201 protein-coding genes, 6 tRNA genes, 1 pseudogene and 1 riboswitch (1 of these 209 cut by a window edge) are annotated in these 230686 nt (G+C 35.1%); of the genes and pseudogenes, 137 read left to right on the top strand and 71 right to left on the bottom strand.

Annotation, left to right across the window (positions count from 1 at the left end; translation table 11 throughout):
- Together rplS and trmD are read right to left on the bottom strand one after the other, a co-directional pair.
- The coding region (gene rplS, locus ACMHJ2_RS05235) for a 50S ribosomal protein L19 (protein ID WP_413511910.1) at window positions 1-329 on the bottom strand (329 nt) is incomplete at its 3' end.
- 228 nt (window positions 330-557) lie between these two features.
- Window positions 558-1241 carry a tRNA (guanosine(37)-N1)-methyltransferase TrmD gene (gene trmD, locus ACMHJ2_RS05240; RefSeq protein ID WP_413511911.1) on the bottom strand — a complete coding sequence of 228 codons (684 nt, stop codon included), beginning with the start codon at window positions 1239-1241 and terminating at the stop codon, window positions 558-560.
- Between the two features lie 183 nt (window positions 1242-1424).
- On the opposite strand from trmD, the gene ACMHJ2_RS05245 reads away from it, so the two are divergent.
- The 3 genes from ACMHJ2_RS05245 (at window position 1425) to ACMHJ2_RS05255 (ending at window position 4538) form a co-directional block, all read left to right on the top strand.
- Complete coding sequence (locus tag ACMHJ2_RS05245; RefSeq protein WP_413511912.1) at window positions 1425-2591, top strand: MFS transporter; 1167 nt, start codon at window positions 1425-1427, stop codon at window positions 2589-2591.
- Window positions 2592-2604: 13 nt separating this feature from the next.
- Window positions 2605-3537, top strand: coding sequence for a peptidylprolyl isomerase (locus ACMHJ2_RS05250; protein WP_413511913.1), 933 nt, complete (start codon window positions 2605-2607; stop codon window positions 3535-3537).
- A 65-nt stretch (window positions 3538-3602) separates the two neighbouring features.
- Window positions 3603-4538: a pyridoxal-phosphate dependent enzyme gene (locus ACMHJ2_RS05255; RefSeq protein WP_413511914.1), complete on the top strand. Its 936-nt coding sequence runs from the start codon at window positions 3603-3605 to the stop codon at window positions 4536-4538.
- Between the two features lie 26 nt (window positions 4539-4564).
- On the opposite strand, the gene ACMHJ2_RS05260 is transcribed toward ACMHJ2_RS05255, so the two are convergent.
- Window positions 4565-6277, bottom strand: a complete 1713-nt coding sequence (locus tag ACMHJ2_RS05260; protein ID WP_413511915.1) for a hypothetical protein — start codon at window positions 6275-6277, stop codon at window positions 4565-4567.
- Window positions 6278-6488: 211 nt separating this feature from the next.
- On the opposite strand from ACMHJ2_RS05260, the gene ACMHJ2_RS05265 reads away from it, so the two are divergent.
- Window positions 6489-13349, top strand: coding sequence for an MBG domain-containing protein (locus ACMHJ2_RS05265; protein WP_413511916.1), 6861 nt, complete (start codon window positions 6489-6491; stop codon window positions 13347-13349).
- Window positions 13350-13428: 79 nt separating this feature from the next.
- Window positions 13429-14295 carry an outer membrane beta-barrel protein gene (locus ACMHJ2_RS05270; RefSeq protein WP_413511917.1) on the top strand — a complete coding sequence of 289 codons (867 nt, stop codon included), beginning with the start codon at window positions 13429-13431 and terminating at the stop codon, window positions 14293-14295.
- A 391-nt stretch (window positions 14296-14686) separates the two neighbouring features.
- On the opposite strand, the gene ACMHJ2_RS05275 is transcribed toward ACMHJ2_RS05270, so the two are convergent.
- The 4 genes from ACMHJ2_RS05275 to ACMHJ2_RS05290 all read right to left on the bottom strand — a co-directional run bounded on the left by ACMHJ2_RS05275 (window position 14687) and on the right by ACMHJ2_RS05290 (window position 20131).
- Window positions 14687-16240, bottom strand: coding sequence for an FMN-binding glutamate synthase family protein (locus ACMHJ2_RS05275; protein WP_413511918.1), 1554 nt, complete (start codon window positions 16238-16240; stop codon window positions 14687-14689).
- Between the two features lie 326 nt (window positions 16241-16566).
- Window positions 16567-17784, bottom strand: coding sequence for a chloride channel protein (locus ACMHJ2_RS05280; RefSeq protein WP_413511919.1), 1218 nt, complete (start codon window positions 17782-17784; stop codon window positions 16567-16569).
- 27 nt (window positions 17785-17811) lie between these two features.
- Window positions 17812-17872: riboswitch (Fluoride riboswitch) on the bottom strand.
- 67 nt (window positions 17873-17939) lie between these two features.
- Window positions 17940-18305, bottom strand: coding sequence for a PUR family DNA/RNA-binding protein (locus ACMHJ2_RS05285; protein WP_413511920.1), 366 nt, complete (start codon window positions 18303-18305; stop codon window positions 17940-17942).
- Window positions 18306-18379: 74 nt separating this feature from the next.
- Entirely contained in the window at window positions 18380-20131 is a 1752-nt protein-coding gene (locus tag ACMHJ2_RS05290) for an ABC transporter ATP-binding protein (RefSeq protein WP_413511921.1), read from the bottom strand.
- A 461-nt stretch (window positions 20132-20592) separates the two neighbouring features.
- Between ACMHJ2_RS05290 and ACMHJ2_RS05295 the strand changes: the two genes are divergently transcribed.
- From ACMHJ2_RS05295 to ACMHJ2_RS05305, 3 genes are all read left to right on the top strand, one after another.
- Complete coding sequence (locus ACMHJ2_RS05295; RefSeq protein ID WP_413511922.1) at window positions 20593-21912, top strand: aspartate kinase; 1320 nt, start codon at window positions 20593-20595, stop codon at window positions 21910-21912.
- Window positions 21913-21926: 14 nt separating this feature from the next.
- Complete coding sequence (gene lysA / locus ACMHJ2_RS05300; RefSeq protein WP_413511923.1) at window positions 21927-23090, top strand: diaminopimelate decarboxylase; 1164 nt, start codon at window positions 21927-21929, stop codon at window positions 23088-23090.
- A gap of 80 nt (window positions 23091-23170) precedes the next feature.
- The gene (locus ACMHJ2_RS05305; RefSeq protein WP_413511924.1) at window positions 23171-23401 is read left to right on the top strand and encodes a hypothetical protein; all 231 of its coding nucleotides are present in this window, start codon (window positions 23171-23173) and stop codon (window positions 23399-23401) included.
- 43 nt (window positions 23402-23444) lie between these two features.
- Here ACMHJ2_RS05305 and ACMHJ2_RS05310 read toward each other — a convergent pair whose 3' ends face one another.
- Window positions 23445-23930 carry a hypothetical protein gene (locus tag ACMHJ2_RS05310; protein WP_413511925.1) on the bottom strand — a complete coding sequence of 162 codons (486 nt, stop codon included), beginning with the start codon at window positions 23928-23930 and terminating at the stop codon, window positions 23445-23447.
- A 135-nt stretch (window positions 23931-24065) separates the two neighbouring features.
- A complete protein-coding gene (locus ACMHJ2_RS05315) occupies window positions 24066-25289 on the bottom strand; it encodes a porin (RefSeq protein ID WP_413511926.1) in 1224 nt (407 codons plus the stop codon).
- A 120-nt stretch (window positions 25290-25409) separates the two neighbouring features.
- Between ACMHJ2_RS05315 and prmA the strand changes: the two genes are divergently transcribed.
- Complete coding sequence (prmA, locus tag ACMHJ2_RS05320) at window positions 25410-26243, top strand: 50S ribosomal protein L11 methyltransferase (RefSeq protein ID WP_413511927.1); 834 nt, start codon at window positions 25410-25412, stop codon at window positions 26241-26243.
- Window positions 26244-26267: 24 nt separating this feature from the next.
- The gene (locus ACMHJ2_RS05325; RefSeq protein WP_413511928.1) at window positions 26268-26543 is read left to right on the top strand and encodes an ATP-dependent Clp protease adaptor ClpS; all 276 of its coding nucleotides are present in this window, start codon (window positions 26268-26270) and stop codon (window positions 26541-26543) included.
- An 8-nt stretch (window positions 26544-26551) separates the two neighbouring features.
- Here the strand turns inward: ACMHJ2_RS05325 and ACMHJ2_RS05330 are convergent, their stop codons facing one another.
- From ACMHJ2_RS05330 to ACMHJ2_RS05340, 3 genes are all read right to left on the bottom strand, one after another.
- The gene (locus ACMHJ2_RS05330; RefSeq protein ID WP_413511929.1) at window positions 26552-26866 is read right to left on the bottom strand and encodes a peptide chain release factor-like protein; all 315 of its coding nucleotides are present in this window, start codon (window positions 26864-26866) and stop codon (window positions 26552-26554) included.
- 3 nt (window positions 26867-26869) lie between these two features.
- Window positions 26870-27106 carry a hypothetical protein gene (locus ACMHJ2_RS05335; RefSeq protein WP_413511930.1) on the bottom strand — a complete coding sequence of 79 codons (237 nt, stop codon included), beginning with the start codon at window positions 27104-27106 and terminating at the stop codon, window positions 26870-26872.
- Window positions 27107-27187: 81 nt separating this feature from the next.
- Window positions 27188-28579 carry an RtcB family protein gene (locus ACMHJ2_RS05340; RefSeq protein WP_413511931.1) on the bottom strand — a complete coding sequence of 464 codons (1392 nt, stop codon included), beginning with the start codon at window positions 28577-28579 and terminating at the stop codon, window positions 27188-27190.
- Window positions 28580-29033: 454 nt separating this feature from the next.
- Between ACMHJ2_RS05340 and ACMHJ2_RS05345 the strand changes: the two genes are divergently transcribed.
- Window positions 29034-29780 carry a hypothetical protein gene (locus ACMHJ2_RS05345; protein ID WP_413511932.1) on the top strand — a complete coding sequence of 249 codons (747 nt, stop codon included), beginning with the start codon at window positions 29034-29036 and terminating at the stop codon, window positions 29778-29780.
- 38 nt (window positions 29781-29818) lie between these two features.
- Here the strand turns inward: ACMHJ2_RS05345 and ACMHJ2_RS05350 are convergent, their stop codons facing one another.
- Together ACMHJ2_RS05350 and pyrE are read right to left on the bottom strand one after the other, a co-directional pair.
- On the bottom strand, window positions 29819-30211 hold the full coding sequence (locus ACMHJ2_RS05350; RefSeq protein WP_413511933.1) for an SRPBCC family protein: 393 nt from the start codon (window positions 30209-30211) through the stop codon (window positions 29819-29821).
- Window positions 30212-30227: 16 nt separating this feature from the next.
- On the bottom strand, window positions 30228-30869 hold the full coding sequence (gene pyrE, locus ACMHJ2_RS05355; RefSeq protein ID WP_413511934.1) for an orotate phosphoribosyltransferase: 642 nt from the start codon (window positions 30867-30869) through the stop codon (window positions 30228-30230).
- 7 nt (window positions 30870-30876) lie between these two features.
- Here pyrE and ACMHJ2_RS05360 point away from each other — a divergent pair, with 7 nt between their 5' ends.
- The gene (locus tag ACMHJ2_RS05360) at window positions 30877-31482 is read left to right on the top strand and encodes an NUDIX hydrolase (protein ID WP_413511935.1); all 606 of its coding nucleotides are present in this window, start codon (window positions 30877-30879) and stop codon (window positions 31480-31482) included.
- A 30-nt stretch (window positions 31483-31512) separates the two neighbouring features.
- Here ACMHJ2_RS05360 and coaD read toward each other — a convergent pair whose 3' ends face one another.
- Window positions 31513-31965: a pantetheine-phosphate adenylyltransferase gene (gene coaD / locus ACMHJ2_RS05365; protein WP_413511936.1), complete on the bottom strand. Its 453-nt coding sequence runs from the start codon at window positions 31963-31965 to the stop codon at window positions 31513-31515.
- 12 nt (window positions 31966-31977) lie between these two features.
- Window positions 31978-32952, bottom strand: a complete 975-nt coding sequence (locus ACMHJ2_RS05370; RefSeq protein ID WP_413511937.1) for a D-alanine--D-alanine ligase — start codon at window positions 32950-32952, stop codon at window positions 31978-31980.
- 114 nt (window positions 32953-33066) lie between these two features.
- Here ACMHJ2_RS05370 and ACMHJ2_RS05375 point away from each other — a divergent pair, with 114 nt between their 5' ends.
- The 6 genes from ACMHJ2_RS05375 to purB all read left to right on the top strand — a co-directional run bounded on the left by ACMHJ2_RS05375 (window position 33067) and on the right by purB (window position 40601).
- Window positions 33067-33660 carry a PASTA domain-containing protein gene (locus ACMHJ2_RS05375; RefSeq protein WP_413511938.1) on the top strand — a complete coding sequence of 198 codons (594 nt, stop codon included), beginning with the start codon at window positions 33067-33069 and terminating at the stop codon, window positions 33658-33660.
- A gap of 12 nt (window positions 33661-33672) precedes the next feature.
- The gene (locus ACMHJ2_RS05380; protein WP_413511939.1) at window positions 33673-34716 is read left to right on the top strand and encodes an RluA family pseudouridine synthase; all 1044 of its coding nucleotides are present in this window, start codon (window positions 33673-33675) and stop codon (window positions 34714-34716) included.
- A gap of 145 nt (window positions 34717-34861) precedes the next feature.
- On the top strand, window positions 34862-36199 hold the full coding sequence (gene tilS, locus ACMHJ2_RS05385; RefSeq protein WP_413511940.1) for a tRNA lysidine(34) synthetase TilS: 1338 nt from the start codon (window positions 34862-34864) through the stop codon (window positions 36197-36199).
- Complete coding sequence (locus tag ACMHJ2_RS05390; protein WP_413511941.1) at window positions 36196-38187, top strand: protein-disulfide reductase DsbD family protein; 1992 nt, start codon at window positions 36196-36198, stop codon at window positions 38185-38187. Before tilS ends, ACMHJ2_RS05390 begins: the two co-directional genes overlap by 4 nt.
- A 124-nt stretch (window positions 38188-38311) precedes the next feature.
- Complete coding sequence (locus ACMHJ2_RS05395; protein ID WP_413511942.1) at window positions 38312-39166, top strand: DUF2911 domain-containing protein; 855 nt, start codon at window positions 38312-38314, stop codon at window positions 39164-39166.
- A gap of 88 nt (window positions 39167-39254) precedes the next feature.
- A complete protein-coding gene (purB, locus tag ACMHJ2_RS05400) occupies window positions 39255-40601 on the top strand; it encodes an adenylosuccinate lyase (protein WP_413511943.1) in 1347 nt (448 codons plus the stop codon).
- A gap of 65 nt (window positions 40602-40666) precedes the next feature.
- Here the strand turns inward: purB and ACMHJ2_RS05405 are convergent, their stop codons facing one another.
- From ACMHJ2_RS05405 to ACMHJ2_RS05430, 6 genes are all read right to left on the bottom strand, one after another.
- Window positions 40667-42886 carry an NADP-dependent isocitrate dehydrogenase gene (locus ACMHJ2_RS05405; protein ID WP_413511944.1) on the bottom strand — a complete coding sequence of 740 codons (2220 nt, stop codon included), beginning with the start codon at window positions 42884-42886 and terminating at the stop codon, window positions 40667-40669.
- Window positions 42887-43135: 249 nt separating this feature from the next.
- The gene (locus ACMHJ2_RS05410; RefSeq protein ID WP_413511945.1) at window positions 43136-45571 is read right to left on the bottom strand and encodes a GumC family protein; all 2436 of its coding nucleotides are present in this window, start codon (window positions 45569-45571) and stop codon (window positions 43136-43138) included.
- Between the two features lie 5 nt (window positions 45572-45576).
- Window positions 45577-46359 (bottom strand): polysaccharide biosynthesis/export family protein, encoded by a 783-nt coding sequence (locus ACMHJ2_RS05415; protein WP_413511946.1) that lies wholly within the window; start codon window positions 46357-46359, stop codon window positions 45577-45579.
- A gap of 111 nt (window positions 46360-46470) precedes the next feature.
- Window positions 46471-47214, bottom strand: a complete 744-nt coding sequence (gene lptB / locus ACMHJ2_RS05420) for an LPS export ABC transporter ATP-binding protein (RefSeq protein WP_413511947.1) — start codon at window positions 47212-47214, stop codon at window positions 46471-46473.
- Window positions 47211-48056: a twin-arginine translocase subunit TatC gene (tatC, locus tag ACMHJ2_RS05425; RefSeq protein WP_413511948.1), complete on the bottom strand. Its 846-nt coding sequence runs from the start codon at window positions 48054-48056 to the stop codon at window positions 47211-47213. Before tatC ends, lptB begins: the two co-directional genes overlap by 4 nt.
- Before the next feature lie 3 nt (window positions 48057-48059).
- Entirely contained in the window at window positions 48060-49025 is a 966-nt protein-coding gene (locus ACMHJ2_RS05430) for a KpsF/GutQ family sugar-phosphate isomerase (RefSeq protein ID WP_413511949.1), read from the bottom strand.
- A 90-nt stretch (window positions 49026-49115) separates the two neighbouring features.
- On the opposite strand from ACMHJ2_RS05430, the gene ACMHJ2_RS05435 reads away from it, so the two are divergent.
- Window positions 49116-51311, top strand: coding sequence for a RecQ family ATP-dependent DNA helicase (locus ACMHJ2_RS05435; RefSeq protein ID WP_413511950.1), 2196 nt, complete (start codon window positions 49116-49118; stop codon window positions 51309-51311).
- A gap of 171 nt (window positions 51312-51482) precedes the next feature.
- Here the strand turns inward: ACMHJ2_RS05435 and ACMHJ2_RS05440 are convergent, their stop codons facing one another.
- Window positions 51483-51722: a hypothetical protein gene (locus tag ACMHJ2_RS05440; RefSeq protein ID WP_413511951.1), complete on the bottom strand. Its 240-nt coding sequence runs from the start codon at window positions 51720-51722 to the stop codon at window positions 51483-51485.
- A gap of 168 nt (window positions 51723-51890) precedes the next feature.
- Here ACMHJ2_RS05440 and idi point away from each other — a divergent pair, with 168 nt between their 5' ends.
- The 9 genes from idi to cls all read left to right on the top strand — a co-directional run bounded on the left by idi (window position 51891) and on the right by cls (window position 56327).
- Window positions 51891-52427, top strand: a complete 537-nt coding sequence (idi, locus tag ACMHJ2_RS05445; RefSeq protein ID WP_413511952.1) for an isopentenyl-diphosphate Delta-isomerase — start codon at window positions 51891-51893, stop codon at window positions 52425-52427.
- On the top strand, window positions 52424-52840 hold the full coding sequence (locus tag ACMHJ2_RS05450) for a 6-pyruvoyl trahydropterin synthase family protein (protein WP_413511953.1): 417 nt from the start codon (window positions 52424-52426) through the stop codon (window positions 52838-52840). The genes idi and ACMHJ2_RS05450 overlap by 4 nt, the downstream gene beginning before the upstream one ends.
- A gap of 96 nt (window positions 52841-52936) precedes the next feature.
- Entirely contained in the window at window positions 52937-53905 is a 969-nt protein-coding gene (locus tag ACMHJ2_RS05455) for a type I phosphomannose isomerase catalytic subunit (RefSeq protein ID WP_413511954.1), read from the top strand.
- Between the two features lie 55 nt (window positions 53906-53960).
- The gene (locus ACMHJ2_RS05460; RefSeq protein WP_413511955.1) at window positions 53961-54224 is read left to right on the top strand and encodes a hypothetical protein; all 264 of its coding nucleotides are present in this window, start codon (window positions 53961-53963) and stop codon (window positions 54222-54224) included.
- An 81-nt stretch (window positions 54225-54305) separates the two neighbouring features.
- A tRNA-Thr gene (locus ACMHJ2_RS05465) sits at window positions 54306-54379 on the top strand.
- 40 nt (window positions 54380-54419) lie between these two features.
- Window positions 54420-54493 (top strand) — tRNA-Thr (locus ACMHJ2_RS05470).
- Between the two features lie 39 nt (window positions 54494-54532).
- Window positions 54533-54606 (top strand) — tRNA-Thr (locus tag ACMHJ2_RS05475).
- A gap of 39 nt (window positions 54607-54645) precedes the next feature.
- Window positions 54646-54719: transfer RNA gene (locus ACMHJ2_RS05480), tRNA-Thr, on the top strand.
- A gap of 126 nt (window positions 54720-54845) precedes the next feature.
- A complete protein-coding gene (cls, locus tag ACMHJ2_RS05485; protein WP_413511956.1) occupies window positions 54846-56327 on the top strand; it encodes a cardiolipin synthase in 1482 nt (493 codons plus the stop codon).
- Between the two features lie 94 nt (window positions 56328-56421).
- Here cls and ACMHJ2_RS05490 read toward each other — a convergent pair whose 3' ends face one another.
- Complete coding sequence (locus ACMHJ2_RS05490; RefSeq protein WP_413511957.1) at window positions 56422-58815, bottom strand: TonB-dependent receptor domain-containing protein; 2394 nt, start codon at window positions 58813-58815, stop codon at window positions 56422-56424.
- 157 nt (window positions 58816-58972) lie between these two features.
- On the opposite strand from ACMHJ2_RS05490, the gene ACMHJ2_RS05495 reads away from it, so the two are divergent.
- The gene (locus tag ACMHJ2_RS05495) at window positions 58973-59545 is read left to right on the top strand and encodes a TIGR00730 family Rossman fold protein (RefSeq protein ID WP_413511958.1); all 573 of its coding nucleotides are present in this window, start codon (window positions 58973-58975) and stop codon (window positions 59543-59545) included.
- An 88-nt stretch (window positions 59546-59633) separates the two neighbouring features.
- Window positions 59634-60380: an NYN domain-containing protein gene (locus ACMHJ2_RS05500; protein ID WP_413511959.1), complete on the top strand. Its 747-nt coding sequence runs from the start codon at window positions 59634-59636 to the stop codon at window positions 60378-60380.
- Between the two features lie 241 nt (window positions 60381-60621).
- On the opposite strand, the gene ACMHJ2_RS05505 is transcribed toward ACMHJ2_RS05500, so the two are convergent.
- Window positions 60622-61362: a CDP-alcohol phosphatidyltransferase family protein gene (locus ACMHJ2_RS05505; protein ID WP_413511960.1), complete on the bottom strand. Its 741-nt coding sequence runs from the start codon at window positions 61360-61362 to the stop codon at window positions 60622-60624.
- A gap of 148 nt (window positions 61363-61510) precedes the next feature.
- On the opposite strand from ACMHJ2_RS05505, the gene ACMHJ2_RS05510 reads away from it, so the two are divergent.
- From ACMHJ2_RS05510 to ACMHJ2_RS05520, 3 genes are read left to right on the top strand one after another with little or no spacing between them, the layout of a single operon-like run.
- On the top strand, window positions 61511-62587 hold the full coding sequence (locus ACMHJ2_RS05510; protein WP_413511961.1) for a PorV/PorQ family protein: 1077 nt from the start codon (window positions 61511-61513) through the stop codon (window positions 62585-62587).
- 5 nt (window positions 62588-62592) lie between these two features.
- Window positions 62593-63720 carry a DUF4105 domain-containing protein gene (locus ACMHJ2_RS05515; protein WP_413511962.1) on the top strand — a complete coding sequence of 376 codons (1128 nt, stop codon included), beginning with the start codon at window positions 62593-62595 and terminating at the stop codon, window positions 63718-63720.
- 10 nt (window positions 63721-63730) lie between these two features.
- Entirely contained in the window at window positions 63731-64468 is a 738-nt protein-coding gene (locus ACMHJ2_RS05520) for a tyrosine-protein phosphatase (RefSeq protein ID WP_413511963.1), read from the top strand.
- 100 nt (window positions 64469-64568) lie between these two features.
- Here the strand turns inward: ACMHJ2_RS05520 and ACMHJ2_RS05525 are convergent, their stop codons facing one another.
- From ACMHJ2_RS05525 to ACMHJ2_RS05535, 3 genes are all read right to left on the bottom strand, one after another.
- Window positions 64569-67682: an amino acid adenylation domain-containing protein gene (locus ACMHJ2_RS05525; protein WP_413511964.1), complete on the bottom strand. Its 3114-nt coding sequence runs from the start codon at window positions 67680-67682 to the stop codon at window positions 64569-64571.
- 335 nt (window positions 67683-68017) lie between these two features.
- Complete coding sequence (locus ACMHJ2_RS05530) at window positions 68018-68683, bottom strand: 4'-phosphopantetheinyl transferase family protein (RefSeq protein ID WP_413511965.1); 666 nt, start codon at window positions 68681-68683, stop codon at window positions 68018-68020.
- Window positions 68684-69237: 554 nt separating this feature from the next.
- Window positions 69238-69627: a DUF1573 domain-containing protein gene (locus tag ACMHJ2_RS05535; protein ID WP_413511966.1), complete on the bottom strand. Its 390-nt coding sequence runs from the start codon at window positions 69625-69627 to the stop codon at window positions 69238-69240.
- A 221-nt stretch (window positions 69628-69848) separates the two neighbouring features.
- Between ACMHJ2_RS05535 and ACMHJ2_RS05540 the strand changes: the two genes are divergently transcribed.
- The 3 genes from ACMHJ2_RS05540 (at window position 69849) to ACMHJ2_RS05550 (ending at window position 73950) form a co-directional block, all read left to right on the top strand.
- Window positions 69849-72482, top strand: a complete 2634-nt coding sequence (locus ACMHJ2_RS05540; RefSeq protein ID WP_413511967.1) for a valine--tRNA ligase — start codon at window positions 69849-69851, stop codon at window positions 72480-72482.
- 74 nt (window positions 72483-72556) lie between these two features.
- Window positions 72557-73195, top strand: coding sequence for a TatD family hydrolase (locus tag ACMHJ2_RS05545; RefSeq protein ID WP_413511968.1), 639 nt, complete (start codon window positions 72557-72559; stop codon window positions 73193-73195).
- Between the two features lie 38 nt (window positions 73196-73233).
- A complete protein-coding gene (locus ACMHJ2_RS05550) occupies window positions 73234-73950 on the top strand; it encodes a ThiF family adenylyltransferase (RefSeq protein ID WP_413511969.1) in 717 nt (238 codons plus the stop codon).
- A gap of 66 nt (window positions 73951-74016) precedes the next feature.
- On the opposite strand, the gene ACMHJ2_RS05555 is transcribed toward ACMHJ2_RS05550, so the two are convergent.
- On the bottom strand, window positions 74017-75213 hold the full coding sequence (locus ACMHJ2_RS05555) for an aromatic amino acid transporter (protein ID WP_413511970.1): 1197 nt from the start codon (window positions 75211-75213) through the stop codon (window positions 74017-74019).
- A 541-nt stretch (window positions 75214-75754) separates the two neighbouring features.
- Between ACMHJ2_RS05555 and ACMHJ2_RS05560 the strand changes: the two genes are divergently transcribed.
- Window positions 75755-76165: a Fur family transcriptional regulator gene (locus ACMHJ2_RS05560; protein ID WP_413511971.1), complete on the top strand. Its 411-nt coding sequence runs from the start codon at window positions 75755-75757 to the stop codon at window positions 76163-76165.
- 5 nt (window positions 76166-76170) lie between these two features.
- Here ACMHJ2_RS05560 and ACMHJ2_RS05565 read toward each other — a convergent pair whose 3' ends face one another.
- The 3 genes from ACMHJ2_RS05565 to ACMHJ2_RS05575 form a co-directional block, all read right to left on the bottom strand.
- A complete protein-coding gene (locus ACMHJ2_RS05565) occupies window positions 76171-77151 on the bottom strand; it encodes a YpdA family putative bacillithiol disulfide reductase (RefSeq protein WP_413511972.1) in 981 nt (326 codons plus the stop codon).
- A gap of 165 nt (window positions 77152-77316) precedes the next feature.
- Window positions 77317-78015, bottom strand: coding sequence for a YceI family protein (locus ACMHJ2_RS05570; protein WP_413511973.1), 699 nt, complete (start codon window positions 78013-78015; stop codon window positions 77317-77319).
- 312 nt (window positions 78016-78327) lie between these two features.
- Window positions 78328-78825 (bottom strand): hypothetical protein, encoded by a 498-nt coding sequence (locus ACMHJ2_RS05575; RefSeq protein WP_413511974.1) that lies wholly within the window; start codon window positions 78823-78825, stop codon window positions 78328-78330.
- Between the two features lie 1412 nt (window positions 78826-80237).
- On the opposite strand from ACMHJ2_RS05575, the gene ACMHJ2_RS05580 reads away from it, so the two are divergent.
- From ACMHJ2_RS05580 to ACMHJ2_RS05685, 22 genes are all read left to right on the top strand, one after another.
- Window positions 80238-82010 carry a T9SS type A sorting domain-containing protein gene (locus ACMHJ2_RS05580; protein ID WP_413511975.1) on the top strand — a complete coding sequence of 591 codons (1773 nt, stop codon included), beginning with the start codon at window positions 80238-80240 and terminating at the stop codon, window positions 82008-82010.
- A gap of 11 nt (window positions 82011-82021) precedes the next feature.
- Window positions 82022-92800 (top strand): RHS repeat-associated core domain-containing protein, encoded by a 10779-nt coding sequence (locus tag ACMHJ2_RS05585; RefSeq protein WP_413511976.1) that lies wholly within the window; start codon window positions 82022-82024, stop codon window positions 92798-92800.
- Between the two features lie 3 nt (window positions 92801-92803).
- Entirely contained in the window at window positions 92804-93313 is a 510-nt protein-coding gene (locus ACMHJ2_RS05590; RefSeq protein WP_413511977.1) for a hypothetical protein, read from the top strand.
- A 548-nt stretch (window positions 93314-93861) separates the two neighbouring features.
- Window positions 93862-95259, top strand: coding sequence for an RHS repeat-associated core domain-containing protein (locus ACMHJ2_RS05595; protein ID WP_413511978.1), 1398 nt, complete (start codon window positions 93862-93864; stop codon window positions 95257-95259).
- 1 nt (window position 95260) lies between these two features.
- Window positions 95261-95779 carry a hypothetical protein gene (locus ACMHJ2_RS05600; protein ID WP_413511979.1) on the top strand — a complete coding sequence of 173 codons (519 nt, stop codon included), beginning with the start codon at window positions 95261-95263 and terminating at the stop codon, window positions 95777-95779.
- 353 nt (window positions 95780-96132) lie between these two features.
- On the top strand, window positions 96133-96759 hold the full coding sequence (locus tag ACMHJ2_RS05605; RefSeq protein ID WP_413511980.1) for a hypothetical protein: 627 nt from the start codon (window positions 96133-96135) through the stop codon (window positions 96757-96759).
- Window positions 96756-97283 carry a hypothetical protein gene (locus ACMHJ2_RS05610; protein WP_413511981.1) on the top strand — a complete coding sequence of 176 codons (528 nt, stop codon included), beginning with the start codon at window positions 96756-96758 and terminating at the stop codon, window positions 97281-97283. Before ACMHJ2_RS05605 ends, ACMHJ2_RS05610 begins: the two co-directional genes overlap by 4 nt.
- 452 nt (window positions 97284-97735) lie before the next feature.
- The gene (locus tag ACMHJ2_RS05615; protein ID WP_413511982.1) at window positions 97736-98185 is read left to right on the top strand and encodes an RHS repeat-associated core domain-containing protein; all 450 of its coding nucleotides are present in this window, start codon (window positions 97736-97738) and stop codon (window positions 98183-98185) included.
- Window positions 98157-98327, top strand: a complete 171-nt coding sequence (locus ACMHJ2_RS05620; RefSeq protein ID WP_413511983.1) for a hypothetical protein — start codon at window positions 98157-98159, stop codon at window positions 98325-98327. Before ACMHJ2_RS05615 ends, ACMHJ2_RS05620 begins: the two co-directional genes overlap by 29 nt.
- Before the next feature lie 127 nt (window positions 98328-98454).
- Complete coding sequence (locus ACMHJ2_RS05625) at window positions 98455-99081, top strand: hypothetical protein (protein WP_413511984.1); 627 nt, start codon at window positions 98455-98457, stop codon at window positions 99079-99081.
- Between the two features lie 685 nt (window positions 99082-99766).
- On the top strand, window positions 99767-100342 hold the full coding sequence (locus ACMHJ2_RS05630; protein WP_413511985.1) for a DJ-1/PfpI family protein: 576 nt from the start codon (window positions 99767-99769) through the stop codon (window positions 100340-100342).
- A gap of 87 nt (window positions 100343-100429) precedes the next feature.
- The gene (gene nadC / locus ACMHJ2_RS05635) at window positions 100430-101290 is read left to right on the top strand and encodes a carboxylating nicotinate-nucleotide diphosphorylase (RefSeq protein WP_413511986.1); all 861 of its coding nucleotides are present in this window, start codon (window positions 100430-100432) and stop codon (window positions 101288-101290) included.
- A 17-nt stretch (window positions 101291-101307) separates the two neighbouring features.
- Complete coding sequence (locus tag ACMHJ2_RS05640; protein ID WP_413511987.1) at window positions 101308-102207, top strand: YihY/virulence factor BrkB family protein; 900 nt, start codon at window positions 101308-101310, stop codon at window positions 102205-102207.
- Between the two features lie 42 nt (window positions 102208-102249).
- On the top strand, window positions 102250-102675 hold the full coding sequence (locus ACMHJ2_RS05645; protein ID WP_413511988.1) for a DUF2147 domain-containing protein: 426 nt from the start codon (window positions 102250-102252) through the stop codon (window positions 102673-102675).
- Window positions 102676-102860: 185 nt separating this feature from the next.
- Entirely contained in the window at window positions 102861-103289 is a 429-nt protein-coding gene (locus ACMHJ2_RS05650; RefSeq protein WP_413511989.1) for a DUF2147 domain-containing protein, read from the top strand.
- 49 nt (window positions 103290-103338) lie between these two features.
- The gene (locus tag ACMHJ2_RS05655; RefSeq protein ID WP_413511990.1) at window positions 103339-103698 is read left to right on the top strand and encodes a WG repeat-containing protein; all 360 of its coding nucleotides are present in this window, start codon (window positions 103339-103341) and stop codon (window positions 103696-103698) included.
- A gap of 65 nt (window positions 103699-103763) precedes the next feature.
- Window positions 103764-106214 (top strand): primosomal protein N', encoded by a 2451-nt coding sequence (priA, locus tag ACMHJ2_RS05660; RefSeq protein ID WP_413511991.1) that lies wholly within the window; start codon window positions 103764-103766, stop codon window positions 106212-106214.
- Window positions 106215-106250: 36 nt separating this feature from the next.
- Window positions 106251-106829 carry a DUF4375 domain-containing protein gene (locus ACMHJ2_RS05665; protein ID WP_413511992.1) on the top strand — a complete coding sequence of 193 codons (579 nt, stop codon included), beginning with the start codon at window positions 106251-106253 and terminating at the stop codon, window positions 106827-106829.
- Between the two features lie 144 nt (window positions 106830-106973).
- Window positions 106974-107315 (top strand): 30S ribosomal protein S6, encoded by a 342-nt coding sequence (rpsF, locus tag ACMHJ2_RS05670; protein WP_413511993.1) that lies wholly within the window; start codon window positions 106974-106976, stop codon window positions 107313-107315.
- A 5-nt stretch (window positions 107316-107320) separates the two neighbouring features.
- Entirely contained in the window at window positions 107321-107617 is a 297-nt protein-coding gene (gene rpsR / locus ACMHJ2_RS05675; protein WP_002987043.1) for a 30S ribosomal protein S18, read from the top strand.
- A 62-nt stretch (window positions 107618-107679) separates the two neighbouring features.
- Window positions 107680-108123, top strand: a complete 444-nt coding sequence (rplI, locus tag ACMHJ2_RS05680; RefSeq protein ID WP_413512133.1) for a 50S ribosomal protein L9 — start codon at window positions 107680-107682, stop codon at window positions 108121-108123.
- Window positions 108124-108269: 146 nt separating this feature from the next.
- Window positions 108270-109229, top strand: a complete 960-nt coding sequence (locus ACMHJ2_RS05685; protein WP_413511994.1) for a helix-turn-helix transcriptional regulator — start codon at window positions 108270-108272, stop codon at window positions 109227-109229.
- A 33-nt stretch (window positions 109230-109262) separates the two neighbouring features.
- Here the strand turns inward: ACMHJ2_RS05685 and ACMHJ2_RS05690 are convergent, their stop codons facing one another.
- Window positions 109263-109733, bottom strand: coding sequence for a DinB family protein (locus ACMHJ2_RS05690; protein WP_413511995.1), 471 nt, complete (start codon window positions 109731-109733; stop codon window positions 109263-109265).
- 158 nt (window positions 109734-109891) lie between these two features.
- Here ACMHJ2_RS05690 and ACMHJ2_RS05695 point away from each other — a divergent pair, with 158 nt between their 5' ends.
- From ACMHJ2_RS05695 to recN, 10 genes are all read left to right on the top strand, one after another.
- A complete protein-coding gene (locus ACMHJ2_RS05695) occupies window positions 109892-110365 on the top strand; it encodes a DUF6495 family protein (RefSeq protein WP_413511996.1) in 474 nt (157 codons plus the stop codon).
- Window positions 110366-110374: 9 nt separating this feature from the next.
- Window positions 110375-112378, top strand: a complete 2004-nt coding sequence (gene ligA / locus ACMHJ2_RS05700; protein ID WP_413511997.1) for an NAD-dependent DNA ligase LigA — start codon at window positions 110375-110377, stop codon at window positions 112376-112378.
- A gap of 64 nt (window positions 112379-112442) precedes the next feature.
- Window positions 112443-112955: a DUF6913 domain-containing protein gene (locus ACMHJ2_RS05705; protein ID WP_413511998.1), complete on the top strand. Its 513-nt coding sequence runs from the start codon at window positions 112443-112445 to the stop codon at window positions 112953-112955.
- 6 nt (window positions 112956-112961) lie between these two features.
- Window positions 112962-113846, top strand: a complete 885-nt coding sequence (gene dapA / locus ACMHJ2_RS05710; protein ID WP_413511999.1) for a 4-hydroxy-tetrahydrodipicolinate synthase — start codon at window positions 112962-112964, stop codon at window positions 113844-113846.
- Window positions 113847-113850: 4 nt separating this feature from the next.
- Window positions 113851-114369 carry a ferritin gene (locus tag ACMHJ2_RS05715; protein ID WP_413512000.1) on the top strand — a complete coding sequence of 173 codons (519 nt, stop codon included), beginning with the start codon at window positions 113851-113853 and terminating at the stop codon, window positions 114367-114369.
- A 341-nt stretch (window positions 114370-114710) separates the two neighbouring features.
- Window positions 114711-115517, top strand: coding sequence for an outer membrane protein assembly factor BamD (locus ACMHJ2_RS05720; RefSeq protein WP_413512001.1), 807 nt, complete (start codon window positions 114711-114713; stop codon window positions 115515-115517).
- 12 nt (window positions 115518-115529) lie between these two features.
- On the top strand, window positions 115530-115847 hold the full coding sequence (locus ACMHJ2_RS05725; RefSeq protein ID WP_413512002.1) for a DNA-directed RNA polymerase subunit omega: 318 nt from the start codon (window positions 115530-115532) through the stop codon (window positions 115845-115847).
- A 12-nt stretch (window positions 115848-115859) separates the two neighbouring features.
- Window positions 115860-117071: a bifunctional phosphopantothenoylcysteine decarboxylase/phosphopantothenate--cysteine ligase CoaBC gene (gene coaBC, locus ACMHJ2_RS05730; protein WP_413512003.1), complete on the top strand. Its 1212-nt coding sequence runs from the start codon at window positions 115860-115862 to the stop codon at window positions 117069-117071.
- Window positions 117064-117954: a DUF4835 family protein gene (locus ACMHJ2_RS05735; protein WP_413512004.1), complete on the top strand. Its 891-nt coding sequence runs from the start codon at window positions 117064-117066 to the stop codon at window positions 117952-117954. Before coaBC ends, ACMHJ2_RS05735 begins: the two co-directional genes overlap by 8 nt.
- Window positions 117955-117990: 36 nt before the next feature.
- Window positions 117991-119646: a DNA repair protein RecN gene (recN, locus tag ACMHJ2_RS05740; protein WP_413512005.1), complete on the top strand. Its 1656-nt coding sequence runs from the start codon at window positions 117991-117993 to the stop codon at window positions 119644-119646.
- Window positions 119647-119747: 101 nt separating this feature from the next.
- On the opposite strand, the gene ACMHJ2_RS05745 is transcribed toward recN, so the two are convergent.
- Window positions 119748-120593, bottom strand: coding sequence for a DUF4249 family protein (locus tag ACMHJ2_RS05745; protein ID WP_413512006.1), 846 nt, complete (start codon window positions 120591-120593; stop codon window positions 119748-119750).
- Window positions 120594-120597: 4 nt separating this feature from the next.
- Entirely contained in the window at window positions 120598-122979 is a 2382-nt protein-coding gene (locus tag ACMHJ2_RS05750; protein ID WP_413512007.1) for a TonB-dependent receptor, read from the bottom strand.
- A 164-nt stretch (window positions 122980-123143) separates the two neighbouring features.
- Here ACMHJ2_RS05750 and ACMHJ2_RS05755 point away from each other — a divergent pair, with 164 nt between their 5' ends.
- Window positions 123144-124136, top strand: a complete 993-nt coding sequence (locus ACMHJ2_RS05755) for a sensor histidine kinase (protein WP_413512008.1) — start codon at window positions 123144-123146, stop codon at window positions 124134-124136.
- Window positions 124112-124804, top strand: a complete 693-nt coding sequence (locus tag ACMHJ2_RS05760; RefSeq protein ID WP_413512009.1) for a LytR/AlgR family response regulator transcription factor — start codon at window positions 124112-124114, stop codon at window positions 124802-124804. Before ACMHJ2_RS05755 ends, ACMHJ2_RS05760 begins: the two co-directional genes overlap by 25 nt.
- Window positions 124805-124820: 16 nt before the next feature.
- Here ACMHJ2_RS05760 and ACMHJ2_RS05765 read toward each other — a convergent pair whose 3' ends face one another.
- The 5 genes from ACMHJ2_RS05765 to truA form a co-directional block, all read right to left on the bottom strand.
- Window positions 124821-125072 (bottom strand): hypothetical protein, encoded by a 252-nt coding sequence (locus tag ACMHJ2_RS05765; RefSeq protein ID WP_413512010.1) that lies wholly within the window; start codon window positions 125070-125072, stop codon window positions 124821-124823.
- A gap of 141 nt (window positions 125073-125213) precedes the next feature.
- Window positions 125214-126605 (bottom strand): dihydrolipoyl dehydrogenase, encoded by a 1392-nt coding sequence (gene lpdA, locus ACMHJ2_RS05770; protein WP_413512011.1) that lies wholly within the window; start codon window positions 126603-126605, stop codon window positions 125214-125216.
- 265 nt (window positions 126606-126870) lie between these two features.
- Window positions 126871-128346, bottom strand: coding sequence for a DASS family sodium-coupled anion symporter (locus ACMHJ2_RS05775; protein ID WP_413512012.1), 1476 nt, complete (start codon window positions 128344-128346; stop codon window positions 126871-126873).
- 245 nt (window positions 128347-128591) lie between these two features.
- Window positions 128592-130346, bottom strand: a complete 1755-nt coding sequence (locus tag ACMHJ2_RS05780; RefSeq protein WP_413512013.1) for an ABC transporter ATP-binding protein — start codon at window positions 130344-130346, stop codon at window positions 128592-128594.
- Window positions 130343-131080, bottom strand: coding sequence for a tRNA pseudouridine(38-40) synthase TruA (gene truA / locus ACMHJ2_RS05785; RefSeq protein ID WP_413512014.1), 738 nt, complete (start codon window positions 131078-131080; stop codon window positions 130343-130345). The genes ACMHJ2_RS05780 and truA overlap by 4 nt, the downstream gene beginning before the upstream one ends.
- Before the next feature lie 216 nt (window positions 131081-131296).
- On the opposite strand from truA, the gene ACMHJ2_RS05790 reads away from it, so the two are divergent.
- Window positions 131297-132577, top strand: a complete 1281-nt coding sequence (locus tag ACMHJ2_RS05790; protein ID WP_413512015.1) for a M64 family metallopeptidase — start codon at window positions 131297-131299, stop codon at window positions 132575-132577.
- Between the two features lie 29 nt (window positions 132578-132606).
- A complete protein-coding gene (locus ACMHJ2_RS05795) occupies window positions 132607-133119 on the top strand; it encodes a metallophosphoesterase family protein (protein ID WP_413512016.1) in 513 nt (170 codons plus the stop codon).
- Window positions 133120-133162: 43 nt separating this feature from the next.
- Here the strand turns inward: ACMHJ2_RS05795 and ACMHJ2_RS05800 are convergent, their stop codons facing one another.
- Complete coding sequence (locus ACMHJ2_RS05800; protein WP_413512017.1) at window positions 133163-133579, bottom strand: DUF4293 domain-containing protein; 417 nt, start codon at window positions 133577-133579, stop codon at window positions 133163-133165.
- 192 nt (window positions 133580-133771) lie between these two features.
- Here ACMHJ2_RS05800 and rho point away from each other — a divergent pair, with 192 nt between their 5' ends.
- The 5 genes from rho (at window position 133772) to ACMHJ2_RS05825 (ending at window position 138645) form a co-directional block, all read left to right on the top strand.
- Window positions 133772-135595 (top strand): transcription termination factor Rho, encoded by a 1824-nt coding sequence (rho, locus tag ACMHJ2_RS05805; protein WP_413512018.1) that lies wholly within the window; start codon window positions 133772-133774, stop codon window positions 135593-135595.
- A gap of 129 nt (window positions 135596-135724) precedes the next feature.
- On the top strand, window positions 135725-136090 hold the full coding sequence (locus ACMHJ2_RS05810; RefSeq protein ID WP_413512019.1) for a hypothetical protein: 366 nt from the start codon (window positions 135725-135727) through the stop codon (window positions 136088-136090).
- Between the two features lie 560 nt (window positions 136091-136650).
- A complete protein-coding gene (locus ACMHJ2_RS05815; protein WP_413512020.1) occupies window positions 136651-137499 on the top strand; it encodes a hypothetical protein in 849 nt (282 codons plus the stop codon).
- A gap of 321 nt (window positions 137500-137820) precedes the next feature.
- Window positions 137821-137894, top strand: a tRNA-Arg gene (locus ACMHJ2_RS05820).
- Between the two features lie 677 nt (window positions 137895-138571).
- Window positions 138572-138645 (top strand) — tRNA-Arg (locus ACMHJ2_RS05825).
- A 189-nt stretch (window positions 138646-138834) separates the two neighbouring features.
- On the opposite strand, the gene ACMHJ2_RS05830 is transcribed toward ACMHJ2_RS05825, so the two are convergent.
- From ACMHJ2_RS05830 to ACMHJ2_RS05840, 3 genes are all read right to left on the bottom strand, one after another.
- Complete coding sequence (locus ACMHJ2_RS05830) at window positions 138835-139533, bottom strand: SDR family oxidoreductase (protein WP_413512021.1); 699 nt, start codon at window positions 139531-139533, stop codon at window positions 138835-138837.
- Window positions 139534-139664: 131 nt separating this feature from the next.
- A complete protein-coding gene (locus tag ACMHJ2_RS05835) occupies window positions 139665-140759 on the bottom strand; it encodes an alkene reductase (RefSeq protein WP_413512022.1) in 1095 nt (364 codons plus the stop codon).
- Between the two features lie 76 nt (window positions 140760-140835).
- On the bottom strand, window positions 140836-141426 hold the full coding sequence (locus tag ACMHJ2_RS05840) for a TetR/AcrR family transcriptional regulator (RefSeq protein WP_413512023.1): 591 nt from the start codon (window positions 141424-141426) through the stop codon (window positions 140836-140838).
- Between the two features lie 319 nt (window positions 141427-141745).
- Between ACMHJ2_RS05840 and ACMHJ2_RS05845 the strand changes: the two genes are divergently transcribed.
- From ACMHJ2_RS05845 to ACMHJ2_RS05870, 6 genes and pseudogenes are all read left to right on the top strand, one after another.
- Window positions 141746-142285 (top strand): hypothetical protein, encoded by a 540-nt coding sequence (locus ACMHJ2_RS05845; RefSeq protein ID WP_413512024.1) that lies wholly within the window; start codon window positions 141746-141748, stop codon window positions 142283-142285.
- 44 nt (window positions 142286-142329) lie between these two features.
- On the top strand, window positions 142330-143022 hold the full coding sequence (locus ACMHJ2_RS05850; protein ID WP_413512025.1) for an ABC transporter ATP-binding protein: 693 nt from the start codon (window positions 142330-142332) through the stop codon (window positions 143020-143022).
- A 70-nt stretch (window positions 143023-143092) separates the two neighbouring features.
- The gene (locus tag ACMHJ2_RS05855) at window positions 143093-143668 is read left to right on the top strand and encodes a cob(I)yrinic acid a,c-diamide adenosyltransferase (protein ID WP_413512026.1); all 576 of its coding nucleotides are present in this window, start codon (window positions 143093-143095) and stop codon (window positions 143666-143668) included.
- A gap of 121 nt (window positions 143669-143789) precedes the next feature.
- Window positions 143790-144011 (top strand): DUF2795 domain-containing protein, encoded by a 222-nt coding sequence (locus ACMHJ2_RS05860; RefSeq protein WP_002986941.1) that lies wholly within the window; start codon window positions 143790-143792, stop codon window positions 144009-144011.
- A gap of 77 nt (window positions 144012-144088) precedes the next feature.
- Window positions 144089-147172, top strand: a pseudogene (gene secA / locus ACMHJ2_RS05865) (preprotein translocase subunit SecA); the annotation flags it as partial.
- A gap of 151 nt (window positions 147173-147323) precedes the next feature.
- Window positions 147324-149354, top strand: coding sequence for a M3 family metallopeptidase (locus ACMHJ2_RS05870; RefSeq protein ID WP_413512027.1), 2031 nt, complete (start codon window positions 147324-147326; stop codon window positions 149352-149354).
- Window positions 149355-149655: 301 nt separating this feature from the next.
- On the opposite strand, the gene ACMHJ2_RS05875 is transcribed toward ACMHJ2_RS05870, so the two are convergent.
- The 4 genes from ACMHJ2_RS05875 to ACMHJ2_RS05890 all read right to left on the bottom strand — a co-directional run bounded on the left by ACMHJ2_RS05875 (window position 149656) and on the right by ACMHJ2_RS05890 (window position 152978).
- Window positions 149656-150240, bottom strand: a complete 585-nt coding sequence (locus ACMHJ2_RS05875; RefSeq protein WP_413512028.1) for a hypothetical protein — start codon at window positions 150238-150240, stop codon at window positions 149656-149658.
- 105 nt (window positions 150241-150345) lie between these two features.
- Window positions 150346-151119 carry an ABC transporter ATP-binding protein gene (locus ACMHJ2_RS05880; RefSeq protein ID WP_413512029.1) on the bottom strand — a complete coding sequence of 258 codons (774 nt, stop codon included), beginning with the start codon at window positions 151117-151119 and terminating at the stop codon, window positions 150346-150348.
- Between the two features lie 4 nt (window positions 151120-151123).
- Entirely contained in the window at window positions 151124-151870 is a 747-nt protein-coding gene (locus tag ACMHJ2_RS05885; RefSeq protein ID WP_413512030.1) for an MlaE family ABC transporter permease, read from the bottom strand.
- A gap of 253 nt (window positions 151871-152123) precedes the next feature.
- Window positions 152124-152978, bottom strand: coding sequence for a glycosyltransferase family 2 protein (locus tag ACMHJ2_RS05890; RefSeq protein WP_413512031.1), 855 nt, complete (start codon window positions 152976-152978; stop codon window positions 152124-152126).
- Between the two features lie 132 nt (window positions 152979-153110).
- Between ACMHJ2_RS05890 and ACMHJ2_RS05895 the strand changes: the two genes are divergently transcribed.
- A complete protein-coding gene (locus ACMHJ2_RS05895; RefSeq protein ID WP_413512032.1) occupies window positions 153111-154580 on the top strand; it encodes a lipopolysaccharide biosynthesis protein in 1470 nt (489 codons plus the stop codon).
- Here the strand turns inward: ACMHJ2_RS05895 and ACMHJ2_RS05900 are convergent.
- The 3 genes from ACMHJ2_RS05900 to ACMHJ2_RS05910 all read right to left on the bottom strand — a co-directional run bounded on the left by ACMHJ2_RS05900 (window position 154577) and on the right by ACMHJ2_RS05910 (window position 157810).
- On the bottom strand, window positions 154577-155488 hold the full coding sequence (locus tag ACMHJ2_RS05900; RefSeq protein WP_413512033.1) for a DMT family transporter: 912 nt from the start codon (window positions 155486-155488) through the stop codon (window positions 154577-154579). The genes ACMHJ2_RS05895 and ACMHJ2_RS05900 overlap by 4 nt on opposite strands.
- Before the next feature lie 92 nt (window positions 155489-155580).
- Window positions 155581-156792 carry an MFS transporter gene (locus ACMHJ2_RS05905; RefSeq protein ID WP_413512034.1) on the bottom strand — a complete coding sequence of 404 codons (1212 nt, stop codon included), beginning with the start codon at window positions 156790-156792 and terminating at the stop codon, window positions 155581-155583.
- A 94-nt stretch (window positions 156793-156886) separates the two neighbouring features.
- The gene (locus ACMHJ2_RS05910; protein WP_413512035.1) at window positions 156887-157810 is read right to left on the bottom strand and encodes a helix-turn-helix domain-containing protein; all 924 of its coding nucleotides are present in this window, start codon (window positions 157808-157810) and stop codon (window positions 156887-156889) included.
- A gap of 521 nt (window positions 157811-158331) precedes the next feature.
- On the opposite strand from ACMHJ2_RS05910, the gene ACMHJ2_RS05915 reads away from it, so the two are divergent.
- Entirely contained in the window at window positions 158332-158496 is a 165-nt protein-coding gene (locus ACMHJ2_RS05915) for a hypothetical protein (protein ID WP_413512036.1), read from the top strand.
- Window positions 158497-159229: 733 nt separating this feature from the next.
- On the opposite strand, the gene ACMHJ2_RS05920 is transcribed toward ACMHJ2_RS05915, so the two are convergent.
- Window positions 159230-159367 (bottom strand): hypothetical protein, encoded by a 138-nt coding sequence (locus ACMHJ2_RS05920; protein ID WP_413512037.1) that lies wholly within the window; start codon window positions 159365-159367, stop codon window positions 159230-159232.
- Between the two features lie 32 nt (window positions 159368-159399).
- Between ACMHJ2_RS05920 and ACMHJ2_RS05925 the strand changes: the two genes are divergently transcribed.
- From ACMHJ2_RS05925 to ACMHJ2_RS05950, 6 genes are read left to right on the top strand one after another with little or no spacing between them, the layout of a single operon-like run.
- Window positions 159400-160284 (top strand): hypothetical protein, encoded by an 885-nt coding sequence (locus ACMHJ2_RS05925; RefSeq protein WP_413512038.1) that lies wholly within the window; start codon window positions 159400-159402, stop codon window positions 160282-160284.
- The gene (locus ACMHJ2_RS05930; RefSeq protein WP_413512039.1) at window positions 160278-161558 is read left to right on the top strand and encodes a YcaO-like family protein; all 1281 of its coding nucleotides are present in this window, start codon (window positions 160278-160280) and stop codon (window positions 161556-161558) included. The genes ACMHJ2_RS05925 and ACMHJ2_RS05930 overlap by 7 nt, the downstream gene beginning before the upstream one ends.
- Before the next feature lie 12 nt (window positions 161559-161570).
- Window positions 161571-162362: a hypothetical protein gene (locus ACMHJ2_RS05935; RefSeq protein ID WP_413512040.1), complete on the top strand. Its 792-nt coding sequence runs from the start codon at window positions 161571-161573 to the stop codon at window positions 162360-162362.
- Between the two features lie 12 nt (window positions 162363-162374).
- Window positions 162375-163241: a SagB/ThcOx family dehydrogenase gene (locus ACMHJ2_RS05940; RefSeq protein ID WP_413512041.1), complete on the top strand. Its 867-nt coding sequence runs from the start codon at window positions 162375-162377 to the stop codon at window positions 163239-163241.
- The gene (locus tag ACMHJ2_RS05945; protein WP_413512042.1) at window positions 163238-164299 is read left to right on the top strand and encodes a hypothetical protein; all 1062 of its coding nucleotides are present in this window, start codon (window positions 163238-163240) and stop codon (window positions 164297-164299) included. The genes ACMHJ2_RS05940 and ACMHJ2_RS05945 overlap by 4 nt, the downstream gene beginning before the upstream one ends.
- 13 nt (window positions 164300-164312) lie before the next feature.
- Window positions 164313-166250: a TonB-dependent receptor gene (locus ACMHJ2_RS05950; protein WP_413512043.1), complete on the top strand. Its 1938-nt coding sequence runs from the start codon at window positions 164313-164315 to the stop codon at window positions 166248-166250.
- Between the two features lie 79 nt (window positions 166251-166329).
- Here the strand turns inward: ACMHJ2_RS05950 and gcvP are convergent, their stop codons facing one another.
- Window positions 166330-169182 carry an aminomethyl-transferring glycine dehydrogenase gene (gcvP, locus tag ACMHJ2_RS05955; protein ID WP_413512044.1) on the bottom strand — a complete coding sequence of 951 codons (2853 nt, stop codon included), beginning with the start codon at window positions 169180-169182 and terminating at the stop codon, window positions 166330-166332.
- 125 nt (window positions 169183-169307) lie between these two features.
- On the opposite strand from gcvP, the gene ACMHJ2_RS05960 reads away from it, so the two are divergent.
- From ACMHJ2_RS05960 to ACMHJ2_RS05975, 4 genes are all read left to right on the top strand, one after another.
- Complete coding sequence (locus ACMHJ2_RS05960) at window positions 169308-170126, top strand: hypothetical protein (protein ID WP_413512045.1); 819 nt, start codon at window positions 169308-169310, stop codon at window positions 170124-170126.
- Between the two features lie 97 nt (window positions 170127-170223).
- The gene (locus ACMHJ2_RS05965) at window positions 170224-171609 is read left to right on the top strand and encodes a leucyl aminopeptidase family protein (protein ID WP_413512046.1); all 1386 of its coding nucleotides are present in this window, start codon (window positions 170224-170226) and stop codon (window positions 171607-171609) included.
- Window positions 171610-171735: 126 nt separating this feature from the next.
- Window positions 171736-172251, top strand: coding sequence for a GNAT family N-acetyltransferase (locus ACMHJ2_RS05970; RefSeq protein ID WP_413512047.1), 516 nt, complete (start codon window positions 171736-171738; stop codon window positions 172249-172251).
- A complete protein-coding gene (locus ACMHJ2_RS05975) occupies window positions 172241-173110 on the top strand; it encodes a hypothetical protein (protein ID WP_413512048.1) in 870 nt (289 codons plus the stop codon). Before ACMHJ2_RS05970 ends, ACMHJ2_RS05975 begins: the two co-directional genes overlap by 11 nt.
- A gap of 118 nt (window positions 173111-173228) precedes the next feature.
- Here the strand turns inward: ACMHJ2_RS05975 and ACMHJ2_RS05980 are convergent, their stop codons facing one another.
- Window positions 173229-174128, bottom strand: coding sequence for a hypothetical protein (locus ACMHJ2_RS05980; protein WP_413512049.1), 900 nt, complete (start codon window positions 174126-174128; stop codon window positions 173229-173231).
- Between the two features lie 294 nt (window positions 174129-174422).
- On the opposite strand from ACMHJ2_RS05980, the gene ACMHJ2_RS05985 reads away from it, so the two are divergent.
- Window positions 174423-174971 (top strand): HugZ family protein, encoded by a 549-nt coding sequence (locus ACMHJ2_RS05985; protein ID WP_413512050.1) that lies wholly within the window; start codon window positions 174423-174425, stop codon window positions 174969-174971.
- A 59-nt stretch (window positions 174972-175030) separates the two neighbouring features.
- On the opposite strand, the gene ACMHJ2_RS05990 is transcribed toward ACMHJ2_RS05985, so the two are convergent.
- Window positions 175031-175933 carry a DMT family transporter gene (locus ACMHJ2_RS05990; protein ID WP_413512051.1) on the bottom strand — a complete coding sequence of 301 codons (903 nt, stop codon included), beginning with the start codon at window positions 175931-175933 and terminating at the stop codon, window positions 175031-175033.
- A gap of 294 nt (window positions 175934-176227) precedes the next feature.
- On the opposite strand from ACMHJ2_RS05990, the gene ACMHJ2_RS05995 reads away from it, so the two are divergent.
- Together ACMHJ2_RS05995 and ACMHJ2_RS06000 are read left to right on the top strand one after the other, a co-directional pair.
- Window positions 176228-176935, top strand: a complete 708-nt coding sequence (locus tag ACMHJ2_RS05995; RefSeq protein WP_413512052.1) for a hypothetical protein — start codon at window positions 176228-176230, stop codon at window positions 176933-176935.
- A gap of 269 nt (window positions 176936-177204) precedes the next feature.
- On the top strand, window positions 177205-178776 hold the full coding sequence (locus ACMHJ2_RS06000) for a M20/M25/M40 family metallo-hydrolase (RefSeq protein WP_413512053.1): 1572 nt from the start codon (window positions 177205-177207) through the stop codon (window positions 178774-178776).
- A gap of 243 nt (window positions 178777-179019) precedes the next feature.
- Here the strand turns inward: ACMHJ2_RS06000 and ACMHJ2_RS06005 are convergent, their stop codons facing one another.
- The 3 genes from ACMHJ2_RS06005 to ACMHJ2_RS06015 are packed head-to-tail and all read right to left on the bottom strand — an operon-like array spanning window position 179020 to window position 180656.
- Complete coding sequence (locus ACMHJ2_RS06005; protein WP_413512054.1) at window positions 179020-179238, bottom strand: DUF2798 domain-containing protein; 219 nt, start codon at window positions 179236-179238, stop codon at window positions 179020-179022.
- 6 nt (window positions 179239-179244) lie between these two features.
- Window positions 179245-180024: an SDR family NAD(P)-dependent oxidoreductase gene (locus ACMHJ2_RS06010; protein WP_413512055.1), complete on the bottom strand. Its 780-nt coding sequence runs from the start codon at window positions 180022-180024 to the stop codon at window positions 179245-179247.
- Window positions 180024-180656 (bottom strand): hypothetical protein, encoded by a 633-nt coding sequence (locus tag ACMHJ2_RS06015; RefSeq protein ID WP_413512056.1) that lies wholly within the window; start codon window positions 180654-180656, stop codon window positions 180024-180026. The genes ACMHJ2_RS06010 and ACMHJ2_RS06015 overlap by 1 nt, the downstream gene beginning before the upstream one ends.
- Before the next feature lie 107 nt (window positions 180657-180763).
- Between ACMHJ2_RS06015 and ACMHJ2_RS06020 the strand changes: the two genes are divergently transcribed.
- A complete protein-coding gene (locus ACMHJ2_RS06020) occupies window positions 180764-181087 on the top strand; it encodes a MerR family transcriptional regulator (protein WP_413512057.1) in 324 nt (107 codons plus the stop codon).
- A 140-nt stretch (window positions 181088-181227) separates the two neighbouring features.
- Here the strand turns inward: ACMHJ2_RS06020 and ACMHJ2_RS06025 are convergent, their stop codons facing one another.
- Window positions 181228-181407: a hypothetical protein gene (locus ACMHJ2_RS06025; protein ID WP_413512058.1), complete on the bottom strand. Its 180-nt coding sequence runs from the start codon at window positions 181405-181407 to the stop codon at window positions 181228-181230.
- A 705-nt stretch (window positions 181408-182112) separates the two neighbouring features.
- Here ACMHJ2_RS06025 and ACMHJ2_RS06030 point away from each other — a divergent pair.
- The gene (locus tag ACMHJ2_RS06030; RefSeq protein ID WP_413512059.1) at window positions 182113-188070 is read left to right on the top strand and encodes an alpha-2-macroglobulin family protein; all 5958 of its coding nucleotides are present in this window, start codon (window positions 182113-182115) and stop codon (window positions 188068-188070) included.
- Between the two features lie 212 nt (window positions 188071-188282).
- Entirely contained in the window at window positions 188283-189251 is a 969-nt protein-coding gene (locus ACMHJ2_RS06035) for a hypothetical protein (protein ID WP_413512060.1), read from the top strand.
- Window positions 189252-189358: 107 nt separating this feature from the next.
- Here the strand turns inward: ACMHJ2_RS06035 and ACMHJ2_RS06040 are convergent, their stop codons facing one another.
- Window positions 189359-191845: a TonB-dependent receptor domain-containing protein gene (locus tag ACMHJ2_RS06040; RefSeq protein WP_413512061.1), complete on the bottom strand. Its 2487-nt coding sequence runs from the start codon at window positions 191843-191845 to the stop codon at window positions 189359-189361.
- 86 nt (window positions 191846-191931) lie between these two features.
- Entirely contained in the window at window positions 191932-192273 is a 342-nt protein-coding gene (arsC, locus tag ACMHJ2_RS06045) for an arsenate reductase (glutaredoxin) (RefSeq protein WP_413512062.1), read from the bottom strand.
- Window positions 192274-192315: 42 nt separating this feature from the next.
- Here arsC and ACMHJ2_RS06050 point away from each other — a divergent pair, with 42 nt between their 5' ends.
- Genes ACMHJ2_RS06050 through glsA form a run of 3 tightly spaced genes read left to right on the top strand, consistent with a single transcriptional unit; the run spans window position 192316 to window position 195304 of the window.
- Entirely contained in the window at window positions 192316-193221 is a 906-nt protein-coding gene (locus tag ACMHJ2_RS06050; protein ID WP_413512063.1) for a CPBP family intramembrane glutamic endopeptidase, read from the top strand.
- Between the two features lie 19 nt (window positions 193222-193240).
- A complete protein-coding gene (locus ACMHJ2_RS06055) occupies window positions 193241-194272 on the top strand; it encodes an AMP-binding protein (RefSeq protein ID WP_413512064.1) in 1032 nt (343 codons plus the stop codon).
- A gap of 15 nt (window positions 194273-194287) precedes the next feature.
- Complete coding sequence (gene glsA, locus ACMHJ2_RS06060; RefSeq protein ID WP_413512065.1) at window positions 194288-195304, top strand: glutaminase A; 1017 nt, start codon at window positions 194288-194290, stop codon at window positions 195302-195304.
- A 182-nt stretch (window positions 195305-195486) separates the two neighbouring features.
- Here the strand turns inward: glsA and ACMHJ2_RS06065 are convergent, their stop codons facing one another.
- The 6 genes from ACMHJ2_RS06065 to ACMHJ2_RS06090 all read right to left on the bottom strand — a co-directional run bounded on the left by ACMHJ2_RS06065 (window position 195487) and on the right by ACMHJ2_RS06090 (window position 202552).
- On the bottom strand, window positions 195487-195906 hold the full coding sequence (locus ACMHJ2_RS06065; protein ID WP_413512066.1) for a nucleoside-diphosphate kinase: 420 nt from the start codon (window positions 195904-195906) through the stop codon (window positions 195487-195489).
- A 96-nt stretch (window positions 195907-196002) separates the two neighbouring features.
- Complete coding sequence (gene pncB / locus ACMHJ2_RS06070) at window positions 196003-197196, bottom strand: nicotinate phosphoribosyltransferase (RefSeq protein ID WP_413512067.1); 1194 nt, start codon at window positions 197194-197196, stop codon at window positions 196003-196005.
- Window positions 197197-197346: 150 nt separating this feature from the next.
- Window positions 197347-199176 (bottom strand): ABC transporter ATP-binding protein, encoded by a 1830-nt coding sequence (locus tag ACMHJ2_RS06075; protein ID WP_413512068.1) that lies wholly within the window; start codon window positions 199174-199176, stop codon window positions 197347-197349.
- 70 nt (window positions 199177-199246) lie between these two features.
- Entirely contained in the window at window positions 199247-200974 is a 1728-nt protein-coding gene (locus ACMHJ2_RS06080; RefSeq protein ID WP_413512069.1) for a phospho-sugar mutase, read from the bottom strand.
- An 11-nt stretch (window positions 200975-200985) separates the two neighbouring features.
- The gene (locus ACMHJ2_RS06085; protein ID WP_413512134.1) at window positions 200986-201951 is read right to left on the bottom strand and encodes a glycosyltransferase family 2 protein; all 966 of its coding nucleotides are present in this window, start codon (window positions 201949-201951) and stop codon (window positions 200986-200988) included.
- Window positions 201952-201970: 19 nt separating this feature from the next.
- A complete protein-coding gene (locus tag ACMHJ2_RS06090; RefSeq protein ID WP_413512070.1) occupies window positions 201971-202552 on the bottom strand; it encodes a DUF4199 domain-containing protein in 582 nt (193 codons plus the stop codon).
- A gap of 350 nt (window positions 202553-202902) precedes the next feature.
- Between ACMHJ2_RS06090 and ACMHJ2_RS06095 the strand changes: the two genes are divergently transcribed.
- The 3 genes from ACMHJ2_RS06095 to hisS all read left to right on the top strand — a co-directional run bounded on the left by ACMHJ2_RS06095 (window position 202903) and on the right by hisS (window position 205977).
- A complete protein-coding gene (locus tag ACMHJ2_RS06095; protein ID WP_413512071.1) occupies window positions 202903-203154 on the top strand; it encodes a type B 50S ribosomal protein L31 in 252 nt (83 codons plus the stop codon).
- 134 nt (window positions 203155-203288) lie between these two features.
- Complete coding sequence (locus tag ACMHJ2_RS06100) at window positions 203289-204479, top strand: GlmU family protein (protein WP_413512072.1); 1191 nt, start codon at window positions 203289-203291, stop codon at window positions 204477-204479.
- A gap of 127 nt (window positions 204480-204606) precedes the next feature.
- The gene (gene hisS, locus ACMHJ2_RS06105; RefSeq protein WP_413512073.1) at window positions 204607-205977 is read left to right on the top strand and encodes a histidine--tRNA ligase; all 1371 of its coding nucleotides are present in this window, start codon (window positions 204607-204609) and stop codon (window positions 205975-205977) included.
- An 87-nt stretch (window positions 205978-206064) separates the two neighbouring features.
- On the opposite strand, the gene ACMHJ2_RS06110 is transcribed toward hisS, so the two are convergent.
- Window positions 206065-206784, bottom strand: coding sequence for a helix-turn-helix transcriptional regulator (locus tag ACMHJ2_RS06110; RefSeq protein ID WP_413512074.1), 720 nt, complete (start codon window positions 206782-206784; stop codon window positions 206065-206067).
- An 81-nt stretch (window positions 206785-206865) separates the two neighbouring features.
- On the opposite strand from ACMHJ2_RS06110, the gene ACMHJ2_RS06115 reads away from it, so the two are divergent.
- The 24 genes from ACMHJ2_RS06115 to ACMHJ2_RS06230 all read left to right on the top strand — a co-directional run bounded on the left by ACMHJ2_RS06115 (window position 206866) and on the right by ACMHJ2_RS06230 (window position 221953).
- Window positions 206866-206994 carry a hypothetical protein gene (locus tag ACMHJ2_RS06115; protein WP_413512075.1) on the top strand — a complete coding sequence of 43 codons (129 nt, stop codon included), beginning with the start codon at window positions 206866-206868 and terminating at the stop codon, window positions 206992-206994.
- Window positions 206995-207005: 11 nt separating this feature from the next.
- A complete protein-coding gene (locus ACMHJ2_RS06120) occupies window positions 207006-207341 on the top strand; it encodes a hypothetical protein (RefSeq protein WP_413512076.1) in 336 nt (111 codons plus the stop codon).
- A 172-nt stretch (window positions 207342-207513) separates the two neighbouring features.
- A complete protein-coding gene (locus ACMHJ2_RS06125; RefSeq protein WP_413512077.1) occupies window positions 207514-207750 on the top strand; it encodes a hypothetical protein in 237 nt (78 codons plus the stop codon).
- Window positions 207751-208352: 602 nt separating this feature from the next.
- The gene (locus tag ACMHJ2_RS06130) at window positions 208353-208703 is read left to right on the top strand and encodes a hypothetical protein (RefSeq protein ID WP_413512078.1); all 351 of its coding nucleotides are present in this window, start codon (window positions 208353-208355) and stop codon (window positions 208701-208703) included.
- On the top strand, window positions 208700-209161 hold the full coding sequence (locus tag ACMHJ2_RS06135; protein ID WP_413512079.1) for a CHAP domain-containing protein: 462 nt from the start codon (window positions 208700-208702) through the stop codon (window positions 209159-209161). The genes ACMHJ2_RS06130 and ACMHJ2_RS06135 overlap by 4 nt, the downstream gene beginning before the upstream one ends.
- Before the next feature lie 10 nt (window positions 209162-209171).
- Window positions 209172-209678 (top strand): hypothetical protein, encoded by a 507-nt coding sequence (locus ACMHJ2_RS06140; protein WP_413512080.1) that lies wholly within the window; start codon window positions 209172-209174, stop codon window positions 209676-209678.
- 305 nt (window positions 209679-209983) lie between these two features.
- Window positions 209984-211189 (top strand): DUF2586 family protein, encoded by a 1206-nt coding sequence (locus ACMHJ2_RS06145; RefSeq protein WP_413512081.1) that lies wholly within the window; start codon window positions 209984-209986, stop codon window positions 211187-211189.
- 1 nt (window position 211190) lies between these two features.
- Window positions 211191-211610 carry a hypothetical protein gene (locus ACMHJ2_RS06150; protein WP_353102359.1) on the top strand — a complete coding sequence of 140 codons (420 nt, stop codon included), beginning with the start codon at window positions 211191-211193 and terminating at the stop codon, window positions 211608-211610.
- Window positions 211611-211676: 66 nt separating this feature from the next.
- A complete protein-coding gene (locus ACMHJ2_RS06155) occupies window positions 211677-211991 on the top strand; it encodes a hypothetical protein (protein WP_413512082.1) in 315 nt (104 codons plus the stop codon).
- A 23-nt stretch (window positions 211992-212014) separates the two neighbouring features.
- Window positions 212015-212239 carry a hypothetical protein gene (locus tag ACMHJ2_RS06160; protein ID WP_413512083.1) on the top strand — a complete coding sequence of 75 codons (225 nt, stop codon included), beginning with the start codon at window positions 212015-212017 and terminating at the stop codon, window positions 212237-212239.
- Window positions 212232-213623 (top strand): hypothetical protein, encoded by a 1392-nt coding sequence (locus tag ACMHJ2_RS06165; RefSeq protein ID WP_413512084.1) that lies wholly within the window; start codon window positions 212232-212234, stop codon window positions 213621-213623. The genes ACMHJ2_RS06160 and ACMHJ2_RS06165 overlap by 8 nt, the downstream gene beginning before the upstream one ends.
- A 10-nt stretch (window positions 213624-213633) precedes the next feature.
- On the top strand, window positions 213634-214224 hold the full coding sequence (locus tag ACMHJ2_RS06170; RefSeq protein WP_413512085.1) for a DUF6046 domain-containing protein: 591 nt from the start codon (window positions 213634-213636) through the stop codon (window positions 214222-214224).
- A 1-nt stretch (window position 214225) separates the two neighbouring features.
- Window positions 214226-215197: a hypothetical protein gene (locus tag ACMHJ2_RS06175; RefSeq protein WP_413512086.1), complete on the top strand. Its 972-nt coding sequence runs from the start codon at window positions 214226-214228 to the stop codon at window positions 215195-215197.
- Entirely contained in the window at window positions 215198-215689 is a 492-nt protein-coding gene (locus ACMHJ2_RS06180; protein WP_413512087.1) for a hypothetical protein, read from the top strand.
- Window positions 215690-215706: 17 nt separating this feature from the next.
- Complete coding sequence (locus ACMHJ2_RS06185) at window positions 215707-215916, top strand: hypothetical protein (protein WP_413512088.1); 210 nt, start codon at window positions 215707-215709, stop codon at window positions 215914-215916.
- Complete coding sequence (locus tag ACMHJ2_RS06190) at window positions 215913-216257, top strand: hypothetical protein (protein ID WP_413512089.1); 345 nt, start codon at window positions 215913-215915, stop codon at window positions 216255-216257. The genes ACMHJ2_RS06185 and ACMHJ2_RS06190 overlap by 4 nt, the downstream gene beginning before the upstream one ends.
- Window positions 216238-216522 carry a hypothetical protein gene (locus ACMHJ2_RS06195; protein ID WP_413512090.1) on the top strand — a complete coding sequence of 95 codons (285 nt, stop codon included), beginning with the start codon at window positions 216238-216240 and terminating at the stop codon, window positions 216520-216522. Before ACMHJ2_RS06190 ends, ACMHJ2_RS06195 begins: the two co-directional genes overlap by 20 nt.
- Window positions 216519-217385, top strand: a complete 867-nt coding sequence (locus ACMHJ2_RS06200; protein WP_413512091.1) for a nucleotidyltransferase — start codon at window positions 216519-216521, stop codon at window positions 217383-217385. Before ACMHJ2_RS06195 ends, ACMHJ2_RS06200 begins: the two co-directional genes overlap by 4 nt.
- The gene (locus ACMHJ2_RS06205) at window positions 217375-217830 is read left to right on the top strand and encodes a hypothetical protein (RefSeq protein WP_413512092.1); all 456 of its coding nucleotides are present in this window, start codon (window positions 217375-217377) and stop codon (window positions 217828-217830) included. The genes ACMHJ2_RS06200 and ACMHJ2_RS06205 overlap by 11 nt, the downstream gene beginning before the upstream one ends.
- Window positions 217827-218627 (top strand): hypothetical protein, encoded by an 801-nt coding sequence (locus tag ACMHJ2_RS06210; RefSeq protein ID WP_413512093.1) that lies wholly within the window; start codon window positions 217827-217829, stop codon window positions 218625-218627. The genes ACMHJ2_RS06205 and ACMHJ2_RS06210 overlap by 4 nt, the downstream gene beginning before the upstream one ends.
- A gap of 3 nt (window positions 218628-218630) precedes the next feature.
- Complete coding sequence (locus ACMHJ2_RS06215) at window positions 218631-219071, top strand: hypothetical protein (RefSeq protein ID WP_413512094.1); 441 nt, start codon at window positions 218631-218633, stop codon at window positions 219069-219071.
- 5 nt (window positions 219072-219076) lie between these two features.
- Window positions 219077-220009, top strand: a complete 933-nt coding sequence (locus ACMHJ2_RS06220; protein ID WP_413512095.1) for a hypothetical protein — start codon at window positions 219077-219079, stop codon at window positions 220007-220009.
- Between the two features lie 344 nt (window positions 220010-220353).
- Complete coding sequence (locus tag ACMHJ2_RS06225) at window positions 220354-221217, top strand: hypothetical protein (RefSeq protein WP_413512096.1); 864 nt, start codon at window positions 220354-220356, stop codon at window positions 221215-221217.
- A gap of 250 nt (window positions 221218-221467) precedes the next feature.
- Complete coding sequence (locus ACMHJ2_RS06230; RefSeq protein WP_413512097.1) at window positions 221468-221953, top strand: hypothetical protein; 486 nt, start codon at window positions 221468-221470, stop codon at window positions 221951-221953.
- Here ACMHJ2_RS06230 and ACMHJ2_RS06235 read toward each other — a convergent pair.
- From ACMHJ2_RS06235 to ACMHJ2_RS06245, 3 genes are all read right to left on the bottom strand, one after another.
- Window positions 221942-223177, bottom strand: coding sequence for a DUF445 domain-containing protein (locus ACMHJ2_RS06235; RefSeq protein WP_413512098.1), 1236 nt, complete (start codon window positions 223175-223177; stop codon window positions 221942-221944). The two genes, ACMHJ2_RS06230 and ACMHJ2_RS06235, sit on opposite strands and share 12 nt — an antisense overlap.
- Before the next feature lie 756 nt (window positions 223178-223933).
- Window positions 223934-225616, bottom strand: coding sequence for a pseudouridine synthase (locus tag ACMHJ2_RS06240; RefSeq protein WP_413512099.1), 1683 nt, complete (start codon window positions 225614-225616; stop codon window positions 223934-223936).
- A 176-nt stretch (window positions 225617-225792) separates the two neighbouring features.
- Window positions 225793-226362, bottom strand: coding sequence for a sigma factor-like helix-turn-helix DNA-binding protein (locus ACMHJ2_RS06245; protein ID WP_413512100.1), 570 nt, complete (start codon window positions 226360-226362; stop codon window positions 225793-225795).
- 234 nt (window positions 226363-226596) lie between these two features.
- Between ACMHJ2_RS06245 and ffh the strand changes: the two genes are divergently transcribed.
- From ffh to ACMHJ2_RS06270, 5 genes are all read left to right on the top strand, one after another.
- Window positions 226597-227934, top strand: coding sequence for a signal recognition particle protein (gene ffh / locus ACMHJ2_RS06250; protein ID WP_413512101.1), 1338 nt, complete (start codon window positions 226597-226599; stop codon window positions 227932-227934).
- 86 nt (window positions 227935-228020) lie between these two features.
- Window positions 228021-228908, top strand: a complete 888-nt coding sequence (locus tag ACMHJ2_RS06255; RefSeq protein WP_413512102.1) for a bifunctional 5,10-methylenetetrahydrofolate dehydrogenase/5,10-methenyltetrahydrofolate cyclohydrolase — start codon at window positions 228021-228023, stop codon at window positions 228906-228908.
- Window positions 228909-229006: 98 nt separating this feature from the next.
- On the top strand, window positions 229007-229444 hold the full coding sequence (locus ACMHJ2_RS06260; protein WP_413512103.1) for a bleomycin resistance protein: 438 nt from the start codon (window positions 229007-229009) through the stop codon (window positions 229442-229444).
- A 340-nt stretch (window positions 229445-229784) separates the two neighbouring features.
- Entirely contained in the window at window positions 229785-230132 is a 348-nt protein-coding gene (locus ACMHJ2_RS06265) for a helix-turn-helix domain-containing protein (protein ID WP_413512104.1), read from the top strand.
- A protein-coding gene (locus tag ACMHJ2_RS06270) for a type II toxin-antitoxin system HipA family toxin (protein WP_413512105.1) crosses the window boundary here: on the top strand, window positions 230126-230686 show its beginning. The gene runs 726 nt beyond the window's last position; only the first 561 of its 1287 coding nucleotides appear in the window; its start codon is at window positions 230126-230128; the stop codon falls past the right edge of the window. The genes ACMHJ2_RS06265 and ACMHJ2_RS06270 overlap by 7 nt, the downstream gene beginning before the upstream one ends.

Consider the following 230686-nt stretch of genomic DNA (forward strand, 5'->3'; position numbering starts at 1 on the left):
TTTGCTTTTTTACCAGTAAGTTCTCTGAAGTAGAAAATACGAGCTCTACGAACTTTACCTCTTTGATTTAATTCGATTTTTTCTAAAGCAGGCATATTGACTGGGAAGATACGCTCTACACCAACGTTACCAGACATTTTACGGATAGTAAAAGTCTCAGTAGCACCTGAACCTCTTCTTTGGATAACTACTCCTTTAAAGAACTGAGTTCTTTTTTTGTCACCCTCTTTAATTTCGTAGTACACAGTAATTGTGTCTCCCGCTTTAAATGCTGGGAAGTCTTTTTTTGCAACTAATTCGTCTTGAACGAATTTCATTAAATCTGCCATTTCTGAAAAAAATAATTAATTAATTTAAACCAACATACACGGACCTCGCCAGAGGTTAGTCTAAAACGAGTGCAAATATATGAAAATCCAATAAAATAATCCTAATTTTTAGGCTAAATAATTGGGTTGAGGTTTATTCTTATACCTTATTAGGTAAGATACCTCTTCTTTTTCTAAATAAAAGGTAGGGGAGAATAATGTATTTAAAGAGAGTGAGTTAGGGTATTTTTATTTCTTATCCTCTAAAAGATCAGGTCTTCGATTTTTTGTATGCTCGTAGGCCATGTCTTCTCTCCATTTATCTATGACAGCAAAATTCCCACTTAATAAAACATCTGGAACTTTCCATCCTTTATATTCAGAAGGTCTAGTATAAATAGGCGGAGCTAATAAATTATCCTGAAAACTATCCGTTAAGGCAGAGGTTTCGTCATTTAGAACACCCGGTATTAAACGAATCAAGGTATCACATAAAATAGCGGCTCCTAATTCACCACCCGATAAGACATAATCACCAATAGAAATTTCTTTTGTAATAAAGTGATCTCGAACGCGTTGATCCACTCCTTTATAGTGACCACATAAAATAATAATGTTCTTTAAAAGAGACATAGTATTAGCCATAGATTGATTTAAGGTTTCCCCATCCGGTGACATATAAATAATTTCATCATATTCCCGTTCTTCTTTCAATGCACTAATGCATCGATCAATAGGTTCAATGCTCATAACCATTCCTGCACCTCCACCAAATTGATAATCGTCCACATTTTTGTGCTTGTTCGTACTATAATCGCGTAAATTGTGAAAGTGTACTTCAACAATACCCTTAGAAATAGCTCGCTTTAAGATAGAAGCTTGAAAAGGACTTTCGATTAATTCCGGAACAACAGAAATGATATCTATACGCATCTTTTAAAATTTTTCACAAAGGTACAATCCAATTTTATACAATCCAATTGTTTATCTCTTTGGATTAGGAATTGAAAAAAAGGATGTTATCTTGTGTGAAAAAAGGAGGATAATTATTCATTTATTGTAGAAATTATACCTTTTACAAGAATAAAATAAAGGAGATGTTTTAAATTTGCATCTATGAGTTTATCTAAAGGAAATGTTTGGTTTATGGCTACAGTTACGGGGTTAATTGTAGCTAATTTGTATTATTGTCAACCATTAATTCCATTGATTGCTGAGGAGTTTAAGGTTTCAGAAGCTTCTGCGGGAACCTTAACCTATTTAACCCAAGCAGGTTATGCAGTAGGTATGTTTTTGATGATTCCTTTAGGGGATCTATTGGAACGAAAAAAACAAATCATTTGGACTACAGTGTTTGCATGTGTCGCGTTGAGCTTAACGGCAAGCGTGACTAATTTCTTTTGGTTGCAAGTCATTAGTTTTATACTTGGAGCTACTTCAATTGTACCTCAATTAGTTTTGCCAATGGCGGCTAGCTTGGCTTCTGAAGAGCAAAGAGGAAAAGTAATAGGAACAGTAGTTAGTGGTTTATTACTAGGGATTTTATTTTCTCGAACACTGAGTGGAATTGTCGGCATGTGGTTGGGGTGGCGTGGTATGTTTTGGATTGCAACGGCAATAGGACTTTTACTCGTGATTATGATTCAATTTAGACTTCCCTTAAACAAACCAACCTACCAAGGAACAATCTCCAGTTTGTATGCTTCTTTATTTCGCTTGATTAAAGAACAACCTGTTTTAAGAGAAGCTACTTGGATTACAAGCTTGGCATTTGCCCAATTTGGTGCTTTTTGGACAACGATGGTTTTGCTTTTGCACAATCAACCTTTTGGTTATGATAGTGCTTGGATTGGTTCTTTCGGACTTATTGGTGCTTGTGGGGCTTTTGCAGCCCCTTTAGTAGGTAAAATCGGTGGAGCAGGCGGTGCTCAAAAATTAATTTTATATGGCATAGGCATGACATTTTTGAGTTTTGTTGTTTTTGCTTTGTCGTCAACTTCTATTGTAGGAATAATTATAGGTATAATCTTAATAGATTTGGGATTACAAACGATTCATGTATCTAATCAAACCCGAATTTACTCCCTGTTACCAGAGGCGCGCAACCGATTAAATACTGTCTATATGTCATTTAGTTTCTTAGGAACAGCATTTGGCTCGGCTTTTGGTTTATATTTGTGGAAATATTTGGGTTGGGTAGGTGTCTGTTTAGGTGGCATGGTCTTAGCCTTTTTGTCATTCTTGATTTACCTGCGCACAAAGAAAAAAAATAGTAAAAATTAATAACTTAAGAATAATGGAAAACGGTATTTACGCAAAATTTAATACGTCAAAAGGCGAAATATTAGTTAAATTAACTGAGGATAAAACTCCTGGAACTGTAGGAAACTTCGTGGCTTTAGCAGAAGGTAATTTAGAAAATAAAGCACGTCCTCAGGGAACACCTTATTATGATGGACTAAAGTTTCATAGAGTTATACCTGATTTTATGGTTCAAGGAGGCTGTCCACAAGGGATTGGTTCAGGAGGTCCTGGATATACGTTTGATGATGAATTCGATTCAAGCTTGAAACACGATGGTCCTGGTGTATTGTCAATGGCAAACGCAGGTCCTGCAACAAATGGATCGCAATTCTTTATTACCCATGTTGCTACCCCTTGGTTAGATGGAAAGCACACTGTTTTTGGTCGCGTAATTAACGGTCAAGATATTGTAGATGAAATTGCTCAAGACGATGTGCTTGAGTCTATCGAAATTGTAAGAGTAGGAGAAGAGGCTCAAAAATGGAATGCAGTAGAAGCATTTAGAGTTTTTGAAGGTGCAAGAGAAAGAAGAGTTACAGAACAAAAAGCAGCGGCAGAAGAAGCTTTAGAAAAAGTAGCAGCTGGTTTTGAGCGTACAGAAAGTGGCTTGCGTTATCAAATGATTGTTAATGGATCTGGGAAACAAGCTGAAAAAGGAAAAACAGTAGCAGTTCATTACAAAGGAGCATTGGAAAATGGAACGGAGTTTGACAACTCATACAAACGTAAAAAACCAATTGAATTTCCTTTAGGTCTTGGCCATGTGATTGAAGGGTGGGATGAAGGAATCGCTCTTTTAAGAGTTGGCGATAAAGCTCGTTTTGTTATTCCATCGTATTTAGGTTATGGAGAGGCTGGTGCTGGAGGTGTTATTCCTCCCAATGCAATTCTAGTTTTCGATGTTGAATTAATGGACGTTAAGTAATATAAATAAAACTCCCACTCTTAGTTAAGTTTGGGAGTTTTTTGTCAAATGCTAGTTTATTTTTTATGAAAGAGGAAATTGAGGCTTGCCATGAAAGAATAAAAAAATATGTACACCATACGCCTATCATGGAGTCGGGACATATTGAAAACTTTTTAGGAAGTGATTTGTATTTTAAATGTGAGAATTTTCAACGAGCAGGAGCCTTTAAAATGCGAGGGGCTATCTACGCTATTCTGCATTTAACAGAGGCACAAAAGGAGAAGGGTGTTGTTACACATTCTTCAGGCAATTTTGCACAAGCTTTAGCGCTTGCTGCTCGCACTTTTGATGTCAAATGTTATATTGTTATGCCCTTTAATGCACCTAATGTAAAAAGAGATGCCGTAGGGATGTATGGAGGTGAAATCGTAGAGTGCGCTCCAACCATGGAGTCTAGAGAAAGGGTGTGTAATCAAGTTATTGATGAAACAGGCGCAACATTTATTCACCCCTCTAATGAAATGCATGTCATTCTTGGAAACAGTACCGCAGCAAAAGAACTCTTGGAAATTCAGCCTGATTTGGATATTTTAATTGTTCCAGTAGGGGGTGGAGGACTCTTAGCAGGGACAATTCTGGCAGCTCAAACGTTTGGTAAAAAGGGAATAGAAGTATATGCAGGTGAACCTTATGAAGTAGATGATGCCTTTCGCTCTTTAGAATCTGGTAAAATAGAGAGTAATGTAGCAGTAAATACAATCGCTGATGGATTGTGTACCCAATTAGGGAATGTTAATTTTCCAATTATTAAAGAAGGCACAAAGGCAATTATTCGCGTTCGTGAAAATGAAATAATTAGTGCCATGCGATTAATTTGGCAACGCATGAAAATTATCGTAGAACCAAGTAGTGCTGTTGCTCTAGCCGTTTTGATTAAAGAACGCCCTTTATTTCAGGGAAAAAAAGTAGGTATTATTTTATCTGGAGGAAATGTGGATTTAGATAATTTACCTTTTTAATAGGGATTCTGAGGTTTAGTCTGGTACTAAACCTTTTTTGATTCACCAAATAGCTGGTCGTAGGTATTGACGTATTTTTTCTTTAATCGTTGCTTCGTTTTCTTTACAGCTTCAATGGTAATACCTAATATATTAGCCGTTTCTTGGTTGGTTAAATTTAATTTCTGCAATAAGATAACCCGAAGGTTAGAATCCGTTAATTCTGGAAATTGATGCATTAAATTAGTGTAGTAATCACTTTGTTCAGTCTGAAAGGTTTTTTTGAATACAAGCCAACTTTCATCGGTCATTAAGTGAGACGAAATGGTCTGTTCTAATTTCATTCGCTCAGCTTGTGACTTTGTGCTAGTAGAATCTTTTAATTTATTTAATTCTATTTCCAGAATGTTGATTTGCTTGGTCTTATCGGCTAAGTACTCTTTGTAAGAGTCCAAAGAGAGACTGGTATCTTGCCAGCGCTTTTCGGATTCAGCCATTTCTTTCTCAATTTTTAAAATATTTGATTCATATAAGAAAGCTTGTTTTGATAGTTGTTTTTTATATATTCTATACACAAAAACCAAGACACAACCCAATGAAAAAGAAAGGGATATAAATAATAAACGTTGATAATTTATTTTTTCATAATGATACCGTTGGGATTCAAGTTGTAAATTAATAAGCTCAATTTCTGCATCCCAGTTGATTTGATCAATAGCCTTTTGACCTTCGGTTTCACTAATGTATTCATTTAATGTCGTCAAATTTCTTCGATACAGCAATTCTCTTTTCTCATCTTTTTCAACAATCGAAATCTCTAAAAGCAATTTCATAATGTCATATTCAAAACCTTTTACATAATTGAGCGTTTGCGCATAGGAAAAGGCTTCTAACGCTGTTTTCTTAGCATTGTCGATGTCATTTTTATCCCAATAAACTTGCGCAAGAGACAACAGCGCAAACATTGTGTTTTTTTTATCGTCTATTTTTTTTGACAAGGAGATATCTTCCTCTAAATAGCTAATCGCCTTTTCCCAATTTTGTTTGTTGTTTTCTATGATGGCTAAATCTCCTAATATTTTAGCATAGCGCAAGAAATCACTTTGACTTTCAGCTAGGTTTTTGGCTTGTATTAAATAGGGATAGGCCAAGGCTTCTTGTTTATCTTTAATCGCAAAGTTGCCAATAGCATTTAATAAACTGGTGTAGTTTATATTGTCTTTTGTTGTGAGTTGGAGTGCTTTTGTTAAATAGGTTATCCCCTGTTTATATTGGCCAATTGTACCATAGAAATAGCCTATTTTCCTGTAGATATCTGTGGCTTGAATGGTTATTTCTTCTGGGTGATTGTCTAAAATGTAGGCAACCTCGCTGTAATAATTAGCCGATTCTACATAATGATTGTAGGTATAATAGTAAAAGCCAATTTGTGTGTGAACCCAGTGCGTTAGATCGGGGAAATCGACAATTTTTAATTGGGTTTCGACCTCCCGAAAAAGCAAGGTAGTTTGTTCGTTAAAAGCGCCAAGTTCATTCGCCTTAATTTGAGCTCGTTTAACTTTTGAAATGATAGATATAATAGACTTATTAAGTCCGTATTCTTTGGTTGATTTGTCATTGAGAACTTCTTCTAGTTTGACGATATCCTCTACTTTATTTAATTCTGTAAGTAATAGGTTAATATGAGTAGAAGTACGTTCTGTCGTTTTGGAACAGGAAATGAAAATAAAAAGAAGTAGAAAGTAACTAATTTTTTGCATAAATACTTTTTTACATTAAATAATTTAGGAGTAAAAGTTAAAATTTTACATGTCCACCCCTTTGTCCACCCGAATGTCCACCCCAAAGATAGTTTATTTTTAACAAAATGTTATATTTTGCTTAAGTTTTTGTAAGGCATTTGTTTCAGATGAGATGCTTGCTGATAAAAAACAATTAATCAATTTATACTTTATTTACTTTACTAGAACTATGAAACAAAAATTACTTCTAACCTGGCTGTTTTTACTCAGCTTTTCACTGTCTATGTTATCCCAGATTCAGATTGGATCTGGAAATTTGAGCAGTGAGTACATACCTATTAACGCCCGTTTTGATTATGCAATGAGTCAACAGATTGTTTTAAAATCTGAGTATAATGAGGGGGAAGGAGTTGCAGGAAATATTACAAAAGTCAAATGGTTTGTTAATTCTTTTTCCCCAAATAGTACAGATTGGAATTTATGGGATGTATATATAGGACATACAACTAAAACTAGTTTTTCAGGAAGTTCTGATTTTGTAGCTTTAACTGAATCTACTCTAGTTTTTAGTGGAACCATAAATCCAACAGCAGGACAATGGATGGAAGTGGTTTTAACAACTCCATTTAATTATGATGGTTTAAGTAACTTAATCGTTACAGTGGTCGAAAAGAAACTCGGATTTACTTCAATTGCAGGAAAACCTTTCTTTAAAGCGTATACTGCTACAGATAGAGGATTATATGCGTATCAAGATAGCAGAGTAATTAATACAACGGATTTAACACAGAATGGAGGTAAAACGAGAACGAGTACGGTTGCCCAATTACAATTTGAAGGACAAATGAGTGCCTGTCTTAGACCATCAAATTTACTGGTAAACTCAATTGAATCCGTACAGGCAACAGCTGCTTGGACCGTTAATGCAACGAACGCTACTGCTCAAAGTTACGAGTTGCGCACGGATACCAATGTAGGAACCACAGAAGGACGAATCGCTACCGGAACATTGGGTGCAACTGCATCCAGTTTTGCATTAACTAGTTTATTGCCCGATACCGTTTACTATTTTTATGTAAGAAGTGTATGTGGAGCTAATGACTCAAGTTTTTGGCAAGAGGTTCGTTTTAGAACTACTTGCGCAGCAACTGCCATTCCTTATACAGTGAGTTTAGATGATATAACAACCCCTAATGTACCTTTCTGTTTACTTGTTGAGGATACAAATAATGATGGCAAAAAGTGGATTACCTATGCAAAACCTACTAATTCTGGTTTTTCGGATGCGAAAGTAATGGGATACCCATATCACTCCACTAATGTTGCGAATGATTGGGTTTTTACCCAAGGACTTAATTTAGTTGCAGGACAGAGTTACCGTATTTCATTTAAGTATAGAGATAGTGGTTCAGCCGAAAAATTGAGAGTGAGTTATGGAGCACTAGCGGTAAGTACAGCAATGACAACCGAATTGTTTACCATTACTACGGGAACTACTCAAGAAACCATTGATAAAACAATAGATTTTACGCCTACAACAACAGGTATTTATTATATTGGTTTTCAGGCTTTTTCAGATCGAAATAAAAATATTCTTTATGTCGGTGATGTTAAAGTAGAAACAACGCCAACGTGTTTTGTTCCAAGAAATTTAGTGGTGAACACCAATGCGATAACACCAAATTCAGTTGATTTTAGTTGGTCAGTGCCAGAAATTGCCCCTGTGAATGGTTATACCTATGAGATTCGCACTGCGGCTAATCCAGGTGATCCAATAGGATTAGTTACGCAAGGAAACATAGTTGCAGGGCAGTTAACGGCTGCGGTAAACGGACTAATACCAAGTACAGAATATACGATTTATGTCAAATCTGTTTGTGCAGCGGGTGATACCAGTATTTGGACACCAGGTAAAAAGTTTACCACCTTGTGTGATCCTCCAGTGTTAACGAGTACTACAAATGGTATAGCGTGTGGATTTGGAGAGGTAACTTTGCAAGCCCTATATAATAAAGGGATCGTAAGATGGTATCAAACACAAACAAGTTCAACTCTTTTAGGTACAGGTAATACGTTTGTTACTCCGGAAATTAATGAAACAAAGTCGTATTGGGTAGATTCAACTTCTGAGCTAGTACAAAGAAATGTTGGGAAAGTTATTCCAGCTACTAATTCTACTTTTGAAGATACTAATGCTGGAATTGTATTTAATATTTTTGAAAATATAACCCTAACGGGCGCGGATATCTACGCTACAGTAAATGGAGTAATAAATGTAAAAATTACAAATAGTGCAGGTACGGAACTTTATTCTACGGGTGATGTTACTATTCTAGCTAATGGTATTACTACCCCAACTAGGGTTCCTATGAACTTTAAGATAACACCTGGTACGGGGTATCGCATGCTAATTAAAACGTATTCAGGAGGAGTTAAATTAGTTAGGGAATCTTCGAATGTTTCGTTTCCATATTTAAGTACTGATAATGCAATTACACTTACAGGAGGGTATTATTCAGGTGCAAGTAGTTCTTATTATTATTTCTATAATATAGGATATGAAAAAGGTTGTACAACGGCTCGTACAGAAGTTATTGCAACGGTAAATGAAGCACCAGCTCTTACTTTATCATCAAATGCTTTAACCATTTGTCAAGGGCAAAATAGCACAGCAGTAACACTAACAGCAGGTGCGACGGATTATGATACCTATCAATGGATACCTGCAACAGGCGTTTCTGGTACTGCTACAACAGGTTGGGTTTTTTCTCCAGCCGAAACCACAGAATATACCTTATTGGCCACGCAATCGAATGGACTTTGTAAGGTAAGACAAAAAGTAAATATTGTAGTAAATGCAATTCCAACTCTTGTATTGCAAGCAGAACAGGTAGAAGTTTGTTTAGGATCGGTGCAAGAATTAAAAGCGACCAATATAACATTGCCAAGTACAGGTTCTGAAGCAATTTTTGGGACAGGAACACAAAGAGTAGGTACAACCTCTTATCCTAATACACTTAGTGCCTATTATGGAGGAGTGAAGCATCAGTTGTTGTATACCAAAGAGGAGTTATTAGCCAAGGGACTGATTGGAGGTAGTCAAATTAGTTCACTTGCTTTTGAATTGGGAGATATGGTTACAAAAGAATGCAAGGATTTTACAATTCGCATAGGTAGTACAACGCGTACTGTTATGACCACTGGTTTTGTACCTTCGACTTCTTTAACGACTGTTTATAGTCGTTCTTTTACACCTTCAACGACGGGGTATGTATTATTTGCATTTACAACTGCGTATACTTGGGATGGAGAAAGTAATTTAATTATTGAAACCGTACATAATGCGGGTAATGGAGGTAATGGAGATGGTACAACAAACCGTTATACAACAACAACGTTCCCAAGTGTTTATTATGGAGCAAAGGATAGCGTTACCCCTGCAGGCGTAGTGAGTTTTGATGCCTTAGAAACATATAGTACAAGTGGTTCTTCAGCTAATCGACCGAATATTAAATTTGGTTATTCAACTCCATTTGAACTTAGTTGGGCTCCTTTAACAGGACTCTATCAAGATCAAGAAGGAACCATTCCTTATACGGGTGATTCACGTTCTACAGTTTATGTAAAACCAATAGAATCTACTAGTTATACAGCAACAATGAAAAACACGGTAACCTTATGTACAACAGCTAAAGAAGTAGCAGTAGAAGTAGTACGTGTGGGGACTTTTACAATTGAAGCTCAAGCATTTTGTGATGCAGTAAATGTGGAAGATATTGCAATAGCTATTACAGGTGATGGACAAGCTAAATGGTATACATCAATAACAGGCACAATGGTGATTGCGAATATTACTCAAACTGGAACGTATTATGTTGAATTAGTTAATGGAATTTGTAAAACTGAACGCCAAGCCGTTCAAATAGAAGTTATACATCCCGTTGTACCCGTTGCAGAAGCGAATCAATCGCTATGTGAAGAGACAACACTAGCGGATTTAGTAGTGGAGATAGAAACCGGATTTGAGCGTCGTTGGTATGCCTCAGAAACAGCTACTACAACTTTACCAGCAACCACTGTTTTAACTAATGAGAGTACTTATTATGTGTCGAGTTACTATCCTTTAGTAGGTTGTGAATCGAATCGAGTAGCTATTACGGCTCATTTATCTCGTACACCAGCTCCTCAAGCACAGGAATTGCAGAAATTCTGTTTAATTAACACCCCTACTATTGCTAGTTTAGCAGTAACTGGAGCAGCTGTTAAGTGGTATAATGCACCAGAAGGAGGTACGGTATATCTTGCATCAACTCCTTTGCAAGATGGGCAAGCTTATTACGCGACTCAAACATTGAATAATTGCGAAAGTGATACTAGAACTTTAGTTAATGTTATTGTTGAAGATATATTGCAAAAACCAATTGTTTCTGCCAATGTGATTAATTACACCTATGGTGATATAGCAACTGTTTTAGAAGCTAGCCTTACAACAGGAGATGAATTAGTATGGTATTTAGGCAATACAGGAGAAGGTAGTATAAATGCACCAACTCCTTTAACTAATGCTATAGGAACAACCAGTTATTGGGTAAGTCAAAGAATTATAAATGGATGTGAAAGTGAGCGTGTTGAAATTAAAGTACACGTAACGCCAGCTGTATTGAACGTTGTAGCAACTGCTCAACAAACGAAAGTATATGGGAATGCAAATACAGCACTAACTTATACAGTTGATGGATTTAAATTTGCAGATACCACAACCGTTTTAAGCGGTAGTTTAGCAAGAGAAACAGGTGAAAATGTTGGGGCGTATGCAATCGAATTGGGTACGTTAGCAGCAGCAAATTATACGTTAGCTTTTACCTCTGCTACTTTTACAATTACTCCAGCAGAATTAAGGATCAATGCTAACAATTTAGCTAAAGTATATGGCGATGCAGAACCTGCTTTAACCTATACCGTTGAAGGATATAAATTGACCGATAATGCCTCTATTTTTAGAGGTGGCTTGGTAAGAGAAGTTGGAGAAAATGTGGGGCATTATGCAATTACACAAGGCAACTTAAGTACTCTAAATTATACTATTAATTTTACGGCAGGAATTTTTAACATTACTCCTGCAGAACTAGTAGTAACTACAAGTGAAGTAACAAAAGTGTATGGAGATATAGATCCAACTTTAACCTATACAGTGGACGGTCTGAAAAATAACGATACAAATGCTATTATTTCAGGAGCTTTAACTCGTGAGGTAGGAGAAAATGTAGGTCGTTATCTTTTACAACAAGGAACTTTAGTTGCAACTCCAAACTACCAAGTACGCTATGTATTTGCTACATTATCCATTACGCCAGCCACACTGAGTATTCTTCCATTAGGAAATCAAAATAAGATATATGGTCAAAGCGAACCTATCTTAAACTATACCGCAATCGGATTTAAATTTAATGATACAACAGCTGTAATTAGCGGTTTGTTAGGTAGAGTAGTTGGAGAAGGAGTGCGTACGTATAGATATGCAGTAGGTAGTTTAGTTTCACAGCATGCTAATTATCAATTTGCAGTTGATACTCAAAACACATTTGAAATTAAACCTGCTCCAATTGAAATTATTGTAACATCAAATCAACAGAAATTGTTTGGTACTGCAGATCCTGTTTTCAGATTCACAGTAGAAGGCTTGCAGTTTGATGATCGCAGTGTCAATGCCGTATCGGGTAATTTATCCAGAGTAGCAGGAGAAGCAGTAGGAACGTATCTGATTAATCGAGGTTCTTTGGTAAGCCGAACGAATTATTATATTGCTTCTTTTGTAGCATCAACTTTTGAAATTGTTCGAACTACAGTAAGTAATATTACATTGCCATCTAAAACATTTATTTATGATGGAACAGCAAAAAGTTTAACTATAGAAGGAAATTTAGAGCCAAATGCTAGTGTAACTTATGTGAATAATAGCCAAACGGAAGTAGGAACCTACCTTGTAAAAGCAAGAATTGATTACGGACCTAATTTTGAAATAAAAGAGCTTGAAGCTGAATTAAAAATTGTTAAAGCAGAACAAGTAATTAATTTTGAAAGAGTAGAACCAATAATTTTAGAAGATACACCTTCTTTACAACTCAATGCTAGAGCAAGCTCAGGTCTACCTATTAGCTATACCGTAGAATTTGAAAATCAAGAAAACATATTAACCTTGACTTCAACTGGTTTAGTAACACCTTTAAGCGTAGGTTCTGCTATTATTACAGCTCATCAAGCGGGTAATGGAAATTATTTAGCTGCAGAATCTGTTTTTAGAAAAATAGTTATTAACAGCAACGGGACAGAAATTTTAGAATTACTTGTAGATGGCGTTTCTTATGGTAAAGTTGGAGAGGAAACACATGTTCTATTAGATTGTGCAATGACTCAAACTTCGGTTGCTTTGGATGTTGTTGTTTCGAAGGGAACAAAAGTAAGCCCAAATACGCATATTGTTGTAGATGTAACTGCCTACGGTGTACACAAACAAGAAATCGAAGTGATTTCACAAGATGGAACACAAACCAAAAAATACGTTGTAATTATTGAGAAACGTTTGCCAGCTGAAAATATTATTTATCAAAAATACGAGAATGTATTACTAGTAAATAATAATCCAACTTCAAACGGAGGTTACACTTTTACAAAGTATGAGTGGTATAAAAACAACGAATTGATTGGTACTGATCAAGCTTATTCTGCTGGAGACCAGCTAGGAAATAAATTAGATCCTACAGCAACGTATCACGCTGTTTTAACTCTGAAAAATGGAACAAGGTTAACAACTTGTCCAGTTGGACTAACCTTTGAAAGTGCTGAAAAACTTCAGGTTTATCCAAATCCAGTTCATAAAACACAAGCTCTAAATGTCGTGTTGGATTCTAAAAAAGATTATGAAAACACCTATATTATTTATAATGTATTAGGTCAAGTAATTGCAAAAGGATCGTTCAACGGCAATAGAAAAGAAATGAATTTACCAACTACCATTACTGCAGGATCTTATTTCTTAGTATTGAAATCGGAAGGCAAACACCAATCGGTTCAATTTATAGTAAGAGAATAGTAGTAAGAAGTAGGTTTATTAATTTTAAATAGTTGTCAGGTGGTGGTACTGCTACCACCTGATTTTTAAAACGAATTTTATGAAAAAAATTATATCTATATTAAGCTTGTTTGGTCTGTGTTTGGCTGCTCAAAATGCAACAGCTCAATTCAGTCGTCAGTATTACAATAAACACGAAGTGGGTGTAAGTGTTCAAGCAGGATTTTTGGGAATGCAAAATAGTGTGCCTTATCAAATGAATGCGAATGGTGGATTAGAATTTGGGGGTGGATTGCACTATGATTATTACCTTACACGAAAAATTAGCCTTGGAATTGGAGGGGTTTACAGCATGAATCACGCCAAATATGAGGTTAATCGCCTATACGGTAGCATGGATAAAACAGATTCGGAAGGAGAAAAATTCATCTTCAATTACAAAGCAAGTTCCATGCAAGAAAAGATTACATTAAATCAGTTGAATATCCCTATTACCGTCGCTTATACGATGGATAATAACCTGTATTTCAGGACTGGGGTTCAAGTTGGGTTGAGTATGACTAGTGAAGTGGAAACAACATTTAATCAACTGGAAACAGAAGGATATTTTCCTCAATATGCGGTAATCTTAAAACAACCTGAATTTCAGGGATTTGGTTCATTTGGCTCACTAAAAGAAACAAAGGATATCGAGGTAAATACAAGAATCGCTTGGGTTGGAGAAGTAGGGTATAAATATGAATTAGCCGAAAGACAAAATTTATACATTGGCTTATACTTTGATATAGGCTTAAACGATTTAAAGAAATCAGATCGTGTATCCGAGACTACTTCTCTTCTTGATTACCGTCCTATACCGGAAGAGAATAGAGCGGAAGTAATCCGCAATACAGCGTATGACAATGCGGCGTATAAGCTAAAAACGTATGCTGTGGGAGTTAAATTGAAATATGGTTTTGGTCTATAATTTATTTTTTGTTTTAATTGTTTTTTAAACACTTATTTTATTCTTCTAACACTAGAATGAGTGTTTTTTTAGGGAAAGAGAAAGGTCAGCTGAATTGCTGGCCTTTTTTGATTTATTGCTGGTATTTGTCAATTTTTGTTTGAGGAATAACTCCCTCTATGAATGAGATTGAAAACTTTGGTCTGCACAACTATTTATTTATTTGTTTTAAGTCTGTTTTTAAGGGCAGTTTTGTTTCATTCGTACCTTAGAGGTATATAAGCTTTTTTCGTACTTTTTACAGCGAAATTGGTGTAGAGCTGTTGCTCGTTGATTACTAAGTTTATCTCATTGGTAACAAAATAAAAAGGCCAGCAATTTGCTGGCCTTTTCTATTTAATATTTTTTGTATTTATGCTTTTTTACGAGTATCTAATTCTCCAAAGTACATTTCTTGGAAACTTTTGTTTACTCCGTGATCAACGCGCTTATGGAACGTTCTAGGGTCAATTTCAATTGGTTTTTCATAACCGATTGCACTAATGAATTCTCCTAAAGCTTTCATTGTATTTTTGTGGAAATTGGCTACACGCATTCTCTTGTCTGTGATATCTAATGCTTTGTATAAAGTTTCATCTTGGGTAGCAATACCTACAGGACAGTGACCGCTGTCACACTGTAAAGCTTGGATACAACCTAATGCAAACATCATACCCCTAGCACTATAACAAGCATCAGCACCTAAAGCAACTGTTTTTGCAATGTCAAAGGCAGAAATAATTCTACCTGAAGCTAAAAGTTTTATCTTACCTCTTAATCCGTTTTCAATTAAGGTTTTATTAGCAAATACTAAGGCATCATTTAAGGCCATCCCCATATAGTCAATAAATTCTAATGGAGCAGCTCCTGTACCTCCTTCAGCACCATCAATGGTAATGAAGTCGGGAGTAATCCCAGTTTGTTTCATTGCATCTATGATTGCTAAAAACTCATCTTTACGACCAATACATATTTTAAATCCAACTGGTTTTCCACTCGATAATTTTCTAAGTTTAGCAAGGAAATTTACAAGCTCAATCGGATTGCTAAAAGCACTATGTCCAGATGGTGAATGAACAGTTGTATGTGGAGTAATACTTCTAATTGCAGCAATTTCAACTGTATTTTTCTCAGCAGGTAATAATCCTCCATGCCCAGGTTTTGCACCTTGAGAAAGTTTTAATTCTATCATTTTTACCTCAGGGTAATTGGAACGCTCTTCGAATAAAGATTCACTGAAAAATCCTTTTTCATCACGACATCCAAAATAACCTGTACCAATTTGCCAAATTAAATCTCCTCCAGAACGGTGGTATTGACTAATTCCTCCTTCACCTGTATTATGAGCGAAACCACCAATTTTGGCACCTTCGTTTAAGGCTGTAATTGCTTTTTTACTCAAAGCACCATAACTCATGGCACTAATATTATAGATACTCGCACTATAGGGTTGTTTACATTCTTCACCGCCAATTAGAGTTCTAAAATTGGTGTCCGAAACGTGTTTTGGATATACAGAGTGTGCAGCCCATTCATAACCAATGCGGTTTGGATCATCTTGCATACCAAATGAAACTGTTTGTTTCTCGTTTTTAGCTCTTTGATAAACAATTGATCGCTCACGACGGTTAAATGGTTTTCCATCTAATTCACCTTCCCAAAAATACTGACGCATTTCTGGACGAATCGATTCAAATAAATATCTAAAACGAGCAAATAAAGGATAGTTTTTACGAATTGTATGTCTGCTTTGAACTACATCATAGATTGTTAAATATGTCAGAATTCCGGAGATTACAAGATTAACAATGCTAGCTGTTGATTGATAAAGAACAACGGATGTAATTGAATACAATACATATATAATAACAAATGCAATTGTCAATTGTCCAAATGTAAATCGATTAAAAAACTTTTTGTGAAACATAAATCTAAAATTTAGTGCAATCTTTTTGTTGTCTAGTTTGTAATGTTAATAGTTTAAAAAACAGGTCTAATAGGACATGATTACTCGGTTTTCTACTTAAAAATAAAAAGAAAACAAAACCATTTCTATCGAAGGCAAAGGTAGTAAAGATTTTGAATTTAAAAGATTTTTATAATTATTATTTTACCAAGATTAAGCTATAAAAATGCTAATATGATAATTTTAAAAGAAATGAATGAGTATTTTTTATGTATTTTTATTAATCCATACTTATTCTTCAATCATTGCTCTTTTTTTTTACTATTAAGGTGAATGGATGAGGACTTTTATTGGTATAATTGAATTTTATATATACTGTGTTTTCCACTGATTCGATAGGCAATTAAACAAGCTAAGCATGCGTAGATAAGCACTTCAGTACCAAATAATTCACCGGCCATGCATAAACAAGCAAAAGGGGTTTTAGTAGCCCCTGCAAAAACGGCAACAAAGCCCAAACTTGCCACAAAACTGAGGGGTAATTGGAGATATAAGGCTAAAAAACTACCCAATGTAGCGCCGATAAAAAAGAGTGGAGTTACTTCACCACCTTTAAATCCTGTGCCTAAAGTCACAGCAGTAAAGAGAATTTTAAGTAAAAATATAGCAAAGGGCTGTGAAGTTGAAAAAGAATGGACAATCGTTTCTATTCCCAATCCTAAAAACTGCTGATCTTGGATAAGAAAGCATAAAAGGATAAGGACAATTCCACCCCAAAAAGGGCGGAGCGGAGCATAATTGATGCATGAATGGGATAGATAGGTTACTAGATTAGTAGATTTTACAAATAAAACAGCAGTTAAACCAAATAAAATACCTGCTAAACCAATTTTAAGCAACAGAAGTAGACTTAGAGGAGGCACGGATTCAACCACATAAATGGTGTGTGTGATTCCCCAAGTAAGACAGACATAGTGCGAAATAAAAGCAGTAAGTAAAACAGGGAAAATATAGGTGTATTTCTTGCGACTTACGCCCATTAATTCTAAAGCAAAGAGTGCACCTGCTAGAGGTGTTCCAAATACAGAGGCGAATCCTCCAGAAATTCCCATTAATAAAAGGACTTGACGACCTTTGGGGGTAAGCTTAAAAAGTTGAGTAAATTGATCCGCTAAAGTACCACCTATTTGAATGGCGGTACCTTCTCTACCCGCAGAACCTCCAAATAAGTGCGTTATCCAAGTGCCGAGCAAGACAAAAGGAGCCATTTTAAAAGAGATTTTCTCTATCGGATGATGGTATTCTTGAAGCAATAAGTTATTCCCTTTATTGGCACGTCCTCCAAAATGAAAATAAAGATAACCAATGAGAAAACCTCCAAGAGGTAATCCATATAAAAATGCCGGATTGGCATGACGCAACGTGGTTACATATTCGAGAATAAAAAGAAAAAGCGCGGAAGATGTTCCGATTAGAATACCTAGTACTAAGCTGAGTAAAACCCAAAGAAAAGGGCTAGAACTCGAATAGAAAAGAAACGATTTAATTTTTTTAAAAAGGCCCATAGCGACGTTGTATAGATTATAAAACTATAATTAACAGACGTCATCAGCTACAAGGCGGTTCGAGGCAGACATCATTACCTAGTATGATACTACAAAAGTAAAAAAAAAAGTCCAACTGAAACAGTTGAACTTTATATTATTTATTTTTAAGTCGATTAAATGTCATCAAATTCTACATCTGTAAAATTGTTTACTCCATCCTCATCTTCTTTTTGGTATTCTTTTTTGAAATCTTTTTGGTGTCTTTCAGAAATAACTTCTTCTCCTTTATGGTTTACCACATATTCAGTCATCTCATCTAAAATTTCTTTAAAGGCAGCAAAATCTTCTTTATACAAGTAAATTTTGTGTTTTTTAAAGTGAAATGATCCATCATCTTCTGTGAATTTTTTACTTTCAGTTACGGTTATGTAGTAATCATCAGCCTTGGTAGCTCTTACATCAAAGAAATAAGTTCTTCTACCCGCTCTCAATACTTTTGAGAAAATCTCTTCTTTTTCTAACATTTCGTTATCTCTCATAATCCTTCTATCAATTAATTGATTTGTATATATAGCTTTCAAAAGTCTAAAAAAAATCCTAATAAACCAACTTTTTACCGTATTTCTTTTTCTTTCAATTGTTTTTCATGTAACTCTGAATAATACCCCTCTTGATTAATCAAAATTTCATGTGTTCCTGCTTGAACAATTTTACCTTGATCTAAAACAATAATTTGGTCTGCATTCTTTGCAGAAGATACCCGATGCGTAACAATCAAGGTTGTAATATGCTTGCTGTGTTTTTCCAAATGTTTTAAAATACGCTCTTCGGTTTCTGTATCCACGGCGGATAATGCATCATCCAATACTAAAATAGGAGCATTCTTAATCAAGGCTCTAGCAATAGAAACACGTTGTTTTTGCCCTCCAGAGAGCGTTAAGCCTCGTTCTCCTAAAATCGTCTCGTAACCCTGTTCGAATTGTTCAATGTTGTGATGAACAACCGCTTTTTTTGCTGCGTCAATAATCTCTTCTAAAGTAGCATCTTCTTTTCCAAAGCGGATATTGTTACTGATGGTATCAGAAAATAAAAAGGAATCTTGAGGAACGACAGCTACGTTTTTTCTAAGATCCTTTAAATTACAAGCTTCAATCGGTACACCATCAAAGAGTATTTTTCCCTTATCAATCGTATACATGCGACTGATTAAGGAAAGTAAAGTACTTTTTCCTGATCCGGTTTTTCCTAAAATGGCCAAGGTTTCTCCTTGTTTTAGGGTAAAAGAAACATCTTGTAAAGCAACAATTCCCGTATCTGAATACTGAAATGAAACATGGTCAAATACAATATTGCCTTCTATTTTAGTAGGATTTGGATTGGTATTGTAAATCTCAGGTTGCACATCTAAAAACTCATTGATTCGTTTTTGGGAAGCTTCAGCTTCTTGAATCATAGAAGAAATCCATCCTAAAGAAGCAACAGGCCAAGTCAACATATTGATATATAGAATGAATTGTGCAATTACTCCAATATCGGGTAGTTTTCCATTAAAGTAAAGAAGTGATCCAATGGTGATTACAATTAAATTACTCAAGCCAATTAATAAAATCATCAAAGGGCCAATTAAAGCACCTGTTTTGGCTAATTTTAGGGATTTCTCTTTGCTACTTTGTGATAGCTCTTCAAATTCTTCCACTTTTTTGTTCTCAATGGCATAGGCTTTTATTACGCGCATTCCGGAAAAATTTTCTTGTGTAAACGTAGAGAGAACCGATAAGTTTTGTTGGAAAATTAAGCTTCTTTCGTTGATTTGATTGCTTAATTTGAAGATAAAATAGCCCAATAAAGGCAAAGGTAATAACGAATATAAGGTCAACTGTGGAGAAATGATATACATCTGTGTCAAGACTACAGCAAAGCGAATTAATGTATTGATGGAATACATCACTGCGGGACCTACATATTGACGTACTTTTCCAACATCTTCACTAATCCGATTCATTAAGTCACCTGTACGGTTTTGCTTATAAAAGCTCTGTGTAAGAATTTCATAATGCTTAAAAATATCATTCTTAAGGTCAAACTCAATGTGACGTGACATAACAATTAAGGTTTGACGCATTAAAAAGGTCAAAAAACCAGCAATTAAGGTAGTAACCAATATCCAAAAGATATTCGAGAATAAAAGCTCAGTTACCTTTTCTTTGTCAAAAGCGTTTAACTGCTCCAAAATACGAATGGAATCTCCAACCAATTTTGGCGTATACAAAGTGAAAATCTGTGCAACTATTGTTATAATTACACCAGTTAAAAAATGGTATTTATATTTAAAGAAGTATTTATTTAAGGATTGTAAAGCACGCATAGTTTGTCTGTCTAATCTTGCAAAGTAATAAAAAAAGATGGGGATTAATCAATTTTTAGTAACTTTTAAATGATTTGCAAATATAGACTTTTATTCTTTTTTCATTTGATCAGAAGCGGTTAAAAGTAATTGTCTTCGCTATCTTTTTTCTAGATATTTTTTGGAGAAAAAGACTGATTTTTTCGTAATATAAATTGATTTTCAACAGACTATTTAATTTTATTCATTGTTAAAAATAAACTAATAAAAAGTTAATTATTTTTTAATAATAAAAAATAACAATTGAAAAATAAGTATATTTGTTTTTCAAATAAAAAGTAATCATGTATACTAATTTTATAAAAAAGGGAAAGAAGATAAACTTACATTCAATGTTGTGAGCAATTTCCTGTTTTTTATAAATACTAAAATAATAGAGGGGTTTGTCATCACGACAAGCCCCTTTTTTTATATCAATAAATATGAAAGTATTAAAGTTTGGTGGAACTTCTGTAGGAAGTCCTGAAAGATTCGAAAATTTGTGGTCAATTATTCAATCCCAGGTTACAAATAAACAGGTTGTTGTACTTTCTGCTGTAGCAGGTACAACCAACGCCTTGGTAAATATTGCAAATCTATATGCACAAGGGCAAGTACCGCAAGCGCGGAAAGCCATTCAAGAATTAAAAACGACCTATTGCGTTTTTGTAGCAACTCTTTTTGTTACCGAAAAAGGCATTGAAAAAGGCAAAGCGATTGTTAACGATCACTTTACTCTTTTAGATGAATTGGGTAATGATTTATTTACAATTGTAGAAGAACGCCTTGTTTTAGCGCAAGGAGAACTCCTATCGACAACCTTATTTCATTCGTATTTACAAGAAAAAGGAATTGCTTCAGTATTAATTCCAGCTTTAGATTTTATGCGATTGAATGAAGAGGGGGAGCCCGATTTGAATTATCTAAAACAGCAATTAGAAATACTGTTAGCTCGTTATTTAACAGGTCAGTTGTTCATTACGCAAGGCTATATTTGCAGGAATGCTTTTGGTGAGATTGACAATTTAAGACGGGGCGGATCAGACTATACGGCTTCTTTGATTGGAGCAGCCTTAGAAGTAGAAGAAATTCAAATTTGGACAGATATTGACGGATTTCACAACAATGATCCCAGGTATGTATCGAATACAAAACCAATTTCTCATTTGAGTTTTGAGGAAGCTGCGGAATTGGCCTATTTTGGAGCTAAAATCTTACACCCACAAAGTGTATTTCCCGCTCAGAAAGCGAATATTCCCGTGCGATTACTCGATACAATGAACAAAGAGGCGCTGGGAACGTTAATTTCTTCACAGTCGAATCATGCCGATGAAATTGTTGCGGTTGCTGCCAAGGATGCGATTACCGCTATTCGGATTCACTCTTCTCGTATGCTCTTAGCCTATGGATTTTTAAGACGTGTATTTGAAGTTTTTGAACGTTATAAAACACCAATCGATATGATAACAACTTCAGAAGTTGCGGTATCATTAACACTTGATGATCGAACGTATTTAAACGAAATTGTCAGTGAATTGAATTATTTTGGTGAAGTGGAGGTGGATGATAACCAATCGATTATTTGTATTGTGGGGGATTTTAAACGCAATAAAAATGGCTATGCAACGATTGTCGCAGAAGCAGTAAAGCACATGCCTATTCGCATGATCTCTTATGGGGGTAGTGAACATAATATATCTCTATTACTTCCTTCCAAATACAAAGTAGAAGCCCTTCGCTCTTTGCATAATCGCTTATTTTAATTCCTAGTAGACGTATGATTTCAACTGATATAATTGAACAATTTAAAAAGGAGGAAACTCCTTTGTATTATTATGATTTACCCTTGTTGCGAGAAACTATTTCTACGGCTAAAGCTGCCGCAGATCAATGGGGATACCATATTCACTATGCAATTAAAGCCAATGCTAACCCGAGAATACTCAAAGAGATTAGCGCGTTAGGATTAGGAGCAGATTGTGTAAGTGGCTTGGAAATTGAGCAGGCTGTGGATCATGGATTTAAATCCAAAGCTATTGTTTTTGCAGGTGTAGGAAAAACGGATAAAGAAATTCGAATCGCATTGAATCAAAATATAACAGCTTTTAATGTAGAATCATGGGAAGAGCTAGGTGTTATTGGAGCTATCGCGAAAGAAATGAATAAACAAGCTCCGATAGCTTTGCGTATTAATCCCAATATAGACGCCAAAACCCATCATTATATTACCACGGGATTAGATGAAAATAAATTTGGAATCCCAATGAATGAACTAGAAGGATGCATAACTTATATTCGCGAGAATCCTACTTCATTAGCTTTAGTGGGCTTACATTTTCACATCGGATCTCAAATTACGGATTGGCATGTTTTTAAACGACTTTGCCTCAAAGTGAATGAGTGGAATGCTTGGTTTATAGAAAAGGGAATTGTAGTTCCTATTTTAAATTTAGGCGGCGGATTAGGCATTAATTATGAAAATCCAGAGGGAGAACCCATCGTCGATTTTGTTGCGTTCTTTGCCATTTTTGGCCAGTTTTTGGAACCAAGACCCGAGCAGCAAATTCACTTTGAATTAGGGCGATCTTTGGTTGCGAATTGTGGGAACTTAATTAGTCGAGTGTTGTATATTAAAAACGGAGTAAATAAAAATTTTGCTATTCTAGACGCAGGAATGACAGAACTCTTGCGTCCCGCATTATATCAAGCGTATCATCAAATAGATTGTTTAGCCCCTTCGAATAAACAAGTAGAACAAATTACACCCTATGATGTGGTAGGGCCAATATGTGAAAGTAGTGATTGTTTTGGCAAGAATGTATTACTCCCAAAATTGGTTAGAGGAAACCTACTCGCTATTCGTTCAGCAGGAGCTTATGGCGAAGTGATGTCTTCCAGGTATAACTTGCGCCAAGCGCTGAATTATTATTTTAAAGAATAAATACTTTTGTAGTAGATATTAAAAATACTTTGTTAAATTTGGTTGAAACAAAATAGAACTTTAATTTAATTACAAGTAAGATGAAATTAGGAGATATCGACGTAGCAGGAGAATTAATCGATTTAAACTTTCAATTATTAAGAACACAAATCTTATTAGAAGAAGTTTTAAAACACAATGCAGAAACCTTAAAATTACCTTCACCAGAAGCAATGACTGAAATTAATGAGTTTGCCTTGCAATCTATTCAAAAGAAATTTCCAAATATGAATATCGCTAAAAGAGACGAAGATCAACTTAAAGCGGAATAATGAATACAAAAAAAGTCGTGATTTAATCACGACTTTTTTTGTATTACGTACAAGGAGCAGAATTCCAATTGGTATGACCTCGTCCTTCCCAACATTGATAACTCTGCTTAATTTGAGTTACCTGATAGTGACCCTCTTTCATTTTAAGGGTCATAACTATTTTTTTAGCTTTCATTGAATCGTCATTTAAACCATCTTCAACTAAAGTAACTATTGTTAGTGATGAATTTGACATCTGTAAAACAGTGATATCATAGGTGTATTTTCCTTCTGAATCTTGACTTTCAGGCGCATAAAGGCGCATAATATCTTCAACAGAAGTTAATTTTTTTCGTTTAACTGTTTCATTTAGCTTATCTAGTATGTCTTGCTTCATCGGTTCAAATTCTTCAATAGTAGAAGTAATTTTAGATTGATCTACAGGAGCGCTCTTTTCTACATCAATAGGATTGGATGCCGCTTTTTGCTTACAACCAATCACGCTTAATCCAATAAATACAAGGCCGAAGTAATAAAATAATCTGTTCATAGCTAAATAGTTAAGATTTTACTCTTATAAATATATAGAAAAAAAACAGAATATTGTATTTTTTTTTCAAATTATCAGCAATTGAGCTGATATTTGTTTAGTAATCTAGTGAATAACCTAAGGAAACAGCATTGATTAAATACCGATTTCAAACTGCATTCTGAAATACCAATTATTCTTACTTGAACCTTGATGGAAATCTAATTTATCATAAGTAAGCTCTGCTTGAAGTTTAAAAGCATGTTCCCATAAATATTTGGTTACGCCTAACGTAAATTCAGTTGTATTTGGTAAGTTTAATTGCTCATACAATTGCGTTTTCATTTTTTGAGTAGATACACGACCAATAAATTCATAATTACTCGGAAATAAATAGCTTAATTGATAATCCAGACCGTGACCTGCATAAACATATCTATTGTGTGTTTTTCCATCCAAATCAATACTATAAGTAATTGCATCCTCTACATTTCTATTCATGAAAGAGATCATCCCTGCCCATCCATCATACTTTAAGATGGCATCGGCCATGATAGAATTGAAATTTCTAGGTTCATATAATTCTGTACCGGTTTGGCCTTGTGAATTCTCGGCATTGTTGTTGTGAGAAAAAGTACCTGCAAGCATTAATTTAGGCTTAGCTTCTCTTGCAAGATCTCCTTCAAAATAGGCACCATTATTTTTAAAACTTCCTAAAGGAAATAATTCTACCCTCCCAGTTAAAGCATAACTATCACTTTCAGAACCTTGATAGTTTCGACCATGTCCAGTTGAAACGGCCGTTTTAATGATATAGCCAAATTTGTCTTTTCTCTCTTGGTGATAGTAAGCCTGAAGACCAAAATCGCGATCAATATTAAACTTAGCATTGTTAATAGAGCGATCGGTTAACTGTAAGGCTCCTGATGAATTTATACGTTGTCTATTTCCAGGTAGTTTCGTCTGCCCAAAGATAAAACTCCAGTTTTCATTAGGACGATAGGTCATTGCTGCATCTCGTATAATATTAACTGATTCACCTTCAACGGTTTTTCCCATGTCTTTGGGTGCAAAGGACAATTGAATGACATACAAAAATTTAGGATTTCCCACATAACCATCGAAACGCAAACGCAAACGCCTTATTTCCCCTTCATATTTCATTTTATCGCCTTCATTGTCTATAAAACTCAATCTGTTTTGCATGCGGAAACGCAAGTTTAATTGAAAAATACTGTCAGCTGAAGTGATTCCTACGCCTTTACCAAAATTGTAATAGGGTAATTGTGCCAGTTTGACATCGTTCGATTTTGTTTCAATTTTCTGTGCTATTGCGTTAAAAGAAAGTAACGTCAATATTAATAAATAGATTTTTTTCATTTGTTGGTGTGTTGAATTTGCAAAAATAAGATTAGTTTTGTTTCCACATTTATATCGTTGTTATTGAAATGTAAGTACAATGTTATTAAATGGTTAACTAAAGATAGTAAAGAAAACAGCATGTCATATATTGGATATCATTTTACAGTAGAACCCTTAGTCCCTGGCGTAGAGATTCTTATCGCTGAATTAGGAGAAAAAGCATTTGAAAGTTTTGAAGAAACAGCAATTGGAATGAGTGCGTATGTACAGAAAGTGTTATGGACCGAGGATATTTTAGAGGATATTTTTGTTTTACAATCCGATCAATTTACCATTACGTATCGAAAAGAAGAAATTGAACAAGTAAATTGGAACGAGGAATGGGAGAAAAATTTTAATCCTATTGATGTAGAGGGTATCTGTTATATTAGAGCTCCTTTTCATGAAAAAACACAGGCGAAATACGATATTGTAATTGAACCTAAAATGAGCTTTGGAACAGGACATCATGAAACAACCTATATGATGGTTCGCCAAATTCTAGCGAATGATATGCAAGATAAGGTAGTGCTGGATATGGGATGCGGTACAGCTATTTTAGCTATCCTAGCAGCAATGCGCGGAGCAAAACAAGTAGATGCGATTGATATTGATAATTGGTGTTATTTGAATTCTATGGAAAATGTTTCCCGCAATGCATGTACAACGATTGAGGTATTTGAAGGAGATGCTTCTATTTTGGTTGGAGAACCAAAATATGATGTAGTACTAGCGAATATTAATCGAAATATTCTGTTGAATGATATGGATAAGTATATCAGAACCATGAAAGAAAACGCGGAGATTTATTTCAGTGGATTTTATACAGAAGATATCTCAAGCATTAAAAAAGCAGCAGAAGAAAAAGGTTTAACCTTTGAAAATCAGTTAGAAAAAAATAATTGGGTATCTTTGAAGTTTAAAAAAAGTTAGTCATTGTATTAAAATTTTGATAGCATGAGTACAAAGGAAATAGTAAAAGAAAAAATCGATGTATCAGAATTAGTAAGCGGTCAAAGTGAAATTATCTTGTATAATGATGATGTGAATACCTTTGATCATGTAATAGATACGTTAATTAAAGTATGTGACCATACTGCGGAACAAGCGGAACAATGTGCTATGTTAGTACATTATAAAGGAAAATGTACCGTAAAGACTGGAGAATTTAAACAGTTGAAACCACAATGCTTGCAGCTGTTAGATGCAGGGTTAAGTGCTGAAATACAATAAGAAGGGAGCTAATTGCTCCCTTTACTTTTAAAATGAGATCCTATAAATGTTCGTATAGAATTTCCTCTATTAATTTGTAACTGGTTTAACCAGTTTTGCTTTTCTTTTAATTCGAGGGTATTTTCATTCCGTTGCTTGAGTTTTTCAAGCAGCCGTTTCTTCGCTAATTTTTTGTTTTGATGTTGAGAACGGCTATCCATAGCCACAAGTTGTAAACCTGAAGGGATATGGATTATACGTATAGCAGAACTAACTTTATTTACATGCTGTCCACCCACACCTGAAATGCGAATCGGTTGATAAACTAAATCTTTTTCCTCCACTACCTAGCTTTTTTCTTCTGGAAACGTTTCAAAAATACCCATGTACCAATTTTTTCGCTTGTGCTTCAAGCGAAATGGACTGTGACAAATCCATTGTATGCAACCTAACCAAGATTGAATAAAAGCAGTTAACTTCGGTTCATCCTCCTTTATTAATTCAATGAATACAGAATCAGAGGTCTGATCTACTTGAGGTGAATAAAGAGCAACTATTTTTTGTTTAGCTGCTTCTTTGACCAATATAACGGCAATTTTAGAAACAGCAAAGACGCATTCTGCGGGGTCCTCTTTCTGATGTAATTTGTATGATTCGCTTCATTTTTATTTATCCATTCTTACAAATTTTGGCGTAAATGTACCGAGTATTTTTACTAAATCTTCTTGTGCTCGCATCACGGCCTGAATATCTTTATACGCCATAGGTGCTTCATCAACGCTTCCACCAATTAATTGTACGCTAGCTTCTTTTAAAGCCGTTTTAATATCGCTCTTGGTAAATTTGTTTTTACAAGCATTTCTTGAGTGCAAGCGACCTGCTCCATGAGAAGCAGAATTTAGGCTTGCTTCATTGCCCAAACCTTCAACGATAAATCCATTGGTAGTCATTGATCCTGGAATAATTCCCAGTTGACCCACAGCCGCAGGAGTTGCTCCTTTGCGATGTACAATCAGCTCTTTGCCATCAATACTTTCTTTCCACGCAAAATTGTGGTGATTCTCAATGGTAAAAGCAATTTGCTTTCCTAAAGCTTTCGCAATTCTTCGATGAATATCATCGTGGCAGGCTTTCGCATAGTCACCTGCTAAATTCATTGCTAACCAATATTCTTGTCCATCGTGTGTATTCAGGTCTAACCAGGCTAAATGCTGTGCATTACTTGGTAGAGGACACTGCTTTGTTGCTAAATAGGTATAGTGTTTGGCAATATTGGCCCCCAATCCTCTAGAACCACTATGGGATAAAACAGCAATATAATCGCCAGGAATTAATTTCCATTCTGGCTTTGTTTCTGTTAAACGAACTATTCCAATTTCAACAAAGTGATTCCCACTACCTGAAGTTCCCAATTGTTTGTATGCTTTATCTAATAAACCTTTGACGAAAGGGATATCCTTAAATTCATCGCGATAAAACACCTCATGATCTACTTTGTTTTGATGAGTTTCATACATGCCAAATTTAGTTTGCTCAGATAAAATGTTGAGCAATTGGTAATCTTTACCTTTGATGAAATTAGCCGGAAGATTGAAAACAGATAAACTCATTCTGCATCCGATATCTACACCAACGCCATAAGGAATAACGGCATTACGAGTGGCTAAAACGCCACCAATGGGCAGTCCATAACCATAATGCGCATCAGGTAGTAAGGCTCCTGCTTCTGCAACGGGTAATTTTAAGGCTGTATATAATTGATATTTAGTTTGTTCATCTATCGCATCTTCACCAAATATGGAAAAACGGGCTCGCGTATGATTCAATTCATGTCGTTTAATTTCAACTTGTTTGACCATACTTTCAGCGACTTTACCCCAAATACCATCACCTAAAAAGGCATCGGGTGTTTGTAAGATTTGTTTAGCTTCTTTTAATATAGCTTCTTTACTCTCTTTTTTCTTGTATCGGCTAATTATGCCTAAAGCAATATTGATTGTGTTATTTTGGGGAAAACCAATGTGTATAAGGTCTTTCCCTGAGATTTTCCTTCCCATAATATTTTGTTTAATTGACGATAAGAACAACCCTAACAAAAGAGTTGTATAAATAGGTTGGCTGTTGAACCAACGGGTCAATTCGGGTTTTCTGTAAAGGGTCCGGAATAAACAAAAAAAAGCCCGAATTTAAATCTTCGGGCTTTTCATATATAAAGTAACTGATTTTACTACAAAGAAGTACCACGAAGATACACGCAAGCACGCTGTGCTAGTGTGAACAATGCTGAAGTATAATTTAGTACAAACATTTTTTCTTCGTTTTTAATAATTAGAACTATTTGAATGCAAATTTTGCAAAAACTTTTTGATATAACCAAATAAATACAAGAATTATATTTTTTATACAAAAGAAAGGAGTCAAATTGACTAGGAGTAAAATAGAAGTACAGCGATACATATTAAGTTATTGCTGTTGTGAAGTTTTGTCTATTTTTGTAAAAAAATAAATACAATGAAAAAGTTAGTAGGATTACTTATAGCAATTGGTTTTATGTTTCAATCGTGTGTTACAACGGAAGAAATAACGGTAAAGAAAGCAGGAGACCTAACGTATACGATGGATATGGATTTTTCTGAATTACTTCAGGCAATGCCCAATGCAAATAATACCATGTCTAAAGATATGAAATCGGCATTGAACTTAATTAATGGAGAAGAATTATCGATTGAGCAAGTATTAGATCTTAGTTTATTAGAAAGCAAAAACCCAGAACAAAAGAAAGATAGTATTTTAAAGGCTAATCCCAATTTATTAAAAAACACAGAAAACTTGCGTTTAAGAGTTAGAATGAACGATTCTATTGGAAATATTGCTTTGAAGATTGTTGCTAAAAACGCAAAGGATTTAAATACGTCCTTGATGAATCTAACTGAATTAAAGTCTTTAGGAAGTGGTCAAACTAAACAATTAGATGCACCAGAGTTTGTAAAAAACTCTAAATTTGAATCGAGTAAAAAGTCGTTTCAACGCAAAGTAGAGCTTAAACCCAATGAAGTAGAAAAATCACTAGGCGAAATGGGACAAATGGCAGCCATGTTTACTTACAAAATAAAAGTAAATTTTGAGGTACCTATCAAATCCGTTTCTTATCCAGATGCTTTAATTGCACAAGATGGAAAGTCCTTTGTAAAAACATTTAAAATGTCGGATATTATCGCTAATCCCAAAGTATTGGAATATAAAGTAGAATTAAAATAAAAAAGAAAGAGCTTGATGTTAATCAAGCTCTTTCTTTTTTATAGTTTATTCATGTTTCCAGCTAAAGCTTCAATGAATTTGCCAATAGGGCCTTTTACCATCATGGCCATCATCGGATTGAAGTTGCCTTCAAAATGAAGTTGGATCTCTGTATTTGTAGCATCTATTTCAGTGATATTGCCTATTAAAGTAAAAGGTAATTTATCACTTGCCGCACCTAAAACAATTTTAGAGTTAGGTGTTTGCTCTTTTTTCTTTAATTTGATTTCAGGCATTCCCTTTAAAGCAAAGATGAATGAATCATCACCAGTTACTTCAAATTTAGCGATAGAGTCAGGCATTAGTTTCTCAAAGTTTTTAACTTCGGATAATGCATTAAATATATATTCAGCGGATTGCGCTACTTGTACTTTTGGACTTTCTAATTGCATAGTTTTATTTCTTTAGTTATTGATTCCATTCGGATGGATTAATTCTCCATTCTTGAAGTGTTTCTAAATCAGAAGCAGAAATATAATTTTGTTTTACTGCATTTTCTAATAAAGAAGAATAAGTACTCAAGGTAGTTAATTCAACGCCAGCATTTGCAAAGTTGTCTTTCGAAATTTGAAATTCATAGGTAAAAATAGCGGCCATACCTAAAATTTCAGCTCCATTTTCTTTTAAAGCTTCAACAGCTTGTAGGCTACTTTTACCTGTACTGATCAAATCTTCTATGACAACCACCTTTTGACCTGCTTCTAATTGACCTTCAATTTGATTTTGTCTTCCGTGTTTTTTCGGCTCTGGACGTACATAAACGAAAGGTAATTCTAAGGCTTCGGCAACTAATAAACCAATCCCAATCGCTCCAGTTGCTACACCTGCGATCACATCAGGCATACCATATTTGCTTACAATGTGCTTTGCAAATTCCTCTTTTAGATATTTTCTTACCTCAGGAAATGACAAGGTAATGCGGTTATCACAATAAATAGGTGATTTCCATCCAGAAGCCCATGTAAAAGGATTTTTAGGATTTAATTTAATTGCGTTAATTTGCAGAAGTAATTCGGCAGTTTGTTGAGCTGTTTCTTTAGTAAAAATCATAATACAAATGTATAAAGTTTTTGTAAACGATAAACCGTTGTTTCTAACTGATAAAATTGAGAAAGAAACCGATTTTCAGTTGTTCTTGTTAGACAGTGTTGATATTGACAAAATTATCATTAAATATTTTCAAAATAAAATTGATAAGGCATTTTTATATCATCCAGATGAAAAAGCAATGATGAAAAGGTTAAAAGAAAAAATTCCTGTACAAAAAGCGGGTGGAGGAGTTGTGTTTAATCAAGAAGGAAAAGTACTCTTCATTAAAAGAAATGGCAAATGGGATTTGCCAAAAGGAGGAGTTGAAAAATATGAAGATATTGAAGATACAGCTGTGAGAGAAGTAGAGGAAGAAACCGCAGTAGGACAATTAAAAGTAATTAAAAAATTGCCTAAAACGTATCATGTATTTAAGCGCAATGGCAAGTATCGATTAAAAATTACCAGTTGGTTTGAAATGACCACCACCTATCAAGGAGATTTAATAGGACAAGTAGAAGAAGGAATAGAAGAAGTGGTTTGGTTTGATAAGCAACAAATCAAAGAGGCGATGTCAAATTCCTACGAAAATATTAAACTTTTAGTAGAAGAAGCAGGTTTGCTAAATGAATAAAAAATGTCGCCTTTTTGAGGCGACATTTTTTTATATTCTCACAGGTTGAGGTACTAACTTGGTGTAATCTCCATGGTTGCGAATTACATCCCGTACGATACTAGAACTGATAAAAGAGGTACTTGCAGCTGTAAGCAAGAAAACCGTTTCTATTTTAGTCAAGAATCGATTGGTATGGGCAATTGCCTTTTCAAATTCAAAATCAGCAGGATTGCGCAATCCTCTTAAGATAAATTTTGCGTTTTTTTGATGACAAAAATCCGTTGTTAGTCCTTGGTAGGTTTCTACTTTTATCTTCGGTTCATCCGCAAATGTCTTTTCAATAAAAATCTTGCGTTCTTCTAAACTAAACATGTATTTTTTATCGGAATTGACACCTATCGCAATAATAATCTCATCAAAAAGAGGTAAAGCTCTTTTTATTATATCATAATGTCCATTGGTTATAGGATCAAAGGATCCGGGAAAAACGGCTCTTCTCATACTTTTGTGGATTTATTTATGTAAAGCTAAGTGTAGGGCATTGCCAAACAAATCAGCAAGTGAAATATTGGCTTCAGCTGCTTGTTGAGGTAAAATACTAGCCCTTGTTAAACCAGGAACGGTATTCATTTCTAGTAAAAAAGGAGTGTCACCTACAATAATAAATTCACTTCTCGAAAAACCATCCATTTTTAGAATGCGATAGATTTTGATAGCAATGTCTTCTATTTTTGCCTTAATTGTATCATCAATTCTAGCAGGTGTTATTTCTTGTGATTTACCCAAGTATTTGGCTTCGTAATCAAAAAAGTCATTCTCACTTACAATCTCTGTAATGGGTAAGACAATTACTTCCCCTTTGTAATTAATGACCCCAACAGAAACTTCCGCGCCTTTTAAAAAACTCTCAATGAGAATTTCATTGTCTTCTTTATAAGCCACGTCAATCGCTTGTACCAGTTCTTCTGTAGTATGAGCCTTTGAAATCCCAAAACTAGAGCCTGAGCGATTAGGCTTGACAAAACAAGGCAACCCAACGCGTTGAATAATAGCTTCTGTATTGATGTCGTCTCCTTGATTCAAATAATAAGAAATGGCTGTTTTGATACCATACGGTTTTAAAACAGATAACATATCTCTTTTATTCATTGTCAAGGCTGCTTGATAAGCATTACAAGAAGTATGAGGCATTTCTATTAATTCAAAATAAGCCTGTAATAAACCATCTTCTCCTGGCGTACCATGAATAGCGTTAAAAACAACATCAAAGGTTATTTTTTGTCCCTTATACACAACTGAAAAATCATTTTTGTCTATAGGGAATTCCTCGTTTTGTTCATCTACATATACCCATTTATCACGAAAAATATGGATTTTATAAGGCGTATATTTTGTGCGATCCAACGTGTCAAATACAACTTGACCACTTTGTAGTGAAATTTTATATTCACTTGAATAGCCTCCCATAATTATTGCTACGTGCTTCATATATCAAAGAGATTGAGGTTAGATTTATAAAAGAATTATTTCAAACAAATTTATAATAAAACACAGAAACAAAAAACCTTTTCGATTTTATATCTTTGTAAAAAATTTATCCCTATGAAATTAGTTCAGTTTTTTAAAAGTAAGACCTTCTTAGTATCATTAGCTATGGCTTTGGTAATTTTTATTGTTGGCGTAGTAGGCTTGTTGAAATGGTTGAAAGTAACAACAAACCACGGGCAACACATAGAAGTACCAAACTTAGTAAAGCTAGATGCATTTCAGGCAGAACAAACTCTAAATCAAAAAGATTTGCGTATGGTTGTGTTAGATACGTTGGACTATAATAAAAATTACCCGCCATTAACCGTGCTTGAACAAGACCCTATGGCTGGTTCGAATGTGAAAGAAAATAGAAAAGTTTACGTTAAAATTAATGCTTCGGGGTATGGAAAAGTAATTTTACCAGAATTAGAACAATTGACTTATAGACAGGCAAGTTCTACAATTGCCTCAATGGGATTGAAAGAAGGAACTAAATCCTATGCTACATTTATCGGTAAAGATGTTGTTTTGGAAATTTACCAAAATGGAAGAAAGTTGAAAAAAGGAGATTTAGTGGTTAAAAACTCAAAAATAGATTTTGTATTAGGTGACGGAAAAGCGGGACTTTCAGCAGAACAACTTGATATAGCACCTAATATTGATTAAGAAAAAGTAATTATGCAAGAAAATGTAAATGAAGTGTTCGATGATTTGGGAGAAGAATTATATGAGCATTTTCGATTTGAAGCAGGAAAAGGACAAGCGCCTTTACGTGTAGATAAATTTTTGATGAACTTAGTTGAAAACGCAACGCGTAATAAAATTCAACATGCGGCATCGAATGGAAATATTTTTGTAAATGATGTGGCTGTAAAGTCTAATCATAAGGTAAAAGCATTAGACGTAGTTCGCGTTCTAATGAAGCAACCGCCTTTTGAAAATATTATTATTCCAGAGAATATCCCTTTAAATATTATTTATGAGGATGATGCCTTATTGGTTATCCACAAAGAACCAGGTTTAGTTGTACATCCAGGACATGGAAATTATACGGGTACATTAGTGAATGCACTGGCGTACCATTTTGAGAACCTGCCTTTAAATAGCAGTGAACGACCTGGATTGGTACACCGTATTGATAAAGATACAAGTGGATTACTTGTGGTTGCTAAAACAGAATGGGCTATGACTGAGTTGCAACGTCAATTCGCAGAAAAAACAACAGAAAGAGAGTATGTTGCTTTAGTTTGGGGAAATGTTGTTGACGAGGAAGGAACTATTGAAAGTTATATTGGCAGACACGTAAAAGACCGTATGCAAATGGCGGCTTATGAAGAAGAAGAAAAAGGAAAATGGGCCGTTACTCACTATAAAGTTTTAGAGCGTTTTGGTTATGTTACCTTAGTTTCATGTCGTTTAGAAACGGGACGTACGCACCAAATTAGAGTTCACATGAAATATATAGGACATACGCTTTTTAACGATGAACGCTATGGAGGTAATTTAATCCTAAAAGGAACAACTTTTACTAAATACAAACAATTCATAGAAAACTGTTTTCAGCGTTTACCAAGACAAGCACTTCATGCTAAAACACTTGGTTTTGAACATCCTGTAACAAAAGAATACGTTCGATTTAGTTCAGAAGTCCCAGAAGATATGATGGCTTGTATTGAAAAATGGAGAGTTTATTCGCAAAATTCCACACTTGAGTTAGAATAAAAAAAAACCACAAATTTAAATTTGTGGTTTTTTTAGCTATAGAAATGAATCTATAGTAAGGTTTTTTCCTAAAAAAAAAGGTATTTTTGAGGTTTACTAAACAATTGTAAAAAGAAAACCTATTCGCTTTACTATTGGTATAGCTATGTTCAGAGAATCCATGGAAAATCAGTTTAAAAAACATATTGAATCAAATTTTGTTGAATTAAAACAAGACCCTCTTTTACTAGCCGTTAGTGGAGGAATAGACAGTGTTGTACTCTTGCATTTATGTCATAGAATAGGACTTAATGTAGCTATTGCGCACTGTAATTTTCATTTAAGAGAAGAGGATAGTAATCTTGACCAGAAGTTTGTCGAAGGATTGGGGACTCAGTTGAAAGTGCCTTTTTTTGTAAAAGAATTTGACACACAATACTACGCAACAGAAAAAAAAGTATCGATTCAAGTTGCAGCAAGAGAACAGCGATATCAATGGTTTGAAGAAATTTTGAAACAAAAAAAATATCAATACCTACTGACAGCGCATCATTTAGATGATTCAATGGAAACGTTTTTTATTAATTTTTCTAGAGGTACAGGAATTGACGGACTTTTGGGGATTCCTGAAAAAACAACGTATATTCGGCGGCCATTGTTAGTGTTTACACGTGAAGATATTGAACAGTACGCTAGTAAAAATCAATTGGTATGGCGAGAAGATTATACCAATGCACAAACAAAATATTTGCGAAATAAGATAAGAAAAAATATCTTGCCTGTTTTTAAGGAAATAAATAGCCATATAGATCAATCTTTTCAACAGACGATTGCGTTTCTTAAGGATACCAATCAAATGAGTGAAGATGCAAGTAAAATGATGTTTGAGAAGATTGTTATCAAACAAGGGGAAGATTTGCTATTCCCTTTAAAAGAATTAAACGAATTGTCTCGACCGAAAGCTTATTTGTATAAATGGTTGGAACCCTATGGTTTTAAAGCCTGGAATGATATTTCAGATTTAATAAAAGCAGAAACGGGAAAGAGAATTCTATCAGAAAATTACTGTTTAAGTAAAGATCGCGGCTATTTGTTATTGCGATTAAAAAGTAAAATACAGGAAGAGGTAGAAGATTTTTATTATTTACACGAGAACCAAACAATAAAACAACCCATAAATTTAACAACAACAAATTATGAAAGACTTAAAATTGAAATAACGGCAGATCCGCTATGTGCTTATCTTGATCGAGATAAATTACAGTTTCCGCTTAGTATTCGCAAACCTAAAAAAGGAGACTATTTTGTGCCCTTTGGTATGAAAGGGACCAAAAGAATTTCTAAATATGTAAAAGATGAGAAAATGAACCAAATTGAAAAAGAAAATATTTGGTTGTTATGCTCTGGTGATACTATTGTATGGATTATTGGAAATCGAATGGATGAACGATTTAAAGTAAGAAATACAACTATTAATGTTTTAAAAATTAAATTAACAGTATGAATAAATTAGCTTATTTGCTATTTTTCTTTGTATCTATTTTTACTGTTCAAGCGCAGATGATGAAAAATCCTGCCCAATGGACAACTAAAATTGAAAAGAAATCAGATACCGAATTTACCATTACTTGGAACGGTATTATTGAAGAAGGATGGCATATGTACTCTCAATATACAGCCGAGGGAGGGCCACTGCCAACTGAATTTATATATAATAATATAGATGGCAATTATGTCCTTGTCGATAAGGCGAAGGAGAGTGAAACCAAAACAGTTTATAACGATATTTTTGAAGTGGATGAAACCTACTTTGTAGGCCCCGTTCAATTAGTACAAAATATCAAATTGACTAATTTAGAAATTCCAAATATTCAAGTGGAATTGGGCTATCAAGTTTGTAAAGATGTTTGTATTAGTCAAAGTAACTTATTTGTCTATGATTTAAAAACCTTGCAAGCAACAGAAGTTTCGAATTTCGAAGCTTATGAAACGAAAACGGCAGCTACAACAAAAAGCGAATCAGATAAAACAGATGCTACAGCACTAACAACTCCTAAATCAGAAGATAAAAAGGGATTGTTTACTATTTTTATTCTGGCTTTTTTCTCTGGATTTGCAGCTTTGTTAACGCCTTGTGTGTTTCCTATGATTCCAATGACCGTAAGCTTTTTTACCAAACAAAGTAAAACACGTGCCAAAGGAATTAAAAACGCTATTATTTACGGCTTATCTATTATTTTGATTTATGTTATTTTAGGAACAATTGTAACCGCTATTTTCGGAGCAGATTCCTTAAATGCTTTATCAACGAATGTTTATTTCAATATTATTTTCTTCCTGTTATTGGTTATTTTTGCAACGTCTTTCTTGGGAGCATTTGAAATTATGTTACCCAATTCATGGGCCAATAAAGTTGATTCACAAGCAGATAGAGGAGGTATAATAGGCATCTTATTTATGGCTTTAGCTTTAGCTATTGTGTCTTTCTCTTGTACAGGACCTATTGTTGGAACTTTATTAGTGGAAGCTGCATCAAAAGGTGGAATAGCTCCTATTGTAGGAATGCTTGGCTTTTCTTTAGCCTTAGCTCTTCCTTTTATGCTGTTCGCTATGTTTCCAGGCTGGTTAAACTCAATGCCACGCTCAGGAGGTTGGTTGAATACCATCAAAGTTTCCTTAGGGTTCTTAGAATTGGCGTTAGCTTTCAAATTTTTATCAAATGCAGATCTTGTGTTACAAGCGCATTGGTTGGAAAGAGAAGTGTTTTTAGCGATTTGGATAACCATTTTTGGCGTATGGGCCTTGTATTTATTTGGTAAAATTAGATTACCTCATGATAGTCCAATGGAAAGTATTTCTGTAGGACGTTTATTTATGGCCTTATTCGTAACTACGTTTACCATTTACCTAGTACCAGGTTTATGGGGTGCACCTTTAAAAATTATTTCAGGTTTTCCTCCTCCAATGACGTATTCAGAAAGTCCTTATGGAGTTGGCGGTAAAGGGGGCCCTGGTGGCGCCTCAACTGCGGAAGTCTTACCTGAAGGCGCAAAGTATGGCGCACATGATATCATCGCTTTTACAGACTATGAAAAAGGGATGGCTTACGCTAAATCAGTTAACAAACCGATATTGCTTGATTTTACAGGATTTGCCTGTGTGAATTGCCGTAAAATGGAAGATTATGTTTGGTCTGATCCAGCTATTTTATCACTTTTGAAACAAGAAGTGGTATTAATTTCCCTGTACGTGGATGATAAAAAAGAATTGCCTGAAAATGAGCAGTATATTTCTGAAACTACAGGAAAAAAAATAAAAACGATTGGAAATAAATGGAGTGATTTTCAAATGAAAAACTACCATGCAAATGCGCAACCTTATTATATCATACTCAGTAACGAAGAGCAACGTTTATCTGAACCTGTGGGGTATACACCCGATGTGGAAGAATATAAATCTTGGTTAGAAGGTGGTATTCAAAAGGTAAAATAGAGAAACAAAAAAAAAGCGATTGAATTTCAATCGCTTTTTTTGGTTTATTTTAAGAGTAAATCACGGTATTAATTAATAAATTGGATGCATTAAAAATTTAGTGCACCATTTAATAAATATAAGGATGATAAAAAAGTTTATTGTTACAAGTTTAGTTGTGTTTGCGTTATCAACGATGGACGCACAAGTTAAAACTCCTCCAACGAGTACAAAATCAGAAGTACACCAAGGGGTGGGATTAACGAATATCAATATCGATTATTCAAGACCTAATATGCGCGGACGCTTAGTGTTTGGAGATTTAGTTCCTTATGGACGCTTATGGCGAACTGGTGCAAATATGAATACAGTAGTAACTTTTGAAAATGATGTAGAAATTGACGGGAAAACACTTAAAAAAGGTTCGTACGCAATTTATACCATTCCCAAAGTAGAAGAGTGGGAAGTTATTTTTTATAAAGAAACAAATAATTGGGGGTTGCCAGAAAAATGGGATGAAACTAAAATCGCTTTATCCACGAAAGTAAAAGTACAAAACTTAGATCGCAAATTTGAAACATTTACCATTGCGGTAAATAACGTGAATATTGATTATGCTGATTTGGAAATTATGTGGGAGAAAACACTTGTTCCTGTGCGTTTTAAAGTTCCAACGGATCAGCTAGCAATGGAAAGTATTACTGAAACTTTTGATGGTCCTAAGGTGGTAGATTATTATGCAGCAGCTGAGTATTTCTATTTAACGGGAAAAGATTTAGCTAAAGCATTAGGATGGATTGATCAAGCTATTGCGAAGTCAGGAGAAAAAGTACCTTATTATTTTGTTCGACTTAAATCTCAAATTCAAGCTAAAGCAGGGGATAAGGTAGGAGCTGTAGCTACGGCAAAGGTAGCTTTAACATTAGCAGAAAAAGCGAATAATCAGGATTATGTAAAAATGAATAAAGATGCCATTAAGGAATGGTCAAAAGCAATTTAAAAAGAGAATTTTTACTCTCTTTTTACTTTTTTAACTTTTCATTTTTAATTCTATTACTTTACCTTTGTCTCTTAACAACACAATCGAAATGATACTTACAGAACTGAATGCTATATCGCCTATTGATGGGCGTTATAGAAGTAAAACCCAAGCATTAGCACAATATTTCTCTGAAGAAGCTCTTATTAAGTATAGAGTTTTGGTTGAGGTGGAATATTTTATTGCTTTATGTGAATATGGTATTCCACAACTCAGTGGTATTTCTCCTGATTTATTTCCAGAATTAAGAAAATTATATAAAGATTTTACAGCAGAAGATGCGCTTTGGATTAAGGAAAAAGAAAAGATAACAAATCACGATGTGAAAGCGGTAGAATACTTTATTAAAGAAGCTTTCGATCGTTTAGGATTAGAAAAATATAAAGAATTTATCCATTTTGGATTGACTTCTCAAGATATCAATAATACCTCAATTCCTTTGCTTACAAAAGAAGCATTTCAAGAGGTATATATGCCTTTATTTCTTTCTTTAGTAAATAAACTAAAAGAATTAAGTCAGGAATGGATGGATGTACCTATGTTAGCAAGAACGCATGGTCAACCTGCCTCTCCTACGCGTTTAGGTAAAGAAATTGCTGTATTTGTACAACGTTTAGAAGAGCAGTTGCGCTTGTTAAACAATGTTCCTTTTGCAGCTAAGTTTGGTGGAGCTACTGGGAATTTTAATGCTCACTTTGTAGCCTATCCTAAAAACGACTGGAAACAATTTGGAGAAGATTTCGTGGAGTTGAGTCTTGGTTTGAAGTATTCTTTCCCTACAACGCAAATTGAACATTATGATCATTTTGCTGCATTTTTTGATGCATTGAAACGAATTAATACTATTTTGATTGATTTAGATCGTGATATTTGGACGTATGTTTCAATGGAATACTTTAAACAGAAAATTAAAGCAGGAGAAATAGGCTCTTCAGCTATGCCACATAAAGTAAATCCAATTGATTTTGAAAATTCAGAAGGAAATTTAGGTATTGCCAATGCTATTTTTGAACACCTATCAGCCAAACTTCCTCTATCTAGATTACAACGCGATTTAACAGATAGTACGGTTTTAAGAAATGTAGGTGTACCTATAGGGCATACACTTATTGCTTTTGAAGCTACCTTAAAAGGATTGAATAAATTGCTTTTAAACGCGGATAAATTTGCAGAAGATTTAGAGAAAAACTGGGCGGTTGTGGCAGAAGCAATTCAAACGATTTTGAGAAGAGAAGGCTATCCGAATCCATACGAAGCACTAAAAGATTTGACGCGTACTAACACCGGAATCAATAAGGAATCTATTCACAATTTTATTGAAACACTTGCAGTAAGTGATGCAATTAAAGCAGAATTAAAACAAATCACACCTAGTACTTATTTAGGTATTAAATAAAGAAACGAAATAAAATAAAAAAGCCACTATTGAAAAATAGTGGCTTTTTTTAGGTTTAAAATTGATTAAATTGAATCAATAATTGTATTTAAAGTTGTACTTGGACGCATTGCTTTTATTGTAGCTGCTGCATTTGTTTGATAGTAACCACCAATTTCTTGTGCTTTTCCTTGAGCGCCAATTAACTCTGCATTAATTGTAGCTTCATTTTCAGCCATAGTTTTAGCAATAGGTGCAAATTTAGCTTTTAATTCTGCATCTTTGGATTGAGCTGCTAATGCTTCTGCCCAATACATCGCCAAGTAGAAGTGTGATCCGCGGTTGTCAATAGATCCAACTTTACGAGCTGGTGACTTGTCATTATCTAAAAATTTGGCTGTTGCTTCATCTAATGTTTCAGCTAATACCAAAGCTTTTGCATTGTTTTGTGTTTGACTTAAGTGCTCAAAAGAAGCGCCTAAGGCTAAGAACTCTCCTAGAGAATCCCAACGCAAATAGCCTTCTTCAATAAATTGTTCGATGTGTTTTGGAGCAGATCCACCTGCACCAGTTTCAAATAATCCACCTCCGTTCATTAAGGGAACAATAGAAAGCATTTTCGCAGAAGTACCTACTTCTAGAATAGGAAATAAATCCGTTAAGTAATCGCGTAATACATTTCCTGTTACAGAAATTGTATCTAATCCTTGGCGAATTCGATCTACAGAAAATTTTGTTGCTTCAATTGGACTTAAAACGCGGATATCTAAACCAGTTGTATCATATTGTTTCAAGTATTCATTTACTTTTTTGATTAGCTCTCTGTCATGTGCTCTATTTTCATCTAACCAGAAAATAGCTGGTGTTTCAGATAAACGCGCACGGTTAACCGCTAATTTAACCCAGTCTTGAATAGGAGCATCTTTTGTTTGACACATTCTGAAAATATCTCCTTTTTCAACGCTCTGTTCAAAGAATACAGTATTGTTTTCATCAGAAACACGAATGACTCCATTAGCCTCTGCTTGGAACGTTTTATCGTGTGAACCATATTCTTCTGCTTTTTGAGCCATAAGCCCTACGTTTGGAACAGATCCCATGGTTGTAGGGTCATACGCACCATTCACTTTACAGTCTTCGATTACCGTTTCGTATACCCCTGCATAGCAACGGTCTGGAATAATAGCTAACGTATCTTGTGGCTTACCTTCTTTGTTCCACATTTGTCCTGATGTACGAATCATAGCTGGCATAGAAGCATCTACAATAACATCCGATGGAACGTGTAAGTTTGTGATTCCTTTATCTGAATTAACCATGGCAATTGCAGGTCCATTTGCTATTGCTGTATCGATTGCTGCTTTTACTTCGGCCTCTTGAGCATGTCCAGCTAGTTTAGCATACAAATCACCTAAACCATTGTTAGAACTAATACCTAAGTCTGCAAATAAAGCTGCATATTTACTGTAAACATCAGCAAAGTATCCTTCTACTACAGCACCAAAAATGATAGGGTCAGATACCTTCATCATTGTCGCTTTTAAGTGCGTAGAAAATAATATATTTTTAGCTTTAGCTTCTTCTTTACATTCAGAAACAAAAGCTTTTAATTTATTTAAATTTAATACAGTTGAATCAATTACTTCTCCTTGTAAAAGTGAAGCATAATCCTTTAGTAATTTAGTAGAACCATCACTGCCAATAAATTCAATTTTGAATTTAGCATTTTTAGCAACAGTTACTGATTCTTCACTTCCATAAAAATCACCATCCGCCATAGATACTACTTTTGTTTGCGAAGTACTAACCCAAGCTCCCATTGAATGGGGATGCTTTTTAGCGTAGTTTTTAACCGCTTTTGGCGCTCTACGGTCAGAATTACCTTCACGTAATACTGGATTTACAGCAGATCCTAAAATTTTAGCATATTTTGCTTTGATTTCTTTCTCTTCATCAGTTTTAGGCTCAGCAGGATAGTTAGGTACTGCGAATCCATGGGCTTGAAGTTCTTTTATAGCCGCATTTAACTGAGGAATAGAAGCAGAAATATTCGGTAATTTAATAATATTGGCTTCCGGACTTTTTGCTAGTTCTCCTAATTCGGTTAATGCATCGCTAATTTTTTGTTCTTCTTTTAAATACTCAGGGAAATTTGCTAAAATACGTCCAGCTAAAGAAATATCTCTTGTTTCTACATCAATACCCGCTGTTTTAGCAAAAGCCTCTACAATCGGCAAAAAAGAATACGTAGCTAACATCGGAGCTTCGTCCGTAAACGTATAAAGGATTTTAGAATTCTGTGTCATTTTTGTTAGATTTAAATGATAACAATACTACAATTGTTTTATTTGTTGCGTCTAAAACATTGAAATTATAAAGCAAATATACTCATAAGCATTGAAAAAAACTTGCTAATTCAGTGATATAACAATAGAATTGTTAAGTTTATAATCTGTATAAGGAAAATTGCTTTATTGTTATTTTTGAGGGATTAAAAAAGTAATATTACTAAAAAAGGCCAACCTATAGGTTGGCCTTTTTGGAGTTGTATCTCGTTATTTTATATTTAAAAGTTTTTTCCACCACGGACGGGCATCTTCTTGGACATTGTGCCCATAGCCATAGCCATAGCCATAGCCATAACCATAACCGTATCCGTAGCCACCATATCCTCTCATGGTTATTGTGTCGTTTAAGATAATAGCCATGTTTTTCAATTTTCCTTCTCTATGTAAATCGGTAGGAAGTTTCAACATACGTTTATCTAGATAATTCGCTCTTGTTACATAGATAAAAGTATCTGCAAATTTACTAACTAACAAGGTATCTGTAACTAAACTAACGGGTGCAGTATCAACAATAATATAATCATATTCTGCTTTTAGCTTGGTAAACATAGTTTGAATAGCATCCCCCATTAATAACTCAGCAGGGTTTGGTGGAATTGTTCCAGCAGGTAAAGCGAAAAGATTCTCGTAACCTTCAATTTTTACAATAAATTGATCGATGTCAACATTTTTTCTTAATAAATAATCGGAAACTCCTTTAGAAGGTAAAGACAAGTAATCATCTAACCTAGGGTTACGCAAATCCATACCAATTAAAAGGGTTCTTTTTCCCGAAAGAGCTATAGTTGCTGCCAAGTTTACAGAAGTAAATGTTTTTCCTTCTTTCGGAAAGGTAGAGGTTAAGAATATTGTTTTTGCTGTTCCCTCTTTCACTTTTCCAAGCATGAACTCTAAGTTTGTGCGAATGATACGCAACGCTTCGGCAGAACTTGATCTACTCGATAAATCAATGATGTTCTCATGATCATCAGAGTGAGGAATATCACCTAGATAAGGAACATCTGTGTTATTTTCGATATCTAAGCGGTTTTTAACTTTGGTATCTAATAATAAGCGCAAATAAATAATCACAAAAGGAATTAATCCACCCAAAATTAAAGCAGCTAATAAGATAATGGCTTTTTTAGGTGAAACCGGTTTATCTGAGCTTTTTGCTGAATCGATTACTTTTGCATTTAAATCAGTGGCTGCTAGAGTAATAGCCGTTTCTTCTCTTTTTTGGAATAGATAGAGGTAAATAGCTTCTTTTACCTTTTGTTGTCTATCAATAATTCTAAACTCCCTTTCTTGTCTTGGTACTTGAGATAATTTAGAACGCAATTCTTTCTCTTTGATTTCTAATTCTTTTTTAGAAATTTTCAATGAACTTTCTAATCGTATCAAACTAGTTAAGACGGAAGCTTTCATAGATGAAATCTGATCGTCTATTTTGATAACCGCAGGGTTTAAAGCTGTAGAGCTTGAACTAATTCGGTTGCGGTCTAGAACTAACGTATTATACTGATTGATTAACGTATTTGAATTAATATCCGAAGAGGTAATATTACTAGGTAGCAGCTCATTTTGCTTGCTGTTTTTTAAGAATTCGATTAAAGAAGAAACTACTTTTAATTCGGTTTCATTCTCAATGATTTGCTTGTCATATACATTGGCATTTTGTAAAAATAAGCCCAACTCTGTAGGAATATCCGTAATGCTGTTTTTTGATTTATACCCTTCAACCGATTTTTCTACATCGCTTAATTCATCCGTGATAAGCTTTAAACGGCTCTCAATAAATTCCGAAGTTTTTTCAGAAATATAACGTTTGTCTGCAACAGCAGCATCGTTGTATAGCGTAATCAAATTATCTAAATAATCAACTGCCTTTGCAGGAGTTGGACTTAATAAGGATAAATCAAGAATACTAGAAAACTTATCCGTAGGTGCAATTTGAACATTTTTGACAAAGTAGTCTGTCATTTGTTCTACCGGATAGATTTCGACAATAACATTGTTGATATGTTCATTGTCTTCTTTTTCTTCTTCTGTATCACTATTGAGCTTCTTTAAAGTTGAAACGGGTTTTGGTTGATTTTTAGTTACCACCAATTTACCTAAAATGGTTTCAACAGGCGTATTGTATTCAAAAGTGCCTAATTTGACTTTTTGTTGGTCAAAAAGAGTGAAAGAAGTATCTGTAATATCATTCACAAAAAAAGTATAACGTATTTGATCGAAATCAAATACACGTTCAATGAAATTAAAATCAATTGGACTATTGTTATACAGTTCACTATTAATTAAACGACCTTCATTGATATAGGAGATATTGAGTTGTAAACGGCGTACTGTTTTTTCAGCCAACGTTCGCGAAGATAAAATTTGCATTTCATTTTCAATATTACTCTTTCCACCCGTTAACATGCCTAAATCGGCAAAAGCAGAGAGTTCGGTAGAAATACCGCCGCCTCTTTTTTCGTCTTTGACAATAATCGTCGTATTGGCTTTGTACGTTTTTTCAGTATAGCGTAAGTATACAAAGGCGAGAACTAGAGTAATAAAAACACTTAAAACAAACCATCTCCAATGGACAATATATTTTTCTAATTCTTCTCGAATATTGATATTGACATTTTCACTATTGTCGAATTTTCCTTCCATTTTTTTTATTTAGTTGCAAGTGCAATTACGGTTACTAATAAAGATAATGCCGACAGACCTAAAGTTAGGTTTGGACCAACAGCCGAAGAGTTAATTCTTGTTTTGTTGGGTTCAACATATACAATATCATTTTGATTTAGGTAATAATAAGGGGACGCGATAAAATCTGCTTTCGTCATATCTACACGATAAGGAATGCGTTTACCCTCCACTTCTCGAATTACTAAAACATTATCTCTTTTTGCATATACAGTCATGTCTCCTGAAAGAGCAATAGCATCCGTTAAAGTTAAACGTTCACTAGCAATGGTATGTATCCCAGGTCTATTAACTTCTCCTTGAACCGTTACTTTAAAATTCATTATTCTCATATTTACAATAGGACGAACAATGTATTTATCGATTTCGGTTGTTAAATAGTCGATGGCTTCTTTTTTCGTTAAACCACTAATTTTGATGGTTCCCAAAACAGGAAATTCAATATTTCCTTTATTATCGACTAAATAAAGTTGTTGCTGTGCTGATCCTACTCCCGCTGGATTATTGGGGTTAGTCACCATTGTATTGATTAAATTAAAAGGAATAGCAGCTTCTTTATCTTCAGCTGATACAATAATCATCAATAAATCATCGGGTTGTAAATACGTTTCAAAGTTCGTGATTGTATTGTTTTGGGTCAATACATCTTCTACATTTTGATAGTAAACTACCTTTTCTCTTGACACGCAAGACGTGAAAAGAAAAGTAGTTGAGAGGATTAATACTAGTAAAAAGCTTCTTAATTTCATTGTTAATTTTTTTGCAAAAGTAGAACTTTGTTAAATTGAATAAAAGTAAAAGTAGTACTATTTTACAAATAGTGGTAAAAGCATACTAAATTAAAGTTTTCAATCCAGGATTTAGTCAAAATCTAATTTCTTTTTGCGCAATTCAAAATTTTGACCGAGATATACCTTTCTAACCATTTCATCTTCAGCTAGTTCTTCAGGGATTCCTGCTTTTAGAATACCTCCTTCAAACATCAGATAGGTTTTATCCGTGATTGCTAGTGTTTCTTGTACATTGTGATCAGTAATCAAAATTCCGATATTCTTGTTCTTTAATTTAGCTACAATACGTTGAATATCTTCTACAGCAACAGGATCTACTCCTGCAAAAGGTTCATCTAATAAAATAAATTTTGGATCCGTAGCTAAAGCACGGGCAATTTCTGTTCTTCGACGCTCACCTCCAGATAATAAATCGCCGCGGTTCGTGCGAATATGTTCTAAATTAAATTCAGCAATTAAGGACTCCATTTTTTCCACCTGTTCTTGTTTAGGTAGTTTGGTCAGTTGAAGTACACTTAAAATATTGTCTTCGATACTTAATTTTCGAAATACAGAGGGCTCTTGAGCTAAATAACCAATCCCATGTTGCCCTCTTTTATACATTGGAAAATTAGTTATATCCATATTATCTAAATAAATATGACCTAAGTTTGGTTTGACTAAACCAACAATCATATAAAAAGAGGTCGTTTTTCCCGCACCATTTGGGCCTAGTAGACCTACAATTTCTCCTTGATTAACTTCTACAGAAACCCCTTTTACAACTTTTCTCTTCTTGTATATTTTGACAATATTATCTGCTCTTAATTTCATGATTCATCATTTTTAGTTTGTACTAAAGCTTCTGTTTTAGGTTTCTTCTGAACAAATTTAGAAATATAAATACTAATTTCATACAAGATAAGTAAAGGAATGGAAACGATGATTTGGCTAATCACATCTGGAGGCGTGATAACGGCTGCTAAAATCAGAATCAATACAATAGCATATTTTCTGTATTCTCTTAAAAATTCGGGGGTTACTAAACCTAAAACAGATAAGAAATACATAATAATAGGAAGTTCAAAAATAAGTCCACAAGCTAAAGAAGTAGTTTTAACTAAGCCAATATAAGAATTAATATCAATGTCATTTTTTACAATATCACTCACTTGTAGGTTTACTAAGAAATTAATAGAGAGTGGCGTAATAACATAGTAGCCAAATAAGACGCCTAGGAAAAATAAGAAAGAGGAAACAAGAATAAAAAATTTCGCATATTTTTTTTCTTTTGTATAAAGAGCTGGGCTGATAAATTTCCATATTTCTCTTAAAATAAAAGGAACAGAAATAATGAAACCTGCAGTAATACAAGTCCACATCATGACAGAAAATTGCCCATCCATGGTTCTATTTTGAATTTCAAACGGAAGTTCTTGCTGACAAAAACTATCATCAAGATTAAAACGCTGGGCAATTTGACAAAAGAATTTATAGGTTACGAAATCACTATTTTTAGGACCGAAAATTATTTCATTGAATATGAAATCTCTAAAAAAGAAAGCTACAATTCCTCCTCCTAAAATAAAAACAGAAGAACGGATTAAAAGCCATCTTAATTCTTCTAAATGGTCTAAAAAGGACATTGCCTTTTCTGAGTTTTTTTGTTTTGCCATTGGTTATACTATTCCTTCTTTTAAAATATCATGTAAATGAATAATGCCTTGGTACTCCCCTTGATTTGTTACAATTAATTGAGTAATCGAATTGTCTTCTAGTTGTGATAATGCAGCAGAAACTAATTGACTTGACTCAATTGTTTTAGGGTTTATACTCATAATATCTTTTGCTTGAATGTTTTCAAAACTAGTGTTATTTTGTAACATTCTTCTCAAATCACCATCAGTAATAATTCCAATTAACGTATTATTATCAATTACTGCGGTTACACCTAAACGTTTTTGAGAGATTTCTACGATTACATCCTTAATAGATGAATCAGGAGCAACCATAGGTTTATTGTTGCTGTTTAGAATATCTCGTACCAATAAAAGTAATTTTTTACCCAATGCTCCTCCAGGATGATATAGGGCGAAATCATTGGTTGTGAAGTTTCTACACTCAATTAAACAGGCCGCTAAAGCATCCCCCAAAACTAGTTGAGCCGTAGTACTGTCCATGGGTGCTAAATTATTTGGATCTGCTTCTCGTTCCACTTTAGATAACAAGACATAATCTGCATTTTTACCTAAAAATGAATTTTCATTGGCTGTAATGGCAATCAGTGTATTGCCAAAACGCTTTAAAAATGGAGTTAATACTTTTATTTCAGGACTATTTCCGCTATTTGAAATACAAATTACACAGTCGTTAGGTTGAAGTAAACCCAAATCACCATGCACAGCTTCGGCTGCATGCATAAAAACCGATGGAGTTCCAGTTGAGTTAAAAGTAGCAACTATTTTACTGCCAATTAAGGCACTTTTACCTATCCCCGTCACTACAACGCGACCCTTGCAAGCTAAAAGGGTTTCTACCGCAGCTGCAAAGTCGTCTGTGAGGTAATCGATGAGCTTTTCAATGCTTTTACTTTCAGATAGTAACGTTTGTTTTGCCCGCTGTAATATTGATATAGATGTATTCAAAATGATGAGAATGTTAAATATTAGGATTGCACCAAAGAAAATATGTATCTTTAGATACTGCAAATTTATGTAAAATACCATACAAAAATAATGAAATCAATTGAAATTGACTTGTACAAAGAGTTAAAGAGATTTTTTGGCTTTTCGCAGTTTAAAGGTCTTCAAGAAGACGTAGTGAAAAGTATTATCTCCGGGCAGAATACATTTGTAATTATGCCTACAGGTGGTGGTAAATCACTTTGCTATCAATTACCTGCATTGGTTTTAGACGGAACAGCTATCGTGGTTTCTCCGTTGATTGCCCTGATGAAAAATCAAGTGGATGCTATTCGTAGCTTGTCAACAGAATATGGAATTGCCCATGTTTTAAATTCATCTTTGACTAAAACAGAAGTTAACCAGGTTAAAGAAGATATTAAGAAAGGAATAACAAAATTATTGTACGTTGCTCCAGAATCTTTGACTAAAGAAGAGTATGTGAAGTTTTTACAAGAAGTGGAATTGTCTTTTGTTGCTATTGATGAAGCACATTGTATCTCTGAATGGGGACATGATTTTAGACCTGAATACCGCAATTTAAGAAATATAATTCGTCAATTGGGTGATATTCCTATTATTGGTCTTACCGCTACGGCTACACCCAAAGTACAAGAGGATATTTTAAAAAACTTGGAAATCCCAAATGCCAATGTTTTTAAAGCTTCATTTAATAGACCTAACTTATACTATGAAATAAAATCCAAAACAAAAAACATCGAAAGTGATATTATCCGCTTTATCAAACAACGCAAAGGAAAATCAGGCGTTATTTATTGTTTGAGTAGAAAAAAAGTAGAAGAGATTGCCAATGTGTTACAAGTAAATGGAATTAGTGCAGTTCCTTATCATGCGGGATTAGATGCTAAAACAAGAGCTAGACATCAAGATATGTTTTTGATGGAAGATGTCGATGTAGTTGTGGCAACGATTGCTTTTGGAATGGGAATAGATAAACCAGATGTGCGCTATGTTATTCACCATGACATCCCGAAATCATTAGAAAGCTATTACCAAGAAACGGGTAGAGCAGGTAGAGATGGTGGAGAAGGACATTGTTTAGCGTACTATTCGTATAAAGATATTGAGAAACTTGAAAAGTTTATGGCAGGAAAACCAATTGCTGAACAAGAAATTGGAATTGCTTTATTACAGGAAGTTGTTGCTTATGCAGAAACATCTATATCTAGACGTAAATTTTTACTGCATTACTTTGGAGAAGAATTTGATGAAGTAAATGGAGATGGAGCAGATATGGATGATAATGTTCGCAATCCAAAGAAAAAAATTGAAGCCAAAGACGAGTTACAAAACGTGCTGAAAATAATTTCAGAGACGAAACAAGTATATAAAACAAAGGAAATTGTGTTTGTTCTTTTAGGAAAGCTTAATGCTTTGTTGAAAGTCAATAAAGTTGATGCACAATCTTTTTTCGGAAGTGGTAAAAATCAGGATGAACGCTTTTGGCTAGCACTTATTAGACAAGCGAATGTAGCTGGATATCTAAAAAAAGATATCGAATCGTATGGAGTGCTAAAAGTAACGGAAAAGGGTGAACGTTTTATTCAAGCTCCCGTTTCATTTACTATGACCGAAGATCATGAATACACGGAAAATGATACTTCAGTAGAAAGTGATATGCCTAGAATGGAATTGGTTGTAGATCAGATACTGATTCATTTACTCAAAGACTTGCGTAAAAAAGTAGCCCAAAAAGCAGGTGTGCCTCCATTTGTTGTTTTTCAAGATCCATCCCTCGATGAAATGGGATTGAAATACCCTATTACAGTTGACGAAATGGCTAATATAATAGGAGTAAGTGAGGGGAAGGCTAAACGTTTTGGAAAGGAGTTTGCCGATGTAATTAAAAAGTACGTCGAAGAAAATGACATTATTCGACCAGATGATTTAGTTGTAAAATCTACAGGAGCTAATTCTGCACTAAAATTGTATATTATTCAAAGTGTAGATCGTAAGTTGTCTTTGGACGATATTGCTAAAGCTAAAGGGTTAGATATGAATGCTCTGTTGAAAGAAATGGAACAGATTGTTTACTCTGGAACAAGATTAAATATTGATTATTGGTTGGATGAAGTATTAGATGAAGAGCAACAAGAAGAAATTTACGATTATTTCATGGATTCTGAAACCGATAATATCAAAATGGCAATGGCTGAGTTTGACGGTGAATACGATACAGAGGAATTGCGATTGATGCGCATTCAGTTTATTACAAAAGAAGCTAATTAACCAAATGCGGTTTATATGATATATCCAGAGGAGTTTTTCTCTGGATTTTTTTATGAGAATAAGTGAAAAACACGGACTCCTTCTACATGTAAGAAGGGCGTTTTTGAGGGGAAGAAGAATAAGTGAGAATATAGAATTCCAACCCTATTTTACAAGAGGTATCTGGATTTGTTACTGTTCGTATAATTCTCCGCGATGTGGTTTTAAAACATCTCTTACCTCTTTCATTTGTTGGTCGTTTACAACTAAATAGGCTATGCTGTGCATTTCATTAATTACCTCTTTACCTATATGGGGTAGAGGCAATTTTTCCAAAGCAACAAATTCACGCAAGTGAATCACATGATGCTCTGCTATTCTTTCTGCATCAGGGCCTCTAAAATCCCAAATAAGTTTGATTAATCGTTCCATAGAATAAGTAAAGGGCAAAGATAAGTAAATTGACTAGGATGTAAAGGGCAAAGCTCTAAACTTTTGAAAATAACCCTAGCGGTGTAAATCGTTTTATACTCTTTGGCTTGGTTGGTTTCCTATTTTGTTTTTTGTACTTTTGGAAGTAAAATAAATTTGAAACTCAGTATGATTGAAGAGCAAGTGATTTTAGTTAATGAGCAAGATGAGCAGATTGGTACCATGGGCAAACAAGAGGCGCATGAAAAAGCTTTGCTGCATAGGGCATTCTCCGTATTTATCTTAAATGATAAAAACGAGATTATGTTGCAACAACGTGCAGCTGAAAAGTACCACTCACCTTTATTATGGGCAAACACGTGTTGCAGTCATCAAAGAGTTGGAGAAACCAATATTGAAGCGGGACAACGCCGTTTGAAAGAGGAAATGGGATTTGAAGTAGAATTGAAAGATGTGTTTCACTTTATTTATAAAGCCCCTTTTGATAATGGGCTTACCGAACATGAATTTGATCATGTCTTGGTGGGCTATTCAAATGACGCCCCCTTGATTAATCCAGAAGAAGTTGAAGCTTGGAAATGGATGAGTATTGAAGCCGTAAAACGAGATATGGAAGAGAACCCTCAACTTTATACGGCGTGGTTTAAAATTATTTTTTCTGAGTTTTATCCTCATATTGAAGCACATCAAATTAAAGTATCATGAGATTAACAGTTAGCCGAAAAGCCCATTTTAATGCAGCACATCGATTGCATCGACCGGATTGGAATGAGGAGAAAAACCAAGCCGTATTTGGCAAATGTAATAACCCCAATTTTCACGGGCACAATTATGAGTTAATCGTTAGTGTTACTGGAGAAGTTGACCCTGAAACTGGCTTTGTCATGGATTTAAAAGAGTTATCTGATTTAATAAAAGCGGAGATAGAAGAAGCTTTTGATCACAAGAATTTAAACCTAGATGTGAAAGAATTCAGGAATCTAATTCCTACGGCAGAGTATATAGCTGTAGTGATTTGGCAAAAATTAAGGCCTTTTATTGAAAATAATAAAGAATTAGAGGTTGTTTTGTATGAAACTTCTAGAAACTTTGTAACTTTTAAAGGAGAGGGGATTTAACATGCCAAGAATCCATTAAAAGTTGTACATTTGCGTCTTGTTTTAGGCAGTATTCCTTAGAAATGGGTACTGTAAAATGAGGAAGAAGTTAAGCCTATGAGTTTTATACAATATCCAATGATGTTTGAACCCATCCTAAAAGATAGAATTTGGGGTGGCGTAAAATTGCATACTGTTTTAGGAAAACAACAAATTTCTGATTCAATTGGAGAAAGTTGGGAAATTTCAAATGTTCCTGAAAATGTAAGCCTTGTTTCCAACGGTATTTATAAAGGACAAAGTTTAGAAGCCCTTATTAAAACCTATCCAACCGATATGCTAGGCTCGTACATTGTGACGGCTTTTGGCTATCAATTCCCTTTGCTATTCAAGTTTTTAGATGCAAAAGAAGATTTATCTATTCAATTACATCCTAATGATGAATTAGCAAGAGAAAGACATGATACTTTAGGGAAAACCGAAATGTGGTATGTCATGCAAGCAGACCCTGGTGCTAGAGTTGTTGTTGACTTTAAAGAAGGAGTTACACCAGAAGATTACCTGCAACATTTACATACTAAAACACTTCCAGCTATATTAAATGAAATTCCTGTAAAAAAAGGCGATGCTTTTTTTATACAAACAGGAACGGTTCATGCTATTGGCGGTGGCGTTTTATTAGCAGAAATTCAACAGACATCAGATATTACTTATCGCGTTTACGACTGGGATAGGATTGATAGTGAAGGACATACCAGAGAATTACACGTAGATCTTGCTTTAGAGGCAATTAATTATGAAAAAAAACAAGTCGAACTTTCGTATACGAAAGAAGCGAATCAAGCCAATCCATTGGTTTCTTGTCCTTTTTTCACGGTTAATTTTATCCCTTTAGAAGAACGATATACACTTCAGAAGCCCTTGGATCGTTTTTACCTTTATGTTTGTACAGAAGGCATGTGTGAGCTTCAGATTAATGAATTGACGTGTGAGATTAAGCAAGGGCAAACGATTTTGATTCCTGCCTCAGTAGAAAATTTAGTTGCATTAGGTCATGCAACATTGTTAGAAATATATATCGACTAGATAATCGATATCGGGAAGATAATATGTACTTTTGTTTAAAATTAAATAGATTATTATGGCAAGCGTAAAAAGTTTGAAAAAAGATATTCACCAAGTATTAGGGGATATTATTGAAGCAATTTATATCCATGAATTGGCATTAGGTGGAGCTACAGAGCAAACATCTGCATTGATTGAAGAAGCCTTGACAAGTTTTGATGAATTGATCATTGACATCAACGCAAAAGGAGTTGAAAATAAAAAAACGCACTTTAAAGGTGTTTTTGTAAAATTGGAAAATGTTGCAGGTCAATTAGTTGAAAAAATTAACAACTTGTAATTAAAATAAAGCAAAAAAAAACACGCGAAATCAGTTGCAAGATTGAAAAAGCGTGTTATATTTGCACTCGAAAAATGAGTCGCCGGTGTAGCTCAGCTGGCTAGAGCAGCTGATTTGTAATCAGCAGGTCGTGGGTTCGAGTCCCTCCATCGGCTCAATTTTTTGAAGGTTAAATATTGCAATACAATTTGAGTCGCCGGTGTAGCTCAGCTGGCTAGAGCAGCTGATTTGTAATCAGCAGGTCGTGGGTTCGAGTCCCTCCATCGGCTCAAATTTTGAAGATTAAGTATTGCAAGACAATTTGAGTCGCCGGTGTAGCTCAGCTGGCTAGAGCAGCTGATTTGTAATCAGCAGGTCGTGGGTTCGAGTCCCTCCATCGGCTCAAATTTTGAAAATTAACTATTGCAAGGCAATGTAGATTGCCGGTGTAGCTCAGCTGGCTAGAGCAGCTGATTTGTAATCAGCAGGTCGTGGGTTCGAGTCCCTCCATCGGCTCAAAAAGCTTCCTACTTGTAGGGAGCTTTTTTTATTTTATTTATCTCCAAAGAATTCTTAAATTTAAATTCTTGTTTAAAGTAAAATCTATTTTACTTTAACTCAACAGCACAAAGAATTTGAACTATGATATCCTTATTTTTTGAATCAGAATGGGTTATTTATTGGGAAGTGGCTTATTTCCTAATTGCCATCCTTGTGGCTGTTCGGATTATCTATGATACCGATTCGATTTCTAAAACACTAGCCTATCTCTTATTGGTTTTCTTCGTGCCTATTTTTGGTATCATCTTTTATTTTTCCTTTGGAATTAATTACCGAAGACGAAAAATGTATTCCAAAAAATTAGTTGCGAATGATAATTACGCAGAACGCTTGTATAAACGCTTAGGGGAAATTCACCTCGACCTAAAGCAACAAGGACATCCCATCATTGAAAAAAATCGATCGTTTGTTAAATTGCTATCTAATGCTATTGTAGGGGAGGGGCCTTTATTGGTGGATAATGAAGTTGAATTATTGCAAAATGGAGAAGCTTTTTTTCCGCGTTTATTAGCGGATATTAAACAAGCAAAGCACCATATTCACATCGAATATTACATTTATGAAAATAATGAAATAGGACAAGAAATTGCAGCTTTATTAAAGGTCAAAGCGGCAGAAGGCGTAGAAGTACGCTTTATTTATGATGATTTTGGTAGCCGAAGTATTCGCAAAAATATTGTGAAGGATATGCAGGCACACAAGATACAAGCTTTTGCATTTAATAAGATTATTCTACTCGCCTTAGCAAATCGTTTAAATTACCGTAATCACCGCAAAATAGTTGTGATTGATGGGCAAATTGCCTATACGGGAGGTATTAATATTTCAGATCGCTATGACAACAGTAGAAAAGGCGAAAGTGATTTCTTTTGGCGAGATACCCATATTCGAATAGAAGGAAGTGGTGCTTATGGTTTGCAACACGTTTTTTTAACGGATTGGAATTTTTGTAGCAAAGAAAATATTTACTTCTCCGCTGATTATTTTCCGAAAATCCATTTTGAAAACGCCAAAACAATGCCTTTACAGGTAATTGCTTCAGGTCCTGACTCGGATGTACCCTCTATTCTTTTTAGTGTCATACAAGCCATTCAAGCAGCAGAACAAGAGATATGTATTACCACTCCGTATTATATCCCAGATGAATCCTTACAATTAGCTATTAAGATGGCCGTGCTTAGCGGTAAAAAAGTCAAATTACTTTTGCCAGGTATTACAGACTCTCTAGCGGTAAAGCTAGCTTCAGAATCCTATTTTCAAGAATTATTAGAATCGGGTGTTGAGATTTACCTCTATAAAAAGGGATTTATCCATGCTAAAACTTGGGTTATTGACGCTGGGATTAGCTCTGTTGGTACCTGTAATTTAGACCATCGCAGTTTTGATTTGAATTTTGAAGTGAATGTGGTTGTCTACGACATGGATTTTGCCCATCAAATGCGTTTAATGTTTGAAGAGGATTGTAAAAACTCCATTAAATTAGAATTAGAACTGTGGAATAAACGCTCTAAATGGCATCGATTAAAAAATAGCTTCTTGCGTTTGTTATCTCCTTTGTTGTAAGTGAAAAATACCTAAGACAGTAGGACATAAAAAAAAGAACACCTTTTTAGGGGTGTCCTCTTGTATGTAATAATTGAAAATTTTTGGTAAAGCGTTAGAATAATCCTCCTGATCCTCCACTTTGTTTAGTATTTGTATCTCTGTTTTTTCTTTGTAATGAACGACCTTTTCCACCACCAAAGGTATAGTTTACACCAATATATACGGATTGACTTTCCCAGGTAAATTCTCCAGTTGATGGATAAGGATATTTTGTTTTGAATTTGTAAGACATCGTATTGAAAATATCGTTGAATCTAACACTAATACCTAGCTTGTTGTCTAACAAAGCATAACGAGCACCCGCGTCAATTTTGTACATTTCTTGCCCATCTGAGGTAATGCCATCAACGGCTCCTCTATAGAATCCAAATAAATTAAAACGAAGATTCTTAGTTGCCTTAAAATTACTGTTTAAACGTGCATTAAAGGCATCTGCTGTAATATCTCGCAATACAGTATTCATTGTGCCTGAAGCATCCAATTGGGATACAAACCCAGTTTGTTTGATACTCGAAAAATCAATAGCAGGTTGCATATCCCACCACGGAGTGACAATTAAGTTAGCAGAAATTTCAAAACCATACGCATCGTTTGACTTATAGTTGTCAAAAGTCATAAGTAAAGCATTTGGATTGTCGTTATTAGGGTCGTCGTAAATTACGTGATTGATTTCGTGATTAATGCGTCTGTAATAAACACCAGCGGTAACGCTACTTCTTTTGGCAAATAATCGCGTATAGTTTAATTCTACCGAATTGGTAAATTGTGGTTTCAATTCAGGATTTCCAACCATAGTCATCAACGGCGTTGAAAACTGACGAACAGGATTCGTTTGTCTAACACTTGGTCTATCTACACGACGGCTGTAGCTTAGATTAAACATATCATTATCGGTTAAGTTGTATCCAACATAAACTGAAGGATATAAAGTTACATAATCATCTTTAAAGGTAGATAGACCATCCAATTTTGAATCTACTTTATAACTTTCTACTCTTGTTCCAATTTGATAATTGAATTTGCCTAACGTTTGACCAAATGTTGCATAAGCAGAAAATATATCTTGATCATAGGTGTTGTCAATATGTGCTTGACTAACCGGTATTAGAGGATTATTTGAATTAAAGACATTATCCGCTCTCGAAATTCTACCTTCAGCACCTAATTCTAACTTTGTATGGTCATTGAGTGGATTTACATAATCGATATTAACGGTTGTTAAGGTGTTTTTATCGTCGTTTCCATCTTGATACAATAAAGCATTAGCTAAACCCAATTGGGTTTGGTAATCCCCATCCATATCTGCTTTATTGATGTTGTGGTTTACTTCTACATCTAAGGTATGTCCTTTTTTAGCAAATAAGTGTTTGTATGCTAAGTTATAGGTACTAAACGTATTCTTATTGTCATAAAAAGTTTTTTGGAAAATATCATCAAATGAATGATCTGGATAAAGTGTCGTTGTTTTTAAATCAACACTACTCTTGTTTGTACTTTGATTGGTGTAAAAAGACAACGTATTAGTATCGTTGATATAATAATCAACCCCTACTTTGTATAAGATGTTTTTATTTTTGTTCCACATATTTATCGCAGTTGGCGATAAGATATCCTCGCGGAACATAGCTCCATTATTCGTAGATTTTCCATCTGAATAACTGGCATTTCCAAAAAAGTTAAATTTGCCTTCTCTGTAATTGAGGTTTAGCGAAGTCGTTGATTGAATGTTTTTGGCAATAGTAACTCCACTATCTACAGAACCATTGAATCCATTCGCCGTATTTTTGTGTAAAATGATATTGATGATACCTGACATCCCTTCAGGGTTGTATTTTGCACTTGGATTGGTAATCAATTCAATACTTTTAATTGAGGTAGAGGGAATTTGTTTTAACAATTGTTCCGCAGACATATTGGTTGGTCTTCCGTCAATTAGAATTCGTACGTTTTCGTTTCCTCTTAATGAAATTTTACCATCTTTATCTACGTTAACTGATGGAATATTATTCATAATATCTGAAGCAGTAGCACCAGCAGTAGTCAAATCCTTTCCGACTGTGATTACTTTTCGATCAATTTTTTGTTCAATGGTTGATCGTTCAGCAACTATATTCACATCAGCTAAAGTTGTGGATTCAGCTACGAGGTAAATCGTTCCCAAATCAGTTGCATTTTTTAAGGTTATTTCTTTGTGAAAAGGGGTATAACCAATAAACTGGATATCTAAGTTATAGGTATCAGCTGGTGCATTAATAGAAAAAGTTCCATTGTCTGCAGTCATTCCTCCTGTGATAACCGCATCCCCCTTTTTTAAGGTAATTGTCGCATACGGAATGGCTTCATTAAGATTTTTGTCAAGTACACGACCTGTTATTTTTACTGAACTTTGGGCATAGATACCACAGAAAGACAGAAGAAAAAACAATAATGATAGTTTTGAATTCATTGGATTAGTTGAATTAGGTTTTTGTCTACTCTAATAGACTAAAAAGAGTTACTTTTGTTACATTGTAAATAATATAAAAAGTTTAATAAATGTAAATTAAGTTTACAACCTGTTGTTTAATAGGTTGTTGAGGCTTATTTAGAAGAAATATAAATGTATGAGATATACCGTTTTTTGTGGTTCAAGTGCGGGCAGTAAAGCAGAATACTTACAAAGTGCTGTAGCGTTAGGTCAGACCTTAGCACAACATCAAATTGGAGTTGTGTATGGAGGAGCAAAAGTAGGCTTAATGGGAGCTGTTGCGGATGGAGCCTTAGCAGAAGGAGGAGAAGTAATTGGCGTATTGCCTCATTTTTTAGCCAATGTTGAATTGGGACATACTCGCTTAAGTGAGCTTTTTTTTGTCGATACGATGCACGAACGCAAAGCGAAGATGGATGAATTGTCTGATGGAATTATCGCCTTACCTGGAGGATATGGAACGCTGGAAGAATTTTTTGAAGTATTGACCTGGGGACAGTTGGGGTTGCATAAAAAACCAATCGCTTTATTTAATGTTGAGGGCTTCTATGATCCGTTGTTACAAATGGTGGATACCATGGTAAAACAAGGTTTTTTAAAAGAGGAACACAAAAGCATGATCATTGTATCCACTTCAATCGATGATTTACTGTATCAAATGAAAGTGTATGAAGCGCCTAAAGTTGGGAAATTGGTAGGCAAAGATTGAACATAAGTGTGCGAAAAAAGAGTAAAATATGACATTAGCACCTTTTTTTTTCGTATTTTACCTACTTAAGTTTCTATAAGACTAAAAAATGGAAAAAAACAACAACAATATAGCGATTCTCGTCGATGGAGATAACGCACAAGCTAAATTATTAGAGAACATATTAGCTGAAGTTTCTAAATATGGAAAGGTTACGATTCGCCGTATTTACGGGGATTGGACTACACCTCAAATGAATAGTTGGAAAGATTTACTAAATGATTTATCTTTTTCACCTATTCAAAAATTTAACTATACCTCAGGAAAAAATTCCACAGATAGTTCTTTGATTATTGATGCAATGGATATTCTACATGCTAAAATGGTAGATGGATTTTGCATTGTATCAAGTGATAGTGATTATACCGGTTTGGCTAAGCGAATTCGAGAAGAAGGAATATTTGTCATGGGAATCGGAGAAAAGAAAACACCCAATGCTTTTGTACAATCGTGTGAGATTTTTACGTATTGTGAAACTTTAATGCCTAAACCCGTTAAAGCGGAGAAAACGGCTAGCCAAGAGAAAAAACAAGTAGAAGAGGAGGATAATGATGTGCTCACAATTACTAAAAAAGAAGTACGCTTGATTGATAAAGCTTTTGATATGTCAGTGGATGAAGAAGTAGAAGCCTATATTTCGACGGTAGGGAATAACCTTCGAAAATTAGACCCCAGTTTTGATTCACGTGATTATGGATTTAGAAATCTAACAGAAATGTTTAAACACCTCAAAGGCTATGAGGTTATTAATAACAATGTGAAAGGATTAAATCATCCTTTAATAAAGAAAAAGTAACCCTCGGGTTACTTTTTTTTTGAAGCTATTGGTCGAATTTGAAGCTATTGGTCGAAACTGAACCTTACTAATTTTGAGGTATCTGCTTACTGATAGTGTAGTTTTTATGCCTTTGAATCAATTGCTAAAAAAAAATAATAGATTTTGCTTTTAATATCCGCTGAGAAAAGAATGTTGATTTCTCAAGAATGGAATGTATAGTAAATAGTTTAAATAAAAAAGGTCAGCTGACCTTTTTTATTTAAACTATTTCTTTTTTAGTTGTTATATTTTTTACAATTGAAAGCAAAATGTATAGTAGGATGATAATCGGAATGGCTAAGTAGTGTAAAGCAAGTAAAAGAAGTAGCGATACCACAACAAAACCTAATTGCAATTTATAAGCGCCTAAATTTTTCGGGTTAATTTTTAAGGAGAACAACGGTAATTCAGCATTCATAATATAAGCACTCAATACACTGATAAGCACTAAAACATAAGGATTACTCAAAAAAGTAATGATTGCTTCCGAACTCGTTGTGCTCACAATAAGCGGTAAGCTTAAAATGAAAAGCGCATTTCCAGGTGTTGGCAATCCAATAAAAGAATCCGTTTGTCTGGTATCAATATTGAATTTAGCTAATCGATACGCCGCTCCTAGGGTAATAATAAAGCCTAAATAAGGAACAAGAGCCATATAATAGGTCTCAGGGGTAAGGTTATATAAACCTTGCGTTTCTTGAATATTCGCTAGTTGTTTGTAAATAATTAATCCAGGTACAACACCACTAGTTACCATATCAGCCAAAGAGTCTAATTGAAGGCCTAACTCACTTTTAACATTGAGGATTCTAGCTAAAAATCCATCCCAATAATCCAAGAAAATACCAATACATACCCAGATAAAGGCCATGAGGATATTGTCATCAAAGGCATAGATACAAGCAATTAAACCCGATAGAAGGTTAAGTAAAGTAATGAAATTGGGCAAGTGTTTTTTCATGTATATTCAATTTTATCTCCGTATAGTTTATATATACTGACTTTATTTCATATACAAAGGTATACTAAACTTAGTAATAATAATATCTTCCTAGCCTTTTAGTTTTTTACTATTTTTACAACTTAGTATGAATAATAAAAAGAAGTCTGTGAAAAAGCTAACAATAGGTACGTTACTGCTTTGTATAGGATTTACAACTTATGCGCAAAAAGCGCGAAAGTATTCCAATGAGTTTTTGAATATTGGTGTAGATGCGGTTGCGATGGGAATGGCTAATAGTGTAGTTTCATCTAGTAAGGATGTCAATGCAGTCTATTGGAATCCCGCGGGGTTAATACAATTGAAAGAGCAACAAGTAGCCTTAATGCATGCCAGTTACTTTGCCAATATAGCACAATACGATTATGGAGCCTTTGCGATGCCTCTGGACGAAAAAAGTGCTTTGGGAATTTCTATTATCCGCTTTGGGGTAGATGATATTATGAATACAACCGAATTAATTGACCAAAATGGAAATATAGATTACAATAGAATCAGTTTATTTTCTGCTGCGGATTATGCTTTTGTATTATCTTATGCCCGTACGACGCCAATTGAAGGATTAACGTATGGAGTTAATGCTAAAGTTGTACGGCGTATCATAGGGAAATTTGCCAACTCCTGGGGATTTGGGTTTGATGTAGGGGTGCAGTACAAAACCAAGTCTGAATGGATGTTTGGGGTGATGGCCCGCGATATAACCACAACCTATAATATGTGGAATATCAACAAAAAAGAATACAGTAAAGTACAAGGGGCCATTGAAGGTATGAATCAAGAGTTACCCGAAACAACAGAGATTACCTTGCCTAAATTGCAAATGGGGGTTTCGAAAAATTTTCAATTGACTCGAAACTTGAATATGTTAACCGCTTTAGCACTTCATGTAGAATTTGCAGAAACGAATGCGATGGTTTCTAGTGGATCCATGAGCATGACCCCTTCTTTAGGCGTTGAGTTTGGCTATGCAAATCTTGTATTCGTACGCGGTGGTGTAGGTAACTTTCAAAACAATAGACAGATGGATAATACAGAAAAATTAGAGTTTCAACCGAATATAGGGGTAGGATTTCACTATAAAGGAATACAAGTAGATTATGCCTTAACGGATATTGGCGATCAAAGTGCCGCTATTTACTCTAACGTTTTCTCGTTAAAATTAGATTTAGGAATTTTTAGAAAATAAGAAAAATGAAAAAAGTATGGGTACTGTTCTTCGCTGTTTTTGCTTTGCAATTTAGTTATGGAAACATCTCCGATAGAGCACTCTCTGAGAAAGCGCAAATAAGTATATTAACTTGTGGAACAGGAGGGCAATTGTATTCTCTTTTTGGACATACGGCTATTCGAGTTTTCGACCCTGCAGAAGGAATTGATCGGGTATACAATTACGGAATGTTTGATTTTAGTACCCCTAATTTCTATTCCAAATTCGTCAAAGGAGATTTACTTTATTTTGTGGATTACGAAGGGTATAAAGATTTTGTCCTCAGTTATGCCTATGATAATCGATCAGTGGTAGAACAAGAGTTAAATTTATCTCAAGAACAAAAACAAAAGATTTGGGACCATTTAAATGAATCCCTAAAAGAAGAGAATCGCTTTTATACCTATAAATTTATTGATAAAAACTGTACCGTAAAAGTAGTAGATGTATTAAATGAAATTTTACCTACTCCTGTAGAAGTAGCAGTTGAAGGAAATACAACAACCTATCGAAGTATTTTAAATACCTATCTGGAAAATCGCTATTTTGAGAAATTGGGAATTAATTTAATTTTCGGAAATAAAGTCGATCACAAATCAACCGTATTGTTTTTGCCCGATAAATTTCAGTTGGGATTATCAAACACCAGGAATGGAGATCAACCTTTAGTAAAACAAGAGGTAACTATTTTTCAGCCGAAACCCTCTACAACTAGTAGTATTTGGTGGAATACCTATTGGTTTGCTTCTATTTTGAGTCTATTCATTTTAGGGCTTACTTTCAATCGAATTATACGCCATATCTACTTTATTGTTATGGGAGTTTTTGGTTTGTTTTTCTTGTTCGTTGGATTTTATTCTCTGCATGGAGAACTATTATGGAATAATGTGATTTTTTTATGTAATCCTTTGTTAATATTTATTCCATTTGTTAATAAAACGAATAAAATTAAGTATTCATTAGTAATTGCTGTTGTATTATTGTTAATGTTATATGTTGTGTTGAATTTATTCTCAGAAAAGTTAATAATAACACTACCTTTGTGTGTATTAACTATGGCAACTTTATTTTTAGAATTCAAAACGGTTCTTCTAAAAAGAAGTAGAGAATAAATAACAAACTATGTTTTCATTTTTTAAATCAAAACCGATTTTAAAAGACTTAATTCCAGACGATTTTGTGGATATTCATTCGCATTTAATTTATGGGATTGACGATGGTGCACAAACGATTGAGGATACAAAGTTTATTATATCCTCTATGCGAGATTTAGGATTTGATCAAGCCATTGCAACGCCCCATACAACACCTTTAGTTTGGGAAAATACAAGAGAAGGGATTTTAGATCAATATCAGCGCGTTCAAGAACAACTTCCAGAAGAAGCAAAAGCGATAGCTTTACGTGTAGCTTCTGAATATTTAATGGACGATAGTCTGATACCTCATATTGAAAATAAAGAGTTATTGACCTTAAAGAATAATTTCGTTTTGGTTGAAATGTCCTATATGAATCCACCCATTCAATTGATGGATATTCTATTCCAATTAAAATCCAATGGATATGAAATTATCTTAGCGCATCCTGAGCGCTATAATTTTTATCACCAAAATACAGCCATGTATAAGAAATTAAAAAAGGCAGGTTGTTACTTTCAAATGAATTTACTCTCCGTAACGGGCTATTATGGTAAACACGTATTAGAAGCGGCTAATTTTTTATTGCAACACGGATTAATAGATTTTGTGGGATCTGATATTCACCACGAGAAGCACATCAAAGGATTTGATGCTAAAGTAGAAGTAAAAGCGATTGAGTTTTTTACACAAGCTATTACGAATAATCAAGAGTTTAGGATGTAGTTTTTTATTAAAAAAACTTTTAAAAATAAAGAGGGTGCCCCGAAAAGGGCACCCTCTTAGCATTTGTAGAATGAGAAAAATTTAATACTGTTTCTACGGGTTAGATAACTGCTAAATATTTTAGATAGGGTTCTAACATCGTTTTATTGATAAATGGAGGATAAGGCATCTCACTTTTTTTAATAAAGCTCAAGGTGTTTTCAGCATCATAATAATAGGTGTTTTGATATACTTCTTTTAGCGTAGATTCTCCATGGACTTTATCCGTAAACATACCTAATAGGGGGTATAGTGGATCTTCTTCATTGTTTTTCCAAAGATTTAGCCATTCCGTGTACGGTAAAGGTTTCATGTCAAATCCAAAATATTCATTGATTCGATCAAAGAAATCATTAATTGAAACATCTCCCTCAGGTAACGGAGTAAGATGGAATTTTTTACCTAAAGCCGCTTTTTGGCGCGAAATATGCACAATACTTTTGGCCATATAATCTACAGGAACCAACTGAGCTTTAAACCCTAAAATAGAAGGATATGCCTTATTGGCAATACAACTTCTTACTAAAGCTCCCCACCATTGGTAGATAGCTGTAGAACCTGTTTTGGAATTACTTAAGGCATAGCCTAAACGGAAAATAATAACAGGAACCCCTTTTTCCTCCGCTTTTTGCATAATTTGTTCCATAACCCATTTACTTTGAACGTAGCCCAAGTCGCGACTCACCGCTTCTAAATCTTGATGTATATCATCATTTTCGGTTACCCATTTTTTGTTGGTAAATTGATGGCCGAAACTAAATACAGCACTTGTTGAGAATAGAGAAACGGGTTTTATTTTGCCTGCAGCGGCAAACTTGATGATTTCCTGAAGACCTAAAATATTGGCTTTTCTAATAATGGAATACGGCTCTATAAAATTCACCGAACTACCGGAATGATAAATACAATCAATCTTTTTTGCTAGGGAATTAAACTGTTCTTCGCTGAAACCAAGTAGCGGTTTGTGGAGGTCTCCCGTTACAATTTTAATTCGATCGGAAGAAAGCCAATGCGTAGGAATCAAGAATTGTTCAAAAGCTTGATGCAAGCGTTTTAGTCCAATTTGTATATTGTCTGCACGGATAAGACAATATACAGTAGCATTGGTTTGGTTCATTAGTTCATCAATAACATGAACCCCTACAAAACCATTAGCTCCCGTTAATAATATATGCTGAGGCGAATCCATTAAGGAAGCATCCACTTGACCTATAATCTCAATTTCTGGGACAAGATTAGCATCTTTCAAAAGTTGAAGAATCATCTCTTCACTTAGATTATTCTTTAAATGGGTCTTGTTGCCACCCATTCTTTCTTGAATAATTTGAGCCTGAGTTTCGATTGTTTTGTGGATAAACAAATCTTGAAGAGTTAGCGTATCGCGATACGAATCAGGTAATCGATTAAATAGTTTTGCTAAAAGCAGCGAATGACCACCTAATTCAAAAAAATTGTCTGTTACCTCAATGAAGGGGTATTGTAAAATTTCAGTCCAAATTCTGAAGATGGTCTTTTCAAATTCATTCTTAAATTCTTTGGTCTCATCTACAGCAATGGATGTTTTTTGATAGTTTTCTAGCAAAGCCTTTTTATCTACCTTTCCATTTGCATTTATTGGAAGTTTTTGCAGAATGACAAAGTCATGAGGAATCATATAAATCGGCAACGTGTGTAGAAGCTCTTCCCTGAATTTTTTGATCAAGTTATTTTTGTTCTTATCATCTAAATCTAAATGCGGACACTCGACAAAGGCGATTAGTTTTTTATCATAGTCACTATCCGATTTTACTCTCACAACTGCTTTTTCTACACCTTCAAGTTTACTTGTCTTTTCTTCTATTTCTTGAAGCTCTATGCGATACCCTCTAATCTTAACTTGATCATCTATTCTGCCCGAATACTCTATTTCGCCATTTTCTAGCCATTTACCCAAATCTCCTGTTTTGTAAATTTTTTCTCCTTTTTTTAAGGGATGCGGAATAAATTGAGCATCTGTAAGTGCCGGTTGTCCAAAATAGCCCCTAGTGACTCCTATACCCCCTACACAAATCTCACCAGCTTCATTAATAGGTAGAATATGACCTTTATCTAGGATATAAATATCAGTATTGGCAATTGGCGCTCCAATGGTTGATAAATCTTCTTCTGAACGGATGATTTTGGCAGTTACCCAAATCGTAGTTTCCGTAGGACCATATACATTCCATATCGTATGATTGCCTTTAAGAAGCGTTTTTCCTAGTGTAGGAGATAAATATTCGCCTCCACACAGGATTGTCATGGGCTTTATTTTTGACCAATTAGAAGTTTCGGCTAACATAGACCAAGTACTGGGTGTGGTTTGAACAACGGAGATATTGTGCTTTAGGATTAAGGCTACAATCGTTTCTGGATTGATTTGATCTTCTTGAGAAGCAACAACAACTGTACGTCCTCGTAGTAACATAGCAAATATTTCTAAAACTGAAATGTCAAACGCATACGTACTGATTGCAAGGAGATGTTCGGCAGATTTTGGAATTACCTCGTCGAGGAAATAGCTTAATGCATTGACAACACTCTTATGTTCCACAGCAACTCCTTTGGGTCTTCCGGTTGAACCAGATGTGAACATAACATACATGAGATGATGCGGTTTTAACTCTCTTTTGGGTTTTTCTGAAGCAGCCGTTTTCCAGGATACATCGTCCCAAATTACCGTTTTTTCAGCTACTTTATGCGCCGTTTTTTCGAAAGCTTTTTCAGTCAATAAGAGCGATATTTGACTGTCCTGACTTATGTTTTTTAGTCTATCCTCCGGATATAAAGGAGGCATTGGAACATAAGCGGCGCCAGTTTTCATAATGGCTAAGAGCGAAATAATGAGTTTTTCGCTTCGATCCATCATAAGTCCAATGCGATCATCTGGTTTTAGATGAACCAAACTTCGCATGTAATTAGCTAATTGATTGGCCAATTGATCCATTTCTCGATAAGTAAGTGTTTGGTCTTTGTAAACAATTGCTATCTTATTTGGAACTAATTGCACTTGTTCTTCAATCAAATCTACGATGGTTTGATGAAGTGGATACGTGTCATTGGCGGTTTGATTAAAGGCGAGGATCTTTCTTAGTTGATGGTCCTCAATGCCTAGCCCATGGATCAGCTGCTGATCTGGAAATTCATTTGATTTCATAATAAATTGGTGTTTATTGGTTTGTATTAAATTGTTGACACAATAGAAAGCTTCCCTATAGAAACAGGAAAAAGCTGTATATAAAAAAGTTGGGAATACAACGCTAAGGTTTTAATCTAAACGCTATTAAAAGTCAAAAAATAAAAGAGTTTTTTATTTAAACCGCAAACAGGTAAGGTAGTATGTTTCTCTTTAAGAGAGAAAGTGATTGTGTTTTAGCAGTAAAAATCTTTTAAAATTCATACTTATAGAGGGTACTAATTAATAATAGGATTACTAGCTGTTTATACAAGCGTAGTTTTTTATGTTGCTAAGGCCTTTATGCCTAAATAGTACTAGATTAAATCTTTACTATCCTGAATTTTTTTCTCTGTTACTATTTCCCTTGCTTCCCTAGTGTCTACGGCTAAATAACAGACGTAGTCTGGAGCAATGGATAGTTCTTTTAAATACCAGCGATCTGTATCCATCAAACCGATATCATTAGAGATAACAACCTTCTCAATAGGGAATAACAAACCTCTACCATCCGCTTTAACACAGGCTTCTTTTTGAGTCCATAAGCGATAAAAAGCCTTTTTACAATTGGGGATTGTATTTATTTCCAGCTTTTCGTCATCCCTAAGTATATGCCAAAAATCTTCTATTTTGGCATCTTTAATCTTTTCAATATCTACACCCACTCGGTACTTATCTGCGAGCACACAGATGATATAATCATCGGCATGGGCAAGATTGAAATACAAACTAGCTTCAGGAATTTTGGGTTTTCCATTGGCGTCTGTAATCAGTTGTTGAATTAATTTGTCACTTTCAAAACCTAGGTAGTGTAATCCGTATTTAAGTACTAACTTTCCTAACATTCGAATTTCTCTATCTTCTTCTTTTCGATATTTAAAAATCTCTTCTTGCACCCAAGCAGGAAATTTTTCTATTTCCTTTTTTAAAACAATGGGATCAATGTTTAGTTCAGAACGATTTAAATAAAAAGAATAGATCATACCCCTATTTATCAATTTTAATTTATTTTTCTAACTAAAAATAGATGAATGACTAGGTTAAAATTTTATACGTAGTATTATCTGGTATTGAGTTAGATACAAATGATAATTTATTGGATTATAAATATATAAATAAAATATTTTATACAATAAATAACCTATAAAATATTTTTAATGTTAATTTTTAGGGATAATTATACGCGTTAGCTACTGTTTTTACTAGTTTTTTGAAATTAATTCATTTGCTTAAATGTTAAAAATTATCTAAAAAAAATAAATTTTAATATAAAAAAAGGAGTTAAAAGAGGGGAGGTAAAGGTTGAGGGAGGGAATTTTTTTAACGGTAATTCGATTTTTAAAAGGAACTTGAATTACGATGGAATACTTGCAGACGCAAGAGAATAAATAGAAAATAATCAACCTAAAATAAGCCTATTATTTGCATAGAAAGTCAATATATAAAATAAAGAAGAAAAGACCCAGTAGATGCCAAAACAACATAAAAAAAGCCACTCCAAAAAGAGTGGCTTTTTTTATGTTTAGGTTATAGAAAATTATTTTTCTACAACTTCTCCTTTAATTCTCAAAGGTACTGTACCATTTTCGAAGTTTACTGCATTAGATTCCACCGTAATTGTACGGCTAATTCTTCCGATACTCATGTTGTATTTTACATCAATTTTTCCTTTTTCACCTGGCATAATTGGTGCTTCTGGCTTAGAAGGAACTGTACATCCACAAGTTGAACGAACATTTGTAATGATTAACGGTTGGTCACCTGTGTTTGTAAATTTAAATGAACGTAATCCATCGTCATTACCTCTAATAACTGTTCCATAATCAATGGTGTTGTTTTCAGCAGCGAACTGAATTTTTGGACCACTTTGAGCAAATGTCAAAGCACTAGATAAGACTAATGCGAATACTGCTATTAATTTTTTCATTACTATAACTTTTTGTTGTTTTGTAAAATTAAAAACTTTTCGATTACTTGCAAATTTTTTTCGCATATTCGATTTTAGATATACTTTTATAATTGACGAGTAATAATTACTTTTGTACAACACAAAGATAAATAAAACTAAGGTTACTAAGGTAGAAAAAACCGTTTTTCTAAGAAGTAATTCAATGTTTTATCTTTTTTTAATATTAAATATATAGAATAATGGTAATTCCTGCACAGTTTGACGCAAAGCAAGTAGAGCAAAAATGGTATCAGTATTGGATGGAAAATAATTTTTTCCGATCGGTACCAGATGAAAGACAGCCGTACACCATTGTAATACCTCCACCAAACGTAACGGGAGTATTGCATATGGGGCATATGTTGAATGTTACAATTCAAGATGTATTAATACGTCGCGCACGTTTAAAAGGACTAAACGCTTGTTGGGTTCCTGGAACGGATCACGCATCTATTGCAACTGAAGCAAAAGTCGTCGCTAAATTGAGAGAGCAGGGAATCAATAAAAACGACTTAACTAGAGAAGAGTTTTTAAAACACGCATGGGAATGGAAAGAAGAATATGGCGGTGTGATTTTAGACCAATTAAAAAAACTAGGTGCTTCTTGTGACTGGGACCGTACCAAGTTTACTATGGATCCAGCTATGTCACAACAAGTAATTAAGTCATTTGTTGATTTGTTTAATAAAGGACTTATCTACCGCGGATATCGAATGGTAAACTGGGATCCAGAAGCAAAAACAACGCTATCGGATGAAGAAGTAATTTACGAAGAACGCCAAGGAAAACTCTATCACGTAAAATATCAAATCGAAGGAACAACGGATTATTTGACCATTGCAACCACTCGTCCTGAAACAATTTTAGGGGATTCGGCTATTTGTATTAACCCTAACGATGAGCGTTACCAGCATTTAAAAGGTAAAAATGCAATCGTACCCATTTGCAATCGCGTAGTTCCTATTATTTTTGATGCATATGTAGATATGGAATTCGGAACAGGCTGTTTAAAAGTAACGCCTGCTCATGATGTCAATGATAAAGCGTTGGGCGAACGTCATAATTTAGAAATTATCGATATTTTCAATGCAGATGCAACCCTTAATGATTTGGGTTTACATTACAAAGGCAAAGATCGCTTTGTTGTTCGCAAAGAAATTGAAGCGGAATTAGCCACTTTAGGTGCTTTAGATAAAGTAGAAAATTACATGAATAGTGTAGGGACGTCAGAGCGTACAAAAGCTGTGATTGAGCCTCGATTATCAGATCAGTGGTTTTTGAAAATGGAAGAGTTAGCAAAACCAGCTTTGGATGCAGTAATGACATCGGAAGATGTAAAATTGTACCCAAGTCGCTATAATAGTACCTACAGAAGTTGGTTAGAAAATATCCGCGACTGGAATATTTCTCGTCAATTGTGGTGGGGACAACAGATTCCTGCTTTCTATTATGGAGATGGGAAAGACGATTTTGTTGTTGCAGAAACAAAAGAAGCCGCTTTGGCTCTTGCGATTGCAAAATCAGGCAATGCTACTTTGACTTTAGCTCATTTAAAACAAGATGAAGATGCTTTAGATACTTGGTTCTCTTCATGGTTATGGCCAATCTCTGTATTTAATGGATTAAATGATCCAGAAAACGAAGAGTTTAAGTACTATTACCCAACCAATGATTTAGTTACAGGTCCAGATATCATTTTCTTCTGGGTGGCTCGTATGATTATGGCAGGTTATGAATATACAGGTGTACAGCCTTTTACAAACGTTTATTTCACCGGTATTGTAAGAGATAAACAACGCCGTAAAATGTCAAAATCACTGGGTAATTCACCTGATGCTTTAGGATTGATAGACAAATTTGGTGCAGATGGAGTTCGTGTAGGGTTATTGTTATCGGCTTCTGCAGGAAATGATATCTTATTTGACGAAGAATTATGTGTACAAGGTAAAGCGTTTACAAATAAAGTATGGAACGCGTTCCGTTTAATTACAGGCTGGGAAGTTTCTGAAACACTAGTACAACCTGAAACAGCTAAAGTTTCTTTAGCGTGGTATGAAGCAAAGCTACAAAGAACATTAGTAGAAATTGAAGATCACTTCGCCAAATATAGAATTTCAGATGCTTTAATGGCTATCTATAAACTCGTTTGGGATGATTTCTGTTCTTGGTTCTTGGAAATGATTAAACCCGGTTATCAGCAGCCAATCGATGCGGTTACTTATCATAAAGTAATCGAATTATTGGAAGCGAACTTGAAACTGTTACATCCATTTATGCCTTTCTTGACTGAAGAGATTTGGCAACACATCAATGCACGCACAACAGAAGAAGCATTAGTGGTATCAGCATGGCCAGAAGCAAAAGCCTTTGATGAAAATGTAATCAAAGAGTTTGAGTTTACCATGGAAGTTATTGCGGGTATACGCACCATCAGAAAAGATAAAAATATTTCTTTCAAAGAAGTCATTGATTTGAAAATAATCAACAACGAAAAAGTATCGACCTATTTTGATTGTGTGATTGCTAAATTGGGAAATGTGGCTTCAATTGAATACGTAGCCGATCAAGTAAGTGGCGCTTTGTCCTACCGCATCCAATCCAATGAGTATTTTATTCCGATGGCTGGTAATGTAAATATTGAAGAAGAAATTGCAAAACTAGAAGAAGAATTAACGTATTTAAAAGGCTTTTTACAATCCGTTCAAGGGAAGTTATCCAATGAGAAATTCGTTAGCGGAGCACCAGAACAAGTAGTAGCCAATGAAAAGAAAAAAGAAGCAGATGCTTTAGCCAAAATGGCACTAATCGAACAGAGTTTAGCTGGTTTGAAATAGTAAAGTTATCTTTTGATATAAAGGTCTTTAGTTAGTGAATGCTAAGTAAAGACCTTTTTTTTATCTTCGCACCTATGAAATACAACATCCATACGCATCAACCACATAGGGAGGCTGATACTTTGGCTATCCTAAATCAAAATATAGAGAAGGTAGATTTTACCATCCCTCATTTTTCTTTAGGTATCCATCCTTGGTATATTGAATCCTCTTTGATTCAAGAGCAATTAAGTTGGCTTGAAGCGAATATCAATCATCCCAATTGCTTGGCGCTAGGAGAGTGTGGATTAGATAAAAAAATAGAAATACCACTACCTCTACAAGAAGAAGTGCTAGTTGAACAATTACTTCTTGCAGAAAAAAATAAAAAAGCTGTAATTTTGCACGTCGTTTCTGCTTATCAAGAAATTATTGCACTTAAAAAGCGCTTGAATATTACAGTACCCTTACTTGTACACGGGTTTAATAAACATCAACAAGTGGCAGAAAGTTTGTGGAAAAACGGTTTCTATCTCTCTTTTGGTAGTGCGCTATTGCGAAATAAAAAAGTACAAGATACTTTTAGTTCCGTGCCCAAAGATTTTGTGTTTCTAGAAACAGACAATGATACAACTAGTTCGATAGCGGATGTATATGCCAAAGCAGCAGAATTGCATCCAAATATAGAGCAAGTGGTTGAATCAAATTTTAAAAGGGTATTTAAAAACGAATAATAATTACAACCCTAAGGGGGATTAATAACAAGAAATTGATGGCTATTTGGCAAGAAAGAGCAGCCTTACTTTTTAAAGAAGAAGGATTAGAAAAATTAAAAAACGCTAATGTTTTAGTGGTTGGATTAGGAGGTGTTGGATCATTTGCAGCAGAGTTTTTAGCCCGTGCAGGGGTAGGTACTATGACAATTGTAGATGGAGATACCGTTGATATTACCAATATTAATAGACAATTACCCGCTTTACATTCTACGATAGGCATGGCAAAAGTACACGTTGTAGGAGATCGTTTGATGGATATTAATCCAGAATTAAAACTAACGCGTATTGAAGAGTTTTTATCGCCAGAGCGCACACATGAGGTAGTTACTGAGGAATATGATTATGTTTTGGATTGTATTGATAGTGTAACGCCAAAGATTAATCTGATCTTAGCTGCCAAGCGCAAGCGCATTAAGGTAATTAGTGCCATGGGTGCAGGAGGAAAAATGGTCGCTTCTAAAGTTGTAGTTAAAGACATTGGTAAAACAGAGGTTTGTCCTTTGGCAAAACAGATTCGCAAACGCTTGAAGAAAGAAGGAATTTCTTCGGGTGTAAAAGCTGTTTTCTCCAAAGAAAAACCAGATGAAAGTAGTCTAAAAATGACTGATGGATCGAATTTTAAAAAATCTTTTTTCGGTACAAATAGTTGGATGCCTGCTTTGTTTGGTTTGCTTGCTGCAGAAAATGTAATCCGATATTTACTGTCCAAATAAAACTAAAAAAGTCGGGATTAAATCCCGACTTTTTTAGTTTATTTTTAGAATGAAATAGCTTATTTCTTAGGAAGGTAAGCGGTTTAGCGCTAATAAAATTTGTAAGACAACAATCGATACGGCCAAAACCCACAATAAACCATAGCTGATGTATTGCAATGCGCCGGTTGTTTCTCCCGCTTGTTTTTTTGCTTTTTGCAACATCAACATCGGAATGATTAAGGCTAGAATCACCAAAGAGATAGAAGCATATCCCAAGGCAATAACAAATCCATCTGGATAAAATAAAGCAAAGAGAATAGGAGGTAAAAAGGTCAAAATAAAAGCACTTATATGGTGTTTAATTTTCGGACGATCTTTAGCTAAATCCTTGATGTAATCATTTAAGGCTAGGGCAACTCCCCAAAAGGAGGTTAGAATAGCCGCTGCCGCAAAAATAGTAAATGAAATTCTGATACGTGGTGAATCTTGAATTTCTTGAATGGATTTTAATAAACCTTCAATGCCTGAATTGTTTTTTAAAATCTCACTAAAAACACCGCTTTCTATATTGCCTAGAATTGTTAATTCCCAGATTAAGTATAGCATTAAAGGGATACTACTTCCGATGAAGAATACCCATTTTAACTGGCGTAAATTGCCATCTAGGTATTTAACTAAACTAGGAATAACCACACTAAATCCAAAGGAAGTGAAAATAATAGGTATAGTTGCTAAAACGGGAAGTGGACTTTTAGGTAAATAACTCAAATAAGCCATTTCTATATGAGGTAATAAGAGGCCTAATACCAAGCACAAGCACAAAATTTTAATTGAAAAGACCACTTTAGTACTGTAATCAACCGCTTTGGTTCCAAAAGCAATAATCCCACCAAATAATAAGGTAAATAAAACTGCACTCAGCTGAGGAGAGAGGTGAATGTTAAATAATTGCTCGATATTAGTGCGTAAGATATCCCCACCACCTGCAATATAAGCACTTACTAAAGCGTACATCAAGGTAAGCATACTCAATCCGGTAATCACTGCTCCTGATTTTCCTAAATATTTTAAGGTTAGGGTATTAAGACCGTCGTTTATAGAGTTGTATTGATAGACATTGACTAATAGAACGGAAGTATAAAAAATAGCAAGCCAAATACAGAACAAGATAATGGACATAAATAAAAAACCTACATTGGCTGATATAATGGGCATGGCTAACATGCCTGCACCTATTGTAGTCCCTGCTACAATAAGAATACTTCCGATAATTTTTTGCATTTTGTTTTAAATTTATTGTTTTGCGTTTTGTTATTTATTTGCTATCTAGTTAGGTAGAGCAATAGTTAAATGCTATTGCAAAAAGCATACCTCCTTGGTTGTTTTTTTGCCTTTTATGAAAGAAAGGAAGCTAAAAAATAAATATATGTTTTTATTTGTTGTTTTTACTATAAAACCCCAAAAGCATTTGAAATTAATTACAGGTAGTAGCTATACCTTTCATTTTCTACTTTTACTTCTACTTTTAAATTGACAAGCGAAATCGTCGTTTAGGAGGAATAGGATGCTTCCAGCCATACACCAATCAGGCTGATATTGCTTCGAACGTGTTTCAGGTACACCGCCGTACCTGCGTTTCAGGTATGCTTTGACACAATACTTTTTTTCAGGCAAAAGAAGCAAATCACAAGAAGAGGCAAATCACAAGAAGAGACAGACAAAAGTAGGACAGATAATTTGAAAAGTACACGATTTTCCTTTTCAAGTACCGACTGAATTGGCTAACAATGTTTATCTTTGAGTAAATCAAAAGGAGAGCATTATGTTGAATATCGAAGAACAATTAGAGGCAAAAAACATAAAACCTACTGCTATGCGAATTTTGGTCTTGAAATTCTTAAAACAACAACAAGGAGCCGTTTCGCTAGCAGATATTGAAAATAGTTTTGATCAATCGGATCGAGTGACTATTTATCGAACGGTTAAGACGTTTGAAAGTAAAGGGCTTTTACATCGTATAACAGCCAATACGATTACCCAATATGCACTGTGTTCCTCCAATTGTTCGGAAGATAAACACCGAGATACTCATTTACACTTTATTTGCAACCAATGCAAGAAAACGATTTGCTTGACGCAAGTAAGTATTCCTACGATTGAAATTCCAGCTGGCTTTCAGTTGAGTGAAATAGAAGTCATTGCGAAAGGAATATGTCAATCGTGTCAATCGTAAAAGCTTTAACTTGGGTTGCGTTTTTTATCCCTAATATCTTTGAGAATTAGTTGAGCGTGAATTCTTGAGTTTTCAATAAACCAAGTATGGGTATTTAAACCCCCACAAACTACACCAGCCAAATATAAATTCGCCATATTGGTTTCCATCGTCTCAGGATTAAAAGTAGGAACTAGGTTCTCCGTACTTTGAGTCGTTATCCCCAGTTTTCTTAAAAAATCAAAATCAGGACGATAGCCAGTAAGTGCCAAGACAAAGTCATTGGGAATGGTCAAGGTTTGATTGTCCGTTTGTAGGGTGACCTCTGAGGCTGTAATAGCGGTTAAGTTGCTATTGAAGTAAACCTGAATAGATCCTTCGGCAATTCGATTTTCAATATCGGGTTTTACCCAATATTTCACGTGAGAACTAATGGACTTATCGCGCACAACCATCGTTACTTTAGCTCCTTTTCGGTAACATTCAAGTGCAGCATCTACCGATGAATTACTCGCACCAATAACCACCACATTCATATTCGCATAGAAATGAGGGTCATTGTAATAATGGGATACTTTAGCTAGATCTTCTCCTGGAATCTGCAATAAATTGGGGAAATCATAAAAACCAGTAGCCACGATTACATGGGCAGCTGTATACGTATCTTTGGAGGTTGTAACCTTAAAGGATGCGTCTGTTTGTTGGTTCACCTGTTCCACTTTTTCAAATAAATGAATCGATAGGTGATGTAAATCAGTTACGCGTCTATAATATTCTAATGCTTCTTTTCGGCGGGGTTTATTTTCCGCACTAATAAAGGGAATATGATCTAATTCTAATAATTCTGAAGTAGAAAAAAACTGCATATTAATTGGATAGTGATAGAGTGAATTCACTAAACACCCTTTTTCAATAATTACATAAGATAATCCCGCTTTTTTAGCCTCGATACCACAGGCAATTCCTATGGGACCACCGCCGATAATAAGTATGTCTAACTGTTTCATTGTATACGTAATAAACCCGAAGGGTAGTTTTTTTGTAGGCTTTCTAACAAAAGTATTGATTTATTTTGGAAGCAGAAAAGAAAACAAGAGCAGATAAAATAGTAAGAAAGGAAAGAGGATGTCCTTTTGGGACACCCTCTTGCTTTATTATATGAGAAAGGATTCTTAGTTTACTTTATCAGCTACTAAGTGAATACCAATTTCCATGTCTTTACTAATTGCCCAATCAGCTGGACTAAGAGCAGCACCAGAATCTTTATCTGTTGTACCGAATACTAATCCCCATGCTGAACGGTCAGCTACAAAAGAAGCATTGACAACCGCTTTACCATTTTCTACTACTACTTTAGCAGGGAAAGTGATGTTTACCGTTTTTCCTAAAATTGTTAAGTTTCCACTTACCATTTTATTAGCCCCTTCAATTGTACTTGTTTGTTTAGTAGCATCGAAATCTTCTACTTTCGTAATTTTAAAGTCTACCGTAGGATTTTTTTCTACGTTGAAGAAATCAGGACTTTTTAAGTGTCCTTCTAATTTTGCTACATCTTCATCAGCATCAACAGAAGCACGATCAACTTTAATAGATGCCATGTCAACACCATATGAACCTGAAGTTAATCCAGTTGAGTCAATAGAAATCTCACCAACGGTTAAAGCTAAAGTACCATAACGTGGATTAAGTCCTCCTTTGTGCCCTACTTTCCAAGTTACATTACTTTCTGTTAAGTTAACAGCATACTTGTCTCCTTGAACTGTAGCAACTTCTTGCTCCGCTGTAGTTGTTGCTTTATCAGCATTTTTGTTTCCACATGATGCTAATGAAAGAGCAGCTACCACTGCTACTGATAATAAAATTTTTTTCATGTTAATTCGCTATTTTGTTTCACCAAATGTACAATACAAAAATGAATATACAAGAAAATATCAAAATACTGCGTGTTAAAAAGTTGTAAATAAGCACTTTTTGTGAAATAATGACGCCTATTTTATCGATTATGCTTTTAAATAGATGTCTTTTGGTATAAAAAAAGTGTTTTTTAATGAAAGCTTTTGTTGAGGTTTTTTTGAAGCGGACTTGAAATCTATGAGAATGCTTGTTCAACTCCAGAAGAAGAAGGTAAAACTAAGTGCGAATAACTCCTTGATTTATCCGTACTTAGTTTTATATAAGCCGTTTTATATTTCTTTAAAAGTAGAAATGATATTCATTAATTCATCACCTTGGTAGGCTTTATTTTGTCCAATTGTCCAGCCAATAAGCTCATAATTTCCTTTTTTACCCTCAATCATGACTTGAATCATAAACATAAAATTACCTTCTTGTGACATCGATAATTTGTATATTTTTCCAGGTAAACCATTAATGCGTACATCGTCCTCTTTGACAACTTCATAGTCTGATCGATTAGCATAGGTCGATAAAGCTTTTTGCGTGAAGGATTTGAAATCTTCATTGGCTGTTTTTGGGGATTCTTTAGCTACAATATAAACTTGTTTGAACGTATTTCCATATTGAAGGGCCGCATTTGGATATAAGTCCGTCATTACAGCAAGTGTTGAGGGAATTTCCATGGTAAATTGATCCTTGACATTTACCGTTTGTGGAGGTGCTACCTTCTGGTTGCAACTTACTAATCCCACGGTTATACAAAGCATTAAGAGTAGTTTTTTCATGTGAGTTTTTTGTTGGTTATGGGTGAAGTGTTATGGGTGAAGTGTTATGGGTGAAGTGTTATGGGTGAAGTGTTATGGGTGAAGTCCTTGAATAGGGTTTACCGTTTTTGCACCTTACTTGCAGTAGTAAAGATAGTAATAATTGGTTTGTAGAAAGTAGTTTTCTAGTATCTAATAGCTAAAAAAACAAAATAAGTGAGATACATCCACTGTGGAGCGCATCTCGAATTCCTTGTGTTAATTTCTACTTATTACATACAGTGCACAAAAATAAAGGATCTTTCTCTCAGGATAAAACGGTGATTAAATCGGTATCTTTGACTCTACAAGAAAAAGTAAGAGGGACTATATTAGTAAAAAATGAAAGGTAAGTATTGATCAATTCTTAAGCTTATCGCAAGAATGGAAGAAAGGATTATTTACCTATCCTCTAATTTTACATGAGTTTTAAATGACCGATGGAATCCCTCCTTCGTCGGGAATACCTGCTGTTCCTCGTAATCGGCTTCCTGCTTTCTTGGTAGTTACTAACTAGCTATTCAAAAAATTCACCCTTCACTACTCACCACTCAGTTCTCACTCACCCTTTGTTCGACAAACACACCCTTTTTCCGAAGCTCATTCGAAGGATACTCGAACAAAACTCGAACAAGCACAACTAAAAGCTTAAAAGATTCCATCAAAAGGTCTTAGATAGCAAAGGATCAGTGCGGTTTTAAACAAGGGGATATCCTAAAATAAACTAAGCGCTGATTTACCCCTGCCAAAAAGACAAAAATAAGTTTTGGTGTGCTTGGTTTGCTACCCATTAACTAGAGGTATTGAATTATGTGTGTAACTAAAAAGAAAAAGCTGATTTAGCTCAGATTCATCTGAATTGACGTGTATTTAAATTTCATATACAGAAGAATCGCTTGTAAAATGCAGCATTTCGTTGGTTGTTTATTGTATTATATTCACAAATGGCGATTTTTTTGTAGAAATACATAAAAAAGTATGACTATTGAAACGTCATTTTTGTTAAAAGTAAATTTTTATTGATAAATAATATGGTTTTTTTGATTATTTTTTGTTCTCAAATGCCTCTTTTTGTTTATTTTTTTAGCTTTATATGTGTGTATTATGTGTTTTATTTTTCTAATTTTTAAATATATCCATGTTTCGTTTTGGTTTAATTAAGTTATTATTAATACTTTAAAGTGTTATTTTAACTTAATTTTAAATGTTGTAGTATTGTATTAAATTTAATAGCATACACCTAAAAACCCTTACTAATTTTGGTAAGTAGCTATTGAAAAAGGCACTTGTTTTGTATGTGATTCCTCGGCTAAAAGTAGCTTGTTTTGTTGCTTTCGGGAGTTCACTTTTTGTTTTTTTTGATAGCGGTGTAGGCAGTGTTTAAAACTTACCCTATGTTTAGAACCTTACTGACAATTATGCTTCTTTTCTGTTTGAGTCCTTTTGTGGTCTACGGTCAAGCAACGTTTAAAAATTCCCATCAATTACTCTGGGTAAAAGGACTTCCTGTTGCAGAGGCAGATTTGGGCTTCAATTACAATACGCGTATTCCCTTAAGTGGTGAATTTCCGGTATTGAATAAAAAATTCACTTCTTCCAACTACAGCTATGTGTATTATGTTTTAAAAAGCACCCAAGGGGGGGAGAAGCTTTTTTCCATTTATGATGGCGGTGAATTACACAGTTTTTATACCGATGTGATAAAATCCAATTCAGAGGTTAAGGTTGATTTAGCGTATTTAAACAAGGGCGCAATTGTCAATTTTAATTTTTACAATGCGCATTTTAAAAAGAGTAAACCCAGAGGTATTTTATACGTAGAGACTGCGTTTGACAAAGCTACAACAGCGCTGTATGAGGTTTTGCTTTGCAACGATTGTTCAGAACCTTCTAAACGCGATAAAATAGATACGTATTTGGCGCTTAAATACGGAATAACCTTGGCGAATAAGTCCAAGTATTTGGGTAGTAATGACGTAAAGCTTTGGGATGAGCAGTACAATACGGCCTTTAATAATCACCTTATCGGTTTGGCTAAAGATTCCTACTTTGGCTTAAACCAAATAGCGAGTTCCAGTAATGAAGAGCCAGAAGTTGTCATTGAAAAAGCAGCCACTCAAGAAACACTTTTAGATAAAACCTACGTTTTAGTCGGGGATAATGGCAAGGGCAAAACCTTTGATGCTCAAACCAATCGCTTTAATCGCCAATGGTTGGTTCAAAATAAAGGAGACCATTCCATAACAATGAATCTAGCAATTGCGGTCACTCCAGAAAAGGACACCGACTATTATTTGTATACGTCTCTGGGTGGTGAAATACAAAATGAGATTACCGATACGGTTCAACTGCGTTTTAAAGCCATTGCGATTGACAGAAACACCAATGTATATTGGTCCATTGGCAGACGCAAACCTTTTGCCATTGACCTTCAACAAGATACGTTGGGTATTAATCACCGTTATATTCTAACGGCGAATGAGCAAGGGGAGCCTCCTTTTTCTATCCAAGTCACCGATTTGAAAACGCAAGAAAAGCAGCTGCTTATCAGTGAAACGGCGCGCTATATTTTGGAAGATTTACCCAGCTCTACCTATGGTTTTGTCGTTCAGGATGCGCAAGATCAAAAAGCAGAAATTCAGGGCGTAGACCTAGATTTTACCGCTTCCAATCAGCTTAGTTTAGCTGCCACTTGGACTTTAAATGGACGTGAATTGATCGAAATTAAGCCTCAAATCAAAAACAAAGACAAGCAATTGGGCTATCGTTGGTATTTGGGCGATAAAATTATCTCGACCTCCCCTGTTTTACGAGTAAATTACCCCGGTAATTTTACCTTAGAAGTCACGGATGTTAGAGGAAAGTACCAGCGTTTTGACTTTAACGTGGAACAAAAGCTAAAAACCACTAGTTCATTGGATGAGCAGTGGTTGGTAAGTCCAAATCCAGTAAAAGCTGGGGAAGAATTCAAGGTACACTATTTCTTTGAATCCCCCAAACAGGTAGATTTCTACATCTATACCTTAGAAGGCAAGTTTATTCAGCGCAAACAACTGGGCCTTATTGAAGGTGGGGAGTACACCTATAAACTAGCTGGAAAGACCACCTATTTACTGGTTTCTATCATCAACAGTAAAACATCCATTCAAAAATTAATTGTCAAATAATCCGTACTATCATGCAATTTTTTAAACGTTACCAAAGGGAGATTTCAACTTTGATTTTGGTGAGCTTACTACAGAGTTTCGTATTTGAGGTTTTTGTAGCCTATGCCAAACCCCTTCCTTTTGCTGCTTCGGCTTCTTTTTATGCGCCAATTCAATCGTTGGATGGCTCAGAAGAGTCAAGTTCGGCGAAGGGGACTCCTAAACAAGAACAAATATACGCCTTAGATCCTGCGGATTTTAGCTCCGCAGAACAGGAGGCAGAGCAAACCCAAGCAGCGACAACACTAGCCGAGGCGCCAGCGTATACTGCCCATCCCACCTCAACGAGAACCGTAGCAGGAACTACGGTTTTGTATGGCGCAGATATTCCTTATGGCGTTATTGGCGTTGATGCAACCATGCCTTATGATGATCCCGAAGACAATTTATTTAAGGTCAACCTATCCGATGCGATAGATCTTGCAGCAACTTATGTTTTGTCTTATGATTTATACGGGGCTTCAAGTGCGGCAGAAGTAGCCAAGAGCATCAATACTACCACAAGTATGGGGGGGTATGCCCAAGGCAAGAGTCCGAAGTGGACCCGCGTAGAAGAATACATTTCGGCATCAAATTTGAAGTCGGGAACGAATACGGTTTTATTTACAGCCGATATACAAGCAAAATCTCATTATATCGTTCGCAATTTACAAATTGAAAAGCGCTTAAATGCTCAAAATACACCGCGTATTCAAGTCAATGGTGTGGTACGCGATAGTTTGACGGGTAATGTCTATGTATCGGGGATTGTTCCCGCAGATCAAGGGGTGGAGTTATTCATTTCAGGTAAGCGCATTCCCCTTGCCAATCAAAGCTTTGAATATGTACAAAAAGCAGCGATAGTAAACGAAGAACCTGTAGTTGTAGAATTGAAAAAGAACGGGGACCTTTTAGCTAGCCAAGCAATTTCGCTTGAGCCCACCCAAAGCGTATCCCAACTAAAGGCGTTAACTGCGGCTTTTGATCGCCGTGATTTTGCTGTGCAAAAGACAGCGGAATCCAATGTTTTTACCGCAGGCAAGGTGGGAATCAAGGTACCATCAGGTAGTTTTAAAGAAGATTTCACCTTGTCTATCCAAGAACTTCGCTCGAGTGACTATGCCCCAACGGGGATGGCTATGGTCAATGTGACCCAGGGGAATGCTGCTTATCGCTTTTTACCCGATGGGACTCAATTTGACCAAGAAGTAGAATTGACCCTTCCCTATGATGCAAGCGCTTTACCTCGCGGGTATAGTGTCAAGGATATCCAGGTTTTTTACTTCGATACCCAAGTCAAACAATGGCAAAAAGTAAAAGTGATTGCCGTATTGGAAGACAGCAATCAAGTGGTAGCACTGACCAATCACTTTACGGATTATTTGGCAGGGGTTATTCAAGAACCTGAAAGCCCAGATAGCAGCGCCTTTGCACCAACCACTTTAAGTGGGATTCAGGCGGTTAATCCTACGAAAAATATACCGATGGTTAGCGTACCTCAGATCAATGACCGAGGAGATGCAGCGCTTCAATTTCCTTTGATACTTCCCCAAGGAAGACACGGCATGACCCCCGATATTTCGGTGAATTACAACAGTAGTTCCGACGAAGGGGATTTTGGGTTGGGTTGGAGTTTATCGGTTCCTACCATTTCTGTAGATACCCGTTGGGGGGTACCGCTGTATGACTCTGCCAAAGAAACGGAATCCTATTTATTCAATGGGGAGGAGTTGTTATTGGTTAAAGGAGATAATACCCTGTATGCACCTCATAAAGATGTATTGATGAACCGCCAGGCCAATGCTACCTTTAAAAAGATGCAACACAACCCCAATCAAGAGATTAAGCGTTTGGGTTCGGTGAACAATTATACCTGGGAGGTTTTGGATCACAGCACGGGATGGACCTATGCGTATACGACCTATTCCAAAGGAAAATGGTATCTGACTAAAGTTACCGATTTGTTTAGTAATTCTATGGAATATGGCTACAACCAAAATGCGAGTGGAGATTATCAATTGAACAATATTGTATATAATAAACACCCTTTATTAGGTACTAGAGGATCTATTCTACATGAATTTACAATTAAAATTGTCAGAAAAAACACGATAGATTCACCAGCAGGTCCTCGTCGGGATGTCAAGGTAAACAATCGTTTTGGCGTAGAAGCTAAAAGTGTGGATTTGATTGATAAGATAATAATTAGCATGGAGCCTAAAGCTTCCCAAATGGACTCAGAAGAGGGGCGTTATGTCTCTTTAGGTTATGCTTATAATGAATATAAATTTTTGTATAAGGCAGGTAAATTCGGACGAACCTTACTGTATAAAATTATCAATAGCAATAGCAATAATAGCGATTATATTGGAAATAATATGTCAACGGTTGTAGAGCAATACAATTTTGATTACCACGACGATATAGGCAGTGGTTCTTTGTTTGAGGGTAGTGGAAAAACGTACAATACCTACAAAGATTATGCGACGGATTACGATGACTTTGGGGTTTATATTTCTGCTTTAGGAGGTTCTGAAGGAAAATCGACCAATTTTAATGGCGGAGGTTCGGCGGGAATTGTGACACCTATTTTTCCCAATTCTTGGATTCCCTTTAGTTGGGCTGCCACTGTAGGGGGTAATTTTGGCGGAGGTTCTTCCAATGCAGAAACCAAAGTAATGATGGCGGATATCGATGGCGATGGTTTACCCGATAAGGTTTTTAAAGATGGAAAGAAATTTTACTACCGCAAGAATTTAGGTACTAAGTTTTCATTTGATGTCTATCCAATTAAAGATTTGCCCAATTTGAATTATTCTAGAGGAGAAAGTAGTGATAAGGGGTTTAGTGTCAATATCATGGTGGGTAATTTCACGCGTTCTAACGCAAAGAGTTCATCCAAAACAAGTACCTATATGGCCGATGTCAATGCGGATGGTTTGTTGGATGTGGTAGATAACGAACGCGTTTATTTTGGGTATATTGACCCTCAAACCAAAGCGCCCTCTTATAGTTTAGACAGTTCAATTACTCCGGTTATTATACTGAAAGAAGAAGATGTCGCCCCTATTTTAAATCCGATTCCCCAGGTCGATATGACTAATGGGCCTATGGATGTGGTTATGGTATGGCGTGCGCCAAAACCAGGACAGGTAAAAGTAACAGGAATCATTGCTAAGCAGCACATCGCCTTAGAAAGCGGGGTTAAATTTTCCATTGAAAAATTGCACGAATCCGATATGGGCTATGCGAGTTTTGTTTTAGGTCCTAACTTGATGTTATCCACCAGTGAAAGCCACAATCATACCCTGAGTGTAGTGAAAGGAGATCTGCTTTTTTTCCGTGTGCATACCAATCAAATTCCCTTAGCCGAACTTGGGGTTAGTTGGAATCCCAAAGTAGAATATACAGGCGTAAACCCTGATCCTATTCAAACCAATTCTCGACATTCATCGAGTTATCGAGAAAGTTTTATTGTAGGTACTAACCAAGAGCATACCTTTAATAAAAAGGGAAAATACCGTTTGGAATGGCCGAGTTTTAGTGTTTTTGATGATGATCGGGTAACGATTCGGGTTTCTTATTTTAAAAAAGGAACTACGGCAGGAGGTAATGTACCAGCCACGGGAAACAATGTTGTGATTTATGAACAAACGAGTGGCATTTTAACAACATCGACTTTTGCTTCGCCCAATCGAAACCTCGATATGAGTGCAATCACTTCGGTTCCTAGTAGTTTTCAATATGTAAAAGTGGAAGTACAAAGTGATTCTGAGATTGATTGGAAAGATATTGATAACAAGTTTAAACCTAAACTGGTTTCTTTAGATCCAGAGAATCCCGATGTGTATTTAACGCCCTATTATACCAATTACAGTAAAGTACACACCAGTAATATCCCTTTGCAATATACCGCAATAGGACCCCGTGTTACAGTAAACATAAACAATACGTTTTCTCTTGCTGCTTGTACAGAAGCTGTGTGTAGAGATCGCTATGTGTATTTAGTAGCCCGTTATGATAATGGAAGTATAATTCCATTAGTTAGCAATAGCAATCCAGATGAGGCTAGAGGGTATGTGAAGTTCCGTTATAAGTTTAACGCAGCGGGAGCTATTATCCAAAAACAGCGTTTGAATGCGAATTATACCTATGAGAATTTAGGCAATTCTTATTCGTTTACGTTAAGTCCCCGTATTGGAGAGAAATATTTCTTTGAATACTATACCACAGAACATGGCATAGGAGAATTAATGGATACGTATCAACAGCAAGTGACTAGTCCTCCACCAGCTTTAATTAAAGTTACCTCGAGTGGAAATCCATCGACCTATATGGCGGGGGTTGATGCGAGTGGAAGAGTAAAGGCCAATGTGTATACTTCGGAGTCTACCACGGCTTGGGGTCCTATGTTTAGAAACTGGGGGCAATTTGCTTATAAAGGCGCAGAAGTTGCGCAAACGTATCGACCGATTGTCGGAAAGAATATACACCCTTTTGGCAATGCAACAAGTTCTGGAGATACAGTAGGGGATATTGTTAGCGATCCCAATCTCACCTTAGATCAGGTGGAGCAGGATATGGATGAACTAGAGCGTTTGGGAGGGAATATATCGGAGTATTTCGCGATGTTACTGCCCAATAAAAAGACCAACCGTTGGGAGAACCATGAACATTTATATGTTTCGGCTACAGGCATTAGTCCTTATACGCGCTTTTTAACGGATGATATTCCCGATTTGCGGCCACCGACGGTACCCGTTGGCAACTATGGAGCTGCGGGAATTAATAAATATTCATACGTCAAAAATAACAGTACAAATAAATCCTTAGGTTTTGGACCAATTAATATGGGGAATACTAAATCAGATGGATCGAGTGAGCTCTTGAATGAGTTTATGGATATCAATGGGGATGGATTCCCCGATATTATTGGTGAACGCATTCAGTTGACCGCCAAACGCGGCGGACTATCTAGTCGCATAGTAGAAGCGGATTTTACGATAAAAACGGGTATTAGAGGTACAGGAGCTTTACTAGGTGGAGGTTACGTAGGAATACGCAGTGGAGCATCTTCAGGGGGGTCTACTCCTTCTGCCAATTCAGGTGCAGCTAAGACTCCAAATTTAAATTTAGTTGTCGGAAATCAAGGGAGTGCATCTGCTAGTGGCAGTCGATTTAGTACCACCAATACCACCAATCGCTTTTATGTGGATATCAATGGTGATGGTTTAATCGATATTGTTCAAAGTGACGGTAAAGTACTGTTAAATTACGGAGGCACTTTTAGAGAGAGTCCCCTTTGGCGCGGTTTGCCCTTCCAACAAAGTATAACCGAGACCAAGAGCGGTGGAGGTAATGGAGGGTTTTCAGCAATCTCCAATATGGATATATCCTTCGGCTTAAGTCTTTCTGCCAGTTCGTCGAGAGATCAAATCACCTACTTGGATTTAAACGGTGATGGTTTACCTGAAAAAGTGGTTGATGGTCGATATTATATCAATACAGGAACTGGTTTTGAAGCTGGGGGATATGCTGTTCCAGGACATCAAATCCAAAAATCTACTGAAGGTGGGATTAATGGCAATGTAACCATATGTGTGTACTTTCCACTGCCTATTATTGCAACAGGGCCTAAATTCTGTTTTTCAGTTGGACTAGCCGAAGGGCGAAATGTTTCTAGTGAAGAAGGCCGTTATATGGATTTCGATGGGGATGGGTATATGGATTATGTGACCTCATCGAGAAATGAGAGTATTACGGTATATAAATCGCGTATTAAGCGCACCAATTTACTAAAAACGGTAACCCAAACCACTGGAGCTACGATTAGTTTGGATTACGATATCGCTAATCCCATCGACAAATCAGTTATTGGATCGACTTATAAGATGCCGTATAAGAAATGGACTTTAACCCAAGTATCGGTTTACGATGGTTTTGCAGGAGATGGCGAAAATACAACTAAGTATGCCTATGAATATTTCAATGGATACAAAGACCGCAAGGAGCGCAACTTCTTGGGCTTTGGCAAGACCAAAGCACACGTATTAAATGCGGAGGGAGTTCCGTATCGCACCAGTGTAATCGAATATATCCAAGAGGCAATGAAAGACAATGAGCTATATCAACCCGGTACAAGCTCTAGTTTAAAACAATACCTCTATAAAAAAGGTTTACCTAAAAAGACGTATAGCCTAGATAAAAGACAACGCCTTTTAAGTGAAACCACCTATGAATACAAATTCTATGACAGTCGTTTAGTTACCGCAGATATCAATACGGCTACAACTTCGAGTGCCGAAGTAAGTGTATTTACAGAGAAATTGTCCGTATTGCCTTTAGTTACTAGTATGCAAACCAAAAACTGGACGTATCAAGCCGAAACGGGGACGGATGCTTTGCTTAACCAAACCCAGCAAAAGTTTACTCTGTATGACAAAAGGGGGAACGTTAAAAAATACCAAGATGTAGATCGTGGACTGACGATGGATATTGCCTATAATTTAGGGGTTAAAACCTTGCCGATTAGCCATCGAGTTGCTTTAACCGCTGGCAATCAACAATTGAGATTGACTAAGGCAGTGGTAACGCCGAATGGGATGAGATATGAGGGAGTAAGCCAATATTTGAGTAGTATAGAATTTACAACTATTAAATATGAATATGATGTTTTAGGAAATATAATAAAGAAAATATTACCTGGAGGATTTACCTATACTTATGACTATGGCGTTTATATACATGCTTCGGGACCAGGAAGTGAATATACAGGAGATTATTTTAAAGTAGTACCTGCCAGAATTAAAGATCCTTTTGGCAATGTAACTCGAAATTTAATGAGTGTTTTTGGACAACCTGTCTTAGTAAGAGATGTATATGGTGAAGAAATTCGCTATAAATACGATGCGTTTAATCGTTTATTAGAAGTAAAAGGACCCTATGAAACCGATTGGACGATTCGAAATAAATATATCAACAATAGAAAATCGCTAACCCAACACAATTTGGGGGATGGGAATATTTTACATACCAGTATGCTTACCGATGGTTTAGGGCGAGTGATTCAGGTAAAAAAACAATTGGAAAATGAAATGGACAACCGCGCTTGTCCTGAAAATACACCTGCCATGCGCTTGGCTGTATCGGGTAAAAATGTATACGATGAATTTAGCCGTGTCGTTGAAAATTATTTATCCGAAGAAGAGGTACACTGTTATCCTTTGCAACAAGGACAAACGTTAGAATCTATTATGACAGCCTATTACCCAACAACCGATTTGGATGAGCGCAAGATTTTGACCAGTTATGACAATCAGGATCGCGTTCTGGAGCAGCGAATTTTTGGAATCAATGCGACTACGAAAAATAGCTACGGATTTGAAGGGAATTTCATTACACAAAAAGTCATTTTACCAGAAGGCAATACGACGATTAGCTATTTTGACAAGTTTGGTCAAACTGCCAAACAAAGTCAATTGGGTGACGGACAAACCCTTTCAACCACTTTTGTTTACGACCCGTTAGGACAAGTTAAACAAGTAACCAATGCGGCGAATCACTTCACCAAGTACGACTATGATTTGTTGGGTAGAGTGACCAAAAAAGAAGCTTCGGCTTCGGGGATTACCACGTTTAAATACGATGATATAGGACAGCTGATCCAAAAGAAAGACGGCAATGGTTTAATTACTGATTACAAGTATGATTTTAACCGTTTGATCAATCTATATGGTTTTCAGATTGATGCTAGTTTTAAATATGAGCAAGAAGGACGTTTAATTTTTATGGAGGATCAAACAGGCTCTCACAGTTTTAAATATGGCAAATTGGGCGAGGTAATAGAGGATACTAAAAAAATTAAAGATATTCAAGGAAATTTCCGCTATTTTAAAACCAAATACAAATACGATTCCTGGGGTCGAATCTTAGAGCTTATTTATCCTGATACGGAAAAAATACTCTATAGATACAATGAAGTTGGGCAATTAAAATCAATTCGCAATGCAGTAGGCTATTCTTATTTGACGGATGTGAAGTACAATTACTTTGACCAGCCGTATTACATTAAATATGGCAATAAAGTAGAGTTGAAACAAGAATTTGATTTCACTGAGCGATTGCGTGCGGCCGAATTGGGATTAACGATTTCTTTTGATCCCTTAGAGCGCAGTATTTATGCTAGAAATGTATATAGTTACGATAAGAACAACAATATTACTCAGATGCGCAATGATTTTAGCCAACATGAAAACCTTCGGGTAGGTGGAACATCCATTAAGGGGTTTAGTTATGATGGTTTTAATCGATTGAGTAGCTCAGAAGGTGTCTGGGAAGGGCGTTTGGAGCAGCATAGTTATAGTTTGACGATGAAGTACAACAAAGATCATTCCATTGCAGAGAAAAAACAAAAACACCAAGTCTATAATCGCAATGAGAATCAGTACTATTTTACCGAAAATGCATTAAACAAGGACTATAAATATGGGGATTCCAGTGTACCAAGAGTAACACTTATCAGTGGAAAGGATGCGTATGGCACTTCTTTTTATCAAGATTTTCAATATATGCCCAATGGAAATATAGAGGCAATTAAGGCATCAGCAAATATTAAAAATGCGATTGCCTATAGTAATCGTACGTTTAAATGGGATGCGAATAATAATATTACTGCGATTATAGAGGATGATGGGAGGCTCACTAGTGCTTATTTGTATGATGGAAAAGGAGAACGCGTGATTAAGCGCATAGGCGGAGCTAATAGCTTAAGCATTAATGGCGGAGCTTCTCTAAATGGTATGTATGGAGCTGATGAAGTGTTGTATCCAAGTGGGAATTTAGTTTACAATGATAAATATTATACCAAGCATTATTACGCCAATGCCAAGCGTATTGCTTCTCGTATTTCAAATTCTGAGAGTACGTTGAATTTTAAGTATGAGGATTATAATACAGGACTAGTTTCGCCCCATGTCACGACGGTACCAAGAGCGAATGCAAAGGCTAGTTATACAACAAGAGGATTGGAGGATGCAGCAGTTCCAGGCAGTGGTAGGGATATCACTTTTCCAGGAGGATTAACTATATCTCAAACTTCCCAAACGATTTGTAAAAATCAAGTAGACTTTTTACTAAATTCGCTTTATAATACGCCAGAAAAGTTGCATTGTAGGCAACAGATCTTAGCTATTATAGAAAGCAGCAAGGTCTATTTAAAAGCATGTAAAAGACCAGGATCCAGTCCATTGATTTGCCTAGAATATGAAACGGTTGTCATTATCGATTATTGCGGTGTTTTAGAACAAATTAATGCCAAGGGCTGTGTGAAATTCACAGAAGATGGTTTGGTTATTGATCCAGAAACAGGTTATATTTACGATCCAGAAACAGGAATCCCGCTTGATCCAATCACGCGCGAACCGATTGATTTAGGAACAGGAGGTACAGGAACAGAAGAGGAGAATGAAGAGAAGCGTTTAGAGTTGGATTGTTACAATCGATTTATTAATTTTATAGAGTACTTTAAATACAAGGCAGATAAACCAGCGGAATACGATGAATTGATGAAATATATGATTTGTTTCGAAGTCAAGTGCGATGAATGCCTTTTATTACCAGGGACTAGTTTTACTGAAAAAGGATGTGTAATCTCTTTCTGTGATTTAAATATACCTGATTTTGAAGAGGAAGAGGAAGTAAATCCTAGGCCAGAGCCCTATTTTCCACCGGTTATTTTACCACCTGGTATTGAGGATGGATGGGAAGATACGCCTCCAGTAAGTGTTCCAAGTGAGGATGATCCCTTGGCAGAACGAGGTCCGATTTGGTGGTATCATAGCGACCATTTGGGTAGCACGTCGTATATTACTGACATAATGGGTAAACCGGTTCAATACATTGAGTATTTACCGTTTGGGGAGGTAATGGTGGAGCAGAGTACCAACAACATATTGGAGAACGTGTATAAGTTTAATGCAAAGGAATTGGATTCGAGTACAGGCTACTACTATTATGGAGCGAGGTATTATGATCCAGGAGCGAGTATATTTTTGAGTGTGGACCCGTTGGCGGAACAATTCCCGGGATGGAATCCATACCATTATGTACACAATAACCCGATTAATTTGATTGATCCGACGGGGATGAGTGCACAGGAACCTGGAGATCCTGTAAAACAACCAGAACTAGGAAATATTATGAATACAGTATTATCCGAAATGGGAACCGTATTAGAGACGATTATTATAGATGCAAAGCGTGGAGCTGATAAGTTGTCTTCGGATTGGGAGAAGAATAAAGAGAAATCGGGGTATAACCATTTTAGGAAAGGTATTCAAAATTGGAAATTAGAAGGAATGAGTTTTACAATGGAAGGAGGAAAATCTTCTCCTTTAGAACCGCCAAAAGGAAGTAGGTTTACGCCATGGGTTGATATGACGGTGTTTATGATTTTTGCCATGGATGTATTTGGGCCTGAAACAGTGTTGCCTGGAGTTGCACCTGATGGGAGTAATACTTTTGCGCCCAAAGCAAATAATCAACCACTTTCGCCACAACCAATTGTACCTGTTGTACCTACTTTGGATAAAGTTACTATGAAACGAATTGATTATCATGCAACTAAGCCTTTTAGAGATAATGGATCTACCTTTCATACTCCAGTACCAAGAGATACTACAGTAAATAGGCAAGATGCTCCAATTGTCAAAGAATTAAATACAAGAGATTCTTTAAATGGAATAAAAATGAGAGATTATTATAATAGAAGATAAACAATGAGAAAATTTAGTTTAATAGTTTTAATAGGAATATTATTTTATAATTGTGAAGGTCGGGTTAAAAATACTGATTCAAACCAGAATAAAATTCATTTGGATGAAAATAGAATTGTTTATGATATAGATTTTCCAGATACAGTATATTCTAAAGAAGATAATTATGGTTTAGTTAGTTACAAAAGCCATTATGATTCTATCATAACTAATTTTGGAGTTAAGGATACTAATAGATATGCACGTTTGATAATAACCACTACAAATAATATAGATTATGATTACGATTATTTAAAAAGTATTGTGAAAGATACATTTGGTGCATATGATAATAGATTAATTTACTTCATGCTTAAATTTGAAAAATCAGGCGTATTTTATATGGACGGGGTTATAAATGATTTAGTATTAATAGATTTGCATAAAAAAAATGAAGAGGGAATAGATCAAATTCGATGGTTAGAAGATGAAGTAAGAGTAACAAAAAAAGTAGTTGTAATCGACAAAGAATAAATTTAATAATACCCCAACCTTCCAAAACGGATCGTTGGGGTTTTGTTATTTAGGGGGGGGATTGTTTAGTGGATAATTGGTGATGTGTGAAGAGAAATCGAAACGGAGTGGAGATTCATCGAACACCAAAACAGATGTAAACGTAGTGAGGTAAATGAGTTAAGGGAGAATTGTCAGAGTAGTCCATACTACACTACAAAAGAAACACCTCTATTGGGTATGTGTGATGAGAAATGGGAAATGGGTGGATTGTCGGATTAGTCAATTGTGCAATACAAAAGAAACACCCTATCACCGTTACACTATTAAAAAAGGCTTCGACTGTTCAACGACAATGGTAGAAGTGTTTCAAAAGATAAAGTACAGCCTAAGACTACAAAAAAGCAACAGTGGTGTAGTAAAAGTAGTAGTTGGGGTTTAGTCATTTACTTCTCTTTGTTCAGTATGACAAAAGGGGTGATGCATTTTTAGTGCTATAATAGCAAAGAATTCCAACGTACAATGTAATATAAAAGCGTATAACTGTAGTAAAGAGATATTGCCATATTTTGGAGCAAATCAATGCTAAAGGCTGTGTAAAATTCACAGAAGATGGTTTGGTTATTGATCCAGAAACAGGTTATATTTACGATCCAGTAACAGGAATCCCGCTTGATCCAATCCCGCGCGAACCGATTGATTTAGGAACAGGAGGTACAGGAACAGAAGAGGAGAATGAAGAGAAGCGTTTAGAGTTGGATTGTTACAATCGATTTATTAATTTTATAGAGTACTTTAAATACAAGGCAGATAAACCAGCGGAATACGATGAATTGATGAAATATATGATTTGTTTCGAAGTCAAGTGCGATGAATGCCTTTTATTACCAGGGACTAGTTTTACTGAAAAAGGATGTGTAATCTCTTTCTGTGATTTAAATATACCTGATTTTGAAGAGGAAGAGGAAGTAAATCCTAGGCCAGAGCCCTATTTTCCACCGGTTATTTTACCACCTGGTATTGAGGATGGATGGGAAGATACGCCTCCAGTAAGTGTTCCAAGTGAGGATGATCCCTTGGCAGAACGAGGTCCGATTTGGTGGTATCATAGCGACCATTTAGGAAGTACGTCGTATATTACTGACATAATGGGTAAACCAGTACAGTACATTGAGTATTTACCGTTTGGAGAGGTAATGGTAGAGCAGAGCACCAACAACATTTTGGAAAATGTGTATAAGTTTAATGCCAAAGAGTTGGATTCGAGTACAGGCTATTACTATTATGGAGCGAGGTATTATGATCCAGGAGCGAGTATATTTTTGAGTGTGGACCCGTTGGCGGAACAATTTCCTGCTTGGAATCCGTACCATTATGTACACAATAATCCGATTAATTTGATTGATCCAACGGGGATGAGTGCTGATCCACCTGAAAAAGGTAATTTTCAAAATGGAGATGTCCATACAGATAGGGCAGGCAGTTGGACTTATAATAATGGGATATGGAATGATAATTCAGGAGGGGGAAATAATTTTATCGAAGAATTAGTAGTGCCTAAGGAAACGTTAGGTAAAATTACTCAGGATGGAGTTATGGTTTGGGGCACAGGAGCAGATCCTATGGATAGTGCGATAGGAAGAGACAGAGGACAGGGCAATATAGAAGTTGGAGGAGGAGATATCAATCCGTTTTATGAATTGCTGAACAAAGTATTGAGCTTTTTTAAAGATGAAACGATTAAAGTTAATACATCTGAAGATTCTGCTAAAATTTTGCCAATGTCAACTGAGTCAAAAAACATCAATGTAAGTAGGTCTGTTTATTCTGTGGTTAAAGGAGATGCTTATAATAAAGATAGAATACACAGAGCAGTAAAAGATACAGTAATTGGTGAGGGAAATGAGAATGTTATTAAGCAGTTAAATAAGAGGGATTCGATACGTATGAATAATAGAATTAGATAAAATGAAAATATTTAAGATAACCTTATATAGTATTATATTTTTATTTTTTTTAGGTTGTAAAAAAATAGAAAATGATAGAGTAAATAAAGAATATGAGACTTATAAAATTAAAAATTTTATAGATTATCAAATAAAATTTCCTGACACAGTATATGTTGGTATTTTCTATGAGGGTGAAATTAATTATGTTAGTAATTTCGATTCTATAATAGAAAAATTTGGAGATGAGAGGAAAAATCGATATGTTTTTGCTAGTTTATTGGTTGCTAAAAATTTAGAGGATGATATTGTTCGTTTGAAAACAGTTGTTACTGATACATTTGGAGCAATAGATAATAGATTAATACCAATTTATGATATTTCTTTCCCTACCAAAGGAAATTATTACATCGATGGTATCATTAATGATGCTGTTTTTATTGATTTAAATAGAAAAGATGAGAATGGAGAAAATTTAATTCGATGGTTAGAAGATGAAGTAAGAGTAACAAAAAAAGTCGTCGTAATCGACAAAGAATAAAAAACACTACCCCAACCTTCCAATCGGATCGTTGGGGTTTGTTATTTAAGGGGGGATTGTTTAGTGGATAATTGGTGATGGGTGAAGAGAAATCAAAACGCAGTGAAGATTCATCGAACACCAAAACAGATGTAAACGTAGTGAGGTAAATGAGTTAAGGGAGAATTGTCAGAGTAGTCCATACCACACTACAAAAGAAACACCTCTATTGGGTATGTGTGAAGATAAATCGAAACGGAGTGGAGATTCATCAAACACCAAAACAGATGTAAACGTAGTGAGGTAAATGAGTTAAAGGAGAATTGTCAGAGTAGTCCATACTACACTACAAAAGAAATACCTCTATTGGGTATGTGGGTAATATTATAAACAGTGCATTATCCGAAATGGGAACCGTATTAGAGACGATTATTATAGATGCAAAGCTTGGAGCTGATAAGTTGTCTTCGGATTGGGAGAAGAATAAGGAGAAATCGGGGTATAATCATTTTATGAGAAATGGATCAAATAATAGATTTGGTTTTATGAAAATATATGGGAATGGCACTGAAAATGGAGGATTTAGTAATAGAAGTATAATGAATAATCAAACCATTGATGCGAATGATGCTGGATTTATGGGAGGCGCTGGAGGAGGACTTATTTCGGGGGTTAGTATCTTAGGTAAATTTTTTAGTGGAGTCCAAGATGTTATGGATGCTTTTTCATTAGGAGGTACTGCAGGAGATGCATTAGAGAGTTGGTTTGGTGGAGATAAAGTTAGAAAACATACATTTACTGGTTATAAAGTGAAAAATCCTAATTCAGCTTATGTATATCGTCCAACACCATTGTCTTTTGAACTTATTGAAGTACAAAAAGATACTTTTTTACCAGAGAGTAGAATAAAAAGTACAGATTGGAATAATTTTAAAAATGTTGATTCACTAAATAGAAGTAAAGAGGCAAAAATGTGGAATAATTTATATAATATAAAATGAGATTAGTTAGTTTATTTTTAATCGTAATATTGTTTTTTTCTTGTGAAAAAAAGCAAAAGGAGAAAGATGAATTTGAGGAGTATAAGGATATGCAATTAACAGAGTCACGTACTAAAACTATACGTGGTAATATTAATTATACATTGGATTTGCCTGATACGTTGAGAGTAAATCAACCTTATGATGTTATTTTTAAATTTGATAGCCCTTTTGATACAATAGTAGATCCCATGGTATCAGATAGTCTTAAATATAGGGTTATAACCATGTTTTATTATAAACCAATTAAAGTTGGTGTGAAAAATAAGGATAGTGATTTTGTAATAAAGGATTCTACCTATATTCCTAATAAGTTATTCACATTAGGGAATTTTAAAATAGACGAGAAAGGTAAATATTTGTTTTTAGTGCTAATTGAAGATCAAATTATGTATTATAACTATAATGAAAAAGGCAAAAACGACTCGGTTCATTTTGATAGAATATTTGAAGAAATAACAAAAGAGGTAGTAGTTATTGAGTAAACTACTACCGTTAGAATAGCAACCCACCCCAACCTTCCAAAACCGGATCGTTGGGGTTTGTTATTTAGGGGGGATTGTTTAGTGGATAATTGGGGATGTGTGAAGAGAAATCGAAACGGAGTGGAGATTCATCGAACACCAAAACAGATGTAAACGTAGTGAGGTAAATGAGTTAAGGGAAAATTGTCAGAGTAGTCCATACTGCACTATAAAAGAAACACTTTACCACCGTTACACTATTTGGCCACCGCGCCACCTGGCTCCATCGCTAAAAATGTCTACCAGACATTTTCTTAACGCTCGGCCCTGACATATTCAACGACAATGGGGCAACGTGTTTCAAAAGGTAAAGTACAGCCGAAGACGACAAAAAAGCAACCGTTATGTAAGGATATCTATTGAACAAAGAAAAAAACACGATATTTATGTTTTAATCGAACGAACCGCACGTAGTGCTGTTGGATTCAAGTACAGGCTACTACTATTATGGAGCACGTTATTATGATCCGGGTGCGAGTATGTTTTTATCGGTTGATCTGCATGCTGAAAAGTACCCCAATATTAACCCATATACCTATGTGGCTAATAATCCAATTAATACAATAGATCTCGATGGAAGAGATATTGTTTTTATAATAAACAAAACGCGATATAAATTTGATGGAACTAATTTAGTTAATGGAAAGGGCAATATGGTTAATCCTAAAAGTTATCAGGGAACTACTGTAGGAAGAATAGTTGATACATATAAAAATCTTGCTAAGACGGATAAACACTATAAGATGCAAATTCAAAAGTTAATAGATAGTAAAAATGATCATTTAATAGATACTGATAGAAAGTCTACTAGCGGCGGCGGCGTAAAAGGAGGAAATGAATTTGATAGTAAAAAAAACTTCTGAGAAAAAAGTAATGAAAGGTATTTCAGTTGGGAGTAATACTGCTTATAATTTTGATGATGGATTGAAGAAAAGTTTTGAAAAAAGTAAGGGTGTCCCAAAAACGGATGAAACTAAAGTAGCGCATGAACTTCAACATCAATAGGATTATGAAGTTGGAAATATGAAGGATTCTTATGGGAAGGAAAACAATAATAATCCGTCGGAAATGAGAGCTGTTAAGAATAAGGACATAATTAGAGAAAAATCAAAACTAGGGAAAAGGGTAGATTATGATAGGAAAAAAGAAAAATAGAGCAATAGTACGAATTGGGATATTCATAAGTGTATTTTTGGTTTTTTGCTGTAAAAAAAGTGACATACACAAAAATGATTTATATAGAACAATTGAAAAAATTATTGAAGTAAGTAAAGAGGATGGCTATTCTGATTTTATGGATTTATATTTATTTAAAAAAGGAAACACTGCCGATGAGTTAGTTCACTTTGATATTGATGAATTAAGGCGATTGTATTTTGGAAAACATATTACCAATATCACAGATAATTTGACTTTTGATGAGTTTCTAAGAGAGATTATTGAAAATAGAGTTAATTTGGAATGTGATATTTTAGGTGAATGCTTTTTGATTGATGAGAGTATTAATAAAGAATACAAATTATTAGGATTTAGTAAATTTAAAGAGAAATATACATCGAATATATTTGCGAATGGTATAATATCCTTAAATATTAATAATTTAGAAAGAGAAAAGACGTTGAGTATTATTTATTTTTTTTATTTGAATAATTATTTTACAGATTGGGCAGATTATGAAGGCAGTTATTTCTCTAAGAAGCTATTAGACACTGATATTTTTCAAAGACCTAAAGAAGTTATTGAATTAGAAGAGTTATAACCGATAAATAAAAATAAACACCACCCCAACCTTCCAAAACGGATCAAAGGGGTTTTGTTATTTAGTGGATAATTGGTGATGGGTGAAGAGAAAAGGGTGAATGTCCCTAAATAGGGTTGACCGTTTTTAAACATTAACTTCATTATTAAATATAGTAATAAAAGGTTTGGAAAAAGTACTTTTTCCAAACCTTTTATTTTCAAATTCAACTGGCGTCATTTTAGCTATTGAATTATGAGGGCTGGTATTATTATACTGGTTGACTGCTTTTTTAATTAATCTTCTGAGTTCACAGAAGCTTTTGGGTTTCCAATATTCTAAATAATCATTTTAATGGTTCTATTAATACGTTCAGCATAGGCATTATCTTGTGTAGAAAAAGCCATGCTAATATTTACTCTAATTGTTATTGACAGATGCTGTTCTACACAGCATTCATAAATGGCATACTGGTTGGAAGTACAGCATAGAGTAACCCATGCGATTGTTCATTGCATGCAGAATGATATACTGATGAGAGTAAAGGGTGGAATAACCGATGCGATACTTTTGTTTCTCTTTTCCAAAAATAGGAAATAGTGCTAGAAATAAACGAAGGGATGGCTGAATTTAATAGAAAGGTTGGAGCTAGATTAAATAGAATTTTGTAATTTAGAAGAAATTAATCCAAAAAAATAAACGAATTATGTCGAAAAAAGTTTTAATGTTAGCAGGTGATTTTGTAGAAGATTATGAAGTAATGGTACCTTATCAAGCTTTGTTATCTGTAGGTGTAGCGGTTGATGTAGTTTGCCCTGGAAAGAAAAAAAATGAGGTAATTGCTACAGCCATTCACGATTTTGTTGGATTTCAAACTTATGCAGAAAGTAGAGGACATAATTTTGTGATTAACAAGAGTTTTGATGAGGTTCGCCTAGAGGATTATGCGGGACTATACGTATGTGGAGGCCGTGCACCCGAATACATCCGATTGAATCATCGCGTGATAGAGATAGTTCAATACTTTTTCGAGAAAAACCTACCAATCGCTGCCATTTGTCACGGTATTCAAGTGTTGACTCCTGCTAATGTATTAAAGGGGAGAACGCTGACTGCTTATCCAGCAATTGGTCCTGATATTGTAGTTGCAGGTGGAATTTATAAAGAAATTGATGTGGATAAAGCCTTTACAGATGGCAATTTAACCACTTCACCCGCATGGCCAGGTCATCCGGCTATTTTGAGTGAGTTTTATAAATTATTAGGTATAAAAATAAGCTAAGTATTTGCTTTAATTGTTATAGTTTGCGCTACTAAAAAAGAACACTTGTAAAACATTTCTTATTTTAGCAGCGCTAATTTTTTATTTATGATTTCAGAACAACAATTTCAAGCAGAATTAAAACAAATTATCACCAATGCAATTCGGGAAGATGTAGGAGAAGGTGATCATAGTTCACTGGCCTGTATCCCTGTAAACGCAAAGGGAAAAGCACATGTATTAGTCAAAGAAGAAGGCTTTATTGCGGGTGTTGAATTTGCAAAAATGATTCTTCATGAGGTAGATACTACTCTAGAGGTTGCTGTTTTTATTGAAGATGGTGCTGCAGTAAAAGTAGGTGATATTGTATTAGAAGTTACCGGATCTTCTCAATCGATTCTAAAAGCAGAGCGCTTTATGTTAAATGCGATGCAACGCATGAGTGCTATTGCAACGAAAACACGTGTTTTTGTGGATTTATTAGCGGGGACGGGAACCAAAATATTGGATACCAGAAAAACAACCCCAGGGATTCGCGCCATTGAAAAATGGGCTGTGAAAATTGCAGGTGGTGAAAATCACCGTTTTGCCTTATATGATATGATCATGTTGAAAGACAATCATATTGATTTTGCAGGGGGAATAAAAGAAGCTATCGATAAAACAAATGCCTATTTAATAGACAACAAGAAAGCGTTGAAAATTATTGTCGAAGCACGCAACTTAGATGAAGTACAACAAATCTTAGCTTGTGATAATGTTTATCGTATCTTGTTGGATAATTTTGACTTTGAAAACACTAAAAAAGCAGTGGAATTAATTGGCAAGCAATGTCAAACAGAATCATCAGGTAATATTAATGAACTTACCGTAAGAGAATATGCGCTTTGTGGCGTTGACTTTGTTTCATCGGGAGCATTGACACATTCCGTCTACAATATGGATTTAAGTTTAAAAGCTGTTTTATAGCGTATAGAAAAAAGGGCATGTCTAGAGAAGTAGAGGATAAATTAGATCGGATACCGATTATCAATAAAATCGTTCGGGGATTACAGCGAGTAAAGTTTTCTTTTCTTGAGGGGTATTCGTTGTATGATTTAATTGAGTTGTATTTAGTGGGTATCATAAAAGGAGCCTTTTCGTATCGGGCAGGTTCTATTGCCTTTAGCTTTTTTATGGCTTTGTTTCCTTTTGCCCTTTTTATTCTTAACCTGATTCCCTACATTCCAATTGATAATTTTCAAACGGATTTCTTGCAGTTTATTGAAAATTCAGTACCTCCGAATACCTACGAAGCCATTCAATCTATTATTCTTGATATTATGAATAATAGTTACAAATCTCTACTATCATCGGGGTTTTTACTTTCCATTTTTTTAATGACTAATGGGGTATTTGCCATTATAGGTGGATTTGAATCCTCGTACCATATCACCATTTCTCGCAATATTATTAGACAATATCTAGTGGCTTTAGCCTTATCGCTGATTTTATCTTTTGTGTTGATTTTCTCCGTCGCCTTTTACGTTATTTTAGAAGTATTAATCTATCGTTTTGGTATTGGTCTAAATTGGTTGGTTTGGGTAAGGAACCTTTATTTGCTCTTGGTTGTTTTATTGACAACGTCAATTTTGTATAAATTTGGAGCCAAAGAAACAAAAGGAGTCTCTTTCATTTCTATAGGATCTGTTTTTACAACCATCTTATATGTTTTAACTTCATATGGCTTTGGTGTTTATGTACTTCGATTTGCCCGATACAACGAATTATATGGCTCTATAGGAACTTTACTAGTAGTCATGTTTTATTTGTGGATTAACTGTATGATTTTATTGCTGGGTTTTGAGTTAAATTTAGCAATTCGTAAGATTAAGTTAAAAAAATAAGTATATTTGAGTATATAACTTAAATTAAAATAGTAAAATAGTATGAGAAATTCAATCTTTACAGTTCTGTTTTTACTAGGTGGTTTGCTGACAATGAATGCGCAAGCTATTGTGGGGAAATGGAAGACAATTGACGATAAAACAGGTGATGCTAAATCCGTGGTAGAAATCACAGAAAAAGACGGGAAATATTTTGGAAAAGTAGTAGAGATTTTAAATCCTGCCAAAAAAACATCCAAATGCGATAATTGTTCGGGTGTAGATAAAGGAAAACCGATTGAAGGTTTGGTGATTATCAAGAACCTGAAAAAAAATGGAGATGAATATTCAGGCGGAACGATTACAGATCCTGAATCTGGAAAAGAATACAAATGCAGTATTAAAACCAATGGGAGTAGTAAACTAGATGTAAGAGGCTATGTAGGTATCTCTTTGATTGGTAGAACACAAACTTGGACTAAATTATAATATATGAAAAGGTTATCCGCAAAGGATAGCCTTTTGTCTTATATAAGACTGCGGTTGTTTTTATACTTACTTTTTACTTTTTTTTAATAGTTTGGGTTAGAATAAACAAGAAGAAGGGATTCGCAAGTGTAAATTAAAAGGAGTATATTTGATTGTGTAACACAAAGTAGAAACAACGAAATAGAATGAGGAACTTACTATTGACAACCCTGTTTTTATTTGGTGGTTTATTGACCATGAATGCCCAATATTCGATTGTTGGCAAATGGAAAACAACAGATGATAAAACGGGTGATGCAAAAGCTATTGTTGAAATAAAGGAAAGCAAAGGTCGGTATACAGGGAAAATTATATCTATTTTTGATCCAGAGAAGAAGGATGCTACATGTGAAAACTGCCCTGGACAAGAGGCTGTGAAAAAATATGTGGGGTTGACTATTCTCAAGAATATGGTTAAGGATGGAGATGAATATACAGGCGGAACAATTATGGATCCTGAATCGGGAATAGAATATAAATGTACGTTGAAACTTGTTGGGTATAGTAAATTAGAAGTAAAAGGTTCGGTAAGTATTCTGTTACTGGGAAAATCACAAACTTGGACTAAACAGTAATATAATAAGAAGGCTATCCTCGGGATGGCTTGTATGTAAAAAAATAGAGATGAAAAGTAATCATTTGATTTTTAGTGTAATCGCTCTCGGATTAGGAGGGTGTGCTTCATTTCAGTCTTCGTATCAACCCTTTATGTATGATAACGGACCCGATTATGTAGTTGAAGGGGTCTATCGAATTGTAGATGAAGAAGGGAAAATGGGGTTTGCAAATGTAAGAGGGGAAGTGGTTATACAGCCTCAATTTGCTTTTGTATTTCCATTTGAAAATGGCTTAGCTAAAGCAACACAAGAAGGGAAAAAACAAGAAGTAGAAGGTTCTAAAGGAGAATATCACTATTGGAATAGTGAAAATTGGTTTTATATCGATAAGAAAGGAAATACTGTTTCTAATCAACCCAATAATTAAATCATCTCATCTTTTTATTTTTAGCCAAAGGCTTGCTACCTTTGTAGTGATTAATCAATCCTAGCATGTATTATTTTGTTGAGGTAATTGTACCTTTAGCTTTAGATCCAACATTTACTTATCGAATTAATGAAATCGAATTTGATTTTATTCAAATTGGTATGCGTGTAGCTGTCCCTTTTGGACGCAATAAAGTATACACCGCCTTAGTGGTTGAAAAACACCATCGTCAGCCTTCCATCTATGAAGCAAAAGAAATTCATGAAATTATCGACGTCGAACCTGTAGTTACCCCCGATCAAATTAAGTTTTGGAAGTGGTTGGCTGAATATTACATGTGCACGATTGGAGAGGTTTACAAAGGCGCCATGCCTTCTCGTTTACTGCTGGAAAGTGAAACAATTATTCAATGGAATGATAAGGTTTTAGTAAATTCAGCTGATTTAGACGATGCAGAATACCTCTTGTATGAAGCGATGCAAATCCAATCCATCTTAAAAATTGATGAGGTTATCGCGATTCTCAATCGCAAAAAAGTTTTTCCTGTGCTTAATAGTTTACTGTCTAAAGGGCTTATTTTGTTGCAAGAAGAAATGATTGAGAAGTATAAACCCAAGCAGATTCGCTATGTGCGTCTAGGGGAAGCCTACACACAAGAAGATGGCTTGACGAAATTGATGGAATTAGTTAATCGGGCGACCAAACAACGCGAATTAATTTTAAAATACTTTCAGTTACAAGCGACGCAGAAAAAACCAATTAGTGTAAAACAACTGATGGAGGAAGGACAGGCGAGTCAAGCTATAGTTAATGCTTTAATAGAAAAAGAAATTTTTGAATCGTATTATATCAACCATGATCGGGTTGTTTTCAATGAGGCAACTTCAGATACTATTCAATTGACCGATGACCAAAGTAAAGCGCTGTGGGAAATTGAGCAGCAATTCAAAGAAAAAGAAGTGGTGCTCTTACATGGGGTAACGGCCTCTGGAAAGACGGAAGTTTATATTAAATTAATTGAAAAATATTTAGCTCAGGAAGGGCAAGTATTATTCCTTTTGCCTGAAGTAGGGATTAGTACCCAATTAGTTCAGCGTTTAACGGCTTATTTTGGCAATCAAGTAGCGGTTTATCATTCGAGATATTCCCATAATGAACGTTTGGAAGTTTGGAATCAGGTGTTGCAACAATCCGAAAAAGCAAAAGTTATTATCGGAACGCGATTATCTGTTTTTCTACCTTTTCAAGATTTGCGTTTGGTTGTGATTGATGAGGAACATGACGGGAACTATAAGCAACAGGATCCCGCACCCCGCTATCATGGACGCGATGCTGCTATTGTTTTAGCGATGCAACACAAAACGAAAGTGTTACTGGGATCTGCGACACCAAGTTTAGAAAGTTATTACAACGCTACCCAAGGCAAATATGGCTTGGTGGAGCTAACGAAGCGATATACCAATGTATTGTTGCCTGATATTGTTTTGGTGGATATCAAAGAAAAGTACAAGCGAAAGCAAATGACTGGCCATTTTTCAGATCAACTGGTGGATGAAATAAATCAAGCGTTGTCTTTGGAAGAACAAGTGATTCTCTTTCAAAATAGAAGAGGATTCTCTCCAGTAGTCGAATGTATGACCTGCGGTGCGGTTCCAGAGTGTCCGCATTGTGATGTGAGTTTGACGTATCACAAATACAAAAACGAACTGCGTTGTCACTATTGTGGATATACGTTGCCTATGCCTAAACAATGTGTTAGATGCCATAGTGTTGATTTAAATACCAAAGGGTTTGGTACGGAACAAGTAGAAGAGGAGTTGCAAGAGTTATTTCCAACTAAGCGAATTGCGCGTATGGATCAAGATACAACTCGAGGGAAGTACGCCTATGAAAAATTAATTGAAGCGTTTGAAAACAAGCAAATTGATATTTTAGTAGGCACACAAATGTTAGCCAAAGGATTTGATTTTGAGAATGTAAACTTAGTTGGAATTATGAATGCCGACAATAGTTTATACCACCCTGATTTTCGAGCTCATGAACGCGCTTTTCAGATGATAACACAAATAGCAGGGCGTTCAGGACGATTTGACAAAAAGGGAAAAGTGATTATTCAAACCTTTAATCCCTATCACAATATCATTCAGCAAGTAACGAATTACGATTATAAATCCATGTATAAAGAGCAGATGTATGAACGGCATAACTTTCAATACCCTCCTTTTTATCGCTTAATTCGCTTGACGTTAAAGCACCGTGAATTTGAAAAATTAAAAGAAGCTTCTTTTTGGTTGTACAACAACTTAAAAGGACAGCTGGGAGTTCCTGTGTTAGGACCCGAAGAACCTGGGATTAATAGAATTAGAAATCAATATATCCGCGTCATCCTACTTAAGATTCCGCAACAAGTACCCTTGAATCAGACCAAAGGACAAGTAAGGCGAATGCTAAAAAGTTTTGAGTCAATTGGCGCTTATCGTTCGGTGCATGTAGTTGCAAATGTGGATTTTTATTAGAAAAACTAGCTTTTTGTAAAATTTAAAAAAATAAAAATGAATCAACCTAAAATTGTTGTGTCATCAGAATCGATGCAAAGTGAAGATAAGTACGATGTAATTTATTCAAATATTTTATTTGTCAATTTAATACGAGAAGAAGCAGCTGATGACAATGAAGAGGAGGAAGATGAGGCGGAGGACAAGGTAGATGAGCTGATTCCACATGATGCTTTTTTGAGCTACTATGTAGATTATTATTTATCGCAATACGAAAATGGAAACTTTTCTCAATTTGTTTACAATACAGGAGCGGACTTTGAGGTAATCGATTGGATTATCGACGGTTTAAAAAAAATGGGTTCTACAGAGCACCTGGCGTTGTTGCAAAAACAAGTAGAAGTTTTAGAAGCAATGGATGAGGTTGTTTTGGAAGCTTTTATTGAAAGTGATTATTTCGGAGCAAATCCAATACGAGATCTTTTAAATAACGATAGTTTCTTTACCTTAAAAGAAGATTTAATTGATTTAAATGCAACTTGGTTAAAAACACATCCCGATTTATTGGTTTTATCGACGGATGAAATGTATGACTATGCCGAAGAGCTATTGGATAAAAAAATAGAAAGAGACTAGGCTAAAGTGCAGCTAAATAGAGAAATTGGAGTAAGTGAACAAGGTATATTTGGATATTTGAAAATAAACTAAAAAAACTTTGGTAGATGATAAGTAAAGTACTATTTTTGCACTCAATTTTATAACAAAATAAATTTTATATTTATGAATCAATACGAAACTGTTTTCATCTTGAATCCCGTTTTATCTGAAACTCAGGTAAAGGAAACAGTACAGAAATTCGAGGAATTTCTTACTTCAAGAGGAGCTGAAATGGTAGCTAAAGAGGATTGGGGCTTAAAAAAATTAGCTTACGAAATCCAAAACAAAAAAAGTGGTTTTTATCACTTATTTGAGTACAAAGTTACTGGAGATATACTTATCAATCTTGAAACAGAATTTAGACGTGACGAAAGAATTATGCGTTTCTTAACTGTTGCTTTAGATAAACACGCTGTATCTTGGGCTGAGAGAAGAAGAGAAAAATTAAAATCTAAAAAAGCTTAATTACTATGTCAACTATTGAGCAATCTGCAAAAGGAAAAAAAGACGGAGATATCAGATATCTAACGCCTTTAAATATAGAAACAAACAAAACTAAAAAGTATTGTCGTTTCAAAAAATCTGGAATCAAATACATCGATTATAAAGATGCTGATTTCTTATTAAAATTCGTAAATGAGCAAGGTAAAATTTTACCTCGCCGTTTAACTGGAACTTCTTTAAAATACCAAAGAAAAGTTTCTGTAGCGGTAAAAAGAGCGCGTCACTTAGCTTTAATGCCATACGTAGCGGATTTATTAAAATAATATAAAATACAAGTTGTTGGTTTTCAATTTTGAAACCTAACTTCTTATTAAAGGACATCAACATGGAAATCATTTTAAAACAAGACGTTCAAAAATTAGGATTTAAAGATGACGTAGTAACTGTAAAACCAGGATACGGACGTAACTACTTAATTCCTCAAGGACTTGCAGTTTTAGCTACACCTTCTGCAAAGAAAGTATTAGCTGAAAACTTAAAGCAAAGAGCGCACAAAGAAGCGAAAGTAATCGCTGATGCTAAAGTTGTTGCTGATGCATTAAGAGCAATTGAAATCAAAATCACGGTTAAAGCGGGTGGAGAGAAATTGTTTGGATCAGTTACTAACCAAGATTTAGCTGAAGTATTTGCTAAAAACGGACAATCAATTGATAAGAAATTTATCACTTCAGGTGTTATCAAACGTTTAGGTAAATATTCTGCAACAGTACGTTTACACCGTGACGTAATTGTTGAGGTTGATTACGAAGTAATCGCTGAACAAGCATAATTTAGTAAAACAAGATTTCTTGTTTACTCTAAAGATAAACTTACGAAAAGCCTTCCTAATTTAGGGAGGCTTTTTTTCGTATGCGAAATACAGCTCGCGCTATTGTTTCTTAAAAAAGTATTCATTGCGCATTATTTATTCAAGGTATGGATATAAAAAAAAGATTTGATCGGATTGTAAGTATATTTATTCACTTGCAAGCCAAACCTATTGTAACTGCTCAAGAGCTGGCCAATCGATTTGAGGTTAGTTTGCGCACCATCTACAGAGATATTCGCTCTTTGGAGCAAGCAGGGGTGCCTATTTACAGTGAAGCAGGGGTGGGGTATTCTTTGGTGGATGGGTATAAAATTCCGCCTACGTTGTTTACAAGTGAAGAAGCCTTGAGTTTTGTTGCGGCCGAAAAGATTATGCAGGTATATGTAGATCAAGAACTCCGCGAGAACTTTAGCTCGGCCTTATTTAAAATGAAAGCCGTTTTGCGTTCGTCTCAAAAAGCCGAAGTATCGGGTATTGTACCTTCAGTTGTTATACGCTCGGATAAGACCCTCTTTAATCAAAAAGTACCATCTGCTTTAGCCACTTTGTTTAAAAGTATTTCACTTAAACAACAAGTAGAAATCCGATACCTAAATAGTGCAGATACCGTAGCAGTTACTCGTATTGTAGAGCCAATAGGTGTATTTCACGAAAATAGTTTTTGGTATTTTATGGCGTATTGCCATTTGCGTCAATCCCATCGACAATTTAGATCTGATCGCATTCAGGCTATTCAATTACTCAAGGTCCCTTTTGCTCTTGCCCATGGTGATTTAGAAACCTATCTGCCTACTAAAGTGGTGGAGCGAAACGTAGAGGTTCGCATTTTGATTACAAAAAAAATAGCTTCTTATTTGGTTTGGGATCGGCAGTATTACGGTTTTGTTGAAGAGATTGATAGAGGTGAACAGGTTGAAATGTATTTCAAAATGAAAGATTTTGACAATGGATTTCCCCGTTGGTTCTTGATGTTTGCCGATCAAGCAGAAATCATTGAACCTGAAGAATTGCGCGAAAAGGTAGAATTGCTCTTAAGAAATAGTTTAGCAAAACACCAAAAAAAATAAAAGTCCTTTCAATCAATTGAAAGGACTTTTTTATTAAAACGTTTCCCAGAAATAAGGAGGTTCAATGCCTAGTGCTCGTAAGTAAACATACGCTTGTCCACGGTGGTGAATTTCATTGTCAATGAAATAAAAAATATGCTGTTGAATTCTTAAATCATATTCTCCAAATAGAACGAAGTTTTGTTGAAATTGGGCTTCTGAAAGTTGAGGAAATAAAGTATTGATGTTTTCGGTATCTTCATCCCATTGTTTTAAAAGTTCTTCTTTAGATGTGAATTTGGACATCTCATCTAATTTTTCTGCCTTTCCTGAGGTGAAAGAGCGTAAAGAGGGAACCGCAATGGCAATTATCTCGGCACACATGGCCGAAAAGGGACGCATACCGCCAATTGTAAAGTTGAATAAATCTCCTTCTGGAAATGCGTCTATCACGCGTCTAGTTAGTCTTCTTTGTCCTTGCCAATACGCTAATAAATCCTGTTTTAATAAAATTTCTGTTTTCATTTGTTGTATATTTTTGAATGATATACGGCAAATGTAAGAGAGAGGATTGACAACTGTGTGGCAGTAGGTTTTTACTTTAATTTTTTTACTAGGCTTAACCGCTGAAACGAAAAAAATCTATTTTATAATTAGTATTTTTGTACTTCAAATAAAGCATTATGAAATATTCTCGTCTGACAAAAGAACAATTTGAGGAGTTACATCCAGAGTTTGTGAAATTTTTAGCTGCACAGCAAATCGATAAAAAGGAATGGGATAAGTTAAAAGAAGAAAAGCCTGAAGTTGCCGAACAAGAGTTAGATGTTTTTTCAGATTTGATATGGGAGGGTGTCTTGACTAAAGCCCAATATCTGGAACATTATTCGAAAAATCATATCTTCTTATTTGGGTTTGATGAAAAATACATCAATACTATTGTTATAAAATCCCTGCAACAAGATATTGATTTCTTGACGCAAGAGGGATTAAAGTGGTTGTCTGAAGCTGTTTTTACAGCGGATGTAGAAGTAAAACACGGAGGAAAGGATTTTGGGGCAGATCGCAATACGGAGATTTTTGAAATCATCCGTCAAGGTGCAATTTTAAGTGAGGGTGTGTTGTACACGCAATTTAAAGAGATGTTGAATTTGTAAGCAGATAGAATGACAGAAATTGAACAAAAAATAGAGGCCCTTAGGAGGGAGTTAAACGAACATAATTACAACTATTATGTGTTGGATAATGCTGCCATTTCTGATTTTGAATTTGATCAAAAATTAAAGGAATTAGAGGTTTTAGAAGCTAAATATCCCGCGTTTTTTTCTGTGGATTCCCCTACGCAACGCGTGGGTGGAGTAGTGACTAAAAACTTTGAAACCATTGTGCATCGCAATCGAATGTATTCGTTGGATAATTCCTATTCTCAAGAAGATCTTTTGGATTGGGAAAAGCGAATTCAAAAGCTGTTGGGAGATGTTCCAGTGGAGTATACGTGCGAGTTAAAATACGACGGTGCTTCTATAAGTATTACCTATGAAAATGGAGAATTAGTACGAGCCGTTACACGTGGAGATGGAATTCAAGGAGATGATGTAACGAATAATATAAAAACAATAAAATCCGTTCCCATTCGATTAAAAGGGACGGATTATCCCAAAAGCTTTGATATTCGAGGGGAGATTATCTTGCCTTTTGCTGGATTTGAGCGCATGAATCAGGAATTGATTGAAATTGGAGAGGCACCGTATGCTAATCCTAGAAATACAGCCTCAGGAAGCTTAAAGTTACAAGATAGCGCAGAAGTAGCTAAACGTCCTTTGGAGTGCTTGTTGTACAACCTAATCGGTTCGGATTTGGGATTTGAAACCCAGTACGAAGGATTGGAAAAAGCACGCCAATGGGGATTTAAAGTTCCCGCTATTTCCAAAATAGCTAAAAGTTTAGATGAAGTTTTGGAATTTATAACCTATTGGGATACACATCGTCATACATTGCCCTACGAAACGGATGGTGTAGTTGTAAAAGTGAATTCACTCCATTATCAGGATGAATTGGGGTTTACATCAAAATCTCCCCGTTGGGCGATTGCGTATAAATTTAAAGCAGAACAAGGGGAAACGCTATTAGAATCTATCGTATATCAAGTAGGACGGACAGGAGCAATTACCCCTGTAGCAAATTTAGCTCCCGTTCAATTAGCTGGAACTACAGTTCGACGTGCTTCTTTACACAATGCAGATCAAATTGCAAAGCTCGATGTTCGCGTGGGGGATTCTGTTTATGTGGAAAAAGGAGGAGAGATTATTCCTAAAATTGTAGGGGTAAATACAGCTGTTCGCGCTTTAGAATCTCAACCGACCGTGTATATCACTACTTGTCCAGAATGCGATACCCCTTTGAAACGTAACAGAGGAGAAGCGCAACACTATTGCCCGAATGTATATGGATGTCCGCCGCAAATAGTGGGGCGTATTCAGCATTATATTTCTCGAAAAGCCATGGATATTGAAGGTTTAGGAGAGGAAACGGTAACGTTGTTGTATAAAAATGGCTTGATAAAAGACTATGCCGATTTATATGAACTCAAAAAAGAAGACGTCTTGCCTTTAGAGCGCATGGCTGAAAAATCCGCAGATAATTTAATTAATGGGATTGAAGCTTCTAAATCGATTCCATTTGAAAGAGTGCTCTATGGATTAGGGATTCGCTATGTTGGAGAAACCGTGGCTAAAAAATTAGCCAATCACTATAAGTCTATTGACGCATTAGCTGTAGCTCCCTTAGTGGAAATGATTACCGTAGATGAAATTGGGGAACGCATTGCCCAAAGTGTCATTGATTTCTTTAGTAATGATATCAATAAACAAACGATTCAAAGACTGAAGGAATATGGGGTACAACTGGTGTTGGAGGAAAAAGAATCAACGGTTGTTTCTGATCTTTTACAAGGAAAAACAGTAGTCGTTTCTGGTGTTTTTACCCAAGTAAGTCGAGATGAACTCAAACAAATGATCGAAGATCACGGCGGGAAAAACGGCAGTTCAATCACGTCAAAAACGGACTATGTCGTAGCGGGAGATAAAATGGGGCCTTCTAAATTAGAAAAAGCAACGAAGCTAGGTGTGACTATTTTGACAGAAGATGCCTTTTTAGCGATGATTAAATAATTTGTTGTTAAAGTAGTTAGAAAATTATTAAGCTTTTTCTAACTTTACTTCTTATCAAATAAATATGTTTAGTACTTTCAAAAAGAAAACATTAAAAAAAGAGATTAATAAAGCCACAGTAAAAGGGTTAGCTTTGGATTTTGACTTTACGCTTAAGACAATTGGTATTTTGATTGAGAAGAGTGAGGTGTCAAAGGTGGATGAAATTATTCAAGAACTGCAGCAACAAGGAGTAGCAACAGATCAAATTAATGTTTTAGTTTACACTGGATTAACCAAGCCTAAACAACTGAATGAGGCTTCGTTTAGTATGAAGGACTTTACGTTAGGTGGAGATATTCACAACCAAGGAGTACAAGACTTTATTGAAAAACCTTTTGATCTATTGATTAATTTTTATGCAAAAGATAGCGTACCTTTACTATGGATAAGTACAAAATCAAAAGCGAAATTTAAGGTTGGAATAGCAGCAGTTACCCCCAAAATAAATCACTTTAGTTTAGATATTCCAGCGCTTGATGCAAGGGCATATGTTAAACATTTGATGAATTATATAACTATTTTTAAAACGAAGTAAAAGAATATGCAATCGCTAAAAGGAACAGGAGTTGCTTTGATAACTCCATTTAAAAAAGATCAGTCTGTGGATATTGCGGCACTACAAAACTTGGTAGAGTACGTGACCAAAGGAGGTGTAGAATATCTAGTTGTTTTAGGAACAACTGGGGAAGCAGCTACTTTAACTAAAGAAGAAAAAGAAGTAGTAAAACAGACCGTAAAACAAGCGAATGCTGGGAGATTACCTCTGGTTTTAGGTGTTGGAGGAAATTATACAGCCCAAGTTATTGAAGAACTAGCTCCCTCTAATTTAGCAGGGTTTGATGCTATTTTGTCTGTATCTCCCTATTACAATAAACCAACTCAAGAAGGAATCTATCAACATTTTAAAGCGATTGCTCAAAAAAGTAGCTTACCTATCTTGTTGTACAATGTACCTGGACGTACAGGTAGCAACATGAATCCCGAAACAGTAATTCGTTTAGCCAATGAGTTTCCAACTATTGTTGGAATTAAAGAGGCTGCCGGAAATATGGTGCAAGGGATGGAGTTGATTAGACAAACGACACGAAAAGATTTTCTGGTTATTTCGGGTGATGATGCCATTGCTTTACCTTTAGTATTAGCAGGAGGAGCGGGCGTTATTTCAGTTATTGGACAGGGGATTCCTCAACCATTTTCAACGATGATCCGCTTGGGATTGGAAGGAAAAATAAAAGAAGCCTTTGAACTGCAATATCAAATGATGCCTAGTATTGATTTAATTTTTGAACAAGGAAATCCAGCGGGAATTAAAGCGATGTTGGCACATGCAGGTGTGATTGAAAATCAATTGCGTTTGCCTTTGGTTACTGTAGATCAAGATTTAGAACAACGAATAGAAAACGAATTTAATAAACTCAAAAAATAAAACTATGTTATCGAAAAAATTGCAAGATGCTTTAAACGGACAGATTAAAATTGAAGGAGATTCATCCCAAATTTATTTAGCGATGGCAACTTGGGCAGAAGTTCAAGGTTTTGAAGGAATTGCTTCTTTTATGTATGATCAATCCAATGAAGAGCGCGTTCATATGCTTAAATTAATCAAGTATATCAATCAAAGAGGAGGAGAAGCAACTATACCGGCAGTAGCAAAACCAGAATTAGATTATGCTTCATTCAAAACGCTTTTTACTCAACTTTTTGCACACGAAGTATTTGTATCAAAAAGCATCAATGACTTAGTGCATATTGCCCTGGAAGAACGCGATTATGCAACGCATAATTTCTTACAGTGGTATGTATCTGAGCAAATTGAAGAAGAAGCTACCGCACGTACAATCTTAGATAAAATCAATCTTATCGGAGATGATAAAGGAGGCCTTTATTTATTCGATAATGATATGAAAAGCTTTAGAGGAGATGCAGGTACAGCAGCAACTACAGCTTAATTTTTAAAAATAATAGTACTAAAAAGATGCTTGTAGGAGCATCTTTTTTTGCTGTGGATTGATTTGTAAATGAAATATAAAGAAAAATGGAACGTTTACCATAGGGTATCTCTCCATCGATAAATAAGAATATTGGAAAGACTGGTTGACAAATCACAAGGTCTTACGTTTAAAGAGGTTGGAATACTAACCCTCTATCTTGTTAAAATAAAACAAAAAAGAGCTTTTTTTCTTTTTAGTAAAGAAAGGTTTTTGTATAATGCAATTATATAACTAAATTTGCAGTTGCTTTTGAAGTACTATTACTCAAGCACGTGATTGTTTAATACCGAATAAAAAAAATGAAAAAATACATCGGATTATCTCTTTTAGCACTAACTTTTGTAGGATGTTCTCCTTTGCAAAAAGCTATGAAATCAGAAGATTTGGAACTTAAAAAAGACGTTGCAAATCAATATTATGAACAACAGAAGTATAGAAAAGCTATCCGATTATATGAACAAGTAGAGACTTCTTTTAGAGGTCGACCTGGGTATGAGGGGATGTATTTTAATTTTGCGGAAGCAACGTACTTAACCAAGGATTATATGCTTGCGGCTGAGCGATTCAAATTATTCGCAGCTACATATCCAAGAGATGAGAAAAGAGAAGAGGCTTTGTTGAAAGAAATTAAATGTGGGGTAGAATTATCTCCTGTTTATTCTTTGGATCAAACCATCACTCAAACAACTATAGGCAAATTGCAAAAGTTTATCGATCAATATCCAGGCTCTAATTTTATTTTTGAAGCCAATCAGATTATGAGCGAGATGAATAGAAAAATAGAAAAGAAAACGTTTGAAAATGCCAAACAGTTAAACACAATAGGTGCATATACAAGAAATTACGGGGCTGCAATTGTAGCTTTGGATAATTTTATATACGATTTTCCAGGAACACAGTATAAAGAAGAAGCGCTATATTATAAATTGGATTCAGCTTATAAATTAGCTATGAATAGTGTGTATAGTAGACTAGAAGAACGTTTGAATAATGCAAAAGGAATGTATGATGCATTGATTCGTTTTAACAGTGAAACACAATACAAGCCACAAGCAGATAAAATGCTTGCGGAAATAAATACAGAATTACAAAAAATTTCAAAATAACCTAAGCGTAAAATGGATTTAAAGAAAACAACTGCTCCAGTAAACACAATTACTTACAACAAAAGTAAAATTGAAGAGCCAACTGGTAATATCTATGAAGCTATTACTATTATCGCAAAGAGAGCAAGTCAAATCAACGTTGAAATTAAAAACGAATTGATCGATAAGTTAGAAGAGTTCGCTACTAATAATGATAGTTTAGATGAAGTTTTTGAAAATAAAGAACAAATTGAAGTTTCTAAATTCTATGAAAAATTGCCTAAAGCACAAGCATTAGCAGTTGAAGAATGGTTGGATGGGAAAATTTCATACAAACAAGTTAACAAATAACAAAACTACAAGATGTCAGTGTTAAGCGGGAAAAAGATATTACTGGGTATAACTGGTGGAATTGCCGCTTATAAAACGGCAGCTTTAGTGCGTTTACTTTGTAAAGCAGGTGCCGAGGTTCAAGTAATCCAGACACCTGCTTCTCATCAATTTATCACCCCTTTTACCTTATCTACTTTATCAAAAAAACCCGTGTATACGGAGTTTTTTAATGCTAAAGAAGGAGGAACATGGAATAATCACGTGGAATTAGCACTTTGGGCAGATGTAATGCTTATTGCTCCTGCAACCGCTAATACGTTGGCTAAAATGGCGCACGGATTATGTGATAACCTACTTTTAGCCGTATACATGTCAGCTAAATGTCCCGTTTATATAGCACCTGCTATGGACTTGGACATGTATGTTCATCCCTCAACAGAAAAAAATCTGGCTACTTTAGCTTCGTATAAGCACGTAATCATTCCTGCTGAAGAAGGAGAGTTAGCAAGCGGATTGATTGGAAAAGGAAGAATGGCAGAACCAGAAACTATTGTTTCGGTTTTACAAGATGCATTCGCAAATACAGATATTTTACCCCTTCAAGGTAGAAAAGTTTTAATTACTGCAGGTCCTACATACGAACCTATTGATCCCGTGCGTTTTATTGGTAATCACTCTTCAGGAAAAATGGGGTATGATATCGCTAAAGCAGTCGCCAATCAAGGCGGAGAGGTTATTTTAGTTAGTGGACCAACCAATCAAAAAATAGACCACCCACACGTTAAAGTTATTGCGATTCAGTCTGCTTTAGAAATGTATCAAGCCTGTCATCAGTACTTTGAAGAAGTAGATGCCGTCGTTGCCGCAGCAGCAGTGGCCGATTATCGGCCTAAAAATGTAGCAGCGCAAAAAATAAAGAAAAATGAAGAAGAGTTTAGTATTGTGATGGATAAAAATCCAGATATCTTAGCTTCTTTAGGTGCAAAAAAAACGCATCAATTTATGGTGGGTTTTGCTTTGGAAACTGAAAATGAGATTGAACATGCAAAACAGAAGATTAGAAAGAAAAATTTAGACTTAATTGTGCTAAATTCACTAAATGATACGGGAGCAGGTTTTGGAAAACCCACGAATAAAGTTACCTTTATAGATAAAGAATTTAAGGTAGAACCAATGGAACTAAAATCGAAAGAGGAGGTTGCTAAAGATATCGTCAATAAAATAATTCAACAGTATGAATAAACTTTTTGGACTTTTCGCTTGTTTTTTTCTGTGGATAGGCACTTGTCAGGCACAAGAATTAAACGCGAATGTGAGTGTGAATTTCGCACAAGTAGGGAATACACATCAAAACTATTTTCGCACCTTAGAAAAGTCTTTAAAAGAATTATTAAATCAAACAACATGGACCTCTCAACGGTTTAATACCAATGAGAAGATCGATTGTAATTTTTTATTAACGGTAACTTCTTTTGATAATAATACCAATGTATCGGGTACGTTGCAAGTTCAATATAGTCGGCCTATTTTCAATACAACTTATACAAGTCCTGTATTAAATTTTAATGACAAGGATATTGCTTTTTCTTATACCGAATTTGAACCTTTGAGATATAGCTCAGGTACGTATGAATCAAATCTTATTTCGTTGGTTTCTTTTTATGTACATACCATCTTAGGTATGGATAGTGATACTTTTGTCAAAGATGGGGGAAATGCTTATTATCAAGAAGCTTCCCTAATTGCTTCTATGGCACAGCAATCTGGCGCAAAAGGATGGAAACAAGGAGATGGAACGAATACGCGTTACGTCCTAATTAATGATCTTTCCTCTGGGGCTAGCAGACCCTTTCGCGAAGCTTTGTATACCTATCATCGCTTAGGACTAGATACCATGAGTGAAGGGCTAGAAAGTGGTCGTGATGGCATTTATAAAGGTCTGGGTGAATTAAAACAATATAATGCTGTGCGTTCGAATTCTTTGTTAATACGCACGTTTTTTGATGCTAAAACAGAAGAGTTAGTTAACTTATACACAGGTATTACAGATCAAAATAAGAAGCGTGTGGTTGAAATACTTCAAACAGTATCTCCCTTAAATGCTTCTAAGTGGAATAATTTATAAGTATCTTTCATTTGTAGAATATAAAATTTTCGGGGTATGCTTACGTCTTTGAGTATTAAAAATTTCGCTTTAATAGATCATTTAGAAATAGAGTTTTTTAAAGGTTTTTCTATTATTACGGGTGAAACGGGTGCTGGAAAATCCATTGTTTTAGGCGCATTAGGCTTATTACAAGGGAAGCGTGCGGATTTGGGATCCCTTAAAAATAAGGAAGAAAAATGCGTGATTGAAGGACACTTTAATGTAGATCCTTATAAATTGGAAGAATTGTATTCTTTCTTGGATATGGACTATGAACCCGTTACAATCATTCGAAGAGAAATCTTACCTTCTGGAAAATCGAGAGCTTTTGTCAATGATTCACCTGTAAACTTAACGGAATTACAAGAGTTAAGTGCCGTGTTGATTGATATTCATTCTCAACATCAGACCAGTGAATTAAACGAAGAGAACTATCAAATTAAGGTAATTGATGCTATTGCTAAAAATGAAGAAATTTTAGAAGAGTATCAAAAGCATTTAAAAATATATAAGACTTCAATTCAGCAACTCAAACAATTAAAAGACGAGGAAGTTGAATTGCTTAAAGAACAAGATTATAATGCCTTTCTTTTAGAAGAATTGGAAGGGGCTAATTTAACAACGATTAATCAAGTAGAATTAGAAAGTGAATTCGATAAATTGAATAACGTTGAGCATGTACGAGATAGTTTTGCACTTGCAACTCAAATTCTTACCGTCGATCAAATGGGAGTAATTCAAGGATTAAAAGAATTGCGACAATCACTTTTAAAAATTTCAACGGTTTCAAAAGAGTATGAAGAGCTTTACAATCGCGTCGTTAGTGCTGAAATTGAAGTAGCGGATTTAGCTAATGAGATAGAACGCGAAATGGATCATGTTATTTCTGATCCAGAGCGTTTAATCGCTGTAAATGAGCGTTTACAAATTTTGTATGCCTTGCAAAAAAAGCATCAAGTAAATACGGTTGAAGAGCTATTGGCTATTCAAATGGGTTTAAGTGATAAAGTTTTTAAAGTATCCGGAATTCAAGAGCAAATAGCAGAGGTTGAAAAAAAGATACAAACCTTGATTGTAAAGCTAGATCAACTAGCGCTTCAACTTTCTCAAGCAAGACAGCAAGCAGTTCCAGCTTTGCAAAAACAATTGCAAGAATTATTGACTTTAGTAGGAATGCCTCATGCTGTTTTTCAGTTTGATTTTAAAACCATAGATCACTATCTAAATAATGGAAAAGATCAAATGCAATTGTTGTTTTCAGCGAATAAAGGGATGGATTACGGCTTGCTTAAAAAGGTAGCTTCTGGTGGAGAATTATCGCGTATTATGTTAGCCATTAAGGCTATTTTAGCGCGTTATTCTAATTTGCCAACTATTGTTTTTGATGAAATTGATACCGGAGTTTCGGGTGAAGTTGCCGATAAAATGGGGGTAATCATGAAAGATATGAGTATTTTAATGCAAGTTTTTGCTATTACTCATTTGCCTCAAATTGCCGCAAAAGGACACCAACATTATAAGGTTTTTAAAGCCTCGGAAGGGGAATCCACAACCTCAAAATTAATTCAATTAGATCAAGCTAACCGCATAGAAGAAATTGCACAAATGCTTTCGGGAAAAGATATTACAGAATCAGCTTTGCAACATGCGAAGGAGTTGTTGAACAGTTAACTATGGACGGTTTACAGTTTACAGTGAACGGTTAACTGCAAACTAAAAAAGGACGTTAAGAAATTTTCTTAGCGTCCTTTTTTAATTAAATCCTATTTTTATTAGGGTTTGGGTTGTTCAAAAATAGTATGAGTTGCTTTTTCTTTTTCAAGAACCCTGAAGTAACCTAAAGCCTCTTTTTTAGGCGTGGTTAGATTCTTAACATTACCTACTATTTTTCCACTAGGTACTTGAAAAGGACCACCACCATTGTTTATAGCATCCGATAAACGCAGAGCAAAATCAAAATAGTTTCTAGATATCTGTCCCAATTCAAGGTCTACCTTTTCTCCTGGTTGAATATCTTTATCCGCAATGAACATAGATTCTATTCTGTTTCCTTTCGAAAATTCATTAGATAAAACGGATAGGGAAGGACTTTTTCTTGGCTCGTTATAGTAGAGATAGTAATAATTTAAATTTTGATTCGCTCTCGGTACATCTTGGTAATAAATACGCAAAACATAATAGGTGTCTTCAAAGTACTTTTCTCTACTTTGAGTAATTTCTACTATTTCAGGGCTATTGATAAAGGTTTCTGTCGCCTCATATAGATCGTTATCATATTCAATATTTAATTTGAACGTTTCTCCCTCCAGCGGTTTATTGATTTCTGTTGAATAATAAATCCCCGTTTCTGCTAATTCCTGGAACATAAAACGGTTGCCTTGTTTGTCTTGAATCGATACTACTGCTTTGTTTGCAGGGGGAATTACCGGATTGAAATAATCCGTTGTGAGAGTTAATTTCACAAAGACGGAGTCTGTTGTTCCTATTCGATTAAAGTCTATATTCGCTTCTACCACTAATCTTGGTTCAGCAGTTGGTAAGTCAATATCAATTATCTCGGTACAAGAAGCAAGAGATACAGTTAATAGAATGAGGATATAATAGGATAATGCTTTCATTTTCTTAGAATTTAAAATTGTAGGTTACACTTGGAACTAAACCGAAAATTGACATTTTTTCAGCTTCATTTTTCCCTCGAATATCTTCATTTTCTCTGAATGAAATAGAAGCTGCATTGTGTCTACTGTATAAGTTGTAGATTCCAAATACCCATTCGCCTTTCCAACGTTTCGTTGAATTTGGATTTGGCGTATAGGTAGCCGATACGTCTAAATGGTGATATGCAGGCATGTTGTTGGCGTAACGATCGCCAAATTTAGGTACGCGTAAGCCTAAGTATTCATATTGTCCTTCGGGATAGGTAATCGGACGACCTGATTGTAGGGTAAAACTAGCGCCAAAGGTCCATTTAGGGTTTAACTCATAGATAGCAGTAACCGATAAATCGTGTAGCTTGTCATACGAGGCTCTATACCAATCTCCGTTGTTTATCCCCGGTTCAAATGCAGTTCTACCTGGTGTGCGTTGTTCTGCTCTTGATAAAGTATAAGCAACCCATCCTGTTAATTTACCTAAGTTTTTGCGGAAGAGTACTTCTAATCCATAGGCTCTCGCTTCTCCATTAAGGATAACGCGTTCAATAGCTTCATTTCCTACTAATTGTGCGCCATCGATGTAATCGATGCTGTTTTTTACCTTTTTATAAAATACTTCTGTTTCTAAACTGTACATCCCGTCCGAAAAGTTCTGGAAATACCCTAAAGCTACCTGATCTGCTAGTTCTGGATCGGTATACTTGCCACTAGGTGTCCAAATATCTAAAGGTGTAGGAGCCGATGTGTTTGACATTAAGTGAATGTATTGGGTCATTCTATTGTAACTCGCCTTGATGGATTGGTTGTCGTTTAGGATATAAGCAATACCAATTCGAGGTTCGAGGTTATTGAATTGTTCAATCGATTTATTTTTCTTATAATAGGTAGTTTCTAAGATGTCAGCCATTTTGTATACCCCTAATTGTCGATCATACTCTACGGGTTGATTGTTGGCATAGCTATGTTCGATTCCCTTGCCTTTAGCATTGAAGTGAGAGAAACGCAACCCATAGTTGACGCTAATATGTTGGCCAAAATTTTGTTCTGCTTCAACGTAAACACTGCTTTCGGAAGCATATTTATTATCTATTTTCTTGTAGTTAATAGAGGAATCGCTCTTTGTTGGTTTGATCGTTCCAGGATAAAAGATATATTCTGTATGGCCAACTCCATAGCGCAACTGTAAAGCAGGGTTTATATCGTGTAAGAAATCGTATTTTAATTGGGTGCTTTTAATGCCATTAACCCAATTGAAACCAACCAAGTCCAAATCTAGATCATAGGTATAGTGGCTGGTAGATAAGGACAAGGTTCCTGTTAGATTATCGTTGTATAAAGTTTGCCATTCTAAAGTAGCAGCAAGGTTGCCAAAGCTGTTTTTCATTAGATCGGTAAAACTAAATACATCCTTTCCGTAATACCCAGAAAAATTGATTTTATTCTTTTTATTGATATCAAAACTAAACTTTGTATTGATATCATAGAAATAAGCCGAGTTTTTTTCTTCTGATAATTTCATGAATAAATGGGCATAGGATCCACGACCAGCAACTAAAAAAGAAGATTTTCCTTTTTGAATGGGTCCTTGTGCGAGTAAACGACTGGAAATCACGCCAATTCCACCTTCAAAAGTATAATCCTCCTTATTTCCTTCCTTTTGAAATACCTCTAAAACAGAAGAAGCTCTTCCCCCAAAACGAGCGGGAATCCCTCCTTTATACAGTTTTAAATCGCGAATAGCATCTGAATTAAAAACAGAGAAAAAACCAAAAAGGTGAGAAGAACTATAAACACTAGCATTATCTAATAATACCAAATTTTGTCCTGCACTTCCTCCGCGAACATTAAATCCAGCCGCACCTTCTCCTGCATTGGTCACACCAGGTAATTGAAGAATGGATTTTAAAATGTCGGATTCCCCTAGTACAACCGGCATCTTCTTTATTTCTTCTGTAGTCAGTTTGTTGACACTCATTTCTGGTTTTCGAATGTCAGCTTTCTTTTTATTCTGTACAATAACTACTTCAGAAAGCTCTGAGGTATCCGTTTTTAATACAAAATCAAGGCTTTGGTTTTTAGTTAGATTGATTTTGGAGAATTTATCCGTATAACCAATATAGGATATTTTTAAGGTATAGGTTCCTTCTTTTAATTCTATTGAGTACTGTCCTTTTTCATTGGTAATCACACCATTGTTGATTTCATCAATGTAAAGGGTTGCACCAATTAAAGGTTCATGATTGTCTTTTATTGTACCTTGTAAAAGATAGGTCGTCTGACCTTTCATCCCCATAGAGATAAAGAACAGTAAACACGAAAGAAATACAGTTCGGAGTTGACAATGTAGCATTTTTTAGTAGTATAAATTTATTTAAGCACGAAAGTAACCAAGTTTTAGTATTATTTAAGAATTGAAACGATAAAAGATGTACTTTATTATCTTAATGGTTTTTATATAAGTTTTTTGCAGTCAATAGGCTGTATTAAGTATCTTTAGTCCTTAAATGTATTGAAATGTGGAGATGGTATTCTAATATATGGTATCGAAATATCTTTGGGCTTCTAACGCTGTGTTTGATTTTTGGATTTCTTCAATATACGGGTCTTGGCAATAAAAGTATCAAAGAGGTACTGGTAGAAATGATTCCTGCAATAGCATTGATCTATTTTTTGATTTACATCAATAATGTATATATCATCAAGCGTTTTTTGCTAACGAAAAAATATGATTCTTTTTTATTGTGGTTTTTGATCTATCTGGTTTTTGGTGTGTTTTGTTTGAGTCAATATGCCTTGTATATTGGCGAATTCAAGTCTTTGATCATAGAGGTAATCAATACCTTATTTTTTACTATTTTGGGCACGGGAACCTATTTTATTCACCAATGGGCTTTTCAAAATATTACACTTCGTGAACGAAAACTAGCAAATACAGTGGCAGAGTTGGAGTTTTTAAAAATGCAATTAAATCCGCATTTTCTATTGAATGCCATGAATAATTTATATGGGGAGGCACTTACAAATCCTTCAGACACGCCCAATCGAATCTTGCAATTGTCTCATTTGTTTCGCTATCAAATTGAAGCAAGTAAAAAGGAAGAGGTGCGTTTGGAATTAGAAATTGATTTTGTCAATGAATACCTGGATTACTATAAATTCACAAGTGATTCTTTGGTTGTTGATATTGCATATCAAGGAGATTTAGAAGCGTATAATGTACCTCCACTTTTGTTTTTTAGTTTGGTTGAAAATGCCGTAAAGTTTAGTTTACAGACAGAAAATCCCTTTATTGCCCTTCATTGGAAAGAAGAGAATGGAAAGGTGTATTTTGAGATAACTAATAGTTGTCTCCCTAAAGACAGACAACGAAAAGGAACAGGTTTAGGATTGAGTAATTTACAAAGACGATTGGAAGTATCTCAGGTACAAGCTAAATTTAAAGTTGAAGAATGCAAAAATATATACAAAGCTAAACTTATATTATGGGGATTAAATACAAATGTTTAATAGTTGATGACGAAAAACCAGCACATCAAGTATTAATTAGTCATATCAATCAATGTGAGGAGTTGGAATGTGTAGGTAGTGTTTTTTCTGGTAAAGAGGCCTTGGTATTTCTGCAAAAGAATGAAGTGAATATTTTATTGTTAGATATCAATATGCCTTTGATTTCTGGTTTGGAGTTTTTGGATATGTTAACGGTGAAACCAATTACAATTATAACTACAGCTTATTCTGATTTTGCCTTAGAATCGTATGAAAAAGATGCCGTTGATTATTTGTTAAAACCCATTTCTTTTAGCAAGTTTGTAAAGGCAATTGAAAAAGCTAAAATATTTTGTAAGAATAAAAGTGAGTTAACTGCTGAAATTAAATATAACATACTTAAAATTAAGGAAGATGGAATAGAAGTTCTTATTGATATGGATGAAATTCTATTTATTGAAAGTGCAGGAAATTATATTAAAATTTTCGTTGAGAACCGCAATAAGAGTTATTTTGTCTATGGATCTTTAATTAGTATAAAAACAGAATTATCCGATTACTTTATACAAGTACATCGTTCCTATATTGTCAATCGCAAGCAAATTAGGAAAAAAGAATTGGGCAAAGTAACCTTGTATGCTAATATTGAAATACCTGTTGGAAGAAAATATCAAATTTTAATTGAATAGTAAGGTAATAAGAGCGCTACCATACTTTAATAGTACTGAATCTAGTTCCTTTATATTTTTCCAATACATAAGAAGTACTTCTTCTTTTTTTTAGTTTGCGTTGTGTTAGCAGGCTAAGGGTAAAACAAGAAAAGGCAACTACTAGGGATTCAATTTTTAAAGTTTGGTTATCTAATAATTGATCAATAGTTTGAACGACTACGATCATCCCAATGACCAGTAATAAGAAGGATATACGCTTCAATAAAGCGATTGAAAAACGATTCATACTACCTATATTTGAATTTAACTGACTTAAATATAGTGAATTATGTTGTTTTATCAAAAAAATAGTGCAAAGGATATTTATAAAATAGAAAAAGTCTGTCGATTTTCGACAGACTTTTTTTTATTGGATTTTTTTATAAGCTTATAGGTGGATAACTTCTCCATATGCATCCGCAACAGCTTCCATTACCGCTTCACTCATTGTAGGGTGAGGGTGAACCGCTTTTAAGATTTCATATCCTGTAGTTTCTAATTTACGAGCTACAACTGCTTCAGCAATCATATCTGTAACACCAGCACCAATCATGTGACAGCCTAACCATTCTCCGTATTTGGCATCGAAAATTACTTTTACGAATCCATCAGGTGTACCACTTGCTTGTGCTTTTCCAGAAGCAGAGAAAGGGAATTTACCAACTTTGATTTCATAACCCGCTTCGATTGCTTTTTTCTCTGTTAAACCAACAGAAGCAATTTCTGGTGTCGCATACGTACATCCTGGAATATTACCGTAATCTAAAGGTTCAACATGGTGGCCTGCAATTTTTTCAACACACAAAATTCCTTCTGCAGAAGCAACGTGTGCTAAAGCCTGTCCAGGAACAACATCTCCAATTGCATAGTATCCAGGGATATTCGTTTGGTAGAAATCATTAACTAAGATTTTATCTCTATCTGTAGCAATTCCCACTTCTTCTAATCCGATATTTTCAATATTTGTTTTGATACCAACCGCTGATAAAACGATATCTGCCTCAATGATTTCTTCTCCTTTAGCAGTTTTTACTGTAGCTCTTACACCTTCTCCAGTTGTGTCTACTTTTTCTACTGAAGCATTTGTCATCACTTTGATTCCCGCTTTTTTCAATGAACGCTCGAATTGTTTAGAGATATCTTCATCCTCAACAGGAACGATATTTGGCATAAACTCTACAACCGTTACATCTGTACCCATTGCATTATAGAAATAAGCAAACTCAACACCAATGGCACCTGAACCCACTACAATCATTTTCTTTGGTTGTTGTGTTAAAGTTAAGGCTTGACGGTATCCGATAACTTTTACACCATCTTGTGGTAAATTTGGCAATTCTCTAGAACGAGCTCCTGTTGCAATGATAATATGATCCGCACTATATTCAGTTACTTTTCCTTCTTTATCAGTTACATCAATTTTTTTACCTGGTTTTACTTTTCCAAATCCATCGATAACTTCGATTTTGTTCTTCTTCATTAAGAATTGAACACCTTTGCTCATTCCAGCAGCAACTCCACGTGAACGTGCTACAACTGCGTCGAAATCTTTATCAACTTCGCCATTAATTGTCAATCCATAATCAGAAGCATGTTTCAAGTAGTCAAATACTTGTGCTGATTTTAGAAGTGCTTTAGTAGGAATACATCCCCAATTTAAGCAAATACCTCCTAAGTTTTCTCTTTCAACTACTGCTACTTTAAAGCCTAATTGAGATGCTCTGATTGCAGTAACGTAACCTCCAGGGCCACTTCCTAAAACAATAATATCGAATTTCATATGTATGTATTTCTATATTTTACGCTACGAAAATAATCAATTATTTCCGTTCCTGAAACTTTCGGTTTGAAAAGTTGATTTACAGAAAATTAAAGAATTGTAAATTCAAGGTATTTGTGTAAGAGTTTTAGAACAATATTGTTAAGTAATGCTTGGAAATACTATGATTTTTTCACGTTTTGCTCTTTTTTAGTACAAATAAAAACGTGAGATTAAGTTAGTAATCTTGCGATCGGATGAACACGACTCTAAATAGAATTGAGAATTACCAGTAGCCTAGGAATTTCCACCATAAACTACCAATCGTTATCCAAATGAATAAATTGACAACACTAAGGATAAAGCCAACTTTCCACCATTCAGTTAGGGTGGTGTAACCTGCACCGAATATAATAGGGGCGGTACCTGTACCATAATGCGTTAAGGACATCATTAATGAGGAAGACGAGCCTAATAAAAGCCCCAATAGTATGGGAGGTGCGCCTAAAGCAATACCTGCGGCAAAAAAGGCGGCAAACATAGCTGTTATATGAGCGGTTGTACTAGCAAAAAAGTAATGAGAATAAACATAAACAAGTAAAAGAATGAGCGTACCTACCACCCAACTTACCCCTAAGTGATTGATTCCCGCACCAACAGTTTGCGCAAGCCACGAAACCAAACCTAATTTACCTAAAAAACTGGCCATCATTACAAGTGCGGCAAACCAAACAATCGTATCCCAAGCGCCTTTATTTTTTAGAATATCATCCCACGTAAGTACACCTGTGGCTAGTAAAATGGATAAACCGATAAAGGCGCCCGTTGTGGGTTGTATGATAAAAAGATCCCCAAATAGTAGAGCGGGAACACCTGCCCACATTAATAACAAGAGAATAAATACTCCCAAAGTGATTTTTTCAGGCAATGAAAAGGCTTTTAATTCTTTTAGTTGAGCCTTGGCAAATAGAGGTGCATCGGGGGTTTCTTTAATCTCTGGAGGACATATTTTGTAGATAACTAAGGGCATAAGGAGTAAAGAAATAATAGCAGGCACAAAGGCAGCTACCGCCCACATCCCCCAAGATAGCTGAAAATTTGAATCTGTTCCTTCATAAATTAGGCTAACAATTAGAGGATTGGGAGCCGTTGCCGTAATAAACATAGCAGAAGTAATCGGATTGGTATTGTAATTGACTAAAGCCAAATAACGACCAATACGCTTTCTCAAGGCAGGGGTAGGACTCGAACCAAAGCTTTCGGATATGGAACGCATAATAGGATAGATAATTCCTCCTCCACGAGCCGTATTGCTTGGTGTAACGGGAGCTAATATTGTTTCTGCAAAAGCAAGGGCGTAAGCAATACCCAAGGTTTTTTTGCCAAATAACGAAATTAAAAAATAACCTATTCGCGCGCCTAATCCTGTTTTACATAAACTAATGGAAATCATAATTGAAATTCCAATAAGCCAAATTAAGTCATTGGAAAAACCACTTAACGCATCGACTAAGGCAGCCTTAGAGTTGCCAGGATTGGTTACGCCCGTTACAGCAACTAAGGCAATGGCTCCAATTGATACAGCTCCAATCGGAAGTGCTTTTCCAATAATTGCAGCGATAGTACCCACAAACAAGGCTAATAAATGCCAGGCATTGGGATCTACTCCTTCTGGTACCGGAATAAAAAACCAAATACTAATAGTTAGTAATACAGCAATTGTAGTGGGGATAGGTTTGATAGGTTCTAATGTATAAGCCATCTTCAATCATTTTGAGTAGTAATGAGGTAAGATGCTTTTAAATCAAGCTAATAAAGCAGCGTTTACAGCTTAGTATTTAATATCTTATCCCTTCTTATGTATCATTCAATAAATAGACCAAACTATATTTTTTTGAAAGTTTTTTTTGAATTTTTAATCTTTTAGGATGGATGATAGAGGGAAATAAAAAAGAGGTTTACTTTCATTGAAAAAAGCAAACCTCTTTGTATGGGATTGAAGGGATATTAAGCCGATTCTACAACTTTAAATTGGGATTCATATAAATTTCTATAATACCCATTTTCATAGGTCAATAGTTCTTGATGGGTTCCCTTTTCTACGATATTTCCTTGATCCATAACGACAATTACATCGGCATTTACAATGGTTGCTAAACGATGGGCAATGATAATTGACGTTTGATTGTGGGTTAGGTAGTCGGTTGCTTTTTGTAGCAATTCTTCAGAATGCGAATCTATAGAAGACGTTGCTTCATCGAGAATTAAAATACTCGGTTTACTTACATAAGCACGTAAAAAGGCGATTAATTGTCTTTGTCCAGATGAAAGCATAACGCCCCGTTCTTTTACATCATAATCATATCCCCCTGGTAAATTAACAATGAAATCGTGAATGCCAATTTTCTTAGCCGATTCAATAACAAATTCTCGGGAGATTGCTGGATTATGTAACGTAATATTATTTAATATACTGTCACTGAACAAGAAAACATCTTGCAATACAATGGCAATTTGATGGCGTAAAGAGGCCAATTCAAAATCGTGAATATCAATATTGTCAATTTTTATTTCCCCTGAATTGATATCATAAAAGCGATTTAATAAGTTGATAATCGTTGATTTACCAGCGCCGGATGATCCGACAATCGCGACTGTTTGTCCAGCTTTTATTTCTAAATTTACGCCCTTTAATACTTCAACGCCAGGGATATAACTAAAATGAACATTTTTTAAGCTTATATCTCCTCGGAAGGAAGGAGCCTGAACGGTTCCATTATTTTCAATCGTCTCATCCATTTCCAATACCTCAAAAACGCGCTCAGCAGCAATGATCCCCATTTGCATAACATTGAACTTATCTGCAATTTGGCGCAAAGGATTAAATAGCATACTGATTAGCATCGTATAAGCAAATAAATCACCAAAAGTGGTTAGATTATCTCCGTTTACGATAGACATCCCTCCATACCAAATAACAAGCCCTAAGGTTAGAGATGAAACAATATCTGCAATTGGAAAGAAAATGGAATTGTATAAAATATTTTTTAACCACGCTTGGTTGTGTTTTTCATTGATCTCTTTAAATTTCTCATATTCAATTTCTTCGCGCGTAAATAATTGGACAATTTTCATTCCTGAGATGCGTTCTTGCACAAAGGTATTCAGATTGGCAATTTGTGCGCGAACCTCTTGAAAAGCGTCTTTCATTTTAATTTGAAAGATGCGGGTAGCATAGAGTAAAATAGGCATCGCCAGTAAAACAATACAACTCAATTTCCAGTTCATGTAAAACATAATACCTAAAACAACAACCATTTTTAATAAGTCGCTGACAATCATAAATAATCCTTGACTAAAGATACTTGCAATAGATTCAATATCCGAAACAGAGCGTGTAACTAATTTACCTACGGGTTCGTTATCAAAATAACGCATGCGAAAAGAAATGAATTTTTTGAATAAATTCTCACGAATATCTTTGACAATATCCTGCCCCAACCAACTGGCCCAATACGTAAAAAGAAACTGAAAAGTTACTTCCAAAATAAGTACAATAGCCATTAGTCCAACATAGATTAATAAACCTGTTTGGTCTTGAGGCTGTACGTAGCTATTTACCGTTTCTTTTACCATATACGGACGTGCCGCTGCAAAAATGGATAGCGCAATCGCAAAGAATACAACCCAACGAAATCTATTTTTGTAAGGTTTGGCGTAGGCTAAGGTTTTGCGTAAGGATATAGAGTTTAATTTTTTCATAAATATGGGTAACCTACTTGTGTTAAAAATAAGCCTTTTCCGGGAACTGAAAAACCAGCTTGTCCACGGTCTTTGCTTTCGATGATTGTTCTAAAATCATCCAATGTAATTTTGTTTAAACCAACGTTGATTAAGGTGCCAACAATCGCTCGTACCATATTGCGCAAAAAGCGATTTGCAGCGATGGTAAAAACCAATTGATTGTCGTTTAAAATGGTCCATTCAGCTTTGTAAATGGTACAGTTAAACGTAAAGACATCGGTATGTGTTTTTGAAAAACACTCAAAATCTTCATAGTCAAATAAGAGTTGAGCCGCCTGATTCATCAAAGCGATATCCAATGGACGATGATGATAATAGCTTAAAGGATGTGCAAACGCGTCTTTAAACAAATGGAGATGATATTCATATGTTCGAGAGGTTGCATCAAATCTAGCATGGGCTTCAGTATCTACCTCATGAAACTGATAAACAACAATATCCGGAGGTAAAAATGAATTCATTTTTTGTATCAAAGCGGTTTTGTTCAATGGTTGATCATAATCAAAATGAGCAAACATTTGCTTTGCATGTACCCCTGCATCAGTTCTTCCTGCACCAACTAGTTCAATGGATTGGCGTAATAAAGTCGAAATAGCCTCAGTTAAAGTTTGCTGTACAGTAGGTGCATTCGGTTGTAATTGCCAACCGTGATAATTTGTACCGTTATAAGCAAATTCGATAAAGTATCTCAAAATAAATTCAGTTTTTAGGAGTACAAATATACTTTAAAAATAAAGAGATAGGGCAGGATAAAAGCTAAAAATGATAGCATTCTGTTTTTGAAGTCTTTGTTTTTATATTGAAATCAAAGACTTCAAAAAGAAGTTTAAACGAAGGGATTTAAAACAAAATAAGCACCTAATACAAGGAAATAGTTTTATTTTTACTTTTTGAAAATGAATGATATCATGAGAAAGATAAAAATACTTGCCTTAGCCCTAATCTTCGGTGGAATGGGGGTAAAAGCCCAAGCCCAAGATTTTGATTCGTATTTTGAAGATAAAACCCTGCGATTGGATTATATTTTTGGAGGAAATGCAGATCAACAGTTTATTATGCTAGATGAATTGGTTCGTTATCCAACATGGGCTGGAAGAAAACACCATTTAGGAGAAAATGCTTTGCGAGGCAATGGACAAGTTCGTTTATACGATGAATCAACCCAGCAATTGATTTATACAACGAGTTTTAGTACGCTATTTCAAGAATGGCTATCAACGGAAGAAGCAACCAAAACTACAAAGAGTTTCGAAAATGTTTTTTTAGTTCCTTTTCCCAAACAAAAAACGCGAATAGAAGTCGTTTTATTTGATGAACAAGGCAAGGAAAAAAGTACCTTTTCTCATTGGGTTCAACCCAATGATATTTTGATTCACGATAAGGGAATCCAAGCGATAACCCCTCATGAATACATTTATCGTGCGCAAGACAATCAAAAAGCAATTAATGTGGTTTTAGTAGCAGAAGGCTATACCGACGAAGAGATGGATCAATTCATGCAAGCAGCGAGTGTATCGGTAGGGGAAATACTAAAACATCAACCTTTCGAAAAGTTTAAAGCGCATTTTAACTTTATTGCTGTGAAGAGTAGTTCTAAAGATTCAGGTGTCAGTGTACCAAGAACAGGAGAGTGGAAAAAAACAGCGGTAGAATCGAACTTTGATACTTTTTATTCACAGCGTTATTTAACGACTAATCGCTTAAAAAAAGTACATGATCTTTTAGCGGGAATTCCCTATGAGCACATTATTATTTTAGCGAATACAAACGTTTATGGAGGAGGGGGAATATACAATTCATACACGTTAACGACCACAGGCCACCCCGATTTTAAACCCGTGGTGGTGCATGAATTTGGTCATAGTTTTGCAGGGTTAGCGGATGAATATTTTTACGAACAAGATGTATTAAGTGATTTTATTTCCAAGCAAACAGAGCCTTGGGAAAAAAATATTACCACATTAAAGGATTTTGATTCAAAATGGAAAAGTCAATTGAAAAAAGGGACACCAATTCCAACACCGCTGAATCAAGCTAAAAAATATCCAATCGGTGTGTATGAAGGTTTGCCAGGTAATGGAATTTATAAAGGAGAATTAGAATGTCGTATGCGTACCAATCAATACGATGCGTTTTGTTCGATATGTCAAGGAGCGATAGAATCATTAATTCACTTTTATATCGATTAAGTATTGTTGAATAATAAGAAGGATAAAGATTGAAAAAAATACTATTGTTGTCGGATACACATAGTTGTATCGATGAAGCTATGTTGAAATACATCAAACAAGCAGATGAGGTTTGGCATGCAGGAGATATAGGGAGTCTTCAAGTAACAGATGAAATTAAAAAACACAAACCTTTGCGTGCCGTATATGGCAATATTGACGATGCAGAAGCAAGGTTGGAATTTCCGGAAGAACAAGTATTTGTTTGTGAAGGGATGAAGGTGTATATGATTCACATTGGAGGTTATCCTGGCAAGTACAAAACCCAAGTACAAAATCAATTGTTGAAAGAGAAACCCAGTTTGTATATCTGTGGACATTCTCATATTTTGAAAGTACAATATGATTCCCAATATGAGGTATTGCATTTAAATCCAGGTGCGGCGGGGATTAGCGGTTTTCATCAGGTACGAACGATGTTGCGTTTTGTACTGGATCAAGGAACGATCAAAGAGTTGGAAATTATAGAATGGCCTAAACACAAAAAAACCGAACAATTTTAATTGTTCGGTTTTTTTTACGCACTAATAAACTAAGATGTTAGGTTTATCGCAAACGATCCACAGATTTTACAAGATCTTCATCCTTTTTGATGGCTCTGTTTGCTAATACTAGCAACAGGATAGAAACAACAGGGAGGAACATCCCAATACCTTTCTCAGAAACGATTTCTGACGCTTCTCCAGATACAGTTAGTGTTCGATAAATAAATAATCCTAATAGTATAACGTTTAATATCATATTCAGTCTGTTGCAAACAAACTGTCGTTGTCTATTTTTATAATTCAGAATACTCACCACGGCTAAAGCTGTACAGACACCAAAAAGGATAGTAAAGCTAGGAATAAACATAAAGTAAACTTCCTCTTGTTGTACGTTGTACCATAATGGAAATACAAAGGGCAATACGCCTAACACGATAAGGGCTAGAATCATATATACGGTTTGAATTCGCTGTAGCATGATGATTAAATTTCTGTAACTCTCACAAAAGTAAGGTTTCTTTTTTAGAAAAACCTATTAAATATTAAAAATAATTCGTATTATTGCAACAGTTATGTCGTAAGTACTTCATAATACGACACTTCTACTAACAAAAATTCCATTCTTGTTTTTAAAACACAACTCATTTATTTATAATCTATAAACATTTATATGTTTGACATTTCCCAATTAGAAAAAATGAAGGTTTCTGACCTTCAGGAGATCGCAAAAAAGGCTAATCTGACTAAGGTGTCGACTTTGAAAAAAGGAGAGTTAATTGAGCAAATTCTGAAGCTTCAAACTCCCAAAGAAGTTAAAGTTAAAATGACAAAACCTGTTGCGCAAAAAGAAAAAGAGGTTCAAGCTGAAGTAGTGCAACCAGTACCAGTCGAAGCTTCAACAGCGGAAAAAACAAAACGTCCAAGACTAGCTAAACAAGCATCGGAAGTTGGTGCAATACCAATGGAAGGGAAACAACAAAATAAGTTGGATGCTACAAGAAATAGGCCTATTGAATCTTTAAGAGAAGAGCCAACAGAAGATAGCGATTTAGCGAAAGAGGATCCAACTAATTCTCGTGAAAATCGAAAAGATTTTACACAAAAAAATAAGAATGACAACACGAAGCGCGAATTTCCAAAACGCGACTTTAAAAATAATAAAAAGCAGCAAGGTCAAGGGGATGAACAACGCCAACCGGTTGCTAATACTACTACAAAAAGCGAAACTGAGCCTTCAGTTGTAAGCGAAAAGCCTGTGGTTGAACAAGAAAATAAAAAACAACACCACAATCAGCAAGGCAATAAAAATCAACAGAGAAATCAAAACCAATCCAATAACGCACAACAAAAAAATAATTTCAGAGAACCTGATTATGAGTTCGATGGAATTATTGAAAGCGAAGGTGTTTTGGAGATGATGCCTGATGGTTATGGTTTCTTGCGTTCTGCGGATTATAATTATTTATCATCTCCGGATGATATTTATTTATCTCAGTCGCAAATACGCCTTTTTGGATTAAAAACAGGAGATACGGTAAAAGGGGTGGTTCGCCCTCCAAAAGAAGGTGAAAAGTTTTTCCCTTTAGTAAAGGTTTTGAAAATTAATGGACATGATCCACAAAGCGTGAGAGATCGCGTTTCTTTTGAGCATTTGACGCCCATTTTTCCAACAGAAAAATTCAAATTAGACGGATACAGAAGTACAACTTCAACGCGTATTATGGATATGTTTGCCCCTATAGGTAAAGGACAACGTGGTATGATTGTTGCCCAGCCTAAAACAGGGAAAACGATGTTGTTAAAAGATGTAGCCAATGCGATTGCCGCAAATCATCCGGAAGTATATTTGATTGTTTTATTGATTGATGAACGTCCAGAGGAGGTAACAGATATGCAACGCAGTGTTCGAGCAGAAGTAATTGCATCCACATTTGATGAACCAGCAGAACGCCACGTGAAAGTAGCTAATATTGTTTTAGAAAAAGCAAAGCGCTTGGTTGAATGTGGTCATGATGTAGTGATTTTATTAGATTCTATTACCCGTTTAGCTCGTGCTTATAATACCGTACAGCCTGCTTCAGGAAAAGTATTGAGTGGAGGGGTAGATGCCAATGCTTTACAAAAGCCAAAGCGCTTTTTTGGAGCAGCGCGTAACATCGAAAATGGAGGATCATTGAGTATTATCGCTACCGCTTTAGTAGATACAGGTTCTAAAATGGATGAGGTTATTTTTGAAGAGTTTAAAGGTACGGGTAATATGGAGCTTCAATTGGATAGAAAATTGTCGAATAAACGTATTTACCCTGCTATTGACATCACTTCTTCAAGTACACGTCGCGATGATGAATTGTTAGATAGAGATGCTTTACAACGTACATGGACGGTTCGTAAAGTAATGGATGATATGAATTCGATTGAGGCAATGACCTCTATTATCGATTCAATCAAAAATACCAGAAATAACGAAGAGTTTTTTGCAAAGATTCAAGGATAATTAGTGATTTTGAATATAAGTAGAAAGAGATAGTTCAACCGTGGACTATCTCTTTTTTATTTTTTTATGTGATAGTAAAAAGATAGTTGCTATTTTTGCGCCATATATCTTTTAGATAGAAGATTTGAAATGATAAAATTTGCGCTTATTTTACTTGTTTTGTTGCTGGACTACTTGGTATACCGCTATGGTAAACGCCTGTCATTCCAACAGAAAGTAGTGAAAATCAAAGGGAGATCTTTGAAAAATACCTTTGCTGAAAAAAGAGCACAACTCCAAGAAAAGACCAAACAATTAGAAAAGGAAATTAAAGAGGAAGAAGATGACTTTGATGATTTTATTGACAAAGAAACCTTTAATTTCTTACTAGCGGGTGCTATAGCTACCTTTTTATTTTTAATCATTGGGTTATTTACGGGAAATCCACTTTATTTTTATTTGCTTATTTTTTTGATTACTACGTTGGTTTATGTGTATTATAGAAAAATGCAATAAACAGACTCTCTTTTTGAGGTAAATTCGAATTGAATTCACATCAAAATAAATCTAAATAGGTAGTTTAATTTTCATTTTTAAGTAATGTACAGTATTAGATTCTTCCATTTAAGCTAATAAAAAAAAGCTTATCAGTAAGAAAGAATCAATAGTTAATTCTCTTTCCAATAAGCTTTTTAAATACAAATTTGCATAAGGATACTTCCCTATACGATATGTAATTGATTAGTTAGCTTTTTTGTAAATTTTTAAATAGTGAGATAAGATGAAATAAACCTCTAGTTTTAAGTTAATGAAAATCAAATAGATAGGTTAGGTGATGCTTTTATTTTAGTATAATGTGTAGTTTTTGTACATTTTAATGGATGAGTATGCACGTAAATGAGTAGACAATATCTGTTTTTATAGAAAAAAATGAGTGATGCTTTTTTATATAGTTTAACTGTATGATTTGTTAAAGGTATTTTATAAATTTTTTAACATTGTTTTTTTTATTAAGTTTAATTAACCAATTAAATTTTAATTTTATGAAAAAAATGTTAGTATTAATAGTGTCGTTGATGCTATTTAGTTGTAGTAGTGATTCGGTTAATGAATCAAATGCTAAAAAAGATAATTCGAGTGTCAATACAATTTTAGTTGCAGATGTAGGGCAAGCACGATTAGATTTTGAAAAAAATTATCGCATGTATATGTTTGGTAAAGATTCTATGACAAAAGAAGAATTTGTAGAGAAATTATATCAATACGCTTATAATTACTTGAAAGCTTTAGGTATAGCTCCTCCGTTAAATAAAGAGGAAACAGTAGGGATGGCTTTTGCTAATTATTATGAAATGAATTCAGTGTCTTCTTCTGGGAAAATGGGAATAGCTAGATCTATTGAAATTATCAATAATACACAGTATGATTTGCAGATTCCAGCCTTAATTGCTGTAGTGACTGATACAAATACAATGTTTGACTATTTACATATTACTGATTATATACGCATTACTCCTAATCATTCATTTGCGTTACAACAAATAAATAATAGATTTGATTTTCCATTTTGTTCTCCAACTCATACAATAGCATGGCATAATTATCATCGTCCTCTTCCGCCTGCATTGAATGTTCCTTGTGGTGATGTTTCAAATCTTTCAAATGTTGCTGCAGCTACTAACTTTATGTATATGCCTTTGTTTAAGACCAATTTCCTTTATGCTAATACTGAAAATACAACTGGGTTGAGCGGGGGATATGATCCTGTAGCGCGTAATGAGAGTCGTCATATAATTAACATCGGTGAAATCACTCGTATACCTGTTGGAACAATGTCATATTATGGGGAACAAATGTTGGTGTCAGAAGTTGCTTTAATTCTTGGTGGTACTGATGTTCATGTGATTGAAATAAGTATTGAATAAAAGAAATATAAAAAAAGTTCATCTTATGATGAACTTTTTTATGTCTAGATTGAAGTAGAAGATAAAAACTTATAAGTATACTGGCTAGAAACTTTATATATATATAGATTATACTATGTACTTTGATTCATAAGAAAAAAATAAAAAAAACTTTTACGCTAAGCCTCTCTCAGTTAATTAATTAATAAATAGCTCAAAAAAAATATCTATTTTTTCCTTCTTCTAGTTTGGTTTTACCAAATAACACCTTATATTTGCACTCTCAATAAGTAATTGAGGCTCTGTGTTCAACACATTAGGAGTTATAAAAATTAAAAACAAGGCGATGTGGCGCAACTGAATAGCGCATCTGATTACGGCTCAGAAGGTTGCAGGTTTGAATCCTGCCATCGTCACAAAAAAAATCCCATACATTTGTATGGGATTTTTTATTTCTATATTTTTCAGGTAATAGAGATTGAGCTCATAAGGGATCAAGTGTAAAAGTTGTGGATTATAGAAAAAGTATTTTTTTTTGGAGTCACTTTTCCGGTTCGTATGTCACCTCGACGTAGGAGAGGTCGCATCCCTTATGTCATCTTCTACTTATCCGATTGCTAGACAAAAGTTAGGTCAATGTATAGAAATAATTTGATATTTTTTACCCCTTTAGACACATCAAGTACAAATGTTGAATAACCGATGCAATACTTCCTTCGTCAGTATGGTACAGGGTTTGCTTGGTATGCATTCCATAATCAGCCTTAAAAAAAAGTGTTTTTAATTACTAAACCTGAATGAAAGGAAGGAAAAGGATCGCATCCATTATTCTTATTTCTCTGCTTTTACTTTGGATTCATATAAAAGAGGAGAAATAAAAGCAAAGCTTTCCTTTGAGTTTTTTTACTATTTTAAGTGCTTGAAAGCTAGTTGTTACGGTTGAAATAGGTTTGTGAATGGATAAAAATTGTAATATAATTTTGGTATTTATGTATATTTAGCTATATTTGCACCCAGTTAAACAAGAGAATTGCTATGCAGTTGGTGTTTATCACTTGTTTCGATTAAAATCTTGCAGTGGTTACTAAAACAAGGCGATGTGGCGCAACTGAATAGCGCATCTGATTACGGCTCAGAAGGTTGCAGGTTTGAATCCTGCCATCGTCACAAAAAAATCCCATACATTTGTATGGGATTTTTTTATTTACTTATTTTTCGGTAATAAAGAAGCAAGGATTGATTACCAAAAGGTGGGGCAGATGTAAAAGTTATGGACTACATGAGACGTATACTCTTCATTCATTTAGTAACTCCCTACTATAATCCCTTTTTTAATTGCAGGTAGAATTTACGCTTTTAAAGGCTCGGAAAAAACTGTTTAGCATCCCCAACTGGAACATCAAACTGTTTTTTTCCTAAGGCAGTAAAAAATTCGTTGGCAACTTCGGAAGGAGGAATTCCATTTTCCCCACCGATTTCTGCTGAGAATTCGGTATTTACTAGAGGAGGGTAAATTTCATAGATCTCGATATTTCTCACCTCTTCATAGGTTTGTCTCAACGCTGTCGTATAGCTGTGTAAAGCTGCTTTGCTTGCGCTATAAGTGGGTAGGAATTTATGACTTCTGAAAACGGCGATGGAAGATACATTGGCAATTGCAGCCTCTTCTTTTTGTAGCAAATGAGGGAGCAATAATTCGGTAAAGTGAATAATTGAAAAATAATTGGTATTCATTTCTGCAACCGCTTTTTCGTGCGCATTGGTTGTATCACTCAATAAATAGCCAAATGCGGCGCCGGCATTATTAAATATAATATTAACGTCGGGGTATTGGGTTTTTAATTCTTCTGCCATGCGAATTCTATCTGCTTCAATAGCTAAATCCCCTTGAATAGCTGAAGCGTTATTTAATTCTTTTAAGGCCTTTTGTAGCCTTTCTTCGTTGCGACCGTTGATGATGATTTTATTGCCTTCAGCATTTAGTTTTTTGGCAAGGGCCAAGCCGATTCCGGCACTACCACCGCTTATAAATACAGTATTTCCTGTTGTTTTCATTTTTTAATTCTTTAAGTTCTTTTTGGGACAACTAATTTTGGTTTGCGACAGGGATTGCAACGACATCCTTTTGTGGAGCTTTAGCGCAACAAAAGATAGAGTGGAAAGCCCGCCCGGTCGCCCTAATTGTATTACTTTTTTAACGTCGGATAATCCGTATACCCTTCTTTTGTAGCGGTGTAGAACGTATTTTTGTCGGGTTCATTCAAAGGAGCGTCTATTTTAAATCTTTCAACCAAATCTGGATTTGCGATAAAAGGCACACCAAAAGAAACAAGATCTGCATCCCCATTAATTAGGACTGCATTAGCAGTTTCTTTTGTAAATGCGCGGTTGATAATAATCGTTCCCTTGTAAATTTTTCTGAAATGACCTGCAACTTCTTGAATCGCATATGGATTTGTAGAAACATCGGTAAAAGGCTCAATCAGGTGAATGTAGGCCAATTCATACGTATTTAATCGATTTGTGATATAGTTGTAGAGCTCGATAGTTTCTGCATCAACTTCGATTCCCATTATACCATGAAGCGATGGGTTTAGACGAATACCCACACGAGGGAGGTCAACCACCGTCTTTAATTCATCTAAAATTTCAAATAAAATTCTAGCTCGATTTTCTATAGAACCTCCATATTCATCGGTACGGTTATTTGAATTTTTACTAAAAAATTGCTGTAACAAATAACCATTAGCAGCATGTAGTTCTACACCATCAAATCCTGCTTTGAAAGCATTGATTGCGGCCTTTTTAAAATCTTGTATAGTTTGTTTTATGTCTGCAAGGGTCATCGGTTGTGGCTCTTCGGACGGCTTAAATCCGGCTGCAGTAAAAACGGACTGATTGGGGTTGATATTCGAAGGCGCTAACGGTTTTTTTCCCTCGTGTAAATCGGGATGAGAATAAGCTCCTGTATGCCAAAGTTGAGCGAATATTTTTCCGCCTTCTTCATGAACAGCTTCCGTTGCTAATCTCCAACCTTCAATTTGCTGTTCAGAATAGATTCCAGGTACATTTACTACACCAACGGCTTCTTTGCTTATAAATGTTCCTTCCGTAATGATAAGCCCTGCTGTGGCTCGTTGTCTATAATAAAGTGCGGTCAGTGCTGTTGCGGCATTTTCCAAATTGTTGGAGCGGCTTCTTGTCATTGGAGCCATGACAATGCGATTGGCTAATTCTAAGTTGCCCAATAGATAGGGTTCGAAAATTTTAGTATTTTTCATGAGAATTATTTTAAATTATACTTTTTGGTCTATTTTTAAGTGATAATATACTTTTTAGTCTATTTTTTGTAAAAAATTAGAGTGCGTATTGTTCTAATTCTAATTTTAAGCTCTTTATTAAGTTGTGCATAGGTTTGGTGGTATTCATTACTCTACACATGACCATTCCACCTTCAAGACAGGCAATTAGTTTAAAGGCAAAAACAATAGGATCTAGCTTATCGGTAAATTCTCCAGCTTGTATTCCTTCTTTTAAAATATTTACAAGGTTCTCTTGCCCAGCTCTAAAAACAGCAGCTACTTTTTCTTTGAGTAAGGGGTGATTATCGTCGGCATCAACAGCAGTATTAAAAATGGGGCATCCACCAGATACAAACGTTTCTATTGGATTTTTGTGAAAATCTAAGAGATGAAAAATTTTAGATTTTGCTGTTTTTCCTTTTGAAATCTCTGCTTTTAGTTTTTCAGTTACTCGTTTCAATAGTAAATCAATAACCTGCTCCGTTAAGTCCTCCTTATTTTCAAAATGACTGTAAAGACATCCTTTAGTTAGTTTGGTTGCTGCAAGAACATCATCCACATTTACGCCCGAAATACCTTTTTGGTTGTACAAGGGAGCGGCTGTATCTAATATAAATTGTTTGGTTCTTTCTGCTTTGGTTAACATAGGCTGATAATTGACACTACAAATATACTAAAAAGTATATTTTTAAAGTAATATTTAAATAAATTTTATGACAGGGGGGCTTTGTGTAATTTTTAAAGCAGCGTATACAAAGTAAGGTGAGTACTTGAATTAAATTCTAAAGGCTTGTAGGTAGAAAAAGGCTCTATAGGGTATGCTGTAAAATTAATCTTGTTGACTTGAAAAGGGTTAAAATAAAAGAGAAGAACATCAAATGGAACTAGGGTAAATTGTATTTTATGTAGTTTAACAAGGTGAATTACCTTATTTTTGTGCCTTTAAACAACAACCCGTTATTTCGATGCTTTTTGATTATCTCAAATTTTGGTTTACTGCTTTTAATGAACACGGGATTCATTCGCCTTTTGTTTTTAATTTACTGACTAAGGGACTTTACTCTTATGATTCGCGTTGGAAAGGCAAAGCAAGAAAAAATCAATTTATTGACCGAATGCTTGTTTATTTTTCACCTCAACAAATCGCAACTTGGGAGGGGAAGGAACCAACAGCGGAATTAGTTCAAATACCCATTATTCCATATGGAGAAAATACAACGACTCCTTATGATTTTATTCTTTTTCAGATAGAGTCATCGGCTGTGATGCCTACTGTAAGAGCAGTGGCTCAAACCATGCACAATAACTCCGTTTGGATTATCGATCGAAGAGAGAAAAATCAGAGGATAGAAAAATATTGGCAAGAAGTTGTTGCATCCTCAGAAATGGTTGTAACTTTAGATTTCTATTATTTTGGTGTGGCTTTTAAGCGAAAAGAACAATTGAAACAGCATTTTAAACTTCGTTTATATCCTGATACGGTTTTTCGTTTGCTTCGCGTGTAACAAAATAGTTTTTTACCTACTTATAAGAAAGAAAATATAAGGCTATGTCTAAAGAATTAATCATTGATATTAAAGATATTAAGCGCGATTTTAAAATGGGATCCGAAACCGTAAAGGTTTTGAAAGGGGTAAATCTTCAAATTAAAAAGGGAGATTATGTCGCTTTAATGGGACCCTCGGGATCAGGAAAATCAACATTGATGAATATCTTAGGTTGTTTGGATACACCAACCTCAGGCTATTATAGCTTAAATAACAAGGATGTCAGTCGTTTAAATGATGATCAATTGGCAGAAATTCGAAATAAAGACATTGGTTTTGTATTTCAAACTTTTAACCTTATGCCACGTACCACCGCTTTAGACAATGTAGCTTTGCCGATGATATACGCAGGAAGGTCTAAAGAGGATCGCAATCAACGTGCTTCAGAAGTATTACATATGGTAGGCTTAGGAGATCGTATGGATCATCACCCAAATCAGTTGTCGGGAGGACAGAGGCAGCGTGTGGCAGTAGCACGTGCTTTAGTTAATAACCCCTCTATTATCTTAGCGGATGAACCTACAGGAAATTTGGATACCAAAACTTCAATCGAAATTATGGGGCTATTTGATGAAATTCACCGCAAAGGCAATACAGTAATTCTTGTCACACACGAAGAAGATATTGCCGAACATGCACATCGTATTATTCGATTGCGCGATGGGATCATCGAGAGTGACCAGCGAATAAAATAAAGAGGTTTTATTTTGCTCAAAGTATTGTAGTTTTCTTTTGGAAAGAAGGTACAAGAATCTAAAACAAGTTATGAAGATATATACAAAAACAGGAGATCAAGGAACCACCGCTTTATTTGGAGGTACTCGTGTGTCTAAACACCATATTCGAATAGAATCTTACGGAACAGTAGATGAATTGAATGCCTATATCGGAATGATTCGCGATCAGGAAATTCCAGTTTTAGAGAAACAAGCCCTAGTTGTGATTCAGCACGATCTTTTTACAGTCGGTGCAATTTTGGCAACAGACCCTCAAAAAGCCTTGCTGAAAAACGGAAAAGAACGCTTAAATATTCCTAAAATTACTCTGGATACCCTTGAATTTTTAGAAAGTGAAATAGATCGCATGGACAAATTGTTACCTGCGATGACCCATTTTATTTTACCAGGTGGACATACAACGGTGTCATTCTGTCATATTGCAAGGTGCGTTTGTCGTAGGGCAGAGCGTTTGTCAGTCCAATTAAATGAAGAGGAGCCTGTCGAGGCAGAAGTTTTGATGTACTTGAACCGACTTTCTGACTTTTTATTTGTGTTGGCACGAAAGTTGACTTTTGATTTACAAGCGGAAGAGATTAAGTGGATACCTGAAAAGTTGAAATAAAACCCGTTATTTTGTCGTGAATAAGTAGGACGTTCTTTAATATTAGTGAAATATTATAAAAATAGCTTGCTTATTTCATAATAAAATTTATTTTTGCAATAAATTTAAAAAAGGTTAAGAGATGTATTGGACATTAGAATTGGCATCTTATTTAAGCGATGCTCCATGGCCTGCTACTAAAGATGAGTTGATAGATTACGCTATTAGAACAGGTGCGCCACTTGAAGTAGTAGAAAACTTACAATCCATCGAAGATGAAGGAGAAATCTATGAATCTATGGAAGAGATATGGCCAGATTATCCAACGGACGAAGATTATCTTTGGAACGAGGATGAATATTAATATAGAAAAAAGCCTTCTTTAAGGCTTTTTTTTGTTTATTTTAGCAAGTGAGAAAAGAGTAAAAAATATATAAACGTATGAGTCTTATAAATACCATATTGAAGGTTTTTGTTGGCGATAAATCAGAACGAGATATCAAAGAAATCAAACCTTTAATTGAAAAAATTAAAACGTATGAGTCTTCTTTATCTAATTTATCAAATGATGAATTAAGAGCGAAGACCATTTATTTCAAAGAAAAAATTCAACAGTCTAGAGCAGATCAAGATGCGAAGATTGCTTCTTATAAAGAAGAGATTGAGAAGACTCAAGATATCGATAAAAGAGAAGCTATTTACGCGAGTATTGATAGTTTAGAGAAAGAAGCGTATGACAATACGGAAAAAGTGTTGTTGGATATTTTACCAGAAGCATTTGCAGTGGTAAAAGAAACCGCAAAACGATTTAAAGACAACGATACTGTAGTTGTTACTGCTTCTGAAAAGGATATGGAGTTTGCTCAAAACAAGCCGTATGTAACCCTTGTTGATGGAAAAGCAAATTGGGCAAATAAATGGTCCGCTGCTGGTAAGGAAGTTACCTGGGATATGATTCACTACGATGTTCAGTTAATCGGAGGGATTGTATTGCACCAAGGAAAAATTGCAGAGATGCAAACTGGGGAAGGGAAGACTTTAGTGGCTACTTTACCCCTTTATTTAAATGCTTTAACAGGAAATGGGGTGCACTTAGTTACTGTGAATGATTACCTTGCTAAAAGGGATAGTCAGTGGAAAGCACCTTTGTTTGAGTTTCACGGGATGACCGTAGATTGTATTGACAACCATCAACCAAACTCTCCAGGAAGAAGAGCAGCTTATATTGCGGATATTACCTATGGAACAAATAACGAATTTGGCTTCGATTATTTGAGAGATAATATGGCACATACGCCTGAAGAATTGGTTCAAAGAGTTCACAATTATGCGATTGTCGATGAGGTCGATTCAGTATTAGTGGATGATGCAAGAACGCCATTGATTATTTCGGGACCAGTTCCACAAGGAGATCGTCATGAGTTTAATGAATTAAAACCAAAGGTTTCAAACCTAGTTGAGATACAACGCAAGTTGGCCAATAATTTCTTGTCAGAGGCTAGAAAATTAATTAGAGAAGGAAATACAAAAGAAGGTGGATTCTTGTTATTAAGAGCCTACCGAAGCTTACCTAAAAATAAAGCTCTTATCAAATTCTTGAGTGAAGAAGGGGTAAAACAATTGCTTCAAAAAACAGAAAATCACTATATGCAAGACAATAACAGAGAAATGCATAAAGTGGATGAAGCTTTGTACTTTGTTATTGAAGAAAAAAATAATCAAGTTCAATTAACGGATAACGGAATTAAATACTTATCGCAAGATACAGATGAAAATTTCTTTGTTTTACCGGATATTGGAACAGAAGTAGCTCGTATTGAGAGTCAAAACTTATCAAGAGAAGAGGAAGCAATCGCTAAAGAGAGATTGTTCCAAGATTTTGGTGTAAAAAGTGAACGTATTCACACGTTGAATCAATTGTTAAAAGCGTATACTGTATTTGAAAAAGATACGGAATACGTGGTAATTGACAATAAGATTTTAATCGTGGATGAGCAAACGGGTCGTATCATGGATGGGCGTCGCTATTCTGACGGATTACACCAGGCGATTGAAGCGAAAGAAAATGTAAAAATTGAAGCTGCTACCCAAACGTTTGCAACAATTACCCTACAGAATTACTTCCGTATGTACAAGAAATTAGGAGGTATGACTGGTACTGCAGTAACAGAAGCAGGTGAGTTCTTGCAAATCTATAAATTGGATGTAGTTGAGATTCCTACAAACAGAGGAATTTCACGTAAAGATAAAGAAGATAAGATTTTCCGTTCAGTACGTGAGAAATACAAAGCGGTTATTGATGATGTTGTAGATTTGTCACAAGCAGGACGTCCAGTGTTAATCGGTACAACATCCGTTGAGATATCTGAATTATTGAGTAGATCTTTAAAAATGCGCGGTATTCAACACAATGTATTGAATGCGAAGTTGCATAAACAAGAGGCTCAAATTGTTGAAGAAGCAGGAAAACCGGGCGTTGTTACTATTGCAACCAATATGGCAGGTCGTGGTACCGATATTAAGCTTTCTCAAGAAGTTAAAGAAAAAGGGGGATTGGCAATCATCGGTACAGAACGTCACGATTCTAGACGTGTAGACCGTCAGTTAAGAGGTCGTGCGGGTCGTCAAGGAGATCCAGGTAGTTCTCAATTTTATGTATCTTTAGAGGATAACTTAATGCGTTTGTTCGGATCAGAGCGTGTAGCGAAGATTATGGACCGAATGGGATTAGAAGAGGGCGAAGTGATTCAACACTCTATGATGACAAAATCAATCGAAAGAGCACAGAAAAAAGTAGAAGAAAATAACTTTGGTATTCGTAAGCGTTTATTAGAATATGATGACGTGATGAATGCACAACGTGAAGTAATATACAAACGTAGAAAACACGCTTTATTTGGCGATCGTTTGAAAGTGGATATCGCTAATATGATGTATGATTTATGTGAACGCATTAGCGAAAACAATAAATTGGCAAACGATTTCAAAAATCTGGATTTGGATATGATTCGCAACTTTGGTATCAATGATGTGGTAACCGAAGATCAATTCAATAAAGAGGATGTTGTTACCTTGGCGAATCGACTCTATGAAAAAGCATTCACCGCTTACCGCGAAAAATGCCAACGCAGTGCGAATGAGGCCTTCAAGGTAATCAAAAATGTTTACGAGAACCAGGATAATAACTTTGAGCGTATTGTAGTTCCATTTACGGATGGTATGAAAACGATGAATGTGGTTACAAACTTAGAATCAGCGTATCAAACTGGAGGAATGAGTTTGATTGACGATTTTGAAAAGAATGTTACTTTGTCAATTTTAGATGAGGCGTGGAAGAAACACCTTAGAAAAATGGATGAATTAAAACAATCGGTTCAATTAGCCGTTCACGAGCAAAAAGATCCGTTGTTAATCTATAAGTTTGAAGCGTTTGAATTGTTTAAGAAAACAATCGCTGAAATGGATTCAGAAGTAACGTCTTTCTTGACTAAAGCTGATTTACCAGTTCAAACAGCACAAGAAATAGAAGCTTAATTTTAGCTAAATTAATACAACCCAAAGGGCTCTTAGAAATAGGAGCCCTTTTTTAGGCTAATAGGATGTTAAGACTTCATTTCCTTTTTTCATTCGCTCAATAAATTCGTATTTTTATATATCAAATAAAACTTAAAGAACTATGACTGTTTTTGGCCAAGCATTTACAACAAAACACGGTACTGCACCTTTCTCTCAAATAAAAATTGTAGATTATAAACCTGCCTTTGATCAAGCAATTGCTCAATCCAAAGCAGAAATTGAGGCTATTGCGGGGAGTGCCGCATTTCCAACTTTTGAAAATACAATAGAAGCCTTGGCTTTTTCTGGAATGGATTTGGATATTTTAGCAAGTATTTTTTTTAATCTCAATTCAGCAGAAACCAATGATGAAATGCAACAGATTGCACAAGAGGTAGCTCCTTTGCTTTCAGCACTAGGTAATGATATTTTGTTGAACGAAACGTTATTTCTACGTGTGAAAGCGGTTTATGAACAAGAAAGCCAATTAAATTTGTCGGTAGAACAGCAAACGTTGCTAACTAAGAATTATAAAAACTTTGTGCGCAATGGAGCATTGCTTTCAGAAGAACAAAAGAATAGAGTAAGAGCAATCGATGCTGAATTAGCGACTACTTCTTTAAAATTTGGAGAAAATGTATTGGCTGAAACGCATCAATATCAATTGCATCTTACACAAGAGGAGGATTTAAAAGGATTGCCGGAAGGCGCTATTGAAGAGGCCAGAGCCTTGGCTCAACAAGAGGATAAAGCAGGGTGGATTTTCACTTTAGATCATCCAAGCTATCTTCCATTTATGACTTATGCAGAAAATAGAACTTTGCGTAAAGAATTAGCGATTGCTGCAGGAGCTAAAGCTTTTAAAGCAAACGAATACAACAATGAAGCAAATGTTTTAAAGATTGCTCAGTTGAGACATGAACGCGCCAATATTTTAGGCTATTCAACCCATGCTCATTTTGTTTTAGAAGAGCGCATGGCTCAAGCTCCGGATCAAGTGAATACTTTTTTACATGATTTATTAGTAAAGGCTAAACCAGCGGCAGATAGAGAGTTTGAAGAATTAACCGCATTTGCTAAAAAAATAGATGGATTAGACCATTTAGAAAAATGGGATGGTAGTTATTATGCAGAAAAATTAAAACAAGAACGCTTCAATTTAGACGATGAAATTTTAAAACCCTATTTTCAATTAGAGAAGGTACTGGAAGGCGCTTTTCAAGTAGCCTATAAATTATATGATTTGGTTTTTACCGAAGTATTTGATATTGAAAAATACCAAGAGGAGGTTCGTACTTTTGAAGTTTCTACCACAGCTGGCGAATTTATAGCCGTATTTTATACCGATTTTTTCCCGCGTAAAGGGAAGAGAAATGGAGCTTGGATGACTTCTTTTAAAAATCAGTATAAGGTGAATGGAGTTAATGAAAGACCTCATATCTCAATTGTATGTAATTTTACTAAACCAACGGCAACCAAACCGTCTCTATTGACTTTTAATGAGGTTACAACCTTATTTCATGAGTTTGGACATGCATTGCATGGTATGTTAGCCAATACGACGTATCCTTCCTTATCTGGAACTAATGTATATTGGGATTTCGTAGAATTGCCGAGTCAAATTTTTGAAAATTGGTGTTATGAAAAAGAAGCGTTAGCGCTATTTGCAAAGCACTATCAAACCGGAGAGGGAATTCCGATGGAGTTTGTAGAAAAAATTAAAGAAAGCTCAAGTTTTCTAGAGGGAATGGCGACCGTACGTCAATTGAGTTTCGGTATGTTGGATATGGCATGGCATGGCCAGGATCCTTCTTTAATTACTAATTTAAAGGATTTTGAGTCTGCACAGTTTCAAGCCACGCAACACTATCCAGATGTCCGTGAGAATGCTATGAGTACTTCCTTTTCTCACATTTTTCAAGGCGGATACGCCTCGGGCTACTACAGCTACAAATGGGCAGAGGTACTTGATGCGGATGCTTTTGCTTATTTTCAAGAAAAGGGGATTTTCAATAAAGAAGTCGCGGATGCCTTTAAGGAGTGTATTTTATCGCAAGGAGGTACGGATCATCCCATGACCTTGTATAAAAAATTTAGAGGGCAAGAACCTACACCCGATGCACTGCTTCGAAGAGCAGGCTTATTGGCATAAAAGTAAAAAGAGTTCTAAACTAGTTTAGAACTCTTTTTTTACACTTAACAACATCACTTTTCTTTTTTCAACTTATTTTGAATCCTATAAAGGATTTTATTTAAATTTTGTACTCAGTTTTAAAACTAAATTACCTATTGTTTTAACGAGCTAATTGCCTTTTTAAGGAAAAATTACAATTCAAATATAGTTAAAAATTAATTAATTAACAAATAGGGGGTGAAAAATATATTAATTTTGAATATGAATCTTTCTATTCTTGTGGAATTCATATAAAAAAAACGTGAAAACACTTTTTTTTCTAAAGAAAACATTCTTCTGAGTAGAGATATGTATCAATTGTTACAGGTAAATTATTTGCTTTCTTTAGCTCTTCAAGCCAAAAAGACAAGGATTCTTCTTGATTTTCTATAGAATTATCCTTTAAATTGGCTATTTCTTCTTTAATTGTATGCTGACTTTTCTTTTTTGAATCTTTCAAAATTTCTTCCGCGAGTGCAATAATACCCTCAAAAGTTAATCCATCAATTTTTTTACAATAAGCTAAATTCCATTTTTCGTGATCAATCTCGTCGTCTTTCGTATAAATATCGATAGTTTCTGCTACGTAATTGGAGACAATTTGTATGGCTTTTTGAAGTCTTACTTGATCTTGTTCATTTAGCATGTTTAAGATTTTTTCTTCGGATTGTGCATAAAGCGCTGGAGATGTACCAATTAATTTTAACTGATCTTGATTCTCTTTTATGTGAGGAGTTGTAATTGTTGGATTTTGATCTATAACTGAATGTTGTGTAGCGGATTGTTCCTCTACGGGTTCCTTTTTAGAAGTACATCCTATACCAATTACCAAAAGTAAGCTCAACGCGATCTTTGTTTTACGCATGTTTTTTCTTTACAAAAATAAAATAAATCACAAATTGATAAAATAATTCAATAAAAAAACCGAAGTAAATTTTACTTCGGTTTCCTATTTATAGTAGTTTGTCTTTTATTTATTTGACCCAAGGTGTCGCATTGCGTCTCGAACCATTTGAAATAATTCAGAAGAATAAACGAAATCTACCACATCTTCATTGTCGGTGTGAATAATTTCTTTATTGTTTCCAGACCAAGCTAAAACACCATTTTTCAAGAAGATAATATGTTCTCCAATTTCCAATACTGAGTTCATATCGTGTGTATTAATTATCGTGGTAATGTCGTATTCATGGGTGATTTCTTGAATCAAGTTGTCAATAACAATAGCTGTTTTTGGATCTAAACCGGAATTGGGCTCATCACAAAATAGGTATTTAGGATTGTTGACAATAGCACGTGCAATGGCAACCCTTTTTTGCATCCCTCCAGATATTTCAGAAGGTTTTTTCTTATTGGCATCGATGAGCTTCACGCGATCGATTACTTCATTCACACGGTGTTTGATTTCCTTATCACTTTTATTGGTAAACATACGCAAGGGAAAAGCAATATTTTCTTCTACAGTCATGGAATCAAAAAGTGCACTACCTTGAAATACCATACCTATTTCGGTACGCAAATCGCGGCGCTGATTTTTATTCATGGCTGCATAATCTCGTCCATCAAAAAGAATCTCCCCCTTGTCATGGGCGTGAATTCCCAAAAGAGTTTTTAAGAATACGGTTTTTCCCGATCCACTTTGCCCTATAATTAGATTGGTTTTTCCTGTTTCAAACGTCGTGGTTATTCCCTTTAAAACCTTTGTGCCGTTAAAAGCCTTTTCTATGTTTGTTACTTCAATCATCTTGCTAATTACTTAAAAGGAGAGAGGTTAATATATAGTTGGTTAGGATAATCGCAACACTGGTCCAAACGAAAGCCGTCGTACTCGCTTTCCCCACTTCTAATGCACCACCTTTCATGTAGTAGCCAAAGTACGATGGAATAGTAGCTAGTAAAAATCCAAAAAGCGTAGTTTTTATAAAGGCATAGGTTATGTGGAAGGGAATAAAAGTATCTTGCAATCCTGTAATAAATTGTTCAGAAGTTACAAAATTCCCCATTACACCACCAAACCATCCCCCTAAAATACCTAAAAACATACTGATGCCAATCACAAAAGGATAAAGTAAAACAGCAACCATTTTAGGAAAAACGAGATAGTTTAATGAACTAACACCCATGACTTCTAACGCGTCAATTTGTTCGGTAACTCGCATTGTTCCAATACTAGATGTAATAAAAGAACCCATTTTTCCCGCCATAATGATGGAGATGAAAGTGGGAGCAAATTCTAAGATAACCGATTGTCTTGTTGCAAATCCAATTAGGTATTTTGGAATCAATGGATTCGTTAAGTTTAAGGCTGTTTGAATGGCAACAACTCCTCCAACGAAAAAAGATAAAAAACAAACAATACCTAAGGAACCAATAATTAAATCGTCTATTTCTTTAAAGATTAGCTCCTTCATTACTTTCCATTTAGTCATTTTGCTAAAAATTTCTTTTAGCATAATAAAGTATTGACCAATATTTGTTAATCCAGTTTTTATCATAAAAAATAAATATCGGCTAAATTACCAATTACAAATGATTTTTTAGGTTTATAAATTCAAAAATATAAGTTGAGTCTGTTTAAAACGTACTGCGTCATTTTATTTTTCTTTCCTTTTTTGGGATTTGTCCTTTCGTTTTTATAAAAAAACAGATTTAATTCAAGGTCAATTTATTTGCAATCAAAAAAGGGAAATTTGGTTTTAGATAAGCCGTTCATTTAAAACTAAGTTCTACTTGTTGTAAAAATTGAGCTTAAAATAGTTTGGCTTTTATTTTTGTCCAACGATAGTTTCGAATAAACTTCGCTTGCTCTGCGTTAACTAAATACGGTTCTTTGCGGGATTTTGCTTTAAAATATCCGTTGATATAATCTACAAACAGTCTAGGTTTTCCTTTCCTTGAGGCTAATTTCAAACTAGCAATTAAGGTAATAAGTAGGCCGTAATGCAAGCGATAAAAGGCTTCTCCTTGTTTATAGCGAGCTGTTTTATCGTAGCTAGCGCCTGTTGGTTTCAAATGTTTGACTTGAAGATTTGTTCGAACAAGAATTTCCCAGTTATAGTATCTACACAGTAATTCATCCACCGTGTCCCATCCCATGGCAGGTTTGAGTCCCCCAATTTGTATAAAACAGGCTTTGCGGTAGGCTTTAAATGCGCCTCGGATGTGGTCTTTGTCGGTTAGGTTTTCAACTACCCAAAGGTTGTCTTTTTCAATTAATGCAATGCCTCCCACCATGCCTAAACGGGAATTTTGTTCAAATTCTCTGGCTATACTTGCAAAATAATTCTCTGGTAAAATTAAATCTGCATCTAATTTTACAAGGAAATCATAGGTAATTGTAGTCGGCAAATGAGAGAGCCCATAATTAAAAGCCTGGATGACTTTACTGCCTGGGAGGTGAATCGCTGGGGAAGATTTAGTAATAAGGTGTAACCAGGGGTATAATGAGGTGAAAGATTCAACGATTGCTGCCGTTTGATCTGTTGAATTGTCATTGACAACCATTACCCATTCTGGAAGTACGGTTTGCTGTGCTAAACTACTTAAAGTTTTTTCGATATAAGAGGCTTCATTGTAAGCCGGTATAATGACAATATACTTCATAGTAGTTATTTTGGTGTATGGATATTCAAAAAAGTAAGTTTTACCTAATCTACTGCACAAAATTATAAAAAAATGTAGTTAAGCATTGAATAGCAAGTATATTTGTAATGACGAATAAACGAATTAGGTTCAATGGGTAACGGTATTTCAACCAAACAGGCATTTTTATTTACACTAATTAATTATTTAGGTGTATTGATTGGTGTTATTTCAACGGTTTTGATTTATCCTCAAGATAAGGAAATGTTGGGTATTATTCGCTTTGTAGATGCTTGTGCTCAAATCATGTATCCTATTATTGTATTGGGAAGTACACATGCTTTGATTAACTTTTATCCAAAACTAACGGAAAAATTGCAACATAAATTATTTAGTTATAGTTTAATATCCTTAGCTAAATTGGCAGGTTGGGTCGGTTTATCTCTTTTAGTTTTGCGCTTTTTTTATCAGGATGAATCTTTTAAATACGTAGCTTATGCTTTTCCATTGGCTCTAGCCATGGCTTATATTGAATTGTTTCGCAGACAAGCTACTAATTTGCAGAAAATATCTTTCCCTACTTTTTTTGAAAAGATTATTCCCAAAATCGCATTGCCTGGTATTTTTTTATTAGCACTTTATACAACTACTACCATTGATCAAGGTCTAGGGCTATACATTATTAGCTATGGACTGATAACAACGGTTATAGGAATTTATATTTATAAATTATATCCGTATAAGTTCCAAAGAAATTACACTGATTTATTTAATAAAGTAAAGAAAAGGGAGTATTATGCCTATAGTCTTTTTGCTTTTGCAGGTAGTTTTGGTTCTTTTTTTGCCTTTCGCGTAGATTCTTTGATGATTCCTTATTTTATCTCGTACGAGGCCAATGGGACGTATAATATTGGGGTTACTTTAGCTTCTACCTTAGCGATTCCTGCTACAGGAGTATTTGCTTTATATGCACCTATTATCTCTGATTTGATTAAAAATGCCCATTTAAGACAATTAAATGAAAAATACAAAGAAGTGGCTCGGGTTATGTTTTTTATCGGAATGCTCTTGTTTTCTTGTGTAGCAGTAGGTATTGATCCTTTGTTTCGCGTATTACCCACGTATGACAAGTTAGCGCCTTCTATTCCAATTATTTACTTACTAGGGGTGAATGTAGTAATTAATATGTCAACAGGATTTAATTCCGAAATTATCTCCTATTCTAAGTACTACCGATTTAACCTGATCTCAATTCTCTTTTTAATGGTGCTGAACATAGGCATGAACTTATGGTTTTTAACTCAAACTACCTATGGGATTTTGGGTGTGGGATTAGCCTCACTTATTAGTTTGACCTTATTCAATTTAGGCAAGGTAATTTACATTTATTTAAAAATGAAATTATGGCCTTTTGATGTGCAATTTGGCAAACTATTTTTATGTATGCTTTTGATTTTAGGCATCGGTTTTTACATTCCTATTATTAATCAAAACTATTTTATTACACTATGCCTACGTGTTGGATTTATTTTGATCTGTGGACTTTTTTTAGTTTTTAAGACGCCTTGGGTCCTGTTAATTCAGCTGCGATCTCTAGCCTTACTTAAGCGCTATTGGCCTTAATTTTCAGGAATTTCCTTTTTCTTTATTTTGGTTAATAGCAGAATAGTTACAATAATACAGCTGCTTCCTAACCAATCGAGAAGTTCAAATTTTACCCCAAAGTATAAAACGGCAATTAGCGTGGCCGCTAAAGGTTCAGCACACGCAAGTAAACTTGCACGTTGTGGACCAATGGTATTGATTGCATTTAAGAAAATATAGAAAGAAATTAGGGTACCAAATAAGATGATAAAGGCTACTGCCCAGAACGTTTCCATATCCCATATTCCAACAAGGCTTGTAGGAGGATTAAGTATAGACATCCCAACCCCCGCAATAAGCATACTCCACCCTATAATTACAATCGGGCTATACGTTTTCAATAGATGTACAGGTAGAATCGTATAAGAAGCTAAGGCTACCGCAGATATAATCCCCCAAATAAATGCAGTAGGTGAGATTGCCAGGTTGTTAATATCTCCATGAGTAACTAAGAGGAAGGTACCTAACATGGCTAAAGCAATCGCTGCTATTTCAATCGGTTTGGGCCATTTTTTCAATCGAATAGCTAAGTAGATTGCGATGAACACAGGGCCAATATATTGAAGAACTGTTGCTGTTGCTGCATTAGAATGAAAAATAGTTATAAAATAAGAGTATTGAACCATTAGCATACCCAAAAAACTAAAAACAACTAATTGTATCGCATACTTTTTATTTTTCCAGATGAGCCAAATATCCTTGTCTTTTTTTAGAATACCTAGACCAAGCATAATAGAGCCAGATATAAGTAAGCGAACCGTTACAAGCCATTCGGCATTGAAGTTTTTTTCGATGAATAAGAACTGAGCAAATGCGCCCGATACTCCCCAAAGTGCTGCGGCAAAAATAGCCGCTGAAAAACCTAGAAACTTAGTGTTTAGTCCCATAATAGGCAATACAAATTATTTATGTGATATAGCCGCTTAGCTCCTACTAAAGCTAAGCGGCGGCAAAGGTACATATTTCGAAGGAAATTGAATTATTTTTTCCCTTGCGGTTGTGTTTTTTTATTGAGGTGAACGATATAAAAAATCAAAAGTAAGAGACAAACAATCAAAACCATATATCGCATACTTAATTGAAATTGGGTATTGATAGTACCTGATGTGGAAATTATAAAGCTTGTAAATGAGGTTATTACATACGTTAATCCACCCATTAATCCACCCGCTGTTCCTGAATTATTGGGAAAAGAAAGCATCGTGGAGGTGAAAAAATTATTGAATAAAGTACCTGAACAAATGTGAATAAAAAATAATCCAATAATCAATACAACTAAATTTTCAAGATAATAACTAACCAGGAGTAGCAGTAAGACCAACGCTAATTGTGCATAGATAGGTCGAGTAACACGTTGTTTAAAAGGAACATGCATTCTTTTTTTTCCAAGGATACCACCGAGCATCCAAGAAAATCCTAAAATTAAAGTGCAATAGCCAATAACGATGGAATTTTGTTTAAATGTATTTTCGATTAAAAAAGGACCTGAGATATTGAACACCATGACAATTGAATAACTCATTCCCAAAATAAAGATGCCTGTTATGAAGGTTGTATTACTCAACATCATTTTGTAAATCTGTAAGGTTTCACTGAAGTTGAATTTTTTCTTTTGAGCAATACTTTCGCCGCTGATGATTAGATCTAAGGCAAACAGGAGTACAGCGTATAAAGCTAAGAAGTAAAAATTGGCATGCCATGAAAATAGTGCATCGAGATATCCTCCTAAAAAGGGGGCAAGGATGGGGCCACAGGACCAAACAACAGTAAAATAACTCAAGTAATGGATGCGCTGCTGTTCCTCATAGATATCCATGAATATGGCTCGTGTGGCGACTACTAAAACTGAAATAGCAATTCCTTGAACGATGCGCAATAAGCAAATAAAGAGAATATCATTGGTAAAGGCAATGAGCAAACTTGAAAGAGCAATAAAAAGCAAGGCTACTAAACGGGGTTTATACCGGCCGATACTATCTAAAATACTGCCAACAAAGAGTTGAGAAATCCCATAACTCAATAAATAGCAAGTCAGCGTAAGTTGCACTTCTTTTTCAGTAATGGCTAAATCAGTGGCCATAGATGGAAAAGAAGGCAAGTAAATATCGGTTACAAACCCAGAGAGGGGAATGGAACTAAAAGCCAGAATTGTGGCTAACTTTTTTCTTTGTTTTGTTGCTTCTCTAAGCATAAGATGAATTGTTGTTTTACGCCTACAAAAGTAAAAGAACAGATGCACAGCTATCTTAAAAAAGGCAAAGGGATAATTGCGAAAATCAAAGAATTTAAGGGTGGTTTCTAAATTGTAAGGGAGTTATATCGAGGTGTTTTTTTACAAAATGAGTAAAATGAGAAGGTTGATCAAAACCAAGGGTATATCCCACCTGCGCAATGTCCCAATCCGTATTGATTAATAAATTTTTGGCTTCCAATAAAATGCGATCTGTAAGATGCTGGGTTGTTGTTTTACCTGTTGCTGATTTGATAGATGAATTTAAGTGATTTACATGTACATTGAGTTTGTTGGCATAATCAATAGGGCGACGCAAGGTAAGTGGATAAGCAGGCGAATCCAAAGGGAATTGCTTGTTAACTAATTGATCAAATAAGCGAAAAAGACGCTGAGAAGCGTTTTGATCTTCGAGTGAAATATCTTCTACTTTTAATTGTAAGGCTTGATGAAGTAGCAAGGCTAATAAATTGCGAATAACTTCATACTTTAAAGGATAGTTTGATTGCGCCATGGTATACATTTGCTGGAAATACATATGGGCAATTTCTAATTGATCGGGGGTCAGAAAAATCAAAGGTTTCCCCCATTCTTTGAATAAAGAGGTCTTTTTAAAGGATTCTAAATTTCTGTTTTCCGTAAAAAATTCGTAGTTAAATAAGCAAAAATAACCTTCTTGTTTCTTTTCAATACACGTCCATGAATAGGGAATCGTTGGACATGGTAAAAATAGAGCAGGGCCATCAATGGGGATGGAGTGTGATCCATAATGGAGTTTACCACGACCAATAATTAGACCAACTTTGTAAAAATCACGTCGATTATAAGGCGTTTTAAAACTACAATACTTACGCATATTGATATTAAAATGGGAAGTACCCGTTTTGTATTCGGTGATATTAAAGGCATAGTTTTGTGAAAGGGACGAAGAAGATCTTTCTTTGTAATAGTCGGCAATTGTTTCTAAATCTTTACTCATATTGTTCATTTTACTCCAAAAGTAAAATTACAAAAATCAAATAAACCTAGCGCCCTGGATTGGGTTAAATAAAAAATAAAAGAAATCAAAGTGCTTTTAAAATAAAAGAAAGACAAAATATTACTTGGAATTTTATTTTTTAGATGAATCTTTTTTATCCAAGACTTGGAAGTGATGTCCAAACAGTTGATGTAAATTCAAGTACAACCTAAATTCACAATAGAATTACTATAAAATATCGTTTTGTTTATGGATTGGTTGAGGTTAATTCGAACGCGGATATTTTATTTATTCTTAAACTACTTTTCTTTTAATACTTGATATTTAGGGCTGTTATTGGTTGAAGTTTTTATAAAAATGGCTGTTTATGTTTTGTGTGTATTCTTTTTATAAAAAAGTGGAATATTTTTTGTTATTAATCAAAGACATAATTTTTTTATAAGATCTAGAATAGATAGTACTCTTTTTATTCTCACGAAGTTATTTCAGTTAAAGAGGAAATTAATTTCAAATTTTAAACAATGGATAAACTAGTTAAAGGTTTAGTACTAGTAACAACAGTGGCTTTGGTATTAAATCTATTTGATTTTTTTAGTTATAGTCATATGGAATGGGTATGCTATGCGCTATTGGTTTTAAGCGGCTTGTATTTTCTACTTAGAAGATATCGATTTAGAGGGGAGTAACAGTACTTTAGTCTGAGGTGAATACGCTTTGAATCATCTATTTCAGAGGTAACTTATTTAAAATGGCCGTTACTTATACGTATAAAGTAATTGTACCTGGCTGTTGGGGCTAAAGCACCGGACATTTCTTCTTTCTTATACGGGAACAAAACGGTTGGTTTACGGTTCTTTTTTCTTCTATTCCAAAGGCAACTTTTTTTACACGTATTAGATAAAGCTGAAATAACTTAAAAGGCTAGCTAATTGTTTAAAATAAAGACGTTTAATAATCAAATGATTTCTTGTTTATTGATTAATAAATCAAATTGGTTGGCTATTTTATTGTTTTTACAGCTATTATTTTTCTTACTTTTAGTTTCTCGTTAGTTGGTAAAAGTAGTAGTCTTCCTGTTTTTTTGTACTCATACAAAGACTTAACGAGTAATTTTCTATCCCGTATAGCATGAAGTAACTCAAACTAATAGTTGTGTAAATACACTTTTATAAATTAGTTTGTATTCTCCCAATAGTTACACTCAACTATACCTTAGTGCACACTGAACTTTTTAAGATAAAGTCATGTATTTGGCTTTGAACAATCAAGTTTTGAGATACACAATTAGCTAATGGCTAGCTGAGTAATCCAAAATGTTTGATTCTACGCACCTCTTGATCAAGAAAAGACCTGAGTAACAAGGAATGTCTAAAAACTAAGCTTGTAGGTATTAATTTAAAATTAATAAACATGAAACAATTACAACTTACAATTGAAACCATTGAAGTGAAAGAGCTTTTGTCTTTGACTATTCCATCTTCTCAAGAAATGGATATTTACGCTTGTTGCAGCTGCTGCTGTTGCTGTTAGTATTAACGCTAGTAATACCAATAGCATTTCATTGGTATTACTAGTTTTTAACTTGCTTGATGATGATTAAAAAATGGAAAATTATTCAAATGAATCCAGAGGAGTACTTGCTGTTCTTAGATTCCAATACCATAAAAAAAATAAAAGGCAAACACGCACCTCATATTGTTGCTGTTTTGACTTTGTTACAAGAAGAAAAGGACTTAGCTCAATTGTTCACTGAAGAGGGAATTCCTTTTCTGGAACAAAATAAAATGGAGGATAGTATAGCATGGCTTACTGTGAATCAATTTATCACCCCTGCTAGTGAAGATATAGCACCGATCAATCTAACGCTTATTGGAGAATTTGGCAGTAATTTGACCCTGCTAACTACCTTTATTGCGGGTTTACCTCAATCTATTCAGGTTTCTAAAGTTTGTAATTTATCGGATGTAATGGGTGAGAAACTGGAGGTGGAAAAAGGAAATACGACGGATTTGATCTTATTACTTGGTCCATATTTTTATCAAGCCGATACCATACAAAAAATAAGTTTGCTTCAAAAAGCAAGTACAACGGATTTTTTGTTTGTTGAAATGTATGAAAATGGGGTCTTACTAGGTCCTTTAATGAATAGTTCTAAAGAAACCGTGTGTCTGGCGTGTATTGAAAAAAGAAAAATATTTAATACAACTCAACCCCATTTACTTTTAGATCATATTTGGCATATGGAACGAATAAAAGACTATCCTATTTCGGTTTTTGAGATTGGTTCTTTTCCGATAAATACCGCTTTTATTTACAATGAATTGCATAAAATAGCAGTGTATAAAAATAAATCGTTATACAATAGAGCCCTTTTTATTGATTTCAATAGGTATAACAATCAGTATTTTAATGTTTTAAAAGCTCCGGGATGTGAATTTTGTAACCCTATATCGATTTATAATCCCTTATGCTAGCGTGTCTCAGAGGGGAATTGGGATTTTTAAATAATCCTATCCTGAAAGTACCCCGAAATCTGTATCTACCTTCTAGTTTATATGAGAGGGTCTGCTTTTCAAATCATTTATTTGTAGTAAATAATAATAGGAAATCCATTCATGGTGGAGGCATAGCTTTGGATGAAAATAAATCAAATATAGCTGCATTAGGGGAATATTTAGAACGATATGCTTCTAGTTTTCAGCTGAAAAAATCTCTTATATTTGGTGCTTATGAAGAATTAAAGTCAACCCATTTTTGTTTTCCTCCTAATCAAATTCACTATTATTCGGAGAAACAATATGAGGCATTAACCTTTCAATTCAAGCGTTTAACCCCCCAAACAAAAACGCACTGGATTCAAGGAGAAAATTATTGTACACAAGAAAAAACGTTACTCCCCTTTTTTATGGTTAATGTCGAAAATATTGAGGGAGATGGTTTGTATCATAAAAATACATCTACAGGAACGGCTTGTCATATAACAAGAGATAAAGCGATTGAAAGTGGTTTGTTAGAATGTATAGAACGAGATGGATTTGCTACGTTTTGGTATTTTCAAAAACAGAGAAAGTATAAAAAATATGCGCAATCATTTATTGTGGAGCAATATAAAACAGATAACCAAATCAAAGGTTTATTTGAAAATACACGAATAAAAATCGTAACCTATGATATAAGTGAATATGCTTATTGTTCCACCTTTGTGGTTTTCATTTTATTCAAGAAAAGAGGGAAAACTTATAAAAGTGTGGGATCTGCTGCTCGTTTAAACAAAAAAGAAGCTTTACTAAAAGCAACCCTAGAAGCCTATCAGGGTATCGAGTATACAGAATTTGCTTGTGAACAAAATCAGACGGCATTCACCGAAAAAAAAATAGCGGATTTTGATTTTTCAGAAGTAGATTCTTTCAAAAAGCATTATGCTTTGTATAACCTCTTTCCTGAATTAACTCTGTATGTACCTCTTCTTAAAGATGTAGAAAGTGAAGAGGGTTATACTACAAGCTGGCAAGATTTTTATAGGCACCATATTGTAAATCTACAACCCGAAGAGCTAGTGAAAAAAGGCATAAATGAAGTATATGTCGTACTTCTAAGTACGATAGATACCCTTCAATTGGGATTTGAAGTACTAAAAGTATGTACCCCTCAATTAAATTTATTAACGGGTGATTTTAATTATCCTTATCTCGGATTATTCGATTCAGATGAAGATTTATTTACCGATTTTCCTCACCCATTTCCTTAAAAGTAGAATAAAATGAAAAGAATAAATCAACTACTAAAGTTTGCGCTCTTACTGGGTATTGTCAGTCCCCACGTATCCTGTAATAAGCTAACTGAGAATGCGAATGATTTAATACGGCTTGATGTAGATACAAGGAGATCTAATCAAGCGATGGCTTCGTTACTAGTGTTTAAGGAAGCTGATTCCATGCAGCTGTATCAAAATCAGATTAATCATTCGGTTGATGAGCTGTTTAAATACAAAAAACTTGAAGTAATAGATGCACAGTTAAAAGAGATAGAAAAGACGCTTATAGGCTTTGACCAAGTGTATTGGAAAGCTTATTTATTATACTATAAATCTGTTTTTTATAAAACGATTCAAAATGAGGATAAACAGGCAGAAAAAGCCATTGAAGAATCATTGGAGGTACTCAGTGAAAAAGTATATATGAACTCAGAGTACTATGCTTTATTGGCGATGTGTACCTCCTTTTCTATTCAATTTGCAAATATTGTCCAATTGGCAAAAATAGCTTCAGAAGTTGAAGAATACGCGCAACAGGCATTAGCTTTAAATAAGGAAAACCTACGCGCCTATGTTGTGCTTGCTTCCCATAATTTTCACACCCCTAAAATGTTTGGAGGTAGGTTAAAAGTAGAAGAGTATGCGTTGAAGGGATTGTCTTGCCCTGATGCGATAGATACCTCTTTATATGCACCTACTTGGGGGCGAACACAGCTTTATCGCCTTTTGATTCAATATTATGAAGCAGAGGGCAAAACAGAAGCGATGGAAAGATTAAAGAAAAAGTACAACATTTAAAATGAGAAATCGATGACACATGAAGATATGTTAAACTTAGTAGCTGAACATCGGTTGAACGAAAGTACATTAGATTTTTTAGAGTGTATAAAGTTTAAACAGTACGATAAAGAGTCCTTAGAAAAATTTAGTTTAATTGCGTATGTAAACAATAACCCCAAACTCCAAAAAAAAATACACGAATCGCAGTATGAAATGGGTTTTTGTAAAACCTATGCTTTACTTCCTACCCCTTATCCTAGCGTTTCTTTTTTGAATTTAACACAACTAAATACCAAGAGAAAAAGCGTAAGGCAGTTTTCTGAAATCCCTCTTTCTTTACAAAATATAAGTGAATTTTTTAACTTGTTTTACACCTTAACAGGTAAGGATGATTTTAACTTTAATGGTATCGAAATAACGAGATCTACCAGAAATATTGCTTCTGGTGGAGGGTTATATCCAACGGAGATTTATCTCATTAATCATCGAATGAGTGAGATTCCCTTAGGGGCTTATCACTATAATGTTGTGGATTTTAATTTGGAGTTAATTAAAGAGTTAAAAACACAAGAGGAACTGCAATCGTTTTATGCGCTTATTATGAAGTCAGAGACCTCTTCATTAGATTTTGAAAATACGTCTGCATTTGTCGTTTTTTCTTCTGTTTTCAATAAACAGTCCTTTAAATATAAAGATTTAGGCATCGCTCTTTCGCTAGTTGAACTAGGTGAATTTATCCATGCTGCGTATTTATCTGTGGCGGCATTAGATTTGGGATGTTGTGTTTTTGGTAGTTTTTTAAGTAACCAAATGCATATTTTTTTAGAATTAAAAAACACCTTACATCAACCTCTTTTTTGTATGGCTATAGGAAATAAAAAAACCGAAGAGACATGAAGCTCAACGATATAACGAATATTGAGAAAAATCAGGAGTTTTTGCTTATTAAAGTAAAAAACGCAGAGCATCTGGTGAAGTTATCACTTTTAGAGTTTGCTATTATAGAGCAGTATTGTCGGATGCTAAATAAAGAATCAGTGATTGCCTTTTTTAGCGATACAGTAGAAATAAAGATGGAGCAATTAGACTTGTTATTAGGTATAGCAATACAGAATAAATTACTAGTAGAACAAGATTTTTCTAATGGGGCACGATTTTTTTTCTTTCGTTTGAAGCGAAAAAAGGCAATATTGGAAGTCTTGAATATTGATTTTACCCATACTTTTTTTGAACGAATATGGGAAAAGAAGTGCGCTCTTTACTGTGTTTTAGTGCTTTTGATTGGTCTAGTTGTAGGAGCTAGTATATACTTGCTTATAGCCCCTTTTTCTTTGGTTGAGAATTATAAAAATACTTTATATCAGGTTCCTTATTCATTCAAGCAATTGTTGTTCTTTATTTATCTAGGTGCTTTAATTAGTATTGGTATTCATGAATTTGGTCATTATTTTGTCTATAAATGGTATAAAGGAAAATGCTCTATTTTTGGTTTCGGACTGCTGTTGTATGTGATTCCTGTGTTTTATAATAAATTGTATATTGGTCAGGTAAAAAATAAAAAACACCGTGTTTTTATCCATGCAGGCGGGTTTGTTTTTGATTTCATTGTTGTGATTCTAGTTCTATTGTGTACCGTTTTATTTCATTCTATTTATCCAACTGTTGTATTTATTTGTTATTCAATCGCAATTTCTGTTTGTATCCGATCCCTATTTAATCTAAACCTTTTTTTGCCGTATACAGATGGTTATTTTATTCTTAATGTGTTAGTAAAAAAAGAAAATTTATTCAAGGAATCGAGTGCGATTTTCTTTCACTTGTTTAAAGGTAAATTAACAAGCAAAAGGATACTTTATAGTGGTTATTTTGTACTTAGTTGTTTGGCTATTGCCTTCGTTTGGTTTTGTTTTGCTACCCCGTTATTTTTGCTGTTTTATTATGCTTTCAATACGTAAAAAAATACTGCCTTTGGTCTGTTTTTGCTGTCTTTCTTTGGTTGTTTATGCGCAAGAGAGGACACCAGACAAAACGCCGGAAAGGACATTAGAAAAGGCACCTGATTCGTTGACTTATGCTCTTCATGAAATAGTCATCGTAAATAAAGATCCAATCGCAGAGAAATTTTCCAGTACTAAGCTGACTAAATTGGACGTATACTTCAACCCAGCTTCGAATGGAGATCCTTTGAAAGCAATCGCAATTCTTCCCATGTCAACGGCTAGTTCGGAGACCGCTAATCCTATATTAAGAGGCGCCTTGGCAGATCAATCGCGAGTTTATGTAAATGGTTCGCCTATTTTAAATCCAGTTCGCCATGCACAAGATACAGGTTTAGGGAATTTTTCGTTGTTTAATATAGAGATGATTGAGAACCAATATATCTATGCTGCGAATCCACCGTTAACTTATGGAAATGCAAGTGGAGGTCTTGTTGATATCAAAACTACAAACAAGCTGGAGACTAATTCCTACCAAATAGCAACTGCACTTTCCAATGTAGGTTTGCAAGTGAATAGGAAAATTGGAAAGGAAAATTTCTTTCAGTATTATGCCAATGTACAGTTTTCTGATTTGCTCAAAAAAGTCAATGGTCAAAACTTGTCGGAGTTAAATTCTTTTCAGTCCAAAGATATGGGGTTCAATATTCGATTGCATGTCTCCCCACAAACCACGCTGAATAGTTATACCTATTATGTAGATGAAAAATATGATTCTAAAAATTACAATTTAAAGTATGTTGATGATGCTCTGGCGAATCAAACGCGTTTATTTACAGTTAATTCTTTGGAGTATATAAAAAGAAATTCTTTACTTAGAATTTCGAGTTTATGGGATTGGAGTCAATCAGACTATGCGTTCAAGACCATCAATTCTAAATCGAAATACCAACAGTTTTTTATTTCCGCTTCTCATAAGTACCGCTTAGATTATGGTTGGAATATTCAATATGGAATCGATTTTTCAACTTCAAATTATACGTATAATGAAGTTAAACCCCAGTTTTATTATGCGATGGATAAACAGCATCCAACGGTAATAAATCAAGAAAAAAATAACTTTCATTTTACAGAACTGTACCTGTATACGGATTATAAATTTACCCCTGATTTCGGTGTTTCTCTCGGGGGAAGGAAAAGTATTTTGGCTCAAAGAGCGAACTTTGATTTTTTAAGTGGGCAACTAGCTGCGTTTTATAAGGTAAATAAGAAGGAGCATTTTATTTTGGGCGTAGGAAATTATCACAGTTATTCTACCCCTAATTATTACCAACATGAGATTCATCTATTTACTAGTAAACAAATAACCCTCGATTATTATTATGAAACTAGAACGACCTCTATTACTGCGGCTATTTATCTTAAAGCAGATATAGGTGCGCTGCAACTATCCAGTATAGAGGAGATAAATAAACAGCAAATAGGAGGATTGGAAACGTCTTTTACTCAGCGTTTAGGTCGATTTATGTCTTTTTATTTTTCTAATACAGTCGTCTATACTTCCCAGGAAGTTACTAACCAAAAGAATAAAAATTGGATGTATTTTATTAAAACACAATTTACCTATAGTAATCCCAATTATTTCACCGCTTCTTTGGTTGGTACTACACATCCAGGTAGTGTGTATACAAAAATAAAAGAGGCAACCTATGATCCCTCTGAAAAAGTGTTTGTGCCCCTACTAAGGGAGTATGCGAATGAAAAATTAAATCACTACTTCAGAATTGATTTTACAATGAATAAAATTTTACCTGTTTACGATAATTTCCTGCTTGTTTATTGTTCGATTACGAATCTATTGAATCGGAAAAATAATCGAAGTCCCTATTATTCAGAAGATTATTCTAAGGTTGGTTTTCAAAATTTTCAACAGCGGGTTTTGTATTTTGGTTTACAATTTAAATTTTAAAACGAGTCAACTTCAATAATTTTAATCAAAAAAAAACGCCATCAATTAGGATGGCGTTTTTCATTATTTAACTAAAGTATTAGTTTTCAAGGTAAGCTTCAATTGGAGCACAAGAACAAACTAAGTTTCTATCTCCATAAGCATCGTCAATACGACGTACAGTAGGCCAGAATTTATTGTCAGCTACATAGGCTAATGGATAAGCAGCTTTTTGTCTTGAGTAAGGTAAGTCCCAAGTATCAGCCGTTAATAAAGCTAAAGTATGAGGTGCATTCTTTAACTCGTTTACTGGATTTTCAATTGTTGCGTTTTCAATTTCTTGACGAATAGAAATCATAGCATCACAAAAACGATCAATTTCTGACAAGCTTTCACTTTCTGTAGGTTCAATCATTAAAGTACCTGCCACAGGAAAAGAAACCGTAGGTGCGTGGAAACCATAATCGATTAAACGCTTCGCGATATCTGTAACTTCAATTCCTTTTTCTTTAAATTCACGAACATCAACGATCATTTCGTGGGCTGCACGTCCTTTTTCGCCTGTATATAAAATAGCATAGTGCTCTTCTAATCTAGCCTTCATGTAGTTAGCATTAAGAATAGCGGTTTGAGTTACATTTTTCAATCCTTCTGTTCCTAACATTGCGATATAACCATAAGAGATTAAACACACTAAGGCAGAACCATAAGGTGCAGATGAAATAGAAGTAATCGCATTTTCACCACCCACTTTAACTAAAGGGTTTGAAGGTAAAAATTCTACTAAATGTTGCGCCACACAGATTGGTCCAACTCCAGGTCCACCACCTCCATGAGGAATAGCGAATGTTTTGTGTAAGTTCAAGTGGCATACATCAGCACCAATAGAAGCGGGGTTGGTAAAACCAACTTGTGCATTCATATTTGCCCCATCCATATATACTTGTCCGCCGTTATCGTGGATAACTTGTGTAACTTCCATGATTGCTGATTCGTATACACCGTGAGTTGAAGGGTAAGTAACCATTAAACAAGAAAGATTGTCTTTGTGTAATTCTGCTTTTTCTTTTAAGTCAGCCACATCGATATTTCCTTCAGGTGTAGTTTTAGTAACAATAACTCTCATTCCAGCCATTGCAGCAGATGCAGGGTTCGTACCATGCGCTGATGCAGGAATTAAAGCTATGTTTCTTTGGAAATCTCCTCTTGAATGGTGGTAAGCGCGAATCGCCATTAATCCAGCATATTCTCCTTGAGCTCCAGAGTTTGGTTGCAAGGTTGTTCCCGCAAATCCAGTAATGATATTTAATTTATGCTCTAAATCTTTCAACATTTCCAAATAACCCGCTGCTTGGTCAAGTGGAGCAAAAGGGTGGATGTTATTCCATTGTCCGTTGCTTAAAGGAAGCATTTCTGCCGCAGCATTTAACTTCATCGTACAAGAACCTAATGAAATCATCGATTGGTTTAACGCTAAATCTTTGCGCTCTAAACGCTTGATGTAACGCATTAATTCTGTTTCAGAATGGTAGCTATTAAATACGTCGTGTTCTAAGAATTTAGAAGTACGTTTTAATTTTGCAGGGTAGTTGATTGCTTCTTCATTTAAAGCAGTCACGGTAAAAGTTTCTTTTCCTATTGCTTGAGCAAAGATGGAAATGATTGTATTGATATCATTTAAATCTGCTGTTTCGTTTAAGGAAATAGAAATTGTATTGGCATCAATATAGTAGAAGTTTACTTTATTAGCTTCAGCAATAGGTTTTACTTTAGCAACGTCTGCTTTTACTACGATTGTATCGAAATAAGCTGTATTTGTTTGTTCAATGCCTAATTTAGCTAAACTTTCAACTACTGTATTTGCTTTTGCATGTACTTGGTTTGCAATAAAACGCAAGCCATTTGGTCCATGATAAACCGCATAGAAACTCGCCATAACAGCTAATAATACTTGCGCTGTACAGATGTTTGACGTCGCTTTTTCGCGTTTGATATGTTGTTCACGTGTTTGTAAAGCCATACGCAAAGCTCTGTTTCCATCCGCATCTTTCGAAACACCGATAATACGACCTGGCATACTGCGTTTGTACTCTTCTTTTGTAGTGAAGAAACCAGCGTGAGGCCCACCATAACCTAAGGGAATACCAAAACGTTGGCTTGTTCCCACTACTACATCTGCACCCATTTCTCCAGGAGAAGTTAAGGTTACTAAAGATAAGATATCCGCTGCAACAGCAACTTTAATATCTTTCGTTTTAGCAATATGGATAAAGTCAGCATAATCATAAACCTGACCGTATTTACCTGGGTATTGTAGGATTGCACCAAAGAAATCTTCGGCGAAATCGAATGTTTGGTGGTCTCCCACTACTAATTCAATTTCAAAAGGAACGGCACGCGTTTGTAAAACAGAAAGCGTTTGAGGTAAAATTTCTTCAGAAACGAAGAATTTTAATGTGTTGTTTTTCTTTTGATCTCTTGTACGAACATCGTATAACAACATCATCGCTTCAGCTGCTGCTGTACCTTCATCTAGTAAAGAAGCATTGGCAATTTCCATTCCAGCTAATTCGATAACTGTCGTTTGGAAATTCAATAAAGCCTCTAAACGACCTTGTGCAATCTCAGCTTGGTACGGAGTATAAGCTGTGTACCAACCAGCATTTTCAAATACGTTGCGAATAATAGGAGCAGGACAAACCGCTTCGTTGTATCCTAATCCAATAAACGAACGAAATATTTTATTCTTGTTACCTAAGTTCTGAATATAAGCTAAATACTCATATTCCGTCATCGCAGGAGCAAGATCTAAATCTTTTTTTAAGCGAATTGAAGTTGGAAAAGTCTCGTCGATTAATTGCTCAATGTTGTCAACTTTTACAGTTTTAAACATTTGTGCCATGTCCTCAGCACGAGGGCCAATGTGTCTTAAAGCAAATGCATTTGTTTTCATTTGGACAAAAATAATAAGTTGTGTATAAGCATACAAAAATAACCATAAATCTGAGATAAATTAAGTATATTACTAGTAATTTTGTTTCTCTAATTATCTAACCCGTTTAGGCGCAAAAAATAAGGATGGTGAAATCCCTGGGCAAACTATTTGATTTTTATCTGAAAGCGAGTATACACGTTTCTTTCGCCGTTTTTGCTTTGGTTCAAATGACGTTTTATTTCTGTCGTTTACCTTTGGATTGGACCGTTTCTCTTTTGGCCTTTTCAGGAACCCTATTTTCCTATAATTTTATTAAATATGCCGATTTTGTAGTTGCTCATCGCAAAAACTTGTCGAATAAGATGAAATTGATTCTACTGCTGAGTTTGTTCGCTTTACTTGTAGGTGTTGTTTGTTTTTTATTTTTGTCTCGTACCACGCAAGGGGTAACGCTGTCCTTGTTAATTTTAGCCGTTTTGTATGCCGTTCCTATTTCTAAAGGCATTCCCAATCTCAGAAATTGGTCGGGATTAAAAGTGTATATCGTCTGTTTATGTTGGGCTACTGTAACCTTGATTATCCCTGTTCTCAATGCAGGGGTTGAGCTTTCCTGGGATATCTGGATAAAATTCTTACAGCGCTTTATTTTAGTTTTAATTTTGATAGGTATATTTGAAATCGTTGATTTACAGTACGATGAAAAGTATCTGAAGACGATTCCGCAATTGCTAGGGACACGAAGAACTAAAATCCTATTAGCGAGTTTGACGCTTCCTTTTTTTGTTATTGAGTTTTTTAAAGTGGGATATCACCCCATACAGGCGTGGAATAATTTGATTATTGTAGGAATTACTTTGTTATTAATTCATAGAGCTTCCCCCAAACGCAGTAGCTATTTTAGTTTGTTTTGGGTGGAAAGTGTACCCATTTACTGGTGGATTTTAGTCTTATTGGAAGGATAAAAATCTAGATTTAACTTAACATAACTACAATCTTTTCAAGGTAGATTTTTAGCTGTGTCTAAGAAAATGTATATTTGTGCATATAAAAACAACAAAGATGATACAACTTATAAATGAAGTTCAAGCAAACGAAAATCTAGTTTTCGTTTTAGGAAATGACAATACGGTTGAGGTTCCAGCTCTTTTAAATGATTTTGTAAAAGCATTTGAATCCGGAGAAAAAGAGGAAGATTTTGCCAAAATAGGAACTCAATATTTCTTTTTTGTCAAAGAGAATACGAATTTAGAAAAAATGCGCTTGGCTGGATTTAATATCCGCAAGCAACTAGATAAAAAAGCAGCTACGCTTGCTGTAGTTGGAAATGGAGAAGCAACCTTAGCTTTAGTAGAAGGAGTTGCTCTTTCTAACTATCAGTTCTTGAAATACTTCAAAGAAAGTGAAACGATGAAATTCGCTTTGGAAAACATCGCTTTAAAAGGCAATTTCGAGGCGAAACAAATTAGCGATTTAAACCATACAATTAAAGCGGTTTACTGGGCTCGTACGATGGTAAATGAGCCTGTAAGCTATTTAACGGCTACCCAATTGGCTAAAGAAATTGAAGTGTTAGGAAACGAAGCTAAATTTACTGTAAATGTGTTGGGTAAAAAGGAAATTGAAGCCTTGAGAATGGGTGGTTTGTTAGCTGTTAATAAAGGATCTATCGAACAACCAACTTTTACAATTATTGAATATAAACCAGCAAACCCAATCAATAACAAACCAATTGTATTGGTTGGAAAAGGAGTGGTTTACGATACAGGAGGTTTGAGTTTAAAACCAACGGCAGGATCTATGGACTCTATGAAGAGTGATATGGGGGGAGCGGCTTGTATGGCGGGAACAATTTATGCCGCTGCACTGAACCAATTAAATGTTCACGTCATTGGTTTAATTCCAGCAACAGATAATCGACCTGGAGGAGATGCTTATGCACCAGGTGATATCATTACCATGCACGATGGAACGACAATTGAAGTATTAAATACAGATGCGGAAGGTCGTATGATCTTAGCTGATGCAATTTCTTATGCTACACAATATGACCCAGCAGTTATTATTGATGCGGCAACCTTAACAGGAGCGGCTTTAGTAGTAGCGGGAGATATTGCTTCTTGTATTATGGGGAATGATGAGAAAACAATACAAGCGATTGTGGCATCAGGATATAAAGTACATGAGCGTTTAGCACAATTGCCGTTCTGGGATGACTATAAAGATCTATTAAAATCAAGTGTAGCCGATATGAAAAATATTGGCGGGCGTTTTGCAGGAACGATCACCGCAGGAAAATTCCTAGAACATTTCGCAAAAGCACCGTATGTACACATTGATATCGCTGGTCCAGCTTGGATGGATGCACCAAGAGATTATAAAGGAAATGGCGGAACAGGAAGTGGTATCCGTACTTTAGTAGATTTCTTAGCGAATTACAAAGCGTAAGTAAAAGACTTAAATAAGTACTAAAAGATGAGTTCAAATCGAACTCATCTTTTTTTTGTGCAAAAAATACCTTTTTTTTGTAGTTCCTTTCACGGTCTGCTTTGACTGAGATTAAAACTAAAAAATATGGAAAATAGTTCAATTCAATATCAATTTGTAACAGCAGAAAACATGCATTTTATTCGTCCTATGGCGGAAAAAATATGGAATATCACCTATGGTTCTTTATTGGATCCAGCTCAAATTGAGTATATGTTACCCCTGATGTATAACCAAGAGCGGATAACCAATGAAATACAAGACGGCTATATTTGGGAGCTACTCGTTGTTGATGGAGAGATTTCGGGGTATTTGGATTATAAATTGATGGAGGATAATCGCGTGTTTTTATCTAAAATTTATTTGGATACCGATCAGCAGCAAAAAGGACTAGGCAAGTTAATGTTGGAGCACGTCATCACCTTTGCACAAGAAAAAAAAGCCGATGCGGTCTATTTAACGGTGAATAAACACAATGCCAAGGCCATTGCCTTTTATGAGCGAAATGACTTTCAATGTATTGAATCGAAAACTTTCGATATCGGTAATGGATATGTGATGGATGATTATATTTATCAATTAGCATTAAAAAATGAGAGGTAAATCTTTGATGCTAGTTTTGATTGTCCTGTTTATGGGTTCAGTAGTAAAAGGACAGGAAATCATTCCTTTTAAAATGAATGGACATTACAATATAGTGGTAGAAAGTATCATCAATAAAAAAGACACCGTTGATTTAATGTTTCAAATTGCGATGAGAGAGGCTTCTTTAGCCCCTAATAGAACCCATAAAGTAGCATCTGTGGTATTTGATACGACAGAGTTTCCAGAAGGATTGAGTAAAACAAATAGCATTCAGGTAGGCAATACTGTAGTAGATAAGATTTGGATTTGGGATAATGAATATACCGGAAATGGGGCAGAAGGGAAAATAGGAACACAGTTGTTTGACGGACAGATTTTCAAAATTGATTACGACCAATCTCAATTTGAAGTGTATGACCATCTTCCAAATACTCATGGATTTGTAGCAGTACCTCTCACCAATGAGAATGGACGATTATTTATAGAAATTTCCGGTTTTGTAAATGATAAAGAAATAAATACAAAGTTCCTTTTGCAATCTGGATTCTCGGGTATGGTTTTGTATAACAATCAAGTGGCAGATGAAAATCAATTGGCTGAAGTACTCCCACACCTAGATGCAAAAACATTAACTAATTCGGCAGGAGAAAAATTAACGAACCTCATTGCTGAAATTCCCTTCCTTACGGTGGATTCCTTTCGCTTTGAAGCGGTTCCTGTGAATCTTTTTACAGGTGAAATTAAGAATCAAACAACAAGCTATGTCGGTGCAGATTTTATTCATCGATTCAATTGGATCATCGATATAAAAGGAGGATATGCTTATATTCAAAAGAATAAGCATTTTTCAGATCCTTATTATTTTTTTCGTAAATAGAAAGAGCTCCTGGTCATGGATGACATGATTATGAGGTTTATTTTGGGTCTTTTTCTAGAATTATATAAGCCCTAATTTATTTACTAGGGCTTATATAAAATAAGAATTGTGTTTTTATTTAAAATGTAAATTGATAGGTAAAAGATTGCCCTGATATGGATCTAGTGTAAGTATACGGATTCGAGCTAATAAGTTTTGAATTAGAAACGAAAAGTACATCTATAGGAGAATGGGCATAATATATATTTTCAAGTAATTGCGTCCCTTTATAAACATATTCCATGTTGTCGAACAAATTAGGATAATTATGGTATCTTCCTGTACCAACGTAAGGATTGAATTCTTCAACTAAATCAGTGAAGGTGTAATTTAAGGCATGATCTGCATAGATATTTTTTACATCACTATAGGTTAGCAAGAATGTTTCTCGCATTGTATCCCTGCCATAATACGCTAACTGTATTAAATTATTATGCTCGTCAAAATGGAAGAATTGAGATGAATCAAATTGGTATTCAGTAGGATTAGTGAAAACTGTTTCCATACTAACAAGCTGCCCCGAAGGATTATAATCAAAATAAGATTCTTTATTACCTTCTTTTATAGCTGTAATTTGTTGGGATTCATTATAACGAAATTTTTTAATTTTAGTTCCATCTTCATTTGTTGTTTTTTCTTCCAAAAGTAGATGTGTATTCTTGTCATAAGTGAATGTTTTTTGCTTTTGTATTTTAATAATTTTGTTTGGAAATTGACCTGATTCCGCAATTGTCCAGTTGTCTCTATAGGTAATAGCCGAACGAATGACACTCGGTTTGTTTTCTTGGTTGTATTCAAAGTTAATAGTCGCATCGTAAAAGAAAGCGTGGTCAGGTAAGTCTTTCGGATATCCTGTTGTAATCTTTACCTGTTTAACAAAGTCATTATTGAGGTTTGGGGCGGATGTATTGTCATCCGATTTATTACAAGATGCAGTACTAAGGGATAAGACAAGCGCAAGGAAAGTGTATTTTTTCATCGTTTAAGTTGGCATAATTTCTAGTAAAATTAATAATAATACGTAAGAAAAACTAGTAATAAAAAAAGGGGAGATATAGGAAATTTTTTAGATTCTAGTTTGTTGGAGTGAAAAAAAAGGAATTTTAAAATTATTTTTGAGGGTTCAGACTACCATAGTAGGGTTGAAACTAGCGCGAACATTTCAAGGTTTGAGTAGAAGAATTGTTTAAATTGGAAGAAACAGATTGATATATTATTTTTATTTAGTTTAAATAATTTAGTATCTTAGCGCAACAATATAAATACAATTAGAATGAGTACAGATACAATTAATCCAAACTTCGATCAACATAAAGTAAAACCAAAAGCACCAAAAGTTGAGGAACTAATTAATGCGTGTAAATCTGTGATGATTGCTTCAATCAATGAGGACGGTTCACCACTTGTGAGTACAGCTCCCTATTCAAGAGTTGGCAATGATTTCCAAATTTTGGTATCGTTTATGGCAAAGCACACGAAGAACTTAAGAGATCGCAAAAAAGTATCTTTTATGTTTGTAGAGGATGAGAGCGCATCGAAACAATTATATGCAAGACATCGTTTAACGATTGAAACTGAAGCTGAATTGATTGCTAAAGAAAATCCTTTATATGAGCAAGCGATGGTTGATTTGAGAGAAAGACACGGAAAAGTAATTGAAGTTTTAGGAAACTTAGAAGACTTTATCATGTTCAACTTAAAACCAATCAAAGGATCATATGTAAATGGATTCGGAAGTGCTTATTTTGTGGATGAGAATTTACAAGTAGTAGAACACAGACATGGTGCTCACGGGCAACACAATGTGGATGTAAAAAAATAAGAGACCTTTAGGGTTGAAATAAAAAAAGTCTTTAGTTTGTAGCTAAAGACTTTTTTGTTTTATGTCGCATTTTGTTTTGTAAAAGTAATCACCAAGGTGACGGATAGCAAGACGAAAAGCAGTCCTAAAGCAGACATCCAATCAAAGAATTCTCCGAAGAATAAGGTTCCTACCACTACCGCCACTACGGGTTCCATGGAACCTAAAATAGAGGTAATTGTAGAGCCAGCGTGTTTAACCGCCAATACCAAGCACAAATCAGAGATGAAGGTGGCGAAGAACCCTAGTAAAATTAAATTCATCCAATCGGCTCTTAACGTGATGGCGTCGATACCTGTGGTTAATAAGGCATAAAATAAAAAAATTAAGCATCCCATGATTAAAACGTAGAAAGTAAGGGAATCAAAGTTCATATTCGAAACTCTGGATTTGTTTAGTCCTACAATATATAAACCATACGTAAATATAGTTAAAGAAGCTAAAATTAAGCCTTTATATAAAGCGGGTGAAGCTTCACCATGCCAACACATCATTCCTACACCTAAGAGAGAGAGGATAGAGGCAATAAATAGTACGGTAGACTTCTTTTCTTTAAAGAAGAGAATCATCACGATACTGACAAAAAGCGGATATAAAAAGTGTACGGTGGTAGCCAAACCACTGGCAATGTATTCATACGAATCGACAATAAACTTGGCGGTAGCAGCATATAATAAAGCCAAGAAAAAGACGACTGCTAAATCCTTAATAGAAATTTTCAAATTTGTTTTTTTGTAGATGCAAACCGCACCCATCGTTGCCGATGAAAACAAAAAGCGATAAAATAGAATGGTCGGTATGCCGATAGCCGCCACTCCTTCAGGTCGCAAACTAGGTACTAAGAGTGGTAAAGAAAATAATGGAACCAAACCAAAAGTACCCGAGGAAATTAATGCGAACAAAATTCCTTTCAGATTTTTCATTTTAAATTAAAGTTTAACAGTAAAAATTTCAGGCAAAGATACGGCTTCTACTTTGGTGGAATGCCTTGTATCGTATAATTGCCAACATCTTAATCACAAGAAACATTACGTAAAAATAGGAACCGCCATTCCTTCAAATAAAAAGTAACTTCCTAATTTCTTTCTGAATAAAGTTCGAATTGAACAATAGAATACCACTCTTTTTTTCTTATGCTGTTAGTAAAAAATGTATTTTTACCGCTTTAACATCCCATTAAGCGTACTACTTACCTTGATACAATTCAAATTCAGAAGATGAAACATTTAATTCTTATTCCTTTTTTGTTTTTAATCTATAGCAACAACAGTCAAGCACAAATTTTGACTGATTGGCAAACGGAAAATAGCAAAGGAAAAGTCAAACAAATCACAAGTATCGATTTACCTAATGACGAAGGCGAAGTAAAAAAACAAGTAGTGCATTTTGATGCAAGAGGCTTCTTTACTTTCAAAGAAAGTTATTCTGGTACAAGAAACCCCGAAGATTCTACAGCCGTTCTTTATACAAAAATTGGTGAACTTCAGTTTTTTGAATATCAAAATAAGCAACGTCACGGGATGAGTGTCAATGCAGAGGGTAAAAAAGCAACAGAATTTGTACAACAATGGAAAGGGGCTAATGCTTGTCAATTTACGTATACATATTTTGCAACCCCAGAAAGGGAAGGAATCATGAATTTAACCTTTTCTAATCAAGCTAAATTAGAAGAAATGCATTTGATGATTATTGATAAAGAAGACCGCCATATTCAATTTGAAACGAAGTCGATTCATCAATATGACTCAAAGGGATATGAAATTCAATTTCAGCAAACAACGATTGATCCCATTGGAGATACGCGTGTACTTAGAATCAGGAATACTGCTTTTGACGCTCAAGGAAATATAACAGAGAAAGAAGTGTATGACGAAAATAATAAACTTTTTGCGAAAACACGTTTTGAATATGAGTACTATGAATAGAATCTGTTAGGATTAAACCATAAAAGCTTACTTCTTAATTAAAATCGAAAGCCTTCTTTTAAGCCTACATTTGTTCCTACTAAATCTTTTAAATTAGATGTAGATATTGAGCTTAATTACCCTGTTTTGTTACTAATGTAGTAGGAGATAAAGCGTTGTAGAAGGTATTGTCAAATGCTGCTTTTTGTTTTTGGACTTCTTCAAAAAAGAATTGTTTCTCCAAGGATATTTAAAGTACTTTGCTTGAAACTAATGAAAAATAAATTACAATGAAATTTACAAAACATCTAAATCAAACGATAAAGCGAAGTTTATGGGGTCTTGCCTTTATTTCGAGTGCGTTAACGGTAGCTCAGAATCAAGATCCTATTGTAGAAGCGTTGGTGAAAGAAGGAACGACAAATTCACAAGTAAAGACCTATGCTTTTGAATTATTAGATGTAATAGGTCCTCGCTTGGTGGGAACACCCCAGATGATGCAAGCCCATAATTGGGTCAAAGAAGAATATCAAAACATGGGATTTGAAGCGCGTAATGAGGAATATGGAACATGGAAAGCATGGGAAAGAGGGCCGTCTCAAATTACAATGACAGCTCCGCGAATCAAATCACTAGAAGGAACCCAATTGGCTTGGAGTCCTGCTACAAAAAAGAAGGGAGTAGAAGGAGAGGTTCTTGTACTAGTAGAGGCTAAAAACAAAGAGGAGTTTGACGCTTGGTTGCCCACTGTAAAAGGAAAATATGTCCTAATTTCTCAACTTCCGCCGAGTGGACGCCCAGACTATCAGTGGAAAGAATACGCTACACCAGCGTCGTATGAGAAGATGAAAAAAGAAAAAGAACAGATCGAACAAGCGTGGAATCAACGCATTGCCCATACAGGATATACCGCTAAAGAATTGCCTAAAGTACTAGAAGAAGCAGGTGCTATGGGCATTGTCATGTCCTATTGGACGGGGATTATGGGAGCGAATCGCATTTTTGGCGCCCAAACAACAAAGGTACCTACCCTGGATATAGCTTTAGAAGATTATGGTTTACTGTATCGCTTGGCAGAAAAAGGAAAAGCACCTAAAATTCACGTGAACGTTCAATCTAACGATCTAGGTACCACCCAAACATACAATACCATTGCCGAATTAAAAGGAACAGAAAAAGCAGATGAATACGTGATTTTATCCGCTCATTTAGACAGTTGGGATGGAGGTACAGGAGCAACGGATAACGGAACGGGAATCATTACGATGATGGAGGCTGCTCGTATCTTAAAAACAGTTTTACCAAATCCGAAGCGAACCATTCTCATTGGCAATTGGGGAAGTGAAGAACAGGGGTTAAATGGATCTCGCGCTTTTGTAGCAGATCACCCAGAATTGTTAAATAAAATTCAAGTGGTCTTTAACCAAGATAACGGAACAGGTCGCATTGCAACTATTTCCGGACAAGGTTTCTTACAGGCCTATGACTTTTTAGAGCGTTGGTTAGCTGCAGTACCGCAAGCGTATAAAAGTGATTTGAAAACCCATTATCCAGGCTCCCCATCAGGAGGAGGATCGGATCATGTATCTTTTGTCAGTAAAGATATTCCGGGGTTTATGATGAGCTCATTAAGTTGGGGCTATGGCAATTATACCTGGCATACCAACCGAGATACCGCAGATAAAATCGTATTTGATGAGGTACAAAACAACGCTATTCTATTAGCTATTTTAGCGTATAAAGCTAGCGAAGAAAAGGAACTCGTTTCAAGAGAGAAAATCGTTTTACCTGTGAATAATAAAGGCGAACAACAGCTATGGCCTGTATCTAAAGAACCACAGCGAAATTCAGATCAGTATTAATAGAAAAGGGAAACCGTTTTTTATGCGACGGTTTCCCTTTTTTAATGCGTATAAGCTAAACCATATAATAACCTCTGTGTACACTGCGTTTTTGGTACTCATCAATAGTTTGTTTCGAGTAAATTCAATAGCGAAAAACAGAACCAGTAGAAAAAAAGAAAGAAATTACAGTTAAGTTGTTTGTTACATAAAAAAATGTGCCAACTAGTACAAGCAGCACATTTTTAGAAGATAATTAAATAGTTAATCCACAATTTTCTCTGTCATCTTCTTTGCAATAGGAAGGATTATAAATGCTGCCATATAGGCTACGGGTAGCATAGTGAGCCATGATTTTAGAAATACGATGGGCCAATCTCCTTCAAAACCATAGGTGCGAAACAGCGCAACTACTGACATGGCAAAGGTCATGGGGGCTACCACAAAAAGGGTATTGATATATTTGTAATATTTCTTGTCCATCTCTTTTTAATTTGTGGTCAATCCACCATCAACAGGCAGACTAATGCCTGTAATCCATTTTGCACTGTCCGATGCTAAGAATACAGCGGCTTCAGCGATGTCATTGGCTTCTCCAATTTTACCCATAGGATAAATTGTTTTTACCATCTTTTCAAAATCTATAACATGCTCTGCGGATAATTTACTTAAGTTGTGATTAAATTGCGCGGTATTAATACTTCCCGGAGCAATGGCATTCACTCTTATTCCTTGTGCTCCTAATTCGAAAGCTAGCGAGGTTGTAAACGAGTCGATTGCTCCCTTTGTCAAAGAATAAGCTGTGGTGGCCCTACCCGGAAGCATGCGATGAGCAAAATAAGAAGAGATATTTATCACATTCCCTTTGTGTTTCAATAAACTTCCAAGAAGCTGCTTGGTTAGCATGTATGGAGCTTTCACATTTAAGTTGAGGTGCATATCCAGAATTTCTTCATTCATTTCAGCAAAAGGCACAAATCTGCCAATACCTGCATTGTTTACCAGAATATCAATTTTAGAGAAATGGCTGAATATAGTCTTTGCCAGACCTTCTATTTCTGATATTTGCGATAAATCCATTGCGATTCCATACACCTTTGTTCCGTATACAGAGAGTTCCTTTATAGCATCTTGAAGTTTTATTTCACGCTTGCCAATCAGATATAGATCAGCCCCTTGCTCTGCAAACTTAGTGGCTATTGCAAAACCTATTCCATCGCTACCACCTGTTATTACAGCGCATTTGTTCTTTAATACTTTCATATGCATTAGTTGAATTTGTTTTGAACTAACCAGTTATCATGCAACCATTTGTTAGTTAGTCGCTTAGCCATTCCATCACTCCATAGTATATCTCTCTCGAAAGTGATAATGGAACCATCATAACCAACAATTACCCAAGTGTAGTCTTTGGTAGAAGCGCTGTAACATTTGTATTTCATGCCACTAACAGTTTGCTTTTTACCATCCACAATAATTTCTTCGTCGTGTTGGGCTATCCACTGACCTTCTAAACCCTTTTCTAAAGTTGGATCTATCTGCTTTAAGAAGCTACTTGCTATTTCAGCACACGCTTCTTTGGAGATGTTTTTTGTACCCACATATTTTGAATCCATGTAGGTGAATCCTAATATCCTGTAAGGAGCATCTTTGGTAACAACGAAAGAATAATGCTCCCGTTCTAAACCTTGATTGTCTCCCTTTTCATAGCGAAACCAATACGCATCTTTCTGATCGACTTTTACTTCAGAAACCCGGTCGAAGTGATAATTAGTTGGAATACTAACTTGCTTTTGAAAAAAGGCCAATTGCTCTTTTACTTGTTCTAAACTCATTTTCTTTTGCGCATAAATACCAGTTGTCATCATTGCCATTGTTATTAAAATTAATAATTGTTTCATTCTTACCTGTTTTTTAATTAAACGTCAAATATTGTAAATAACTTACAATTGCAAATTAAAGAAATTATTTTTACATTTACGACAATAATTGTAAGTTATTTCCAATAATGAAAAAGAATAAAGATTTAGCCTTTGATTTTGAGTTCCTTGACAAACTAATTGTAGGGATTGGAGAGGTATCACAGATTACTGATATTCCAACCCGACAAATACGATATTGGGAAGATAAAGGCATTATAAAGAGTCTAACGGAAGAAGAGGGGAAGAACCGCAGGTATGATTATGAAAATATCAAACGCATGCTTCTGATTAAAGAACTTCTGGACGAAGGCTATACCTTAGACGCTGCTGCTGGCAAGATACAGACCAGAATGGTTCTGATAGAGGAAACACTCAAAAAATTGAAAAACAATAACGATTTGCAGGAATAACTCCTAATTTTTATAGTATAAAACGAAGAGTAAAAACGATTGATAGAAGACAAATCAGGGGTTCCTTTTAGGGTTACTCAAGGACTTGAAGCGTGTTTTTTATATCAAAAGGGACTGTCTTTTTGAGACAGCCCCAGTTTTTAGAGTATGTTATTGCTCTGTTTTCTTTCCGTCGGCTTATGAACGTTTAAAATTTCAATTCCCGCACAGTAAAAAGCAATACGATCATTTTCATAATCCTCAATCTGAAAATTAATATTTTCCCATCTGTTACCTGAAAGATCAAGAATATCAAAACCTGAAATAAACGGTAGGCCCATCCCTTCGAAATTCAATTTAAAATTGGATACCTTTTGAAATAGTATTTCAACCTCAAAAAAAGGAGGGTCACATCTTGTTTAGACCATATCAAAGATTATATAAAAACTACAGTTGTAGGTTTCCAGCTATAACAACTAGTTGTAAACTCTTTCATTTTTAAAAAATTAAATACAGACTCTTGTCCAAAACTTGACATAGATCCATAAGTAGCCTATCTAATTCTTGAACTTTCCATTTACCCTGTTCGCCCACGTTCTCTTAACCAAGCTAACCTTGTGATACTAGGTGAAATTTGTTTGGGAGCATAAATTTTGTCACTATTTATTATATCGAAGAGCTTCAGTTAAATCCAGCATAGAGCCAAATCCCTTATTATTCACATTGAATGCAACAGGCTCTCATGTTTGAGTAGGAAAATCTATACTACCTCGAATCCCTATCCAGACTAAATAAAGATACAGCTTTTTTTATTTTTTCAGCGTTCTTTAACTCTATATCTATAGTATAAAGTAATCTCATTAGGTGTTTGCGTACCGCTAGATTTATTCCGTTTAAAAGGGAGATATTGTTACGACTTGCCCTCTTGTTTTTACTTAGTTTTAAGGAATCAACTAATTTTTTTACAATCAACTGTTTTTTAGTAGAAGAACAGCTGATATCATTGCGAATAGTCATATATTTATACACCGAATTTATTATTTCTTATGAAAAAATTAAATATCTATTTAATGATACTTGCTCCCCTCTTAGGATTTGCTCAGCAACCGAATAAGAAGATACAAGAGCTATGGAAAAGTATCGAGCACAAAGAGGCACAACAAGAAGTACAGAGTTTGTTGCCCGAAGTACAAGAAGTTATTACACTTTCTCGTCAAACAAAAGCCTATGCAAGTCTTTTAAAAGGAATGTTTTATGAAGCAAAAATCAATATAACAACCAAAGAAGATAAAGACTACGATATCAATACCTTATTGCAAGCTTTTGATCAAGAATTAAAAACGGCATCAGGCGAATATAAAGCCATTCTTCAAGCTTATATCGCCCATTTGCATCAGCTGTATTACGATGAAAATGCGTATAAAATCAGCAATCGAACTACAGTAGAACAGCAGAAAAATACAGATATTCGATTTTGGTCAAAAGAAGATTTTGAAAGAGAAAGTACCCAATATTGGGAACTAGCTTTAGCTACAGCCAAGAACAATTCAACCGCTATAGTAGGGGGATGGAATGATGTATTCCAAACGACAGAATTATATAATTTAGATTTTTCAAAATTTGCTATTTATGATGCTTTGCGCATCGATTACGCTTTGTTTTTAAGCAGTGGTTTTTCCTATCGCACTTCTTCGGAGCAAAGAGAACTAAAAAAGACACAAGCAAAAACGATTATAGATCAAGTCATACAAGATTTGACCAAAAAAGGACAGGCTGAATTAGCCGCTTATGTACAAATTTTTGCCTTAAATAGCCTTGAAGATAACCGAGATACGGTAGAGCGTAATAAAGTATACCAAGAACTCTTAAAGCAAAATCCAAAATCCGCTTTAGTGCATGAAGCTGTTGCACAGTTTATGTACTATACCTATCGCGATACGCAAGAAAAAGAGGTAGATGAAACCGTTGGAGCAACATTATTGGCTTTCCTTACTAAAACGATAGAAAAATTTCCAGCAACAGAAACCGCTCAACGTTTAACGGATATTAAAAAAGTAGTAGAATCTCCTTCCTTAGATGTCAATTATAATGCCTATGAATTACCAGGGGTAAGTAATGCACTATCGGTTACGTATAAGAATTTAACTACATTGTATTTTAAAGTTTTGAAATACGAAGACGAGAATAAAAACTTTTCTATTAATCAACCGAACACGTTAGCAGGATACAAAAAAATAGCCTCGGACTATAAAAAAGTAGTGGATTATACCCTAGCCCTAAAACCATTTACGGACTATAAAACACATACGACAAATGTAGAGTTAAAACCTCTTGAACCAGGTCGTTATGTGGTATTGGTGTCTAATCGAGATTTTGATTACCTAACCGAAGAACAAGATGTGGTAAGTATGGCTTTGGTTAATATTACCTCCAATGCTTTTTTAACCAATGGAAATCAGTTTCGATTGTATGATCGAAAAACCGGTCAACCGAAAGCCAATCAAGCGGTTTTCTTAGCCAACGGACCTCAAAAGGATTTTAGTAAAGCGTATTGGGAAACTGCGGTAACGACAGATGTGAATGGAGAGTTCTCGACTGATTTTGTCAAAGAAAATACCAATTTATATTACGGTGTTAAGGGTGAACAAATTTTTTATTCAACCTATGCTTATCCAAAGAACAAAGGAACAGAAGAAGGAGTAGAAGCCGTAAATTGGAATGCTAAAGTAATGACGGATCGAGCGATTTATCGTCCAGGGCAAATTGTTTACTTTAAGTCGATTGTATTCCGTCAAAAAGGCAAAACCAGACAAGTAGGAGCCAATCAGATGGTAACAGTTAAGTTGCTTAGTGAAGAAACACAAGAAGAAGTAGGAAGTTTAGCGTTGAAAACCAATGAATTTGGATCTGTTCAAGGTGAGTTTATTTTACCTACAACGGGCTTGTTAGGAGGTTTCCATTTTGAAGTACTTTTAAAAGAAGGTAATATCGAAGAATATACCTCTATTGCAGTTGAAGAATACAAGCGACCTAAGTTTGAAGTAATGTTAGATGCCCTTACAGGTGTATATTATTTCAATGAAAAGGTAGAAGCTAAAGGAAAAGCAATAGATTATTCAGGAGCAACCGTTGCCCAAAGTACGGTGAGCTACCGTGTAGTTCGCAATTCGGGCTACCGTTACGACGTAAGAGGATATTACGGATGGCCTCGCCCAGAACAAGCCGTAACAATTACACAAGGAGAAGTAGAAACAGATGCAGAAGGAAAATTTGCGATTGACTTTACTGCTCTTCCGGAGCGAAAAGAATACAAAGCAGACGACTTACGCGTAAATTCATATACGGTTTATGTAGATGTAAAGGATATCAACGGAGAAACACATAGTAGCTCACAAACGATCTATGTAGGAGATAAAAATATCAGCTTACAACTGCCGGTTATTACCAATGAAATGGTAACGACGAAGCAATTGGAGGCAATTAAAATAAAAACGAATAACCTCAATGGAGAAACTTTCGCAGCAAAAGGAGAACTAAGTATCGTAGAATTAGAAGCGCCTTATGCGCGTAGAATGTTACTTCCGTATGAGAACTATTCTAAAGAGGATTACGAATTGTATTCGTATGAAGAATTCGTAACTAAGTTTCCTTACCTCGGCTATGGCAATGAAAATGACCATACCAAATGGAAACAAGGCAAAGTAATATTTACAAAACCTTTCGATACAGCAAAAGACAGCGAAGTTAGTTTTGCAGGCGCTAAAATTTTAAATTCAGGTTTCTATTTGTTAAAAGGATTCGTTTGGGAAAAAGGGGAGAAAACAGAAGTTGAACAATATTTCTATTACGAAAATACAAAAGAAGAACCAGGGGTCATTTATCAATTGCTTTCTGTAAAAGCAGATAAAGAAAAATACAAAGCAGGTGAAATAGCTAAAATAAGATTGCAAAGTGGTGAAAATCAAACTACAGTAGTGGCATCTGTTTTTGTAAATGGGCATTTAAAACAAAAGAAAACGCTTGAAGTTAATCGAAAAGCAAGTTTCTTTGAGTACCCAATGGGAAGTGAAGTAGGGGATGTACGCGTTAGTTTTACAGCAATCAAACACAATTTTGCAACGCAAAAATCTGCGCAATTAGTTTTGGATGCAACTCAAGAAGATATAAAACTTGAATTAGTTACTTTCAGAGATAAATTAACGCCAGGACAAGAAGAAACATGGCGCTTAAAAGTATCTGGTGCATCAAAAGATAAATTTGCGGCCGAAGTAGTTGCTGGAATGTATGATGCTTCTTTGGATCAATTTAGACGCAATACCTCTTTTCAAACGAGCTTTGATTATTTCTTTAGTTATGGGCAAGATTCGGATTTCAATACCTATAACTTGAGTAGAAAAAGTTACGCGCAAAATGTACTGAGTATTTCTGCTTATCCTAACTTAGTTTCGTATGCAACGCCAGTTGCCTTGAATTTATATGGATTTAGTCCGGGAGGAAATCTGTATAATGTTAGAGGAACTTTTGGAGCTGCTCCAAGTATGAACAAAAGAAATACTGTTGCCAATGTAGTAGAAGGAAAAGTAGCAGGAGTTACCGTGCAAGAAGAGAGTTCGGATGCATTAAGTGAAGAAGTAATAACAACAGGATCTGGACAACCAAAAAGGGATAGTGAAACTAAAAACGAAGTTCAAATCAGAAAGAACCTAAAAGAAACGGCGTTCTTCTATCCGATGTTACAAACCGACGATAAAGGCAATGTTAGTTTCACTTTTACCACACCAGAAGCTTTAACGCAATGGAGATTTATGGCTTTTGCCCATACAAAGAATTTACAAAGTAGCTATGTTGAACAAGTAGTTCGCACGCAAAAAGAATTGATGGTACAACCCAATATGCCGCGTTTCGTACGTGAAGAAGATCAAATTGTGCTATCGACCAAAATTGTAAATCTAAATAGTGCTGCTTTGAGTGGAGAAGTAGAAATCCAGTTTTTTGATGCGCTAACTTCAACGCCAATCACGGCTATTTTTGATGTGAATAGTCAAGCTAAACAAAACTTTTCGGTAGCTGCATCTGCAAATACAGAAGTATCTTGGACTATTAATGTGCCTAAAGATATTATTGCTTTAGGGTATCGTGTAATTGCAAAATCAGGCGCTTTTAGCGATGGTGAAGAATCGGCGATTCCCGTTTTGTCTAATCGTACACTCGTAACAGAAACTATGCCTATCTACGTAAAAGAAGGGCAAAACAAAATCTTTACGTTCGAATCTTTAGAGCATCCAGGGTCAGCCTTGCGTGATAACTATAAACTGACCTTAGAAGTTACGGCAAATCCAATGTGGACGGCTATTTTAGCTCTGCCTTATTTAAAAGAATATCCTTACAAAGGAACCGAACAAACGTTTAGTAAAGTTTTTGCTAATGCGATTGCAAGCCAATTGTTGAACAGTAATTTACGCATTCAATCGGTATTTGAATACTGGTCCAAACAAGGAGCTATTCAATCGAAATTGGAACAAAACGAAGAATTAAAACAAGTATTAATCGAAGAAACACCTTGGATTCGTCAAGCAGCAGATGAAACAGAACAAATGAAGCGCTTAGCGGTTTTGTTTGATTTAAACAAGATGAAAACCGAGTTGGGTATCGAATTAGAGCGTTTAAGCACCCAACAAAATAACGACGGAGGTTTCCCTTGGTTTAGTGGAGATCAATCTAATGTGTATATTACACAAGCGATTGTAGAAGGATTTGGGCAAATGAAACAAGCAGGCGTTTTAGTTCAAGAAGCAACGGTGCAAGAAATAGTAAAAAAAGCTTTTGCTTATTTAGATGAACAACACTATGCGGTGTATCAGAAAAATAAAAATACGGCTTCCCTTTCTGCCCTTGACTTGCATTATTTATATGTGCGAAGTTTGTTTATCAAAGAAATAAAAATTCAAGAAAAATATGCCAAAATGATTGCTGATTACCGCAAAGAATTAGCTAATCAAAAAGCAATTGACAACTTGTATACTACAGCAATGAGAGCCGTTGTGTTGCAGCGATTTGGAGAAGGAAAAGCCGCACAGAATTTAGTAAAAGGACTCATGGAAACAGTCGTTAAAAGCGATGAAATGGGGATGTATTGGAAAGAAAATGTAGCCGGATGGTTGTGGTATAATGCACCAATCGAAACTCAAGTTATGTTGATTGAAGCTGCCAATGAAGTAGATGCTACCAAGTATGCAAATGCGATTGAAGATATGAAAGTTTGGTTGTTGAAAAACAAACAAACCGTAGCATGGAATTCAACCAAAGCCACTACACGTGCCGTTTATGCGTTGTTGTATTTAGGTAAAAATTGGATGAATTCGGATCAAGGCGTTGAGGTTAAAGTAGGAGGATTCCCAGTTACCTTTGCTAAATCAGAGCAATTCAATACAGGATACTATAAAAAAGTATGGGATGGAGCTGCAATCAAAGAGAAAATGGGGATTGTAGAATTAGATAAAAAATCGGCAGGTGTAGCCTATGGCGCTATGTACTGGCAGTATTTTGAAGACTTGAATAAAGTATCAAAAACAGGTTCGGGACTGACTTTTACTAAACAATTATTTATCAAAGCAAATACAGATAAAGGGCAAGTTTTACGTGAAATAACGAAGGAAGAACCCATAAAAGTAGGAGATGTTGTTACTGTTCGTTTAGAAATTACAGTAGATCGCGATATGGATTATGTGCATGTAAAAGATATGCGAGCAAGTGGATTTGAACCAATCAATGTTCATTCAGGTTACAAGAGAAAAGGAGAATTTGGTTATTACGAAGAAACTCGTGATGCAGCAACAAACTTCTTTATCACTTCTTTACGCAAAGGAACCTATGTATTTGAATACGATGTTCGTGCAAATAATGCGGGATATTTCTCAAACGGAATAACTTCCCTTCAAAGTGTATATGCACCAGAAATGAAAGCAAATAGTGCAGGAGAAGATGTGAAAATTCTAAAAAAATAGAAGAAAAATTATTTCATAAAAAGTAGCAGATTTTTAATCTGCTACTTTTTTTTTGGAGTAAAGAAAGAAGTTCGTTAAAATGATGTGTTTTGTATTAATTTAGTTAAAAAATATTAATTATTGCTTTTAAATTTAATTATTGTGTTTTAAATATGTTTTTATATAGCTTTTTTGTAGAAGTAGTATCTTTGGGAAATTAATAAAGATGAAAAATGAAAAAGATTATTCTGTTTAAATTACTATGCCTTAGTTTGCTTTTTATTTCATGTAATTCAAGTTCTTCTTCCTATTGGATGGATAATCCAACCCAAGATCCTATAACGGTTTATATTGATGAACAAGTCTATGAGATTCCGGCGAATACTAAAATAAAAATTGATTTGGAATTTGGGAAGCATCAATTGAAATACAAAGACCAAAAACTTACTTTTCACAATGGCGGACGTGTCAATAAATCGCAAGCCATCATTAATCCTACCCAAAGTAACTATGTGTTCTACAAGCAACTTTATATGGATACAAAGGATGAACGATCTACGGATGATTTTGCAGCATGGGCACTGCAAACCCAAAGTGATTCCATTCGCCTAGTGGTAAACGATACAATTAGGACTTTATTCGTTCCTTTTCAAGTCTCTAATCAAGTTTTTATAAGCAAGAGTGACTTTGATTGGAAATATAATATAGATGAGCCTATGCCTAAAGAAGTAGATTTATCTAATCCGATTGTCACTAGAAAAAATCGTCAATTGCTTAAGGATTCGAATTATCAGGCTGGAAGATTCCAAGAAACCGTGTACAAGATTTATAGAGAACAAGATTTTTTTGCGTTTATTCAAGAAGTAAGTAAAGATAAAATAGCATTCTTGGTAGAGAAAATTCCCTATGCTAATTTGCCTAAAGAGAAGGTGGTTCTGACTAAGGTAAATGAAATTAAGGATGCAACATATAAAAAAGCAATTGAACAGCGCATGGATGAATTTAATCAATGGTTGGATATGAAAGGAAGTCAATCTACCTCAGGGTTTAAAGATTTTTTCTTTTCTCAAAAAATACCTGATTTGAGAACTTCATTTTTAAATCAATACCCAGGTGATTTTTCCTTCAATCAAGCAACCAATGAATTAAATGAGCAACTGAATGTTTTCGTATTACATCAACTCAATATCATTGAGGAGTAATCGATACCTCTTATAAGTAACAAAGGCTGACGATAGTACTATCTCAGCCTTTGTTGTTTGTGTTTCCTATATAGCTGTCAAGTTGCCTCGACCTTGTATTTTTGTAATTACAGAATTTCCATGCCTTCCATATCTCCACCAGCACCTTCTGGACCTCCATTCATATTTCTTTTATCCATTTTTTTGGTTTGATTGAATCGATACGTGAATGACAAGTTAATCTGTCTTCCGCGCCATTGCATTTCACTATGTGAAATAGATTGCGGTAAAACTAAATCTTGTTCTCTTTTTCTTGAGTTGAAGATATCACTGACATTAAATGTAATTGTTCCTTTGTCTTTTAATATATCTTTACTTAAAGCCAAGTTTCCAGATACATTGCCTAATACTTTACCTTGTGCAGTGTTATAAGGCGCTCTATACATTCCATTTAGTTGCCAATCAATCTTATAAGGTAAGGTGATTTTCGAAGAAATACGCGTAAACCAAGCATAAGCATTTTGATCAAAATTCTGCGTTTCTAATGCACCATCTAAATGGGTAAAGGTATAATCTCCTCTTGTTTCAGTACGGTAGAAATTGAAGTTACCATTTAATTTCCACCATTTGTAAGGTGTATAATTTAAGGTAAAATCAAAACCATAACGGTGTTCAGTTGCTAGGTTAATCGGAGAACTAATTGAAATAGGTGTTCCATCTGCCGTTTCCCCTGCAATTCTTCGTACAAATTGAAACGTATCATCTGTTTTGTTATAATACGCAGAAGCATTGAAAGTAAAACCAGTCCAACGTTTCATTACACCCAAATCAACAGCATGCGTTTTAGCCGGATTTAAATCGGGATTTCCCTGAAAGAAGTTGATGTTACTCGTGTAATTCGAAAAGGGGTTTAAGAAGAACCCACGCGGTCTATTTACACGTCTACTATAGCTAATACTTGTACTCGTGCTTTCATTTAACTCATAGTTTAAAAAAGCACTTGGAAAGAAATCATTGTATTTTTTGTTGTTGTAATTTTGAGTAGCCAATTGATTAACATCAATACTAGAATCCTCCCAACGTAAACCAACCATAAAGCTTAACTTACTTGTTATGCGGTCGCCATATTGAGCATAAAGGGCATGGATATTTTCTTTGTATTCTAAGATATTTGATAAACGAGTGTCTGAATGCCAACCGTTGTTTTCTAAACGTTGAATATTGAAATCAGTAGTATTTGATTTAAAAGTGCCTAAATAACCTGCTTCTAAATTTCCATTTTCACCTATAGGTAACGTATAATCTAGCTTTGCTAAGCCACTTTTCTCTTTTTCTTTATTAAAAGTTCGCTCAAAAGACGTTTGATTTAAGTGAGCATTGATATCATCAATCGTAGAATTTTCATTGTCTTTGTCTTGAGAAATAGATCCTTCAATGCTTAATACATGGCCTTCTTTGTCAAATTTTTTCTCAAAAGTAGTGGTGTAGTCTACGTTGTTTCTTGTTCCGTCTTTTGCTTCATTTCTATATCTATTGTATAAAAAATCATCGGAAGCATTGTAATAATCATATCTCACTCGATTTGGATTATTACTTGTATTACGACGAGCAGTAACCGTATTCGTCCAAGTAATAGAAGGAGATAAGTACCATTCTAAACCAAAAGTTCCATTGTATCCTTGTCTATCTCTGTTGTTGTCTTTGTATTCATAGATTCTTTGGGTCGGTTCGCCTGTAATAGGATCCATGTATCGGTTGTCATTTAAATTATAACCCACCGATTCCGAATCTCTATAACCTAAAGAAGTAAAGAAGTTGAATTTTTCACTTCTAAAGTTAAACATACTGTTTAGTTCATAGTTACGCGGATCTCCCATCGTTGCCGTAACACTTCCGTTGATACCTAGCGCTTTCCCTTTTCTTAAAATAATATTGATAATTCCAGCCCCTCCTTCTGCTTCATATCGAGCAGATGGATTGGTGATTACTTCAACACGGTCAATGGATTCAGCAGGTAAAATACGCATCGCTTCTTGGATATTATTAGCTAATCCAGTAGGTTTACCGTCAATTAAAACTTTTACATTTTCATTTCCTCTTAAACTAATAGTCCCTTCACTATCTACAACTACAGAAGGAACGTTGTCTAAAACATCCGCAGCAGTACCTCCTTTGACAATCATATCTTGCCCGACGTTGTATATTTTTTTGTCTAGCTTAATGTCAACCGTTGAGCGTTCTGCGATAACCGTTACTTCCTCAAGCATTTGAGAGTCATCTTGTATTTTTTGTACCCCGATAGAGGTGTCACCTTGTACCGTAATATGTTTTAATTCTAAAGTTTTAAATCCTAGAAAATCAATTTTAATATAGTAGTTACCATCAGGAACATCAAAAGAAAAGTTTCCTTTCGAATCTGACATAGCTCCTGAAACGATTGTAGCATTACTTTCGTTTTGAGCATAAATACTAGCGTATTCTAAAGGTGCATTAGTTGTTGCCTCGATAACAGTACCAGAGACAGTACTTTGAGAGCGGTTCTGAGCTGCTGTTGTTAGTGTCGTTAAAAATACGAACAACAGCAGAAGAACTGATAAAGGCATTTGTTTTTTCATTATAGTCGTTTAGTTTACTTATCGTACTAAGTTAGACTACAATTTCAAACATTGGTTTAATGTTGAGTTTGTTAAAAAAGAGTTAATTATAAAACTTGATATATCTTTTCTGTAGGTCTTGCTATGATAGCTTTAGATCCATTTACTACAACAGGGCGTTCTATGATTTGCGGATAAGTCACCATCGCTTGAATAATATCTTCATCGGAAAGTGTTTTATTGACAAAGTTTTCTTGCCAAAACGCATCTTTTGTTCGAACTAACTCAATAGGAGTGTAATTTAATTTCTGTAACAACGCTTTAATATCGTTATAACCAAGGTTCGCGTCCAAATATTTTATAATTTTGTAAGCTACACCTTGTTGTTCCATAAAAGCGATACTTTCTCTTGATTTACTGCAACGAGGATTGTGATAAATTATAATCATAGTCTAAGGGTTTGTTCTCAAATATAGCAATTTTTTTCAAACATGAAATACATCGATCAACTACTACATCAAGTAAATAAGAGACAAATTCTTTATTATCTCCCATTTACCCTTTTTTATTTGATGATTATGCTTGTAAATGGAATAATTACAAGGTATTCGTCAATTTCTACCAAAGAATTAATTAATTCTCAAATTGAGATTTTAGGAAAGAATATGGCTTTTTTTCAATTAATAGCGCCTTTTGCGATTTTTTTGTTATTTTTAGTGCTGTGGGTATTAGTTGTTCATAAACAATCGTTAGTTACTTTAACTACCTCTCGATCAAAAATTGATTTGAAGCGTTTTGCTTTTTCTTTTGCTTGCCAAACACTTTTAATTGTACTTAGTTTTGCTATTAGTTATAGCATTAGTCCCACCGATTATGTTTTTAATTTTAATCTCCCAGCCTTTTTAGGTTTTTTTGTCATTGCTCTTCTTTTTATTCCTATTCAAACGAGTTTTGAGGAATATTTTTTCAGAGGGTATCTCATGCAAGGAGTAGGATTAGCGACGAGAAGTAGAGCTATTGCATTGATTGTAACTTCGGTTGTATTTGGATTAATGCACTTGGCCAATCCAGAAGTTGAAACCTTAGGTGGAGGTATTATGATTTATTATATCGGAACTGGTTTTTTCTTGGGTATTATGACGTTGATGGATGATGGCTTAGAATTAGCCTTAGGTTTTCATGCAGCCAATAATTTAATTGGCGCCTTATTAGTTACGTCAAGTTGGACGGTATTTCAAACCAACTCTATATTTTTACATACAGCGGCTCAAGAAAAGGTTTCTGTTTGGGAGTTTATTTGGCAGATATTTCTATTTTACCCTATTTTGCTATTGATTTTTGCGAAGCGATACCAATGGAAAGATTGGAAAGATCGTTTAGTAGGACGAGTTGTTTAATTTTTATGAGTATCTATTTATGAATACCAACGATATACATCCAAAATTTAAATTAAATGGGGTATCCCATACGATAGCTTCTCTTTTGGAGGAAGCGGAGAAGATGCTCCATACGCAAGAGAATCATCTTCTTGAATTGGGACATTTAATACAACATTGGTTTGATGCAAACGAATATATTGTACAGAGAACCTCTGGTACAACGGGACCATCCAAGGAAATTCAGTTGCACAAAGCAGCCATGCGAGCGTCAGCCAAAGCGACCGTTGAGTTTTTTGAAGTACAAGAAGGAAGCAAAGCTTTGCTTTGTATGTCTGCCCAATTTGTAGGCGGAAAGTTGATGTTTATTCGAGCGCTATTATTTGGGTGGGAATTAGATGTTTGTAAGCCAACTGCACGTCCGTTACTAGATGTGAAAACGCAGTATGATTTTGTTGCAATGGTTCCCATGCAAGTGGAAAATAGCTTAGACGATTTGAATCAGATCGCTATTTTAATCATCGGAGGAGCAAAAGTATCTCCTCTTTTGACACAAAAATTACGAGAGAAGCAAACAAAAGTATATGAAACGTATGGGATGACTGAAACCATTACGCATATTGCTGCTAAAAAAATAGGAACACCTTACTTTGAAGTATTGCCTCAGGTTCAGATACAAACAGACCAACGCGGCTGTTTGGTTATTGATGCCCCTGCGGTTAATCCAACGCAAATAGTTACCAATGATTTGGTTCATTTAATAGATAACAAACGATTTGAATGGTTAGGGCGCTTCGACAATGTAATTAACAGTGGAGGCGTAAAATTATATCCAGAACAAATTGAAGAAAAACTAGCTACCAAAATAAAGACTCGTTTTTTTATTACTGGGAAATCAGATGATTATTTCGGTACTATTGTTGTATTGGTAATCGAAAATCTACCTTATGCCTTGGGCGAAGATATTTTTGAGGATTTAGCCCCTTATGAAAAGCCTAAGGAAATTCAATTTGTAGAACAATTTATAGAAACCGAATCGGGTAAGGTAATTCGAAGCAAAAACACAAACTAATAAAGGGTTTAAAAAATGAAGCGTTTAAAATTACAAAAAATAGGACTATTGATTATGTTGTTAGGAATAGGTCATGGGAATCAAAGCGTTGCGCAGGAAAAAAAGGCGGTCTTAGATCAGCAAATTACAGCTGCGATGATGAAGCAAATAGCAAGTAAAAATTTTCCCTCTTATAAAGAAGGAAAAGTAGCGGATTATATTCCAGAATTGGGAAAAGCAAATCCAGAAGCGGTTGCTTTTTCTGTGGTGAAAGAAAATGGAGAAATTATCAATGTAGGGGATGTACATGCAAAATTCACTATGCAGAGTATATCTAAAATAATTGCCTTGATGATTGCTGTTCAAGAAAAAGGAGAAAAGGCTTTGTATGATAGAATTGGCTATTATGGGACCGAAAAAGCATTCAATCACTATGCTAATTTAGAAACGGCGGGTAAACCGTTGAATCCGATGATGAATGCAGGTGCGATTTTAACTACGGCTTTTATTGAGGGAGAGGGAGATATTGCCTATCAAAAAATTCTAGAAAGAATTCGCTATATTACTAAAAATGAATCTATAGCTATTAATCAAGCCGTGTATCTTTCTGAAAAAGAAACGGGACACCGCAACCGAGGGATTTTTTATTTGCTAAAAAATAATGGATTGATAGAAGGCGAAGAAAATAAATTAGATAATTATTTTAAACAATGTTCCATTGAAGTAACCGCAGAAGATTTAGCTAAAATCGGGTATTATTTTGCCCATGGATGTACGCGTTTTGATGGAGATAAAACCTATTATAACAGAGATTTAGCTCGTTTAATTCAAGCGCAAATGCTTATTGCAGGAATGTACGATTTTAGTGGAGAATACGCAAGAACAGTTGGTTTGCCAAGTAAGTCAGGCGTAGGAGGAGGAATTGTAGTCAGCGTACCTAATAAAATAGGGATTGGCGTATTTAATCCTGCTTTAGATCAACATGGCAACTCTGTGGTAGGCTATCATATTTTATATGATTTTGTCAATCAATTGGATTTGAGTTTGTTTTAACCCTTGGTTTTACTTTTGAATAAATTTAATTTGTCAATATGACTACAAACACGAAGTGTAAAACCTAAGGTTAGAATGCTTAGTAAAATCTGAATGACATAATCTTTAGCTGGAATCATAAAAATATTAAATAAAAAACCACGTGCGCAGCACGTGGTTTTTTATTTTAAATTCTAAATGAATTAGAATTGCTCTCTACCAGAGAAATGGAATGCACCTTCGATAGCTGCATTTTCATCGCTGTCAGAACCGTGAACAGCATTTTCTCCAATTGATTTAGCGTATCTTTTACGGATAGTACCTTCAGCTGCATCAGCAGGATTAGTAGCTCCGATTAATTTTCTGAAATCTTCAACAGCGTTATCTTTTTCTAAAATAGCTGCTACGATTGGACCTCTTGACATAAATTCAACTAATTCACCATAGAAAGGTCTTTCAGCGTGTACTTCGTAGAATTTTTGAGCATCTCTAACTGTCAATTGAGTTAACTTCATAGAAACAATTTTAAATCCTGCTTCTGTAATCATGTTAAGGATTCCACCGATATGACCAGCTTCTACTGCGTCAGGTTTAATCATTGTAAAAGTTCTGTTCGTTGCCATTTGTTCTAAAATTAAATTTTTTGCAAAAATAGACTTTTATGTCTAATATATTGAATTTCGATTCGAAATCTTTACTATAAAGATAAAGTAATTGCGCTATGAAGTTGGAATATCCAATAAGCGTTGTGCTAAATCAATCATTTCAGGGGTTCCCGTGTGTTTTTTAGGTTCATCTGAAAGTTTGACTACATCCGTCCACGGACCACCTTCTGGGTAGGCTTGGGTCATTTTAATCACGATATTCAAAGCAGGTAAACCCGCATCGTTTGTGAAATCTGTTCCAATCCCAAAAGACATACCAATGCGATTTTTACAAGCGATAGCAATGCGCTCTACTTTTTCAGGATTTAATCCATCCGAAAAAATAATCGTTTTTGATAAAGGATCAATATTCATCTTTTTATAATGTGCAATGGTTTGGTTTGCAAATTCAATAGCATCTCCACTATCGTGGCGAACCCCATCAAATAGTTTAGCGAATTTTTTATCAAACTGCTCAAAGAATACTTTACTTGTATAAGTATCTGTTAAGGCAATTCCCAAATCCCCTCTGTACGTATCTACCCAATGCTCTAATCCCATAGAATTAGCCATTTTGAAGCCATATTTAGCTGCGTGAAACATAAACCACTCATGGGCATGTGTACCAATAGGTTTTGTGCCATATTTCATGGCTAAATGCACATTGCTTGTTCCAATAAAAGTTCCATCTCCATAGTTTTGAAGGGTTTCAACTACGATTTGATGCACGGCATACGAATGCCTGCGTCTTGTTCCAAACTCGGCAATGGTAATGCCCAACTTTTTGTAGTTTTCGATTTTTTCTTTTGTTTTTGCACGAATAACTGCATCAGGCTCTCGAACGGAACCTGTTAGCTGGTAGTACAATTCACAAATGATAGACATTAAAGGAACTTCCCACAGAATTGTGCGGTACCAATAACCTTTAATTGAGACTTCTAATTCTTCTCCTTCTTGGTAAATTTCAACTTCAGAAGGATCAAAGTGATACCCTTGTAAGAAATCCAAATAGGTAGGATCTAAATATGGACAAGTCACTTGAAGAAACTCTTTTTCTTGTTTAGTAAGTTTGAGTTTCGCCATAGCATCAACAGCTGCTCTTAGTGCCTCAGCAAAACCAAGAGGATATTTATGCTGTCCGCGATTGATAAAAATATAAGCGGCCTTCGCATAGGGAAATTGCTTAACCACGGCATGTTGCATGGTCAGCTTATAAAAGTCATTATCTAAGATAGATGAAATAACTTGGGGCGTATGTGGTGTTTCCATAGCTTTATTAAATTGATCAATCGATTGATGCAATCAGATTAATACACAAATATACAATATATAAAAAGTAGAAAGAATATAGCTTAAAAATACAAATAAAATAAGCAACCCGCTAGGCAGTAATTTCCTAGCGGGTTGCTTGATATAATTTTATTCAAAGGACTGTAAAGTTACCAGTTTGGTATAGGTACCCTTGAGTTTCATTAACTCTTCATGTGTACCTTGTTCTACAATTCTTCCTTTTTGCATCACAATAATTAGATCTGAATTTTGAACGGTTGATAAACGGTGAGCAATGACAACTGAAGTTCTATTTTTCATCATGTTTTCAAGGGCATCCTGAACGAGTTTCTCGCTTTCCGTATCTAAAGCAGAGGTTGCTTCATCCAATACCATAATAGGTGGATTTTTGAGTACAGCTCTCGCAATAGATAAACGCTGTCTTTGTCCACCTGATAATTTACTACCTGAATCACCAATATTGGTGTTGATTCCCAAAGGTAAATCTTTGACAAACTCATAAGCATTCGCTACTTTCAAAGCCTCAATAATTTGTTCATCAGAAGCGTTTTCATCTCCCACAAGCAAATTCGCTTTAATAGAGTCATTAAACAAGATGCTGTCTTGCGTAACTAAACCGATTAGATTACGCAAACTGTGTAAATCTAAATCGCGAATATCTACATTGTCAATTTTTATTGCTCCATCCGTAATATCCCAAAAACGAGTCAATAAATTGGCTAAGGTACTTTTTCCACTTCCTGATTGTCCCACCAGAGCAACGGTTTTTCCTTTGGGAATGGTCAAATTAAAGTCTTTCAATACCAAGTCATCTTCGTATTTGAAATTGATATTTTCGATAGATATTTTATCGTCAAACGTTTCTTTTTGAATAGCATTTTCAGGACTCATAATTGGGTTTTTCTCTTCTAGAATTTCCAATACACGTTCAGCAGCAGCATTTCCTCGTTTTAATGAATAGGATGCTTTAGACATTGCTTTGGCTGGTGTTAAAATATTGTATGCCATTCCAATATAAGCAATAAACGCTGCTCCTGTTAAAGTTCCTTCCCCTAGTACTAAATGTCCTCCGTAAACTAATAATACGGCAATCGTGACAATACCTAAAAACTCACTCAAGGGTGAGGATAAGTTTTGACGGTTTAGAATTGTATTATTTAATTCATAGAAGGATTGGGTTGAGTCTTGAAATTTCTTATTGAAGTTCTTCTCTGCATTAAAACTCTTGATTACTTTTAATCCCGATAAAGACTCTTCAATAATCGATAAGAAAAAACCTTGTTCTTCCGAAGCTTTTTGGGAGCTTTTCTTTAGCGTTTTGCCTACCTTGGAAATGATAATCCCTGAGATAGGAACAAATATAAATACGAATATAGTGAGTTCACTACTAATAGCAAACATCGCTATAATTGTGAATACAATCGTCAAGGGTTCTCGTACTAAAACTTCTAAAATAGATAAGAACGAGTGTTGAATTTCCAATACATCTGAGGTGATTCTTGAAATGACATCTCCTTTGCGTTTTTCTGAGAAAAAGGACAAAGGCAATTCCACAGCCTTTTTATACATCGCATTGCGAATATCTTTTAGAACGCCATTGCGTAAGAAAGTAATAAAATACATCGCCCAGTAGTTGAATAAGTTTTTCAACAAAAATATCGCAATGATTATTGCAGCCATGACCATTAAGGTATTCTGAGCGCCATATTCTGCTGTATATTGCGTAAGATGATAGGACATTAAATCGGATAAATAACCCTTTAAATTTCCAATGCCAGAATAGATGGGTTGTACGGCAACTTTTTTTTCATCGCCAAATAATATCGTCAACATTGGGATAAGTGCTACGAAACCCAACGCACTAAAAAGGGCATATAGGACATTAAAAAAAACATTGAGGTAAGCATACGATTTGTAGGGCTTAGCGAAATATATTATTTTTTTGAAATATTCGTTCATATTTAAAACATTAAATAATAAAAGGAAAGAAAAAAAGACTGGTGTTTTATACCAGTCCTTTTTTTATGAATTAGTTCAGTTTCATTTCGTCAATGATAGCCTGAATCTTTTGATCTAAAAATTGTTCTACTTCTTTTACTTCTTCCAAAGTATCGAGCCATTCATTTACGCTGAAATAGAATTTTATTTTAGGTTCCGTACCACTAGGACGAGCCGCTATTTTCGTTCCGTCTTCTAGGTAGTAAATCAATACATTAGATTTTGGAATATTAATCAATTCGGTTTCTCCGCTTAGTAAGTTCTTCGCTTCGCCACTTTGGTAATCTTCTACACAGACAACACGCTGACCGATGATTTCAGTTAACGGGTTTTCACGCAATTCAATCATGATTTGCTTAATTTCTTCTGCACCAGAAATTCCTTTTTTGACTAGAGAAATTAAATGTTCTTTATAATAGCGATGATCGATGTATAGATTGACCAATTCTTGATAAAATGAACTTCCTGCTGCTTTGGCAAGAGCGGCAATTTCACAAACCAATAGGGCAGAAGCTACCGCATCTTTATCGCGTACTTGATCACCTACCATATAACCAAAACTCTCTTCTCCACCGCCGATAAACTGTTGATTAGGAAATTCTTTGATGAATTTAGCAATCCATTTGAACCCCGTTAAACCAACTTTGCATTCTACACCGTATGCTTCAGCTAAATCTAACATCATTGGAGTAGATACAATCGTAGAACCAATAAACTCTGTACCAGAAAATCCGCGATTTACTTTCCATTGTTCCAATAAGAAAGCCGTCATCATCACCATGGTTTGATTGCCATTTAACAAGATCATGTTACCCTCTAAGTCGCGAACACCAATACCAATACGATCCGAATCTGGATCTGTACCAATAACGATATCAGCTCCTTTTTCTTCTGCTAAAGCCATAGCCATAGCTAAAGCTTCTGGTTCTTCTGGATTTGGCGATTGTACCGTTGGGAAATCGCCATTCGGTTCCTCTTGTTCTTTGACAATATAAACGTTGTTGTAACCGGCTTCTTTTAACGTTCTTGGAATCACCTTAATAGATGTTCCATGTAGCGAAGTATAAGCGATTTTTAAGCCGTCTTTTACCGCTTGAGGGGTATTGAAACTAGCATTTTCAATTGTAGATTGAATAAAGGCTTGATCTAATTCTTCTCCAACCGTTGTAAGTAAAGCATCATTGCCAGCAAAGTTAATTTGCTCATACGTCAATTGATTGATTTCATCAATTACAGCAGCATCTTCGGGTGGAACAATTTGCCCCCCATCAGACCAATATACTTTGTATCCATTATATTCAGGTGGATTGTGTGAGGCTGTTAATACAATACCTGCATTACATCCGTAATATCTTACTGCAAATGACAATTCAGGGGTTGGACGCATATCGCCAAATAAATACACTTGTATTCCATTAGCGGTAAATACATCTGCAACAACCTTAGCTAACTCTTGACTGTTATGACGACAATCGTAATTGATAGCTACTTTTAATTCTTGGTTAGGAAACGATTTTTTTATGAAATTGGATAAACCTTGTGTGTTTTTACCTAATGTATATTTATTGATGCGGTTTGTACCTACACCCATAATTCCTCGCATTCCGCCTGTACCAAATTCTAAGTTTTTATAAAAACTATCTTGTAAATGAGCCGGATCGTGGTCAAGCAATTGTTGAACGACAGCTTGTGTTGCTGTATCAAATGGCTCTTTTAACCATTGTTCTGCTTTTGCTAAAATTTCTTTTTCTATTTGCATCTTCTAATAATTTAGCTGTTGTTTAAACCTTTGTATTCAGCAATTTTATATCTGCTAGTATTGGATTTTGTTTGTAAAATAAGTTCACCTAGGAAACCGGCTAAGAACAATTGAGTTCCTATGATCATGGTAGCCAACGCGATGTAAAACCAAGGATCTTGGGTAACTAAGATAGCGGGTTTATTTTGATATAATTTGATTATTTTGCTTAAGCCTATACCAGAAGCAGCTAAAAAACCAACCATAAACATAAGAACACCTAAGGTACCAAAAAGGTGCATGGGTCTTTTTCCGAATCGTGATAAAAACCAAATGGTAATTAAGTCTAAAAAACCATAGATAAAACGACTCATACCGAATTTGGTTGTTCCGTATTTTCTCGCTTGATGTTGGACTATTTTTTCTCCGATTTTGTCAAAACCTTCATTTTTAGCTAATACGGGAATATAACGATGCATTTCTCCCGATACCTCAATGTTTTTAACAACCTCTTTGCGATAGGCTTTTAAACCACAATTAAAGTCGTTTAATTGAACCCCAGAGGTCATGCGTGCAGCCCAATTGAATAATTTCGAAGGAAGATTTTTAGATAATACTGAATCATATCTCTTTTTTTTCCATCCCGAAACCATATCAAAGCCATCGTGAGTGATCATGCGATATAAACCTGGGATTTCATCTGGGCTATCTTGTAAATCGGCATCCATCGTAATAACAACCTCGCCTTCAACCTGTGCAAAACCCGCATGTAAAGCCTGTGATTTTCCAAAATTGCGTTGGAACTTTATTCCTTTTACCTGTGTATTTTGTTGAGCTAATGCGGCGATAATTTTCCAAGAATCATCGGTACTCCCATCATCGACAAATACAACCTCATAGGTATATTGATTTTCTTGCATAACCTTGCTAATCCAAGCATAAAGCTCAGGTAGAGATTCTGCTTCATTGAGCAAGGGGATGACAATAGATATAGCTATACTCATGTAATTGTTTGGATTAACTGTTTGAATCAGTCTCTGTTGTAGCTTGCTGAGCATCGGTATGAGCTAGAGGCGTAAACTCTGATTTATTTTTAAAAATAGCAGCTAATAATAAACCTAAAATACAATTCCTTAAAATACTACCTGACCACATAAAAACTTGTTTTTGAGGGTCAAATAGATTGAGTTCTTTACTTTTGGTAAGTTGCTCATTGATTTGTTCTTGAGGTAACCCTGAGTTGTCTAAGGTTTCAACTAACATATCATATAAGACTTTGTTTATCAAATCCTTTGCAGAAGGATCTACGAGATTAAACAAAATGTTATAGACGATATAGTTTGCCGTTACACCAATCGCAATCGCAATTAAAAAAGGAGTAAAAGCCTCTTTAAAAGTCACATACCCCCCAACCTTTTTGCGGGCAATATATACCGTTAATACGCCAAGTATAATGGTAATACCAATATTAAAAAAACCTACAAATTTGTTAGCAAAAAGGGTTTGATCAGTAAAAAATAGGGTACAATTAAATAGTAGGTAATAAATAGCTAATACAATTCCAAAGGTTATGCCTACTTTATTGAGAGGGTTCTTCATCCGTGTGATTTTCAAAAAATGTAAGTTACAAATATACTAAAATACCCATTTAGTTTTGTATTAGGGAAGAATAAAGCTGAAACGGATAGCAGCACGTGAATAATCAGGCAAAAAAGGACTATTCTACTTTTACTAGAGGTGTTTGATAGTTGATTGGGGAAGATTACGATAAAATATAAGCAACCTCGATAAAAAACACGATTATTTATTTGTAGATTCAAATTAATTTGTAAATTTGCATGCTTAATAAAATAAGTATAACCCAAAAGTTATTTGACGTTTATACCTTTCTTGGAAAACAGAAAGCTTCAAAATAGAGAATAACTCAATTTTTTAAAAACAGATTTATCATGAAAAAAGGTATTCACCCAGAAAATTACAGATTAGTAGCATTTAAAGATATGTCAAATGAAGACGTATTCCTTACAAAATCAACCGTTGATACAAAAGAAACGCTTGAAGTTGATGGAGTAGTATACCCAGTGTTCAAAATGGAGATCTCTCGTACATCTCACCCATTCTACACAGGTAAATCTAAACTTATTGATACAGCAGGACGTATTGATAAATTCAAAAATAAATACGCTAAATTCAGCAAATAATCTGAATTTATTGAAAATAACAAAAACCTTCCAAGCAATTGGAAGGTTTTTTTGTTTATATCTGTAACTGATATGGTGTTTTTTTGGATAGATTCAGTTAACTTTGAATAATCTATGAACTGATATTTATTGTTATGAACTATATTTTATTTGATGGAGAGGTAAGAAAGGCCTTATTGCCTTTTACTTTTACAAGACCCGTAGCGGATATTCGAGTTGGAATTTTGACAATCCGAGAAAAATGGGAAACCTATTTGGGGTATACGACAACTACCGTTACTGAAGAATATTTAGAAGCTAAATATCCTATGGTTGAGGTTGAACAAAATATCATGATTAATAGTGCGTTCTTACCTACTGAAAAACTAGTAGAACTCATTCAATCTTTAAAGCCAAAACAAGCAGTTGGTTATCAGGATGATATTGTTGCTTTCTTTACAGAAGAAGAGCAAGAGGATATTAATTTTGAGGAGTATGAGATTTTAGACTTTACAGATTCTCTGATTAAAATCGCCAATAAATGGGATATCTTTCAACAAAATGATGGAGCTATTCGTCAAGATTATGCGCTTTTGACAGAAGATAGAATTTCAGAACCTATTCCAGCAACGGTACAAGTGATAGGTAGTGAATATATTTTTATTGAAGAAGGTGCTGTTTTAAATTTTGTAACACTTAATGCGGCTACAGGACCTATTTATATCGGAAAGAATACTGAAATAATGGAAGGTTCCGTTATTCGTGGACCTTTTGCACTGTGTGAGGGAGCTCAAGTTAAAATGGGAACAAAAATCTATGGAGCAACAACCATTGGACCAGAATGTAGAGTGGGGGGGGAAGTAAGTAATTCGGTTATGTTTGGTTATTCTAATAAAGGACATGACGGTTTTTTAGGCAATTCGGTTCTCGGTGAATGGTGTAATTTAGGTGCGGATACGAATAATTCAAACTTAAAAAATAATTATACAGCTGTAAAATTGTGGAATTATGAAATGGAGGCGTATGAAAGTACTGGTTTGCAATTTTGTGGCTTGATGATGGGTGACCATAGCAAGAGCGGTATCAATACTATGTTTAATACAGGTACTGTGGTAGGCGTGGCTTGTAGCATTTTTGGTGGGGATTTTCCTAAAACATACTTACCTAGTTTTACTTGGGGAAAATCGGCGATGGATGATGTTTATGACGTCGATAAAGCAATTAAAACAATGAAAATGGTAATGGGGCGCCGTCATATCGATTGGACACCAGAAGATGAAGCTATTATGCGTTTTTTATCAGAAGAAAATAAATTAGAACGCTTTCAAGCGAGATTAGGAAGATAGTTACGGTTGAACGTCTTTCAATACGATTCCCTTTCCCTAATACTAAAGACTTGCAAAGGAAATAAACCTGTTTCTAAGGAAAAATACCTATTTTTGTAGGGTTAAATAACTAGAAAATTAATTGAAAATGGCAAAGAAACCAGGAATTCCAAAAGGGACAAGAGATTTTTCTTCGATTGAAGTAGCAAGAAGACAATACATAATGCAAACAATCCGTCATCATTTTGAGCATTTTGGTTTTCATCCTATAGAAACGCCCTCTTTTGAGAATTTGGATACGTTATTGGGAAAATATGGAGAAGAAGGTGATCGATTGATTTTTAAAATTCTAAACTCAGGGGATTATTTAAGTAAAGTTGATGAATCACTTTTAGCAGATAAGAATAGCTTGAAGTTGACTAATCAGATTTCAGAAAAGGCCTTGCGTTATGATTTAACCGTGCCTTTCGCTCGTTATGTGGTTATGCACCAAAATGAGTTAGACTTTCCTTTTAAACGCTACCAAATGCAACCCGTATGGCGCGCAGATCGCCCACAAAAAGGAAGATTTAGAGAGTTTTACCAGTGTGATGCCGATGTTATTGGTTCAAAATCACTTTGGCAAGAAGTAGAATTGGTTTTATTGTACGATCGTGTATTTACTGCTTTGGGAGTAGAAGGCGTTACCATTAAACTAAACAATAGAAAAATCTTAGCTGGTATTGCAGAAGTAATTGGTGCAAGCGATAAATTGATTGATTTTACAGTTGCTTTAGATAAATTAGATAAGATTGGAGAAGAAGGGGTGAAGAAGGAAATGATTGAAAAAGGCATCGATGCAGTAGCCATTGAAAAAGTGCAACCTTTATTTAATTTTACGGGAACTTTTGAAGAGAAAATCGAGAAATTAGGTCTATTATTAGCCCAGTCAGAACAGGGAGAAAAAGGAGTAGAAGAATTAGCTTTTGTTGGAAAAGAGATTGCAAAAATCGGACTTTCAACAGCTACTTTAAATTTGGATGTAACTTTAGCCCGTGGTTTAAACTACTATACAGGAGCAATTTTTGAAATCGAAGCACCCGAAACCGTTCAAATGGGGTCGATTGGTGGCGGAGGTAGATATGATGACTTAACAGGTGTTTTTGGATTAAAAGACATGAGTGGAGTAGGGATCTCTTTTGGATTAGACCGCATTTACTTAGTGATGGAGGAATTAAATCTATTCCCTTCAACAGTCAATGCTTCTTCAAGCGTTATATTCTTAAATTTTGGAGAAGAAGCGATGAGTTATGCGATGAAAGCCGTAGCTCAATTGCGAGATGCTGGAATTAAAACAGAAATTTACCCAGATAAAGCAAAAATGGATAAGCAGTTCAAATTTGCAGATAAAAAAGGAATTCAATTTGCTGTATTAGTTGGGGATGAAGAAATCCAACAACAAAAATATAAAGTGAAGAATCTAGTTTCAGGAGAACAACAAACCGTTAGCCTAGAAGAATTAAAACAAATGGTGCAATAAGATAAAATATTGCATAAATTATAAAAAGGAGCAGTAAACATTCGTTTGCTGCTCCTTTTCTTTTAGAACTAAGTTTCTTTATTAAGTTTAGTTGTGAATGCGTATGGAAGCTCTTACTAAAGCCATCGCTGCAATTTTATTCAGCGGAATATCTTTGTCTTGATGGTGTTGATTTTGACTAACTAATCGGACATGATCCTCTCCTTTTTCTGATTTTTGAAGAAATTTAATTGTTTTATACGTCGAATGCGTGTCAATATAGATGGAAAGGATATAAATCTCCCCGAAAAAAATATTATTGATATCAACATCCACCTTTTTAAAAGCTACAATATCTCCTGCTTTTAATAAAGGATACATAGAATCTCCCGTTGCATAAATTGCACCATCTACACTTGGAAGATTGGGAACACTTAAATAATCAACAATAAATTCATCGTCAAAATCGCCATTTGATTTAGGTAACAACCCCATCGTTGCCATTGAATTGAATAAAGGGATTTTTTGAACATCTTTGATGGGATCCACCGTTTTTCGAAAAGAAATAGTGGGTGCTGTTATGAAATCACCCACTTGATTAGGTTCAGACTTTAGCATATTACCTTCTCCAGTAATTAACCATTCTAAATTCATATCCGTATATTTTGCGATTATTTTCGCTACAAAAACGTCTGAAACAGCTGAATTAAGTTTGTCTGAATCCAAAAAACCTCTTTTTATATCAGTTGTTCGTAAAAACTCACTTACGCTAATCCCTTTGTAGTCAATGTATTGAATTATTCTATCCTTTGTTGTTACTATATTCATCGCGCATTTATTTGTTTTATTACTATATTTATCGCACATTTGTCTTTCATAAGAAGATGAAACCTAAAAACGTGTAAATATATGGAAAAAGTGAAACAACAAGCGTATTTTAACTTAAATATTTTAGTTCGATTAACTAAGAAATACGTAAAATTAAGTAATGAAAGATATTGGTTTGCGACTTTTAGCGCAAAAAAAGAATTAACCTAACGCCAATTCGAATGACCGAACTAGAACTTAGACACAAAATGAATCAATTAGAGGAGTGGCTTAAAGTGAATGGCTTACATCCCAATTATACACTCATTTTACAAGACAAACAAAGATTAGACCAACAAATAAACGAGATAAATACTATGAATGAAAATTTACAACGAGAACTAGTGCTTTATGATGCTTTAAAAGCGTCTGCAAATACAGGCTATTTTACGACAGGGGAAAGAATTTGTATCAATCAAGAAAGAGGCTATTTATTGAGTATGGAATCAGAAGAGGAACTGAATCCCTATCAAATTCCTTCAGCAATTGAAACAAAAGTACAAGCTCTAAATAAGTAAATCGCAAAGCGATTGAGTTAATGGAAGAGTTTTTTGACTTTCTATTGATTTATCTCCATAGAAGAAGGAAAGAAGGAAATAAAAGTACAATTTGATTTGTACTAGAAAGCAGCTAGCTGTAAAACTAGGTGGTTATAAAAAAAGTTTTAAGCATGAAAAAGTTTAGTATAGTATGAGTTCACAACAATTAGGGCGTAAGTTAAATAAACTGCGTCGCTATCAACTAATATTAGAATTGTACAATCAACATAAAACGCCAGATATCCCTGTGAGTGTGGTTTGGCGTAAATACATCTGTCCTATTTATCCCATTTCTCGTACAACACTGTATGAAATTCTAGGAACAGCTGTCAACAAAGAATTAATGCGTGTGGAAGAAGAATGTAGACAATTAAAAAGTATAGAATAAGATAGTAGAAGTAGTTTGTTAGTTGATTGGTTCATTCACTACTTTATAAGTATAAAAAGTAATCTAAAGGAGAAGATTTAGGCTTTACTGTTCTGACAGGAAGGATAAATCTTCTCCTTTACTTGTTTAAAATAGGTTGAGGAGAGTCCGAAAATTAGTTTAGGAAGTCCAATCCTGAGAAATATTCCTACCCGTGTCAAACTTTAATCGGATTATTTACTAGGCTAAAAGAGACGGTAACTGAACAGATTTGTTCAAGTACTAAATACTACTGTTTAGGTGCTGAACAACAACTTGAACAGGGGTATAAAATGCGCCAATTTTGTTCTCGAGATGATAAGGGAATAACAACGAAACACACGAAGAGAAACCTAAAATGTACTTAGAACGGTTTATAAAACGATTAGATATCCTACTTGACCCAACAGCAAGTAATCGCAAATAAAACGGAACGTTACTTTTTATCCATGGAGTTTTAAAAAAATAAAAGTACAACAAAAAAGGCATTGAAGAGTAAGCTTTTAAGTCCATAGGAGGAGGGAAGTAAAAGTATCGGTAAAGTTGAAAAATCAGTAGCATCTCAAAAACATAACAGGTAACGGATGAATGAGACTTTAATTATAACAGGGGTTGGTTTAGTTTCTTCTTTAGCAACTTGGTGGGCGACTCGAAAAAAGAAAAAGGCAGAAGTGCAAGCTTCTGAACTAGAAAATGTAGAGAAGTCTCTGAAGTATTATAGAGAATATGTAGATGATTTGGGGAGTAAGTTGAAAGAAGCTACCAATGCCTTATACCAAACCTCTCATTTATACCGCGAGGCAATAGATGAACTAAATACAGCAAGACTAGAAATTAGGAATCTTGAACAGCGATTAGAGCTTTTAGCCACTCAGAATAGAGAGTTAATCGCTGAATTGAGAAAGTACAAACAATTAAATGGAAAACGAGAATGACCTTATCCAAGCAAGTAATCCTCCAGGCAAAAAGTCAAGTAAAAGTTCAAGAGTGGCCTTTAAAAAATAACAAAGGTCCAGGAGTGAAAAAGTATTTAAATAGTGTAGGCCTTGATGAAGGATATGCTTGGTGTATGGCTTTCGTTTACTGGTGTACACAAGAAGTATGTCGAGATTATCAGGTCGCTAATCCACTCAAAAAAACGGCTGGTGTTTTAAATCAATGGAACGCTAGTGTCCCGCTGCAAGTAAGCGCTCCAAACCCGGGTGATATTTTTATTATGGATTTTGGAAAAGGAATGGGACATACGGGGATTGTGGTTGAGGTAGTAGGAGATTCCATTCTTACAATCGAAGGAAATACCAATGATGAGGCGAGTCGGGAAGGGTATATCGTAGCAGAAAAAACGAGAAAAATTAGTTCAATTAACAAAGGTTTTTTGCGGCCTTTTAAATGAAATGTAAACAGTGAAAAAATGTAAAACGGAGGTATCTCTAGTTGTTGTTGCATGTATTGCCTTGCTATTAATGAGTTGTTCCAATACCAAACAGGCTTTAAATCTGCAACCTACGAGCATAGAAAAAGTAACTAGAACAGTTGAAGAGGTGAAACGAGATACGATTCTAGTCGTAGAAGCAGATCAGAGTCAATATGTAGCTGAACTTGCCATAGAAGGCAATAAAATCGTTGTGAAAGATGCGAATATCAAGCGCAGTAAACAAAAGGTGTTGCAACCACCTCAGGTTCAGTTACAGGGCAACAAGCTAATCGTTGATTGTTATGTTGAAGCTCAACAGTTGTTTTTTGAATGGAAAGAACAGTATATCAAGGAGCATACAGTTAAGGAAATAAAAATTCCTGTAGCGGTTCCTCTTGAATTATCTGTATGGCAGTCCATGCAAATTTGGTTAGGGCGTATTTTTTTGCTCTTACTCTTGTTAGGTGGTAGTTTTTTTATTCGAGCCCGAAGGTAATAGAACCTAAATAAGGGATGAAACACCTTTAAAACAAAACGAAAGAACAAAGATTTGCCTTTCTAGTTTGAGAATTTGCTACGGACAAAATCAAAAACTAGAAGCAACAGGACAAGTGAGATTTAGAAACAAATTAAAAAAGAAAAGTTGAGCAAAGAGACAAAGAATTAATTGCTGTACAGTTCTAGTTGAACAGATGGTAAGGCTACAACCAATCATCCTTAGGTAAAAACAGTTATGCTAAATGAGGAAATAGCTGGAATTGTAGCGTAGATAAAGAGAAAAGAGAAACAAAAACAAAAATTATGTTACCAAGAATTAATATCAAATTTCAAAATGGAAACCTCGGTCAAGTGGTTTCATCTCCCGATGGAGTTTTCGGTTTATTAGCTTCTGCTGTTGCTGTTGTCGATAAGTTCGAGTTAAATAAAGCCTATCAGCTAAAATCGATGCGCGATGTGGCTGAGTTAGGAATTTTAGAAGGCACAAATAACGGAAAACTGTACAAAACGCTGAAAGAATTCTACGCAGAAACAGGTGAAGGTGCAGAGGTATGGTTGATGGGCGTTGATAAAAAAACGAAACTCTCCGAATGGTTTGCAGAAAAAGAAGGGGTTGTTTTAGCAGAAACGCTATTGAATGCTGCTCAAGGTAAGTTAAGAGGATTATTTACAGCTTATGATCCAGATGCAGCGGTTGAAATTACCCTGGCTAAGGGAATGGATCAAGATGTTGTGGTTGCCATGGCTTTGGCTCAACAAGTAGCTGAAAATTATACCCAACGTGTCTATGCTCCTTTCTTTGTTTTAGTAGAAGGATATGCTTTTGATGGGGATAAAGTAGCCTTAGAAGATCTAACAAAGAAAAATTTTAATCGCGTTGCAGTGTTGCTTGGCGATACAGAAAAGGACAGTAAAGGGGCTGCAACAGGTATTGTCATGGGAAGATTGTCCTCTATTGGCGTCCAAGTGAATATGGGACGTGTGCGAGATGGTGCATTAAAACCCTTAACGTTATTTATTGGCAATACCGCTGTGGATCAGTATGACGTAGAGGCCTTACACGATAAAGGATTTAACTCCTTCCGTTTTCACCAAGGAAAAGCAGGATACTTTATGATTGATGATGTGTTGGCAACAAGTGAAACCGATGATTATCAAAATATCACTAGAAGAAGAACCATCGACAAAGCGTTCCGTCTTGTTTATATCGCAATGCTAGATTTCTTGTTAGACAATAGCAATGTAATAGCAGATGGCTCAATCAGTCCTATTTATGCAAAAACAATTGAAAACAGTGTAGAATCAGCGATTTATAATGCGATGACTACAGCTGGAGAATTGAGCGTAGATGCAGCAAATCCAAATGATAGAGGCGTGGTTTGTAAAGTAGATTTACGTCACAATGTTGTTAGTACAGGACAGATCAAGATGACTGTACAAGTTCGCCCATTAGGGTATAATCGTTTTATCAATGTAGAATTGGGTTTTGTACCCGTAAATCAAAAGTAATATGGTAGTTGTAGGAGGCCGTGAGTATGAATGGGGTGATATTTCACTCGTATTAGGTAATCGTGAAGTAGTCGGGATTACAGGAATTAAGTATGGAGAAAAAGTAGAACGTATCGCAAGTTATGGTAAAGGGCGCTATGCGCATTCGATCCAAAGTGGGAACGTTGCTGTCGATGGGGAAATTACTTTATTGCAAAGTGAAGTGATTGCTTTACAAAAATCAGCATTAACTCAAAGTTTGTTGACGCTACATTTAGATGCAATCGTCAATTATGGTGATCCATCAGATGGAGAAGGAATGCGTACGGATCGTATTTTAGGTATTCGCTTTACCGAAGATGTGAGAGAGTGGAAACAAGGCGATAAACAAGCCGAAATTACACTTCCATTTTTAGCCTTACGTGTAGTAAGCGGAATTTAAAAAGTATAAATAATAAGAAAAGCCTCCGTAAAGAGGAGGCTTTTCTTATAAAAAAATCAGCGAAAAATGAGTAAAGTTTTTATTGGGGAAGTAACTCCAGAACAAATTGAAATGTTCAAACAACAGCATAAAATTGTACATAAGTTAAAATCAGATAGTGGTGTGTATGCCATTGTACGTAGACCAACAATGAAAGAGATTGAATATGGACAGGCGATGCTGGCACAAAGTAAATTCATCTCCTACAATAAGCATTTGTTTGATGCTTGTTTGTTAGCACTTAATGAAGATATCCGAGAAGATGAGTATAAAATCAATGCATTTGCTTCTCAAATGATGATGGTTGTTGAAATTGAGCGTGTTGAGGTGGAAAAGCTTTAGGAGAAGCACTATTTGAGCGCCGTATGACTTCTCCTACTTCTTCTACTTCTGGAAAAGAAAAGCAACTAACCCAGGAAGAATATTATAAGGCGTTATATCAATGGATTAGCAGTATTCGTAAAGTACATGGTGCTATTCGATATTATTTGAAGCTAGAACCTTACGATATGGAATTATGGGAATGGGCGCATCGATTTAGAGAGTTGGAATGGATAAGAAAAGAAGAATCAAAAGGAGGACATGGCTAATTTATCAGAATATATAGAAGAAGTAAAGGATAATACTTCTGGCGTGATGCAACAATTGGGAGGATCTATTTCCGATGTTGTAAGTAGCATGCAAGGAACACAAGTGGAAAGTATTGCAACAACCACTTTATTGAGAAGCATGGGAGGATCAGTAGAAGTACTGACCTATCAACTCATACAACTAAAACAGGAACGTGATTGGATTGATCCAGCGAATATTACACTTATTCAACAATATACAGAAGAAATTAATGCTTTAGCTAAAGTAATTTCGAGTATGGGAAGTGCAATAAAGGTAGACATTCAATTTAATTTCCCACAAGGTAGTTTGGACGTTCCTATTAATGCAGATGATACACAAACAGAAAAATTGCGTAGCGGTTGGGAACTTTTTATCGATACTGTAGGAGAAGGAGTCACCTTTTTCTCTGAAGTAATAGATAGTGTTGGTGTGAAGTTGAGTGAACTTGGTGGAGTTGCTTTTGAAGCTGCTATAAATGGGGCTGGTGGATTGATTGAAAAATTATCAGAAGGGAATGCTTTATCTCTAGTTACAGCATCTGTTTTAGGAACTCTTACGAATGCAATAATCTTAATGAAAGAATGGGGGGAGCTTGTAACTCAGGTGGTTCAAGCGCTAACCTTGGCGCAACAAGTTTTAAATTTGGTATTGAAACTTACGCCTACCAATTTAATTGTAGCAGGTATTATTGCTTTGATTGCCTTGATTGGATATCTAATTTATAAAATTGATGGTTGGGGAGAAGCTTGGGAACATACAACCCAAACAGCAAAGTTTTTATGGAGCGGAATGCTCAACGCCTTCAAACTAGGTTGGTTGGATTTTTCAGGAATGATTATGAATGGGATTGATGCTTTGCGTATTGGTTGGTATAAGTTTAAATCTTTAATGGGGGATGATTCTGCTGAGCAGGAAATTAAAATCATAGAAGAGCGCATTGAGAATCGAAGACAAGAAGTAGCTGAAACGAGAACGGCCATGATTAGTGATTTTGCTGCTGCCTGGGAATCAACCAAAAAAGCCTTTGGATCTTTTAGCTGGAATGATAAAACGTTAGAAGATTTTGCTAAAGAAATGAAAAGCAAACTAGGGATGAATGAGCCTCCTAAAGGAGTGGCAGTAGGACAAAAAGTGCAAACTGATATCAAAGTAATACCATCCACAGAAAATAATGTTGCAGCAGCTTCAACCACTGCGAATGGAGGGACCAAGCACACGTACATCACCATTAATATGGAGGATTTAATCGGAGTTGTAAATATTAACAAAGCTGGATTCCAAGAATCTGTAGAGGATATGGAAGGGGAAGTAACAGATGCTTTACTTCGCTTATTAGGATCAGCTGTAAACGTAGGAAATTAAGATGAATGATATGATACTAAGTTCCTTATTAGGAACAAATATTATTAAGGAAGCACCTTCTTTTGAGGCGATGGGAAATAACATAGCAATAAAGGACTCATCGAATGATTTACAGCTTCCTTTTACTAAAGTAAGGAATAGAATTCTTCCGGTACTCCAATTTTTCCCGTTGACTTTATCTGTCGATGGAGGTCCAAAATTTACTTTACCGTATGAGCCCCAAATTAGTATTGAAGGAAAAAATAGTATAGTAAAACGCAAAGTACTGAAGTATAATGAAAAGTTCTCTGGAAGTACCTATGGTTCAGTGAAAGAACGCTGGAGTACAGATGACTACAGTATCACAATTGAAGGAGCCATATTTGGGGAAGTAGAAATAGGACTTTATGATATGACTTTTCCTTATCGAGAGTTTGAACAATTGAAATTTTTCTTACTACAAGGAAAAGAAATTAAAGTGTCATCTCCTCCTCTGGAACTTTTAGGGATTAGCCATATTGCGATTGAGGAATTTAGTTTTCCTTTTATACAAGGAGAAAATGTACTGGCTTATAAGATCAAAGCCTTATCGGATGTAACTCAAAAATTATTTATAGAATAGGATGTTTACAATGTGTTATCAAGTCAGTTTTAAAACTGAGGAAGGAAAGACGTACAATCTCAATCTATTAGATGCTATTGAGATTGAACGATCAGTAGAGAAATTAGTAGGAACCTGTAAAATCACCTTGCCCCTTTATCGTTTTAATGATCCTTTATTTGTTCAGCAAGATATCAAACGAGGAACAGAAGTTACGGTATGTTTGGGCTACGATGATCAATTAAATGAGGAGTTTAGGGGCTATGTAACCAAGATTGTGTATAACAATAGTTCGATTATTATTGAATGTGAAGATGCGTTATTTCTTTATCGCAAGAGTTTGAAAAATGAACAATTTCAAGATATAACATTAAAAGAACTACTTACCCATATCAGTAATCAAATAGATCCTACGTATACGATAGATTGTAAGTACGACCTCACGTATGAAACGTTTACAATTAACAATAAAACGGGATATGATATTCTAAAGCAGATTCAAGATACGCTAGCAGCTAATGTTTGGTTTGATACGAGGAACAAGATTTTATATGTTGTTTTAGTTTACGTCGATAAGCTTGGAGATGAGAAGTATTCAATGCATCAAAATGTAGAAGCTTCTTCTTTAGAATATGTGCGAGGGGCGGATAAAAAAGTAGAGGTTATTATTGAAGCAACAGACTCAAATGGTACGGCGAAACAAGTCAAAGTAGGGGAAAGTGGTGGAGATCAGATTTCGTTGAAAATTGGCAATGTAAAGGAAAAAGATATTCAAGAACTAGCAGAAGCTATTTGGAAGAAAAAGACTTCAGATCGCTTGAATGGAACGTTTACTGGTTGGTTAATTCCAATGGTTATGCCTGGTTATACAGCGACAATAATTGATCAAGAATACCCAGAACGAACAGGTCCTTACTATGTAGCAAGTGTAAAAACAAAATTCAGCGCATCTGGGGGTGTAAGAACGATTGAACCTGGAATAAAAGTAGGATAGATGAGTGCAAAAAATATAAGGCAATTTATTCAACAAATTGTTGGAGATATGTGGAATCTTCCTTTTACTGCTAAAGTTACACAAGTAAAAGGAGAAACTTGTTCCATTCAACTCACTAGTGGATTGGAACTGAGTGGGGTAAGACTTAAAGCAACACAAACAGGAGCTGATTACAAACTATTGCTGACCCCTCAGATTGGTAGTGATGTGATTGTTTTCTCACAAAGCGGAGATTTGAACAATTTATTTGTTGTACAAATCAATGAGGTTGCCAGGATCGAAATTATCAATGAGTCGATGCAAATCACCTTAGAAGATAAAATGAGTCTAGTTGTGGATGGAGTTAATCTTGGGCAAACGTTGGCCAATTTGTGTGAGGCAATCAAAACGTTAACCGTTAGTACGGGAACTGGCCCTTCAGGAACACCCTTACCACCAACGCAACAAAAAATCCAACAGCTAGAACGCGATTTTAAAACATTGTTTAACTAACGTAAAAGGAGTAGAGTATGGCTTTAGATAAGAGTAAACTAGAAAAGGGGATCAAGCAATTGCTTGAAGATATGATGCAAAGAGAACAAAACTCTTTTGATGAATTTGCAAAACGCTTAGCAACGACCCTTGATACTTATGTCAAAGAAGGAGAGATCGAGTATTTAGGTGGATTAGCTAATTCCGGTGGTGCAGTAACAGGAACAATTCAAGGAAATATAAAATGAGTAAAAATATTGGAATACAGATTCAAGGAGATGGGGAACATCCCGATTTTATGGATATACACGTTGAGGTACAACGCGATGCTCAAGGGTTAATTGTGCAAGGCATGGTAGTCGATGATAGTGTTGAACAAAACAAATCATTGATTCTCATTACACATCCAGGGGAATGGAAAGCGAATCCAACCTTGGGTGTTGGGTTGAGCAACTTGCTCTTGGATCACGATTACCTTGAATGGAGACATCGAATTCGGGAACAATTTGCCCTCGATGAATTGGTCATCTATCAATTGGACTTATTCCCTAATAAACCCTTTGTCATTGATGCAAACTATAAAAATTAAAAATGAACAATGCTTTTTAGATCTTGTATTAGAGAGTACAGGAACGATCAATAATACTTTGATCATGGCCTTGGCAAATGAGGTGTCGATTACAGATGATTTCCCCATTGGAAAGGAGTACAAGGTAGTAGGACCAATACAAGATAATGTAATAAAAACGTATAGGATATACCCTCCTGCAACAGGTTATCGTGCAGTCGAAGAAATCATTAAAGAAGGTATTAGCTATTGGGCGATTAATAAAGACTTTATTGTTGGAATATGAGAAATAGAGAAGAAATTAAAACAGTGATGACGGATGCCTTCCAAGAAAATGAAGTTGTCATCGAAAAATATGGATTGGATACCAATAAATCTTTTGCCCAGCAATTTAGCAAGGTATCCTTAGAAAATTTGCTATTTGATTTGATTGCTTTTTCCATCTGGATTTTAGAAGGAATCTTTGATAAGCATAAAAGTGAAGTGGATGTAGCCTTAGCTGAATTAAAACCAGGTACCTCCAAATGGTACAGGAGAAAAGCATTAGATTTTCAATTTGGGGTTAAACTTTTAGAGGATTCCGATCAATTTGATACCAAGGATTTAACCGCAGAACAAATTGAACATAGTAAAATTATCAAATATGCAGCCGTGGTTGATGCAGATACTGAAAGTCGGTTGATTGTTAAAATTGCTACGGAAAAGGAGAAAGAATTAACCCCAATTACAGAAAGTGAATTGGAAGCCTTTAGGGCCTATTTTTCAGAAATAAAATATGCAGGAGTACCTATTACGGTTATCAATTATGAACCCGATATTTTGCAGTTGTCCATTCGAATTTTTAGAGATCCTTTGGTAATCAACGAAAATGGGATGAGTATTTTGACAGGAAAGTATCCGATACAAGAAGCGATTTCAGAATTTATGAAGGAATTGCCTTTTAATGGGGAACTAATTCTACAAGATTTAGCAAACAAAGTAGAGCAAGCAGAAGGAGTGAAAATTGTTCAAATTGATGCTGCTCAGAGTAAATGGATTGATCCTTTAGTGGGAGGGTATGGCGAATTTACGGGTATCGATGTTAAACGCCTTCCTATTTCAGGTTATTTTAAAGTGGAATCATTTTCGGGAATTAGGTATGTGGTATAAGATTGATTTTAAAAAACTCATGCTGTTGATGCTTCCGCTTTCCTTGCGAAGAGTAGGTTTGATTGCTTGGTTGGAGGCATTAATTGAACCCTTAACGGCAATGCAGTATGATTTTGTACAAAAACGAATTGATACTTTGTACAATTTACAGCATAATGGACAAGTATATGCTCTTCGTAAAGTGCTCAATGACAAATTTGATTCCCAACGTAGAATTCAAATTGTAGATGGAAATCAGTATAGAAGAGGGTATATCTATACCGAACCCGAGCTAAAAACCAAGTATTTAGGAATAGTATACCTGCATCAAGATGTAGATTATGCGGATACCTCGGTGGATTTTATTGTGCAAATACCAACAGAGTGCTATGTTCAATACGAAGTGGAAGGCTTACTTAATTATTACAAATTAGCGTCTAAATGCTATAAAATTGAATTAATATGAATAATATAAATTTTAACCAGACGGGAGGTTTTCCCTTATCTACCAATATGCTGGATGCCATGCAAGAAGCCTATAAACTGTTTGGTGAATTAGGAGAAGCAATCGGAAAGAATTGTATTGTATCTGGTTGTGAAATTAATGGAGCCAATGTTGCTGATGGAGTAGTGGTTTTAAATGGTGAAATCTTACCCTTTAAAGGATCAGGAAGGTTTGTAGGAGCAGTTGTGACTGTACAAGAAGAGGTAGAAGAACGCATTTTTGAAGATGCAAATTCGAAGCCCGTAATTTATAAAAGATATGCTAAATTATCTACTGGTTTTGGTTTCGCATTTGATTCCATGATGCGCATAAAACCTATTATAGAGTTAACGAAAGCGATTGTTCCAGTAGGATTAATTTCCATGTGGAGTGGAACGATAACTGCTATTCCAAAAGGATGGGTGTTGTGTGATGGGCAAAATTCAACCCCTGATTTAAGAAATCGCTTTATTGTTGGTGCTGGTAATCAGTATAATGTTAGTGAAACTGGGGGCGAGAATGAAGTAAAATTGACTGAATCACAAATGCCTTCACATACACATGGCATAATTGATCCTGGACATGATCACAGTTTTACTGAACAAATAGATGGAAAGGGAAATAATTGGGTATTTCTTAATGGCCCATATAATTCCACCACAAGTATAAAAACTAGTTGGGAAAAAACGAATATAACAATTAAGGCTTCTGGAGGAAATCAAGTTCACGAAAACAGACCCCCTTATTTTGCACTCGCTTTTATAATGTTTAAAGGATAAATTATGGTAGGTAAAAATATATTAAAAGAGTGGTTTAGCAACGGTAAAAAACCACCACAAGAACAATTTTGGGGATGGATAGAAAGTTTTTGGCATAAAGAAGAAAAAATACCTATAAACTCAATTGAGGGGTTGTCAAGTTCACTACAAGATAAGTTAGATGCTCCTTTGTTTCAAACCCATTTAAACGATCCTGATGCACATGGTATAAATACTAAATTAGAAAGTAAAGTATCTAAATTAGAATTTGAAAATCATGTAAATGATACAAATGCACATGGAATTGATTTAAAATTGGAAAACAAAGCAGATTTAGACTATGTAACGAGCGAAATAGTTCGCCTTGAGCAAACGTTTAAGGATGTAATTTTGGAATCGAGCAAGGGTACAAAATACAAGTTAGGCGTTGATGATGACGGAACATTAATCACAAGTCAAATCTAAATAGGATGGGTAAACATATACAAGAGTCTAAGTTAAAAACGATTGGAGGCGAAAGTTTAGTGGGTACTTCTGATTTAGATGTGTTGAAAGTTGATGGAAAAACAATTAGCAAAAATGAGAAAGGGCAATTAAAGTTAGGAAATGAAAAAGGAGAGATCGTTACAAAATCCTTGATTATAAAAGGAGAGTCATCTGTTGATCCCCAAATGATCATTGAGCCTAAATCACTTACTGTTAAACCTATTAATAATGCAATAGAACGCGATAAAAATGGAAAATTGCATTCCACTAATTGGAAGGGTGTTAGAAATCAGTTGTTAGATTCGGATGATTTAAAACAATTTTGTAAGATGATTTTTAGGTATTCGAGGTTTGAAATAAGAGGAGATTCATCATCGAATCAATTGAATACTTCTGGATCAAAAACATTTAGTAAAAATATTTCTTTACTAGGTGGACTTGATGTAGAAATGTTGAATGTTTTATTAAACGGAATGTCTTTTACTTCCTATAGTTCTACTGCGAAAGATTTAGTTAATCCGACAGCGGTTAATATGGTTATATATTTACAAGTAGGCAGTACGAAGTTACCTCTTTTTAATATTACGAAGAAAGAATTTTCTTACAATATGTATGATATGTTATCATTCAATACCATGTTACCAATAACATTTTCAGATTCTCGTCCGAATAGTACTAATCCGTTTTATTCACAAAGTGAATATATGTACACCACTATAGTAGATGATATTTCTTCTGTTACACATTTTGTAGGTTGGATAAGAGTAGATGATGAATTAGCTCATATATCACAAATAACTTCTATGCAGCTAGGGATAGACTTTACTGTAACATTTGAAGATAGTGACAATGCGCAAGGAAAAAATAGAGGAGTTGGGCCTTTGTTGCGTCTTTTTGGTTTTTCAGCATTTAATTAAAAACGAGAGTATTAAAAAATTGAAATGAATTTCAAAAATAAAAAGCTACAGAAAAAGTATTAGAATACACTGATGCACAAAAGATAGAGAGGGAAAATGCTATAACATATGGTATAAATAGAGTGAATCGCGCTGGAATAGATTCTCTCAGCCTTATAGATTTGCTGTAAAATAAAAGAACAGTGAATCATTGAGTATTAAAAATGCCTGGGTTTAAAATAAGAGTCAACAAAGCTCAGAGGCTATTCGTCTCTTGAAAGTTGTTGGCTTTTGTTTTTGAACAAGATGAACATTAGAAGGAAAAAATAAAAATAAAATAGTCATTGAATTAAATTTTAGATAGAATGGGAAAACATATACAAATTGATCAACTAAAGACTGTAGGAGGGCAATCTGTTGTAGGAGAGGGAAATATAGAAATTGGATCTGTGGTAAAAACAGACAATAAAACAATATCATTAAATAAAGATGGGGCATTACAGCTAGGGGTACTTGATAATGATAATTATCAGAGAGTTGTTAGTGTAGAAGAGAGTTTTCTTGTTTTTAAGAATGAATCTAGTGAAAGCCAAACTAAATTTGACGGAACTAATATATATATTAGCAATGATAGAGGAGATGTGATGACGTTATCTCTATATCAAGTTTTGTTTTCAAATGCAGAAGGGAGTAGTTATGTATATCCAGGTTTGATATTTATTACTAGCGACATAGGTAAAACTGAAATCCATCCAGATAGAATGATTATTTCTAGTGATAATAAATCAGTGGAATTATCTCCTTCTTTGTTGGAAATTAAAAATTGGACAAGGGATGTTAAACATACCTTTACTTTTCCTGATAGTACAGTAGATAGAACAACAACTATGGTTACATCTGTGAATGGACAAGAAGCAGATGAAAAGGGAAATATTACCTTGCCTGAGCGTGATTATGAATATGAAAAGTTTATAAGATCAGTTCCTTATCATCGTCCAGCTATATATAAATATGACAAAGCAAAAATGGGAGAGACATTTGGAGAATTATTTTCACCCATGTATGCACTTTTTGATAATTTTTTAGGTGAAATGTTAATATATTTCATTGATGAGTATAGAAATGAAATTACTCAAATGACTTTACCTGAAAATAGTGACGAAAAATATTTAGCTGTTTTACCGCCCGAGGTTGAAGGCAAATCATTTTATATAGTATTCCCTAGTTAAATAAAAATAGCTATGTTTCTGGAGGTATGAAATTTTTAACCTTCAAGTTTAGAATAAATGTCAACAAGGAATTTTTTTATTTTCTATGTTGGCATTTGTTTATTTTATGAAGCTCAACCAGGTATGCTATCAAGGTAAATTAGTATAATACTTAAATAATAGTTTAGAGAAAAGTACTTAAACGAAAAGCAATACCCAAATTTATCTCTTACCTTAGCTCAAGAGAATAAACAGAAGTAATACGAGGAGTATGTCGGTAGATAATGTTGGAATACAGGATTTTATAGATAATTACCAAGCAGCAGATCGCGATTGGTTGGTGTTAAAATGGAATGAGAAGTTTGGCGCCAAGTTCAAAGACGAGAATTATATTTTTAGACAGCAAATTGCCAGTATTGTTTGCAATCAAATTCACACGGCTCCGATTGAACTTATTCGCGATTTATTTATAGAATTAGGAAAAGTGGCTCAAGTGAGTTTTTCTGTATTTAACAACTATCATCTGTTGGCCCAAGAACTCTTAGAAAGAGGAGGAAAGGAATACCTCTACGACTATGTTTGTGCCGCTCATATTTCATTTGATACCTTTTTGAGTACTGCGAACATTCAACTTTCACCAGAAAGAGCAAATGAAATTTTAGCCCATTTTGATTTTTTAAAAGAGACAGAGCTCAATCCACAAGTACAAAAAATGTTAACCGATCATATTCGCAGTCGATTTGTATTACGAGAGTAGTTGAGTCAAACCATAAATCAATAAACCAACCAAACCACCTACTAAAGTTCCATTGATACGAATAAATTGTAAATCTTTTCCCACTTCCAATTCTAACTTATCACTGAGTTCCCGACCATCCCATTGATCCACTGTATTTCGAATCAGCGTCGTTACTTCCTGTGTATTGCGCAGAGCCAATCGGTACATCGTAACTTGGGTCCAATGATTCAATCGCTGTTGTAAATCTACGTCTTGTTCGATGTTGTGCGCGATGGATTGAATTGTGTTTTGGATATATGTGCGCAACGTTGAGGTTTCATCTTGGAGTTGTTGTATTAGATTTTCTTTCGTACTCAACCAAAACTCAGTTAAGTAGTGTGTAAGTACCTCTTCCGTTACAAATTGATGCACGAGCTTGTGCAATTTTGTTTTCCATGTAGGAGAAGATTCAATCTCTTTGGCCAGTTGAACTAACTGAAGTTCAATTTCCTCTCGAACCTTGTGTTGTTCATTATTGAGAATATCATCCAAAAAAGAATCCAAGCCTTTAATCAATTGATTGGTGACTGTTTTTCCACCCACTAAGCCCAAGAGCGGTTTTTTCTCGACAATTTGTTTGTATATCTCCGTGCGATGACTTTCTACATAATCTTGGATTTTGGGCACTACAAGCGTAATCAGTCGGTTGTGTTCCTTTTTATCCAAGGCAAATTGCAACCCTTGCGCCATAAACTTTTGAAGGTCAATTTGATCAATCCCTTGTTGTGCTTTTCGCATGAGAAAACCAATGATTTTTTGCTCATCTAAATCCTTGATAATGGATTGAATAAGGAACACTAGCTCGCGTTCGACTACTTGTTGGTTTCTCGGTTGAATTAACCATTTAGAAAGAAAATTAGCCACTTCTAGCTTATCAATGTAAGGGCGAATCGTAGCTGGCGTAAGAAAATTCTCCGTAACGAAAGAACCTAAATTATCGCCAATGTCATTTTTCTTATTTTCAATTAGATTGGTATGAGGAATTTTTAATCCCATTGGATGTCTAAACAAAGCCGTCACGGCAAACCAATCCGCTAAAGCACCTACCATAGCTGCTTCAGCAAAAGCTTTGACATATCCCATCCAAGTAGCAGGATTGTACTTGAGAAGATAAACCATGCCCAAATAAACGAGAGCCATCCCTAGAAATAGCCCCGTAGCAATTCTTTTATGCAATTGTAATTGCGCTTTTTTATCTCTCATGCCTCTTATTTTACTTAAAGATAGTAAATATTCAAAAAAAAGCAGAATTTGAATAACAATCAAAAAAAATATAGGCTCGTTATTGTTTTAAGAAACCATAAAATAGATCAAACAATTTCGATACATCTCCCACTCTTGTTCTATATTTCTCTTAGATTCCTTCGAGGTTCCTTCGGTAAAATAGCCTTTTACCGAAGGAACCTCGAAGAAACCTCGAACAAGTACCGAAGAAACCCCAATGTAAACTTGAAAATACGACTTACAAGAAGGGGCGATTTAGGAGAAGAGAATGAAAACTAGGTTTGCCAAAAAGCATTTAGAGTACTCCCTAATTTCATTTAAAAGAAGATTTCAAACGGACATTAGCCAAAATAGGACAGTCAAAAGTTCAAAAAGGCGGTTAAAAACAAAAGGTGTTTGAGCGCAGCGAGTTCTTTTGTTTTCCGTCTTTTGAATCTTTTTACCCTATTTTGGGTCAGTCCAATGGTTTTTTGTTTCTTTTTTACCCTTTAAAAAAGAAAGTAATTCATCTTTAGTTTTAAAGATAGATTTCTACAAGAAGAAGATTTATTGAGATATCAGTTCAAGGGGTTTTTGTTTCTTTTTCACCCTTTAAAAAAGAAATAAATCCATCTTTCGTTTTAAAGATAGATTTATTTCTATAAGTAGTATTTGTTCAAAAGAGGAAGATGCATTGAGATATCAGTCTAAGAGGATTCTTCTTGTACCCTTTAAAAAGAAAGAAGAAAACGTAAGTTAAAACGATTCCTTTAGTTGAAAAGTAACCTTTTCCTGTGTTCGAGGGTGTTTAAATGCAATTTGTTCCGCATGTAAAAACAAGCGTGTATTTTTCGTTCCATACAAATCATCCCCAACAATAGGCGTATTTAGTCCCTTCGGATGCGAGGCATGCATACGCAGCTGGTGGGTTCTACCCGTAATAGGATAAAAGTAGACTTTCGTTTTCCCCTCTTTTCTTTCGATGACCTCCCATTTCGTTTTTGCGGGTTTCCCATGTTCAAAACAAACCATCTGACGCGGACGATCCTCTAAATCTACCCGTAGCGGTAAATCAATAGTACCTTCATCCTCTTGAATAATCCCATCCAATAAAGCAACATAGCGTTTCGTTACTGTCTTTTTGATAAACTGACTTTGTAGCGCTTTATGTGCCTCTTTAGTTTTGGCAATTACTAATAGACCCGAAGTAGCCATATCCAAACGATGAACGATAATAGGTCCAGTTGCTTTGGGGTATCGGATTTTCATTCGTTCATAGATAGAATCTTGGATGTAAATACCTGGAACCGATAAAAATTCTTCCGGTTTATTAACAATAGCCATATCTTCATCCTCAAAAACAATTTCAATTGGGCGAAGTAATTGAGGATTTAGTAAGAGCGGATTGTCATCGACGTCAAGCCCTTGAAGCATATGCCCTAAGATAGGTTCACATTTACCCCTACAAGCTGGATAATAGTGTTTGTGTTTTCTAATTTCAGATTTAGGTGATTCTCCCCACCAAAATTCAGCCATAGCAATTGGTTTCAAACCATTGAGATATGCATATTGCAATAATTTGGGAGCTGCACAATCACCCGCAGCAGCAGGAGGCTGTTGAAGTGCTGTTTTTTCAAAAATAGCTAATAAATCCTGTTCCTCTTTGTTGTTATTGAGAAAGCGATACTGTTGAAATAATTTTTGTTGTAGCGCATTTGATTTTTGTTTGCGTTCCTCTTTTAGCGTAGCAATCGACTGCTCAAAAGTGCGAATAACTTGCTGTGTGGCATCGATTTGTTCCTCCCAATAAGCAAGTAAAACACGCAATTCATGTTTATCACGTAAACTTTGTTTGATTAAATCGGCGTTAAAAACCTCAAAATCAAGAGAACTAAGTTGAGTTTCTTTTTCATCTCGGGCTTTTTTACGCTCCTTTTTCAGCAGTTTTAGATCTGCTTTTTTCTGTGAAATTGCTTGCTTTTCCTTCGTTAATTGCTGTTGAAGAAGCGCTTTACTCCCCTGGTAACCCTCATCTTGTTGCAACAGCTCAATTTGAGCATTAATCCCATTTAAAACCGCTTCTTCCTTTATAAAAAAACTATCCTTATTCCAAAGATCAAATACAGGAGGAACAAATCCCTCTACCTGACTATGAGAACCCAATTTACCAGAAAAACCTCGTAAATAACCCAAATGCCCCTTTTGATCCTCGACAAGTAATACGCCAAACATTTTACCTGCAGGTAAGCATTTCAAATCCGTAGCATCAAAAAGTGGTTTTAATAAGACATGGTTTTCCAGTTCATGCTGAAGCTCCTCACAAGCTAAGATGCTCAGGGGATGAGGTTCATAGTAAAACGGAAAAGTAAATTTTTGAGGCTTGTTGATTAGTTGAATATCCGATTGAAATCGGCGAAAAGCTAGATCAGGAATCGACATGATTTTGAATTTATTTACCCCGTAAAATTACATATTATTCCCTAAAAATGGCGGTTTCCTATAAAAGAAAAACCACCCGTTCCAAAGGATGGCTTTGTGTTTTTTTACTGAAACAATACGCAAGTAAAGAGGATATATCCGAATGGGAAACTTTATTTTTTATCCTTTGTTTAATTTCAGGATAACATATAATCTGAAGAAGGGAATAAATACAAAAGTAAAAAGTAAAAATCCAACGAATAAGGAAGCGAGGATTTTAAATTTTTCAACGCTATTGTTATTTGGTGTTCAACCTTATTTTCAGAGAGGTCTAGTTTAGCCGCAATTTCAGAATAACGGAGTTGTTTATAAAAGCGAAGTGTAAAAATTTCCAAGCAATTCAAAGGTAAAATTTCTTGTGCCTTATTGTAAATGAGTTGTAAGAGTTGCTCTTTAAATAAACTTTCCTCCTCATTGGTCAATAATTCATGTTCCATTAAAACATGATAAACAGATTCTAATTGAATGCTGTTGAAAGGAATATTTTTCAAATAATATAAACTCTTGTTTTGAACGGCTTGGATTAAAGACGCTTTGGAAGATTCAAGAGGTAAACCCTCTGAAGTATCCCAGTGCGACATACAAATAGTCTGAACTACATCAGAAGCGAGGGTTTCATCTCGTAAAATAGTATATGCATACGGATATAAAACATCCCAATCTAGTTGGTATGAAGAAGTAATCCCTTTGTTTTTTGCTGTATTCATAAAATAGTAATCATTTTCAGGGCTAAAGTAAGCTTACAGCACTATGCCAATATTAAGCATATATTAAAGCATTGTTAACTAATTTTTTTCAAGAACACAACTAGAGAGAAAACGGAATAAATAGGGATTTTACGCTATTATTTTTAAAAAAGACTATTTTACTGCTTTTGCTTTTTGTGACTTAACGAGTTAAATAGTATCTTTGACGCTTCAAAGTATTTAAATAATACCGATATGTTTGATAATTTAAGCGATAAATTAGATAAAGCCTTTCATATTCTTAAGGGACATGGTAAAATTACAGAGGTAAACGTTGCAGATACCTTAAAAGAAGTGCGTAGAGCCCTTTTAGATGCCGACGTTAACTTTAAGATTGCCAAAGATTTTACAAGTAAAGTAAAAGACAAAGCCCTAGGACAAGATGTATTGACTACACTTCAACCGGGTCAATTGATGATTAAGATCGTTAAAGACGAACTTACGGAGTTGATGGGGGGAGAAGCTGCTGGAATTAACCTATCGGGAAATCCTTCTGTGATTTTAATGTCAGGTTTACAAGGATCAGGAAAAACTACTTTTTCGGGTAAATTGGCAAACTTTTTAAAAACGAAAAAGAACAAAAAACCATTATTAGTTGCGTGTGACGTTTACCGTCCTGCGGCAATTAATCAGTTGCATGTTGTAGGAGAACAATTAGGCATTGACGTATATTCTGAAGAAGGAAACAACAATCCAGTTCAAATTGCCGAAAATGCAGTTAAGCATGCAAAAGCAAATGGATTCAATGTTGTTATTGTCGATACCGCAGGTCGTTTGGCTGTGGATGAAGAAATGATGGCGGAGATTGCCAATATTCACAAAGCAATCACACCACATGAAACTTTGTTTGTTGTGGATTCCATGACAGGACAAGATGCGGTTAATACTGCAAAAGCGTTTAATGATCGTTTAAATTTTGACGGAGTTATACTAACAAAATTAGATGGTGATACCCGTGGTGGAGCTGCAATTTCTATTAAATCAGTAGTAAATAAACCCATTAAATTTATCGGTACAGGAGAGAAAATGGATGCTATAGACATTTTCTATCCAGAGCGTATGGCTGACCGTATTTTGGGGATGGGAGACGTTATTTCCTTGGTTGAGCGTGCACAAGCACAGTATGACGAGGAAGAAGCGCGTAAAATCCAAAAGAAAATTGCAAAAAACGAGTTTGGGTTTGATGATTTCTTATCTCAAATTCAGCAAGTGAAAAAAATGGGTAGCATGAAAGATTTAGTTGGTATGTTACCTGGTGTTGGAAAAGCCTTGAAAGACGTAGAAATTGAAGATGATGCGTTCAAACATATTGAGGCGATTATCCACTCGATGACACCTAAAGAAAGAGCAACCCCTTCTATATTGGATGCAAAGCGAAAGCTGCGTATTGCAAAAGGAGCAGGAACAGATATTCAACAAGTAAACCAATTATTGAAACAGTTTGATCAAATGAGCAAGATGATGAAGATGATGCAAGGAGCAAAAGGAAAGAATTTGATGCGAATGATGGGACAAATGAAAGGAATGCAATAAAGATAAAAAGAAGGTTTAAGGTTCAACATGAAGTTTAAACCTTCTTTATTTTACACACATAACAACACACAAAACAACACAATTTAATGCAACTACTAGACGGAAAAAAGGTATCCGAAGATATCAAGAATGAAATTGCTGTAGAGGTTCAACAAATGAAAGCTCGCGGCGAAAAAGTACCCCATTTGGCAGCAGTGCTTGTAGGGAGTAATGGTGCGAGTTTAACTTATGTAGGAAGTAAGGTTAAATCATGTGAACAAATTGGATTCGAATCTACTTTGGTTGCTTTACCTGAAGAAACAACAGAAGTTGACGTATTGGCAAAAATTAAAGAGCTGAATGAAAATCCAGCGATTGATGGCTATATTGTTCAATTGCCTTTGCCTAAACACATCGATGAGCAAAAGATTTTAATGGCCGTAGATGCAGCTAAAGATGTAGATGGATTTCATCCCACTAACTTTGGTAAAATGGCTTTAGAAATGGAAACCTTTTTACCCGCAACCCCTTACGGAATTATGGAATTGTTGGAGCGTTATAAAGTTGAAACAGCAGGTAAAAATGTAGTCGTAATTGGGCGTTCACATATTGTAGGTCGTCCGATGAGTATTCTTTTGAGTAGAAAAGGATATCCTGGAGATGCAACTGTAACGTTGACGCATAGTCGTACTAAAAATATTGCTGCTATTACCAGAGAAGCAGATATCATTATTTCTGCCTTAGGTATTCCTTATTTCCTAAAAGGAGATATGGTTAAAGAGGGAGTAACCGTTGTGGATGTTGGAATTACACGTGTTCCAGATGCAAATGCACCAAGAGGTTATGTCATTGCAGGAGATGTGGATTTTGAGGAAGTAAGCAAAAAAGCCGCCTTTATTACCCCAGTTCCTGGTGGAGTAGGACCGATGACCATTGCTATGTTATTGAAAAATACACTTCTAGCTCGTTCTAGAAGAGCGGAAAAAGGAGAATAATAAAGGAATAATAAAAGAAGTAAGGGCGTATCATTGATACGCTCTTTTTTTGTACCCTATCTTTGTAGGTTGTATCTTTATATTATAATCAAAAGAAGATGCGAAGTACAAATGAAAAATGGGCGGCTTTAGTTCCAGAATTAAGTGTTTCCAATATAGAACATAGTTTGAGGTTTTGGTGTAATACCCTTGGTTTTACAATCTTATATGAACGGCGAGAGGAATTTTTTGCCTATTTGGAATTAGGAGATGCCCAAATTATGTTAGAACAGCGTAATCCCGAAGACAACCTGTGGGAAACGGCAAAGTTAGAAAAACCCTATGGTAGAGGTATAAATTTCCAACTAGAAGTAGACACCGTTCAATCGATATTAACTCGGTTAGAGCAAGAGAATCATCCTCTATTTATTCCCTTAGAAGAACGGTGGTATGGCGCTGGAGAACTAGAATTTGGACAAAAACAATTCCTAGTACAAGATCCCGATGGCTATTTAGTTCGCCTGATTGAGAATATCGGTGAGCGAAAAAGAGAATAGGGAACTATCGATGGTATTTTTATGTATTGTACGATTTCTTGTGAATACTACTAAATCGGAGATCGAACAAAAAATACAAAAAGTATAAAAGGGCCACAAGAGCAAAAGAATAGTGGCGCTTGTGATTAAAAAAAATAGCAGTTATCCTATTTATATAAATCAAAAAGAGTAAAGGTAAACAGGTGCCCCAAGGCATTGTATTCTACAAACTTTCTTATTTAGTGTATGATATAAGACTCATACTGAACTTATTTTTGATTAATGCGTTATTTTTCGTACATTAGATTAATTATTTATTAATGAATGATATTTCACTCATTCATAGCTAAAAAATAAGATTATGGCTAATATATCAGACCTTATTTTGCTTTCAGATAAAGCGATTATGAAGAATATCGGTTTATTTATTCAGCAAACGCGAATCAAGCAAAACCTTACCCAAGAGGAAGTGGCTTTTCAAGCCGCTATTAGTCGTTCTACCTTGAGTTTAGTAGAACGTGGAGATAATATCTCGCTTGTTAATTTGATAAAAATACTTCGAACGCTCAATGCTTTATATGTATTACAGACATTTGAAGTTAAAGAAGAACTAAGCCCCTTGCAATTAGCTAAAGGCGAAAAGCAAAAACGCCAACGGGCGTCCAAGCAGAAAACGGATAAACAAGATCATACAGATTTAGGATGGTAACAACCGCTTTTATTACCGTTTACGGCCAGCGTGTAGGCGCTGTAGCCTGGGATGCTGAAAGAGAAATCGCCAGTTTTGAATACGATCCAAAATTTGATTTAGAAAAGTATCCCCTTGCTCCTATCAAGATGCCTGTTAAAAATAGGATCTACAGTTTTCCAGAATATCGCGAAAATGAAACGTTCAGAGGCATGCCTGGTTTATTGGCTGATTCCTTACCCGATCGATATGGAAAAGAACTAATCAATACCTGGTTGGCGCGTCAAGGTCGTCCAGACAATAGTTTAAATCCTGTCGAATTATTGTGTTTTATTGGAAAAAGAGGAATGGGAGCTTTAGAGTTTGAACCCGTATTGGTGAAAGAACTACCCGCTTATGATGTGGAGCTAACCGAATTAATTGAAACGACCAAAGCTTTACTAGAAAGAAAAGAAACCCTTGCTCTCACGACCAAACAAAATATGGAAGATGTGATGATGGATATCTTAAAGATGGGAACTTCAGCAGGAGGTGCACGTCCCAAAGCCATCATCGCCTATAATGAAAAAACAGGG

The sequence above is a fragment of the Myroides odoratus genome (assembly GCF_965118575.1).
Classification (GTDB): Bacteria; Bacteroidota; Bacteroidia; order Flavobacteriales; family Flavobacteriaceae; genus Flavobacterium; species Flavobacterium odoratum_B.

Bases quoted from the DNA above. Each gene is read 5' to 3' on its own strand.
- trmD (WP_413511911.1), bottom strand. From the start codon at position 1,241: ATGCGTATAGATATCATTTCTGTTGTTCCGGAATTAATCGAAAGTCCT.
- ACMHJ2_RS05245 (WP_413511912.1), top strand. From the start codon at position 1,425: ATGAGTTTATCTAAAGGAAATGTTTGGTTTATGGCTACAGTTACGGGG.
- ACMHJ2_RS05250 (WP_413511913.1), top strand. From the start codon at position 2,605: ATGGAAAACGGTATTTACGCAAAATTTAATACGTCAAAAGGCGAAATA.
- ACMHJ2_RS05255 (WP_413511914.1), top strand. From the start codon at position 3,603: ATGAAAGAGGAAATTGAGGCTTGCCATGAAAGAATAAAAAAATATGTA.
- ACMHJ2_RS05260 (WP_413511915.1), bottom strand. From the start codon at position 6,277: ATGCAAAAAATTAGTTACTTTCTACTTCTTTTTATTTTCATTTCCTGT.
- ACMHJ2_RS05265 (WP_413511916.1), top strand. From the start codon at position 6,489: ATGAAACAAAAATTACTTCTAACCTGGCTGTTTTTACTCAGCTTTTCA.
- ACMHJ2_RS05270 (WP_413511917.1), top strand. From the start codon at position 13,429: ATGAAAAAAATTATATCTATATTAAGCTTGTTTGGTCTGTGTTTGGCT.
- ACMHJ2_RS05275 (WP_413511918.1), bottom strand. From the start codon at position 16,240: ATGTTTCACAAAAAGTTTTTTAATCGATTTACATTTGGACAATTGACA.
- ACMHJ2_RS05280 (WP_413511919.1), bottom strand. From the start codon at position 17,784: ATGGGCCTTTTTAAAAAAATTAAATCGTTTCTTTTCTATTCGAGTTCT.
- ACMHJ2_RS05285 (WP_413511920.1), bottom strand. From the start codon at position 18,305: ATGAGAGATAACGAAATGTTAGAAAAAGAAGAGATTTTCTCAAAAGTA.
- ACMHJ2_RS05290 (WP_413511921.1), bottom strand. From the start codon at position 20,131: ATGCGTGCTTTACAATCCTTAAATAAATACTTCTTTAAATATAAATAC.
- ACMHJ2_RS05295 (WP_413511922.1), top strand. From the start codon at position 20,593: ATGAAAGTATTAAAGTTTGGTGGAACTTCTGTAGGAAGTCCTGAAAGA.
- lysA (WP_413511923.1), top strand. From the start codon at position 21,927: ATGATTTCAACTGATATAATTGAACAATTTAAAAAGGAGGAAACTCCT.
- ACMHJ2_RS05305 (WP_413511924.1), top strand. From the start codon at position 23,171: ATGAAATTAGGAGATATCGACGTAGCAGGAGAATTAATCGATTTAAAC.
- ACMHJ2_RS05310 (WP_413511925.1), bottom strand. From the start codon at position 23,930: ATGAACAGATTATTTTATTACTTCGGCCTTGTATTTATTGGATTAAGC.
- ACMHJ2_RS05315 (WP_413511926.1), bottom strand. From the start codon at position 25,289: ATGAAAAAAATCTATTTATTAATATTGACGTTACTTTCTTTTAACGCA.
- prmA (WP_413511927.1), top strand. From the start codon at position 25,410: ATGTCATATATTGGATATCATTTTACAGTAGAACCCTTAGTCCCTGGC.
- ACMHJ2_RS05325 (WP_413511928.1), top strand. From the start codon at position 26,268: ATGAGTACAAAGGAAATAGTAAAAGAAAAAATCGATGTATCAGAATTA.
- ACMHJ2_RS05340 (WP_413511931.1), bottom strand. From the start codon at position 28,579: ATGGGAAGGAAAATCTCAGGGAAAGACCTTATACACATTGGTTTTCCC.
- ACMHJ2_RS05345 (WP_413511932.1), top strand. From the start codon at position 29,034: ATGAAAAAGTTAGTAGGATTACTTATAGCAATTGGTTTTATGTTTCAA.
- ACMHJ2_RS05350 (WP_413511933.1), bottom strand. From the start codon at position 30,211: ATGCAATTAGAAAGTCCAAAAGTACAAGTAGCGCAATCCGCTGAATAT.
- pyrE (WP_413511934.1), bottom strand. From the start codon at position 30,869: ATGATTTTTACTAAAGAAACAGCTCAACAAACTGCCGAATTACTTCTG.
- ACMHJ2_RS05360 (WP_413511935.1), top strand. From the start codon at position 30,877: ATGTATAAAGTTTTTGTAAACGATAAACCGTTGTTTCTAACTGATAAA.
- coaD (WP_413511936.1), bottom strand. From the start codon at position 31,965: ATGAGAAGAGCCGTTTTTCCCGGATCCTTTGATCCTATAACCAATGGA.
- ACMHJ2_RS05370 (WP_413511937.1), bottom strand. From the start codon at position 32,952: ATGAAGCACGTAGCAATAATTATGGGAGGCTATTCAAGTGAATATAAA.
- ACMHJ2_RS05375 (WP_413511938.1), top strand. From the start codon at position 33,067: ATGAAATTAGTTCAGTTTTTTAAAAGTAAGACCTTCTTAGTATCATTA.
- ACMHJ2_RS05380 (WP_413511939.1), top strand. From the start codon at position 33,673: ATGCAAGAAAATGTAAATGAAGTGTTCGATGATTTGGGAGAAGAATTA.
- tilS (WP_413511940.1), top strand. From the start codon at position 34,862: ATGTTCAGAGAATCCATGGAAAATCAGTTTAAAAAACATATTGAATCA.
- ACMHJ2_RS05390 (WP_413511941.1), top strand. From the start codon at position 36,196: ATGAATAAATTAGCTTATTTGCTATTTTTCTTTGTATCTATTTTTACT.
- ACMHJ2_RS05395 (WP_413511942.1), top strand. From the start codon at position 38,312: ATGATAAAAAAGTTTATTGTTACAAGTTTAGTTGTGTTTGCGTTATCA.
- purB (WP_413511943.1), top strand. From the start codon at position 39,255: ATGATACTTACAGAACTGAATGCTATATCGCCTATTGATGGGCGTTAT.
- ACMHJ2_RS05405 (WP_413511944.1), bottom strand. From the start codon at position 42,886: ATGACACAGAATTCTAAAATCCTTTATACGTTTACGGACGAAGCTCCG.
- ACMHJ2_RS05410 (WP_413511945.1), bottom strand. From the start codon at position 45,571: ATGGAAGGAAAATTCGACAATAGTGAAAATGTCAATATCAATATTCGA.
- ACMHJ2_RS05415 (WP_413511946.1), bottom strand. From the start codon at position 46,359: ATGAAATTAAGAAGCTTTTTACTAGTATTAATCCTCTCAACTACTTTT.
- lptB (WP_413511947.1), bottom strand. From the start codon at position 47,214: ATGAAATTAAGAGCAGATAATATTGTCAAAATATACAAGAAGAGAAAA.
- tatC (WP_413511948.1), bottom strand. From the start codon at position 48,056: ATGGCAAAACAAAAAAACTCAGAAAAGGCAATGTCCTTTTTAGACCAT.
- ACMHJ2_RS05435 (WP_413511950.1), top strand. From the start codon at position 49,116: ATGAAATCAATTGAAATTGACTTGTACAAAGAGTTAAAGAGATTTTTT.
- ACMHJ2_RS05440 (WP_413511951.1), bottom strand. From the start codon at position 51,722: ATGGAACGATTAATCAAACTTATTTGGGATTTTAGAGGCCCTGATGCA.
- idi (WP_413511952.1), top strand. From the start codon at position 51,891: ATGATTGAAGAGCAAGTGATTTTAGTTAATGAGCAAGATGAGCAGATT.
- ACMHJ2_RS05450 (WP_413511953.1), top strand. From the start codon at position 52,424: ATGAGATTAACAGTTAGCCGAAAAGCCCATTTTAATGCAGCACATCGA.
- ACMHJ2_RS05455 (WP_413511954.1), top strand. From the start codon at position 52,937: ATGAGTTTTATACAATATCCAATGATGTTTGAACCCATCCTAAAAGAT.
- ACMHJ2_RS05460 (WP_413511955.1), top strand. From the start codon at position 53,961: ATGGCAAGCGTAAAAAGTTTGAAAAAAGATATTCACCAAGTATTAGGG.
- cls (WP_413511956.1), top strand. From the start codon at position 54,846: ATGATATCCTTATTTTTTGAATCAGAATGGGTTATTTATTGGGAAGTG.
- ACMHJ2_RS05490 (WP_413511957.1), bottom strand. From the start codon at position 58,815: ATGAATTCAAAACTATCATTATTGTTTTTTCTTCTGTCTTTCTGTGGT.
- ACMHJ2_RS05495 (WP_413511958.1), top strand. From the start codon at position 58,973: ATGAGATATACCGTTTTTTGTGGTTCAAGTGCGGGCAGTAAAGCAGAA.
- ACMHJ2_RS05500 (WP_413511959.1), top strand. From the start codon at position 59,634: ATGGAAAAAAACAACAACAATATAGCGATTCTCGTCGATGGAGATAAC.
- ACMHJ2_RS05505 (WP_413511960.1), bottom strand. From the start codon at position 61,362: ATGAAAAAACACTTGCCCAATTTCATTACTTTACTTAACCTTCTATCG.
- ACMHJ2_RS05515 (WP_413511962.1), top strand. From the start codon at position 62,593: ATGAAAAAAGTATGGGTACTGTTCTTCGCTGTTTTTGCTTTGCAATTT.
- ACMHJ2_RS05520 (WP_413511963.1), top strand. From the start codon at position 63,731: ATGTTTTCATTTTTTAAATCAAAACCGATTTTAAAAGACTTAATTCCA.
- ACMHJ2_RS05525 (WP_413511964.1), bottom strand. From the start codon at position 67,682: ATGAAATCAAATGAATTTCCAGATCAGCAGCTGATCCATGGGCTAGGC.
- ACMHJ2_RS05530 (WP_413511965.1), bottom strand. From the start codon at position 68,683: ATGATCTATTCTTTTTATTTAAATCGTTCTGAACTAAACATTGATCCC.
- ACMHJ2_RS05535 (WP_413511966.1), bottom strand. From the start codon at position 69,627: ATGAAAAAATTAATAGCAGTATTCGCATTAGTCTTATCTAGTGCTTTG.
- ACMHJ2_RS05540 (WP_413511967.1), top strand. From the start codon at position 69,849: ATGGTAATTCCTGCACAGTTTGACGCAAAGCAAGTAGAGCAAAAATGG.
- ACMHJ2_RS05545 (WP_413511968.1), top strand. From the start codon at position 72,557: ATGAAATACAACATCCATACGCATCAACCACATAGGGAGGCTGATACT.
- ACMHJ2_RS05550 (WP_413511969.1), top strand. From the start codon at position 73,234: ATGGCTATTTGGCAAGAAAGAGCAGCCTTACTTTTTAAAGAAGAAGGA.
- ACMHJ2_RS05555 (WP_413511970.1), bottom strand. From the start codon at position 75,213: ATGCAAAAAATTATCGGAAGTATTCTTATTGTAGCAGGGACTACAATA.
- ACMHJ2_RS05560 (WP_413511971.1), top strand. From the start codon at position 75,755: ATGTTGAATATCGAAGAACAATTAGAGGCAAAAAACATAAAACCTACT.
- ACMHJ2_RS05565 (WP_413511972.1), bottom strand. From the start codon at position 77,151: ATGAAACAGTTAGACATACTTATTATCGGCGGTGGTCCCATAGGAATT.
- ACMHJ2_RS05570 (WP_413511973.1), bottom strand. From the start codon at position 78,015: ATGAAAAAAATTTTATTATCAGTAGCAGTGGTAGCTGCTCTTTCATTA.
- ACMHJ2_RS05575 (WP_413511974.1), bottom strand. From the start codon at position 78,825: ATGAAAAAACTACTCTTAATGCTTTGTATAACCGTGGGATTAGTAAGT.
- ACMHJ2_RS05580 (WP_413511975.1), top strand. From the start codon at position 80,238: ATGTTTAGAACCTTACTGACAATTATGCTTCTTTTCTGTTTGAGTCCT.
- ACMHJ2_RS05585 (WP_413511976.1), top strand. From the start codon at position 82,022: ATGCAATTTTTTAAACGTTACCAAAGGGAGATTTCAACTTTGATTTTG.
- ACMHJ2_RS05590 (WP_413511977.1), top strand. From the start codon at position 92,804: ATGAGAAAATTTAGTTTAATAGTTTTAATAGGAATATTATTTTATAAT.
- ACMHJ2_RS05600 (WP_413511979.1), top strand. From the start codon at position 95,261: ATGAAAATATTTAAGATAACCTTATATAGTATTATATTTTTATTTTTT.
- ACMHJ2_RS05610 (WP_413511981.1), top strand. From the start codon at position 96,756: ATGAGATTAGTTAGTTTATTTTTAATCGTAATATTGTTTTTTTCTTGT.
- ACMHJ2_RS05620 (WP_413511983.1), top strand. From the start codon at position 98,157: ATGAATTTGATAGTAAAAAAAACTTCTGAGAAAAAAGTAATGAAAGGT.
- ACMHJ2_RS05625 (WP_413511984.1), top strand. From the start codon at position 98,455: ATGATAGGAAAAAAGAAAAATAGAGCAATAGTACGAATTGGGATATTC.
- ACMHJ2_RS05630 (WP_413511985.1), top strand. From the start codon at position 99,767: ATGTCGAAAAAAGTTTTAATGTTAGCAGGTGATTTTGTAGAAGATTAT.
- nadC (WP_413511986.1), top strand. From the start codon at position 100,430: ATGATTTCAGAACAACAATTTCAAGCAGAATTAAAACAAATTATCACC.
- ACMHJ2_RS05640 (WP_413511987.1), top strand. From the start codon at position 101,308: ATGTCTAGAGAAGTAGAGGATAAATTAGATCGGATACCGATTATCAAT.
- ACMHJ2_RS05645 (WP_413511988.1), top strand. From the start codon at position 102,250: ATGAGAAATTCAATCTTTACAGTTCTGTTTTTACTAGGTGGTTTGCTG.
- ACMHJ2_RS05650 (WP_413511989.1), top strand. From the start codon at position 102,861: ATGAGGAACTTACTATTGACAACCCTGTTTTTATTTGGTGGTTTATTG.
- ACMHJ2_RS05655 (WP_413511990.1), top strand. From the start codon at position 103,339: ATGAAAAGTAATCATTTGATTTTTAGTGTAATCGCTCTCGGATTAGGA.
- priA (WP_413511991.1), top strand. From the start codon at position 103,764: ATGTATTATTTTGTTGAGGTAATTGTACCTTTAGCTTTAGATCCAACA.
- ACMHJ2_RS05665 (WP_413511992.1), top strand. From the start codon at position 106,251: ATGAATCAACCTAAAATTGTTGTGTCATCAGAATCGATGCAAAGTGAA.
- rpsF (WP_413511993.1), top strand. From the start codon at position 106,974: ATGAATCAATACGAAACTGTTTTCATCTTGAATCCCGTTTTATCTGAA.
- rpsR (WP_002987043.1), top strand. From the start codon at position 107,321: ATGTCAACTATTGAGCAATCTGCAAAAGGAAAAAAAGACGGAGATATC.
- rplI (WP_413512133.1), top strand. From the start codon at position 107,680: ATGGAAATCATTTTAAAACAAGACGTTCAAAAATTAGGATTTAAAGAT.
- ACMHJ2_RS05685 (WP_413511994.1), top strand. From the start codon at position 108,270: ATGGATATAAAAAAAAGATTTGATCGGATTGTAAGTATATTTATTCAC.
- ACMHJ2_RS05690 (WP_413511995.1), bottom strand. From the start codon at position 109,733: ATGAAAACAGAAATTTTATTAAAACAGGATTTATTAGCGTATTGGCAA.
- ACMHJ2_RS05695 (WP_413511996.1), top strand. From the start codon at position 109,892: ATGAAATATTCTCGTCTGACAAAAGAACAATTTGAGGAGTTACATCCA.
- ligA (WP_413511997.1), top strand. From the start codon at position 110,375: ATGACAGAAATTGAACAAAAAATAGAGGCCCTTAGGAGGGAGTTAAAC.
- ACMHJ2_RS05705 (WP_413511998.1), top strand. From the start codon at position 112,443: ATGTTTAGTACTTTCAAAAAGAAAACATTAAAAAAAGAGATTAATAAA.
- dapA (WP_413511999.1), top strand. From the start codon at position 112,962: ATGCAATCGCTAAAAGGAACAGGAGTTGCTTTGATAACTCCATTTAAA.
- ACMHJ2_RS05715 (WP_413512000.1), top strand. From the start codon at position 113,851: ATGTTATCGAAAAAATTGCAAGATGCTTTAAACGGACAGATTAAAATT.
- ACMHJ2_RS05720 (WP_413512001.1), top strand. From the start codon at position 114,711: ATGAAAAAATACATCGGATTATCTCTTTTAGCACTAACTTTTGTAGGA.
- ACMHJ2_RS05725 (WP_413512002.1), top strand. From the start codon at position 115,530: ATGGATTTAAAGAAAACAACTGCTCCAGTAAACACAATTACTTACAAC.
- coaBC (WP_413512003.1), top strand. From the start codon at position 115,860: ATGTCAGTGTTAAGCGGGAAAAAGATATTACTGGGTATAACTGGTGGA.
- ACMHJ2_RS05735 (WP_413512004.1), top strand. From the start codon at position 117,064: ATGAATAAACTTTTTGGACTTTTCGCTTGTTTTTTTCTGTGGATAGGC.
- recN (WP_413512005.1), top strand. From the start codon at position 117,991: ATGCTTACGTCTTTGAGTATTAAAAATTTCGCTTTAATAGATCATTTA.
- ACMHJ2_RS05745 (WP_413512006.1), bottom strand. From the start codon at position 120,593: ATGAAAGCATTATCCTATTATATCCTCATTCTATTAACTGTATCTCTT.
- ACMHJ2_RS05750 (WP_413512007.1), bottom strand. From the start codon at position 122,979: ATGCTACATTGTCAACTCCGAACTGTATTTCTTTCGTGTTTACTGTTC.
- ACMHJ2_RS05755 (WP_413512008.1), top strand. From the start codon at position 123,144: ATGTGGAGATGGTATTCTAATATATGGTATCGAAATATCTTTGGGCTT.
- ACMHJ2_RS05760 (WP_413512009.1), top strand. From the start codon at position 124,112: ATGGGGATTAAATACAAATGTTTAATAGTTGATGACGAAAAACCAGCA.
- ACMHJ2_RS05765 (WP_413512010.1), bottom strand. From the start codon at position 125,072: ATGAATCGTTTTTCAATCGCTTTATTGAAGCGTATATCCTTCTTATTA.
- lpdA (WP_413512011.1), bottom strand. From the start codon at position 126,605: ATGAAATTCGATATTATTGTTTTAGGAAGTGGCCCTGGAGGTTACGTT.
- ACMHJ2_RS05775 (WP_413512012.1), bottom strand. From the start codon at position 128,346: ATGGCTTATACATTAGAACCTATCAAACCTATCCCCACTACAATTGCT.
- ACMHJ2_RS05780 (WP_413512013.1), bottom strand. From the start codon at position 130,346: ATGAAAAAATTAAACTCTATATCCTTACGCAAAACCTTAGCCTACGCC.
- ACMHJ2_RS05790 (WP_413512015.1), top strand. From the start codon at position 131,297: ATGAGAAAGATAAAAATACTTGCCTTAGCCCTAATCTTCGGTGGAATG.
- ACMHJ2_RS05800 (WP_413512017.1), bottom strand. From the start codon at position 133,579: ATGCTACAGCGAATTCAAACCGTATATATGATTCTAGCCCTTATCGTG.
- rho (WP_413512018.1), top strand. From the start codon at position 133,772: ATGTTTGACATTTCCCAATTAGAAAAAATGAAGGTTTCTGACCTTCAG.
- ACMHJ2_RS05810 (WP_413512019.1), top strand. From the start codon at position 135,725: ATGATAAAATTTGCGCTTATTTTACTTGTTTTGTTGCTGGACTACTTG.
- ACMHJ2_RS05815 (WP_413512020.1), top strand. From the start codon at position 136,651: ATGCTATTTAGTTGTAGTAGTGATTCGGTTAATGAATCAAATGCTAAA.
- ACMHJ2_RS05830 (WP_413512021.1), bottom strand. From the start codon at position 139,533: ATGAAAACAACAGGAAATACTGTATTTATAAGCGGTGGTAGTGCCGGA.
- ACMHJ2_RS05835 (WP_413512022.1), bottom strand. From the start codon at position 140,759: ATGAAAAATACTAAAATTTTCGAACCCTATCTATTGGGCAACTTAGAA.
- ACMHJ2_RS05840 (WP_413512023.1), bottom strand. From the start codon at position 141,426: ATGTTAACCAAAGCAGAAAGAACCAAACAATTTATATTAGATACAGCC.
- ACMHJ2_RS05845 (WP_413512024.1), top strand. From the start codon at position 141,746: ATGCTTTTTGATTATCTCAAATTTTGGTTTACTGCTTTTAATGAACAC.
- ACMHJ2_RS05850 (WP_413512025.1), top strand. From the start codon at position 142,330: ATGTCTAAAGAATTAATCATTGATATTAAAGATATTAAGCGCGATTTT.
- ACMHJ2_RS05855 (WP_413512026.1), top strand. From the start codon at position 143,093: ATGAAGATATATACAAAAACAGGAGATCAAGGAACCACCGCTTTATTT.
- ACMHJ2_RS05860 (WP_002986941.1), top strand. From the start codon at position 143,790: ATGTATTGGACATTAGAATTGGCATCTTATTTAAGCGATGCTCCATGG.
- ACMHJ2_RS05870 (WP_413512027.1), top strand. From the start codon at position 147,324: ATGACTGTTTTTGGCCAAGCATTTACAACAAAACACGGTACTGCACCT.
- ACMHJ2_RS05875 (WP_413512028.1), bottom strand. From the start codon at position 150,240: ATGCGTAAAACAAAGATCGCGTTGAGCTTACTTTTGGTAATTGGTATA.
- ACMHJ2_RS05880 (WP_413512029.1), bottom strand. From the start codon at position 151,119: ATGATTGAAGTAACAAACATAGAAAAGGCTTTTAACGGCACAAAGGTT.
- ACMHJ2_RS05885 (WP_413512030.1), bottom strand. From the start codon at position 151,870: ATGATAAAAACTGGATTAACAAATATTGGTCAATACTTTATTATGCTA.
- ACMHJ2_RS05890 (WP_413512031.1), bottom strand. From the start codon at position 152,978: ATGAAGTATATTGTCATTATACCGGCTTACAATGAAGCCTCTTATATC.
- ACMHJ2_RS05895 (WP_413512032.1), top strand. From the start codon at position 153,111: ATGGGTAACGGTATTTCAACCAAACAGGCATTTTTATTTACACTAATT.
- ACMHJ2_RS05900 (WP_413512033.1), bottom strand. From the start codon at position 155,488: ATGGGACTAAACACTAAGTTTCTAGGTTTTTCAGCGGCTATTTTTGCC.
- ACMHJ2_RS05905 (WP_413512034.1), bottom strand. From the start codon at position 156,792: ATGCTTAGAGAAGCAACAAAACAAAGAAAAAAGTTAGCCACAATTCTG.
- ACMHJ2_RS05910 (WP_413512035.1), bottom strand. From the start codon at position 157,810: ATGAGTAAAGATTTAGAAACAATTGCCGACTATTACAAAGAAAGATCT.
- ACMHJ2_RS05915 (WP_413512036.1), top strand. From the start codon at position 158,332: ATGGATAAACTAGTTAAAGGTTTAGTACTAGTAACAACAGTGGCTTTG.
- ACMHJ2_RS05920 (WP_413512037.1), bottom strand. From the start codon at position 159,367: ATGCTATTGGTATTACTAGCGTTAATACTAACAGCAACAGCAGCAGCT.
- ACMHJ2_RS05925 (WP_413512038.1), top strand. From the start codon at position 159,400: ATGATGATTAAAAAATGGAAAATTATTCAAATGAATCCAGAGGAGTAC.
- ACMHJ2_RS05930 (WP_413512039.1), top strand. From the start codon at position 160,278: ATGCTAGCGTGTCTCAGAGGGGAATTGGGATTTTTAAATAATCCTATC.
- ACMHJ2_RS05935 (WP_413512040.1), top strand. From the start codon at position 161,571: ATGAAAAGAATAAATCAACTACTAAAGTTTGCGCTCTTACTGGGTATT.
- ACMHJ2_RS05940 (WP_413512041.1), top strand. From the start codon at position 162,375: ATGACACATGAAGATATGTTAAACTTAGTAGCTGAACATCGGTTGAAC.
- ACMHJ2_RS05945 (WP_413512042.1), top strand. From the start codon at position 163,238: ATGAAGCTCAACGATATAACGAATATTGAGAAAAATCAGGAGTTTTTG.
- gcvP (WP_413512044.1), bottom strand. From the start codon at position 169,182: ATGAAAACAAATGCATTTGCTTTAAGACACATTGGCCCTCGTGCTGAG.
- ACMHJ2_RS05960 (WP_413512045.1), top strand. From the start codon at position 169,308: ATGGTGAAATCCCTGGGCAAACTATTTGATTTTTATCTGAAAGCGAGT.
- ACMHJ2_RS05965 (WP_413512046.1), top strand. From the start codon at position 170,224: ATGATACAACTTATAAATGAAGTTCAAGCAAACGAAAATCTAGTTTTC.
- ACMHJ2_RS05970 (WP_413512047.1), top strand. From the start codon at position 171,736: ATGGAAAATAGTTCAATTCAATATCAATTTGTAACAGCAGAAAACATG.
- ACMHJ2_RS05975 (WP_413512048.1), top strand. From the start codon at position 172,241: ATGAGAGGTAAATCTTTGATGCTAGTTTTGATTGTCCTGTTTATGGGT.
- ACMHJ2_RS05980 (WP_413512049.1), bottom strand. From the start codon at position 174,128: ATGAAAAAATACACTTTCCTTGCGCTTGTCTTATCCCTTAGTACTGCA.
- ACMHJ2_RS05985 (WP_413512050.1), top strand. From the start codon at position 174,423: ATGAGTACAGATACAATTAATCCAAACTTCGATCAACATAAAGTAAAA.
- ACMHJ2_RS05990 (WP_413512051.1), bottom strand. From the start codon at position 175,933: ATGAAAAATCTGAAAGGAATTTTGTTCGCATTAATTTCCTCGGGTACT.
- ACMHJ2_RS05995 (WP_413512052.1), top strand. From the start codon at position 176,228: ATGAAACATTTAATTCTTATTCCTTTTTTGTTTTTAATCTATAGCAAC.
- ACMHJ2_RS06000 (WP_413512053.1), top strand. From the start codon at position 177,205: ATGAAATTTACAAAACATCTAAATCAAACGATAAAGCGAAGTTTATGG.
- ACMHJ2_RS06005 (WP_413512054.1), bottom strand. From the start codon at position 179,238: ATGGACAAGAAATATTACAAATATATCAATACCCTTTTTGTGGTAGCC.
- ACMHJ2_RS06010 (WP_413512055.1), bottom strand. From the start codon at position 180,024: ATGCATATGAAAGTATTAAAGAACAAATGCGCTGTAATAACAGGTGGT.
- ACMHJ2_RS06015 (WP_413512056.1), bottom strand. From the start codon at position 180,656: ATGAAACAATTATTAATTTTAATAACAATGGCAATGATGACAACTGGT.
- ACMHJ2_RS06020 (WP_413512057.1), top strand. From the start codon at position 180,764: ATGAAAAAGAATAAAGATTTAGCCTTTGATTTTGAGTTCCTTGACAAA.
- ACMHJ2_RS06025 (WP_413512058.1), bottom strand. From the start codon at position 181,407: ATGGGCCTACCGTTTATTTCAGGTTTTGATATTCTTGATCTTTCAGGT.
- ACMHJ2_RS06030 (WP_413512059.1), top strand. From the start codon at position 182,113: ATGAAAAAATTAAATATCTATTTAATGATACTTGCTCCCCTCTTAGGA.
- ACMHJ2_RS06035 (WP_413512060.1), top strand. From the start codon at position 188,283: ATGAAAAAGATTATTCTGTTTAAATTACTATGCCTTAGTTTGCTTTTT.
- ACMHJ2_RS06040 (WP_413512061.1), bottom strand. From the start codon at position 191,845: ATGAAAAAACAAATGCCTTTATCAGTTCTTCTGCTGTTGTTCGTATTT.
- arsC (WP_413512062.1), bottom strand. From the start codon at position 192,273: ATGATTATAATTTATCACAATCCTCGTTGCAGTAAATCAAGAGAAAGT.
- ACMHJ2_RS06050 (WP_413512063.1), top strand. From the start codon at position 192,316: ATGAAATACATCGATCAACTACTACATCAAGTAAATAAGAGACAAATT.
- ACMHJ2_RS06055 (WP_413512064.1), top strand. From the start codon at position 193,241: ATGAATACCAACGATATACATCCAAAATTTAAATTAAATGGGGTATCC.
- glsA (WP_413512065.1), top strand. From the start codon at position 194,288: ATGAAGCGTTTAAAATTACAAAAAATAGGACTATTGATTATGTTGTTA.
- ACMHJ2_RS06065 (WP_413512066.1), bottom strand. From the start codon at position 195,906: ATGGCAACGAACAGAACTTTTACAATGATTAAACCTGACGCAGTAGAA.
- pncB (WP_413512067.1), bottom strand. From the start codon at position 197,196: ATGGAAACACCACATACGCCCCAAGTTATTTCATCTATCTTAGATAAT.
- ACMHJ2_RS06075 (WP_413512068.1), bottom strand. From the start codon at position 199,176: ATGAACGAATATTTCAAAAAAATAATATATTTCGCTAAGCCCTACAAA.
- ACMHJ2_RS06080 (WP_413512069.1), bottom strand. From the start codon at position 200,974: ATGCAAATAGAAAAAGAAATTTTAGCAAAAGCAGAACAATGGTTAAAA.
- ACMHJ2_RS06090 (WP_413512070.1), bottom strand. From the start codon at position 202,552: ATGAAGAACCCTCTCAATAAAGTAGGCATAACCTTTGGAATTGTATTA.
- ACMHJ2_RS06095 (WP_413512071.1), top strand. From the start codon at position 202,903: ATGAAAAAAGGTATTCACCCAGAAAATTACAGATTAGTAGCATTTAAA.
- ACMHJ2_RS06100 (WP_413512072.1), top strand. From the start codon at position 203,289: ATGAACTATATTTTATTTGATGGAGAGGTAAGAAAGGCCTTATTGCCT.
- hisS (WP_413512073.1), top strand. From the start codon at position 204,607: ATGGCAAAGAAACCAGGAATTCCAAAAGGGACAAGAGATTTTTCTTCG.
- ACMHJ2_RS06110 (WP_413512074.1), bottom strand. From the start codon at position 206,784: ATGAATATAGTAACAACAAAGGATAGAATAATTCAATACATTGACTAC.
- ACMHJ2_RS06115 (WP_413512075.1), top strand. From the start codon at position 206,866: ATGGAAAAAGTGAAACAACAAGCGTATTTTAACTTAAATATTTTAGTT.
- ACMHJ2_RS06120 (WP_413512076.1), top strand. From the start codon at position 207,006: ATGACCGAACTAGAACTTAGACACAAAATGAATCAATTAGAGGAGTGG.
- ACMHJ2_RS06125 (WP_413512077.1), top strand. From the start codon at position 207,514: ATGAGTTCACAACAATTAGGGCGTAAGTTAAATAAACTGCGTCGCTAT.
- ACMHJ2_RS06130 (WP_413512078.1), top strand. From the start codon at position 208,353: ATGAATGAGACTTTAATTATAACAGGGGTTGGTTTAGTTTCTTCTTTA.
- ACMHJ2_RS06135 (WP_413512079.1), top strand. From the start codon at position 208,700: ATGACCTTATCCAAGCAAGTAATCCTCCAGGCAAAAAGTCAAGTAAAA.
- ACMHJ2_RS06145 (WP_413512081.1), top strand. From the start codon at position 209,984: ATGTTACCAAGAATTAATATCAAATTTCAAAATGGAAACCTCGGTCAA.
- ACMHJ2_RS06150 (WP_353102359.1), top strand. From the start codon at position 211,191: ATGGTAGTTGTAGGAGGCCGTGAGTATGAATGGGGTGATATTTCACTC.
- ACMHJ2_RS06155 (WP_413512082.1), top strand. From the start codon at position 211,677: ATGAGTAAAGTTTTTATTGGGGAAGTAACTCCAGAACAAATTGAAATG.
- ACMHJ2_RS06160 (WP_413512083.1), top strand. From the start codon at position 212,015: ATGACTTCTCCTACTTCTTCTACTTCTGGAAAAGAAAAGCAACTAACC.
- ACMHJ2_RS06165 (WP_413512084.1), top strand. From the start codon at position 212,232: ATGGCTAATTTATCAGAATATATAGAAGAAGTAAAGGATAATACTTCT.
- ACMHJ2_RS06170 (WP_413512085.1), top strand. From the start codon at position 213,634: ATGATACTAAGTTCCTTATTAGGAACAAATATTATTAAGGAAGCACCT.
- ACMHJ2_RS06175 (WP_413512086.1), top strand. From the start codon at position 214,226: ATGTTTACAATGTGTTATCAAGTCAGTTTTAAAACTGAGGAAGGAAAG.
- ACMHJ2_RS06180 (WP_413512087.1), top strand. From the start codon at position 215,198: ATGAGTGCAAAAAATATAAGGCAATTTATTCAACAAATTGTTGGAGAT.
- ACMHJ2_RS06185 (WP_413512088.1), top strand. From the start codon at position 215,707: ATGGCTTTAGATAAGAGTAAACTAGAAAAGGGGATCAAGCAATTGCTT.
- ACMHJ2_RS06190 (WP_413512089.1), top strand. From the start codon at position 215,913: ATGAGTAAAAATATTGGAATACAGATTCAAGGAGATGGGGAACATCCC.
- ACMHJ2_RS06195 (WP_413512090.1), top strand. From the start codon at position 216,238: ATGCAAACTATAAAAATTAAAAATGAACAATGCTTTTTAGATCTTGTA.
- ACMHJ2_RS06200 (WP_413512091.1), top strand. From the start codon at position 216,519: ATGAGAAATAGAGAAGAAATTAAAACAGTGATGACGGATGCCTTCCAA.
- ACMHJ2_RS06205 (WP_413512092.1), top strand. From the start codon at position 217,375: ATGTGGTATAAGATTGATTTTAAAAAACTCATGCTGTTGATGCTTCCG.
- ACMHJ2_RS06210 (WP_413512093.1), top strand. From the start codon at position 217,827: ATGAATAATATAAATTTTAACCAGACGGGAGGTTTTCCCTTATCTACC.
- ACMHJ2_RS06215 (WP_413512094.1), top strand. From the start codon at position 218,631: ATGGTAGGTAAAAATATATTAAAAGAGTGGTTTAGCAACGGTAAAAAA.
- ACMHJ2_RS06220 (WP_413512095.1), top strand. From the start codon at position 219,077: ATGGGTAAACATATACAAGAGTCTAAGTTAAAAACGATTGGAGGCGAA.
- ACMHJ2_RS06225 (WP_413512096.1), top strand. From the start codon at position 220,354: ATGGGAAAACATATACAAATTGATCAACTAAAGACTGTAGGAGGGCAA.
- ACMHJ2_RS06230 (WP_413512097.1), top strand. From the start codon at position 221,468: ATGTCGGTAGATAATGTTGGAATACAGGATTTTATAGATAATTACCAA.
- ACMHJ2_RS06235 (WP_413512098.1), bottom strand. From the start codon at position 223,177: ATGAGAGATAAAAAAGCGCAATTACAATTGCATAAAAGAATTGCTACG.
- ACMHJ2_RS06240 (WP_413512099.1), bottom strand. From the start codon at position 225,616: ATGTCGATTCCTGATCTAGCTTTTCGCCGATTTCAATCGGATATTCAA.
- ACMHJ2_RS06245 (WP_413512100.1), bottom strand. From the start codon at position 226,362: ATGAATACAGCAAAAAACAAAGGGATTACTTCTTCATACCAACTAGAT.
- ffh (WP_413512101.1), top strand. From the start codon at position 226,597: ATGTTTGATAATTTAAGCGATAAATTAGATAAAGCCTTTCATATTCTT.
- ACMHJ2_RS06255 (WP_413512102.1), top strand. From the start codon at position 228,021: ATGCAACTACTAGACGGAAAAAAGGTATCCGAAGATATCAAGAATGAA.
- ACMHJ2_RS06260 (WP_413512103.1), top strand. From the start codon at position 229,007: ATGCGAAGTACAAATGAAAAATGGGCGGCTTTAGTTCCAGAATTAAGT.
- ACMHJ2_RS06265 (WP_413512104.1), top strand. From the start codon at position 229,785: ATGGCTAATATATCAGACCTTATTTTGCTTTCAGATAAAGCGATTATG.